Genomic DNA, 222876 nt, shown 5'->3' on the forward strand with positions numbered 1-222876 from the left:
AGAAATTCACGATGAGAGCGAATTAGAGTACCTAAATTGCAACCCTGATATGTGTTTGGTAAACAATCGCAAGTTTGCAACCTTGGAAATGGATACTAACATTTCGCTGCAATTGGCTGAAAAATTACCAACCGACTTGTTAACGATAAGCGCAGGGGGCATTACAGATGCAGCAATAGCAAACCAATTGCGCAGTGTGGGGTATCAAGGTTGCATTGTAGACACCTACTTAATGGAAAGTGAGGAGGTTGGAACTGCATTGCAACAGCTTCTAACACAGATAAATAATTAGACAAACATCAATCTTTAGAATATGATAACCAAAGCATATATCTGCCACACACAGAATATAGACAAGGCAAAAGCACTAAACTTGAATTGTGTAAGTTTAGATTTCAGAAGCAAAAGTCCATATTACGTGCGTCAAATTTCCTCTCAAGCAGGCATTATCCCTAATTATGGAAGTGTGGAAGCTGCCCAAGGAAAGATAAAAGGGTATGTTGCGAACGAAGCAAACCAATCTATCGCCTTTTGCGGCGTGTTTGCTGACGATATGCCACAAACGATAGTTACCCGTATTGTGAACTTTGGACTCAATATGGTGCAGCTTAATGGGGGCGAATCGCCAGTTATGATTAATAATTTGCGCAATACCGTAGACCCTGACATTCACCCTAACATCAAGATTGTTAAGACTTTACATATTCAGACCAAAACTGACATTGATGCGTATAAGGTTTTTGAAGGCGTGGCAGACTATATCTTATTTGATATAAGTGCGTGGGAAAACGTTGATTTACAGCAATTTGAAGATTATAAAGGTACAACTCCTTTTCTTATTGGAGGCATCAATGAAGCCAATATAGCAGCTGTTTGTGCCATAAAAAATCCAAACTTTACAGGCATAAGCATCAATAAAGCCATTGACAAGGACGACGATAATACGCTTGAAACCTTATTAAAGGTTGGTCAATAATAGGTGGTGACGCTATAAAATATGGATATGGAGAAAACAACTTGTGCCATTATCGACAATTACGATTCGTTCACTTACAATCTTGTGCACCTTGTTCGCGAGATAGGAGTAGAAGTGAGCGTATTCAAAAACGATGCGTTGGATATAGACGAGTTGCAGCATTACGACAAAATCATTTTGAGTCCAGGCCCTGGGATACCATCAGAGGCAGGCAAATTATTGACAGTTATTCAGCATTATGCAGGTAAAAAGCCCATTCTTGGTGTATGTTTAGGCCATCAAGCCATTGCAGAAGTTTATGGTGGAACGATAGAAAACCTTTTGCAAGTCTACCACGGAGCGCAAACAAAGGTAGTGCAAACCCACGTTTCGCCTATTTTTGATGGTTTAGACCACGAGTTTCTTGTAGGCAGATACCACAGTTGGATAGTATCAAAAGCCAATTTTCCCACTTGTTTAGAGGTTATTGCAGAAAGTAGCGATGGACAAATTATGGCCTTTCGTCATAAGCAGTACAACGTATATGGCATACAGTTTCACCCCGAAAGTATATTGACGCCAAGTGGGAAAACTATTTTGACCAATTGGTTAACAAGGTCTTAAATTCTTAGTTTTCTCTATTTACACCCCTTTCATTTAAGTAAAAAGTATAATCAGCGAGATGATGAACGAGCAGCAAAGCAAATATATTGATGAAATAGTTGACGATGGCAAGCCTTGGTTTGCTATTCGGTTGTTCACACTCAAGTTAGACGAAGTTACAAACTACTTTAGAAGCAAGGGATTAGAGGTATTTACACCAATGCATTATGTAGACGAAGAGGACGCACGAGGTAGAGTTCACCGCTATCTTCGCCCAGTGGTTCGCAACTTTCTATTTGTGAAACAGACGATAGAGGTTGCCAAATTTAAGCGCATTGTGTACGAAGCTAACCACAAAATAGCCGTTTATACCAAGTCGAAGGAAAACAAAGAGTACTATCTTATCCCTTCTAAAGAGATGTACGAATTTCGTATTATGTGCAATCCTGACATCTCTATCCGCAAATACATCACTCCCGAAGAAGCAGCAATAAAACCTGGCGACCTTGTTTGTGTAAAGTTTGGCCCATTAAAAGGCATAACAGGGCGATTGGTACGTTCGAGCAAAAAGTACTATTTGCTCAAAGAAATCCCGGGCGTCAGTGTGATGTTGAAAGTTACAAGATGGTGTTGCGAGCCATTAGATACAAATTGATTACAATCATATAAAAAAACGATTAAGCACTAAAGTATTCGTCTGCATTTATTGTCAGTTTCACAATAAATGCTTACTTTTGCATAACTAAATGATAAAAGTTATGAATGAAACTAATGTAATTCAAGAAGAACAGATTTTAATTCGTGTAACGGGACAAGACCGCCCTGGACTTACCGCCGAAATAATGTGCATCTTGGCAGAGTATGATGCACATGTGCTTGACATTGGTCAGGCAGATATTCACGCCACATTGTCGTTGGGTATATTGATTAGAACCACCGAAAACAACTCTGGAAGGGTAATGAAGGCCTTGCTCTTTAAGGCAACAGAACTTGGTGTAAATATAGGTTTCTCGCCCGTAACCGATGACGAATACGAAGAGTGGGTGAGCCAACAAGGCAAAAACAGATACATTCTCACCATTATAGGACGTCAACTATCGGCAGCAAACATCAAGGCTACCACGCAAGCCATTGCGAAGCACGGAATGAATATTGACACAATAACCCGTCTTACAGGTCGTCAGAGCATCAAGACACAGACCGAAAGCGTACGTGCTTGCATAGAATTTTCGCTCCGTGGCACACCTAAGAACTATGACCAGATGCAAGCCGACTTGATGCAGATGAGCCAAGAACAAGACATAGATTTCTCTTTGCAAAAGGATAATATGTACCGTAGAATGAGAAGACTTATCTGTTTTGATATGGACTCTACACTCATTCAAACCGAGTGTATAGACGAATTGGCAAAGAAAGCTGGAGTTGGCGAGCAGGTAGCCGAAATCACTGAACGTGCGATGCGTGGCGAACTCGACTTCAAGGAAAGCTTTAAGGAACGTGTAGCCTTGTTGAAGGGTCTTGATGTGGGTGTGATGGAAGAGATAGCACAAAACCTTCCAATTACAGAAGGTGTAGACCGACTGATGGGCGTACTGAAAAACTGTGGTTATAAGATAGCTATTCTTAGTGGTGGATTTACCTACTTCGGAGAATACCTCCAACGCAAATACGGCATAGACTATGTGTATGCCAACGAATTGGAAATAGACGAAAACAATAAGCTCACAGGTAGATACCTTGGCGATGTGGTAGACGGGAAGCGAAAGGCAGAACTCTTGAAACTCATCGCACAGGTAGAGAAAGTAAACCTCGCGCAAACCATTGCTGTGGGCGATGGTGCTAACGACTTGCCAATGATTTCTGAAGCGGGTTTGGGTATTGCTTTCCACGCTAAGCCACGAGTTCGTGAAACTGCCGAACAAAACCTCACCAAAATGGGACTCGATGGTGTGCTCTACTTCCTTGGCTTTAAGGACAGCTATTTGGGTGAAGCTGGAAAGTTTTAGACCCAATTAGTAAATAGAACGAAGTAGAAAAATGCTATGTTTATGTACAAGACAATTGTATATAAACATAGCTTTTTTGTATCTAAATAATTGTTCTATTTTTCCTCACGCCATCTTTTCACTCCAATACATCTATCTTTAAAATACAAAACATATATGTTTGGGAATGTCAAAGTTGAACTTTGGGAGGGTCAAACATATATGTTTTAAGCGGTCAAACATATATGTTTTAGGTGGCATCTATAAATTCTTAATAATCAATAAATTACAAATGCGCTTTTAAGGTTTTAGACTTAAAAGCGCATTGTTCTGTTTTTCGGTATATGGAGCGTCTGCTGTTGTACCTTTTGGGTGGTATTTCTAACCTTTCTCCGTATTGTGATGAACGTTATTTCACAACCGTTGCTTTGCGTATTCTGATGTCAGTCAGTGGGCGATCGTTCTCATCCCCAACTGCCTGTTGTATCTTTTCTACAATGTCAAGCCCCTCTATTACCTCGCCAAATACGGTGTACGAGCCATCAAGATGTGGCGTTCCGCCTAAGGTTTTGTACACTTCTTTTATTTCGGGTGTAAGTTTTACAGTTCCGTTTGTATGTTTGTCGATACGCTCTTGCGCCCAATCCAACTGACCATCAGAGAACTTTTGTCCCCACACAATGTAGAATTGAGTAGACGATGACGCACGTTGCGGATTTACATCATCGCCCTCGCGCGCTGCTGCTAATGCCCCTCGCTTGTGAAAAAGTTTAGGGAAACAGATTTCGGCAGGTATGGTGTAAGGCTCTGGTGTGTCGCCAAGCATTTGTCCTGCTTGTGCTGTTTTAGACGCTTGGTCGCCTGCCTGAACCATAAAGTTCTTGATAACACGATGGAACAACACACCATCGTATGCCCCATTCTTGGTTTGTTTTAAGAAGTTGTCTCGGTGTTTTGGGGTTTCGTTGTAGAGCACCAAACGTATGTTGCCACTATCGGTTTCCATCAAAATTTCGTGACGTAGAGTATCTGTTTGTGCGTGCATTGCAAGGGCAAATACCGCTAAAACGAGGGTTGTGAATAGTTTTTTCATTGTTTATGTTTTGATTATTTCAAATAATGATATGTGCAAACTTACTTATTTTTTTTGATTTCAGCAAAATATTTGCTTTATTATCCATAATGCGTGATGATAGTGGGCGAGAAGTGATGGTTAGCCGAATAATTTTATTACTTTTGCATATTAATAATATATAAGGTGGCGTAACTTCTACCTCAAGTAACGAATTAAGAATTGGATACAGAGACATAATGAACTCATTAAAAGAAATATTTAGGATCGGGAAAGGTCCATCGAGTAGCCATACGATGGGGCCTCAGCGTGCTGCGGAGATATTTGCAGGTCGCCATCCTGAGGCTGCTGCCTTTGAAGTAACGCTTTATGGCAGTTTGGCAGCAACGGGCAAGGGTCACTTAACCGATGTGGCTATCATTGAGGTATTGAACAAGATTGCCCCAATCGAAATCGTTTGGAAACCTACTGAAGTATTGCCTTACCATACTAACGGTATGTTGTACAAGTCGCTCAATGCAGCTAACGAAGTTACCGATGAGTGGGAGGTGTACAGCGTTGGCGGTGGTGCATTGTCGGAAGGCAAAGGCAAGGAAGATATGTTCTATACCGAACCTGTATATGAACTAAATACGCTGAAAGAAATACAGAAGTGGTGCGAGGCAAGCGGTCGTGGCTACTGGGAATACGTGGAACACTGCGAGGGCGAAGAGATATGGGACTACCTTAGCGAGGTGTGGCAAACGATGCGAACAGCGGTGGAAGAAGGGTTGGATAATGCAGGGGTACTCCCTGGCAGTTTGAACCTATCGAGAAAGGCAAGCAACTACTACATTAAGGCACGTGCTTATAAGGAATCGTTACAGGCACGTGGGTTGGTTTATGCCTACGCTTTGGCAGTGAGCGAACAAAATGCTTCGGGCGGCACTATCGTAACAGCCCCCACTTGTGGGTCGTGCGGTGTTGTGCCTGCCGTATTGTATCAGCTGGCTAAGAGTCCTGACTTTACTGAGCGCAAAATATTGCGTTCGTTGGCAACGGCAGGTCTTTTTGGCAATGTAGTGAAACATAATGCCTCTATTTCGGGCGCTGAAGTAGGCTGTCAAGGCGAAGTGGGGGTGGCTTGTGCTATGGCTTCGGCTGCTGCTTGTCAACTTTTTGGTGGCACACCTTCGCAGATAGAGTATGCTGCCGAAATGGGGTTGGAACATCACTTGGGAATGACTTGCGACCCTGTGTGTGGTTTAGTTCAGATACCTTGCATTGAGCGCAATGCTTTTGCAGCTTGCCGAGCTTTAGATGCCCAACTATATGCTAACTTCAGCGATGGTCGCCATCGTGTATCGTTCGATAGGGTAGTGGAAGTAATGAAGCAAACGGGACACGATATTCCTTCGCTTTACAAGGAAACGAGCGAAGGCGGATTGGCACAAGATTTTGAATGGTAAAATAAAAGAAAAACTCCTTCCAACTGTAAGCACAGTGAGAAGGAGTTTTTTTATCCCAAATCGGTTCGTTAGAATGAGAATGTATTTTGCGATTATTTTGAGATTTATTTTGCATATATCAAAGGAGCATAGCGGGCTATGTGACTGCAGGTATAGGTAAAATAAAGCCAAAATAATCCAAAAGACATCTCATAAGTTTCAAAAATAATAAAGTAAGCACCTAAACTGGTCTAACGACCGATTTGGGTTTATTTGTTTCGTAATTTACTGTTCTTATCTTAACTCGTCTTTGAAAGCCATTATTGCACGTAGTGTGATTTGTTCGGCTTCCTCGATAGAGCAATGTAGCTTGCCGCCTGAAGCATCGGCGTGGCCACCACCATTGAAGAATTTCACCGCCATAGGTTGACAATGGAAGCCGTTGCCCGAACGTAAGCTAACAAGAACAAGGTTGGGGCGTTCGGTATCTTCGCGCAAAGAGATGCTTAGTTTTAAGCCTTTTATCTGTTGGGGTATGTTTACTACGCCCTCCATATCGCCCTTGATAAAGTGGAAACGTTGCATTTCTGCCTTTGTAACAGTAAAATAAGCAGCGTGCAACTCGTCTATCACTTGGAGTTTATTGTAAATAATGTGTCCACGCAGTTTGATGGCATTTGCCGAATAGTTGTGATACACACGATTGTAAATCTTGTCTTTGTCTATTCTTTTTTGCAAGAGTAAACTGATGATGTAATAGATTTCGGGACGTGTAGAGTTGTAGGTGAAACCGCCTGTGTCGGTCATCATACCACAATAAATACATTGTGCGCAGTCTTTTCCCATCTGTTCGTAACCATCGAGTTGAGCAATAAGTCGGAAAACAATCTCGCTTGTACTCGACATCTCTGTGTTTGAGATGGTTAGCTCGTTGTTTGTGTCGGGGTCAAGATGGTGGTCTATGAGGAGTCGTTTAGCTTTGCAACCCTCTAATAATGGGAGCATATCCTCTACACGGCTATTCTGATTGAAGTCGAGACAGCATACAAGGTCAGCGTTGTCGAAAGCTTGTTTTACTTCGGCAGGGCGTTTGTCGTGTCTTATTATTTCGTTTGTCCCTGGCAGCCATTGCAGAAAGTCGGGATAAGCATCTGGCAAACAAACCTTTACGTCGTCTTTTCCTATCTGTTTCAAATATGATTTCCACGCTAATGTTGAGCCTACCGCATCACCATCGGGCGACTTGTGCGCACAAATAACAATGTGTTGGGAGGTTTGGAGCAGGGTGCGGAGCTGTTCCAATTGGGTTGTGTCTAAGAGATTGATATTCATTCGTGTACCCTTAAAAGATGTTTAGTCCTGATTGATATTTATAAAAATAAAAGCATACATTCGCATCGTGTAAGATACGAATGTATGCTTTGTTGTTAATATTTAGAATAATTTAGAAGGATAAACGCCTTCGTCAATCAACTTTTGTATGCGAGCCACAACGCCATCTCTATCCGCAGGGTAGGTAACGCCAAACCACGTGCTGGTGGTATCGAGAACCTTTACAGTGGCTGTGTTGTCGTTGATGAGCTTGTTTACCATCATTGGAATGAAGTATTCCGACTTCTTGTTCTCCATATTCTTAGGGTCTGACAAGAACTCCTTGAAGTAAGCATCGCTATACTCAAAGTAGTCGGGGGTAAATCCCCATACATTCATCGAAGTAGGTGTATTGTCGTCAACTATTGTCCACGACTCGTCCTCATTCATATATTGCACCTTGCCGTCACGGCGTTCTATCTTTGTGCGTTCCACAACTGTTGTGAGGTTGCCTTCAGCATTGGTAGAACAAAGTCCACGAGATACAGTTCCGTTTTCGCTCAATGTGTTGCCTACACGGAAGCCCACCATTGCATAACTATTGCGAGCACCTTTAGGGAGGTCTGACAAGAATTTGCCAATAACCTTGAAGCAATCACGATTGTAGAAATCGTCGCAATTGATAACGCAGAAAGGTTCTTTGATAACATCTTTTGCCATCAAAATAGCGTGGTTGGTTCCCCAAGGTTTTTCGCGTCCTTCTGGTACTGTGAAGCCTTCGGGAAGTGCGTCTATTGCTTGAAAAACAAGCTCGGCAGGGATATGACCTTCATATTTAGACAATACTTGCTCGCGGAATTGCTGTTCGAAGTCTCTACGGATAACGAAAACTATTTTACCGAAGCCCGCTTGAATAGCATCGTAAATAGAGTAATCCATAATGGTTTCGCCATTAGGCCCTAATCCGTCAAGCTGTTTCAATCCACCATAGCGGCTGCCCATACCAGCTGCAAGAAGCAATAATGTTGGTTTCATATTGATATATTTATAATATTTAAAATTTCAAGTATTCCTCTTTTTCATTGGCAAAGGTACGAAAAAGATGTGAGAAACGAAACGAAAAAAACTCCCAAATGGTAGTTTATTTGGGAGTGGAGTGATATTTTTAAGTTTAAAAGTAAATCTTATGTTATTTCCATTTGCCTTCGGCGAGTTTGAACAACGAACCTGTTGGGCAAACAAAACGGCAATAAGGACGAGGAATAAACAACGAAAGAATGAGCGTAACTGCACCGATAAGAAGAACAGCTACCGATGCTGAGTAGAAGATAAATGCTGAAAAGACTTCGTAATCCATCCATTCTGTGCATACACCTATGGCTGCTAAGAGCATTAAAACGTAGAATAATATTTGGCGGAAGAAGTTGAGCCGCTTGCTTATCGTGCTACTCATTTTCCATTTTCGCTTGTTCGTTTTGCCCAATAAGTCTTGCATCGAACCACAAGGGCATACGTGTATGCAGTAGTATTGCTTCTTTCCAAAGAGGGGATAGATAAAGGCTGTGGCAAGCATAATGAGCGGGATGAGCGATGCCCAAAGGTCGATACCGTTCGACATATATTTTACAAACACACCCCAAGACAAGAATATGCCACCCCAAAAACCAAGTACTGCAACATTTAAAACTTGCTGTAAAAGGCGATAATATTTATTTTTATAGAATAAAGGAATGACGGCTGCCATCAATACAATGATGAGTCCGATAGTGTCCTTTGTACTTAGGTCTGCTTTTTCTTGTGCTGAAGGGGTCTGAGTTCTCTGTGCTGCAAATTCTAAACCGCGTTTTACATTTCTTATTATGGCTTTGGAAGAATAGGTTGCACCACTTACTGCGTCTACATTCATATTCTGTGCAACATTAATGGTCTTCCCGTTCCATTGTGTGAGTAAGGTCTTGGCTTCGTTAAAGAAGTCGGGAGTCTCTGAATTTGGCAATGCTGTTACCTTAATTACCTTGTTATTCTTGATATAAATTTCTAATGGTACTATGCCACCATAGCCCTCAATATTCTTGCCAAGCGATGTTGTGTTGACAACCATTGTGCCATCAGCCTCTGTGCGAAGCGTGTCTATTGTTTTAGAGACAGGCTTCTCAGTGGTCAATTCTGCAAGGTTATGCCCCCAGATGCGGCTATCACGCTGTGCAGCGATGATTGTTACAATGGCGAAACATATTGCGAGAAAGATTATTTGCTTTGTTTTTTGCATCTTTGTGTGTGTGATACTTCGTTTAATCGCTTCCTAAAATAATAATAATACATTAATCCCGCAGTGGTAAGACCAAATGGGAAAGCTGACCAAATACCCAAAAGTCCCATTTCAAAGTAAATGCCAAAGAGATAACTAAGCGGTAAACTAACAACAAAATAAGCAATGAAGGCGGTGTACATCAATGGTTTAACATACGAAAGACCACGCAATGCGTTGCCGTATGCGCATTGCATTCCATCGCCAAACTGATAAATAATCATTGGAATGATAACTTGTCCCACCATTACCCATACAGCTTCATTGTCGGTAAATACTGCTCCAAGTTGGTTGCGGAATATTATTACAGGCACAGAAACTGCAGTGGCAATTAATAATATAAGGTGAAATCCTGCGGAAGTGGACAGTTTAACAGCCTTAAAATCTTGTTGTCCTGTGAAATAACTTACACGTACAGCAACCGCAGAAGCCATTCCATAATAGACCATATAAAAGAATTGAGAGATAGTAAGCATTACCTGATGGGCAGCAAGGGCTTGTGTTCCAATCCATCCTACCATAACTGAGGTAAGACTAAAGCCTGCTGTTTCTAATCCCATCTGCATACTTAGAGGGAAGCCAATTTTGCATAGGTGGTTTATATCTTTCTTGCTAACAGGCTCGGACTTGAAACCTTGCTTGTAAATATGAAAACGTTTGACAGCAAAAAAGATAACTACAAAGGCGATAGACATCACAATGCGAGAAAACATAGTAGAAAGCCCTGCGCCTAAAAGTCCGAGTTCGGGGAAGCCGAACTTACCATAGATAAGAATATAATTTCCAACGATGTTAAGCAAATTGCCCACTATGAGTATCCACATAGCTGTCTTTGTGTCGGTAATACCATCAGAAAACTGCTTAAAAGTATTGAACCACGTAACGAAAGGTAATGATATGAGGTTGACCAAGAAGTAAGGCCGCATCAGTGGAAGTAGCTCCTCTGGTTGTCCTAAATTACCAAGATTAAGATACAACACTACCATTATAATGGCCAAAAGCACTGCCAATAGCGTATTAGCTATCAGTGAGTTCTTGAGCATTCCGCCTATCTTTAAATTTTCTTCTCTACCATACAACGCACCCACGACAGGAGTTAAGCCATACGAGAAGCCCATCGCAAAGATAAGCACGAGTACAAACATATTGTTGACAAAGGCTGCTGCACCCAGCTCGGTGGTGCTGTGGCGGCCAATCATCAATGTATCGGCAAAATTTAAAATAATAGTCCCGATCTGTCCAATGATGATGGGAACCCCCAATTGGGTTAATGCTTTGTAATGTGTTTTGTAAATTTTGAGATTAAATTCCATTAATACAATCTTTTTTTATTTGCTACGATATTGTGGCCGTAGCTCCACTTTTGGCACTTTCATAGTGTCGCCAGCACTCATCTTATTTACTCCATTGAGTACTTGGAAATAGCCCACCATATCTGGTCCGAGGGCTTTTCTACTATACGACTCCATTGTTTCGCCTTTCTTGAGTACCACAATCTTTTCTACACCAATGATGTCGTAAGCTCCGTAACGTATCTTGGGATTGTTGCTAAGTTTCTTAAACTCATTGTTTTCTACCGATGGAGTAGCATCTTCTACCTTCTCTTTTATTGGTTTTTGGGTAGGCTTTTCAGCTTGTACTATTGCTGTATTACCTTCTTTCTTATGTGGCTTTACTGCCTCTTGTTCCACCTTTACCTTGAGGTCATCGCGCTTATTGTCTCTTATTGCGCAATCTTTTCCAAACTTATATGCACCAAATACGCATAAAATGATGAACATAGCTATTAAAAGCCACCACCAATTTTGCTTCTTCTTGGGCTCTTCTATACTTGAAGTATTAACCGAAGGAGAAACTTTAGCAGGCTCTTCTACAGCAGTTTCTGCAGATTTGGTTTCTATTTCAACAATCTTTGCAGGTTCTTCATCTGGAGTTGGCTCATTTGGAGTGGGCTGAATATGAATAGGAGCGATAGGTTTCTCTTCTTTTTGCACAACCTCTTCTGTCGCTTTCTCCATTGTTGGGGTAGGCATAATAGGCTGTACAAGTGGTTGGGTTGGTTCTTCTATCTGCTGTAGAACAACCTCTTTCTCGCCTTCAATTATTTCTTCCTTTGTTTCAGCTACCTCTTCTTTGACTTCAGTTGGCTCTTCTTTCGCTTCAATTATCTTTTCTTGCGTATCAACTGTTCCATCTTTAGTGTCAGTTACTTCTTGTTTTGCCTCATTCGAACTAATTAATGGTTCAACTGCTACTACTTTTTCAGATGTCTCCGCTTCTTTTTGAATTTCTGTTTTATCTACTTCTTCTGTCTTTGCACCAAATCTTTCATTGCTTTCAACAATTTCTTCAGCGAGCGTTTCTTCAACTTTTATGTCTTTTGTTGTTAAGTTTTGAGCTTGTTCTTCAACCTTTTCAGCCTTTTCCTCAACCTTTTCAGAAGTTTCGGTTAGAATCTCTTCAGCTGTTTCTTCTTCTGTTGTCTTGAAATCAATGTCTTCAAAATCCACTCCATCTTGTAAAACAACAGTTTCAAACTGTGAGAATGGCTTATTTACAAGCTCTTTCATATATGCATCGGGTGTAAAGCTCACCTTTTCGTGACCCTCTATTACCACACGTTCGCCCGTGTTGACATTGATGCTTTCACGAGGTTTTACAGCTTGAATTTTGAACGTTCCCAAGCCTTTAATCTTCACTTGCTTGTCAGCCTTCAATCCTTCGTTTACAATATCAAAAACTGCATTAGCAAAGAGTTCAGCATCTTTTGCCGAAAGTTTGTGCTTTTTTACAAGCAAATCGCTGATGAGTTGTAATGATGTTTTAGCCATTATTCAACCCCTCCTTTCTTCAATTGTTCTTTAATAGATGCTGTAGGACGAAAATTTAGCACCAACTTGGGCGGAACAAGCATACGCTGTCCCGTTCCAGGATTGACCATCACACGCTCCAACCGTTTCTTTACTTCGAATGTGCCAAAGCCGTTTACCTGAACAGGATTGCCATCTTCGAAGCTATCGCCCATTGCGGCAATAACTGTCTTCACGTATTTCTGTGTATTCTCTTGCGAAAATCCAGTCTTATTAGCCAATGCTGCTATGAATTCTTTATTGTTCATATTGTGCTAAAATTTATGTTTTCTAAGTCCAATGCTACACCGAATGTAAATTATTGGATAACAAAGGGATATACTAAGTATATTATATATTTACTCTAAGTATAGAGAAGTAAAGTCAAGGCGTGCTTTTATACCACCTCACCATAGAGGTCGAACTCATCAGAATCGGTAATATGCACCTGATAGAAATTGCCTACACGAAGACGTTTTTCGGCTTTTATCAAAACTTCTGGGTCAACATCGGGCGAGCAAAATTCGCTTCTTCCTATGTAATAGTCGCCCTCTTTGCGGTCAATGATAACCTTTAGCGTTTGTCCCACCTTCTCTGCTTCTATCTCGGTAGATATTTCTTGCTGCAAAGCCATAAGTCTGTCTAATCGTTTTTGCTTTACTGCTTCTGGAACATCGTCCTCGTAATGCTTGTAAGCGTATGTTCCTTCCTCGTGCGAATAAGCAAATGCCCCCATACGCTCGAACCTTGCCCAACGTACAAACTCCATTAACTCTTCAAAATCCTCATCGGTCTCTCCTGGGAAACCCACAAGGAGGGTAGTGCGGAGATGCAATCCTGGGACTCGTTCACGTATCTGTCGGATAAATTCCATCGTCTCCTTCTTCGTAACGTGTCGACGCATACGTGTGAGCATATTGTCGGAAACGTGCTGCAAAGCCACATCTAAGTATTTGCAAACTTGTGGCTTTTCACGAATAACGTCCAACAAGTCCATTGGAAACTGGTTAGGATAAGCGTAGTGCAAGCGTATCCATTCCACTTTAGGAATGTCTGCCATTCGTTCAATAAGTTCGGTGATGTGGTGTTTGCCATCAAGGTCAACCCCGTAATAGGTCAACTCCTGTTCTATCACCTGAAACTCTTTCACCCCATTAGCAGCCAATTCTCTCACTTCATTGAGCACATCGTCCATCTTTCGCGACTGATGTTTGCCCGTAATAAGCGGTATGGCACAATATGCGCAATGACGATCGCAGCCTTCAGCAATCTTTATATAAGCATAGTGACGAGGTGTAGTAAGACGGCGGCGACCATCACACGATGGCACTTCAGCCTTTCCTAAATCGGTAAGCAATTGTTTGAAATTGAACTTCCCATAAAACTTATCCACCTCAGGAATTTCATTTTCCAGCTCGTCCTTATATCTTTGAGACAGACAACCCATTACGTAGAGGCGGCTGAGCTGTCCGTTATTCTTTCTATTTACAAATTCGAGAATAGTGTTTATGCTCTCTTCCTTTGCCGTTTCTATGAAACCACAAGTATTAATGACAGCTATTTCGCCTTGTGGTCGCTTGGCATCGTGTACACAATCGTAACCATTGGTTTCAAACTGCTTCATCAATAGCTCCGAATCGACAAGATTTTTGGAGCAACCCATTGTGATTATATCTATCTGATTTTTCTTCATTCACTCTTTGTCCACACCATCAATTAGGGTGTGGTGTTATCCTTATTAATCCTTTTTAAACAAGCTATCTACAAATTGTTCTTTGTTGAATAACTGCAAGTCTTCCATACCTTCGCCCAAGCCGATATACTTCACAGGCACTTTCAATTGGTCACTGATACCTATTACAACTCCTCCTTTAGCCGTTCCGTCCAACTTTGTGATAGCCAACGATGTAATCTGTGTAACCGAAGCAAATTGTTTAGCCTGTTCAAAAGCATTCTGTCCCGTACTACCATCAAGCACCAACATCACTTCGTCTGGTGCTTCAGGCATTACTTTCTTCATTACTTCCTTAATCTTTTTCAGCTCGTTCATCAATCCCACCTTGTTGTGCAAACGTCCTGCAGTATCAATTATCACCACATCAGCTCCATTTGCTTTGGCGCTCTGAATGGTGTCAAAAGCCACGCTGGCAGGGTCGCTACCCATTTGTTGCTTGATAACGGGTACCCCCACACGTTCACCCCAAATACATATCTGCTCCACAGCAGCCGCACGGAACGTATCAGCCGCACCAAGGTAAACCTTCTTTCCTGCTTTCTTGAATTGGTAAGCTAATTTGCCGATAGTAGTAGTTTTGCCCACGCCGTTTACACCTACAATGAGTATAACGTAAGGTTTGTGGTCGGTCGGGAAGTCCCAATCCTCGGCATTCTCGGTATTATTTTCGGTCAATAAACGTGCTATTTCTTCACGCAACACTGCATTGAGTTCGGATGTAGATACATACTTGTCACGTGCAATGCGTTCTTCGATGCGCTGAATAATCTTCACAGTTGTGTCTACTCCTACATCTGATGTGATGAGGATTTCTTCAAGGTTGTCCAACACTTCGTCATCAACCTTTGACTTACCTGCTACAGCTCTTGCCAATTTAGAAAATACACTCTGCTTGGTAGTCTCTAAACCCTTGTCAAGAACTTCTTTCTTGTTCTTATTGAATAATCCGAAAAATCCCATAATTAGCTAATTTGTATGCGAAGATATTATATGGTGCATCGCATTGTTAAGTGCAAAACGCAATAAGAAGCGTATTTACATTTTACAACACGTTGCTTTTATTTAGTGCAAAGTTAACATAAAATTAATAAACAACAAAGAATTTAGGGGTTACATTCATTATTGCAACGATAAGTTATGTTGTTTTTTGCTTATTTAACCCAAAACGGTCATTAGACCAGTTGAGAGGTGCTTGTTCATTTATTTACAAAACCTATGAGATGTCTTTTTGTTTTGTTTTGGGATTATTATCTTTTTGGACATCTAAACGTATGAAAAAATACACGCTAATCACACATTTTGAGCACTAAACACTATTGTTCTATTTGCGAACACATCGTGAATACAAAATCATACATCTATCTTTTAGTTGCAAAACATATATGTTTGAGGTTGTCAAAGTTGAACTTTGGGAGGGTAAAACATATATGTTTTGGGTGGTGAAACATATATGTTTTGCAGCGTGTTTGTAAATTGCTTATAATCAATATGTTACATAGTGAGTTTTTAACGATTATTCCTTTTTTAGGATTGGTCTATTCTTCTGTTGCTCATTTTTTGTTCCTCTGCCTTATATATAATAAGGTCTACTCCTTATGCACGTCTCTATTTAACCCAAATCGGTCGTTAGACTTCTTCGAGATTTGCGGGCTAATGACCGTTTTGGGCTTAAAGTTCCACAACGGTAATGCCAGCCCCGCCAAACTGCACGTGTTCGTCACGAGCTGACTTTACATTAGGGATACTTTGCAGAAACTGACGTATCATAGTTCGAAGTATGCCATTGCCTTTTCCGTGCAGAATACGTACCTGAGACACTCCCACAAGAATGGCATCATCAATGAAATATTGTACTTGATTCAGTGCTTCGTCCGTGCGCATACCCCTCACGTCAATCTCTTGTTTGAATTGGTTGCGGTGTTGGTCTATTGTCTCACGTGTTGACCGACTGTAATTATAAGCCTGAAATTGCTTTTGAGTATTCTCCACCGACTGACTATCAGCGTGTTCAAGGCGCGAAACTTGCATCTTGGAACGCATTCCGCCAAAAATAACCGTAGCTTGTTTGCCGTCTAATGCCTCTATACGCCCCACTGTGGTAAGCCCTTTGATACGTACCGCATCACCAACGTGCATTGCTTCGTTGTCCTTACGTTGTTGTGCAGCCGCACGCAATTGTTCTGCTTCAGCTTGTTTGCGCTCTGTCTTTTCCTTCTTGTGTTGTTCGTGACGCTCTTTGCGATTTTTTATCTTGTCTATTTTCTGTTGCAATTCTTCATCGTTCAGCAATCCATGCTTACGCATATCTTGCTTATTGGCAGGGCGTTTCCCCCTTTTGCTTCTATCAGAAGACGAAGGTACTTCGCCATCAGATGCCATCAAACTTTCCTCGTATTCAGCCAATTCTTGGCGCAAACGCTTTGTTGCTTCACGTTCAGCTTGTTGTTCACGAATTTCACGAATAACGTTTTCGATACGTTTGTTGCTCTCACGTATCATCTCCTCTGCTTGAACTTTTGCCTTGCTTATAATTTCCTTTCTGCTCTCTTTCAGTTTAGTTATTTCGTCTTCGTATTTGGCAATGGTGCGTTCCAATTCTTTCTCGTGACTATGAATGGTTTGACGCTTACCCTCCCAATAACGTTTATCTCTAACAATATCTTGTAAGTACTTGTCGCTCTGTATATAGTCCGACCCAACAATCTCAGCCGCATCACGTATCACCTCTTCTGGAATACCTGTCTTGCGTGCTATCTCGATTGCAAACGAACTACCAGGACGGCCAATAGCCAATTGGAAAAGTGGGCGCATCTCGTGTCTATCGTACAACATTGCACCATTTACCACACCGTTATGGTCTTCTGCAAAGTGTTTCAGATTCTGATAGTGGGTCGTAATGACAGCCCACGCTTTCTTTTTCCAAAACTGTTTCAATACCGACTCGGCTATTGCGCCGCCAATCTGTGGTTCTGTACCTGTTCCAAACTCATCAATAAGAATTAATGTGTGATTGTTGGCTTGGCGCATCATATTCTTCATATTCATCAAGTGTGACGAATAAGTACTAAGGTCATTCTCAATACTTTGTTCGTCACCGATATCAATCATCACATCGTGGAATGTTCCAGCCTTTGAGCGGTCGCCTATGGGGATAGAAAGACCACATTGTAACATATACTGAAGCAATCCGACTGTCTTCAGACACACCGACTTACCACCAGCATTAGGACCTGAAATTATTAAGAGGTGCTTATCGTGGGTGAGCTGAATATTGAGAGGAACTACACTTGCCGGTTTCTCTTCTGCTCCATCTTCTGGCTTTGTTATCAAGGCTTTACGCTCTAACGATCGTTGCAACAAAGGGTGAATTGCTCTAATCCAGTCTACCACAGGTTCAGCCTCAACTTCGGGTTCGAAAGCCTTAAACTCACGAGCCATTTGGGCTTTGGCACGGATAAATTCAATACGAGCCAAGAAATGATACGAATCCAATATAGGGGCTACGTGAGGGCGCACCTGCTTTGCAAACTCGGTGAGAATACGAATAATCTCTCTACGTTCCTCGTTTTCCAATTCACGTATGCGGTTGTTAGCCTCTACTACTTGTGTTGGCTCAATAAAGACAGTGCGACCTGTTGCGCTCTCATCGTGAACAATTCCAGGGATTTTGCGTTTCAAACCTGGTGCAACAGGAATTACAAGACGGCCGTCACGAATGGCAGGTGTTACATCACGATCTACCACACCTTCACTTTGTGCCAAGCGAAGAATACTATACAGCGTTCGCGATATGCTTCCTTCCACCTTTGCCAGCTCTCTGCGAATTTGTAAAAGCTCGGGCGAAGCCGTGTCGCGCATCTTCCCAAACTTATCAATAATCTGACTAATGCGTTGCACCAAAACAGGGAAGGTTGCCACACCATCAGCCAAGACATATAAAGCTGGATAATAATGATTTACACTTCCGTCTTCTTGTTCTTCTCCAACGCTAAGAAAACGCACCACAGCAATGATTGTTTCTAACGAGCGTTTCAAGTCGAATAATTCTTCCACCTCGATATGTGTGCCTTGCAAGCGTAGTCGTGCCACACTTTCACGTACATCAAAAACGTTGTCGAGCGGAAAATCCTCTGTTCCTTCCTGTATTTGGCGAAACTCTCTCAACTCCTTCAACCATTGGTTTATTTCCTCCGTATTGGTAGAAAACTCCATCTTGTCTACCTCCTCTTTGCCAAGTGTAGACAAGCAATGGTGTTTCAGAAGGTTGCGCACCTCGTTAAAACCTATCTTTTGTTCAAAATTATTGGGATATATCATGTCTGTGCTGTGTAGAATTAGCACGCAAAGTTACAACATTTCTTTGGAAAAATGATGATTTATAATGTGTCTAACGATTGATAAATAAAGATTTAATATATTTTCTTACTTCCATTTTCACATTCTCTATTCTTTTTCTTAACTTTGCATCTATATATATAAAGGTAAAAGAAGAAATGAAGAAAACAAGTTTGTTATTCGTACTATTGGCAGCTATCGTATTGATGGTGTCGTGTGATAAGAAAGATACTTACGCTGACCAGTTGGATCGTGAGCGCAACGCTATCAATGCTTATGTTGTAAAAGAAGGCATTAAGGTTATCAGCGAAGAGCAATTTAACGCTCAAAACCATACTACCAATGTCAGCAAAAACGAGTATGTTCTGCTTGCAAACTCTGGAGTTTATATGCAGATAGTAGACCTTGGTGTGGGTAAAAAGATAAAAAAAGGCGAAACAGCCACAGTGCTTTGCCGTTTTGACGAACGCAATTTGCTAACCGATTCATTGCAGTTGACCAACAATGCTTTGTATTGGAGTGGAATGGTAGACAAAATGATGGTAACCAATACGAGCGGAACTTTCACTGCATCGTTCGACCAAGGGTCAAGTGTAATGTTCAAAGCTAACCAAAGTACCATTGTACCTGAAGGTTGGTTAGCCCCATTGCGTTACATCAACATTGGACGTCCTAAAACTGCAACCGAAAAAATTGCTAAGGTTCGCCTCATCGTTCCATCAAGTAAAGGTAGCGAAAACTCAAAGAATAGGGTAACTCCTTGCTTTTACGAAATTACCTATCAGCGAGGTATATAAAGGCTGAAGGCTGGTTCTATAAATTACCACCGCATATAGTCATTAAATTTTTATGAAATACGTTTTGTTATCTTTTGGCTCCGTTTTTGGTTCAAAAATAAGCTCAAAATCTAACAAAGCTAATTTATAGAACCAGCCTGAAAATAGAATTAAGATAGGGAGCTAATAAAATAGTCACAAATTCAAAAGATTTTTTATTCAATTAAAAAGATATATAGAAATGACACTAATTAAGTCAATCTCTGGAATCAGAGGCACAATAGGCGGACAAACGGGCGACACCTTAAACCCACTTGACATTGTAAAATTTACTTCTGCGTATGCTACTTACATTCAAAGTCAGCACCCAGAAAAGAAACTAAAAATAGTTGTAGGACGCGATGCACGCATTTCAGGCGAAATGGTAAAGAACGTAGTGTGTGGCACATTGATGGGCATCGGTGCAGATGTGGTGAACATAGGCTTAGCTACCACTCCTACAACCGAACTTGCTGTACAAATGGCAAAGGCTGATGGAGGTATCATTATCACAGCTTCGCACAACCCACGTCAGTGGAACGCCCTAAAACTATTGAATAGCAAGGGCGAATTTCTCACTGCAGAAGATGGAGCAGCAGTACTCGATATTGCTGAGCGTGAAGACTTTCACTATGCTGATGTAGATGGATTGGGAACTTATACAGAGGACAACTCGTTCGACCAAAAACACATTGATGCTGTAAAGGCTCTACAATTGGCAGACCTTGAAGCTATCCGTAATCGCAAATTCCGTGTATGCGTAGATGCTGTAAACTCGGTTGGCGGCATTATTCTTCCTAAGTTGTTAGACCAAATTGGCGTGGAATATAAAATATTGTATGGTGATGCCACAGGCGATTTTGCACATAATCCAGAGCCAATAGAGAAAAATCTCGGTGGTATAATGGACGAAATGAAGAAGGGCGATTATGATTTGGGTATCGTTGTCGACCCCGATGTCGATCGTTTAGCATTTATTCAGGAAGACGGAGTGATGTTTGGCGAAGAATACACCCTTGTTTCTGTAGCCGACTACATTCTCGACCACGTCAAGGGCAATACCGTTAGCAATCTTTCGTCTACACGTGCCCTTCGTGATGTTACCGAAAAGCACGGTGGTAAGTATTATGCTTCAGCTGTAGGCGAGGTTAATGTTACCACAAAGATGAAAGAGGTAGGCGCAGTAATTGGTGGCGAAGGCAATGGCGGAGTTATCTATCCTGAAAGCCATTATGGTCGCGACTCATTGGTAGGTATTGTGCTTTTCCTCAGTTCATTGGCTCAAAAGGGCTTAAAGGCAAGCGAATTGCGTCGCACATATCCTGAGTATTTCATTGCCAAAAACCGTATCGACCTTACTGCTGATACCGATGTAGATGCTATTCTTGTAAAGGTGAAGGAACTTTATGGCAACGAAAAAGATGTTCAAGTTACCGATATTGACGGTGTTAAGCTCGACTTCCCTAAGGCTTGGGTACATCTCCGCAAGTCGAACACCGAACCTATTATTCGTGTATATAGCGAAGCAAGCACAATGGAAGAGGCTGACGCATTAGGCAAAAAGCTGATGGACGTTGTTTATAGTATGTAAGTTACGTACATTAGAAAATAACTTTGAAATATAAAACGAGCAATCTTTAATGCAAAGGTTGCTCGTTTTTTGTGTCTGATACCTCAAAAATAGGGTTTATAGGGTAAGCAAGAATGTTACACAAAGGCGGCTAATATTGGATGCTTACAAATAATTACTGAAATGGTCATATAATGGGGACGATAAGCTATAAAAGCAAAATGAAAAAGAAAGAGTTCGGTATTGCTCCGAACTCTTTCAACATTGTTTAATCCTTAAATCTTATAACAAACTTAACGCATGATGCGCTTAATGGTCTTCTGTTCTCCGTTTGAATAGGTAATGCGGCTGATACAAATTCCCTTTGTAGGTTGCAATAAACGTCTACCGCAAAGGTCATAATATTCAATCTTTACTTTTGAATCGGCAGTGCAATCAGTAATACCAGTAGCATTATCACACCATACTATTTCAGAACGTTTTGTTTCGCCACCCCCTTTATATATCATTTGAATGCCGACACGCTTAAAATCTTTGACGTATGCATAGAACATACGCAAGTTTCCTTTCAAGAAGAAGTAATCGCCATCATAATAACTAACAGGAATATCTGTCAAATCATCATCTAATTGGGAATAAGTTTCTGTGTCAAAAGTATAAGGTGCCTTGTCTGAATCGAAATAAACATTATAATAAAGATGCTCTGGCAAAATAAATTCGCCATTCACATCTTGTGCTTTGATGCTAAATACCACTGGTTGTCCGTCTTCTTCGCTATATTCTTCTAATTTTATATCTGCTGGATTGGCAGGTGTAAAAGGTTTATCAACGAAAATTGTAAGATTAGGGTCGGCATAGGCAGCCCAAACATTAAGTTCCTCCAAACCTTCATTAATAAGCATTAATCCCTTTTCATTACAAGTAAGTTTTCCTGTGGTAGCATCTAAATCGAAAGTCAAATTATCAGCATTTGACACTGTCATTTTCTTCTGCCCGTCGTCTGTTGTTTGATAGTCATAAATAGCTGGTTTCATGAAAACGTAATTATGTTCATCTTTGTTCAAACCAATATATTGAGGTTTAAATACAACTTTCGAATTTTCTTTTGTGCCTTTAATCCACATATCTGGAGCATTTTCATCATCAAAAACAAACGGATTTTTTAAATAGAAATCGTTTCCGTCTATAGCAACTTGGGCTATAATATTCTCTTTTTCACTTTTAAGATTGAGGAAATTGAGTACATAAGTTGATGTTTCCAGTCCTTCAGGAAGTTCCGTTGCTGTTTCTTTGAAAGGTTTGATAACAATATCGGTAGTGCAAAATCCTCTCCATTCTCCTTCGGCAGTGGTCAGTGCAATAATCGTATTGGGCAATTCCGTTTCTGCATCTTTCCCATCGCTTACTTGTGTGAGCGTATTGTCTTGTAGTTCAAACTTTACATCGCCTACAAATTTTCCGTCTACTGTCATTTCAGGAATATAGTTAAGTCCGTCTGGAGTCTTTTCTAATTTAAGACGTGTAGCATAAAGATTGATTGTTTTTCCTTCTGAATCATAATCAGTATCAATAGCCTGTGGTGTATGAAGGACGTAAGAGTTGCCTCCAAGTGGCTCTAATTTAAGGTAAGAGAAAGTATAACACTTGCCCAATGCGTCATAAATGTATAAATTACCGTCCTTTCCTTTCAGAAAATTACCTACTGCACAAGTTTGTGGAACATAATCTATTCCTGTAGTCCCACCAGGTACTGTACAGAAAGCCTTCCGTTGGAGGTTTTCTATCGCCTCGCCTTCTGGTTTATCCCTAATGATTACATCAGAGATAATAGGTAATTTACTCTGTGCTGCCTTAGCAAACATGCGAAGACTTTTCTGTTGTGACTGAGTTTTTTGTACAGAAAACAAATGTTGGTTGTTACTGTTCTGCGCCATAGACATAATAGAGGTGAGCGCAGCAATGATAGTAAATGTTACTTTTTTCATAAATATGTAACTTTGGTTAGTATAATCGCCCGAGTTTGAACACAATCTTTACCGAATAGGTTGGGAAAATGTTCGTAACATACGCCTCTAAATCGATATAAAGGGCTAAGAGGTGATGGGGTTTAGTTATTCACAAAAGTATAAAAAATTATGATAACAGAAAAATATATTGTATTTTAATCTTAATATGTTCATTATTTTTAATAAATATTTAATTTTAAACAAGCCTTTTGTAACTATTCTGTATTTTTATCAACTTCTTATTAATCCTTATTTCCGCAGCGTTTTTGCTTGCAAGAAATGCAAGTGCTTGATACATAAAAGTATTCAAATACTTGCGTATGTCAGAAAATTCACTTATCTTAGTGCTACTAAACATATAAAACAATAAACCAACTGACATAACAAAGGTAGCAATAAAATCTGACAAAATAACCTCTTTTGGTGGAATTTTTCACGTAATGGATGTTTTTTCCAAACTTGGACTCAATCAAGTCATTGACTCCTCGCTTGGTCAGCGTGGCAGTACAGGCACGGCATTCCAATATAGTGATATTATTTCATCGCTGTTTTATAGCTATTTGTGCGGTGCTGATTGCTTAGAAGATATTAACACGCTCGTTGCTCAGTTTTCATTATCTCCCAAATGTACACTTCCTGGGGCAGACACCGTTGGTCGTGGTTTAAAAGAACTTAAGGAAGCAAATGTGGTTTACACTTGTGATAAATCCAAGCACGCCTATAAGTTCAATAAGGCTGAGAAATTAAACCAACGATTTCGTTAAGCCAGACGAAGCATGCAAATGAGCAAAGCGAAATTTGTACATGCTCGTGGCGAGAAATCGCACTTTGAAAAAGAACTTCTTCTGACGATGGTTAAGCATCTTGGCTTAATACACGAAGGAAGCAGCGTTGATTTAGACTTTGACCACCAGTTTATTCCTGCACACAAATACGATGCAACATATTCTTATAAAGGCGATTACGGTTACTTTCCTGGTTGGGCACACCTGCCTTTCTCCTTTCTTGAGCAGAACACCGTCTTTATGCTCGTTACAGCAATGTTGAAGAACTTCTACCTTTTTCTCATTGATAAATTGTGTCAACAAATAGAACCTCTAAAGAAAAGCAGTCGTTTGAAGAAGTTCATATTACACTTCATCAACGTACCTGCCAAATGGATTAAGACAAGAAGGAGATACGTCTTAAACCTATACACACCCAAAAAGTATTATATCAAGATTTTTAAACCCCAATCGGTCATTAGCCCGCAAAGGCTTTTTAAAGGCTGGTTCTATAAATTAGCTTTGTTAGATTTTGAGCTTATTTTTGAGGTCAAAATGCAAGAGAGTGAAGGAGTGTAGCAAGCTACACGACTGAACGAACTTACATTTTGAAGCAAAAAGATAACAAAACGTATTTCATAAAAATTTAATGACTATATGCGGTGGTAATTTATAGAACCAGCCTAAAGCGTTTAGATGTTATGCTTTTCTTCGTCTTTGCACCTTATTTTGGCTCTTTTCGTTTGTTTTTTCAGTTGTTTAGCTCGCTAAACGTCTTCAAAAAGAACCAAAAATAGCTCAAAATAAGCTCGCAAATCTCGAAGAAGTCTAACGACCGATTTGGGTTTAATACATTTCCACCAATTCAGTATAATTCATCGCACCAAAGAGTCCCTTTTCTTCCTCTATGATAGACGTCGTGTAAACAGGCATTTTTATGATGTATGTCTTCTGTTTGTCTTCTTTTCGTATGTTTCTTTTATTTCTTGCCATAAATGGTTCTGTATTGCTATATTATCCAATATTAGAATTGATTATCCAAAACTTTTGTTCTTTTGCAATATTCCTTAAACTCTTTCCTTGTCATAGCAATACCTTTAGACGCATTACTGTCAAGTCCGTAGACAAAAGGTGTGGACAGCAAAGTGTATTTGCCTAATTTCAAGCAAATGCGGATTGGCTTGTCATAACCTTTATAGTTCTTGGCTTGCCCTTTTGCCTCCGCCTTTTCTTTCGCTAAGACTTCACTCATATCCATCGCTTCCACCGAGAGCACCTGATAATATCCTTTTACCAAGTGGTTATCCACAGGCGCAAAGTATTTTATCTTTTGGAAATCAACACCAGACAGAATGGATTTATAGCCAGAGAAGAAGATTTTGCTTTGACCATTCAGCACCAGTTCCTTGGCGGCATTCACATGGCTATCTACTGATGCAATGTAGAATGTACCTTTATTAACTGGCTCATCCGAGTATTCCAACCCCTTTTGAGGTATGCTTTCTTCCAACAACCGTTCCCGTCCGCTGTCATCCTCAAGCCAATGGCGAATCTGTAGGCGCAAGGCTTGCTCCGAATTGTTAGCATTTATGATGATGCTTCCGTCCCCAGCATGCTGCTCTTGGTCGGGGCGCAAGGGGAATGCACCAATCCCAATCAAGCGGTTAGACTGCTGATAGTAATAGTCACCATTCTCTGTGTCAAGTGCCTCCAACGGTATGCGACCAGGAAACAGCACATAACCAGCTATGATTTCTTTCTTTAAGTGTTCGTGGTCACGTCCTTCTTCCGTGTAGTATATGGCATCACGGTAACGATGCATCTGGTCAATGGCATCAGCTGGTGGCACATCATAACGGCTGTCATATCTGCAGCCGTTCTCATCCGTGTCGGCTATTCGGTATTTGGCATCAAACAGGTAGGTGAACTTCATGTTACCTTCCGCTTGCTTGCTCAGTCTCAGCACAATGTCAGGACGCTGCACAGTCGTCATGGTGTTTGTTCCGCTTATGGCTGAAAGGGATTTGTCTTTATGCACCTCGGCATTGTAGCATACACTTGCCAATTCAATGCCGTCTCGGTTGATGAAACTCACCGAACCGCCATATACGAGTTGCGGAATAAAGTCGTTGCTAATGTCTCTACCGTTCACCTTTGGCTTGGCATCCTTGCACAATTCCTTCATCACATCCTGCACAATGTTCTTCACTTTGATAAAGCACCATATCTCATACAGGTCGCAAATGTCCTTCACTTCCAGTTTGCGCAAGCCATCCTCTAATTCGTAGCCCTGTTGCAGTTCCACCCATTTCTCCATGATGGTTTTGTAACCTTGGGCTTGCTTCATAATGAGGTTATCTTGCGTAAACCCCTTGAACTGTCCTATGCCACGGAAAAAAGCATTGTTCGAGAGTTGCATCAGCTCGTTCTCCATGTCTTCAAGCGAAGTGTCTATGCGCTTCGGGTCGTCAAGGTGCATGGCGGTCATGATGTGTTCCTTCACCACGGCAAAGCGGTGTCTCATTTCCCGAATGGCATATTTCAAGAAACGATTTTCTATTGTGTCATGGCTCAGTGTCAGTTCCTCAGTGCGGTACAAATGGGCAGGATTGTCCTTATGCATCTGGTATTCGTTTTCCAGTTCTCTTGGAATATGTGTCATGCGTTCCGCTCTCTCATACTTAGCTACGGAGCGCAAACGCTGTTTGGGACGGTCAACGATTTGGCGTGCAGCCTCCATGATGTCGGCATAGCACGACTTGAATATCTGCCACCATATCAACGGATTGCTTTCACCTGTGCCTTGACGCATACTGAGATAAGTATCCTTCAGAAACGATGTACTCAGCATAGCATACTCATGCTCTATGTCAGAGATGATTGTCTTCAAGTCTGAGCGGTAGTCAAGTTTATAGCTCAAAACCTCAGTCATGAACTTCAATTCCTTGGATTGTTCTTCCCCTTTCACTTTGTAGGTGATGCAGAAGTCTGTCATACCCACTTGGTTGTGAAAGTTCAGCGACCCATACAGTTCATCGCCTGTGCTGATAATGGTGCTTTTGTCCTTACCATCGGTGCGCAGATGGTCGTTGATAGCAAGTGACAATTTTTCTAAGTTCTTGCCCTTACCACGCACAATAAGTGGATATTCTGTATTCTCGAAGAATACGGCTTCATGGCGAATGTCATTTCCTTCCTGTGCGTATCCGTCAAAAGAAAACTTGACATGCTGTGTTTCCGATGTGTAGCGGCACAACAACTTTGCGTCACTGTCAGTATTGACGGTGTCGATACAGAGATTGCGGATGGTTTCGGCTATTCTCCGTTCATGATTAGGACAAGAGAACCTTACAAGCAAGTCCTCGTTTGTCACTTCAAAGTTGAATACACTTGCCATACTTTTGTGAGCATGAATGTTTAGTTCCAGAAAGAAACAAAATGGTCACGCTTCAGTTGGCTGAGCATACTGTCTATCTTTTTGACGGAATGTAGCTTGTCTTGTTCTCCCAACTGATTTGTGATGATGTGGCGCAAGGCGGTAAGTATGTTCAAGTCGCCATATTGCTTGGCTTCATCCACATTCACCTCTGCTTTGGCTATGCGTTCCTTGTCTGCTTCCGAATTGGTGATTTTCAGTTTCGTTTCATCGCCCTCTATGCGTGAGAGAATTTTCATCAGCGTAAAGTTGTCAAGCGCAGCTATGCGGTCAGTCTGTCCGAATTCATACGATGCTTGCAGATATATCAGCGCTTCATTAGCGGCACGATAGCCCAACTTGAAAGGTGTGCCTTCAAGCAAGGCATTGATGCGCTTCAGATAGTCTATGGCAAACTTTGCATCATCGCCCAGTTCGTCTATTATTTCCCTTGCTTCAATGTGACGATCTACAAGTAGGGCGTTCAAGTCGGCATCACCATTTTCCTCAAATGCCTGTACAATCGCTTTAAAGTCATCGTCTGTTGTGTCGGTAAGAAAACTGTCGTAGTTCACCTCGTTCATTTCTACCGACATGGCTCTGTCGAGCACCTTGCGTGAGAAAGAGAAGGTTGTCTCGTCCATGTTCACAGTACCTATTACAATGAGGTTCTTGGGCAAGGTCAGACCTTTCGTTTCAAGATGGTCAACAACCTTTCCTAAGAAAGAATTTTTGTCGGCAGCCGTGAAGTTCGGGAACAACGTGTTTACCATCTTTTTCGCCACTTCTTCTCCAAACGAGTTAAATGGCTTGATGATTGGGTCGGTCAAGTACTCTTCACCCTCAAAGCTGCGACTCTCAATGGCACTTAGAAACTCGGCAAAGTATTCCTCCACTGGAGCAAGGTTCATTTCATCGAGACACAAAAAGAACGGCACTTCGGGATGCTGCCATGCCTTAACGATAAACTCAATAAATGGAGTGAATACATAGTGCGGACTTGGAATGTTCGATAAATAACCGATTACGTCCATCGAGTTGTGCCAGTTCGGCTTCACTTGTATCAGTTCAAAATTGGCAGGCGAGTGTAACGTCCAACGGTCATTGGCAAAGTCTTCGCCCGTATAACCATTTGCTCTTTGCAACTCCTCTGTAACTGTGGCCTGTGCCAACTTACGCACAATGCGGCTTTTGCCAGTACCGCTGATACCGGCAAGAAGCATAAATGGTTTGGTACGGAGGGCGGTGAGGAAAGAGGTATAGGTTGAATGATGTTGATTCGATGATTTTGATTTGTTTATGGCAATTTTATCAACACCCTCAATTATTATTCTAACTAAATTTTGCTTGTCTGCTAGGAAAACGCACAAATCTACGACATATGATTGAGAGGCATTAACCAAACAGGCACAAGCTAATATCGGAGAAACATAGAAATCACCTCTGTCTATGGTTTTTGCACCATGCCACCAATTATAATCAGTGATGAAATGTCTCAAATTGTTTTTAGATGTGTCATTCAAATCAAGCGATTGTAGTGAGTTTTCCTCTTCAACTGAAAGACTACCTTTATCCAAAACTTTTAAGCGTTCTTTTGTGGCAACTTTAAGTGCATACTTTTTGTATCTAATCAGTTCATTATAGAAATCTGTAAAGTATGATGCCATATAGAACCATTGATTAGGCAAAAATATATTTAGAAACCCTCGTTGATATCCTTTGGTTTGGATGATAGCAGAATAATTATTATATGTAACAGAGTTACCATTAATTTCTTTGACCTGTTCTTTAAAAGTGAGTGGCAATATAAAGTCATTGCCGTCATACTGATTGAATTTACCAGCGGCAAGACTATATATTTGTTGTAGATTTCTTAATTCTTCCATTTTTATTCATTTAATAATTGTGCTACAATCTCTTTAGCCAATCGTTTTATTACTGGCAAAGCAACACTATTCCCGAATTGATGATATGCTTCTTTTCTTGAAACCACTATTTTGTATTCTTGGTTACTAGTATTATAATTTGCATTCCCTGCACACTCAGGATGTTGCCAGCCATTGCCAATAATTCTATATCCCTGTAATCTTCCGGCTTCCACAGGTGTAAGACGCCGAGGGTTCAATCCTTTATCTGATTGGTCTATCAGAATCTCACTTCCATCTTTCCAATAACGAGCAGAAATAGTACTGCAATATACACTTTCTGAATTAAAAAGGCTATAGCCAAAGCCCTTACCATTGGCTTTGTTCCTTTCCTTTCTTCTTTGATGTCCTTCCCATAGTCTGTCGCTTATAGTATAATATGCATCAATAGTATCTTCTGGTTCAAAGATGTCAGAAACTTTAGTCTTTATAACCCTATCGCTTAAATCTTTAGTCTTATCGTAAATCGTATTTCCATTCATATCTATTCCATATGGAAATTTGAACGTACTTGCCTTTACGAGGTCTTTGTACCAAGCAATAATGAACAAACGCTCTCTATTTTGTGGTACACCAAAGTATTTGGCGTTTAGAACTTCAAAACTATAAGCATACCCCAACTCTTCCAGCGTAGCAAGAATTGTTTTTAAAGTTTCCCCTTTCATGTGTGTTTTTAATCCTTTAACATTTTCAAGGAACAACACCTTGGGCGGGCAACCAATACTAATCTTTTGTTTTACAATATTGGCAATATTAAAAAATAACGTACCTCTTGTATCTTCGAAGCCTCGTCTAAGTCCTGCTATAGAAAAAGGTTGACACGGAAATCCACCACAACAAATATCAAATGGAGGTATTTCGGTAGGATTTTGCTTTGTTATGTTTTCATTAAAATAATAGTTGTTGTTCTCAAAAAGATTCGGGGCAATGTCTTTATAATTAGCTTCATACGAAATACGAGCATTTTTGTCCCATTCGCTTGCAAATACGCACTTCATGCCGACAGAGTGCATCGCTTGATGAAACCCTCCAATGCCAGCAAATAAATCAATAAATGTATATGTCGTTTTCTTTGTCATATTATTCTTAATTCAACCTTAATCTCTCACTAATAAAAAGAGAAATCCTCACTAACCGCCTTAATCTCGTCAGTAAGTGTTCAATATTATTCTACCTTCTTTGGCAATTTGTTTGAAGTCTTTTCTATTTTCTTCTCGTTGCTTGCCACTCTGCGTTCCACTTTCTTGATGTCCTCAGCGGGAGGAAGGTTTTCGGGTTTTATGCCTCGTTGCCCCAGCATCTGCCTTACGCTGACATTGTTCTGAATGTGTTCGGCAGTAATGCTCTGTTCACCATAAAGGTCCTTCTTCTCCACATTGTAATTTGTCATTTCTGTTGCGAGGTTTTTTGCAGCAATGGTCAGCGTAGGAAGAAAGTCAGCCAACGGACGTGTTGACTTGATGCCGAGGCGAAGTTTCATATCTTCGGTGGTATGTCCGCCAAACAAAGCCGTGTCACCTTTTGAACGTATACGACCAAATCCACGGTCATCAACACCACGCTCATAAATGTTGCGAGACAATTGTTTTTCTGAAGCACGTAGTCGATCGCGTGTTTCCAGACGTGACACTTGCTGCAAATGCTCAGCTATAAGTTCAGCCCGCCTTGTCTGTAATGCAAAATAACCTTGTGCAAATGCTATTTCTTCTTTCTTTGGATCACCATTCTGGGTTATGAGATAGCAGGCAAAGCGAGTAAGCATATAGTCCTTGACTTCACGCTTAGCACCTTTTGCCAAGCTTATCATTTTCGTGACCTCACGAAAATGATCATTCACATTGATATTCTGTGATTTACATGATTCGACTGCTCGGCCTATAGCTATAGTAAAATTCTCCCAACGTGCATAGCCAAGAACAGACTGAAGCTCGCGTGCAAACCATACTTCAACCTTTTCTTTGCCATTATCGCTCTCAATGTAATGCGTTATCTCGTTGAAAGCGGATGTATGCTGATTTATTCTTTGAATGTCCATGTTATAATATTTCTTTTCCTCACTAACCGCCTTTATCTCGTCAGCAAGGACTTTCTGTAACTTCTCTTTCGGTACTATCAACTGATAAATAGCAGATTGTGCGACCACGGCAAAAGTGCTACGGAGCGTAGCACTTTTTCATTATGCCCAACGTAACGCTCGTAAAATTTCTTCATGTTCCAAAGTTGGCGCGGTGAAACGCCCATCTTTGGATAGCGTTCTTTCAGGTCTGCAGACAGTCTTTTTACTACACTATCACCATACCCACTTTCAATCTTGCGCTCATGAAGCATTTGACCAATCTCCCAATAGGCAGTAGAAACATAGCCATTGACATGTCGGGCTATCTCCGTCCGTGCGTGCTCAATTACTGCGACAGTATGTCGCAGTATCTCGGCATAACCGCTACTCCCTAATGAGAGTTTGTTGTCTTTATTGTCTGTTGTCATTTTATCAGTCTATATTGTCTTCCCTAAGAAGGTCAGTCACTTCTACCTCAAGCAGTTTGGCTATCTTCATAAGATTACCCAAATCTGGTTGACAAGTATTGGTACACCATTTTGATATGGTTGTTTTGTCCTTTCCCAGTTGTTCACCAAGCCATTTGTTCGTTTTCTTTTTTTCAGCAAGAACAACTTTTAGCCTGTTTAATTCTTTATTTGCCATATTCAGATGCGAATTTGAATGCAAAGGTAATTATAATACTTTACATTTCCGCATAACCGCAGTAATGTTTACGCTTATTTAGCAACTTGATGAAAAATACTCACCACAAGTTAAGCCTACATTTCACTCGTTGTACGGTACTAACCCCTTTACTACACAACTTCGCCACATCCCTTATGGAATAGCCTTTACGGAGCAGGCTTATTACTTCCCTATATTCGGCTTTTATCGGTTCTTCCGTTTTTTACAGAGCCTACCTTGCGTCCGAGTTTTCCACCTTTCCCTATTTAGGGTACTAAATTACTACAAAATGTTTAATTTTCAAAATATAAAAAAGGGGGGAGGCTTGCATAAAAAGAGTAAAAACTACCTGAGGTTATGACGATAAAAGGTAATGGGTTTTGTAGCTCATATTATTGTTCGTTTTGCGAACTATGGGCGAATGAGAAATAATACATCTATCTTTGGGCTGCAAAACATATATGTTTGGCGGTGTCAAAGTTGAACTTTGGGAGGGTAAAACATATATGTTTTGGAGGGTGAAAGATATATGTTTTACAAAGGGTTTGTAAATTCTTTATAATCAATAGGTTATAAAAGCTCTGCTAAAGCATTATGGGGATAAATGATATTGTTCTATTTTTCTACTTGGATATATTCCGCACTTGGCTTCGTAATAATTACCAAGCTGCTCTTTTTAGGAGTTAGAGGGAGTTGAGTGGAGTTAGAGGGAGTTAAAGAGATTTAAACCCAAATGTCTTAGGGGTAGGGGGTAGGGGATCGATTTATTCGCAAGCTCATCAGCACGTATCGAGTTCCGCTCAGCACAAGTTGTTATTCGGAACTCGATGAATCGAGCCCCTACGTTACCCTACAAATATTTGGGTTTAACTCTCTTTAAATCCTCTAACTTCTTGATAAAAAGAACGAATTGTAAGTTAAGGCTGGTTCTATAAATTACCACCGCATATAGTCATTAAATTTTTATGAAATACGTTTTGTTATCTTTTGGCTTCTTTTGGGTTCAAAATGTAAGTTCGTTCAGTCGTGTAGCTCGCTACACTCCTTCACGCTCTTGCATTTTGACCTCAAAAATAAGCTCAAAATCTAACAAAGCTAATTTATAGAATCAGCCTTAATAAAGATGTGCATAAAGCGTAGATTACCAAGGGGAACTATAGTTTTTTAAAAAGGTGGTAAACGTAATGATGAGCAGTGATGATGTAGGGTGTGTAGTTGGCTAAATGGATAAAAATAGGGGCGCACTGTATGGATAATCGAAAAAAATAATTAACTTTGTGGCTACATACAAACAAAACTAATTTAGAATGAAAAGATACCTCTTATTACTTCTTGTTATAGCTGTGTCGTTTTCAGCACGTGCACAGTCGGATGTTATTAGTGTAAAAGAAGCAATAGAATTGTTCCAAAAGAACAATGCCGAAGCTACTAAGAAACTGCTTACTGCTCGTGGCTATATATATAAAGGTGTATCGGCAGACAGCTATGGCAAAGACCACAACTGGGTGAAGAATATGGACTTGACCAAAGACTTTCTCCCTACAGCGTTTAAGCAAGGTACATCGAGCCTATTGATGATAGCCGAAAATGGTAAAACGCTTTATATCTATGTGTTTAATCGTACAGCATTTGAGGGTATTAAGGCACAAGCCAAAAAGATGGGGTATGATATGGGAAAGAGCGTTAAGTCGGACTCAGGTACACTTATCTGTGTAAAAGACGACCAACCTACACTTACCTTTATGGAGCTGCAAAAGCCTTTACCTTATTGTATTCAGATAACTGAATAAAACTAACATATAATTTTGGGCTTCGGCTGATTAATAGTCTTTCTTCTCTAAAGAAGATGCAAATTTACAACATAAACCTATATTTTTGGGTTATAAATCTGAAATTTATTGCGTCAATAAATGTAAAGAAACATAATTGCAACTAAAATATGAGGGGTTTTGAATGTTTTTTTGTCTTTTAATTGCTAATTTTGTAAGCAATGAAAATTACAATTATAGGTGCTGGAAACTTAGCAACGTGTTTAGGAAAAGCATTGAAAGCGAGTAGATATGAGGTAGTTCAAGTATTTAGTCGTACAGAGCAGTCGGCTAAAGTTTTAGCGACAATGCTTGAAGCTCAACCTATTACTCATATAGAGTGGGTAAACGATGGGGCTGATGTATATATATTTGCTGTAAAAGATAGTGTTTTGCCCATTTTAGTTGAAGAATTGGGTAAAAAATATCCTAAGAAGATATTTCTACATACAGCGGGGTCGATGCCATTGAGTATTTTTCCTGCTGTATTGGCTCATTGTGGGGTGTTCTATCCGTTGCAAACATTTTCTAAAACTGCTGAGGTCGACTTCCGTGAAATCCCTATCTTCATAGAGGGACGTGACGAAAAGGCAATGCAGGCAATGATGGAAATAGGGCAGAGCATCTCGGACAACGTGCGGACAATAACCTCAGCGGATAGAAAATATATACACTTGGCGGCTGTTTGGAGCTGTAACTTTGTGAACCATTGTTACAATAGGGCGGCTAAGGTGTTGGCAGAACGCAATCTTCCTTTTGATGTGTTGTATCCGCTCATTGACGAAACTCGTAGGAAAGTGCACCATATACATCCACAAAAGGCACAAACAGGTCCTGCAGTGCGGTATGATGAAAACGTTATTGCAATGCAAAAAGAGCTTATGGACACAGACGAAATGGGGCAAGAGTTGTACGAATTGCTTTCAAAGGATATTCATAGGTTTGCAGAAGACCACCTATAATATATATAGACATTATAACGAAAAGAAAAAACGATGATAAATTATGATTTAAACAGCATCAAAGCCATTGTCTTTGATGTAGATGGAGTGCTTTCGTGTTCGACCATAGGAATGGGAAAGGACGGCGACCCTATCCGCACAATCAATATTAAGGACGGATATGCCATACAGTTGGCACAGAAATTAGGGCTTCACATTGCCATTATGACGGGCGGAAGGAACGAAGAAATTCGCCTAAGATACGAGTATTTGGGCGTGAAAGATGTGTATCTCAATTGTGCTATGAAGATAAAAACGTGGGAGGAGTATCTTGCAAAGTACAACCTTAAAGAGGACGAAATTATCTATGTGGGTGATGATATTCCTGATTTTCAGATTATGAAGCGTGCAGGTTGCCCTTGCTGTCCTAAAGATGCGTGTGCGGATATTAAGGCTATTGCGGCTTATGTGAGCGATGTGGACGGAGGACAAGGTGTGGCTCGTGATATTATCGAACAGGTGTTGCGAGCGCAAGGCAAGTGGATGCAAGACGGCAAAGCATTTGGGTGGTAAGATGAAAACATATAATATGACAAGTTATAAGATAATTTTGGCAAGCAATTCGCCACGTAGAAAGGATCTCTTGGGCGGATTAAACCTTGCTTTCGAAGTACGTGTGTTGCCCGATGTGGCAGAAGATTTCCCCGAAAGCATTGCCCCAATGGAGGTGGCTGAATATCTTAGCAAACAAAAGGCTAAAGCGTATAAAGGGCTGATAGCCAATGATGAATTGGTGATAACGGCAGACACGGTGGTGATAGTTGATAGTGAGATACTTGGGAAACCACACTCGGAGGAGGAAGCACGCACGATGTTGCAAAAGATAAGTGGTAGGAAACATCAAGTAGTTACGGGTGTGAGCCTTACAACAACCACCTTTCAACGCAGTTTTTCGGTCTCAACAGATGTTACCTTTAAGCAGTTGAGCGATGAGGAAATAAGTTATTACATCAAAAACTATAAGCCTTTCGATAAAGCAGGTGCATACGGCATTCAAGAATGGATAGGGTATGTAGGCGTAACCTCGTTGGAAGGAAGTTATTTTAATGTGATGGGACTACCTGTGCAACGCATTTGGGAAGAATTAAAAGCCATCTCTTAAAAAAGATTATGAAATCATTCAGATAAAATAGATTAGTCAGACTTGTCCGACCAGTCCGAATACTAAGTAGCTGAAATTGGGTGGATTGCAAGCTGATAGAACGTTTATAGACACGCTAAAGGATTACCCCTATCAACCTTGAAATAGCTACAACACGCACCTATGCTGCACCTTCGGCAAAGACACCTGCAGCTTACACGGGTGTAGTGACCATCGGATTGAACACAAGCATCGTTCTTTTACCCCAAAATCCCTTATTTTTTAGTGTATGAAAGAAGAAAAACGAGCCTTATTGCGTGAGAAGTTAGAGAAGAGCACCATTTATCGAAAGATGGAACAAGTGCAAACCCTAATGGACGAATACTATATAGATGGTGTGATAGGCCTCATTCCTTACGGCATTGGCGACATCATTTCAGCAGTTTTTTCAATGATTTATGTATGGTTTGCTTTTGTCAAAATAAAGAGTATTCCCTTAACTTTGGCTGTGCTCAATAATGCTTTGCGTGATGTAGTATTGGGCTTAATACCCTTCTATGTTGGAGATGTTATCGACTTTTTTCATCGTGCCAACCGCCAGAATATGCAACTTGTGCGTGGTTTTGTTCAAGGCGACGAGTCTGTAATCCGAGCTGTCAATCGCAAAGCCATACAGAGTGGTGTGTTTATCGTTGTCTTTTTGTTGTCAATAGTGGCTTTGCTGTGGTCATTGGTGGCATTAACACAGTGGATTTTATCACTTATTGGCTTTGTATAGATACATTATTTAACCCCAATCAGTCGTTAGACCAGTCGGACTTGTCAGACAAGTCCGATTGGTCTGACACGTCCGACTGGTCTGACTGGTCTAATGACCGAGATCTGGTTTAAAGTCTATGTGACAACGAAATAGGGGAGAAGTTCCGCATCTTTATAAAAACACAGTTTATCTTTCTATCGATTAAAATTCTACTGTTACCTTACCATTGAATTGACGTCCTGTAAGATAGTTTGGCACTGCATATTGCTGTCCCGAAATATCTGTAATCCAGTAATACGAGTTTACGTTGCTGATACCCAAAAGATTCAGACAATCAAGCCCCAACCATACATTTCTGAATATAGAACGTTTAGTTCTTTCACTATTATCATATAGTCGGTAATTCATTCCGAGGTCTACACGCTTGTAAGCAGGTGCACGGAACGGATTGCGTTCTAATTCTTTATGAGGTGCAGAGAATGGCAAACCATCTGCGTAAGCAAGTTTTAACGACATCTGCCACTTCGTAGAACCAGGGAAATAGTCGGTAAAGAAGAGGTTGAGCGCAAAGCGTTGGTCGGTAGGTAGAGGCATATTTTTACCATTTAGTTTCATACGTGCGTTCATTATACTTAGTGTCAACCACGAATCAGCACCAGGAACAAACTCGCCAAAGAGCTTTAAGTCGAGACCCATAGCCTGACCCGAAGTTTGTTTATCGCCAAAGTATGTAATCTTAACGTTGTCAACCGTATAGGGAACAAGTCGAGACAAAGCCTTATAATACATTTCGGCTGTAAACTTGAAAGGACGTCCCATCATATTGAAACGATAGGTCATTGATGCCAAAGCGTGTATAGAACGCTGCGACTTGGTATGCTGATTGAGCAGTGCATAGGTTATGCCATTCTGTGTAATGGTATCACGTAATTCCTTGTAGAATGGAGCTTGGTAATAAAGACCTGCTGCCACTCTGAACGAGAGATTTCTATTCCAACCAGGTACAATATTGAGCGATGCACGAGGCGAGACGATGCTTTCCTTATTGAAACTCCAATGCGCATAGCGCACACCATAGGTGAGTGTATAGAGCGTAGGTATAGAATCGTGCGACTGGAAACGCCACGTATCTTGCAAATAAGTCTCAAATCGTTTTGCATTCAAATCGTTTTGAGCACGAAGGGCATAAATCATATTGAGGTCTTTGCCTGTATAAGGAACGTTGTAACCTGCTGAGTCACGATACTCGTATTCAGCCGAATTTTCTTTAATCTTCTCAAACTTGTAGGTCAAACCTCCCTCTATATTGTGCTTACCTGCACGATGCTTCGCCATCAGTTTTACGCTTTGCACATTGGCTTTCAAGTAGTCGCGCGAGTGCTGCATATAGGTGCCCACACCAAGATTTTCCGATGTTTCGGTTTGGGTAAGCCAATACTGACCTTGTATGTCGTAGCGTTGTTGCTCTTTGGTTGAGAAAGCCGATGCGATAAGCGAAATATCGGTATTCTTTGTCAGATGGTTGGTAATGCTAAACGTACCAAAGAAAGTGCGAAAAAGGTCTTTTTCCTTACCATCGAAATAGACCTTGAACGACTTCACATTCTGCATTGTACCAAACTTAGTTTCACGGTCTTCAGGTTCGAAGTCGTAATGATTGTCGGAAATGTTACCAATAAAATCAATCTGCCAACGTTTTGAAGGCTGCCAAGAAAGGTATGTTTGGTAATCAAGGAATGAAGGTTTGTATTCGCCCTTTGTCTCTAACGAACCCAAGAGATACTTGTTTGTTTTGTAGCGGAGTCCATTTGTCCACGTAAATTTCTTAGTAGACAAGCCGAAATATCCACTTGCGCCAAGCATTGACAGCGATATAGAACCCTCGGTACGTGTAGGACGCTTGTAAACAATGTCCAATGCCGAGCTCATCTTGTCACCATACTTGGCTTCAAAACCACCTGTTGAGAAGCCCACGTGGTCTACCATATCGGCATTGATAACAGAAAGTCCCTCTTGTTGTCCGCTGCGAACAAGGAAAGGGCGATAAACCTCTACATTATTAATATACACCGAGTTTTCGTCAAATGTACCTCCACGCACATTATATTGTGACGAAAGCTCGTTGTGGGTAGACACACCTGCTTGTGTTTGTATCATTTCTTCCACCGCATTGCCCGATGCCGAAGGCGTGCTCTTTATCTTGTCTATCTTCACTTCTTCGGTTGTGCCGTGCTGTGGCGTCTTGCCTTGAACCACTACTTCTTGTAGTTCGTTGTCATCGGCAAGCTGAATTTGCAGTGTTTGCTTGCCTTGTGGGCGACGCAGAACACGAGTTTTGGTTTTATAACCCACCATTGAGAACCTTACCTTAACCGAGTCGGCACTCTGCAACTGCATAGAGAACTCGCCTTTAAGGTTGCTCATTGTCATCTTTCCTTGCTCTACAACCATAATAGAAGCCAACTCCACAGGGTTGCCATCTTTATCAGAAACCTTGCCTTGGAGGGTGAACGACTGCCCGAAAACTGAATTTGCAGTGAGCAAAAACAGTGTTATAATGAATAAATGATATTCCTTTTTGCTTAACATACTGATATAACGCAGTTCTTTCCGCATTATTGCTTTATGTTGAGGATAATCTTATGAAGTGGCAAATAATGATTTAGAGGAGAAATGCTACACAAGGTCTTGATAAGCTTGAGTCATCTCGTTCATTAGCAACTCAAAGTTTTCAGAGTTTTGCGATACTTTTCTGAAAATCATTTCCAAATTGTCGCCCTCAAGTTCTACTACCTCGTCACTCATAAGTGCCATCATTCCATAAATCATCAGTTTGTAAATAGAGGCTTGAAAAAGGCTTTTTATGTCTGTCTTAGCAGCCATCATTCCTGAGCTGTAAGCCAACATTTGCACTCTCACCATCGATCTTATCGCCAATGGAACATCTACCTTGTCGAGCATTTCTTCGTCCTCTTTATAGGCTGAAAAGAACTCGTCTATGGGTTGAAGTTTACCTTGAAGCAAGGAGCTCATCTGTGCTTGATATTCAGCTATTACCTCATCGTATAGCGACTTTGAAGCACAAGCATATCGAAGCAATAGTTTAGGCGATGTGGTGTTAGAGAAGTGGCGCGCCTTCATGTCTTCTGCCACGGCTTCGGGGTCGGTAAAGTTTAATCGGATAAGGATAGGGAAGAGCGTAGAAACAAAACGAGCCGACAACGTTTCGTAGTTGTCGGCTGTTATCTGTTTATAGATTTTGGGTTCAACACTCTTTACTCCCGGGTACAAAGCATCTTTCTGCCCCGTTATGAAGGCGTGAAAAAATCCTCTTACCATCACTTTTGCTACTTTGTAGCGTGAAATGTGTGTAATTCGCATCTGGTCTTTTATCTACCTTATCAATATTTTTATAATCTTTTTTTCAATACTTTTTGCTTATCTGTGTCCACCAAACGAGCCTGAGTTTTGAGGTGCTGTTGGGCGTTGAGTAGGTGCTGGAGCTGGGCGAGAGCTACCTGAGCCAAACGAGCTTGGCGCATTGTTGAAGCGCGGCTGCGACTGTGGACGCTGAATGTTTCCAAATCCTCCGTTTCCTCTGTTGTTAGAACGTTGTGGGCGCATTGTGTTTCCGTTTCTTGGGTCGCCTCCAAATGAGTTGTTTCCGCTTGGGCGTTGTCCGCGTTGGGTATTCATATTAGGAATGGTTGTATTACCTACGTTTCTTCTTGAGTTTCTATTAAGTACACCAAAGTTGGCATTTGGCTTATTGTTAGGCTTTTGTGGTCGGTTGTTCACATTGCTGTCAAAGTAAGCACCGCTACCATTTCTGCGCTGATTGCCAAACGATGATTGGTTAGGCTGAGCTCCACCTCTGTTGCCCGTAACTGCACCGCCATTGCGTACATTGCCATAGCCATTGTTATAGTTTCCACCACGGTTTATTACTACTGGCTGACCTGTGCGAGCCCCAAAGCGTCCTGCATAGTAGCTGTTTTGCCAACGATTGCGCCCTCCCCTGTAGGTGTCGTAGATAGATGGGCGATGACGATAGTAGTAGTTTGGGGTATCGTATCGGTTGTAAATGCTAAACGCATAAGTGTTTTGATACCAATATACAGGACGATAGAAATAGTCCATATTTACAAAATAGTTGTACTGGCGTGCATCTAAAACATAGAATATGTCGCTATTTCGTCTGCTCCAATAAGGGCCATAAATAGAACTTTCGCCCTGCATACTAAGCAGGTAGTCCAAGTTGATTTCGTAAATAGCGGCATACTGAGCCTCACTTAGTCCTAACTCGTAAGCCATCTTGTCCGAAAGGAACAAAGCATGTTGACGTGCGCGGTTGTAATCCATACTGCTGTAACCATAGCTTCTACTATAGCTTGTGCCATAGCTATATCCATCATCGTAGACGCTTGTAGACGAATAAACAGGGCTTGAATAACCTCCACCCATCTCCATATAGGTTCCACAAGATGTAAGTCCGAATGCTGCCGCAACGGCTGCACAAATCATTATAAATTGACTTCTCATAGCTGTATTCTTTTAAAATTGTTTTTTACGCTTTTCAAATTTTCTAAGTGCAAATATAATAGTAAAATCCCAAACCTACAAAGGACAATGCCTAAAACAGAGTGGGGGAAACCCTATAACTGATGGTATAGTGAATAGAGATAGCGTTATAATAAGGTGAGTACAATAGGTTTGACGGATAAGTGCGAAGATGGGGGATAAGGAATAATAGAACAATTGAGTGTGTTATATTATCTGTGCTAATCTACTTTTTCAATATATTGATTATCAGCAATTTATAGACGAGTTCTAAAACATATATGCTTGCAACAATGGTAGAGCTATCATTTCATTTGTAGCGAGAAAACAAGTACACAAAGCATCTTGTTATCGAATGAATACCTTGCGTCTTGTTATCGTTCTAACAAACTATTCAATGATTTATATCTAAAAACAACCGTATCAAAATATTGTTATTCTTGATTGCCTTCTTTAAATTCTAAGATGTCACCTGGCTGACAGCCTAAGGCTTCACAAATGGCATTGAGCGTGGTAAATCTAATGGCTTTAGCCTTTCCCGTCTTCAGAATGGAGAGATTGGCCAATGTTATTTCTACTTTTTCAGAAAGTTCGTTGAGCGACATTTTACGCTTTGCCATCATTACGTCTAAGTTTACAATTATCATCTCTTCACCTCCTTCGCTTAAACTACCAAATCGTTTTCTTGACGCATACGTACACCAATGGCAAACACCTCGTAAACTATCAAGGCTGAAAGTATTTCTAATGGGCCAGAGTCAATTCCTAAGGTTGACAAATATTCCACCTTCAATCCGCTTATCACCAACGTTTGTTGAGCAAAGTAGACCTCAATGCCCGAACCAGTGACTAAAGCAAGAAAACCTACTGCAGTGAAAATAGCCAACTTACGCAACAAGTTCAAATTGTCAAGCGAGAAAATGTTCTCCTCCTTCCTAAAATTACGCAACAGCTTCAGATAAATAAAGAGTATATACAAAAACGCATAAGCCCCTATCCCCATACACAAGAAGTGTAAAATGGTAGCCCAAATAGGAAGCTCATAAGGCACTTTAAAGCTTCCGGCATAAACATTGGTGCTCTTTCCTGTAAGTTGGTTCTGCACAGTGACAGGATAGATGGCATTAAAATCTATAGTTCTGATTTCGATAGCCAACCCATCTGACACCTTCATATTTTTCATTTCTACCAATTGCTTGTATCGAACACTATCAGCAGCACTATGTGTACGCATCATTGTTGCTCTCGCTTCCTCCACCTGAGTGGTAAAATTATTTACCGAATGTACGCTTCTTATCATTACGAATACACCGTATGCAATCATTAGCCCAATGAGGAGCAACATTATAGAGCAATAAGTGTGCAATCTCTTGTTCATAAACTGTAGTTCTTCTTTATTGTTTTTATATTGCAAAATTAGAGATTATATTTTATAGAAACAAACACATTCGTTAGATATTTATTGCTTTTCAATAATTTAATATTGAATTTAGGAAAATTTTTAGTTCCACCTCTGTTTTGACCTTATTATATGTATAAGAACCTATTATTCTATTGCACAACCCCTCACCACATTGTTCTATTTGTCCGCTTCTCATCTTTCCCAAATAATACATCAATCTTTGGTTTGCAAAACATATATGTTTGGCAATGCCAAAGTTCAACTTTGACAAGGTAAAACATATATGTATTGGAGCGTAAAACATATATGTTTCAGAACCAATATATAATCGCTTTATAATCAAATACTTACACACGCTATTTTTAAGCGTTCGTTGCTTTTCCCAATTGGTCTATTCTTAACCTTCGCTTCATATCACGCTTTCTCATTCCAATCCACCTGTTTATTTTTATGAAAAAACATTCATAATTCCTATTTTTTTTGTATGTTTGCACCATAAAAATAAGATAGCTCATATATTTTAGTAAAACGAATGAAACATATCCGTATCATACTTCTTTTGCTTTGCATATCGCTTGCCGCTCAAGCACAACAACCTTCGGCAGCGAAAAAAGCAAAAAACGTCATTTACTATAATAGCAATTGGCAACGCATAAGCAACAGCAAACAAGCAACTTACTATAGAGTTTTGACGGTAGATAAACGTGGACAGAAAATGTTTTACGACTATTATATCGGCGGACAATTGCGTGCCGAAAAACATTACATCACCCTTAATATGCAAGACGATAAGCTAACCGTACTCACGGGTATAGCACGCACATTCTATAAGTCGGGTAGGGTGGAAAGTATTATGACCTATCGCAACGGAAAAGCCCACGGACGCGCCGTATCGTTCTATCCAGATGGAAGCGTAGGTATGAAAATGAACTATGCCAATGGCGTGTTACACGGCAACTGCTACTCGTATTTAGAAAACGGACGATTAGAATATTCGTCCGTTTGGCAGAATGGCTCAAAGGTAAAAGAACAATGCGGCGGAAGAGATAAAAACATAGATTGGAAAAAAAATATTGATGCCTTTATCACCGAAAATCGCAAGGACGAACCACGAATAATGGCGCAGTCGAAGGCAATAGCAACAGGGAAAAAGGCTATAAATAAACCGCGAAAACAACAGCCTATCAAGCCTTTAGCCACAAATAAAGAAACCGAAAACCAAGAACCTTTAGCAGTAGAACCTACCGAGGTAACAGAAATCCAAGTGGTGGACAACAATAAAAAGGTGCAAAACGTGAAATACCCAACCAATAAGCTCATAAAAGCACCGAAAACACAAGGCAATGCACCGCAAGCAATAACATTTGAATACATTTATACATTGCTTGCAGGAGGACACAACCGCACCAACGATATTTCGTATTTCGACCAAGAAGGCGCACGCCACGGGCTCACGCTGGCACAAGTTATCAAGGGACATGGCTCACAAAAAGAGTTGGCTTACAATTACAATATGCATTATGACGAAGAAACCAACAAAGACGTCGTTACGGGCGAAAATCCACGCCAGTTAGGCTTCTTTGGCGTTGGTGTAGGCAAACGATTTACAACCGAGCAAGTCAACATTTACACGTGGTCTGAAGATGAAATGCTTTCCATTGCCAAAGCTGCCATTGCCAAAGGGTTTGTAGTCTTGGGTGGAGGCGATTATCTGTCGACCGATGGAAATTTTATTCTCGAAGACCCCGAACATAATAAGGCTGGCGACGATATGGCGATAATACTGTCGTTTACCCATTTAGACGATGCGTATGCTGGGCTTTATCACATCAAGGCAACAACAAAATAACAAGTCTAAGTAGCCCATTATTCGCAAACAGTTTACAACAAACAAGGCTTCAGATGGAAGCCTTGTTGTTAATAGATAAATGTTTTATAATGAAGATTATGATAAATAGAGTTTAAGAGTTTATTGTTTTGCTGCCCTTTTGCTAAAAAAGAATAATTTAAACAGACAACCTTATGAAGTACAAACATATAGTTTTCGATGTAGATGGCACATTAGTAGACAACGCAACAGCAGTGTTGAAAACGTGGCAAGATACCATTAAGCAAGTTACGGGCAGAACCTATACAGCTGAAGAGTTAGGATTTGTAATGGGAATAAGTAGCAATAAGGCAATAGAGCAATTAGGACTAACACCTAATAGACACCTATTTAAATTATGGGAAGCTAACTATAAAAAGCATTACAACGAAGTAAAACTTTTTAAAGATATTACGTCTGTTCTGAACCACTTAACGAAAGAAGGATATACCTTAGGTATTGTTACCTCTCGCACGCATTACGAACTATCCGAAGACGAGGTAATGAAAGCTATTCTTCCGTTTTTTGATACCAAAATATGTGTGGAAGATGCGTCACAACCCAAGCCCTCGCCTGCCCCACTTCTTGCTTATATAGCGCAAAGCAATGCGGTGGCAAACGAAATATTGTATATAGGTGATACCTTAAATGATGCAACGTGTGCCAAAGCAGCCAATATCCACTTTGTATGGGCTGCGTGGGGACTATCTATAAAGGAGAATAATCTGTTTGCAGATGATGTTTGCAAGCAACCTATTGAGATTATCCAACTCGTAAGATAAGGCTACAAAATAGGCAAACGAAAGTTAAGAAGCGCAAAGGAAGAACTAAATTCTTAATTTTCACTTGATAATAGATAAGTCTATGTTATATTTTTCGTATATTTGCACAAAAGTAACAAAAAGATGAAGCATATCAGTTGGGGATTTATAGGCTGTGGAGACGTGTCTGAACAAAAGTCTGGTCCTGCTTTCAATAAGGTTGCAGGCTCGCACGTTGAAGCTGTGTTCAGTAGAAGTGTAAAGAAAGCACGCACATACGCTAATGCACATAACATAAAGAAATGGTACACCGATGCTCAATTATTGGTGAACGACCCCGCTGTAAATGCAATCTACATTGCCACACCTCCATCTGTACACGCTACGTATGCCATTATGTCGTTACGTGCTGGAAAGCCTTGTTATATAGAAAAACCACTTGCCGCATCGTACGACGACTGCGTGCGCATCAATCGTGTGGCGGAAGAGACTGGAGTTCCTTGTTTTGTGGCATATTACAGACGCAAGTTGCCTTACTTTAATAAGGTGAAAGAGATTGTAAATAATGGCACTATTGGCAAAGTACTCACAGTACAGGTGCGTTTTGCTGTACCAGCGCACGACCTCGACTATATAGAAGGAGGCAACCAACCTTGGCGACTGCAATCGGATATTACAGGTGGTGGCTACTTCTACGATTTAGCCTCGCATCAGCTCGACTTACTTCAGAGTTTCTTTGGGGTCATTGTTAAAGCACACGGTTATATAGCCAATCGTGCAGGATTGTACGAAATGGAAGATACCGTAAATGCTATTTTCCGCTTTGAGAACGGACTTAACGGCAGTGGAGCTTGGAGTTTTACATCGGACGAAAGTGCACGTTCGGACAGAATAGAAATATTTGGAACAAAAGGACGTGTGTCTTTTTCGGTTTATACCTATGAACCCATACGCCTTTACACTTCAGGAAAAATGGAAGACATAGAGATACCCAATCCTGAACACGTGCAGCTGCCCCTCATCAAAGAAGTAATAGAAGATTTACAAGGATTTGGAAAATGTGATTGCACAAGCCTAAGCGCTACACCTACAAACTGGGTAATGGATCGCATTTTGGGTAGAATTTAAGTTGTCAAAATATCATTGTATGCGCCATCGTATCATTATTGCGTTTGCACTTTTATTTGTATTGCTGAACACAGAGGTGAAAAGTCATACGTGGGCAGTATCTAAAGATACATTGCAACAAACCACGAGTGACACTGCAATATGGGTAAGCAAGCAAATGAAACGGGCAAAAAAAATGGTGCAGGAAATAAATGCTATTGATACCAACTATATAGAACCACAACGATACAATTTTGCCGTAATGCTGCAAAACACTAACAATTATGAAGTGTACAGGCTTAATGGCCGATCAGGACGTAGTATTGTGTTTGCACCAGAGCCAACAATAAAGGTTGGCCCGTACTTTGGTTGGCGATGGGTATTCCTTGGTTATACGTTCGATATAAAACATTTAGGCAAGTCACACCAAGGTAACAATAAGCAAGAATACGACTTGAGTGTGTATTCATCTAAAATTGGCGTTGACTTATATTATCGCAAAACAGGAGCGGGGTATAAGATTAGGAGCATTGACTTAGGGTATAATATAGACACCAAGCCTTTAGAAGGAACTGAATTTGGAGGAGTAACCTCTTCGGTGCGAGGTCTAAACGTGTATTACATATTCAATCATCGGCGTTTTTCTTATCCAGCAGCCTTTAGTCAGAGCACTGTGCAACGTCGTTCGGCAGGTAGTCCGCTTATCGGCATTGGCTATACACGACATACGCTTGATGTAAATTGGGGCGCACTAAGTAGTCTGATAGAAGAAAAATTGAGCACACAAAAAGAAAAGCTCGAAATTGATTCTACACTGGCTAATAGTACCATCAAATACACCGACTATGCAGTAAGTGGAGGCTATGCATACAATTGGGTATTTGCCCATAATTGGCTGTTAGCAGGGTCGTTATCATTAGGGTTAGCATATAAAAAAGCAGCTGGAGACATTGTGGAGGAACATAATATTCTGAAACGTTTTTCGCTTAAAAATATGAACCTTGATGCCACTGCACGGTTTGGCATTGTATGGAATAACACAAAGTGGTATGCAGGATTGAGTGCTATTATGCACACTTACAATTATCATAAGGGTGCGCTAAGTACAAACAACGCATTTGGAAATGTCAATATCTACGCAGGATTGAACTTTGGACGCAAAAAGAAATAAGTAGAGTATGAAATCTATTATATATATATATAGCTGTAGCATAGCAATGGCACTGCTCATTGCGTGTGGGGTAAAAGCCAATAAAAATGTGGGCGAAAAAAAACAGTCTACAACGCTTTCACACGCAATGAATCAAGGAACAGAAAACAAAACCACACATATACCTGATCCAATAAAGATATTACCAACAGAAAAAGCTGAGGTAGAAAAGTTACTAACATCGCTTATTAAACAGCGAAAGCAACTGACAACTGAAGACTTGGTGCTGCGTTTGGCACGTCACTTCATCGGCGTACCTTACATTGCACACACGTTAGACAGAAATAAAGACGAGCAAATGGTGGTAAATCTGCGTGAAATGGATTGTACAACCTATTTGGAAAACGTGGTGGCGCTATCGCTTTGTGTAGACAAAGGCAAAACTACGGCAGACGACTTTATAAGCCAATTGCAACAAATAAGATATAAAGGGGGCAAACTAAGTTATGAAAACAGGCTGCATTACTACCAATGGTGGGTAACAGATAACGAAAAAATGGGATTTGTAAAGGAAATATCAACGCCCAATCCTCCATTCACAGCAACGCAACGCCTAAAAATAAACTATATGAGCGAGAATTTTCAAGCTTATGATATGTTGCGCAATGCTCCTGAAAGGGTAAAAGCTATTAAGGCGCACGAAGATAAGACAAACGGAACGGTGGTGAGATATATTCCTAAAGGTCAACTAAAAAACACCGAACTTCTGCGTAAGGTAGTAAAAGATGGTGATATAATCGCTTTGGTGACCAACAAAAAGAACCTTGATACAACGCATTTGGGCATTGCAGTTTGGCATAAAGATGGGCTACATTTGCTCAATGCGTCAAGTTTGAAGAAGAATGGCAAACAAGTAGTTGAACCTACTGAAACATTGTATCAATATCTTATGGCTCGACCATATAACCCTGGTATTAGAGTGGCACGACTAAAACTTTCGAACATTGGTAACTAATGGCACGGAAGTTGCATATATAGAATTGTAAAAATAAAAAGATTATTATGAAATTATATCCAAAACTAATCACTGACGCATTGGCATTGGTGGTTTATCCTGGCACGAAGAAGAACCTCATCGAAAGCGAAATGCTTGTAGATGATGTGAGAATAGAAGATATGAAGGTAACTTTTACCCTACTCTTCCCACGCGAAACAGACCCATTCTTGAAGTCGACACTGAAAGCTGCTGAAGCACAAATCCATTACTCTGTAAGTAAAGATGTGGAAGTGGTAATCAAAACCGAATTTAAATCAGCACCTCGACCAGAAGTAGGCAAACTTTTGCCACAAGTAAAGAATGTTATTGCCGTAAGTTCGGGCAAAGGTGGCGTAGGAAAAAGTACCGTTTCGGCCAATCTTGCTATTGCTTTGGCTCGTTTGGGCTACAAGGTGGGCTTGCTCGATACCGACGTTTTCGGCCCAAGTATGCCAAAAATGTTTGGCGTGGAAGATGCTCGACCATACGGTGTGGAGAAAGATGGGCGACAACTCATTGAACCTGTGGAGAAATATGGTGTAAAGCTGCTTTCTATAGGTTTCTTTGTCAATCCTGAAACAGCAACCCTTTGGCGTGGAAGTATGGCTTGCAATGCCTTGAAACAACTCATAGCAGATGGCAATTGGGGCGACTTGGATTACTTTATTCTTGACACTCCTCCTGGTACAAGCGATATTCATCTCACCTTGCTTCAAACCTTAGCCATTACAGGCGCTGTTATCGTTAGCACCCCACAAAAGGTAGCATTGGCAGATGCTCGAAAGGGTATTGATATGTATCGCAACGAAAAGGTAGATGTGCCTATTCTTGGATTGGTAGAAAATATGGCTTGGTTTACCCCAGCCGAATTGCCTGAAAACAAATACTATATCTTTGGAAAAGACGGGGCTAAGAATTTAGCTGCCGAAATGGAATGTCCACTATTGGCACAAATACCTATTGTACAGAGCATTTGCGAAAATGGAGACAAGGGCGAACCATCGGCAGTAAACATTGACACCGCTACAGGACAAGCATTTATCAATCTTGCACAATCGGTAGTAACTGTAGTAAACCGCCGAAACAAAGATAAAGCACCTACAAAAATAGTGAAAGTAACAACAAAATAACGGACTTTCAAAGAAGTGTAGGTAACATCAAAGTTGAAAAAAGTGAATTTGCATATATAAAAAAGAGATGTTTCCGCTTTGGAAACATCTCTTTTTTGTATGTAAATTACAATAATCTGCTATAAAAATAAATTGTCCCAACTAATCGTTGGGACAAAAAAGATTGACTGTCTCACGACAACCAATCTTCAAACCTTAATAATCTAATACCATGAAAAACACGTTGCAAAGTTAACGATATAAAGATTTTCCTCCAAATTATTATATTTAAATATTGTTAATAACAAACATATTGTGCTCTTATTCCCTTGATTATATTATCTTTAGTTGGCATTTTTGTTTTTCTTCACACGTCATAATCATCTAAGTATCTGTAGTCTAACATTGAAAAACAGCGGAGATAAAACACTTTTATCTATTGTTCTATTCTTCGGTATCTAATTGTAATATTCTATTTGCTGCTGTACACGCTCTTATTTTCTCATCTTTCTACATTAAACCCCTATCGGTCATTAGCCCGCAAAGGCTTTTTAAAGCGTTTAGCTGTTATGCTTTTCTTCGTCTTTGCACCTTATTTTGCCTCTTTTCGTTTGTTTTTTCAGTTGTTTAGCTCGCTAAACGTCTTCAAAAACAACCAAAAATAGCTCAAAATAAGCTCGCAAATCTCGAAGAAGTCTAACGATCGATTTGGGTTAAAACGGCTTATTATAGTACAATACCGTTGAAAGCCGTATGCAGATAAAGTTTTTACGCATACGGCTTATCATAAATTTATTTAGAAAAAATATATTAGTCTTACATCAGCATTGGAACAACAAAGCGAGCCAAACAATAGCCACCACCAATGAGCCATGCATAGATAATGGCTGCAAGGAGAAAAGGCTTGAAGCCTGCTTTCTTAAATTTTTCGATGCTTGTTTCTGCTCCTAAGGCTGTCATTGCCATTGTGAGACAGAAGGTATCGAGGGTGATAATGCTGTTCACTACTTCTTTAGGCAAAAGGTTAAAGCTATTGAAGCATATAACAAGAAGGAACATAATGGCAAACCAAGGCACTTGTATCTTGGCTTTCTGACCATCGTTTCCTTCGCGATTTGCCACATCTTTTGCCACGAAAAACGCAATAACAAGCAACACTGGTACAAGCATCATTACACGAATCATCTTCACAATGATGGCATTATCGCTAATGGCAGCTCCCATAGCATTGCCTGCTCCCACCACGTGAGCTACTTCGTGAATGGTCGCCCCTGCAAAGATACCCATCTGTTGGGCTGGCAAATCGAAAACGCCAGCACGATACAACACAGGATAAAGGAACATTGAGAGCGTACCAAAGATAACCACTGTTGCCACAGCCACAGCTGTTTTGTAAGGTTTTGGACGAATAGCACCATCTACACCCATTACGGCAGCTGCACCACAAATAGCACTACCACAAGCTGTTAACAAAGCTATACTGCGGTCCATCTTTAAGAGTTTTCCTACAAAAAGTCCCAAAAGAATTGTCACCGTTACAACAATGGCATCAATAATGATAGCAGGCAACCCCACGGCCGTAATGTCTTGGAAAGTCAACTTAAATCCGTAGAGTATGATACCAATACGGAGAATACGTTTAGAGCAAAAAACGATACCTGGAGTCCACGTTTCGGGAAGGTTGTTTCGCAAGCTATTTGCATAAGCCATTCCAAGAATGATGCCCACAATCATTGGCGAAAACGACAACGCTTTTACAAAGTTCATCTCACCAATGTAGAACGAAGCACAAGCAAAAAGTGCCATTAAAAGAATTCCATGGAGCATACTACTCCGCTGTTCTGTTAAATTCATATTCCTAATTTTTATAATATATGCTTTTAAAATGTAGTGCAAAGGTACGCAAAATATATTTATCTTGGTTATACAGAATAGCTATATATTATAACTTTTGGTAATATGCTGACGGAAAAGAGCCTGTACTCCTGTAGCCTCGCCTTGCTTTTCTACAATATTGAGATAACGATTGATAGGCAGTCCCTTGATGTCGATAACCTTAAATTGTCCTGCAAGAATTTCTTTGTTTACCGCTCTCACCGACACAATACCCATCACATCAAAATCCGAAACAAAGTTTTTGATACCTTCCGTTGTGCCAAAATTGAGCAATATATTCAGATCTGACAAGCGCACATCTTGTTCCAAAAGTCGTTGTTCTATAACATCTAACGACCCCGACCCGAACTCGCGCATTACCAAGGGCTGTGTTTTCAGTTCGTCTATCGATATTTCGTCGCACGTAGCTAAGGGGTGACGATTTGAAACAATAGCCACAAGTTCGTCTTTCATAAATTTGGAGTACTTTAACCCTGGCTGCCGAGCAATACCTTCTACCAATCCTATGTCTATTCGCCCAGCCTTCAGATAGTCTTCTATTTCGTTTGAGTTGCCCGACAGCATATCAATATGCACTTCGGGATAAGCCAAGAGAAACGAAGCCAAGATTTCTGGAAGAATATATTGCGAAATAGTGGTGCTCGCCCCTACTCTCAATTCGCCCGATGTTTTATGCTGTAGGCGGTTCATTTCAAAGGTCATTCGCTCATAATCTTTAATTATTTGTTCGGTATGTGTCAATAGCAATTCACCCGATGTTGTGAGCTGTATTTTGTTGCCTAAGCGGTCGAAAAGTCTGGTCGCAAATTCTCGTTCCAATTCGGCAATATGCTTGCTTACTGCAGGTTGACTTATATATAATATGTGAGAAGCCTTCGAAAAACTGAGATTGCGTGCCACGGTGTAAAAGACCTTTAAACGTATATCAATCATAATTAGCAGTGTCGTTAAATCTTATATTCTTTCATTTCAGATACAAATTTAATGAATAATATACAATGCGCAAAGAATTAGAAAAGAATACGTATTTCTAAACCTAAATCTTTTTATTTTACGCCTAAAAGCACAAAAAACAAGTTGTAAAATATCATAAGGCTGGTTCTATAAATTAGCTTTGTTAGATTTTGAGATTTATTTTGCATATATCAAAGGAGCATAGCGGGCTATGTGACTGCAGATATAGGTAAAATAAAGCCAAAATAATCCAAAAGACATCTCATAAGTTTCAAAAAGAATAAAGTAAGCACCTAAACTGGTAATGACCGATTTGGGTTTAATGACTATATGCGGTGGTAATTTATAGAACCAGCCTTAAAAGAATAACCCGTTGACGGAATTATTTTTTAGCTACTATACCAATTGTTACCTTATTCGATAGATAGCGTATTTCTCTTTTATATTTTTCTCTTTTTCCGTTTTACTTCGGATAAGTGTTAAATACAAGGGTCATAATTCTCGTATATGCGTTGAAAAGAAGCGTGATACACAAAAGCGGCATAAATGGGTGTGCAATTGTAAACTGTTGATTGATAATGAGTAAGGAGTAAACAGGAAAAAGTGTGCAAGAATATACTGCTTAGATTACGGAAATATAGAACGAATAAAAGAAGAATATGAACAAGAAAAGTGCTATTAAGTGGTGTTTCAGAAGGTAAAAGTTGAACTTTAGCTTTGCCAAACATCAATGTTGAGGTGGTAAAACATATATGTTTGGCATTGTCAAAGATGAACTTTGGCTTTCTATAATATCAATAAAAGAGATTTAGAATAGATAATAAGAAATATCGGATAATTCTATTTAGGGAATTAAAGTGTTAAATCAACATAACAGCAAAACCCATTGGGAGAATTAAACCCAAATCGCTTTCTATGTTAAAATCCAAATGTTTTGACCATTATTTTCAATTTATGCTGAGATTTTATAATCAGGGGTGAATGTTTGGCGGTTTCTAACCATTGCAGTGACCAAATGCACAAGTTTGTTCTTGACATTGTTCAATGCAACTTGCTTCTTCTTTCNCAGTCGGATGGGTCTGACTTGTCGGACGGGTCTGACTTGTCCGACTTGTCCGACTGGGCTGACTGGGCTAACGACCGATTTGGGTTAAATATATTGCCTCAAGTCACATTGTGGGGTAAGGGGATATTGTAGGCCGCAAGTGGGTGCTTCAAGTTCAAATTATCTGCAAATACAGTAATGAGAGGACGTGTAAACGCAGTAGGACGTTCAAGGGCTTAGTTGCGGATTTGAGGGTTATTGCAGCTTTTTGCAATAATTATGTAACTACTCAGTACCCCTATGGTAAATCCATCAGAGAGTAATCCGAAGTGTTAAAACTAACCGCTCCAAATAGTAAACGAACGGCTGCCCGAGAGGATGGGAAATACCTTTTGATGGTAGCAAAAGTACGCTTATTCGCCTATGTATCAGTGTCTTGTATCTATTTTCGGAGACTCAACATAGTCCCCTACACGCCTTGGGGTAGGCTTTGTTAAAAGTCGCCATATTACATTTAACAATCTGTATCTCAACTGTTTAAGTTTTCTAATACTCTTGCAGGAAATGAATTTACGTAGTATATTTGCAGCGTGAATGAGCAAGTGACAGACAAGGCAGATGTACTCCAGACGATAGAAAACAGATTTGCTTCGTTGGAGAAGAAGGTATCCGACCAGGATACCGAAATAAGCCGTCTCAACCGTCTCGTAAACCAGAAGGATAAAACCATACGGGATCTGAGGCAACGCCTGTCAAAGTATGAGGAACCACCAAAGGACAGTAGCAACAGTAGTATTCCGCCCACCCAAGACTCAATAGGAAACCAGATTGTTCGTCACACTAAGTCGCTCAGGAAGAAGAGCGACAGGAAGACAGGCGGTCAGCCCGGGCATGAGGGGCATTTCCTTGAGACCAATGAAGATCCAGATTTTATTGTCCACCACCATCCTGATGATGTGTGCGAGTGTTGTGGCGAGTCACTCGCTGATGTGGAGGCCGAGGTGATTGGCAAGTCGCAGGTTGTCGACATTCCCTCCATACAACCCACCACTACGGAGCACGTGCTGCTCGGCAAACGCTGCAAATGCGGGCACACGAACAAGTGCAGAGCCTCAAAGAAGTATACCAGCCGCATTTCATACGGCCCTAATCTAAACGCCATAATTGCTTACTTCGGACATTCCCAGTACATCCCCTTTGCAAGGCTGTGCGAGATGTTGCGCGATGTATTCCATCTTCATATCAGCCAGGGAACGGTGCAGAACATACTGACCCGGATGGGAAAGAAATCGGAGAATGCCTATAGGGAAATACGCGACCGTATCGAAGAGGCCGAAGTCGCTGGCGCCGACGAGACTGGGCTGTACGTCGGTGGGGAGCACCATTGGGCATGGGTCTTCCAGAACGACAATCTCACCTATCTCTTCCAGGACAAATCCCGCGGCAAGGCCGCAACGAGGAAGCATTTCCCCAACGACCTTCCTGATGTCACGCTCGTGACGGACAGGCACAGTACCTATTTCAGGCTGAACGTCAAAGGACATCAGGTATGCATTGCGCATCTATTGAGGAACATACAATATCTCACAGACCTGGATAAGAACCAGACATGGTCAACGAGACTTACGGAGTTGTTGCAGGATGCGATTCACCTAAGGAAAAGCAAGACGATGGAGAAAGTCAAAAAGGCTGCAGCCGGTTTCTACGAAAGGCTCGACAGACTGCTTGAAGAAAGCACCAATCACTTACACAAGGACTTCAACGCCTTGAAAAAAGGACTCTACAAATGCCATGACTACATCTTCACCTTCCTCACCGATAAGCGAGTTCCATATGACAACAATGCCAGTGAGAGAGGCGTGAGGAACATAAAAGTCAAGCAGAAAGTAAGTGGTTGCTTCAGAACAGACGCTGGTGCTAACATCTACATGAAACTGCATTCGGTGACTGACACCGCCAAGAAAAACGGCAATTCCAAATTTGACGTACTGCTCGCCCTTGCTAATTTGCAAGGGTAAAGGCAGCATACCTATTTCTATAGGGGTACTGAGTAGTTACATAATTATTCAGTTATCAATAAATAACGTTAAAAAAGGTATTTTGTTCTTCAGCTTAATTAAGAATAACCAAATTGTTATTACATTTGCAAACCAAGTTTTTATTTAAATTATTAATTCGTATTATGAAAAGAAAATTACTATTATGTCTTCTTCTTATGTCCACCTTTATAGGAGCGTTCGCACAAGGAGAAATTATTATTGGCACATCAACGCCAATTGGCCAAAATTTCAAGTTCTATTTAACCTTAGTTGATGCAAATTCTAAAGTTTATGTAGACTGGGGCGATGGCAACAAAGTAGAAGCCAAGCTCTCAGGCTGGTCGTCTATTAAAAATACAGAGGGCGTATTAAAGAATGATACCATTATTGTTTATGGTGATTTAGCAACACTTGATGTGGAAAATCAACATGTAAATGTGTTGGGTTTCAAGAATCAAGACAAACTTACTCAAATTTCAGCTAAAAAGAATGAGCTCACATTTGAGGGAATAGACCTTACAGGTGTACCTAATTTGGAAAATCTTGATGTTTCAGAAAATAAAATCAAGCGTCTTAAAGTTGATAAATTGTTAAAGTTAGAGCAATTTACAGCTAATAAGAATCCAGAACTTTCAACTGTAATATTTGCCGAAGGTAGTACTGCACTTAGAGGTATTTACATGGCAGATTGTGATATTACCCATTTCTATCCTATTAGTTTGCCTAACCTTAGCAATCTTGATTTAGGCAATGGCAGTCTTAGTGAACTCGAATTGGGCGAGAATTACCCTAACTTGACAACACTCAATGTTTCTAATAATACTTATCTTGCAAGTATTGACGTAACGAAACTCACAAAGCTTAACAAACTAAACATCGCTGGTACAGCTATTGTTGAGCTTAATCTTGTGAACAATCCAGAGTTTATTTCTTTAGATGCTACTAAAACAAACATTCCAAAATTGGATATAAGCAAGAATACAAAAATAACAACCTTATTGCTTGCTGATACTAAGATTGCTAAATTAGATTTAAGCCAACTTACAAATTTGCAGACACTTAATATTGAAAATACACTAATAAAACGTGTTGACCTTTCTAAGAGTCGTTTTATTCGTGATGTAAACATAAAGGGAACGGATATACAATTCCTTGATATGCATGCTGCTATCGGCACTAACCGCTTGAACAAGTTGGATATGCGCGAGTGTAAAAAGATGACCCCACAATCGTTAAACTTCACGTTTAAGGCAATGCCTCCACATACAGGAAGTTCTTGGGGACCAAATGTGCTTATTGCAGGGTCGAACGGAGAAACCGCTAATACAGAATTGTTGAAATACGATAGTGATAATTTCTATCTATCAGATGTAAAAGGTAATGGTACAGCATCTATGGACTCTATTAATATTGTAATGACTCCAATAGAAGGCATTACTTATTCTTTGTCTCAAGTTGCAGACGACAACGCTTATGCAACTTGGAATCCTATTACAAATAAAGCTATTCCGGGTTTCCCTATTAAGGTTACACCAACTACGATAGACAATAAAGAACTCGCAGGTGTTGAAATTAATGGGGAATTTTATGATGATTATATCTTCGTTGTGTCAAGCACAGCAACAATAAAACCTGTTTACAAAGCTTTAGAAACTAATGATTATATTGGTTTGACTGTTCCTGCTGGTCAAGTACAATCATATTACCTCACAGCAAGTGGTCCTGATAAAGAAATTTCTATTGACTGGGGTAATGGAGAGAAAGTCCCTGTTAAAGTAAAAGAAACCCTAACTCATATCGAAGGAACAACAAAGGGAACAAATGTAAAAATCTATGGTGCGATAGTAGGTGCTGATTTTTCAAGTTATCCACATATTAACGCTGACAATAAGATTTCAGCAGTTGATGTAAGCCACAACGCTAACATTCATTACCTCTCTACTTATATGAACAATATCGGTACGTTAGACGTAAGCAATTTGGCTAATTTGGATACATTGGATTGCGCATACAGCGACCTTGCAAAACTTGATATAGCTAAAAACAAGAAACTTGTTTGTTTGCGTGCCAATGGTAATGCGCTTGAAAACATTGATTTAAAGAATGCTGAAAACCTGCAATACCTCGAAATCAACAACAATGATTTAGACGAACTTGATTTGAGTAAGAACTCTAAGTTGGTAAAAATTATTGCAGGAAGCAATAGTCTTACCTCTATTGATGTAGCTGCAATGGAAAATTTGGAAGTATTAAGAATTTCTAAGAACGTAATTGGTACATTAAATCTTGACAAGAATACAAAGCTCACAGAGTTAGATGTTGCAGAAAACACATTGACAAAACTTAATGTAAGCAAAAACAAAGCGTTGAGCCGTTTAATGGTTAATGACAACAAACTTGAAGGACTCGACCTTACAGGGCTTGATAACTTGTCATATCTTAATATTGGCGACAACAAATGGGACGCTTGTACTTTGAACGATGTTTATTATACACTTTCACAATACAAAGCCATAGAGGGCGCTCCTGCTGGTTACAAACTCTTCTCAAGAGGTGATAATAAAGAGAAATATAACGATGCTGAAAAGGCAGAATCTAAATTAGCAACCAACAAGGGTTGGGTTATAAACTATGAAGGTAATGGTTCAGGTTGCGATATGGCATACATCACTATCGAAACTCCTGAAAATGGAACTGTAAAGGTTTACACAACAACCGATAAAGAAGTGATGAGTGGCACTAAGGTAAAGAAAAATTCTGAATTAAAAGTAGTTTCTACACCAGCCAAAGGCTATGCAATTGAATCTGCAAAAGCAAATGAAACAGACATCAAGGATAATAAATTTGTTGTAACAAGTGCAACAACCGTAGTTGTTAAATTCGCTGTTGACGCAGGCATCGAAGGGGTAAACCAAAACAAGACTGTTGTTCAAGGTGGCAATCGTGAACTAACATTCTCTGCTTCAGAGCCCACCGAAATTCGTGTTTATGCTCCAAACGGAAAATTAGTCTTCGCTGACACCATTACAGGTACACAATCTATTGGCGTTTCTTCAGGTGTTTACATTGTAAAGACTCGTGGCGTAGCTAAGGCTGTTGCAGTGAAGTAATGAAGAACTCGAGCAACAATAAGTTGCGATAATAAATTTAGTATGTTAGGGAGGCAAGTACACATTGTATTTGCCTCCCTTTTTATCCCAAATCGGTCGTTAGACTTCTTCGAGATTTGTGTTTACTCTTGTTTACCTCACCTTACTTACCGATGCAGAAGTGCTTAAAGATATTATGAAGCGTTTCTTGAGGGGTGATTTGGTCTCCTGTAATTTCGGCAAGTATGGAAATGGTGTCTTTAAGGTCTTCGGAAATGAGGTCGCCACTGAGGTTCATTGCCATTGCGTCTTGCACACGGAGGAGAGAAGCGTGAGCACGGGTAAGCGCATCATAATGGCGAGCATTGGTAATAATGGTGGTGTTTTCGGTAAGTTCGGGTAAATCTGCCACCTTATATAATAGGTCTTCAAGTTGGTCGATACCTAAGTTGTATTTACCAGAAATAGATATTTCGTGATAATTGAACACAGCTTGTTGGGCTGGCAATTGCATTGAAACCATTTTAGCAGACGAATTGGAAAGATCGTCTACCTTATTATGAACCAAAATAAGATGCTTATCGGCACATTGAGCAAGGATTTCTGCCTTCTCGTCTTCAGTAGGTTCAGCATCTATCACCCATAGGATAATTTGAGCTTTCTGAAGTTCGGAAAATGTACGTTCAATGCCCAATTGCTCCACATAGTCAGTTGTTTTGCGTATGCCTGCAGTATCTATAAAGTGGAAGTCTACCCCATTTATGCTAATGGTATCTTCTATTACATCACGAGTTGTGCCATGCACATCGCTTACAATAGCACGATTGTCACGGAGAAGACGATTGAGAAGGGTTGATTTTCCTACGTTTGTTTTGCCAATGATGGCTACAGGTATTCCGTTCTTCAATGCTTGCCCCGTCTTAAACGAATGTGCAAGGATTGTCACTTTGCGGTCTATCTCTTCAGCCAATGCGGTGAGTTCTGTGCGGTCTGCAAACTCTAATTCCTCGTGGTCAGAGAAATCAAGTTCAAGTTCAAGCAGTGAATTGATTTTGAGTAATTGATTGCGAAGCGTAGATAGTTCAGACGAAAAATGTCCTTTGAGCTGTGACAAAGCAAGTTTGTAAGATGCTCTGTTGGTGGACGATATAAGGTCGGCAACGGCTTCGGTTTGCGACAAGTCCATCTTTCCATTCAGGTAGGCTCGCTGTGTATATTCGCCAGGTTTTGCCTGCTGACATCCTTGTTCTATCAGCCTATGAAGCACCTGTTCTAAGATGTATGCCGAACCATGGCACGATATTTCTACAGCGTCTTCGCCCGTGTACGAATGGGGTGCACGCCAAATAGAAACAACTACTTGATCGATAGTTTGATTGTCTTTATCGCATATTTCTCCATAATGCAAAGTATTGGCAGGTGCGTTTAAGATACACTTTGTAAAAACTGCATCTACTATTTCGATAGCTTTACTGCCCGAAACTCTTATTACGCCGATAGCTCCACCAGGTTGTGTAGCCAATGCACAGATGGTTTCAGATGAAATAAGTGGGTTATTGTATGCTTGCATTATTTTATAGAAGTAAGAGATACGAAAAAGAGAGTTAAGGAGTGAAGTCGATGTGCATTACAGATACTCAATATCGTTTACCTACACAGTGCGACCAAACTCCTTAACTCCGACTTGATAATATGAGGATTAAATTCTGTCTAAAACAGTCTTTATCAATCCGTCTATAGTGTTCTTGTAACCAGCGTTTGCTTCTTTCTGACGGCGGTTAGCTATTACCATACAGCAAGTTAGTGCCTTGTGCCCCATATGTTGTGCCAAACCTGCCAATGCACTACTTTCCATTTCGAAATTGGTGCAACGTAGGCCCTTGTACTCAAACTCTACAATCTTCTCATTGAGCTGTGGATCAGCCAAAGGAACACGCAAACGGCGACCTTGAGGACCAAAGAAACCACCACAAGCTATGGTTACACCACGCACCATATCGTCTTGTGCTATCTGGTCTAACAATTCCTTATCGGCATTTGCTACGTATGGATTGCCCAATACTGGTTGCCATTTTACTTGCTTCTTAAACTCCTCTTCAAACTCAATATCCAACTTTTCACGACCTGCATAATAATTCAACAAACCATCAAAACCGATGCTCTTTTCAGAAGCCACGAAAGTTCCGATAGGTGTATTGTACTGCAAACCACCACAAGTTCCGATGCGTACCAAGGTAAGCTGGCGAAGCTCTGCCTTCTCTTTACGAGTTTCGAAGTCGATATTTGCCAAAGCATCAAGTTCGTTTACTACAATATCAATATTATCGCAGCCAATACCTGTACTCAATACCGTGATGCGCTTGTTCTTATATTTACCTGTAATGGTTCTAAACTCACGATTGTTCACATCACACTCCACGTCGTCAAAATGTGATGCAACCAATGCCACACGTCCAGGGTCGCCTACAAGGATTACCTTATCGGCTAAGTTTTGTGGCTTCAAGTGTAAGTGAAATATACTACCATCTTCGTTGATGATAAGTTCTGATGGTGCAAAATAATTCTCTTCCATAATTCTACTTATTAAGATTTTGTTGTATTTATTTCCACAAAGATACAGAAAATATTAAAGAAAAAAGAATAATTAGGTCATTTTTACTTTAATATTATCATTTTTATACTCATTTTTCTCGTTTCCTTTATCCCTTTTGCGCAGTTTAAACGCTTTATCGCTTTGTAAAATTTACCGAGGTATAACCCACCAATCTGTCTGTCCTTCCCCCTTGCTCACGATAGTAAACCAAGGCTTGATACGAGTTTTCAGTTTGATAAAAGCTACCTTCTATGGGCAACATTTTAGGTTTCCCATCTGTGTCAACCATAAGATACTGATAGCTGTAATAGCCTAATTTCATAGGAATTACAGTTTCGTAACAATGTGTTTCCTCGTTATATTCAAGGCGGTATTGTGGTAAAAATCGGTCGTTAGTCCAATCTCCATTCACATATACATCGCCTGCCACACGCTGTGGATATTCTAAGACGAAATGCACTTGCATATAGTCGCTTTCGGTGTGAATATTGCGATTGTCCGAATTGCGTATCAGGAATGCTCCATTGGCATCTTGATCGTAAAGATAGTTCAGTCGAGGCGAAGCGATGTACGGATAAGCGTGAAAATCTTTACCGTCCCACCCTATGTGGTCTATCCCCATTGTGGCAACATTGGTAGAAAGAATTTCGAACTTTCGATATTCGTTGCCTGCTACAAAAATATAGTTAGGACAATGGATCCATCGCAACCCGTCCGACATCACATATTGTGGCTTAGCATTCGAACGTGCATTGTCCCAACGGCGATTTTGCAGCACAATGGTTTTGAGCTGTTTTTCAGGATTAGTTACCGAATAGCCACCATATTTTAAGTCCATTTCCACTTGTTGGAACTGTCCGTTAATGTCAACATCGGTATTGGTGGTTACGTTGAGTCCTACTCCCATCGACCGTTCAAAGGGCTCTTTTACCATAAAGCACACCTTTATAATAGGGTTCTCATCAGCATCATAAACTGTAAGTCGGTAGTTGCCCGAAATTTTAGGTCTACATTTTTTGTTTGGAATACTTAGGTGATAGTGGGTATAGAGCGTATTTGTAAGCAGCGATTGCTCCACATCTTCTATGGTGTTACCCTTTGCAAAGCCCTCCACATAGTCGCTTTCGAATAGCGTTGTCGTGGTTTGCCAATTGGCTTCGCAATGTTCCAAGGTGTATGTATAGCGATGATACTCGTGCGTCATATCGTCAAAGTCGATGTCGAGCACACCGTCTTCCAACTCCATTATGGGCATAGACTGCCAATCCTCATTAGCCACAACCTGCAACGACCTAATATTCGTAGCCAACACTTCGTGTCGCTGTGCAGTAAGGGTCTGTATAGAAAGGAGCAACACAACAAGTAAAACAATAGGCTGCTTATGTTTCATACGCTTTCAGAAAGATATATTTTACGGAATAAGATTTTTAATAAACTCGTCAAGGTCTTCTTCTAACCCTGGCAACAGCTCATCGCTTAAAATTATGGTATCATCATCTGCCAAATAAAGCTCTGTTGTTGCGTCTTCATCTTCTTCCTCAAGCACCAAACTAAATGGCTTCATTATGCCCCAATTGTCTACAATATCTTTCAAAGCAAGTGTTTCCGAACGCAACAAGGCTGTTACATTTTCGTTAAAGTTATCCTCCGTATTATCAATCCATTTTTCTACAACACAGCGGGTTATCTCATTACCTTCGTCATCGAAAGCCATAAGGTCACCACTGGATTGCGACACTCGTACGTGAATATCGGTCATAGTTGTAGGTTCGTCCGTTGCAGGAAACTTTTGAGCTATCTTCTTTAAGAAACGCTCAATCTGTTGCTTTGTTTGTTCCATAATAAATGCTTTAAAGAACGTTAGAATAATGTTTAAACAATCGCAAAGATAACAAAACTTTTTAGTTAACCACTTCTTTCTTCACGCTTTTTCGTTATTTTCTATCATATTTATAAGGTAAAAACTATTTTCTTATTATCTTTGTAGTCGTTTAGGATTTGGTCATTCGCTTCTTAGATTGACTTATATGCAGACAAAGTTACTTGAGAAATAAATTCAGACAGAATGAAACAAACAATTTTAGTTACTGGCGGTACGGGCTTTATAGGCTCGCACACAACTGTAGAGCTGCAAGAGGCAGGCTACGAGGTTGTGATAGTAGACAATCTTTCTAACTCTAAGATAGAAGTATTAGATGGTATTGAGAAAATCACAGGCATACGCCCTGCCTTCGAGCAAGTAAACCTTGAAGACAAAGAGGCTACAGAAAAGGTTTTCAAAAAATATCCCAATATAGAAGGTATTATCCATTTTGCAGCATCAAAAGCTGTAGGCGAAAGCGTTGAAAAACCATTGATGTACTACCGCAACAATGTAGTTTCGCTTATCAATCTGCTTGAACTTATGCCTAAATACAATGTAAAAGGCATTATCTTCTCAAGTTCGTGCACCGTTTATGGGCAGCCAAATGCAGAAAACCTTCCTGTTACCGAGGACGCTCCACACCAAAAAGCTACCTCGCCATACGGCAACACAAAGGAAATAAACGAGCAAATCATCTACGATTTTATTCATAGCGGAGCCAACATAAAGAGCATTGTATTGCGCTACTTCAACCCAATAGGTGCGCACCCCTCTGCTCATATAGGCGAATTGCCTAATGGTGTGCCCAACAACCTTATTCCTTACGTTACCCAAACCGCAATGGGCATACGCGAACAGCTCACCATCTTCGGCAACGACTACAACACCGAGGACGGCAGCTGTATTCGCGACTACATTTATGTGGTAGACCTTGCCAAAGCTCACGTAGCAGCTATGACACGTGTGTTGGACAAGGAGACCAACAAGATAGAATACTTTAATATTGGCACAGGTCGTGGCAACTCAACACTTGAGATAGTAAATACCTTTGAAAAGGCTACAGGCGTAAAACTCAACTGGAAGTTTGGCCCTCGCCGTGAAGGAGATATAGAAAAGATATGGGGCGACTGCACCAGAGCCAACAAGGTGTTAGGGTGGAAAGCCGACACACCTTTAGAAGATGTACTTGCCACGGCATGGAAGTGGCAACAAAAACTTCGTGAAGACGGAGTAATGTAAACAGAAAGCCCGTTCGCAATGAGCGGGCTTTTTTGTTTTTAGAAAAGACGCTTAAAGCACTCTTTAAACCCAAATGCTTTGAGGGTAATGTAGAGAATGTACTTATTTTGACACCCCCCCCTTGCACGCTGCACAATTTTAGTAAATTGTTGTTTTGTCGGACTTGTCAGACAAGTCGGACAAGTCGGACGGGTCAGACCTGTCCGACCTGTCCGACAAAACAATCTGCTGCAAACCATAGCAAATATGTGCTCCCCTCCCATCGGAGGGGTTGGGGGAGGCTCTTAGCATACAATAAAAGCCGTTTAGCGATGATTGCTAAGCGGCTTTTGTTTTGGGCTTATAAAAATTTACGGATAGTTCTATAAATTTGTTTGTATTAAGGCCTATTCAGCTGGTACTTCAAACTTGTCGCCAGTTTGTTCTATCAATGCCTTGCGAGCATTCATACTCATACCAGGACGCTCAGGACGTGCGCCCAAACCTGTTTCGGTGCGGAGGAATTTGCCGTCCTTTTCAGGCTTGATGGTCATATCGTTATACTTCACGATAAGATAGGTAGCCAACTGACGCCAACGTGAAATCATCTCGTCGCCCAACTTCATAGAATAGTCGTTGAGGTATTTGATAGCTGCTGCCTTATCGGTTTGATAAAGTTTCATTGCCTCTGCTTCCACCTTTGGTTGGTTAGCAAAGTAGCTGTTATCCAATTCGTCACGTACTTGCTTCAATGATGGAAACATCTGTGCATAGCGTGGATAAACCATATTTGCCACCCAGTTGCAAACCCAGAACGCATTCTTGTCAGAGAAGGTTACAGCATCAGCACCTGGTGTATTGAAACATTCTGGCTGAACAGTGCTGCTGCAATATACAGGAACGAATGAACACATATTGCCATCGTCGTTAGCAAACCAAATAATACCACCTATTCCGCGAGGCATAGAGCTACGGAGCTGACATACATACGAGAATGCACTCTGCTGTGTAGATGCAGGACGCTCGGTGAAATATTTCTTGCCGTTGTATTCAAAATACAATGGTGTAGGACGATATGGCATATCCCAGTTGCCTTGACCAAGGTCGTTATTGGTGCTGAGGGCTGTGCCTTCGTAGTGGTCGCGCATACTGTTTTCCATATCAGCACAAGTAAGTTTGCGACTTGGAGCTACCCAAAGAGGCATATCTTCAGCATTCTTGTCCTTACCCAATGCCCAAGGCAAATAGCGTGACATATCGGTAAAACGATTGAAGAAGCTCCACACACGTGCATCGCAGAAACGACGACCGCCAAAGTCGGGTGCTGCATAGACCATCTTCCAGTTGAAGTCTTCGTCCTTACCTGTAAACCAACCCTTTGAACGAGCAAACTTGATGCAGTTCTTAGAGGTCATCACCTCGGTGTTATACTTAGAGAACTGACCAATACGAGCTTGATTAGCATGGCCCGAAATCATTCCGTCAGGGATACGCACAGCAACCCAAACCACCTTTTGCTTAGCATCACCGCCGCAACCCATCATCTCAAGTATCCATACTTCGTTAGGGTCGGCAATGGTAAAGCTCTCACCACTTGAAAGATAACCATATTTATTTACCAATTCGGTCATCACCTTGATGGCTTCACGTGCAGTCTTACTGCGCTGAAGACCAAGGTACATCAACGAACCATAATCTATCTGACCTGTCTTGTCAATCATTTCGTCACGACCGCCGTATGTGGTTTCGCCAATGCTCACCTGATACTCGTTGATGTTACCAATAACGTTGTAAGTTACAGGTGCTTCATCAATAAATCCGTGGCTCTTTCCTGAGTCATAATCAATGATTTCACGCTTAGTACCCTTAGCGTGTACGCCTGCTGCATAATGGCAAAGACCATTAAACATACCGTAATCGTCGGCACTGTAAGTTACGAAAACCGAACCATCTGTTGTTGCACCCTTGGTTGCAATGTAGTTGGTGCACGCATCTGCTGCTGTGAACGATGCAGCAAGCATTGCGCTTAATAGTAGTTTCTTCATAATGATATAGTTTAAAATTAAATATTTTGTTTTGTCTTCATTCTTCTTTTCAATACACAAATTTTTCTACGTGAACACATTGGTTCTGCTTATTGTCTCGCACAAATAGCTTTAGTGTACGTTGCTTCTTTGTAGGTTTGATACCTATTTTGCGAAGATCGCAGAAAATAACCTGCTTGTCTTTGCCCTGTTCAAACAGCACAAAACGTCCGTCCAAATAGGCTTCGTAAGCATTGATACCGCTCCCCCGCTCGCTGATTTTGTACATCAAGTGAGGAACATTTCGTCCTATGGGATGTACAGTTGGGGCTTTGTCATCGTAACGCACATAATAAATGTTGCCCAAATCACGGAAACGGCCTGTTACCCAACCATCGTTGTAAGTTCCACCGCAATAGCGTGCTGCTTCTTCGGGTTCGCCTATCGACTGTTTGCAAACCATATAAAATTTGCTTGGGTCGGCGGTTAGTGTGTTGACACGAATACTTATTTTAGCATAATCGAGCAAGGGTACAGAGCCACTTGCAAAACTATAACCCGCAGAATATGCAGTGCCAAGAGCAAAATGCTTAGGGTTCATCAGATAATTGGTGGCAAGGAGGGTGTGTGGAATGTTAAAGCGGACACCATCAAGTGTGATGTTATTATCCTTTGAAGTCAACAACGCATTCGCTCCTTCTATTTTTTCGGCTGGCGGAATAGGTTGTGGCACGCCTTCTACAACAATGTCTTTTGTGGTTTCATTGCCATAGTAATCACGGAAAACATAACGCAGGTGGTAGTCGCGCTTCTGATTGAAGTTGATAATACCTCTACTTGCGCTCGCTTTAAGAATTGGCAAGCGATTGCCAGGCTCTATAAATGACTTCAAATACCATATCTTTCGGCTCATATAATGATTGTAGTCGCCCCACGAATTTATCATTCTATTGTGTTTTTGAGGTATGCCGTTGACATCGCTTTTGAATACCAATTTGCCATCACAATAGAGTTCGGTGTAACGCACACCATAATTATTATATACGCTATCCATGTGGTCGTAAGCCCAAACCCCAAAGCCCACTTTGCCCCAAGCTTGGTATTTTCCTTTGATAAAGTCGTAGATTTTAGAGTCGGCACTGCGTTGGAAAACACCTTCACCACGTTGCGGATAACTCTTAAACGAATAGGCTGTGGGGGCAGTGGTGTCGTGTACTATTCCGCCCAACCAATTCAATGGATCCATAAGGTTATCGGTGGTCTTCTCGTGCATCTCTAAATGGAGGTGAGGGCCTTGCGATGAACCTGTATTACCACTAAGCGCAATAAACTGACCTTTGCACACTGGCAATTCGCCAGCACGGAAATGGAAGTCGCCTGCAAAGCGTTTTGTCTTGTATTGCTGCTGATTTACGGCTGCTTGTATCTGTGGCGCAAAGCGATTGAGGTGCACATAAACGCTGGTATAACCATTGGGATGTGCCACAACGATAGCTCTGCCAAAACCATACTTGTCTACAATGGCACGCTCGATATAGCCATCTGCTATGGAGTAAATTCCAAAATTGACGCCTCGTTCTGTCTTTACATCAATTCCACCGTGGAAATGATTGGGGCGTGGCTCACCAAAATTGCCTGCCAATTGCACGGGTATGTGCATTGGCGAACCAAAAGAGATGGCACAAAGAATGAAACTTAATATATAATTCATTGATTTCTTGTTTGTTAGAATTACTCCTTTAGGAGCTTGTCACCATAATAGGCACGCAGTTTTTTACCCTCTTTCACAAGGCTTATTTCCCCCTGAAGCCACTCTGTCTGTGGCATTTCTTCGGTTAATTGCCCATAGTACACCACCCTATCTCCCTCAATTTGAACATATCCGAGTGATATTTTGCCATCGCAAGTATGGACAATATTGCTTGCAATCCTTCGCATCTGTTAGAACTTTGGTGGGTGAATATTGCGCTCTTCCATCGCTTGTTGGGGTGTGCGTTGTCGTTCTAACTTCGCTCCACCTCCGTTATTTGCCTTCTGTAAGATGGGCTTATTAGTTTTTTGGAGTTGCATTCCTTGAGGCGATTGAGGACATGTCGGAGGAGTCGGAGGTAGTGTGTTGTCGGTTGGACGTTGCACGGGTTCGCCTCCAACGGTGCGCAGAGGGTCGTTATTGTTGAGTGTGTCGGACGACAATTGCTCATTGTTCTGCTTTCGAGCGTGCATCTTTATCAATCGTATATTGTTGATTAAGAGCAGTCTAAATGTATTTGTCGGCATTTGTGGCTGCATCATAATAAACATTCCACGTATGTCTTTAATGCCCAAACTATCAGGGTTATCAACTGCAAGAATTTGATGTGAATCGGACAAAATATTGAGACTTTGCGATGCAACGCTGTCATTGGAGAAGGTAACAGCAAGCACTGCAACGGCTTCGCGTGCACCATCTTGAATGATAAACTGTGGGTCGAACTCCAATGTAATTCTATCTCCTTTGTGGTAAGAGGTGTCTGCTTTAATTGCGAAGGTTTCGTAATTGCGAGGTGGATATGGGCTTAACAACAACGATTTTGCCTTGTTCCACACATCGGCAGTATCACCTTTCTGAACCGCACCACCATACTGATTGAAGTCGCTCACCAATGCTCCTTGTGCGCGAGCTTCGGTTTCGTAACGTTCGGATAGTCCTTCGTATATTTTTTTCAAATGTTCTGTGTGGCGAACATAATAGGCTAAAGAGGCATCAAACTGCTTTTGGGTTACTCCATATTTCTTTAAAACCGACTCTTCTAAGACTTCTTGCGTTACAGGAGTATAGTTTTTAACTTGTGAAATAGACTTTGCGATATGATAATCGTACAAGATGTCTTCCATCTCGTCGGGTTGAATATATTCAGAAGGTATTGTTGGCTTACACGAAGTCAACATCATTAGTGGAAAGAACATCAACATAAGGACGCTTTTCCATAAGTTTTTACTAATCAAACCCTTCATATCTTATTTATTATCAACAACTTCTACTTCGTTTATCGTTCCATCATTTACTTGCGTGAGATGCTCTCTCGTATCTAATAGACGGGTGATACCTGGGAGATTACTCCATTATTTAATTGCTTGAGATACGCTCTGTTTCGCTTTCCTTCTCATCAATTAACTCAATAGCTTCATCGTTTACTTGCTTAGGGTGTTCTCCATTAAACTCTTTACGATAAAACAAAAAGAGAATAACTACACCTACCGAGATGCAAGCATCGGCAAAATTGAAGATGGCATTAAAGAAAGTAAACTCCTGACCGCCCCAAATGGGGAACCAATCTGGAAATGTGCCGTGATAAAGAGGGAACGAAAACATATCAACCACATTGCCCATCAAGACAGAAGCATAACCTTCGCCCCACGGAACAAGGTGTGCAGGAGGCAAACCCATATAGTAAGGATGCGAAGCGGTGAAGATTTCGCCATAAAAGAGCGAGTCTACAATATTGCCTGCTGCACCTGCATAAATCATACACAGCACAACAATATAGCCAAAGCGCACGCCTTGCTTTATTTTATGTCCTATATACCACGTTAAAGCTCCAACGGCAATGATGCGGAACAAACTCAAAAAGAGCTTACTGCCCAACTCCATACCGAAAGCCATACCTCTATTCTCAATAAACTCTATACGAAACCAATCGAATATCACGATCTGTTCGCCAAGACTCATATTGAGTTTCACAGCAATTTTTATCACTTGGTCAATGATAAGCAAAGCTGCTATCAATAGACAAGTGATAGTTGTTTTCTTCTTTATACTCATTTTCATACGGAAGAAACTGTCTGAAGACTGGTTCTATAAATTACCACCGCATATCGTCATTAAATTTTTATGAAATACGTTTTGTTATCTTTTGGCTTCTTTTTATATAAAACAGGCTGCGCCTCAACAATTCAAACAAGTTTGATTGCATTCGGCTTGCTCTGTTTTTAGTTCAAAATGTAAGTTCGTTCAGTCGTGTAGCTCGCTACACTCCTTCACGCTCTTGCATTTTGACCTCAAAAATAAGCTCAAAATCTAACAAAGCTAATTTATAGAACCAGCCTGAACACTTTCATAACAGACAGTTCCTTGATTTAGTTTACAACCTTAGATGGGGTTTACAAGCTATCATTACTCCATTTAGATTGAGTTATGATGCCTTTATACTTCATCTTAATGGTCTTTATTTGCCTGCTTTGAAGCCACACTAAGTGTAGCGTGAGGCACAATTCTAAGTCGTTCCTTTGGTATCAATTCGCCTGTAATGCGGTCGATTCCGTAGGTTTTGTTTTCTATTCTTACGAGTGCAGCCTGCAAACCTTGAATAAACTTCTGCTGACGTTGTGCCATCTGCACCAATTCTTCCTTTGTTTGGGCTGTACTTCCTTCTTCAAGAGCTTTGTAGGTTGGTGATGTGTCGTCTATGTCGTTAGTGTTTTGATTGGTCAACACCTTCATTGTTTCTTCATAGTCCGACTTTGCTATCTCCAATCTGCTGTTTATAATAGCGCGGAACTCCTCGAGTTCTTCATCGCTATATCGCTTTTTCTCTGCCATAATGCGTTCAGTTATTAGATAAAAGTATAATAATAGTTGCTTTATATAATAAGGTGGGAGTAGGAATACTTCTATTTCAGCTTTCTCCTACCCCACCTTTATACTTAGGCTTTTTGTACTTTAATATTGAGCTTGAACTCGTCAAACTCTACTTCAGTTCCATCGTTCTCTGCCGTAACAATATCGTTGGCAAGCACTTGCGTCTTGATAAGTTCGCCAAATGCCTCGATAGCAGCTTCTGTCTCTGCGTTTGGAGCAATTATAACCACAATGCGATCGGTGATTTCAAAGCCCGTTTCCTTACGAATGTTCTGAATACGGTTGATCAGTTCACGAGCCATACCTTCCTTACGGAGGTCGTCTGTGAGTTCTACTTCGAGGGCTACGGTCAAATTGCCTTCGTTGCTAACGAGCCAACCAGGAATATCTTCAGAGATAATTTCCACATCTGCCACGTCCACAACGATGTTTTCGCCCTGCAAATCGAACTCAAACTTACTGCTTTGTTCAAACGCTGCAATCTCTTCTTGGTTCAAACCATTCATCTTTGCAGCAACGTCTTTCATCAGTTTGCCATACTTTTTACCCATCACACGGAAGTTGCACTTCACCTTCTTTACCAAGATGCCCTGACCTTCCACGAAGTTGAGTTCCTTCACATTTACTTCGTTCTTAATCAAGTCCGCCACTGCTGCGATGTGTTGCTTCTGTCGTTCGTCTACGGCAGGTATCATAATCTGTGCCAAAGGCTGACGAACCTTCACGTTCACCTTACGACGAAGTGCCAACACCATAGAAGTAATGCGTTGCGCCATATCCATACGAGCCTCCAAATCAAGGTCGATAGCCTGCTCATCAGCCACAGGGAACTTGTCCAAGTGTACACTTTCAAGTTTGCCACCCAGGTCGTGATAAAGCTCATCAGCATAGAATGGTGCAAGCGGTGCAACGAGTTTAGCCACAGTAGCCAAACAGGTGTAAAGCGAATTATAAGCACTCTTCTTGTCGGCACTCATCTCCTTACCCCAGAAACGTTTACGATTTAAGCGTACATACCAGTTGCTAAGGTCGTCATTGACAAACTTATCAATCAATCTGCCTGCACGTGTAGGGTCGTAATCTTCAAACTCGGCAATTACATTCTTCACCAATGAATTGAGTTTAGAAATAATCCAACGGTCAATCTCAGGTGCATCAGCTGTCAACAAGCTAACCCCTGCTTTCAATTCAGGAGCTTCGTAATTGTCAACATTAGCATAGAGCGCAAAGAAACTATATGTATTATATAATGTACCGAAGAACTTGCGGCGACATTCGTCCACCCCTTCTGGGTCGAACTTCAAGTTGTCCCAAGGCTCGCTATTAGTCATCATATAGAAACGTACAGGGTCAGCACCGTATTTGTCCATCATTTCGAATGGATTAATAACGTTGCCCACGTGCTTACTCATCTTATTGCCCTTGGCATCAAGCACAAGACCTGTCGAAATAACGTTCTTAAACGCTACCGAGTCGAACACCATTGTTGCAATAGCGTGCAAGGTGAAGAACCACCCACGGGTCTGGTCAACACCCTCGTTGATGAAGTCGGCTGGATAGAATGCAGGTGGAACTGGTATGCCTTCATAGTCGGAAGTTTCCAACTTGCGGCGATAGTCCTTCTCTGTCAATCCCGTCTTCTTCAAACCTTCAGCACAAATCTCTCCTTCGAATGGGTAGTGGAGCTGAGCATAAGGCATAGAACCGCTATCAAACCAAACGTCAATCAAGTCGTCCTCACGTTTCATAGGTTCACCCTCGTCGTTTACAAGTACAATCTCGTCAACGTATGGGCGGTGAAGGTCTATCTTATCGTAATTTTCCTGACTGTAATCGCCTACAACGAAGCCACGTTCCTTCAATGGGTTTGCCTTCATTACACCTGCTGCAACAGCCTTTTCTATTTCGTTGTAAAGTTCTTCTACCGAACCGATACACTTCTCGTTTCTGCGGTCGTCACGCCAAATAGGCAAGGGAGTACCCCAGAAGCGTGAACGGCTCAAGTTCCAGTCGTTCAAGTTTTCAAGCCAATTGCCAAAACGACCTGTACCCGTAGATTCAGGCTGCCAATTGATGGTTTTATTGAGTTCCACCATACGTGCTTTAGCTGCTGTATCCTTGATAAACCAGCTGTCCAATGGATAGTAAAGCACTGGTTTGTCGGTGCGCCAACAGTGAGGGTAGTTGTGTACGTGCTTTTGAATAACGAAAGCCTGACCACCTTGTTTCATTTCCATACAAAGCACAATGTTCAAGTCTTCACTCTTCTCAGTAGCCACCTTATCCCATACTCCATTAGGATTGAAACGTGGGTCGTAAGCATTCTTCACAAAGTCGCCAGCGTGCTTGCCGTATGCTTCTTCGTCTACGCAACAACGCACAAAGTTGGCATCCAAGTCGTCTATTGCGTAATACTTACCTTGAAGGTCTACCATTGGGCGAGTTTCTGCTTTCTTAGAAATAAGGTAGAGCGATGGTATCTTTGCATCACGTGCCACCTTAGCATCGTCTGCACCGAATGTAGGCGCAATGTGTACAATACCCGTACCGTCCTCTGTGGTGACGTAGTCGCCAAGTATCACACGGAAAGCCTCGCTTGCCATCTCTACAAAGCTATCTCTGCCGTCTTCGCTCTTAAACACCTTGTCGGCATGAGCTGCTGCATACTCGTTTACGAAAGGAGCTGCAAGCTCGCCAATCTTCTCCACAGGCTTCACCCAAGGCATCAATTGTTCGAAGTGAACACCCTCAAGGTCGGTTCCCTTCACCTGTCCTACTACACGATAAGGCATCACCTTGTCGCCATTCTTGTAAGCAGGCATTTCTTCGCCGTCCTTTACTTCGCCTTCAGGCTTAAAGTAAGCCGACACACGAGTATTAGCCACGAAGGCTGTAATCTTTTCGGCTGTATATGGATTGTAGGTTTCTACAATGTCGTAATCAATCTTTGGACCTACACAAAGTGCAGTGTTGGAAGCCAAAGTCCAAGGTGTGGTAGTCCAAGCCAAGAAGTTAGGCTTACCCCAAGTGTTGGTCTTGATGCCGTGCTTTGCCACCAATGCTTGCCAATCTGCATCAACAATGGCAAACTGGGCGGTAACAGTGGTATCTTTTACATCACGATAGCACCCTGGCTGGTTCAACTCGTGACTTGAAAGACCTGTACCTGCGGCAGGCGAATAAGGCTGAATGGTATATCCTTTGTAGAGCAAACCCTTGTTGTAGAGTTGCTTTAAGAGCCACCAAAGGGTTTCGATGTACTTGTTATCGTAAGTGATATAAGGGTGGTCAAGGTCTACAAAGTAGCCCATCTCTTCTGTAAGCTGACGCCATTCGGCTGTAAACTTCATCACGTTTTCACGACAACGGTGGTTGTACTCCTCGGTAGAGATATATTTTTCTGAGTTTTTGTTGTCAATATCTTTCTTTGTGATGCCCAATTCTTTCTCTACGCCCAGCTCTACTGGTAATCCGTGGGTATCCCAACCTGCTTTGCGATGCACCTGAAAGCCTTGCATCGTCTTGTAACGATTGAACGTATCTTTGATAGAGCGTGCCAAAACATGGTGAATACCTGGGTGTCCGTTAGCCGAAGGAGGACCTTCAAAGAAGATGAACTGTGGGTTGCCCTCACGCTCATCAATACTCTTGTGGAAAATGTCTTTCTTCTCCCACTCTGCCAACACATCTTTGTTGGTGTTGACCAAATTCATTCCGTTATGCTCAACGAACTTTTTTGCCATAATCTATATTGTTTTTTACCTTTTTCCAATGAGATTGCAAAGATATAAATAATCCGTGAAACCACCAAAATTTATATAGGCTGATTCTATAAATTAGCTTTGTTAGATTTTGAGCTTATTTTTGAACCAAAAACGGAGCAAGCCGAATGCAATCAAACTTGTTTGAATGGTTGAGGCGCAGCCTGTTTTATATAAAAAGAAGCCAAAAGATAACAAAACGTATTTCATAAAAATGGAATGACTATATGCGGTGGTAATTTATAGAACCAACCTATAATATAACGTGTGCGAGCAATCCATAAAATAGAAGGTACAAACACTTCGCACAGCAATACCCTACCCCAACTTGCTCAACGATGTAGAGTTGTTGCGCCAAACAGCAATACGATACGCCTAATGTGTCAAAGAGGGTTGTTCTAAAATAGACCAATTTAAAATTAGAGAACAAACGACAACAAACAGAAAAATAGAACAACGACAACCAAGAATTACTAAACGGCTAACCGGTTATATATCAAATACTTACCAAGGGCAGAAAAGATGCTTTCTCAAAGTTCAACTTTGACAGGCTAAAACATATATGTATGAGGTGGTTAAAGTTCAACTTTAAGACTGCAAAACATATATGTTTGGGTGCACTAAAGTTAATGTATTGAAAATAGAACATCTAAACTTCATACCCAAAACTTACACAAAAAGGAAATAAAGAACAATACTTGTAGGGCTAAAACCCAATCGGTCATTAGCCCCCAAAGGCTTTTTAAAGCGTTTAGCTGTTATGCTTTTCTTCGTCTTTGCACCTTATTTTGGCTCTTTTCGTTTGTTTTTTCAGTTGTTTAGCTCGCAAATCTCGAAGAAGTCTACCGACCGATTTGGGCTAAAACAAGAATATACAGTGCAGAGAAAAACATTTTTATGCGCTATACATTAATTTTTATCCGTCAAATTTGTAAAACTTTCGGCAGGTTATTGCGCTTTCCCAATAATTTTTTCTACCTTTGTAGCAAGACAAACTATAAACTATGTGAACGAGAACTAAAATATGGCACTATTTCCAACCTTAATGATGGCAACCGCTACTATGGCTATGCCAACCGACAAAGTGGTTTCGCTCAGCGAAGCAGAGTGTTTAAACTACCTTTATCAGTATATGACGCAGCCCGACAAAACGGATTACACAAAGGAATTTTACTTAGAAAATATACGCACGTCATTGCTTGCACGACAAGAAATGCCGTGGGGAAAGCGAGTAGACAATCAGCTCTTTCGCCACTTCGTTCTGCCTGTGCGTGTGAACAATGAGAACCTTGACGAAAGTAGAATGGTATTCTATAAAGAGTTGAAAGATAGAGTAAAAGGGCTTTCAATGGTAGAAGCTGTATTGGAGGTGAACCACTGGTGTCACGAAAAGGTAACTTACCAGCCTTCAGATGCTCGCACAAGTAGCCCGTTGGCTTCTATTCGCACCGCTTACGGCAGATGTGGCGAAGAGAGTACCTTCCTTGTAGCGGCTTTGCGTGCAGTGGGCATACCTGCCCGACAGGTATATACGCCACGATGGGCGCATACCGACGACAATCATGCTTGGGTGGAAGCGTGGGCAGATGGACAGTGGTATTTCCTTGGTGCGTGCGAACCCGAGCCTATACTCAATCTTGGCTGGTTCAACGAGAGTGCTTCACGAGGAATGTTGATGCACACCAAAGTGTTTGGCGACTATAAAGGAACGGAGGAAGTGATTAGTCGCACACCTTTCTTTACCGAAATAAATGTTATTGGCAACTATGCGCCCTGTGTAACCAAAGTGGTGCGTGTGATAGACGAAAACGGAAAACCTGTGCCTAATGCCACCATCGAATTTAAGATTTACAATTATGCAGAGTTCTATACCGTAGCAAAGAAAACCACCGACAGCAAGGGTTGTGCATCCCTCACGGCAGGCAAAGGCGATATGGTGGTATGGGTATCGAAGAATGGAAAATGTGCTTTCAACAAGATTTCGTTCCGTGACAATGAGCCCAAGGACAGCAAGTGCGAAACAGTAGATATAGCCTTGACAGCTAACGCCTTACCCTCTGTAATAGATTTCGACATTACACCGCCTGCTATAAGCGTATCGCTGCCCAAGGTTTCGGCTGAAGCAAAAAAACTGAACGATGAACGCAAGCGCAAAGAAGATGCTATGCGCCAAGCATACGAGGCAACAATGGTGGACAAATCGAGGGGCAACCACGCTGTAATTGCGCAATTCTTGCGTGAGGCAAAGAACCCTGTAATGGCACAGGCATTGCTTTCGGTTATCTCTGACAAGGATCATCGTGATATACCATTGGAAGTGTTGAAAGACAATGAGGTGGAACAAACCGATACTACTTTATTGTATAAGAAATATGTACTCAATCCACGTGTAGAAAACGAGTGGCTCGTGCCTTATAAGGCTTTTTTCCGTAAAGAATTAAAGGGCATCGCTTCGGTAGAAAACTTATTAGATTGGACACGCAAAAACATAAAGATAGACAATGCCAACAATCCTCAACGCTTGCGTATGTCGCCTATCAGCACTTATAAAGCTCGTGTAACGGACGCACTTTCATACAAAATTTTCTTCGTTTCGGCTGCTCGTAGCCTTGGTTTCCCTGCTCGTATGAATGAGATAGATGGACGTTTGCAATATTATAATAAAGGGCAGTGGAACGATGCAGAAAAGGTTGAAGTTCAAAAGGTTATTACAGGTAAATTAAAGTTAAACTATCAGCCTTCTGCAACGACCTCCGACCCTAAATATTATACACATTTCACCCTTAGCCGATTGGTTGACGGACGGGCGCAGTTGCTCACCTATCCCGAAGATGCTACGTGGAACAGCACTTTTGGTGAAGCCGTAGAATTGGAAGAAGGACAGTATTTGCTCACTACGGGTACACGCTTGGCAAATGGTGGTGTATTGGCACACAACGAAATCGTAACCATTGCAGCCAATAAGCAAACTTCTGTTCAGCTACAATTGCGTGAAAGCAAGGAAGAGGTGCAGGTGATAGGATCGCTTAATGCCGAAAACATGTATTTCGATACAAAGGGAGGCATGGAAAAGAGCCTACTTGCAACAGCTGGGCGTGGCTACTACGTACTCGGCATTATAGGGGCAAACGACGAACCATCTAACCATGCTTTGCGCGACATTGCCCTCGTTAAGTCGGCTTTTGAGCAATGGGGGCGCAAGGTATTCTTCCTTTATGAAAACAAGGAGAGCCAAGAACGTGCAACACAGTCAAAATTTGACAATCTACCCGAGACTGCTGTCTTTGGAACAGATGTTGACGGAAAGATATTAGCCGAACTTCGTGAGCAGCTCCACCTAAAGTCAGCCTCTCTCCCCGTATTTGTCATTGCCGACTCGTTCAATCGTGTAGTGTTCGTAAGCCAAGGTTACACCATCGGTTTGGGCGAACAGATAATGAAGGTAGTGAAGAAATTGTAAGGAGAACAATAAATAAACGCTAAGGAAAAACCCTCCTCCAATCCCATCAAAGTGTTGGAGGAGAACAGCAAATTTTAGAAGAAAAATACCCCATTATCCCAAATCGATCGTTAGACCAGTCGGACCTGTCTGACACGTCCGACTGGGTCTGACTGGTCTGACTGGTCTAATGAGCGATTTGGGATTATTTATCTCTAAAATATTGCTTCTGCCTTATTTTTTTATTACCTTTGCTATGTATAGTAACATCAGCAACGTGTAGGGGCTCGATTCATCGAGTTCCTTATAATGCAAGGGTTGTTTGTGGAACGTGATGAACCACGCCCCAACATCATAGCGAATATGTGTTTCCCTCCCAACGGAGGGGTCGGTGGAGGCTCTCCCAAAATATTTAATTTATGAAAACATCATTCAGATCAAAAGTAGATTGGTGGATAATTGCGATACTTGCGGTATGTGTTCTTCCGCCTATCTATTTTAACATTACCGATTTCGATTTAACAGGCTGCATCATAAGTTGCTTGTGTATCGTTTTTTTGCTTATGTTCATTGTTCCGTGCAGGTACAAGATTGTGGGTGAAGTGCTTGACATAAGGTGTGGGGTAATGCACTTTCGCATCAAGATAGACCAAATCAGAACCATCAGACCTACACACAACCCATTGAGTTCGCCTGCCATGTCGATAGACAGGTTGGAACTGAAGATGAAAAATGGTGATGTAACTATGCTTTCGCCCAAAGACAAGAAAGGCTTCATAGACAGTTTAAAAAGCATAAATCCCGAAATAGAATGTACGAAATAACACAATATACCGCTAACGATGCCGAACAATGGAACGCCTTTGTGGCGATTGCCAAGCAAGGCACATTCCTTTTTCACCGCAACTATATGGACTATCACGCTGATAGGTTTGCCGATTGTTCGTTTGTGGTGAGAGCGAAAGGGCGCATTGTTGCGCTATTGCCTGCCAACAGGGTAGACACTACGCTCTATTCGCATCAAGGACTTACCTATGGAGGATTGCTCACAACAGAGAAAATTACTGCCAAAAAGGTGTGCGACATCTTTGCACAGCTCCGCCAGCTGTTCAGAGAAATGGGAATACAGCGTGTTGTATATAAAGCTATTCCGTGGATTTACCACCGTCTGCCTGCCGAAGAAGACCTCTATGCCATAACAAACATTTGTGGTGCAAGGCTCGTAGCAAGAGATATATCGTCGGCTTTTGCACTCACAGACGTACAAAAGTTTACTGAAAGTCGTAGAAGCGGATTACGCAAAGCATTGCGCAATAATATTAAAGTTAGCGAGACGGAAAACTTTGCTTCCTTTTGGAATATTCTTAACACCAACCTCAACACCAAATACGATGCACGTCCTGTACATTCTTTAGATGAGTTGCAGCTCCTTAAATCACGTTTTCCCAATGAGATACGCCTATTTATGGCATTCGCAGAAGACGAAACACCATTAGGCGGAACATTGATTTACGAAACACCTTGTGTGGTACACACACAGTACATTTCGGCATCGGTGGAAGGAAAAGCAACAGGCGCATTGGATTTGCTTTTCGATTATATAATAAACAAGGTGTACAAAGGCAGAAAAGGGTACTTCGACTTTGGAAAAAGCACAGAGGACGAAGGGCGAATACTCAACGAGCCGCTTATTCACCAAAAGGAAGGATTTGGCGGACGAGGCATTTGTTACGACTTTTACGAATGGAGAATTTAAAAAGAAAAATGATAGAATATTTGTCGCTAAAACGCATCACAGCGATGCACGAGGAAGAAATAAAGGAGGCTGTAAACGAAGTTATAGCATCTGGCTGGTACTTGAATGGCAAGGCGGTACAGCGTTTTGAACACAATTACAGCAGGTACATCGGTACGCAACACTGCATAACGTGTGGCAACGGATTGGACGCACTCTATCTTATTCTGCGTGCATATAAAGCGCTTGGTGTACTCAACGAGGGCGACGAAGTAATCGTACCTGCCAACACTTACATAGCTACAATTCTATCAATTACTGACAATGGGCTGATACCCGTATTGGTTGAGCCTTCGCTTGATACACTCGAAATAGACGATACCCTTATCGAGGCAGCTCTTACCCCTCGCACACGTGCCATAATGTTGGTGCATCTTTACGGCAGATGTGCCTACACAGAACGCATAGGAACGATTTGCAAACAGCACAACCTCAAGCTCATAGAAGATAATGCGCAAGCACACGGCTGCACCTATAAGGGCAAACGCACAGGAAGTATTGGCGATGCGGCAGCCCATAGTTTCTACCCCGGGAAAAATCTTGGCGCATTAGGAGATGCAGGAGCAGTAACCACTAACGATGAGGCACTGGCTAAGCTGGTGCGCACGTTGGGCAATTATGGCTCAAGCCGTAAATACGTGTTTGATTATAGGGGTAAAAACAGTCGTATGGACGAGGTGCAAGCAGCCGTATTAGACGTAAAATTGAAATATATAGACGAAGACAATACACGCCGAAAAGAGATAGCTTTCCTATTAGAACAAGGGATTGACAACCCTTGCATAACCATTCCAAAGGCTTCGGAGCGTGATAACGTTTATCATATTTTTACCTTGCTTACACCTTATCGCAACGAGTTGCAAACTTTTCTTTCAGAGCATAACATTCAGACAATGATACATTACCCCATTCCTCCTCATCGGCAATTGGCATACAAGGAATGGAACACACTTTCGCTCCCTATCACCGAACAGATACACCAACAAGAATTGTCTATTCCGTGCAATCCTGTGATGATCCCAAAAGAGATAGAAGAACTAATAGAAACCATCAATAGTTTCGCCCCTCATCACATTTGATAATACCAAAACATAAAGCGATTTATCAAACGATTGGAATAACGGAACCAGCGATACGAACTAATAAGTTTGCCACCAAAACTCAACATAAAATCACGGTAAGGACTATTAGAGAAAGGCAAGCCTATATTAAGAATATGAATGTGATTTTGACCTTGGCGGTGTGCCTCTTTGATGGCATACCATATTGTAACATCGTGAGGGTGAAGTCGCTTATAACGCTTGCGCATAGCCACATCAAACCATATCATCGACTCCTTTCCAGCATCTACTACCACACTTCCACCAATGATTTTATCTTTATAAAGCGTAACATAAATGTGCGCATTATCGGATAAGGCAAGCTCGTTAAAGAGTTGTTCGTGAGGAATATAGCGTTGCTTGCGAAGTCGGTAATATGCTTTCACCAATTTATACAAAGCGTGTACTTCAGCCATTGTCTCAGCTTGACGGGTAATAACTCCTGCCGAATAAGCACTGTCTACATTGGCTTTAGCTTTGTCGAAGATGCGTTCTTCGGGCGTTTTAGAATGCAGCGAATGATGGATTTGCATCCAAGGAATAGGTACAAAACGATGATTGCGGAGCGTGCGATAACCAAATGTTTTCTTTGTTATATCACTAATTTCTACGTGGAAATAACGATGCTCCAATAAGTAAGCCATCAGGGCATTCACCATTTCGTCAAAGACAAGATGCTTCTCTGCAAAACCTACATCGGGTTTGTACACACCTTCACCATAAATGCGAGCACGCTTGAAATAGTAAAAGCCCAACTTGGTACGTATTCTTCTCAAACTTGCAAAAAGATGTGCCACAATCTTTCCTTCATCATCGTACGCAATAGCCATACACGGAGACATACGAGGGGTATGTTCTATCATCTTGAACAACGCACTGCCGTGAAAAAAACTTTCGAAGGGTAGCAAAGGCAGTTCCGAACTATGTGTAACTATTTTAACGACCATTAAACCTTTATTTATCAATATCGCAAAGTTAGCACTTTTAATTAAATAAATGCAATCTAAAGACTAAAATGAGGAAAAACTTTGCATACAATAAACGAAGCAATATTCACCAAACCATTTTATGCAATCCCCCCATTACTTTTTGTATGTAAAACAAATAGATTTAGAAAAGATTGAGTATCTTTGCATAAGATAGGCTGCACTCAGCAATATTCAAGCAAGCTTGTATTGCTCTCGTTGGCACTATCTTTGCATAAGATAGGCTGCACTCAGCAATATTCAAGCAAGATTGTATTGCATTCGCTGACATTCTCTTTGCATAAAATAGAAAAAGAAGTACGAATTTCCCCAATTAGGACACAAAACAACAAAAATGACAAACAACCCCATATCCTTATACGAACTCAACTCAATGGTGGCAATGGTGATAGAACACGCTATGCCAAAGCGCTATTGGGTGGAAGCAGAAGTGTCTGAAGCAAGGGAAAGCCGTGGACATCTTTACATAGAATTGATACAAAAAGACGATCATACACATACACCTATTGCACGTGCATCAGCAAAGTGTTGGCGCACATCGTGGACACTTATTGCACCTCATTTTGAGCGCATTACGGGTACAAGACTGAAAGCTGGCATCAAGATTATGGCGTTGGTACACCCACAATTTCACCCTCAATACGGGTTTTCGTGGATTGTGGACGACATCAACCCCGAATATACAATGGGCGATATGGCTCGGAAACGACAAGAAATTATTGCCCAACTGAAACAAGAAGGCGTGTTTGACCTGCAAAAGGAGCTTGTCCTACCCCTCTTTGCTCAACGTATAGCCGTCATTTCCTCGGCTTCGGCAGCAGGTTATGGCGACTTTTGCAATCAATTGTTGACCAACGAGTATAGATTTGACTTTCATACAGAGCTTTTTGCAGCAACAATGCAAGGCGAACAGATAGAAAATAGCGTGGTGAACGCATTGAACGCTATCAATGAAAGAGAAGACGAATTTGATTGTGTGGTGATTATTCGTGGCGGTGGAGCTACTGCCGATTTAAGTGGTTTTGATACTTTGCAGTTGGCAGAGAACGTGGCAAACTTTCCTATACCTATTATTACGGGCATCGGTCACGAACGTGATGAAAGCATATTGGATATGGTGGCACACACAAGCGTTAAAACTCCCACAGCCGTAGCAGCTTTCTTGATAGAAAACTTATCGAACACGTTGCGACGAATAGATAATGCGCAAAACATTATTTATCGTGCGATGGCACAGAAAATGCAACACGAGAAAATGCGCTTAGAACAGCTTTCAACGGCTATACCTATGCTTTTCACAATGGTAAAGAGCAAGGAAGAGGCTCAATTAGATAAATATTTGCACGCATTAAGCCAGCATATAACAAGCAAACTATTAACTGAAACGATGAAGATAGAGTTGCTATCAAATCGCATAAAACCTGCTATAGAACGGCATCTTACCTACCTTCAACATCGTATAGACCTCATAGAGCAACGCATAGAATTGGTAAATCCTGAACGGTTGTTGAGCTTGGGATATAGCATTACTTATTGTAACGGAAAGGTAATTAGAAATGAGAAAGAACTAAAAGCAGGTGATGAAATAACGACACGTGTGATGGAAGGCGAAATAAAATCAATAGTAACAAAATAAATAAACAGCAAGCAGAATGAAACAAATAAGATACGAAGAAGCAATAGCACAATTGGAGCATATTGTGCGCAATATGGAAAACGGGGAAATGGACGTAGACTCGATGGCAAAAGAACTAAAAAAAGCGCAAGAACTTATCAAATTATGCAAGGAAAAACTAAAGAAAACAGACGAAGAGATAGGAAAGCTTTTAGATACAAAATGAAGGGAAAAGCATAAAAATTGAGTTCTTTTTTTAAAAAAGTGTATATTTTTGTTGTTGTTCCGAATTTATATTATTATATTTGCAACAACATAAAAACTAATAATCGATAAAAAGAAGACATTATGAAAGAATTAGACTGGGCAAAATTACCTTTTGGCTATATGCCGACAGACTACAATGTGCGCTGTTACTATCGTGATGGCAAGTGGGGGGAAATAGAAGTATCTTCAGACGAATATTTAAAACTACACATGGCTGCAACTTGTTTGCACTATGGCCAAGAAGCATTTGAGGGAATGAAGGCATACCGCTGTCCTGACGGAAAAGTTCGCTTGTTCCGCCCTGAAGAAAATGCTGCACGATTGCAAAATACTTGCCGTGGTATCGAAATGCCTGAAGTTCCAACCGAACTTTTTGTAGAAATGGCAAAGAAAGTTGTACGACTCAATCAAGAATATATCCCAACATACGAAAGCGGTGCTACGCTTTATCTCCGTCCATTGCTCATCGGTACAGGTGCGCAAGTAGGTGTAAAGCCATCTAACGAATATCTTTTTATGATATTTGTTACCCCTGTAGGACCTTACTTTAAGGGAGGTTTTGCTACCAATCCTTACGTTATCACACGCGAATACGACCGTGCTGCACCATTAGGAACAGGTACTTACAAGGTAGGTGGAAACTATGCTGCATCGCTGAAAGCTAACAAGATAGCTCACGAAAAAGGCTATGCGTCTGAGTTCTACTTGGATTGCAAAGAAAAGAAATATGTGGACGAATGTGGTGCTGCCAACTTCTTTGGTATCAAGGACAACACCTACGTTACACCAAAGTCTACCTCTATTCTCCCTTCTATCACTAACAAGAGCTTGATGCAGATAGCTGAAGACTTAGGAATGAAGGTAGAACGCCGCCCTATCCCTGAAGATGAGTTGGCAACATTCGAAGAGGCTGGTGCTTGTGGTACAGCAGCTGTTATCTCGCCTATCTCTCGTCTTGACGACTTAGAAGAAGGCAAGAGCTACAAGTTTGGTGATGAGCCAGGTCCTTGGTCGAAGAAACTTTACGAAACGCTCCGTGGAATACAGTACGGAACTATCGAAGACAAACATAATTGGACAACAATTGTGATAGAGTAAAACTAAAAATCACAAATATTTCATAGAATAATAATTGGGTAGAATTAAAGAAAAGTCAGTTTTGGGGACGAGTTTCAAGGAATTGTAGCTCGTCCTATTTTTATGTATTTTTCTACTATTTGCGCACTGAAGTTTAACCCAAATCGGTCGTTAGACTTCTTCGAGATTTGCGATCTTATTTTGAGCTATTTTGGGTTGTTTTTGAAGACGTTTAGCGAGCTAAACAACTGAAAAAACAAACGAAAAGAGCCAAAATAAGGTGCAAAGACGAAGAAAAGCATAACATCTAAACGCTTAAAAAAGCCTTTGCGGGCTAATGCCCGATTTGGGTTTAATACGTCTTTTCCAAATAGACTGCTATCTTGTGGAATTACTTATCTATCCCATTACGAGAAATAAGTCCTTTAGTAGAATAATAATGTTTTACTTCTCTCATATCTGTCACTAAGTCGGCATAATCCATTAAGGCTTGAGGTGCATAACGCCCTGTAAGAATAATCTCAACGTGTGGTGCACGATTGTCTAACATCGTTATAACATCCTCTATCTTAATCAGTTCTAAATGCAAAGCTATCGTAATTTCGTCTAAAATTACAACCTCCCATTTTCCTTCCTTAATATGCTGTGCGCATACCTCTAATCCGTGCGCAGCCTCTTCTCGGTCTTCGTCAGTTGCGTGACGAGAAAGCATGCAACCACAGCCAAACTGTTCGACAACAAATTTATCGAGTTTGGAAGTTATCTTTGTTTCATTATACTTTTGCGACTTTACAAATTGTCCTATATAAACAGCCTTTCCAGCCATAGCTGCACGAAGCGCAAGTCCGAAAGCTGCCGTAGTTTTACCTTTCCCGTTGCCCGTATAAACGTGAACTTGTCCTATTCCGTTTTGTTTGTCATTATTCATATCCATATTCAAAGTGTTAGATTATAAGTTTTACGTTCTATTTCTAAAAGTATCTGTTTGCGTTCTATACCGCCTGCATAGCCTGTCAGTGTTCCATCAGCACCTATCACTCGGTGGCAAGGCACAATGATAGAGATGGGGTTATGCCCTACTGCTCCTCCAACAGCTTGGGCTGACATACGAGCAATATGGTTTTGGGTAGCAATTTCTTTAGCTATACGACCGTAGGTAGTGGTTTCTCCATATCCTATTTTTAGCAATTCGCCCCATACTTGTTGCCGAAAAGCTGTGCCTTTAAAGCATATAGACGGTGTGAAAGTTGGAATTTTATAGGCAAAATATAGGTCAAGCCATCGCTTTGTATCGTCTAAAACAGGCATATTGATTGTAGTGGTTGTTTCTTGAGTGGCCTCAGTTAATTGGTGTTCATACCATATTCCGACAAGTTGATTGTCTTCTCCTTCAATCGTAAGTTGCCCTATAGGTGAATCATATATCGTTGTACATTGCATTGTCATTCTATTGTCTTAAATGGGAAATTATAAAAGCATTTCTTCAACATTTGATTTCAGTAAAGTTGCATATATTTTTTACAAATTTAATAATTTACTCAGAATAATCGTAAGCATCCAATATTAGCCGCCTTTCACACCAATAAATAACCCTTATATGTCTGGCAGCATATAAGGGTTATTTGTTATTTGAAGTTTGAAGGTAGCATTTTCGTGAGTTCCTCCTCCGTCATATCTGGCAGGGACCTTGAAAGAACTTCCTTCATCCATTTGTATGGCTCTATGTCTGCTTCCCTGCAACACGCCATAAAGGTATAGAAGATGGCGTTGTTCTCGGCTCCCTCATTGTTACCACAGAACAGGTAGTTCTTTCTTCCAAGCGTGATGGGTCTGATGGCCTGTTCCATGAGGTTGTTGTCTATGTTGAATCGTCCGTCCTGCACATACCTACCAATGCGTATCCATACGGCGAAGGCATAACGCAGTGCCTTCTCCATAGCTTCGCCTGGGGTGTACTGTTTGTGTACATCCAACATATAGGTCTCCAAATACTTAAGAATGGGGTAAGCTTTAGTCTTTCGTTCTGTCTCCACTTCCTCGGGTGGTGCTTTCTTGTGTTTGAGGTTTTCCTCCAACTCATAAAGCGTGGCTATCGTTTCGATGATATGGGCGGCGTTTTTATCGTCAGCCGCCAGATGTTCGAACTTACGTCTCACGTGTGCCATACATCCTAACAGCACGATGCCCTGAACGTTCTCAAACCTGCTGTAGACCTCATACCCATCAGACTGTATGGCACCCTGGTAGCCCTTGAAGAGTTCATCTGCCACAGCGCCCGACCGCAACCCGTCCTTCCAATGGAAGAACACACCCTGGGAGTGCATAGCGTCACGCACGCCCCACAGGTATCCCTTGCGTGTCTTTCCCTTGCGGTCGGCAACCTGTACGCTGGTCTCGTCAACTTGAAGATAAGGACTTTGCAGGATCTGGCTTACTTGAAGTTTGTAAAGTGGATAAAGTGCATCGGCGGCATCGTGAACCCAGCTGTTGACGGTTGAGGTGGGGAGGTTCACGCCCAGTTCCTTCCATCTTTCACATTGCCTATACTCGGGCTGGTGATAGGCGAACTTGGCGGTGATGATTTCGGCGAGCAGGGAAGCGTCGGCAAAACAATCCACCGCTNCTTATCGTCAGCCGCCAGATGTTCGAACTTACGTCTCACGTGTGCCATACATCCTAACAGCACGATGCCCTGAACGTTCTCAAACCTGCTGTAGACCTCATACCCATCAGACTGTATGGCACCCTGGTAGCCCTTGAAGAGTTCATCTGCCACAGCGCCCGACCGCGACCCGTCCTTCCAATGGAAGAACACACCCTGGGAGTGCATGGCGTCACGCACGCCCCACAGGTATCCCTTGCGCGTCTTTCCCTTGCGGTCGGCAACCTGTACGCTGGTCTCGTCAACTTGAAGATAAGGACTTTGCAGGATCTGTCTTACTTGAAGTTTGTAAAGTGGATAAAGTGCATCGGCGGCATCGTGAACCCAGCTGTTGACGGTTGAGGTGGGGATGTTCACGCCCAGTTCCTTCCATCTTTCACATTGCCTATACTCGGGCTGGTGATAGGCGAACTTGGCGGTGATGATTTCGGCGAGCAGGGAAGCGTCGGCAAAACAATCCACCGCTTGCTTTTTCAAGGGGGCTTCCAGGATGTCGACCTTCGCATCCGTTGGCCGGGCTTCCTTCAGGCGGCAGATGACACGATCTTCTACCCTGACATAAAAGGATGAGGGACGCAGACACAGATGCTCACTTCTGTCATGTCCGATGATGACCATGCGCTCAGCGTCATAACCCTCTGGATATATCTCCGTCACCTGTCGCTCTATATTCTCGGGAACATAGGAGGCGTAGGCCCTACCCTTTCTGGAAGGACGGCTCACACGGTGTGATAACCTGCGTTGTCCGGCCTGCTGTTTTATCTCCTTGATGATGGGAAGGGCTTCTACCTGAGCCAGGGAGCCCTCTTTGGCCCACTGTTCGTCAAAAAGCGTACCCGCCCAGCCGCTTGCACTCTCAGGCAGGCGTTTCTCGCTGCGCCTGCCAAATACCATGCGCTCAAGTTCAAGAATACGACGGGACTTTCGTTCCAGCTCAGCATCCTTAATCTTAAGCTCAGCATTCTTAATCTTAAGCTCAGCATCCTTGTTCTTAAGCTCAGCATCCTTGTTCTTGAGTTGAGTATCCTTGTTCTTAAGCTCAGCATCCTTGTTCTTGAGTTGAGTATCCTTGTTCTTAAGCTCAGCATCCCTTTGCTCAAGAAGTTTAACAACAGCTTCCCGAGTGAGAGAATGGTAGTCAGATGTCATTGTGCAATAAGGTATATCCATCACATTATCAGTTCTTTACACGATGTAAAGTTACAAAAAATATCTGACACTGGCAAGAAAATACTAAGATTTATTGTATCTTTTTCTTCGGTAGCAATTAGGATTTATACCTTCTATATAGAGTACCAATTCGTCCCAGCGAAGTTCATAAAATCCAGTTCTCGCCCGTATGATTTTAGGACTCAGGCAACCCTGTGCCATCTGTTTATGATACACGACAAAACCACAGCGTTCCCAGTGCAGCAATTTAATTCGGTTACGGGATCGATTGTAGAAAACATAGACAACACCATCAGAAGGATTGAAGTCATTGCTGCGTACCAATTGGGACAGGCGAAGAATACCCTGACGCATATCCACAGGAGTGCAACAAACCCGAAAAACATTTGTTTCGTTGAGTACAAACATAAGTTTTTCGGGCAAAGGTAGTAAAGCAAGAATGTTACACAAAGGCGGCTAATATTGGATGCTTACGAATAATCGCTATTAAACAGAAAAAAAGGGAATAGATTAGTCTTTTTGACGTCTTATTTTACAAAATAGAAATTGTTCTTTATCATAAGAACGTGTTTAGTGAAAATATTGCATTGTGTGTGCTCATAGAAGAAAATATAAAAGCACAAGATTTGAGAATAAAATAATGCGTCAAGAGAAGTCCTATTTTTTTTTATAACATTAATAATATTCTTGCTTGATTTTAAGAAATAAATCTGTAACTTTACACCCTGAAATAGAAACTCATACAATTTCAGATGGAAAAACATGACTTTGTGAATATCCAGGATTTGGACAAGGAAGGCATTATGTACCTTATCCAAATGGCTCAGGAGTTCGAACAGCACCCCAACCGTGAGTTGCTGAAAGGGAAAGTAATTGCAACATTATTCTACGAGCCTTCTACACGTACAAGGCTTAGTTTTGAAACCGCTGCCAACCGATTGGGAGCTAAGGTGATTGGATTTACGGATGCAAAGGCTTCGAGTGTTAGTAAGGGCGAAACACTCAAAGACACAATACTTATGGTGGGCAATTATGCCGACGCCATAGTAATGAGACACCACATCGAGGGAGCTGCACAATATGCTTCTGAGGTAGCACCAGTTCCAATTATCAATGCTGGAGATGGGGCACATCAGCACCCTTCGCAGTGCTTATTAGACCTCTATACCATCTATCAGACACAAGGAACATTAGAGAATTTGAACATTTACCTTGTGGGCGACTTAAAGTATGGTCGCACGGTTCACTCGCTTTTGATGGCTATGCGACACTTCAATCCTACATTCCACTTCATTTCACCTGTCGAGTTAGAAATGCCAGAGGAATACAAAATCTATTGCAGAAATCATAATATAAAATATGTAGAGCATCACGATTTCACACCCGAAATCATAGCCGATGCCGACATTCTTTATATGACACGTGTACAACGTGAGCGTTTTACCGACCTAATGGAGTACGAGCGTGTGAAGAACGTCTATATCTTGCATAACAATATGTTAGGTTTGGCGAAAGAGAATATGCGTATTCTGCACCCCCTACCCCGTGTCAACGAAATTGCATACGACGTAGACACCAACCCACACGCTTATTACATAGAGCAAGCACGCAATGGTCTCTTCGCTCGTGAAGCTATATTCTCTTACTGCTTAGGTATTTCGTTAGACGATATAAAGGCAGATAAAACCATCATAGACTAAAGGCAAGAACGCATTGCTCGTATATCAATGTTTTAGCAAAAACAAATTATTATGTCGAAAAAAGAAAGATTAGTAGCCGCCATAGAGAATGGAACGGTAATCGACCATATTCCTGCTGAGAAAACTTTTCAAGTAGTCAACCTCTTAGAGTTGCAAACCTTGCATACTCCCGTTACAATTGGATACAACTTCAGTTCAACCAAGGTGGGCGATAAGGGTATTATCAAAGTTAGCGACAAGTTCTTTACCGATGACGAAATCTCACGTCTGTCGGTTGTAGCCCCCAATGTTGTGCTCAATATCATTAAAGATTACGAGGTTGTGGAAAAGAAAAAGGTACTCACACCTAACGTTTTGCACGGCATCGTAAAATGTAACAATCCTAAGTGCGTCACCAACAACGAGCCAATGAGCACTATCTTTAATGTGGTGGACAAAACTAACGGCATCGTGAAATGCCACTATTGCGATAAAGAGCAACATATAGATAAGGTAGAACTGTGTGAGTAATAACTTGTCAAGTCAATATAGCAAAAACCTACATTCGGTTAAAATGTAACGAATATTTCGCTGTTTTTTTTGCTACTATTGTAGATTTTGCTTAAATTTGTACGCAATAATTATAACCTTGTCTTTACCCATTCTAAAAGATGAATTGCAGATAGCGGTGGAGACACTTAATACTTAAACGACATGAGAAAAGATGTTGAGATTTTCGATCTCATCGAGAAGGAGCACCAACGCCAATTGAAAGGCATTGAGCTTATCGCTTCTGAAAACTTCGTAAGTGAAGAGGTAATGAACGCAATGGGTTCTTACCTTACTAACAAGTACGCTGAAGGTTATCCTGGTAAGCGTTACTATGGCGGTTGCCAAGTAGTTGACGTAGTAGAAACACTTTGTATCGAGCGTGTAAAGCAAGTATTCGGTGCTTGCTGGGCTAACGTACAGCCTCACTCAGGTGCACAAGCTAACCAAGCTGTGTTCTCTGCTATCCTCAAGCCTGGCGACACATTCATGGGTCTCGACCTTAACCACGGTGGTCACCTTTCACACGGTAGCCCTGTAAACAACTCAGGTATTCTCTACAATCCTATTGGCTATCAGCTCGATAAGGAGACAGGTCGTGTAGATTACGACAATATGGAGAAGCTTGCTCGTGAGCACAAACCAAAGCTCATCGTTGCTGGTGCATCTGCTTACAGCCGTGAGTGGGACTACGCTCGTTTCCGCAAGATTGCCGACGAAGTAGGTGCCATCTTTATGGTAGATATGGCTCACCCTGCTGGTCTTATCGCTGCAGGCTTGCTCGAAAACCCAGTTAAGCACGCTCACATCGTAACAACTACAACACACAAGACCCTCCGTGGTCCTCGTGGTGGTGTAATTATGATGGGTGAAGACTTTGACAACCCATGGGGTATCACAACTCCAAAGGGTGTTGTGAAGAAGATGTCTCAGCTCCTCGACTCTGCTGTATTCCCTGGCAACCAAGGTGGTCCATTGGAGCACGTTATTGCTGCTAAGGCTGTTGCTTTCGGTGAAATCCTTGAACCAAGCTGGAAAGAATACGCTACACAGGTGAAGAAGAACGCTGCTGTACTCGCTGAAGAACTTGTTAAGCGTGGTTATGGCATCGTTTCAGGCGGTACTGACAACCACTCTATGTTGCTCGACCTCCGCACTAAGTTCCCAGAACTTACAGGTAAGGTTGCAGAAAATGCACTCGTAGCAGCAGACATCACTGTAAACAAGAATATGGTACCATTCGATACACGTTCTGCATTCCAGACTTCAGGTATCCGTCTTGGTACAGCAGCGATGACAACTCGTGGTGCTAAGGAAGACTTGATGGTTCTCATCGCAGAACTTATCGATACTGTTCTTTCTTCTCCAGAAGACGAAAAGGTTATCGCAAGTGTTCGTGAGAAGGTAAATGCAACAATGAAGGATTATCCTTTGTTCGCTTACTAATCACAGAACACCACAAAATTTCTTATAGCTTAAAAAACAAACTCCCTTGCAACAGCGGTTGTAAGGGAGTTTTCGTTTTGCCTAATCTTATGTTGTCGTCTAAACACAGCTAACCTCTTCTCCCCCATCTTGTGAATAATCCTAAATCGGTCGTTAGACCAGTTTAGGTGCTTACTTTATTATTTTTGAAACTTATGAGATGTCTTTTGTCTTATTTTGGCTTTATTTTACCTATATCTGCAGTCATATAGCCCGCTATGCTCCTTTGATATATGCAAAATAAATCTCAAAATAATCGCAAAATACATTCTCATTCTAATGACTGATTTGGGATAATCATAAATGAAGAAACGAAACAATAAACGCAAAACACCACAACCACAGATTATTCGCTATAATCTACATCTTTTACAATCTATATCTTGGCTATCTAATAAAAAAAGCGTAATATTGCAATACAAAAAGAAAATATAATGCGGAAAATAAATATGAAGAAAACATTCTTAGCCCTTGCATTGCTCCTATCGGCATTGAGCTTGCAAGCACAAACGATGCGCGAACTATGGACAAGTATGCCCGATAGCATTGTGCCTTACCTCAATAATTCGTTGCGCACAGAGTTGGCTGACTATAAAGAAATGAAAGTAACAGCAGCTGTTAAAAATCTGCTTGGCGATACCACAACCATTGAGCAGATGACAGCCCACTATATGTCCGTAAAACTCAACAGTACATCAGAATTAGAATTGCGAAAGCTCGACAACAACACCTTTGCTATGGTGAGAACCCTCTATACCCCCGAAGCCGAAAGCGAGCTCACGCTTTATAACACGGATTGGACAACAAAGCCTTGCACCATAGATTATAATGTGGTGTGGGCAAAACCCGACACAATGAGCCAAGCCGAATATGACGAACTTTATAGCAAGGTAGGGCTGAAATTGTACAAATTGAAACTATCAGATAAGGACAATGCCATCACACTTTCGGTCTCTACCCCATTAGCCGAAAAAACTGACAAAGAAAAGATAAAGACCATAACAAGAGAAAAGCAACTTGTATGGAACGGCAATACTTTCAAGTAAATGCAAAAATAACCAATAGTACTTCCCAAATAGTATTTTTTATGAACAAACTATTTTGGGTTAAACCCAAATCGGTCGTTAGAATGAGAATGTATTTTTGAACTTATTTTGAGATTTATTTTGCATATATCAAAAGAGCATAGCGGGCTATGTGACAGCAGATATAGGTAAAATAAAGCCAAAATAAGACAAAAAGACATCTCATAGGTTTCGTAAATAAATGAATAAGTACCTAAACTGGTCTAATGAGCGATTTGGGTTAAACACATAAAAAGAGCATAGCATTGGAAAGGTGCTACGCTCTTTCTTTTTATATTTTTGTCTCTGCTTACTTATTGATAGCAGCTACACCTGGCAATACCTTACCTTCGATAGCTTCGAGCATTGCGCCACCACCTGTTGACACATAAGAAACCTTATTAGCCAAGCCAAACTTGTTGACAGCAGCTACTGAGTCGCCACCACCTACAAGCGAGAATGCACCATTCTTTTGTGTAGCTTCAGCCACATAATGAGCTATTTCGCCAGTACCGTGAGCAAAATTATCGAGTTCGAACACACCTACAGGACCATTCCAAAGAATAGTTTTTGACTCAAGAATAATTTTCTTCCATTTCTCCAAACTTTCTTCTGAAGCGTCCATACCTTCCCAATCGTTAGGAATTTCGTTGATAGGGAACACCCTGCGTTCGGTATCGTTCTTAAACTCTTGCGCACATACAGAAGCAGTTGACAAAGAAAGGTTTACACCCTTTTCCTTAGCTTCCTTCATTACGTTCAATGCTTCTAGCATCAAATCGTCTTCGTGGAGCGACATACCGATGTTACCACCTTGAGCCTTGATAAAGGTATAGCCCATACCACCACCAATGATAAGATTGTCTACCTTGTCCAACAAATTCTTAATAACACCGAGCTTAGAACTTACCTTAGAGCCACCTATGATAGCTGTAAATGGGTGTTGAGCGTTCTTCAATACATTTTCTATAGCTGTCACTTCTTGCTCCATAAGGAAACCCAACATCTTGTGGTCAGCATCAAAACTATCAGCAATAACAGCTGTTGAAGCGTGCTTGCGGTGAGCTGTACCGAAAGCATCGTTTACATAAACATCAGCGTATGAAGCCAACTTCTTAGCAAAGTCTGCCTGACGGCTCTTCATTTCTTTAGCAGCTGCGTCATATTCAGGAGTGCCCTTTTCTACTCCTACTGGCTTGCCTTCTTCTTCAGCATAGAAACGAAGGTTTTCCAACAAGAGAGCTTCACCATTCTTTAGTTCAGCCACTTCAGCTTCTGCCTTGCCTGCATCTTTAGCAAACTTAACAGGAACACCGAGTGCAGCACTCACATTCTTTACAATTTGTTCCAACGAGAGTTCAGCCTTCACCTTTCCTTTTGGCTTACCCATGTGGCTCATCATAATGAGTGCACCACCGTCAGCAAGTACTTTCTTCAAAGTAGGTAAAGCACCACGTATACGTGTGTCATCAGTTACATTACCATTCTCATCCAATGGCACATTAAAATCCACGCGAACAATAGCTTTCTGTCCAGCGAAGTTGAAATCATTAATTTTCATCTCTTCTATATTTTAATTAAAATGAATACATTCTTAATACCACAAAATTACTAATTTTAATTGTATTAGCAGTAACAAAATCTATCTTTTTTGGTTAATTTGCACTTAACCATATATATTTATTGAGGATAATCAAGTCGACCTACATTTTCACACCTCGCCCCTATCTCTTCTGTTTACATCCCAAAACAAAAAAGCTTCTGAACGGAAAAATAGAACAACAAAGAAAACAGAGCTAATGCGCGGAAAGCCTCAACATAACCTACTGATTACAAAAGGCTTACAAACCCATTATGAAACATATATGTTTTACCCTCCAAAACATATATGTTTGGCACGGTCAAAGTTGAACTTTCACCCTCCCAAACATCAACTTTGACCATTTCAAAGTTAAACCTCTGATTTCAAAATGCTACGAAACGGATAAACAGAACAACAGCTCTTACCCCTCTTCGCCTTACACATCGGCAGCCTATAAGCTAAATATTGCAATATAACATTGGACAAAACAGACCGAAGTAATATTCTTATATAAGGTAAAACATTGTATAGGGCAAGCAAAAAAAATATCTACAAGCGACATTTTAGGAACATCAAAGTTATCATTTTTGTATGATATAATTAGCAAAATATTTTCGAAAGTTTTCCAAAAAATAAATTTTAAATTTTCAAAATGGAAAACTTTTTATCTTTTAAGTTTAACTCTAAGTATAAAATAACACTTTATATATTTCACATATATCATTGTTATTCAAATTATTAAATGATATATGTAAAGATAAACTAAGAAAGAAAAATAATTATTTTTGGAAATTTTCTTTGCGTATGAATAACTTTTTTCTATCTTTGTACTCGCTTCAAAGTTGTCCAAAAATAAAATTATGAACTTCATCACTGAAGCTATAAAATACAAAAAAGAAAACTTAAAACATCATATATAAATCTAATGAAAAATTTTACGATAACCAAGCGTGATGGAACTAAGGAAAACTTCTCGCTCGACAAAATAATGAATGCCATTCTAAAGGCATTCGATAGCATTAACGAACCAATCGACCTTGGCGCAGTATCTAAAATATTGTCGAACATTCATATCCATAACGACATTACGGTTGAGGAAATTCAAAATCAGGTAGAAGAGGCCTTGATGCAAGAAGGATATTATCAGGTAGCTAAGAGTTTTATTGTATATCGTCATCAGCACACTGAGGATAGAGAGGTGTTAGAGAAGATGCGCTTCTTAACCGATTATTGCAAAGCCGAAAATGCAGCAACGGGCTCTAAATTTGATGCCAATGCTAACGTTGAAAACAAAAACATTGCTACCCTTATAGGCGAATTGCCAAAGCAAGGCTTCATTCGACTGAACCGCCGAATATTGACCGAGCGCATTAAGAAGATGTATGGCAAGGAGGTGGCAGACCAATATTTGCACCTACTGAACCACCACTTTATATATAAGAACGACGAAACCAACTTGGCCAACTATTGTGCATCTATCACAATGTACCCTTGGCTCATAGGTGGAACAACCTCAATTGGTGGCAACTCTACTGCACCTACCAATCTGAAGAGCTTTTGCGGAGGTTTCATCAATATGGTGTTTATGGTGTCGAGTATGTTGGCAGGAGCTTGCGCCACACCAGAGTTTTTGATGTATATGAACTACTTCGTTCAGTTGGAGTACGGCAAGGATTATTGGAAACACCCTGACAAGGTGGTAGACCTCAGTTTGAAGCAGCGCACCATCGACAAGATGCTTACCGACTATTTCGAACAGATAGTTTACTCGCTCAACCAGCCAACAGGTGCACGCAACTACCAAGCTGTGTTCTGGAATATCTCGTACTACGATAAGTATTATTTCGAGTCGCTCTTTGGCAACTTCTATTTCCCCGATGGTTCACAACCCGACTGGGAAGGCGTATCGTGGTTGCAAAAGCGATTTATGAAATGGTTCAATCAAGAACGTCTCAAGGCTGTTCTCACTTTCCCTGTTGAAACAATGGCGCTCTTGGCTGAAAACGGAGAGTGCAGAGACCAAGAGTGGGGCGACTTTGCAGCAGAGATGTATGCTGAAGGACACAGCTTCTTTACCTATATGAGCGACAATGCCGACTCGCTAAGTTCGTGCTGCCGTCTTCGCAACGAGATACAAGATAATGGCTTCTCTTACACCTTGGGTGCAGGAGGTGTGTCTACGGGCTCTAAGAGTGTGTTAACCATCAACTTGAACAGATGCGTGCAATACGCTGTAAATCACGATTTAGACTATAAAGAGTATCTTTCATATATCATTGATTTGTGTCACAAAGTACAGTTGGCATATAACGAGAATTTGAAAGACTTGCTCAAGAACCACTTGTTGCCACTCTTTGATGCGGGTTACATCAATATAGACCGTCAATATCTCACCATTGGTATAAACGGACTGGTAGAGTCAGCCGAGTTTATGGGCATTGATATTACTCCTAACGAACGATATAAAGAGTATGTGCAAGGTGTATTGGGACTGATAGAAACAGCAAATAAGGCCTATAAGACTAAGGAGGTAATGTTCAATTGCGAGATGATACCTGCCGAAAATGTGGGTGTGAAGCACGCTAAATGGGACAAGGCAGATGGCTATTTTGTACCTCGCGACTGCTACAACAGTTATTTCTATCGTGTGGAAGACGAGTCGCTGACCATTCTTGACAAGTTCCGTATGCATGGTGCACCTTATATAGAGCACCTCACGGGTGGGTCGGCATTACATATGAACCTCGATGAACACTTGTCGCCAGCACAGTATCGTCAACTCTTGCGTGTGGCAGCAGAGGAAGGTTGCAACTACTTCACATTCAATATTCCTAACACCATCTGTAACGAGTGTGGGCATATAGACAAGCGCAATTTGAAAGAATGTCCACACTGCAAGTCGCAGAATGTAGACTATCTTACACGTGTGATAGGCTATATGAAGCGTGTGAGCAATTTCTCTGCAGCACGACAGGTGGAGGCAGAAAAGCGTTATTACGCCACAAAGGACAAGTACACTATATAATTCGCCACGTAGCATAACGTATTAATTACACTTCGGAGTTGGGGCTACACATCGTACATTATATCATTAAACAGCGTTTCATAGTTAAAAATAAGCCCCAACTCCTTTTTTTTGTTATGCTAAATGTGAATGATAAACCATAATACTACTATTTGTAGTAGACCACAAAGCAAGCACAACTAATAGGCTAAAATCTATAAATGCGATGTTGAAATACGTTAACTACGATATTGTATTCCAAGAATTTCCAGACGAAGTGACGTTAGCCATCAATCTTTCGCTTTGTCCTTGTAGGTGTCCTGGCTGCCACAGTTCGTTTCTCTATGGCGATATTGGCGCCCCATTTACTCCCGAAGTTATCGACCAATTGCTCGATGAAAACGGCAAAAAAATAACTTGCATCGGTATTATGGGGGGCGACATTGCACCTGACGAAGTAAATAGTTTGGCTATTTATATTCGTCAACAATACCCTGTGTTAAAGATAGGTTGGTACACGGGGCGCACAACCATTGCAAAAGGAATAGCAGTAAGCAATTTCAATTATATTAAGGTAGGACCTTATATTAAGCATTTGGGGGCACTTAATTCGCCTAAGACCAATCAAAGAATGTACAAAGTGGGCGAAAAAGGCGAATTAATCGATATTACTGCACGTTTTTGGACAAAAGCATAAGAAAATCAACTATGGGTCTGAAAGATTGGAAATATTTGTTTATGTGGATTATTTTCAGTACTTTTGCATTATGAAACACCTATTTTAAAACATCAATAAGGTATTAGTAAAACTTTAAATAAATCATCTAAATACTTTATTAATAGATTTTTAGAATAGTTATTAGATAATATAAAAAGACTTGTATGCGGATAATAGAATATGCGAAAAGAAAACTGAAGCACACCATAACCCAACTTCAATATCTGTGGTTGCAATACCTTTGGACGCGTCCCGACAATCTATGGGCGTTCAAGGTTGCCACTTCTATTGCGTTAATGGTTATTCCGTCCACCCTTGTAGGCGAGCCCTTTGTGGGTTGTACATTGGCTTTAGGGTCGGTGGGAGCAGCCTTAGCCGAGAGCAACGACCATCCACGAGGTCGATTGCGTAGTTTGATAGTTACCATTGTGAGCTTTCTTATTGTGAGTTTAAGTGTGGAGTTGCTCAACGATTATCCTATCCTTTTTGCACTTGGCCTTGCTTTGACTACTTTTTCGCTTGTTATCTTAGGTGGACTTGGCTCACGCTATCAAGGCATCACCTTTGGTGCATTGCTCGTCAGCATTTATGCTATGTTGGGCGTAGGCATTAAAGAATGGTATTACCAACCCATTCTGCTTCCATTAGGAGGTTTAATGTACGGTTCTATTTCCTTGTTGTTCTTATCATTACGTCCTTACAGATTGGTGAAAGAGCAGTTGGCTATGGCTTTCTTTAAGTTGGCTGACTATATGGAATTGAAGGCGTCCCTTTTCCCTTGTGATAGAGAACAACACAAGCGTATTCGCACTACTTTAGCCGAAAAGAATGTGGCAATAGGTAGTGGAATTGATGCTACAAAGGCTGTTATCTACGCGTGCCTCGGTATGTTAGAGGGTCACGACCTTTCCGAACTTACCCCGCTTTACAATCGTTGGCTTTTGCTTCAGCAGTTGCACGAACGAGCAACATCGAGTCATCAACGCTACGATGTGTTGAGTAAGCGGTGTAACAACCCATTATTGATCAAAGGTATGGGACAATTGCTCTATGAATTGTCCAAAGCGATACGCCTTTACGCAAAGACTATTCTGATGGGCAACAAATTTAAGTTGCCTGAAGGTTTGCAATGGACACGTGAGATGGTGGGCGAACAACTGAAGCAGAGCACCCACGACCCTGAGTATGCTGCGCTAAATATGCTTTATAACAATCTCAGCAGACTTTCTTATCTCCTTGCCGCTGCCGATGAAGATGTAAATACACGTATCCCCGTAGAGCAATTGCAATATCGTTCAGCATCGTTCAAGGTACGTTTACGTGTGCTTCTATCACCTAAACATACCCTTTTTCGCCACGCTGTACGCCTCACGCTATGTTTGGTTATAGGTTATGCGCTGATGATTGCATTTGCTATTCCCAAAGGTACGTGGATACCACTTACAGCTCTCTTTGTATGTCAACGCAGTTATGTTGCCACTCGCCAACGACTTACGCAACGCATTATTGGAACGGTGTCGGGCGTGGTATTGGGCGTTATCTTTGCACAGTTGTTGCCTACACAGGCTGGACAAATTGTTCTGCTACTTGTGTCTATCTTTACTTTCTTCTATTGGGTACGCAAGCGATATGCCTATGCTGTGGTTTTCGTTACTATATTCGTCATTGCAGCCTTCAATCTGCAAACGGGTACAGGCGTTGAGGTGATGGGTTACAGACTGCTTTGTACGTTTATAGGAGCGTTGTTAGCTTACCTTTCTGTGCGCTATTTATGGCCCGATTGGCAGTATAGACACCTTCCGCAGCTTATGGCAGAGGCTATGACAAAAAACCTAAGATACTTCCACACCATTTATAGTAATGATGCCCGAGGTCCTGTATATTATCATAATCGACGCACAGCACATCAGGCAGATAACGCTATAGCCATTGCACGACAGGGAATGGCTGTAGAACCAAGAGACAAACGATTTATGTTGCGCAAAGCATTTGCCCTGACTTATCGCAATCACGCTCTGCTTTCGTACATTTCGGCATTGGGAGCACATCACTACAACCGTCCGCTTACGAGTGAAGAGATTATTATTTGCCAACGCATAGAGCATATTATAGACCAAGTGCGCTGCAATTTTGATAATCTTCAGATGCCTTCTCACTGTGCATTACTTAACAGTAAAGAGGCTAAAGAATGGTGTACTGAACTGAAAGCAAAGCAAGATTTTGGCAATTATAACATTGTTATATTGTACAACATTGCAAGAGTGGCAAGCGAACTATTGGCAGAATCAGAGAACAAGAAGGTGGGATAGCACGCTATTCAGCAGCTTATTTGCTAAGTCAGACGAGTCCGACAGGTCTGACTTGTCCGACTTGTCTGACAGGTCCGACTGGTCCGACTGGTCCGACAGGTCTGACTAATCTGACTAATCTGACTATCCCCAATAAAAAAAAGGCAAGTCCTTGAACGAACTCGCCTTTAAAGTCTTAAAATATTATAAGTCGCTGTATGCAGCTTATTTTGCAGCAATACATTCTACTTCTACAAGCGCATCTTTTGGCAAACGCTTAACAGAGATAGCCGAACGAGCAGGGAATGGCTCGTTGAAGAACTCTGCGTAAACTTCGTTCATTGCAGCGAAATCCTCCATATCAGCAAGGAAAACAGTAGTCTTCATTACGTTAGCAAGACCAATACCTGCTTCTTCAAGAATTGCTTTAGCATTGAGAAGCGACTGACGGGTCTGTTCTTTGATACCACCAGGTGCAAATTCGCCTGTTGCTGGGTCGATTGGAAGTTGACCAGAAGTGATTACTAATCCGTTAGCTTCAATAGCTTGACTGTAAGGACCAATTGCCTTAGGTGCTTTAGTTGTGTTGATTACTTTCATAAATTTATTGTTTTAATGATATTTTATTAATTAAAGATATTTCAATAAATGATATTTTATGATATAGGAGCTCGATTTATTTGCAAGCTCATCAGTACGTTTTCACGCTCCAAACACCCTCGAACTACTATTCGGAACTCGGTGAACCGTGTCCCTACGCTTTGGCGAGTGCAGCTATATCTTATGCAAAGATAGTAATATTTTTTGAATGACAAAAGAGAAGTGTAATTTTTAAACCCCAATCGGTCGTTAGACTTCTTCGAGATTTGCGAGCTTATTTTGAGCTATTTTTGGTTGTTTTTGAAGACGTTTAGCGAGCTAAACAACTGAAAAAACAAACGAAAAGAGCCAAAATAAGGTGCAAAGACGAAGAAAAGCATAACAGCTAAACGCTTTAAAAAGCCTTTGCGGGCTAATGACTGATTTGGGTTTAACCCAGATCGGTCGTTAGACTTCTTCGAGATTTGCGAGCTTATTTTGAGCTATTTTTGGTTGTTTTTGAAGACGTTTAGCGAGCTAAACAACTGAAAAAACAAACGAAAAGAGCCAAAATAAGGTGCAAAGACGAAGAAAAGCATAACAGCTAAACGCTTTAAAAAGCCTTTGCGGGCTAATGACTGATTTGGGTTTAAACATTGGGAGTTTTCATTTTTTATCCTTAACTTTGTAGCATTATGGCAAAAGAACAAACTTCGGTAAAAGAGAGGACGCATACAAACTTGCGTGAGCCTCGTAAATATAAAGTAATTCTTCACAATGACGATGACACAACAATGGATTTTGTGGTCTTCGTCTTAATGAAGATATTCCATAAAAGTGAAGAAGAAGCATCTAAAGTAATGCTTCAAGTACATCATGAAGGTAGTGCAATAGCAGGTATTTACCCTTACGACATTGCTGTAACCAAGGTTGAACTTGCTACTAACTTTGCCCGAGAAAACAATTTCCCATTACAACTTACTTACGAACCTGCATAATGAGCAATAAAAAGAACAATATAACGTGGTTTCAAGACACCTTAGAGCGTGTAGGAGCTATCGCCGAACACTTACGACACGAATATATTTTACCCGAACACTTCCTATTTGTAATATTTCACCATCGACCTTTTTTTGATGCTTTCAATAAGTGTGGTGGCGAATGGGTAGATGCTATGCGGCAACTCATAAGGTATTTTGATACGCTTGACAAAATAGATGAGGTGTCTGAAAAAATAGTTTTATCTGCTCAAACACGTAAGATGATAGACCTTGCTTCAAAGATGGGAACTTCAAATATTAACGACGAACCCTATATGTCTACCCTTGTTGCAGCAATGTACGAATTACAAGACTCGTATGCTGGATATGTGCTGACTTGGCACATAGGCGACATAGTGGAATTTCTCAATGAGTTAGAGCGCAACTATCGTTCTAAAGCTAATAATAAGCCCACCTTTGATGAGGACGGAAATGTAACCAATATCTTCGATTTCGTCAATCCACAATCTGAAATGAACGAGTACGAAGAGGCTTTCGAAGACTTCTCTGCAATAGCAAAATCTGATGATTGGAAAGAACTTGTTACAGATATTATGGCACAAGTATCTACACATAATCCGCTTATTGGTCGTGAAGCAGAACTCGATCGTACCATTCAGGTGCTTTGCAGAAAGGATAAAAACAACCCGTTACACGTGGGCGAACCTGGTGTGGGTAAAACTTCGTTAGTCTATGGATTGGCACAACGCATTTTAAATGGCAATGTGCCAGAACGCTTGCGTGCTTGTTATATCTACCAAATGGATATGGGGCAAATGTTAGCAGGTACACAGTATCGTGGCGACTTTGAAAAGCGTATGAAGCAAGTGTTGGACGGAGCGAAAGAAGAAGGCAACTGTATCATTTATTTAGACGAACTTCACAATATAATGGGTGCAGGCGCAAATGGTCAAGGCGGACCTGATGCAGCCAATATATTAAAACCTTATCTTGAGTCAGGCGAAATAAAGTTCATTGGCTCAACCACATACGAAGAATATAACAAGAAGATTGCACAATCGAAAAGTATTGTTAGACGCTTTCAACAGATAGATATTCTTGAGCCATCGGTAGACGAAGCCATCGAAATATTAAGAGGTTTGCAGACAAAGTATGAACACTTTCACCACGTTGTCTATCGCAAAGAAGTGATAGAATATGCTGTAAAAGCAAGCCATAAGTACATCGCAGATAGGTTTCTTCCCGATAAAGCCATCGACTTGATTGATGAAGCAGGCGCATATCTTGAAACTCATCCAAATAACAGAACGACACAATACGTTACAAAAGGTTTAGTGGAAGAAATTCTACAAAGGGTGTGCAAGGTGAATGCAATGGCACTAAAAGAAGACGGAAACGAAACTTTAAAAACGCTTTATACCCGCATTACAGAAAAAATTTATGGACAGGACGAGGCTGTGCGCAACGTGGTGGAGTCGGTTCAGATGGCAAAAGCTGGACTATTAGACGATAATAAGCCATTGGCAAGTTTGCTCTTTGTAGGACCAACGGGCGTGGGTAAAACCGAAGTAGCACGAGTTTTGTCCGATGAATTGGGCATAGAATTGGTGCGATTTGATATGAGTGAGTTTGCAGAAAAGCACGCTGTTGCCAAGCTAATAGGTTCTCCTGCAGGCTATGTGGGCTACGAAGACGGCGGTTTATTGACAGATGCTATCCGCAAATCACCCAATTGTGTGCTGTTGTTGGACGAGGTTGAGAAAGCGCATACCGATATTTATGATATTCTTTTGCAAGTGATGGATTACGCCCGATTGACCGACAACAAAGGAAACAAGGCCGATTTCCGCAACGTAGTTCTTATTATGACCTCCAATGCTGGTGCTCAATATGCTGCACAAGCCAATGTAGGCTTTGCAGGAAATGTAAGTCGTGGCGAAGCTATGATGAAGCAAGTGAAGCGTACGTTCAAACCAGAGTTTCTTAACCGTTTGTCTTCTACGGTCGTATTCCACGATATGGACAAACCAATGGCTGAACTTATATTAAAGAAAAAGTTAAAGGTATTAGAACAAAAACTTGACATAAAGCGAGTTAAACTTACTATTTCAGATGCTGCATTTGCGTATCTTTTAGATGCAGGGTTTACAAAAGAGTATGGCGCACGTGAGATGGACAGAGTAATAAACAGCAAGCTAAAACCCCTCTTAATGCGTGAAATTCTCTTTGGAAAATTAGCCAAAGGTGGCATAGCGATGGTTGAAATAGCAGAAAACGCTTTAACTTTATCCACTAAGAAATAGCCCTTTCACATCATCTTGTTCAATATATTAATACTTGTAATGCAATATGGTATTTGAATTAGACCCAACCGAAATTTCTTTCCCTGACCCTCGTTTAGGCGATAACGATGGACTGATAGCCATAGGAGGCGACCTATCTGTTGATAGACTTCTATTGGCTTATAGCAATGGCATATTCCCTTGGTTCGACTTTCGTCGTCGCAAAAAGATATTATGGTGGTGTCCGATGCAACGATTTGTTATCTTTCCCGAACGTATTCACGTCTCACACAGTATGAAAAACCTTATGAATAAGGGCGATTACAGCGTCACTATCAATCAAGACTTCAACGCTGTAATAGCCAACTGTTCACAATTGCGTTACAAAGAAGAAGGTGCGTGGCTTGGCAAACGAATGATAGCAGCTTATACCGAACTCCATCAGCAAGGATTTGCCGCAAGTATAGAAGTGTGGAACAAAGACAAACAGCTCGTAGGCGGACTTTATGGTGTTACAATAGGACGCAATTTCTTTGGCGAAAGTATGTTTTCACTGGTTCCATCGGCATCTAAGATAGCGCTTATCTATCTTGCCAACTTCCTAAAAGAACATAATGGCGGTCTTATTGATTGCCAATTCGAGACCCCACATCTCAAAACAATGGGTGGCGAATTTATCTCTTACGAGCAGTATATGCAGATTTTGAACACGTAAAATCCGTTTTCTCATTTTTTTTATGTAAGTTTGCAATTGCTATACAGCTATGTTTTGTAGCTTGGCAATTAAAAGAAAGAATAGGAAATATGAATATTACGAAATCAGAATTTACCATTTCGTCACCTACCATTACGAAATGCCCCGTAGATACCAAGCCCGAATATGCCTTCATAGGTCGTTCCAACGTGGGCAAATCAAGTCTTATTAATATGCTTTGCAACCATAAAGGTTTAGCAAAAACTTCAGCTAAACCCGGCAAAACATTGCTTATCAATCATTTTATTATTAACAACGAGTGGTACATTGTCGACCTCCCAGGCTACGGATACGCAAAGAGTTCAAAGACAATGCGCAACAAGTTGGAGCAAATGATTACCCAATACATTCTTCAACGCAAACAGCTCATCAATCTATTTGTGCTCATTGACATTCGTCACGAGCAACAAAAGATAGACAGAGAGTTTGTCGACTGGTTGGGCGAGAGCAACATCCCGTTCTCTATCATCTTTACCAAAGCCGACAAACTTTCAGGTGGGCGTGCCAAAAATAATGCGATGGAATGGATGAAAAAGCTCCAAGACCGTTGGGACGTATTGCCTCCATACTTCATCACTTCATCGGAAGACAAGACAGGACGTGAGGAAGTTTTGGATTACATTGAGCAAATCAATACCGAATTAGAGCTTACAGCCAACAAAGAATAATATGGCCATTATCCCCTACTTAGATGTACAGCGACTCACCAAACGATTTGGTTCGCAGGTACTTTTCAACGAAATATCGTTTTCCATAGCCGAAGGACAACACATAGGTCTTATAGCCAAGAATGGCACAGGCAAGTCTACCCTACTCTCAATCCTCACAGGAAAGGAAGGATATGAGAGTGGCAGCATTATTTATCGCAACGATTTGCGAGTAGCTTGCTTAGACCAAAGTCCCCATTTTGAACCTAACGACACCGTGCTTGACGCTTGTTTCAATCACGAAGGCGACCCCGAAAAAGTGTTGAAAGCAAAACAAGTCCTTACAACACTCAAAATAACCAATCTTAATCAGCCTATAAAAGAATTAAGCGGTGGACAGCAGAAGCGTGTGGCCTTGGCCAATGTGCTAATCTTAGAACCCGACCTGCTTATTCTTGACGAACCCACCAACCACCTCGACCTCGAAATGATAGAGTGGTTGGAAGGATATTTGCAACGTGGCAACAAAACCTTGTTGATGGTAACGCACGACCGCTACTTCCTTGACAACGTTTGTAACGTCATTTTAGAGCTTGATGACAAAACCATTTACACCTATCGTGGCAATTACTCGTACTACCTTGAGAAGCGACAGGAACGTATCAATAACACGAGAGCCGAAATAGCACGTGCCAACAATCTGTATCGCACCGAATTGGAATGGATGCGCAGACAGCCACAAGCACGTGGACACAAGGCTCGCTATCGTGAAGAGGCTTTTTACGAACTACAGTCCAAGGCCCAACAACGCATCGAAGACCGCCAAATACGCCTGAAAGCATCTAATGTGTACATCGGTAGCAAGATATTCGAATGTCAATATGTTTCCAAACGTTTTGACGAGAAAATTATTCTCAACGACTTTTACTACAATTTCGCTCGTTTCGAAAAAATGGGAATTGTAGGCAACAACGGCACGGGCAAGTCTACTTTCATCAAAATGCTCCTCGGATTGGTTTCACCCGATAATGGTAAATTCGACATCGGTGAAACCGTCAATTTTGGTTATTTCTCACAAGAAGGCCTAAAGTTCAGAGACGACCAAAAAGTAATCGACATCATTACAGATATAGCCGATTACATCGACCTTGGCGGTGGGCGACACATGACGGCATCGCAATTTCTCAACTACTTTCTCTTTGCCCCTGAAGAGCAACACAACTACGTGGCTAAACTCTCTGGAGGTGAAAAGCGCAAACTCTACCTTTGCACCGTGCTGATGAAGAACCCCAACTTTCTCATTTTGGACGAACCTACCAACGACCTTGATATACAAACCCTGCAAATATTAGAGGAGTATCTACAAGATTTCCCAGGGTGCGTAATCGTGGTTTCGCACGACCGCTACTTTATGGATAAGGTGGTAGACCATCTCTTGGTTTTCAAAGGCGAAGGCGAGATAAAGGATTTCCCTGGCAATTACACACAATTCCGCAACTACCAATCGTTGAAGAGTAGCGAAGCGGCAGCCACAGAAAATAAAAACAAGGAGAAGAAAGCCACAACAGCAAAAGACTATCGCAACGATACGCGCCGCCGAATGAGCTATAAAGAGAAGCGAGAGTACGAACAGCTTACAGCCGACATTGAACAGCTTACCGAGCAAGTAAGCACCATAGAGGAGCAACTCTGCACGGGCAATATGAGCATAGACGAGCTGACAGAAAAGAGCAAACTACTGCCACAACTGAAAGAAGAGTTGGACGAAAAGGAATTGCGGTGGCTCGAACTATCTGAAATGGAATAAAGCAAGACATTATTTGCTAATTGTAGAAAAGAAAAGACAAGAAGTAAAGAATGAAAGAAAAGTTATATAACATTATATTTGAGGCAGATACACCCGAAGGAAAGGCTTACGACGTTGCATTGATTATCATCATTTTTATTAGCATTATCGTGGCTTTTACCGAGAGTGTGCCAACCTTAGCCTATCAATATAAATTCGCTTTGGAGATTATCGAAGGAATCTTGACCGTGGTTTTCACTTTCGACTATTGCGCTCGTCTTTATTGTTCGCCCAAACCTCGCAACTATGCGCTAAGTTTCTTCGGAATAATCGACTTTATTTCTACTATTCCGCCCTACTTGAGTATCATTTTCCCAAGCGCACGTTATATGATACTCCTTCGCTCGTTCCGCTTTATTCGCATCTTCCGCGTATTCAAACTCTTTAGCTTTCTCAACGAGGGATATTTACTTTTGCAGTCACTCCGCCGAAGTATGCGCAAAATAATGGTCTACTTTATGTTTGTGCTCATTATGGTAACGTGTCTTGGCACCCTGATGTACCTCGTGGAAGGTAGCGAACCCAACACCCAGTTTAGCGACCTTGGCACATCTGTTTACTATGCCATAGTCACAATGACCACCGTGGGTTATGGCGACATCACCCCTATCACAGCCCTTGGCAGACTGCTTTCAGCCTTTGTAATGCTCTTGGGTTACACCATTATTGCTATTCCTACAGGCATCGTTACAGCAACCTTTATAGACGAAACACAAAGGAAGTCGGAACGAGGAAAGTGCCCAAGATGTGGTAACAAGGTAGAACCCAAAGACAGATATTGTCGCCATTGTGGCGAAAAACTTTAACTTATTATTCGTAAAAAGTTATCAAGCTGTTCATCACCTTAACTTTTAACCCCAATCGGTCGTTAGACCAGTCCGACAAGTCTGACAAGTCCGACCAGTCTGACCAGTCTGACAAGTCCGACTGGTCTGACTGGTCTAACGACCGATTGGGTTTAACAAGGTTATAAACAGAACAATGCCTTTTAAGATAAAAACTAACGAAAGCGCACTTATAACTATCTGAATAAAAGGAAGTTACAAATGCGCTTTCAAACATATATGTTTTACACTCCAAAACATATATGTATTGCCCTCCCAAAGTTAAACTTTGACAACACCAAACATATATGTTTTGCTTCTAAAAGACCGACCTCTTATTTCTAAAAGATAGGGAACGGAAAAATAGACCAACTATATTTTAGATGCTAATCTTTCAACTCCAACTCTTTTTGCAATCGTATTATCTCATCACGATATTGGGCTGCTTGGAGGAAGTCGAGGTTCTTGGCAGCCTCTTGCATTAGGGCTGTAGTGTTCTGAATACTCTTCTCAAGCTGTGGACGAGTCATACGCTGAACTATTGGGTCGGCAGCAAAAGCGGTATCTTGTGGAACTGGGGCGTATGGTTTACCCTTCGTTGGCTTCGCCATAGGTATTTTCGTAGCCGTTCCCGCTTCGCCCGTAGGTAGTGTATCCTTAATAGAACGCACAATTTGGGTAGGCGTTATGTGATGCTCTTCGTTGTATTTCAACTGCTTTTCACGTCGGCGAGCCGTCTCGTCTATGGTTTTCTGCATACTTTCAGTAATGGTATCGGCATACATTATTACTCGCCCATTAACGTTACGAGCCGCACGCCCAGCCGTCTGTGTAAGACTTCGATGACTTCGGAGAAAACCTTCCTTGTCGGCATCAAGTATGGCTACGAGCGACACTTCGGGAAGGTCTAAGCCCTCACGCAAAAGATTGACACCCACCAACACATCGTAAAGACCTACACGGAGGTCGTTGATAATTTTCACACGGTCAAGACTTGCCACATCGCTGTGGATATAGGCTGTACGCACTTCATAGTTGAGCAGGTATTCGGTTAGTTCCTCCGCCATACGCTTGGTAAGGGTGGTAACAAGAACACGCTCGTCTTTTTCGGCACGAACGAGTATTTCCTCCATCAAATTGTCTATCTGATTTTCGGATGGGCGCACCTCTATTTCAGGGTCTAACAAACCTGTTGGGCGGATAACTTGCTCGACAACAACACCTTCTGCCTCTTCCAACTCAAAGTTGGCTGGGGTTGCCGAAACGTAAATCACCTGATGAATGAGGCTATGAAATTCTTCAAACTTGAGTGGACGATTATCGAAAGCTGCGGGCAAACGGAAACCAAACTCTACAAGATTCTTCTTTCGTGCTCGGTCGCCTCCATACATAGCCGAAATTTGTGGCACACTTACGTGACTTTCGTCTATCATTATGAGGTTGTCTTCGGGAAAGAAATCGAGTAAGCAATAGGGGCGTTCGCCTGCTTCACGTCCATCAAAATAACGTGAATAGTTCTCAATGCCAGAGCAATGACCCAACTCTTTCATCATCTCCATATCGTATTCCACACGCTCCTTAATACGTTGAGCCTTAATGCGGTCGCCCACTTCGTTAAAGAAATCCACCTGCAGAACAAGGTCGTCTTGAATTTGTCGGATAGCATTCTCGGTCTGCTCCTTAGATGTAACAAAAAGGTTGGCAGGATAAATTTCGTAGGCTTCAAACTGGGCAAGGCGATGATAAGAAATGGCGTCTACCTCTTCTATGGCATCTATCTCATCGTCCCACCACGTAATGCGTAGCACATTGTCCGAGTAAGCCATAGCAATGTCTACCGTGTCGCCCTTTACACGGAAGTTGCCACGTTGTAAGTCGAGGTCGTTACGCACATAGAGCGCATTTACCAATCGGCGCAAAAACTCGTTGCGGTCTATAATCTGCCCTTTTGCAATGCGTATCACGTTTTCTTTCATTGCCACAGGCGCACCCATACCATAGATACACGACACGGACGAAACCACCACAACGTCCTTTCTACCAGAGAGTAAGGACGATACGGCTGAAAGGCGGAGCTTGTCTATCTCATCGTTGATAGCCAAATCCTTTTCAATGTAAGTATCGGTAGTGGGCATATAGGCTTCGGGCTGATAATAATCGTAATAAGAAACGTAGTATTCCACAGCGTTATGAGGGAAGAAACCTTTCATTTCCTCATAAAGTTGGGCAGCCAAAGTCTTGTTGTGGGAAAGAATAAGGGTGGGCTTATTGGCATTGGCAATCACATTTGCCATCGTAAAAGTTTTGCCCGAACCCGTTACACCAAGCAATACCTGCGACTTGTCGCCACGGTCTAATCCCTCGGTGAGTTGACGTATTGCCTCTGGCTGATCGCCAGTAGGTTTGTATTGAGATGTAAGTTCAAAATTCATTATTAGCAACAAAGTTACTAAAAACTATTTATTTCAACGCTGTGAATGGTGATTTTTTCAAAAAATTCTGCTAAAATCTACTGAACAGCTTAAAATGAGCTATTTATGAATAGTTCACCTCAATAGAGGTAATGACTTGGCAATAGTACCAACTTCTTCATTATACACCTCAAATCCGCAACTTAACTTTTCAACGTCCTTCTTGCGTGTACACATCCTCTCATTACTGAATTTGCAGATAATTAGAACTGAAATCCCCACTTCAGCCTACAACATCCCCTTACCCCACAATGCGACTTGAGGCAATACGCAGTATCATACCCATAAGTTGTAGGCGTTATCCAAAATCTGTCTGGAACACATCCGCGTAAGCATTGTTACAGGTATAGATATTCAGCATATACTGCCTTGATGTCCTGATCCACTTTGCTGGTACAGAGACAAACCTGAAGACAAGCGCTTTTATGCGGCTTGTTGTATTGAGTCCGAACCTCTTTACATCAAGTCTTTGGATAATGGCCTTGTAGAAGTTACGGATAAGTGATGTAAGAAGAAGGAACACGGTGTTCTCTGCCATGAAGGATTTGGGCAATCTGTCCCATCCGAAACCATTGTTCATATCATCGAAGATACGTTCCTTTCCCCCTCGAAGGTTATAGAACTCGACAATCTCTCTTACGGAAGATACATAGTCGTTAGTCAGGATACAACGGTATGTGTATTCTCCTTCCCAGAGATCCAATACACCATCCAACCGTTTCTGTCTTTGAATCACAAGTCGGTATGCTTTACCCTTCCACTTTTCAACAAGGATAGAGTTCAATTCGAACTCAATGCCATTGATTTCCTCAGTTTTCCAACCTCTGAGAGCAAAGATTTCATTGTAGAGCGAACTGCAGCGGTTTGCGCGGATATAGAAGGATTTGCAGTGTTCCTCTACTTCTTCTACGATTTCCTCGGAACATGATCCACAGTCAGCTCTGAAACGATTGATAGTAAGGCCGTTCTGTTCAAATCTCTCAAAGAACCTCTTCAGCGTGTCCTTCTGATGAAAACGAACATTTGTGTTGCCATCGCTATTCTCAATGCCAACGATTAAGTCGCCAATAACCGCCACGCCAGGGCGATAACCAGGGAACTTCTTGTATGTAGGCTTTGCATCATACTTCTCTGTCTCTATGAACTGATGGTCGAAATCAACATCATACATCTCGTCCTCTTTCAGTTGGCCAGATGCAAACATACAATTGAGCAGTAAAGTATTGAGAGTGTCAGCCGTGTTGAAATCGTAGTTCTTACCCGTATCTGACGTGTATGAGATGTTTTCTTGCGTCAGCTCCTTTATCGCTCTGAGGATAGTATCAGAGCTACAAGTTCGAAGTGTCGGATGAAGCGAGAGATGGCTCATCAAATGAGTAGTGATATCCTCAACACATGAGCCACCACAGAAGTAGATACTCATGAGTGAACGGATGATTTCGCTGTACTGATAACCGAATGATCTACACCTTAGACCGAGGGTCGAGTCGATTACAGATGACAATGTGGAGTCAAATTGCTCCATGATTGAAAATATTCCTCCAAAAGGAGTGAGTTTCTCGGATTTAATATGTATTTTTGCCATGCCATATCAGAGTTTTGCTTGCTTGTTTTGCAACACTAAGATAAGTGAATTCTTTGACATGGCAAAATCCTGGGCAACTTTTTGTTGCTCAGGTACTTAAAAAGTTTAAGTTATAATAGTGTTGCGGAATTAAGGATACATAAGTTTGCCTTGCTTGTCAAACAACTCTGTTACGATTGCAAAGATAAATTTAAAATCTGAGAAATAACATCTTTTGCGTTGTTTTTATAGATTATTAAATTATGGTCGGAAAATGTCTCAGAAATGCAACTGTACAATATCTAAAGAAACACATATAAGTTTCATATACAGCATTAAAAACATGAGAAATGTTAAATGCAATTCCCTTTCTAACAATACAAAGCAAAATTTTCTCGTTTGTAGATTGTTTTTCGTACTTTTGAAATTAGAATTATAAAAATGGGTATTTTTAGAATTTATGACTAAGGAGTAACAATATACCCATTTTGTAAATAAAGGGAATGTTGAACACCTAAAAATATCAATTTATGAAAACCAAAGGACGCAACATATGCGATACCCTCAAGGCTATTCGCAAACAAATAGCGGATGCCAATGGGATAGACTATTCACCCGAAGAATGCCACTTCAAGGGCGAATGCAAGGGAACTTGCCCAAGATGTGAGCAAGACGTGAGAGACCTGGAACATGAGTTGAGAATCAGACAAATGGCCGGGAAAGCCATCAAGGTCGCAGGAGTGGCATTGGGAATCACCGCCCTCGCCGCATCCACCACATCATGCGCCACCCAGAAGGGATATTATAGTTCTATATCAGAGAAAACCCTCCCTATTCTATTTCAAGAATATACGCCAAACGATTCCGTCCTCCTCAAAGAAAAAGAAGCACTAAACAAGAAAGGAGTACTTTTTGTACAAGGGCATCTCATTGACGAGCAAGGAGATCCACAAGTAGGAGCCACGATTACGGCAAAAATTTCTGGCAGCAAGACTATTGCTGACAAAGATGGAAACTTTACTATCGAGGTGGAGAAAGAAGATATAATCACCGTGAAATATCTTGGCATGCAAGACAGAATCATCAAAATCACAAAAATGAGCCAAGAGAAACTCAATATTATCACTTTGACAGAAAGCAGAGATGTCTTGGGGGAAGTCGCAGTTATCAGAGGAACAGCTCCTATCATCAAGAAAGATACTCATTCAGAAGAAGCAAAGTAAGAAAAGTACACGAATGATGGTAAGACCGCCATCATCCAACAAACCGTCGCATCAGACTCCACCAAGAGCAGCAAGCTATTTGGCGCAGCAATCGAGGAAATGGCATCATTCCCTGGCGGTTCAGCTGCATTGATGCAATACATCGCCCAAAATCTCCGCTATCCAAACATACAAGGAGATTGCAATATACAAGGAAGAGTCATTGTTGGTTTCACTGTCAATGAAGACGGAACCCTGAGTGACATCAAGGTGATGAAAAGCATTTCCCCTACCTTCGACGAGGAAGCCATTCGGGTAGTGAAAAGTATGCCGAAATGGAATCTTGCCAAGCAAAATGGCAAGGCCGTAAAAACGAAATATACAGTCCCCGTTACCTTTAGATTAGAATAAAATGAAGACCGCCCCACTCATTTGCATCGACCGCCACCGCCTTACGATAGACGGCGAGGGTGTCACCACCCTCGTGGCATTCCACGGATGCCCTCTCCATTGCAAGTATTGCCTCAATCCCCAATGCCTCGAAGCCGACGGCGTATGGCAGGAGATGGACACGGAACTGCTGATGATGAACGTGGAGATGGACAATCTTTATTTCTTGGCGACAGGAGGCGGCATCTGCTTTGGTGGAGGCGAACCACTCTTGCGAAGCGCATTCATCAAGGAATTTTGCGAGCAATGTCCTGAGGGATGGCAGTTTACGATGGAGACGAGCCTCAACGTGCCTCGCCATCACTTGGAGGAAGTCATCTCCTTCATCGACTCCTTCATCATCGACATCAAGGACATGACACCTGCCATCTACCAAGCCTATACCGGCAAGGGCAATCAGCAAGTTATTGAGAACCTTGTTTGGCTCTACTCCCATGCCAAACATAAAGATAAAATCACCCTCCGTCTCCCCATTATACCCAAGTTCAACACTGAAGAGGACAGAAAACACAGTCGTCAAGTCTTAGAAGAATTAGGGTATGAGAATTTTGATGAATTTGAATATGTGATTAGAGGATAAACTGGTTAAATCTATGCCCTACCGAGACTATGGTCTCATTTCAGTGTTGTTTCTACGGACTATCTTGCCGTTCAAGGTGGACTCACGGATATACTCAGCCAACTTGCGATTGGTTTTTCTCGCCATCAATTTCAATACCTCGTAGCTTGGCAGAGAGAATTTCTTCGTGTCAAACTTTGACAGCTTGCGAATCCTTTTAGTGGGCAGTTTTCCACCCTTTCTCCTGGCTTGTTCATGCATGCTTGTAATTCGACATACTGTTTATAGTTGGTACACTCACTTTCTGCGACCGTTGGGAACAAAAATTCTCCGCCCTTATGGTGGAGCGAGGAGTTTTGGGGTTCCCAAAACATAACCTCGCTCCCTCCTCTAAGAACAAAAGACGAGACATTTGCCTTTCAGCTCTCCATGCCCAAGGTTGCAGACCTTAATTCTCGCAATTTGCACCAAAAATCAAAGCTGCCACATTGAAGAATAAGGTCACAGATACAAACTACCTTGTTATTGAAGTGTGCAAAGGACAAGGTGATAATATTCAGTGCGCAACTTGCCAAGTGTAGTAATTGTGTTTTGTCGTTTTACTTTGTGAACTATGCCGAGTGTGTTATATGCGCTGTGTGTCCTCGGTATAGTCTGCATAAATCTAATGCCATGCTAAAACACTGCGGAGGTTTGCCCAAGTGGCTGGAGGCGCAAAGCCTCCAAGGAACGTTGCTGCAACCATTTCGGAGAATAGAGCGGTTGCCAATAAATCCACAAGTACATTCTACGGCAGACCAAGTGATGGGTATTTTTCAGTTGAGTAGTTGAGAATATGTTGTATGGTAATGAAAATCAAAGACTTAACTTATCAACAAGTTCTCAACAAAAGTTTCTACACAACACTTCACTGGGCAAAAGAGAAACATAGGCATGAACATTGAGGATTTCTCTTTTCATCATTCTCTTTCTTTTGTTGAGATATTTGTTGAGAGTATGTAGAGCCGTAAATACTTGATATTCAACACTACTTTCTGTATATTCAACAAACCAACAAAAATAAGGGGATTAGTCCGCCCTTTTAATGGCTTAGGACTATCCCCATCAAATAAGCTGCTTCATACCAATGCTTCTGTACTTCTTCGTGACAGAACGACAGCATTAAGCCAACGACAAGAGGACATTCAGTTAATAGCGTTTGTCCCTCCATTGAGTTGTAGGATAATGACACTACCTTTCTCTTTTGCCCCGTACAACCTCTTTATGATTGTGTCACGAAATCGAACAGCACCGTATGAATTTATACGGAAACAAAGGGCAACAATCATCGGGAAGCCATACTGCGTTTGCCAAATGCCCTTGGAAGTTTCCTTTTTCTGTTGGACATCCGACACCAAAAACAAGCCTTCCTTGTACATTGACCTTATCACAGCATGGAGTTTCGGGGCGGTGACATGAAGCATATCAACCAATTCACCCTCAATCATTCACAAGTCTTGCAAGTTGGACGGAATGGAAAACTCTCCATTTCCGTCCATAGTGATTACAGTTCTTTTCATGCCATTCCTCCCATTGTTGGCAAATGCCCCTTGATTCGATTTTCAAAGACTGATATGTCATGCTCCAACTTGGTGCTTGTCACCTTGGCATATATCTGCGTCGTGGTGATGTTCGTGTGACCGAGTATCTTGCTTACTGTCTCAATCGGCATACCGTATTCCAGGGACAATACTGCAAACGAGTGCCTACTAACGTGGTACGAGATTCGTTTCTTGATGCCACACATTGCAGCCACTTTCTTGATGCGCTTGTTGATAGTGTCAAGTCTGCCGATATTGAACAAGTGGCTGTCCTTTCTCAATGGCTTGTATCTCTCAACAATCTGCATCGGAATATCCATCAGCTTGACTTGAAACGGCACGCCTGTCTTTTGACGCTTGGAAACTATCCAAGGAGCACCGTTTATCATACAGATGTTGTCCTCCGTCAGGTTCTTTGTGTCAATGAAAGAGATACCTGTCCAACAGCCAAAAACGAAAAGGTCTCTTGCAAATGCCATGTTTGGGTCTTCCAACTTTATCTCGGTCATGGCGGTAAGCTCGTCCAAGGTCAAGAACTCACGCTCCTTGTGGTCTGGGTCAACGTGGTACATGGCAAAAGGGTTTCTCGGTATCTTGCCGTTGTAGTGTGCTGCCGTGACGATATGCTTCAACGGAATGGAGTATATCCAAATGGTGGACTGCGTAAGCCCTACAACGTTCTTCAAGTACAGGCAAAAGTCACGGATGAACTCCTCGGTAAGCTCATTCATTGCCATATCGCTGCGCTTGTACTGAAACTTGATGAACTCGGCAACGTACTTTCTTACCACAAGATACTTGCGATAAGTCCTAACAGCTCGGTCTTTGCCCACACGTTTGGCAAAGGTTGCGTTCTCCTTGTCAAAGGCTCTGAGCAATGTCTCGTACTCCATGCCTATGCCTTGATAAGCGTTTCTCACCATTCCAGCGGTAACGAACGCCTCACGGTCGGAAAGTCGTTGGTAATGCTTGGTGATTTGAGCCTTGATGTTGTCAAGCGCAAAGTTCACCTCCTTGGCTTCCTTGCTCCTTCCCTTTGCTCTGTTGCCCTTGGCATCCCATATCGCCTTGCTTACGCTCTGCTTGCAGCTGAACTGTGCGATAGTTCCGTTGATTGTCACTCGTCCCATGATAGGGACAATTCCGTTTCTCTCCTTGCTTCCATTTACATAGAAGACTGTCTTAAATGTACTTCTCATAATTCCTTGCTTTTGTTCGGTGCAAAATTAAATCATGAGAGTTGCATGGCAAATTCTAAACCTGTGCAGAATGGAGAAGTAAGAACCGAAGCCGTTAAATATGCTTATTAGGGCATTTCTTTGAGGTAATGACTTGAAAGCGTTTCCACTTCTCAAATCCGCCATTTTCGCATTTCCTCACGAATGCCACTTAAAGCCAACGACTACCACAACCACTTGAAACTCAAAACAAAAGCTCAAATCTGCTATTTTTTGCTTTTTTTATCAGTCTTTTTTGAAAAAATATACAATGTGTACTTTGTTATTTATAGAATAATGTGTAACTTTGCATTTCAAAATAAATATATGAAGAAGAATATTCTCGTTGCATTAGTTGCAGCACTGCTTCTTACAAGTTGTGCGCAAGAATACAATCAAGTTTACAAGAGCACAAACTATACATACAAGTATGAGTTTGCGAAAGAATGTTTTGCAAAGAGGAAATACAGCTTTGCAGTGCCATTGTTGCAAGAATTGGTTACCATAACTAAGGGTACAGACAATGCACAGGAATGTTTGTATATGTTGGCAATGTCTGAATACTATTTGGAAGATTATCAGGCAGCTTCTGAAGCATTCAAGAAATATTTCCAAACTTACCCTCGCGGACATTATGCAGAGATGGCTTCGTTCTATATAGGACAAAGTTTGTATGAAGGAACACCCGAACCACGATTAGACCAGACCCCTACCGTGGCTGCCATAGCGGCTTTCCAAGACTATTTGGATATATTTCCCGATGGCAAAATGAAAGGTACAGCGCAACAACGCTTGTTTGCTTTGCAGGATAAACTCATCAGAAAAGAATATCTGAACGCAAAATTGTATTACAACCTTGGTTCTTATTTCGGCAATTGCACAAGTGGGGGTAACAACTATGAGGCTTGTATCGTTACGGCACAAAATGCTTTGAACGATTTTCCATACACCCCACTGCGTGAGGACTTCGCCATTTTGCTGATGAAAAGCAAGTACGAGTTGGCACAAATGAGTGTGGAAGAAAAGAAAATGCAACGCTTCCAAGATGCTGAAGACGAGTGTTACGGATTTATAAACGAATATCCCGACTCGAAAGAACGTGCTACGGCAGAGAAATACATTGAAAAATGTAAAGAGATAACAAGCAAGATTAAAGAATAAAGAAAACTAAAATATTAATATAATAATGGAGTACAAGAAGTCAAAATCACCTGTTAACACAGTAACCCGTGACGTAGTGGAACTTTGGAAAGATACTGACAATATCTACGAAAGTGTTGCTATCATCGCAAAACGTGCTAATCAGATTTCTATCGAAATCAAACAAGACCTCAGCAAGAAGCTTGCAGAGTTTGCATCGTACAACGACTCACTCGAAGAAGTATTCGAAAATCGTGAACAGATAGAGATTAGCCGTTATTATGAGAAACTCCCAAAACCAGTTTTGTTGGCAACACAAGAGTTTCTTGATGGCAATATCTACTGGCGCGACCCATCAAAGGAAAATGTTGTAGAAGACGATTTTGATTTGTAAACAATGATACAACGTAAGCAAAGTATCTTCTTACTCATTTCGTTCATCGTTCTTTTGGTGTGCTTATGCTTGCCTATCGGTAGCATCGAACCTAAGGGAATGGGGGCTGAAAGAGAGATGATGAACCTTTGGATTGTAGACGGAAATGGTGCGAAAGATTTTTCTGTATGGCCATTGTTTGCCCTACTTCTTCTTTCTTTGCCTATTCATTTGTTCACAATTTTCGATTACAAAAATCGCAAACGCCAAGTTTCAACTTGCAGCGTTATGCTTTTGCTTGATGCAGCTTGGTATGTAACATACGGATTGATGAACTATACTTCTATCCAAGTTGGAGCGTTCAGTTTTGCATTTGCAGTTTGCTTGCCTTTGGTGTCAGCCATTCTCTTAATAATGGCTCGACAGGCTGTTAAGGCTGATGAGGCTTTAGTAAGGGCAGCGGATAGAATAAGATAAACAGAAAATTGAGATATAAAAAATAAAGGCTTGCCCTCTCTTTTGAGATAGCAAGCCTTTATTGTATGCTTGAAATATTTGGATTGCTTTTAACCCAAATCGATCGTTAGACTTCTTCGAGATTTGCGAGCTTATTTTGAACTTTTTTTGGTTGTTTTTGAAGACGTTTAGCGAGCTAAACAACTGAAAAAACAAACGAAAAGAGCCAAAATAAGGTGCAAAGACGAAGAAAAGCATAACAGCTAAACGCTTTAAAAAGCCTTTGCGGGCTAATGACCAATTTGGGTTTATTCATTTCCACTCTATTCATAGAACGGAAGCGGAAAGAACAAAAGAGGCAATCTTCAGAATTACAAACCTAAGCCTTTGATAGCCTTATTAGCAGCATCGTTTACAGCTTTGTTAGCTTTTTCAGATGCTTGAGTTGCCTTTTCCTTTGCTTGACCAGTAGCTTCGTTTACCTTTGCTTTAGCTGCATCTTTAGCTTCAGTAACCTTTTCTTCTACCTTAGCTTCAGCTGCTTGCTTAGCATCGTTCACTTTTTCTGCTGCTGCGGCTTTAGCTGTACCTACAGCTTCCTTACCTGCTTCAGCACCATCAGCAATCTTTTGCAATAATGCGTCAGGGTTTGCTGAAGAGATTGTTGATACAGCAGAGGTCAAAGCTGTAGCGATTGTTGGATTACCAGCCTTTGCCACTACGTTCTGAATGCTTTCTGCATTAGCTTTAATCCATTCTTGCAACTTTGCAATATATTCTTTGGCCTTTTCAGGATTGTTCTTAACCATTTCAGCAGCCTTAGCCTGTGCGCCTGCTATCATACCTGCAACGGCATTAGCATCACCAGACTTCAACTTTTCGCCCAACTCACCAACAAGAGCCTTTGCATCTTCTGGAACGTTAGCTGTGGCAATTGCAGCAGTTGAATCTGCTGTTACTTCTGTTGAGTCACCCTCGGCATTTGCATTTGGTTTTGCATTGTTACCGCAACTTGTAAATGCTACTGCGGCAACAGTCATTGCCATCAAAAATACTTTCTTCATTTTTTCTTTCTTTTATATTATTCTTTGGAAGCTAAAACTTCCCATACTTATTTAGTTAAAGTTCAGCATTGACGAAACAAATCGTCGATTACTGATTGGTCAAAGTTACAATTATATTCTTATTAATCTCTATTTATTCTTATTATTTAACTATTTTAGACCAATTATTCACAATTTATCACCCACTTATTGTATAACCTTTCAAAATATTACTTTTGTGTCTGTGCATCTATATTTCGTTTCAAGCCTTCGTACTTAGCACGTTTTACGGCAGAGCCTTTGAAGAGTTGGCGATATTGCTCAATAGTTAGGTTGTGCCAATCTTCCTTTTTCATTTGTAAGAGTTCGGGCTTAGGCTGAAATTCGGGTGTGGTATTGGGGGTTGAAAATCTATTCCACGGACACGCTTTTTGGCATAAATCGCAACCATAGATGGTGTCGCCCATCGCTGCTTTCGCCTTATCGGAGAGTTTGCCACGATTTTCTATCAACTGATAAGAGAGGCATCGCTCGGCATCAAGTCCCGTCTCTTCAGCAAGGGCACAAGTAGGACAAGCGTCAATACAACGATGACAGCCTCCACAACGATTTTTCATAGGTTCATCGTATTCGTCTAACTCGTAAGGGAGGAAGATTTCGCCCAAGAAAAACATTGTTCCTGCCTTTGGGATAATGAGCTGATGGCTCTTCCCTACCCAACCTAAGCCTGCCTTCCACGCCCAATAACGTTCTAAAACAGGAGCAGTATCGACAAAAACACGAATTTCGGGAGGAGGAAGATTTACAGAAGAGGAGGGTGCAACGTCGGACAATTCAGACGAGTCCGACCTGTCCGACAAGTCTGACAACTCTGCAAAAACCTCCTCAACTTTAGGGAATATGCTTGCTAAAGCTCGCAGCCGTTCTTTCATAATATCGTGATAATCAAGCCCAAGTGCGTATGCTGCTAACTGATACTCGCCCGCTGGCATTGTCTGAGCTGGTGCATAATTCATTGCCAACGAAAGAATGGTTTTTGTATGAGGAACTAAAAGATTGGGATTGAGCCGTTTTTCCGTGTGATTAGCCATATACGTCATATCGGCATATTGACCTTTGGCTATCCAACGACGCACTTGCACCGCTGTGTCTTCATCTACAGGAGCTGAACGGGCTGCTCCACAAGCAGAAAAGCCGAGACGCTGTGCCTCGGCTTTAATCTTTTTCAGTGAAAACTTTAAACTCATATCCTTCATTTTTTAGCCATTCTAAGGCCTTAGGCAAGGCATAACGCAGTTTATCAATGCTCTTTAACGAGTCGTGAAATGTAATTATTGAACCATTGCGAGTATATCGTTTCACGTTGTTGAGCACATCTTCGCCTGTGAGATATTTAGAGTAGTCGCGGGTAACTACATCCCACATCACTACACGATAGTTTTGTTTCACCCACCAATACACAGAATGGCGCAACCAACCGTGAGGTGGACGGAAGAAACGTGAATGGATTAAGGCATCGGCCTTCGTCACATCAACAGCATAAGTCAGTGTGAAATGCTTGAACGAACCAAGATGATGGTAAGTGTGATTGCCAACCAAGTGGCCACGGCGTTTAACTTCTTCAAATAGTTCTGGGTACTTGCGCACATTATCGCCCACCATAAAGAATGTAGCCTTTGCGTCGTACTGGTCGAGAACATCAAGTATAAAAGGAGTAGCCTCTGGTATTGGTCCATCATCAAATGTAAGATAAACCGAATGTTCATTAGGGTTTACACGCCACAATGCGTGTGGATAAAGCCATCGAAGCCATCTTGCTGGTTGTTCTATTATCATCTAAATTCATTCAAAGATAAGCATTAGGCACTTAATGTATTAATCCTGAAACTTTTACCTATTGCTTATTATTATAAAAATGAGCGAGCTGACAACCTTAGATTGTCAACTCGCTCTTTTTTTTACTTTATTTTTCCGCCTCGCATTTCAAAAGATTGAACAAACGAATTGAACTCTTTTGCATGCTTATCTGCCCAAGCTGAATTATATTCTTTTGCAGTCATCAAAATGGCATTCATTATCTGCAACTGCATATAGCACGTGTTTTGACTCATATTAAATCCACGTGGACTTAAGCTAAGTATATAGCGCACGTATTGAGAAGCATTCTTCCAAAGTTTATCGTTAATCTGCATTGCCTTAGACATCTGACCTAACTTAGCATAAGCCAAAGCCATCTCAACGGAACCACGATTATAGCTAAACGGAACACTATACTCTGGAATTTCTTTCTCTATCTTAGCCAATACCTTACGTGCCTTGTCCATCTTTCCTTCTGCAATGAGATGGATAGCAGTGGTTGACGCCAAACGTGTGTGATACCAACAAGTCTTGAGCACTGTTTCGTCCAAATAGAGTCCCTTTGTAGAAAGTCCACCCCATTTAAACTTATTCATAATAAGTTCATAAGTCTTGTCTGTATCGAAATCGTTGCCCTCCTTGGTGTAGAAAGGTGTGATACGGTTGAGCAAACCTTCCTGAACAAAGTTGTCACCAAGGTTCATAAAGTTCTCTGCACCTACCGAAATTGCCACATAGAGAGGGCGTGTCCAATTGCAATTTGCTATCATTTCGAGCATCATCAAGTCGCTCTTGTAAAGCGCTTCACGACCTGCAAGCGATATTGCCATACGTTCTGGAATTGAATCGCCTGCCATTGCCATTCCACTCTTGCGCACAGCCTCCTTATCGATGGTCATATAAAGCGTATCAGTTGGAATTACGTGGAACTGATCGTCTTTTGAACGTACCCAATGCTTCAATACATTCTTTAGCTCAAATGGGTCGTTACCAAACTGCCTACGTGCCTCTTCAGGGTTTTGAGCATAGAGTGCAAGCACTTCGGCTTTAAGTTCTGGCTGAATACGTATATATTCATTCGTGCCACTCACATAGTCTAAGCGTGGCCAAGATATAGGCACACTTGGCGAAGTGTAGGCAGGACGAATCATTTGGTCGATGTACCAGTCGGTAGCAAGATACGATAGGTTGCACACACGAGTATCTGTACGCACGCCTTCTACATCTTGATTGTACCACAATGGGAAGGTATCGTTATCGCCATTTGTAAATACAATAGGATTGCCTTGCTCTTGCATAGAGTTGAGATAGTTCTGTCCAAAGTCGCGAGCGGTATATCTGCCCGAACGGTCGTGGTCGTCCCAAGTTTGTGAAACCATCTGAATAGGTACGAGGATAGAAGCTACAGAAGCAATTGCAGCAGCAGCTGTGCCCGAAACTTTAAGTTTCTTCAACCAATCATAGATAGCCAACACGCCCAAACCACACCATATAGCATAAGCATAGAACGAACCTGCATAGGCATAGTCGCGTTCACGAGGCTGCGAAGGTGTTTGATTGAGGTAGACAACAATAGCCAAACCTGTCATAAAGAACAAGAAGAACACTACCCAAAACTGCTGAATACCACGTTTACCACGCCAAGCCTGCCATACAAGTCCGAGAATACCGAGCAAGAGAGGCAAACAATAGAACACATTGTGTCCCTTGTTGGCTTGCAAATCATCAGGCAAGAGACTTTGGTCGCCATACATCAAGTTGTCGATAAACGAAATACCTGTAATCCAGTTGCCGTGTTCCAACTCGCCATTGCCTTGTATATCGTTCTGTCTTCCTGCGAAGTTCCACATAAAGTAACGCCAGTACATAAAGTTGCACTGATAAGCCAAGAAGAACTGAAGGTTCTCAAATTGGGTTGGCATCTTCACTCCGTCTACATCGTGACCTTGTATTCCGCCCATAATACTCTCATAATTAGAGGCGTGTGCTTGGTCGTACATACGTGGGAAGAGCATATTTTGTTCAAATACCTGTGTCGTCTTATGACGTACAAGGAAGTAAGAATCTTTTTCATCAGCCGATGCTTTTTCCTTTCTTTGATAGATAGGAGCACCCTCTTTAAAGTCGTAATGCTGCCCATCTTCTGCCACCTTAGGCGTGCTGGTATAAGCTGGTCCATACAACAATGGACGGTCGCCATACTGTTCACGGCTCAAATAGTTGCCGAGGGTAAATATATCCTCGGGCGAGTTTTGATCCATTGGAGGGTTGGCCGTAGAACGGATAACGATGAGTGCATACGAAGAATAACCTATAATCATCATAAACATACAGAGCAAAGCTGTATTTTTGATGCGTGAAGTTACAATATATTCCTTGCCTTTCTTCATTCTCAACACGAAGAAAAGCACACTCAAGAGCACTATACCGACAATAAATGCACTCCAACCATAACCTACGAACGGAATACCAATAAGTCCGAAGGCAGAGAGGAAAGCTATATTCTCTCTGTTGCTACCTGTCTTGCCCTTGTAAGTCTCTGCAATTGCCCAAACAAAAGCACCAATAAGCAAGAAGATGTAAAGAATAGTACCAGTATTGAAAGGCATTCCCAAAGTGTTGGTAAACAACAATTCGAAGAAGCCACCCACAGTGATGATACCTGGTACAACGCCATAAAGTACGGCTGCCACCAATACTACCGAGATAGCAAGTGCTATCATTGAGCCTTTAAGGTCAGCATCGGGCACACGCTTATAATAGTAAACCAACACGATAGCTGGAATACAAAGCAAATTGAGCAAGTGTACACCAATAGAAAGACCTGTCATATAAGCAATTAGCACCAACCAACGGTCAGCGTGAGGCTTATCGGCATTGTCTTCCCACTTCAAGATGAGCCAGAATACAACTGCCGTAAAGGCTGATGAATAAGCATAAACTTCGCCTTCAACAGCCGAGAACCAGAATGTGTCGCTAAACGTATAGATGAGCGCACCTACAAGTGCTGCGCCCTCAATGGCAATTATCTTCGACAAAGAGATGTCTTCTCCATCACGTACAATGAGCTTTCGCGCCAAATGGCTAATCGTCCAAAAGAGAAACATAATGCACGTAGCCGAGAGCAACGCACTCATCATATTCACCATTCGAGCCACCTCCGATGGGTCGCTAACAAATTGTGTGAAGAAATTTGCTGTCAAAGCGAAGAAAGGTGCCCCAGGAGGATGCCCCACTTCAAGTTTGAAAGCTGTAGTAATGAATTCTGGACAGTCCCAAAAGCTGGCTGTCGGTTCGATTGTAGAGCAATACGTAAAGGCAGCAATAAGGAATGCCACCCAACCAAGCGTATTGTCTACGAGTCTAAACTTTTTCATCTATACATTTTATGTTTTTAAGTCTGCCACAATAAGACAGAGCGTTGATATTTCTCCCATAAAGCCTTTATAAGGCATATATAATAAGGTAAAGCCTAATTAGCCAATATCTATCCTGTCCCGACCTATCCTTACTTGTCTGACAAATAGAATAATGTCGCAAAATACCTTTACACCTTATATAATATAACAAGTATATGCACGCGCTCAACCGAAAAGTTGGGAAAGGCTTTTAATTCAGTTTGCAAAGATAATGATATAATATCAAACAGCCGTGCCACTTCTTAATAAATTGAATAAACTTAACAAGAATTTATAGAAACCCCTATGTTAATCCGTCAATTTACTTTCCACAGCCACTTCTATATCGTCAGGCAACTGTGGAAAGAAGTCGTAACCTGTAATCTTCTCCACCTCGTCTACCGTGCGTGGCATCTTGTTTGCCTTATCTTTACCGCCACCATTCTTACAGATAAATCCGTACGCACGTGGCTTACCCTCCATTATCAATACCACCTTGAAGAAGGCATCGGGTACAGCCACCTTGTTTTCACCAATGGTTTCGTACTGATTTTTGTTATAAAATATAGGTCCACAAGCAATATAAACCTCGCCATATTCACGAGCCCACATTCTACATTTGCGTTCTACATCGCCCCACGCACCACTATTGATACTGAAGTCTTGAGGACAAATATTGGTAAACAAGAAACTCTCATACATCGCTTCCTCATCCCACTTGTTATCACCTGCAGGACACATATGCCCCCTACTCCAACCACTCTTTTTATAGTCGTAGTACGTAGCACGTGGTTCGGGCACTTCCCCATCTTCGTGAAAAGCTCCTTTAGGACGTCGTACCATACCTTCCGTATGTTCAGCTGTTAGTCGCCAAGCCACCCAGTTAGGGTCTTTGGTTTCCTTATTATAAGAAACCGTATAAGCCTTTCTTACTAAAATTTGTTCGGAAACATCAGTAAGCTTTGCAGGAATTTCAAGTCCGTTAGGCACATTTATATTTTTCGTCTCCGAAACTTCACCCTCCTTCGTCTCTGCTTTTTCATCTGCCTCGCTTATCTGCTTGTGTGTCACTATTTGCTTACCGCTATCCATAATTTTACGCAATCGGTCGCATTGCGACATAATGGAAAAAATAGCAATCGCCCCCAAGAGTATCTTCCACTGAGTGGAAAATTTTTTACGTCTCATATTTCTAAATCTAAGTGTATAATACGCATTAAAAGAACATTTACTCTTGCAAAGTTAACTAATTTACTATAAATTTTCTCAATGCTATGAAAAAAACACCTTTTTAGATTTATTTTCCACTAAAAAATACATCTTTGCACAAGATACATCTGTACGCAACACTTGTAAACTATAGTTTTACCAAGTCTGCTGCAATAAATAAAGGAAATAAGGCTAAGAGATAGAGCTGAAAACAGCCTTAAAAGAATAACCCGTTGACGGAATTATTTTTTAGCTACTATACCAATTGTTACCTTATTCGATAGATAGTTTATTTCTCTTTTATCTTTTTCTCTTTTTCCGTTTTACTTCGGGTAAGTGTTAAATACAATGGTCATAATTCTCGTATATGCGTTCAAAAGAAGCGTGATACACAAAAGTGGCATAAATGCGTGTGCAAGTGCAAACTACTGATTACTAACGAGTAATAAACAAATAGGAGAAAGTGTGCAAGAATATAGTATTTAATTCGTGGTAATATAGAACGAATAAAAGGTAAATATGAACAAGAAAAGTATCATTAAGTGTTATTTTAGAAGGTAAACATTGATGTTTGAGAATGCCAAACATCAATGTTAAGGTGGTAAAACATATATGTTTGGCATCGTCATAGTTAAACTTTGACAATACCAAACACCAATAAAAGAGATTTAGGACATATAATAAGAAATATATAACAATTCTATTTGTAGAATTAATATGTTAAATCAGCATAATAAAAAAACATTGGAAGAATTAAGGCTGGTTCTATAACTTACCACCGCATATAGTCATTCCATTTTTATGAAATACGTTTTGTTATCTTATAAAAGAATGAGATGCAATGTCTTTATGTCATTCAAAAACTATATTTCATCTTTGTCCATATTTCAGAGTTTCGGTCGTACATTCGGAACTTGCCTTTGTCGGCATGGAAGAAATCGTATCCGGCGGTAAGTTCGATTTGGTCGTTCAAGGCGTAGGATGCGGAGAAACGATTGAAAACGCCGCCATTGGCTACGTCTATATAGGCGAATGTTGAAAGTTTAAGCATATTCCGCAGCAATTCTTTCGATATTCTTGCCGTAGCAAGTCCAGCATTGCGATAAACGGGAAGACCGTCAAGGTTCCCTGCCGTATATTTATGGAAGTATTGTGCACTGAAATTCCAATCGTTGCCCAGATACCAGTCCACACCGGCAAGGAAGTTGTACGTATTTCGGCACACCACATTTTTTCCCACACCTCTGCTTTGCGCCTCATCGAAATAGCAAGCAGCCTCGCCGCGAAGGACAAACTGTCCAACAGGCAGAGAGCAGTCGGCCCCGAGCATCGTCATGCGGTGGTATTCACCCTTGACTAAAAGCGACTTTCCATCGCTGGACACAGTAAGGGAAAGAGCGGGCATCTTGTTCCACGTTCGCAGGACACTCAGTGAAAAATCAATCCCGCTGAGGTTGGTCGTTATCCGTCCGCCGTACTCTATATTCCGAAGTCTTTTCTCTGGTTTTCCACTTTCCAAATCTATGGTATAGGGAAGAGGGGCTGACGGTAGAGTCAATGCCCACGGGTTGTGCCTGTCGGTGGGAAGAATGAAGAAATCCGCTACGGGATTGCATATCGCCTCGAATGTTACCGAACGCCATGTGTATCTTGTACGCAGGGCATTGACGGGCATACGGATGTCATCGTAGTCCTGCGCAAGGAACTCGGTGTAGTCGCAGGGCGACACGCAGTCGGTCAGTCGGAGGGCATCTGCCACTCCCCACACCACAATCTGTCGCCCCACGCGAAGGTCAAGATTTCCTTTGGCGTATGCGAGATATGCCTCGCGCAGTTCCAGTCCCGTGCGGTCTTTCAGTATAGCGTTGTAGGTGGCATTCATGGAAACAAAAAGGGAAGCAGCACCTTTTTCGAGTTTTACCTCTCCGCGTGCACGGGTTCTCGAAGCCATCCAGTCGGCTTTGCCCTCGGTGCGTGCGGCATGGTAAGTATCGAGAAATCCCTTTACCTGAACACGCAGGGAGTTGTCCTCCGTTTCTTCCTCTTGTATGTATTCCGCATCAACGGAATCGGTTTCCACCGCCGAGGTATCAATCTGGGCAAATGCCTGTGCCGAGAGCATCGGCACAAGCAACAGCGTCCATAATCGCAGCATTCTCATGGTCAGAGTCCTTTCTCTAATTTGGAGACGGTGAAGAGATTGGGCTGCACCTTCACGTTGAACCGCTGGTTGTTCATACGAATGATGGTCTTATGCCCCGTCTGCACGTTCTCCATCTGCATGAAGTGCATCGTCCAGAAGCCCTGCACCTTGTTGATGTTGGAGATGGTGAGCCGGCGGTGCAGCTTCTTCAGTTTGTCGTAGTATTCAGCCTTGACCGGTATCAGGCAGTCCTGTCTGATCCATGTGATGCGATACGAATAGATCTCATCCTTGTCCTTGGGCGTGGACTGCACCACCCAGCATTTCTTTCCTCCCACGACCTCCTCGCGAAGCAGTTTGTGTGTTTCCTCGTCCACGCTGCGCGTGTTCATGTCGTTGTAGGTGAAGTCGCTGCCCATAAAGTAGTCGGTCTTCGACGATTTGCCGCTGATGCGTCTCGTCTTCTTCATCGCTGGCAGGTAGAGCCACTTGTCGTCCACCTTGTTGGCGTTGTCGTAGTCCCATGTGAGGAAGCCCGTACCTTTTACATCGCCGGGATAGGTGAAGAACATGATTTTTTTCGTGTTCCTGCCCACGTCCATTGCCCACGATTCGAGCTTGCGCACACGTTTGTGCCCGCTTCTCTGCACGAGCGTCATTTCGATGGTGGCATAGCGTGTGTCGCCATCGGCACGGTTTCTTACTTTCTGCATGATGTCTCTTCCTGTGAGACCTGCGGCGTTTGCACTGCAAATCGCAAACAAGGCGATGAGTGTCAATACTAATTCTTTTGCTTTCATTTTATACTGTTTTTTATTGTGAATTTGTCTTTTTTTCTTTGCCAAACACCCTGAGATACTTAAAGAGAACCGGTGTGAGGAACAGGTCGGCGAGCAATGCCGACACCATACCCGCCACGGCAAGGATGCCCCAGTTGACCATCTGCGTGGCGTTCGACGACATAAATCCTGCGAACGTCGCCGACACGACCACGGTGGACATCACGATGGCAAGCCCCTCGGTGCGGAACGTGCCCTTGATGGCGTCAGCGTAACTGCCGCATCGGTTGTACTCCACATGGCTGTGGTTGATGAAGTGGATGGTGTCGTCAACGGCTATACCGAGTATCATCGGTATAAGAGAGGCGGTCATCATGTCGAGCGGATAGTCGAGCCAACCCATCATACCGCCCACTATGACCGCAGGAGCGAGGTTGGGGATCATGCCCACCAAGCCGACCTTCCAACTGCTGAAGACGAGCACGAGGATCACGCCGATGACCAGCACCGAGAGCAGCATCGACCACATCTGCCCACGCTCCACGTATTGCTGCATCACGGTGAACTGCGGTATGTTGCCCACCATCGAGATGTGCGCTTGAGGGAAGAGCCTCCGCGCCTCTGCCTGCAATGCGTCCATTTCCTTCTCCGCCTCGTTGGAGTTGTAGTTCTTGATTTCCACCTGCAGGCGCAACCGCTGATAGTCATAGTCCATCCAGTACTCCGACTCCGTGCCGCCGGCGTTCTCGTAGAGCAGGAGAAGCTGTGCCACCATGTCTGCATCGTCGGGAATACGATAGAATTGTTGCTTGCCACCGTTGAGCGTGCAGTTCATGTCCTTAATGATGTCCGTCACGGAGTTGTGCCGCTTGGTGAGCAGATAGCCTTCTGTGATGGTAGCCAACTGATCGAGCCGTTTTAGGTTCTCGGGCTTCTTTGCGTCGTCTGCGTGCGGCAGTGTAATCATCAGGTCGTAGGAATACATCGAGCCCAATTCCGTATCGCACAGGTCGAGGAACTTCTTCACATACTCCACCTTGCGCCCCATTGTCTTCTCCACGTCGAACGCCGGCTCGATGAAGAACAGACCGATGCCGCAGAACAGCGTGAGCACCGATGACACGACGACGATACGCCGATGGTTGCGCATAACGAACCCACCGAAACGCTCGAAGTGGTCGCCCACATAGCCCTCGAAGCTGTGCGACATGTTCGCGTGCGGCTTCCTGTCCTTGCCCAGCGACAGCAGCACTGGCGTGACCACGAGACACGTGAGCAGCACCGACAGCAGGCAGAGCGAGGTGTTCAGACCAATGGCTTTCATCGGCACGATGCTCATGGAGAGGAACGTCATCATCGCCGCCACGGTGGTCAGCCCCGAGAGCAATACGCCCCAGCCCGTCTCGCCCACGGCATCAGTAATGGAAGCCCTGCGCCTGCCTGTCTCCACGAACCGTGTCTTGAAGAAGTTATATAGGTGAATGTTGTAGGCAATGGAACAGGCAAAAGTGAGTATGACGGCTATCATCGCCGTGCTCATGTCGATGTAAAGCCCCGTCCAGCCTATGATGCCGAAGCCGATGAGCAAGGCACATATTGAGGTAATCAGCGGTGCAACGACTCCACGCAGTGAGCGGGTGACGACGAGCATCACCACGATGGAGACGAGGAAGGCGATAGCAAACAACCGTCCCATCTCACCCTTCAGATAAACGAACTTCTCGTAGCTCATATAGGGCATTCCTGCGGCATTGGGCGATAGCTCTGCATACTTTGCCTTCGTGATGATGCGTCCTGTCTCCTTGCCCGTGACCATATCGGGAGCGATATCGCTCGTCTTCTTCCACACGCTGTCAACGGGGAATGGGCGCAGCTTCACCATGATCCATGTCATCGTGCCGTCCTTCGACACGAGTTTCTTCGAGAGGTAGGGCTTGCTGTATGCCTTGCGCTTGATTTCTTTCAGTCCGGCTGCGTCCGACGGGATTTCCTCGGGCACAATCTGCTCGATGGTCATGCCCTCCTCCGTGCCAACGGCAAACTCAAGGTCGGTGAGCGACGTTACCTTGTCGGCATACGAGAGGCTGTCTTTCAGTTCGTTGCTCAGCTCGCGGATGAGCGTGAGACTTCGCTTGGAGAACACGTCCTTGTTCTTCACCAATACCGCCACATAGTAGTCGTTGCCGAAGATGGACTTGAACTCATCTGTTTTCAAGAGCATCGGGTCGTCGCTCACAAAGTAGTCGTCAAACGAGGTCTTCATCACGATACGCTTCGTCCCCACGAACGAGAATGCGACAAGCAAGGCGAACAGCCCTACCACAAGCATTCGGTGACGCAGTATCCACACCGCCGTCTGCCTGAACTTACAGTTGATTTTTTCGATTTTCATTGTTGTTTTTTATTTTGATGATTAATTTTCCTGTTGTAATCTTACCATTTGGGCAAACTTGCCACCTTTTGCTATAAGTTCTTCGGGTCTACCCTGTTCGCAGACCATTCCGCCGTCAAGCACCACGATGTGGTCGGCACCCAACACAGTACGCATACGATGGGCGATAATGATGACGGTCTTTCCCTGCACTAGTTCGGAAATGGCGGTCTGGATCTTTGTCTCGTTCTCGGCATCAAGGCTGGCGGTTGCTTCGTCCAAGAGGATGACAGGAGCATCTTTCAGAAGCGCACGGGCTATGGAGATACGCTGCCGCTCGCCACCCGAAAGGGTTTCCCCATTTTCGCCAATCACTGTATCGTAGCCTTGTGGCATACGACTGATAAAGTCGTCGCACTGTGCCAATTGTGCCACATGCCTTACTTCCTCATCGGTGGCGTCGCGCTTTCCTATGCGTATGTTGTCGGCAACAGAGGCATTGAAGAGCATCACGTCTTGAAATACTACGGCATAATTTTTAAGCAACGTCTCTGGTTCTATGCCAGAGATGTCGTGTCCGCCCAGCGTTATCTTACCGCTATTGATATCCCAAAAGCGTGCAGCGAGCTTGGCAGTGGTACTCTTGCCACCACCTGAGGGACCAACGAGTGCGGTTATCTCGCCTTGTCGGGCAGTGAATGAAACATTGTGAAGCACCTGCTTCTCTGTTTCGTAGGAAAAGCTGACGTTGTGGAACTCAATGTCATAGTTCGAAACTTCCACCTCTGTGTTGCCCGTCTGTATGGGCATTGCCTCCATCTCCTTCATTCGTTTGATGCGTACATCGAGAAAAGTAAGAATGGCAAGGTGATTGCATACTTCAAGAATAGGATTATAAACCATTGCCGAAACAAGGAGGAACGCTAAATAGACGAACACCGACACGTCGCCACGCTGTAGCATCCATGCGCCTACAACGATGACGGTAGGCATGCCTAATTTAAGCAGTACAGCAGAGATGTTGACAAATGAGCCTACCACGAGATCACCGGCAACAAGTTCTTTTTCCAATATTTTTAATCGCTGGTCGAACCGCTGGTTATATTCGTCCTCGCCATTGTACGATTTGATTTCCTGCACACACTCCAGTCCTTCCTGTATCTGTTCGCTCACGCCACGCTTGATGTGGTAGAGACGTGTAAAATCCTTGTCCATTCGATTTCGTGAAACCAACAGCACCACTAAGGCAAAAGGTACTACCCAAAACACAGCGATGGCTAATCGCCAATCGTAACAGAACATTCCCGCTGCGATAATGACAATGCTCGCCACGGAAGCAAATAGTTGGGGAATGGCGTGCGAGAACGTTGTTTCCAATAGCGTGCAGTCTTCCATGATGGTGGCAGTGAGATCGGAGAGATTGCGCTCACCGAAGAAAGCAAGTGGCAAGCGACGTAGTTTCTCGGCTAAGGAAATGCGGCGTTGTGCACTCTCGTTATAGACGGTGGTGTAGGTGCTGTCGTACTGCCAACGGCTCACGACGAGCATCACGATCATCAGTCCTACTGCCACGAGGAGGTAGAACCAAAGGGCGTGTGGGGTTTTTGATTGCCCATCGCCGAGATATTCCATGAGGAAGAAAAACAGATAGGTGGGCGGCAGCATCAACGCAAGGTTGAGCAGTGTCGAGAAGGCAATGCCTCGACACAAGTCCTTTGCCCCCTTTTCCGTGAGGGCGAAACGGTTTTGAAAATATTTAATCATGACTTTATGCTTTTAATGGGTTATAGTTTCCACGAAACGGACTGTTGATACTCGTTCCACATACGATAGTATTGCTTTTTCCTGCTCAATAGTTCCTCGTGCGTTCCCCGTTCGACAATCTCACCGTTGTCCACAACTGCGATGCTGTCGGCATCCTGCACGGTGGTGAGTCGGTGGGCAATCATCAGCACTGTCTTGCCACGAGTGAGGTGAGCGAGTGCCTGACGAATGAGATGCTCGTTCTCTGGATCGGCAAAGGCGGTCGCCTCGTCGAGCACTACGATGGGAGCATCTTTCAGAATGGCACGAGCAAGGACGATGCGTTGCTGCTCGCCACCTGACAGATAAGTGCCCTCCGCACCAATGACAGTCTCCAAGCCCTGTGGCAGACGGTCGATGATCTCACGGCTCTGTGAGAGGTCAATCGCACGGTTGATTTCTTCCATTGTGGCATCGGGATTACCATAGCGCAAGTTGTCGATGAGCGAGGTCTTGAACAGGCGGGTGTTTTGGAAGACGAACGACACGTTGCGCATCAGTTCCTCTCCGTTCATCTCTCGCACGTCCACATCTCCTATGCTCACGCTGCCCTCTCGCACGTCCCAAAAGCGGGGGATAAGCCGTGCCAGAGTGGTTTTTCCACTGCCCGATGCTCCTACGAGCGCAACCGTTTTGCCTTCGGGAATGGTAAGGTTGATATGACTCACTGCATCTTTCTCCGCTCCCTCATATCGAAACGAAACATCGTTGAAACGAATGTCGAACGTCTCTGCCTCCTTCGGATCGTCGTGCTTCGGGAGCGGTGCGACATGGGTGAGCCGTTCTAATCGCTCCACTGCCTCGTTTGCCATAAAGAGATCCTGACTGAGGTAGGCGGCTTTCATCAGGTTGGAAGCGATGAGCGGTGCAATCACCACATAAAGTATCACGTCGGCAATAATTGTGCTTGTATCTCCACCGTGTCCTATCAGGATAATAGCAGTAGGAACGAGAATGAAGGCAAAGGCATTGACCGCAAGCATATAAAACGACATCGGTGTGCGCCACACGAGCGTACACTTGATGACGAGGTCGCGGTAACTGACGATGCTGTCGTAGAAACGCTTGAACGAGAACACCGTCTGCTGGAACACTTTCACCACAGGAATACCCCTTACATATTCCACCGCCTCGCTACTCATCTTCTCCTGCGCATCAAGGTAGAGCCTTTGAAATTGGTTATTCTTCGGGTTCATCATATATCCCATAATGCCTATAGCACCAACGAGCGGTATCATTGCAGCAGCTCCCAACTGCCAATCCACTGCGAACAGCAGCACAATGATGCCGATCGGAGCGACAACACAGCTTGCCACATCGGGCAGCAGGTGCGCCACGAAAGTATGTGTCTGTCCCGAATCTTCATCAATGATTTTACGCATACGCCCCGTGTTCTGACTATCGAAATAACCCAATGGCGCACGCATCAGCCGTTGCATCGCTTTGCGCCTCATATTGGTCTCAATGCGGAAAGCAGCAAGGTGAGAGAGCATCAGGGCAGCGAAATAAAGCAGCACGTTCGCCACCGACACCACAAGGGCAGCAAGGGCATAATCCCATACGGGTGTGTCGGAAAGGTCGCCTTCGGCGGTGAGCAGTGTGCGCACCACGAGCCATAAGAGAATGAATGGAACGAGCGACAGCAATCCGTTGACCGCCGACAGCCCGACGGAGCAGGGCAGCACCAGTCTGCGCCCTTCCATATAAGCTCCTAATCGTTTGAGTGTTTTGAACATATCATTATTGTTTTTTTTGTGAATGTTAGCCTATGGTTTCATCAGCTCTTTCCAGCCTGCCGTTCCAAAGGCGATGTACTGCGTGAGTGCTTGTTTGACTTCCTCCTCACTATATTCCTCGTGTTCCACCAATTCGCAAAAGAGAGTCGTCCAAGCCGAACTGGTGAGATGTATCAGAAACGGAGAAATGTTGGTGTTGATGTGTGGGTATCGTTCCTTCATCAGCCGGAGGTATTCCATACCGACCTTCATCTGGTGGTCAATGATTTTGTTCTTATATCCCTCCAACGAAGTTCCCTCGGCATTGAAGAGTAACAGCCGCAGTTCGGGGCGGAACTGCTTGACAAGGGTAAGCATCGCCATAATGTGATTGATTTGCTGTTGCCGCAAATCGAACACGTCAAGCGAGAGAAATTCCTCATCGTTATGCGAGAGGATATAGCGGTCAAGCGCATTGAGCAACGGCTGCAATACTGCACAAAACAGAGTATCCTTACTGTCAAAATAATGATACAGGTTTCCCACTGTCACGCCAGCCTTACGCGCCACGTTTCTAATGCACGTACGCTGCACACCGTTTTTGATAAACTCTCTATGGGCAACTTGCAATATGCGTTGCTTTATGTCTGTCTTCAATGTCTGCATAGTCAAAGATGAATAATGAACATAGTTTTAGTTTGTTCACAAAAAAAGCGCACCATTCTATAATGAATGATGCGCTATTGGGCTGGTCTAATATTAAAGCCCTTTGTAGGTGATATTTATCCTTTCTCATAAACTTTTTTTTTAGATGCTGCAAAGATAAAAAGAATGCTATTTCCATACAATACCTAAATATAGTGATTTTCTTAAAAACGCATCATTTAATCGATCCTCAAATGTTTTCTTGCGTCAACTCCTTTATCGCGCTGAGAGTAGATTCTCATAAGAGAACGGATGATTTCGCTGTACTGATAACCAAACGATCTACGCTTTAGACCGAGGATTGAGTCGATTACAGATGATAATTTGTCCATAACCCGAAAAATATTCCTCCAAAAGGAGTGAGTTTCTCAGATTTAATTTGTAACTTTGCCCCCCGCATATCAGATTTTTGCTTGTTTTTTTTTGCAACACTAAGATAAGTGAAAATTCTGATATGGCAAAATCCTGAGCTGCTCTGCCGCTTGCCAAGGCAAGAGCTTTTTGTTGCTCAGGTACTCAAAAAGTTTAAATTTATAATAGTGTTGCGGAATTAAGGAAATAATTACATTATGCTTTACAACTACAACAAAGATCAGGAAATCCATTCCCTATCAGGCCGAGGTAAGCAGTACGTTACTCCGCGTATCAACATCACGGCTATGGAAACAATGCATCTGATGGCTGGTTCAGATCCGGAGGCGACTATTGAGGACATTCATTACGGGGGGGGGGTTACCGACGAGATAGACGACCAGTAGGCATCCTCTTCCGTATAGACAAACGTATGTCAAATATCTATACACGCATACAGGTTTTAATAACGAAACAAGAATATAAAAACAGAAACATCTTAAAAAATATGTCTATTAAAGTTTTTTCAATGGCTATCTTAGCCTCACTTCTGTTCGTGTCGTGCAGCCAGACAAGCATAGACTACGATTCCAAGACAACCACCACTACATCTGCAAATGAATTGAAGACCTACGAAGTGGAGATAGAAGCACAGACCAACGAACCTGAAACAAGGGCTGCTATGCCATTCAAGGTCACGGAAGAGAATATCAACGGCAAGACTGTTCTGTATCCGAAACTGAACATCACAGAGGAGACGATGCCTTCGGTGGTGGTGCTCTACAATAAGAATAATGGTGTCAAGGAAGTTGTCGAGGCAAACTGGAACGTGATCAAGGAAGATACAAGCATAAAGTTTAACCTGAACAAGCTGACCAGTAAGAGCGACCTGGCTAACGGCGAATGGTATATGATGTCGCTGATGGGGGGTGAGAAGAACGGTAACGACTTGAAGGTGGATATACCAACCGACATCAACCAGATAGAGAAGGACCAGACCTTTACTTCTCCTTGTCCTTTTGCAACCACATGGCGTCGCATTGTAAAGAACGGCAATAAGCTGAAGCTCAGCAACAAAAGCAAGAAGATGGTATTCAAGCCACAGGGTGTCTTCCTTGTCATGTCATTGGAAAGCCGTATGACCCTTCCTACAAAGATCAGCCGTGAGCTCACACTCGAAAGCAATGCCTTCTGTACGTCAGGTTCTTATAAGTTCAATGTCAGCAACAACGTTGGCGAAGATGCTGACTTAGCAGCTAATTATTGGGAGCCAAACAGCCAGCTGGCTATCAGCGATATGTCTGCCGTCTACAAGAAGTATAATGCACAACATTATAGAAGCACCATCAAGCTCAACTATAATTCGGGCAAGGATGACGGTACGCTGCGTAACGGTCAGAGCGACCTCGACAAGTACATCTACTTCAACAGCTATAAAAAGTCAACGGGTACTAACACACCAAACACCAGGACAAACCGTGGTTTCCTTCTCTGCCTAATGCCTGTCGACTACACGAAGACAAGCAACTATCCTGGTGGTATCGTAAACGAGACCCTCCTCTTCGGAGATGTTGAAGTGACAGATGAAAATAGAACAAACTACACATACGATAAGAATACATATACGAAAAATCCAAGCACATGGCGTCCGTATATGGGCCACAGATATCTCTTGGGCAGCTTCAGCAACCCGCTCAGCAAGGGGTCCAGCTATGACATGACGCTGAGGATCATCCGCCCTAACCTCCCTATCGAGCGTTTGTGGGCTTACAAGCAAGGTAAAGAACTGCAGAATAAAACAAGAAAAGATGCTGACAAGATTGCTAAGGGAGAGACTGTCGACAATAACTATCCTCTTCTGAGCAGCAAACTTTACAGATTGCCAAAGTACACCGAGTTTACCCCTGTCTTCAACAATCCTAAGTCGCAGCTTCAGACTAACAAGGAGTTAGGCGGATTAAGACGCTTCAAAATCGGAGATGGATATGGTTTCTCATTGACCGTTGATAGTCATCGTAACTTCGTTGACCTGAATGGTAAACAAAGAAAGTTCTCTAACTGGTACTGTGCTGTGCAAGACAGCAAGGTGATGTATGCTATCATGTATATGAAACCTGTGAAAGATATTGACCCTAACCCAACAAACAACTACAAGGTGGCTGTCAGGATGACCTTCCCAGAACCTGATGCTAAATCGGGTGTTGCAAAGGTAGAAACATATTATTTGGGTCCAAACTATAATCTGTCCTTCAATGTAGCAGGTTATTACCTGTGCCACGAAGAGTTCTGGAAGAAGCTGGATCGTCAGGATATCATTTCACGTGAGTTCCAGTTGGGTTACTATTGGCTTACCACCGATAATATAATCGACCCAGAACATGAGCCAAAGGCAACCTACACTGAGTTCAAGCTTGATGGTAGTGCACAGCCTGAATATACCAAAACAAACGGAACGAGCTATTTCCTCCCTTGGTTGAACAGCCCGGCTTGGTAATAGCGGAAACTGATAACAACATACTAAAAAGAAGCGGCTCAATGAGTCGCTTTTTTTGTGCCCTATTGGTCATTTTGCGAGGTAGAAGCCATTGTGAAAGCCGATAAATACTAACTTTGTTTGAGACTGAAAACCTTAAAGGCTGGTGCTATAAATTACCACCGCATATCGTCATTAAACCCAAATCGCTCATTAGCCCGCAAAGGCTTTTTAAAGCGTTTAGATGTTATGCTTTTCTTCGTCTTTGCACCGTATTTTGGATCTTTTCGTTTGTTTTTTCAGTTGTTTAGCTCGCTAAACGTCTTCAAAAACAACCCAAAATAGCTCAAAATAAGCTCGCAAATCTCGAAGAAGTCTAACGACCGATTTGGGTTAAATTTTTATGAAATACGTTTTGTTATTTTTTAGCTACTATACCAATTGTTACCTTATCCGATAGATAGCGTATTTCTCTTTTATCTTTTTCTCTTTTTCCGTTTTACCTCGGATAAGTGTTAAATACAAGGGTCATAATTCTCGTATATGCGTTGAAAAGAAGCGTGATACACAAAAGTGGCATAAATGGGTGTGCAACTGTAAACTGTTGATTGATAATGAGTAATGAGTAAACAGGAAAAAGTGTGCAAGAATATACTGCTTATATTACGGAAATATAGAACGAATAAAAAAAGAATATGAACAAGAAAAGTGCTATTAAGTGGTATTTCAGAAGGCAAAAGTTGAACTTTAGCTTTGCCAAACATCAATGTTGAGGTGGTAAAACATATATGTTTGGCATTGTCAAAGTTGAACTTTGGCTTTCTATAATATCAATAAAAGAGATTTAGAATAGATAATAAGAAATATCGGATAATTCTATTTGGGGAATTAAAATGTTAAATCAACATAACAGCAAAACCCATTGGGAGAATTAAACCCAAATGGGTCGTTAGCCCAGTCAGACCAGTCGGACTTGTCAGACCAGTCGGACTTGTCAGACCAGTCGGACGTGTCAGACAAGTCCGACTGGTCTGACTGGTCTGACTGGTCTGACAAGTCCGACTGGTCCGACTGGTCCGACTGGGCTAACGACCCATTTGGGCTTAACAAAAATATTGCCATAAGAAAGCTCCTTTTGAAACAGATTTTAATGTGCTCAAGGGGCATGTAGCCCCCATAAGCATTTGGAGATAAATCCCTTTAACGCCTCTAACTTCTTGATAAAAGAAACAAATTTTAAGGCTGGTCTATAAAATTAACCTAATCGGGTGTTTGCCCAATTAGGATTTCTTTGGTTTTATTATCGTTGTTATCCATAGTCCGATGAAGGTAATTGCGCCATTGAGCATAAGTAGTTCGTACCCAAACTTGTATTGCCACAGGTGCTGAGCAAGCATATCTAAGCCATAACAAAGTAAGGGTGAAGCGAGGGCAATATATGGTACAAGGCGGTCGGTAACAGGTTGGCGAGTGAACAAGCCGTATGCAAACAAGCCTAAGAGTGGACCATAGGTATAGGAAACAATGGTGTAAATGGCATTGATAAGATTGGTAGAATTGAGGGCGCGGAAACCTAAAATGAAACCCACAAATACCACTGCCATTCCGAGGTGTACACGTTTGCGCAAGCGTTCGTCGTTTGGCTTTTCGCAAATGTCTATGCAGTAGCTCGTAGTGAGCGAGGTAAGGGCAGAGTCGGCTGAAGAAAAACAAGCTGCCACCACACCGATGGTGAAGAGCACTACAACCCCATTGCCCAACATTCCGCCTGCAACGGGGAGCAACATCAGTTCGTCGGGCATTGTGGGCAGTGTTTGCCCCATCTGTTGTAGGTAGTGCATCAGCAGTATGCCCAATGCAAGAAACAGCATATTGACGGGGAGGAAGGCTATGCCGTATGTACACATATCTTTTTGTGCGTCGCGGAGGGTTTTGCAAGTAAGGTTCTTTTGCATCATATCTTGATCTAATCCCGTCATAACGATTACAATAAAGACGCCACTAAGAAATTGTTTCCAAAAGTTTTGTGTACTTATCCAGTCGTCCCACACAAAGATTTGGCTGTGCGTATCGGAAGAAACAAAGGAGAGAACTGACGACAGATTGAGCTGAAGTGCGTCCATCACCTTGAAAGCGATAAGCACCAATGCTGCCAATATACAAAGTGTTTGGAACGTATCTGTAAAGACAAGGGTCTTGATGCCGCCCTTTCGGGTGTACAACCATATTAAAAGCACTAATGAAGGTACGGTAACAAAGAAAGGAATATGATAGCCATCGAGCACGAAGCGTTGTAAAATCATACACACAACATAAAACTTGACAGCCGAACCTGCCATCTTGGACAAGAGAAAGAACGATGCACCTGTTTTGTAACTCATTCTCCCCAATCGCTCCTTTAGGTAGGTGTAAATGGTAATCAGTCGCAGTCTATAATAAATAGGTAAAAGCACAAAGGCAACAAGGGCATACCCCACGATAAAACCCATACAGGTTTGGAGGTACGACATATTTTGGTTCATCACCATTCCAGGTACACTGACAAAGGTAACGCCCGATATGCTGGCACCAATCATTCCGAAGGCTACAAGATACCACGGCGATTGTCGATTGGCATTGTAAAACGTCTGGTTGGAAACGTTGCGAACAGTGAAGCGGCTCAACAAAAGAAGAGCAGCAAAATAAATCAATATAGTGGAGAGAATTATCATATTGTCACAAAGTTGAGAAAAAAGTTTGCTTTTCTTGCCGTGTTCTATTTCTTTTTATTACCTTTGCGCTATCTTATAAAGGCACAAAGTAAAAATAAGATAATTTGAACCCCAATCGGTCATTAGACCAGTTTAGGGCTTGTCTATCTATTTACCGAAACTTATGAGGTGTATTTTTGCCTTATTACATTCTCATTCTAACGACCGATTTGGGTTGAACAGAACAAACCTATTCTATGATTATACACACGAAAACAGCCCAACGAAAGCGTGAGTCTTTCTTGGGCTGTTCATTTTTTATCGTTACACCTTATTATATACTTTTGCACCCGCTTGGAGGGCTGCACCTATAGCTGTGCAAAACTCAGCGTATTCGGGTATGATGAAATGCACACCATAGAGGCGTTCCATCAATGGGAAGAGTATTTTGCATTGAGGCAGCAAGGTGAGGTTGCCTATCATTACAAAATCTTTGATACCACTATTGAGCGAACTCAATATTGTGGATGAACCAATGGATTGGAGCACCAAGCAGATGAGCCCCAGTGCAATGTCTTCGCGTGAAGCATCGCCCTGAGCGTTGGCAAAGAGTGAGGCTGTGGCGTCCATAGGCAACCCTGGGAGGGGAGAAGACGAAATATCGCCAATCTGAAGATTAATGTGCGAGATGTCGCCACGCATTCCAAGGTCGGAAATGACGTCTATATTGTCGGTATTGAGCAATAAACGAGAGAGTCCGCTCAATGTTCCACCGCCAATACCTATACCTCCGATGTGGCTAATCCTGTCGCCATCACATTCTACAATCGAAGTTCCTGTACCCATAGAAACCACCAACATACGGTCGATTTTTGCCTCGAAACGGGCACCAAGTCCATCTGCTAAGAACTCGTCCGCCTTTTCGGTAGGCAGTCCGTAGATAGGTTTGTCGATATAAGCCGAACCTACCCCCGTGACCATTACTTTTTCAACATCGGCAAGTTCTATCTTATTGTCGTACAAGTACTTACCAAAAGCTCCGTAAAGCGATGTGATAGGGTCGGTAGCCTTGATGCGCAAAGGGCAAACCACCTTGCCATCACGTATGCCAACAATCTTGGTTGTAGAAATACCTACATCTATTCCAATTGCGATTTTCATATTACCTTATATATAATTGTGGCGCAAAGGTACAAAAAAAACGATATTTGGATAGCATAAGATAGATATTTTCCAAAAAAACACTAAAAATATTTCTCTATTTAGCTGAAAATGAGTATCTTTGCATTCCGTTATGACGAGATAGAAATTAAGAATATCATTAACTGTATAATTGTAACAAAATGACAAAAGCAGATATTATCAATGAGATCGCCTCTTCTACAGGTATTGCAAAGAAAGATGTTTCGGCAGTAGTAGAATCGTTTATGGACGCTATCAAAGACAGCATGCTGAAAAAGAAGGAGAATGTCTATCTCCGTGGTTTTGGTAGCTTCATTGTAAAGCATCGTGCTGAAAAAACAGCTCGTAATATTTCAAAGAATACTACGATTACCATTCCTGCACACAACTTTCCAAGCTTCAAGCCTGCAAAGATTTTTATTGAGGATATGAAGAAATAAACAAACAAAACAAATAATAACATTTTAAACATTTAAAGCTATGCCAAACGGAAAGAAGAAAAAGGGACACAAGATGGCTACGCACAAGCGTAAAAAGAGATTAAGAAAGAACAGACATAAGAGCAAGTAAGCCCCAAAAGGGCTGAAGACTCTAAAAAAGTCGTTCAACACAACGGGGCTTGTCATCGCAACAAACTCTTATCCCGAGAGTGCGACGACACGTCTCGCTTTTTAGTACAAATAAGTACCTGAAAAGGACTTATAAGAAAAGAAGAAAATGACAAGCGAAGTAATTATTGATGCCCAACAGAAAGAGATTTCAATAGCATTGCTTGAGGATAAACGATTGGTAGAATACCAACGTGAACCAAGAGAAGCGAATTTCTCAGTGGGAAATATCTACGTTGCAAAGGTCAAAAAACTGATGCCAGGACTTAACGCCTGTTTCGTAGATGTAGGATATGAACGCGACGCATTTCTTCATTATCTTGACTTAGGAGGTCAGTTCAACTCCTTTGCTAAATATCTCAAGCAGGTTCAAAGCGATAGGAAAAAACTCTTCCCCATACAAAAAGCAAGTAAGCTACCTGATTTGCAGAAAGACGGAAGTATTCAGAACACACTGCAAGTAGGACAGGAAGTATTGGTACAGATAGTAAAAGAGCCTATATCAACCAAAGGACCACGCCTTACAGGCGAAATTTCGTTCGCAGGGCGTTACATCGTACTCATACCATTTGGGGATAAAGTAAATGTTTCCACAAAGATTAAAAGTGGTGAAGAACGTGCTCGCCTAAAGCAACTCATACAGAGTATTTGCCCTAAAAACTTCGGGGTAATCGTTCGAACAGTGGCGGAAGGAAAGCGAGTAGCCGAGCTCGATGCTGAAATGAAAATACTCTTAAATCGTTGGAATGAAGCGATAACAAAGGTACAAAAGACACAAGAGCGACCACAACTCATTTTTGAAGAGACAGGACGTGCAGTAGCAATGCTCCGAGACCTCTTCAACCCAACCTATGAGAATATTTATGTGAATGATGAGGAGATATGCAATGCCGTACAACACTATGTTTCACTCATTGCCCCTGAAAAGGCGAACATCGTAAAGAAGTACAATGGCAAGCAACCTATCTTTGACAACTTTGACGTAACCAAGCAAATAAAATCAAGCTTTGGAAAGACGATTAATTACGGACACGGTTGTTACATCATCATAGAGCATACGGAGGCTATGCACGTTGTAGATGTGAATAGCGGAAACCGACAGAAAGAAAAGGCACAAGAGCAGAATGCACTTGATACCAACCTTGGTGCAGCAGACGAAATTGCACGCCAACTCAGATTGAGAGATATGGGTGGAATTATCGTTGTCGACTTCATAGATATGAATCTTGCAGAAGACAGACAGATGCTATATGAGCGTATGTGCAAAGCAATGCAGAAAGACCGCGCTCGACACAATATTCTGCCGCTCAGTAAGTTTGGTTTGATGCAAATAACTCGCCAACGTGTGCGCCCAGTGATGGATGTTGATGTGGCTGAAGATTGCCCCACTTGTTTCGGAACAGGAAAGATACGCTCAAGTATCTTATTTACCGACCAGTTGGAACGCAAGATTGACCGCCTCGTAAACAAAATTGGGGTTAAGAAATTCTATTTGCACGTACACCCTTACGTGGCTGCTTACATCAATCAGGGCATTATTTCCCTAAAGAGAAAGTGGCAATTGAAGTACGGATTGGGGGTAAATATCATTCCTTCACAGAAACTTGCGTTTATGCAATACGAATTTTACGATGCGAAACAACACTTTCTTGATATGAAGGAAACCAACGATAAGTCGTAAGTCAAGGCTTACTCGTTTATTAAAAGATAATGAAAGAATAATGTGATACTACAAAAAGAGGATGCACTATTGATAGTGCATCCTCTTTTCTTTTTTGTTTGACCTCCCATACTGACGTGGATAGCACCCCGCATATAACCAAAGTTTATCTTCCTTTCTTTGCTCTTTATCTCTTTTTTTTGCTGTTTAGCCTACAATAGGTGAGGGGGATAATCTTTTTTCTTTTTATTGCAGATTATCTGACGATTGATAACTCACTGTTCTACAATTATTTATACATCGATATAGGAGAATGATTATAAGTGTATAGATTTTGTCTATTTGTTTTAAAAAGATTATTGCTTAACTTTGCATCATCAAAACAATAGAAACAATTAAAAAATAGATAAGTTACTATGTTTGCAAAGGCTAACACACTAAGACAAGTCGGATGCCGCTCTTCGGAGGCTTCGCGCCTCCGGCCGCATGGCAAACCACCGCGGTGTTTTTCATAGTCTGCAAGGAAAAAGTTGGTACGATAATAATTGGATTGTATATTTGTAGTGCAAACGACAAATGACAAACAATTAGAACCGTACCGATATGCAAAGAAACAAAATTTCCTTCAAAGGACAAAAGATTTACATCGGAATTGATGTGCATGCAAAAACTTGGGAGATCTGTGTGCTGACCGAGTCGGGTTACAAAGAGAGGCACCCGCAGCAAGCCTCCGCAAAGACGCTCTTTGACTTTTTGAAGAAGCATTTCCCTGATGGCGAGTACCATGCCGTGTATGAGTCAGGCTTCAGTGGTTTTTCCACATACTACGCTCTCAAGGAGTACGGCATCAACTGTGTCGTGACCCATGCCGCGGATGTTCCGACCACCCAGTACGAGGAGGTGATGAAGACCGATAAGGTAGATGCAGCCAAACTTGCGCGCTCCTTGCGCGCCGGTGACATCCGTCCCATATACATCCGTGAGAAAGAGAATATCGATGACAGGTCAGTCATCCGCATAAGGAAGACCATACAGAAACAACTCTCTGGCTACAAGGCAAGGGTGAAACACCTGCTGCACTGCAATGGCGTGGAGATACCCGAGCGGTTCGCAAGACCGGGGACGCACTGGTCAAAGGCTTTCATCAAATGGCTCAAGGAGGATGTCGTGCTGCTTTCCTCCTCAAGATTGTCGTTGGACTTGCTCGTCAAGCAGGTGGAGACGATACGCCAGACACTCTTGGACGCGACAAAATCCATACGAAAGCTTGCGCAGACCGACAGGTACAGGAACAATTACGAGCTTCTGATATCGATACCCGGCATAGGTGTAAGTGTAGCCATGTGCATACTGACAGAAATCTACGATGTGAAGAGATTCCGTAACGAGAACCAGTTCGCCAGTTATCTCGGCCTGATACCGACCTGTCATAGCAGTGGAGAGAAAACCGCAAGCGGAGAGAAGACTTTCCGTGGCAACAAGCATCTCGGACCGATGATCATAGAGGCTGCATGGATAGCCATCTACAGAGATTACGGACTGGGAATGGCCTATGCCAGATACAAGCAGTCCATGAAACCGCAGGAGGCCATAGTCAAAATAGCCAGAAAGATGTCCAACATCATTTTCTCGGTACTCAAGAACAGTAGGAAATATGAGCCATACAGATGGGATAAAGAATAACATACAGACTTTCGGACAACTTCATAAAACGACTCCTTTTCATAATTGATGGACCTTCGGGTGTCATCTCCGATAAGATTGTTGCGTTTTACCTATATTCTGAAGAAGTAAATTGTTGGGCGGATACGTCCGTGTCAACTCATAGAAGTTTGTCTGATAGGTCTGTTGTTCGTAGCCTTTCCATACCCGGTGTTCCCATGCCGGGCTGGTGGCTGTTGCTTCTTCTAAAGTCATCGTACTAATAAACTTCACGCTAAGTGATTGATAATGAACAGTTAATAAATTACAAATATTTTCCAATTATTTGGAAAGCAACATAGAAGATATGAATACTTTAGAATTTACAGGATTAGACGAAAAGAAAGTAAAGAACATCATTAGTGGTTTGGCTCAGCTTTTGGCTGATTATCAAATTTATTACACCAATCTTCGCAACTTGCATTGGAATGTAAAGGGCCACGGTTTCTTTATTATGCACGAGAAATACGAAGAGATGTATAACATTGCAGCAACACAGATTGACGACATTGCAGAACGTATTCTCCAGTTGGGTGGTAAACCTGAAAGTCGTTTCAGCGAATATCTCAAGGTTTCTGCAATCAAGGAAATCGAGGGTGTAGATTGTGGCAAGCAAGCTATCGAGCTCATTCTCTCTTATTACAAGTTGCTTATTGCGCAAGAACGTGCAATTATTGAAGCAGCAAGCGAGGCTGGCGACGATGTAACAGCCGACTTGATGACAGGTTGGATTGCTGCACAGGAAAAGAGCATTTGGATGCTTGTGGCTTTCTCACAGGAGAAACACCATGGTGAATGTGGTTGCGAAAAGTGATAAAAACAGTTTTTCCATAGGTGTAGAGGTTGTGTTGTCGAGAGCACAACCTTTTTTTTTGTGTTTATCAATGTTATAACCTCCTTTGATGAGTCTTGCAATGATAGTTATTGGTGGTAATTTGCTCCCAATTAGGATTGATGCTTCCAATGCCTCAAAATACAGCGTCAGCACCCCAAACTAACAATGCGTATCGCATTACTTTTCCAAGGCTAATGCTTAATATGCTTACAAAAAGATTAGCACGGGTAAGTCCTAAAACAATGGTTATAGCACTTCCGAGAATGGGAATAAAGGCAAAAAAGCCCATCCAAGCTCCGTGTCCAGCCATAAATCGTTCAGCTTTATCCAATGATTCTTTCTTTACGCGTAGATATTTCTCTATCCATACAAGGTTGCCTTGTCGTCCAATGGCATAATTGAACATACCACCAAGCACATTGCCTATGCTGGCATAAATCACGAGTGGTAGAGGATTTAACCCGCCAGCTAATAGTCCAAGCATTACCGCCTCACTACTAAAAGGAAAGAAACTACCTGCTAAAAATGAAGCTATAAGCATACCCCAATAGCCGTAATCGAGCAATAGGTGCGTGATAAAATCTATCATTTATATTAGAAAAACTATTATTTGTGTTATAAAAAAACTATTATCTATATTGGAAAAACAATCATTTATATAAAAAAATATTAGGAAGCACAGCCCATAAATTATACATTGTCAATATTATCGTACCAAGGGCGATTACCTTAAAAGTAAAATTTGATAACTTAGAATGTGTTAATGCAAAATAATGTCCAATAAGCGGAGATGCAGAAGTAATAATACAACCCAAAAGTGCTTCAAAGTGTTGGGGTTGTAAGCATAAGAAAACAATAGAAAACCACGCAATAGCAATGAATGCGCCATAGAGCATTCGGGTGCGAATATTGTCGTTTCGCTTTTCTATCAAGCAATGCGATGTGCCGATTATGGCACAAAGAATAATCCAAGCAGCTGTTATGATTTGGCTAATGGATAGCAATTCATAGTTGCATATTGTTTCAAACTCGGCTAAAGCTGTATAGTGGGCAAGGAATGTATCAAGGTTGCCATTCCAAAGGAAATACCCTACGTATAATAAGTTTGGAAGTAGCACCCCCAATACCGATGCTACATAGTTTTTAGCACTCGCAGCTAACAGGTTGGTGGCTAAAAGTAACCATAACAATGGAAGAAGGTAGAGCGTATGTACCCAAACTATGCTACTGATGCCAATGCACAGAAACGCATAGAAAAGCCACCCCTGAGCAGTGTGTTGCTGGTAACTTCTGAAGGCGCACGTATAAAATCCTGCTATGCATAGGATAACGATAGCAGCCCTAATAGATATAAATTGAAAAGTTGCCATAGTAGTGAATACCATAAAGCAACACGAAACCATACGACTATAAATACGTATGAGTGCATTCTCATTATTGAGTTCTATCATTAAATAGGTAGAAAACATCAAGCAAACCAATGACGGAATAGCCGAATAATCGAATAGGCTGACAATACCCCATATCAAAATAGCAAATGGCGTTACCACAGGTAACAGCCATCTGCTTTCAGCTATAACATTTTGTAATCGTTTTTGTTGCATTGAAGAGAATGATTTAACCCAACGAAGAGCATAATTCGCCGCAAATGGGGCTTGGGTTTAACGCAAACCATTTTTGGGCTTAACGCTAATCGTTTTTGGGTTTTAATGAGACGAGCAGCACCTGTGTCAAGTCAAAAAAACAATGATAAAGTCTGCCCAACTTTAGATAATTGCAATCCTAAAGCTCCTTTATTTCAGGTCTTTACCTATATCTCTGCGGAAATATTTATCCTTGTAGACTATCTTTTCAGCTTCGGTAAAGCTCTTGCGGAGTGCTTCTTCCTTATCTTTTCCATACGAGGAAACAGCTATCACACGACCTCCATTGGTCACCACTTGCCCATCTTTTAAGGCTGTACCACTATGGAACACCACCGAACCTTCTACCTTGTCGATGCCAGAGATAATGTGTCCTTTCTCGTAAGCCTCTGGATAACCACCGCTTACAAGCATTACGCACACGGCTGCACGGTCGTCAAACTCGATAGAACGTGTATCAAGATTGCCTTCAGCCACACCTTCGAACAAGTCGACAATGTCCGACTTCAAGCGCAACATCACGCTTTCGGTTTCAGGGTCGCCCATTCGGCAATTGTATTCTATCACCATTGGCTCGCCGTCCACATTGATAAGTCCGAAGAAGATAAAGCCCTTATAGTCTATTCCTTCAGCTTTCAGACCCTCAACCGTAGGTTTGATAACACGTGTTTCCACCTTTTGCATCCACTCTTGGGTTGCGAAAGGCACTGGCGAGACACTTCCCATACCCCCAGTATTTAGTCCTGTGTCGCCTTCTCCAATGCGTTTGTAGTCCTTAGCTTCAGGAAGAATTTTATAATGTTCGCCATCGGTCAATACAAACACCGAACATTCGATGCCAGAGAGGAACTCTTCGATAACCACTTTTGCAGATGCGTTGCCGAACATACCACCCAACATTTCTTTCAACTCCTTCTTTGCCTCCTCCAATGTAGGAAGAATAAGCACGCCTTTGCCTGCTGCCAAGCCGTCAGCCTTCAACACGTATGGGGCTTTAAGGGTTTCTAAGAACTTCAATCCTTCCTCAACGGTAGTGCCATCAAAGGTTTCGTAAGCCGCTGTAGGAATGTTATGACGCTTCATAAACGCCTTGGCAAAGTCTTTGCTACCTTCCAATACAGCCCCCGCCTTCGATGGACCGATAACAGGAATAGCCTTTGTACGCTCGTCGGCTGCAAAGTTGTCGTATATACCCTTCACCAATGGGTCTTCAGGGCCAACTACCACCATATCAACGTGGTTGTCAATACTAAACTGGCGTAGTTTGTCGAACTCGTTAACACCAATTGCTACATTCTCACCACAGTCAGTTGTGCCTGCATTACCAGGTGCAATAAACAGTTTACTGCACTTCTTGCTTTGCGAAATCTTCCAAGCGAGGGCGTGTTCTCTGCCACCGCTGCCTAAGAGTAGTATATTCATAATGTCTGAAAGCAACCTCCCTTAGCCCCTCTCTGTTGAGTGAGAAGGAGTAAGGGAGGCTATGTTTTTATTTCAAATAATCTTCAAAATACTGTGTGATACGCTCGTGGAGGTGCACACTCTGATGGCCACGCATATTGTGTGGCTCGCCTGGGTAGACGAAGAAGTCGGGCTGAGTACCTACACCAATACAAGCCTTGAGGAACGAATAACAGTGTTGTGGCAACACAACAGGGTCGTTCAGACCTGTAATAATCTGAAGTTTGCCCTTCAAATCCTTAGCCTTCGCCAACAATGAAGTCTTTGCATAGCCTTCTGGATTGGTCTGTGGGGTGTCCATATAGCGTTCGCCATACATCGCCTCGTACCATTTCCAGTCGATAACAGGACCACCTGCAACACCTACCTTGAAGGTTTCGGGATAGTTGGTCATCAATGAGATAGTCATAAATCCACCAAACGACCAACCGTGTACCCCCATACGGTCTTGATCAACGTATGGCAACGACTTCAAATATTTCACACCAGCCATCTGGTCGCGCATTTCTACCTGACCCAATTGGCGGAATGTAGCTTGTTCAAACTCACGACCACGGTTTTCGCTACCACGATTATCAAGGATAAAGAGCAAATATCCCTTCTGTGCCATATAGGTTTCCCAAGGGCGTGAACCATAGTTCCACGATGCGTCCACGTTGTGAGCATGAGGGCCACCATATACATATACCACTGTAGGGTATTTCTTTGTAGGGTCAAAGTTTACAGGCTTCACCATTCTCCAGTACAAATCGGTCTCGCCATCATCAGCCTTTACCGAACCACAGCTAAACTCTGGCACGCCATAGCCCTCCCAAGGGTTCTTAGCTGTGAGCCAATTGTAGCGTGAAGGTTTAGCACTAACGCTGATAAGGTCAATTTTCTTTGGCACATTAGGCTCTGAATAGCCGTCAAATATGAAGTTACCATTTTCGCTCAATGTAGGCCAGTGGTAGCCCTTACCATTGTCCAACAAGGTGCGCTTGCCGTTTTCAATATTCACTGCCCACGTGTTGCGCTGAATAGGGTTGCACTCGTTAGACACGTAGATGATGCTTTTCTGCTTTGCGTTGAAGCCTAAGAAGTTCATCACTACCCACTTGCCACTTGTTATTTGCTTTAATTCCTTTCCGCTCTTATCGAAGAGGTACAAATGATTGTAGCCGTCTTTTTGACTCTGCAACACAAACTGGTTGCTATTCCAAGGCAAGAACATTATAGGGTTTGAAGGTTCTACATACTTAGCGTGTGTTTCACGATACAACTCTGCTATCTTCTTACCCGAAGCAGCATCGTACGAAACAAGACGACAATCGTTTTGGTCACGATTGAGCTCAAACATATAGATGGTCTGATTGTCTGGACTCCACTGAATGTTAGTGAAATAACGGTCAGTAGGGTCGCCTGCATCAAGGTAGATGGTCTTTCCTGTCTTTAGGTCGTACACACCCACAGTTACCTTGTGCGATGTTTCGCCTGCCATAGGATACTTTGTAGGTTCGTATGTTCCAATGCGCGACTCGCCTTCCTTAGGTTGCCAGTCTACTTCCTGTATGTGGAAGAGTGGAAAATCGGTGACCATCGACTGATCCATACGATAGAAAGCCAAACGCTCGCCCGATGGACTCCAATACAAACCACCCTTAATACCAAACTCGTCACGGTGTACAGCCTGACCATACACTATCTCGCGCGAACCATCGGTAGTCAATTGTTTGGTATTGCCTGCCTTATCAGCCACAAACAATTGGTTATTGCTAACGTAAGCCACAGCCCCCGACACCTTGTTCATCTCCATAGCTTGTTCAGCTTTCGAAATGTCGGTGCGCTGCTCTACTCTTTTGGTCTTAAAGTTTACCAACACAAGCTCTTTGCCCGTATGTACTTCTACTACCGAGCGATTAGCGTATGGGAACGAAACGCCATAGAGCGACTTCACCTCTACGCAACCTTTCAAGTCGTCCAAACCAAAGAGACGTGTTTCTTTACCATTCTTAGGATTTACTACCGCACAATAGTCCTTTTCCAACCTCACCAATTGGTCGCCCCACCACGTAGTGTAGCGAGTTTCGGGACGCATCTTACGGAAGTTTTTACCCCCAAAGTTTAGGTCTTCTAATGTAAAAGTTTTCTGTGCCATAGTTGTAGCAGGGGTAGCCAAGCCCAAGAGCAAAGCCATACCTGCATAAGCGATTAACGATTTAGTCTTCATTTTCATTATAGTTTTTTCTGCTGCGGAACTTTCCGCCCTTATTATTTTTGTCAAACTTCTTACCACCAAACTTCTTGCCGCCCTTTGCACTGCGACCACCTTCAAAATGGTCGTCATCAAACGAGCGACGTCCTTTGCCTCCGCTACGCTTATCACTATCAAAGCGGTTGCGCTCGAAGCTATGGAACTTAAATGAGCGAATATCGCCCTCCTCATTCGCTTCTGTTTCGTCCAAACGCTTCTTAAATTCGCGTTCTTTCTTGAAACGATGCTTCTTAGCCATCTCCTTTTTCTCGGCTTCGGTCTTCACTATACCACCTTCGGCACGAAACTCGTTGAGCTTACCATCAAACATTTGGTAGCGGCGGAACTCACATTCTAACGAACCATTGTACACTGGTATCTTGATACTTGGTTTCAATCCTATCTCACGGAAACACTCCTCACGATACGACAATATCCAAGCCTCGTTGCCCATAAAGTGGTGTTTCAGGCGTTCGCCTATCATCTTGTATGTGCCAAGGAGGTTAGGTGTGGAGATGCGCTCGCCGTATGGAGGGTTCATCACGATGATGCTCTTCTCCTCAGGCTGTGTAAACTGCTTGAAGTCTTTCTGTTCTATGGTGATAAAACGTGAGAAACCAGCGGCAGCCACATTCATTTTAGCCGTGTTCACAGCCTTCATATCGGTATCGTAACCATAGATATGGTGTGTAAATTCACGTTCTTGCGACTCGTCGTTGTAAATCATATCGAAGAGATCTGCATCAAAGTCGGGCCACTTCTCAAAGGCGAACTCCTTGCGGAACACACCTGGCGAAATGTTGCGTGCAATGAGGGCAGCCTCAATAGGCAGTGTACCCGAACCACACATAGGGTCGATAAAGTCGGTTTCGCCCTTCCAACCTGTCATCAATATCATACCAGCAGCAAGCACCTCATTAAGTGGAGCTTCCACACTTTCCTGACGATAGCCTCGGCGGTGCAACGATTCGCCACTTGAGTCTAACGACAGTGTAGCATTGTCTTCTGCAATGTGAATATTAAGACGAATATCAGGATTGCTCACCGAAATATTTGGACGCATGCCCGTATTCTCGCGGAACTGGTCTACGATGGCATCTTTCACCTTATAAGTTACGAAGCGCGAATTTTTGAACTCCTCCGAGTAAACCACCGAGTCTACCGAGAAAGTCTTCCCCTTTAGGATATACTTGCTCCAATCTATTTTTTTCACCTCGTTGTACATATCCTCAGCACTCTGCGCCTTGAAGTGGGCAATAGGTTTCAATACACGGATGGCGGTATGCAACTGAAAGTTAGCACGATACATCATCTCTTTATCACCCGTGAACGACACCATTCTGCGTCCTACCTGTACGTTGTTAGCACCTAATTGGGTGAGCTCTTGAGCCAAAACCTCCTCAAGTCCCATAAAGGTTTTGGCAATGAGTTCAAATTCTTCCATTAATTTCTCTTTTTAAAAAATGTCCATCCACGCATCGTTTCACATCTTGACGACCAATGCTAATTTTGGAGCATCCTTTTATATTTGTATATCAGTTTATAATCAAAAAAAATAGTCTCTACCTTTCACCCTCTGTTGGAAGAAGTATAAAGACTGTGCAAAGGTAATGAATTTTGCTACAAATACCTAAATTTATAGAAAAAAAACTGAGGTGCAAATAAGACAAAACCGACTTGCTACAAAGCAAATCGGATTTAGCATTATAAGACCTTCTTTTTATAAGGAAGGAAATAAAAAAAAGTGGGTAGTGATGGATTCGAACCACCGAAGCAAGAAGCAGCAGATTTACAGTCTGCCCCATTTGGCCACTCTGGAAACTACCCCTGTGTGGGCGTTGACGGATTCGAACCGCCGACCCTCTGCTTGTAAGGCAGATGCTCTAAACCAACTGAGCTAAACGCCCTTACGCTTGATAAAAATACAACTTAAATCGAGACTTGAAATGTAAATTTCTTAACTCATATAAGTAGTGCTTTTTGTAAGCGAGTGCAAAAGTACACAAAAAAAATGTATTAACCAAACTTTTACACTCTTTTTTGCATTTATCCTTCAAAAATAGTTTTATAAGCAGCAAATCATTAACCCCAATCAGTCTTTAAACCCAAATCGGCTTTAGTCACTTTGTTTTATTTTTTTTTTGAAACTTATAAGCTCTCTTTTATCTTATTTGGGGGTTATTTTTTTTTCGCCCCCCCTTTTCTATCATAAATCCCCACTACGCATTTCGCACAGTGGGGATTTCTATTCCTTTTACTTAATGTTATTCTTAGCCTAAGTACTTCATCAGCACACGAGCATTACCGCTTTCGCGTATTTTCTCGATAGCTTTCTCTCTAATCTGGCGCACACGTTCGCGTGTGAGTTGCATTTCTGTACCTATTTCCTCCAATCCTTTCTCTTGGCAACCGATACCAAAACATTCGATAACGATTTTGCGTTCACGCTCTTTCAGCGTATTCTGCAATACTGCTTTAAGGTCGTCAGACATTGATTCAAAGTCCACACTCTTATCCGTACGTGAGTCGTCGCCTGATGAGAGCATATCGCTCATTGAGTTGTCATCATCGTCACTAAATGGTGCATCGATACTCATATGATGGTTGTCGGCACTCTGACTCTGTCGGATACGTGCTTCGTCAATACCTGTAAGGTCTGCTAACTCGTGAATAGATGGACGTCGATTGTGTTTTTGCACAAATTCGTTTGTCACCTGATTGATTTTCGAGATAGCGCCGACCTGATTGAGGGGCAAGCGTACTATACGACTTTGCTCTGCAATGGCTTGCAAGATGCTTTGTCGTATCCACCAAACTGCATAGGAGATAAACTTAAAACCACGTGTTTCGTCAAACTTTTCTGCTGCCTTTACCAATCCAATGTTACCTTCATCAATAAGGTCGGTCAAGGAAAGTCCTTGGTGCTGATACTGTTTAGCCACAGATACTACGAAACGCAGATTTGCTTTGATGAGTTTTTCCTTAGCTCGCTCGCCTTTGCGACCGCCTTTGTGAATTTCTTGAGCAAGCTCAATCTCTTCATCAACGGTAATCATAGGTTCACGACCAATCTCAACTAAGTACTTATCAAGTGCTTCGCTTGAACGATTGGTAATACTTTTAGAAATCTTAAGTTGTCTCATTAATCTTTATTTTTCTCCGCTTTAATTGGCTATAATTTGAAAAATCCGAAATAATCGGCTTGCAAATTTACGCAAAATATTTCATTCTACCAAATTTAAAGCACAATATTTACCTTTAGAACTGAAAATAAATAAAGGGTTGTATCTCGCTGCTCTTCACTTGTATCACAATATATATAACGCTCAAGAGTGCTAAAATGCTCAATACCATACCGCCTTTTTTCAATGCAAACACTGCACGATTGCACCACGAGTTGGGCACAAAATGGGTAATAAAACCAAAGAGTGCCAACAGCAATACAGCACGATACGAGTACACCACCTGTGTAGCCAACTCTGGGTGGAAACTGAAGAATATTTGATTGAGCATAGCTTTAATGGTTGCCCAACTTGGAAGGCGGAATACCATAAACATAAAGGCTACAAACTGAAAGGTGAGGAATACCGAAGCCACTCGCTTCAATCCCGTAGAGCGGTATTGCTTATCGTGATGCAACACATTGGTACGCCACCACTTATGCAAAGCCAATGCCACACCATGAATACCACCCCATATAACAAAGTTGAAGCTTGCTCCGTGCCACAAACCGCACAAAAGCATCGAGCCTATGAGGTTGAAATACATTCTAAACGTACCCTTTCTGTTGCCGCCCCATGCTATATACACGTAATCTTTTATCCACGATGAAAGCGAAATATGCCATCTGCGCCAAAACTCCGTAACGCTTGCACTGGTATAAGGCGCATTAAAGTTCATTGGGAAATGGAAACCCAAAAGCAACGCCAATCCTATCGCCATATCGCTATAACCGCTAAAGTCGCAATAGATTTGTAGTGCATAGCCATATACGCCTAAAAGGTTTTCAAACCCCGAATAGAGTTGTGGGTTCTCAAAGATTCGGTCTACAAAGTTCAGACTGATGTAGTCGCTTATCACAGCTTTCTTAAACAGACCTATGATGATGAGAAAAACGCCATTAGCCAACATTGTATCGCTCACCACCAATTTGCGTCTTATTTGTGGAATAAAGTCGTTGGCACGCACAATAGGTCCTGCCACCAACTGGGGAAAGAACGACACATAGAAAGCATAATCTAACAGTCTGTCCAATGGGCGCAGCTTTCCTCGATACACATCAATGGTGTAGCTAAGGCTTTGGAACGTAAAGAAACTTATCCCCACAGGAAGGAAAATGTCCCAAGGTTGGAAGTTGTTGCCCACAATGTCGGCAATGATTTGCCCAAAGAAGTTGGTGTACTTGAAATAGATGAGAAAACTAATGTCAATAAGCACACTCATCGTTATCAGCACTTTCATCAATGCCCTGCTGCCCTCACGCTGTTTCACCTTATATATATAGTGCGCCAACCAATAGTCGGTAAAGGTTATCAGTGCCAAGAGAGCTACATACACACCGCTGCTCTTATAATAGAAATAATACGAAAAGAGCGTAACAAACGCAATGCGAGCCGTATCTCTATGGCGCAAAAGCATATAGACAAACGAAAAGCCTACAAAGAGATAAAGAAACAGACCACTACTAAAAATGATAGGACTTTTAGGGTCGTAGGTGAGCAATTTCACCAAATTATCGAAAATCACTTGAATATCCATCGCCACCTTTCTTATTTTATAATTCCTGCTTTCACTTTTCGCTTGTAATTCTCTTCACCTGCCAAGATAGCTTGCATCATCTTATCGGCAAGAAACTTACCTCCATCAAATTTCAAGTGGGTATAGTCTTTGTTTGCCATACCCTTGTCCACCAAGGTTTTCATACTGTTTCTACCGCCCATAGCCTTAAACAGATTGAAATAAGCCACCTTGCAGTCGGCTGCCATTTGGTTCTGATAAGCCGAAAGGTGCTCCACCGCTTTCACGGTCTCTATGCCGTTTGCTGTGCGTTGGTCTCTATCGCCCACGCTCATTACCAAGATTGAAGCTTCGGGGTAAGCCGCACGCAACTTGGCTATTACTCGTTTCATACGAGATATATAGTTGTTGTAATGCAATTTATCGGCTTGGTCTGATGCTGCATTTACACCATAATGCACAATGATAAGGTCATAAGGGCGTTTCTCCGCAAAGCCTTTAAACGTATCGAAAGGTACATCATTCAGACTCCAACCCATTGTGCCACGAAGATTAAGATTGTCGAGTATCACACCTTTGTTTGACTCCAAGGCAACGCCATAATAACGTGCCCCTACTCCGCCGCCTACAATCTTAAAGCCACAACTCGTCATATTGCCGCTGACCGTCATTTGTTGCACCCCCTTTGCTTCTGCAAAAGCCTCTGTTTCGTCCTGTTCGCCGTTAGCGTATGCTGCTATATTTACCCCAGTAGGAGCAAAGAAATAGAAGTAAGCGTTTTGCCACGTACTTGTTCCTTTGCGATAAGTGGTAGCGTTGAGCGTAACCGATGCCTCGCGCCCAGCCAAGAAGTAGCGTTGATTGATGCCTTGTAAGTCTTTGTTAAATCCATCGCTTTTAAAGATAAACTCGGTAAAGCCTACCGAATTGAGTTCGATAGTAGGGCGAAAGCCATTTGTTCCTTTGGTACAATCTACCCACCCTATACCCGTGCCGCCATACCTATCTTGCAACATCTGTCGCAAATCGCAAGTCAAGATGTCACCCTCGGTAAACGAGTCGCAAAAGTAGGCGATGCGTACAGGCCTATCAAGCTGTTGACGATTAAGCAATTGCGAATAAAAATGGTTCATTCCCCCCACTCCATCGTTCGAGTAATCGTCTATCAGGGTAACACCCTTAGGGCGATAGGGTTCGAAATCTTTATAGCGTGTATCGTTAGCCAATAGTGTTTCTGCTGTTGGGCGCACCACCACTGAGGTCGTATCGTCTGCCGAGGGTATAAGGTCGCTAAGCATATTCACCTGTCTTAGCTCTGTGCCACAAACGGTAAGTTTGGGCAAAAAGTGCATAGCAAGCAGCGCAGCCAATACTATGGCAGCCATAGCAAAAACCTTTACGTGTGTGTTCATCTTTATATATTCTCTCTCTAAAATCTTTAACCCAAATCGGTCATTAAACCAGTTTAGGAGTATTCTTCATTATTCTTGAAACTTATGAGATGTCTTTTTTCCTTATTTTGGCTTTATTTTACCTATATCTGGAGTCACATAGCCTACTGATATATGCAAAATAAATCTCAAAATAATCACAAAAAGATAGTACAACCCGAATATAATCAAGCTTGCTTGAAATTACTGAGGTGCAGCCTATCTTATCTAAATACATTCTCATTCTAACAACCCATCTGGGGTTAAACGAGGTGCAAAATTATCAATAAAGTTTTTAATATTACTACCTTTAGGGATAAATTATTGCAATGAAACTTAAATATTTGATTTCGCACAAGTTGTCGTTAGATTTTTCATTGTGTAATTGAGAAAAAAACGCATAAACCAAAAGAGTTGCCCAACTTGCTAACACAGTGGGTGCAAGTATGGGTAACTATCTTATTTTTAAACCCAAATCGGTCGTCGGACGGGTCGGACGGGTCAGACGGGTCAGACAAGTCGGACGACCGATTTGGGTAAATACTTATAAGGTAACCAGTTAAGCTAACGAGGCTTGATACCATTGATATAGCTTTTCCACACCTTGCTCTATTTCCACCTTGTGTTGCCACCCTAAGGAGTGAAGTTTGCTCACATCAATAAGTTTGCGTGGTGTCCCGTCGGGCTTGGTTTCGTCCCAAACTATTTCTCCTGTAAAGTGGAGCGTCTTTACTATAAGCTCAGCAAGCGACTTGATGGTGAGTTCTTTACCTGTGCCCACATTGATGTGGCAATTGCGTATTTCGCCCAACGAAGGTATTGCGCCACCACGCCCATCGCTGTTGTTGCGGTCTACAGCACCATCGGCAGAAACGCCATAAAAGACACTTGAATATTTCTCAATGCCAATAATATCCTTAAAGTCTACATTCAACAGCACGTGTACCGAGGCATCTGCCATATCCTCGCTCCAAAGAAACTCGCGAAGCGGTGAACCTGTTCCCCACAGCGTAACCTTATTGCGCTCAATGCCATAAAAGGCCAAGGCCTTCAGTATGCGGTCTTTATCACAGTTGCCGTCTACATTTTCTTTGCCTATCTGTTCGCTCAACTTTGCCACGGGGTTAATGGGTCGCTTGTTCATATCGGTGCGTATAGCGTCCCAATTGTCTTCCTCAATGAGCTTAGCAAGGTATATTTTGCGCATCATTGCAGGCATTACGTGACTGTTTTCCAAATGGAAATTGTCGTTAGGACCATACAGATTGGTAGGCATCACAGCGATATAGTTAGTGCCATACTGTAGATTGTAGCTTTCGCACATCTTTAGTCCTGCTATCTTGGCTATGGCATATTCTTCGTTGCTGTACTCCAATGGCGAGGTGAGCAACGCATCTTCTTTCATAGGTTGAGGAGCATTCTTAGGATAAATGCACGTAGAACCAAGGAAGAGAAGTTTCTTGACACCGTGCTTATAAGCCGAGCCGATGACGTTGCACTGCATCTTCATATTCTGCATGATGAAGTCGGCACGATACAAGCTGTTTGCCATAATTCCGCCAACAAAGGCTGCCGCCAATACCACAGCATCGGGTTTCTCGGTAGCAAAAAAGGTTTCTACCGCCTGTTCGTTCGTAAGGTCTAATTCGCTATGGGTGCGCCCTACAAGATTAGTATAACCCCTCTGCTTGAGATTGTTCCATATAGCCGACCCCACAAGACCTCTATGCCCTGCAATATATATCTTTGCGTTTTTGTTTAATTCCATTTTCTGTACTTCAAAATATTATAATGCAAAGATACGATTTTATAATTAGAGGAGAAAAAACTATTGATAAAATTATGCGCTCGCCCATCTATTCCCTCTATTTTATATTGTTCTGTTTATCCACATCGCATTTTCAGAAATCTATACATCAACCTTTTAGAAGCAAAACATATATGTTTGAGCGGGTCAAAGTTAAACTTTGAGCGGGTAAAACATATATGTTTGGGAGGGCAAAAGATATATGTTTTAAAACAGACGGATAAAGGTTTGAAAATCAACAGATTACAGCAATTCATTCGCATTATATATTCTATGCTGAAATTGTTCTGTTTTTCGGTTCTAAAAAAAATAAATTATAGGATATTTCTGAATATGTTAGCATTTCATTTGGAAATTCGGCTTATTTTTCCTAACTTTGCAAACCATTAAAAGGATAACGAAGTTTTTTATAAATAAAGGTAGGAACTTCGGGAAACTTTTGGATGCAGAATCGCAATGATAACTCAAATATAGATGGATTTAAAGAAAGAGCATACTTCCTCTCATTCCGACTTGATGATGACAAAGGAAGTTATATGATAGTAGGTCAAAATGAACGACGTACTACGGGCTTGATGCTACTTCATAACGATTACGGCAAGTATTAATAGCTCTGTTCTAAAATAAGCAAAAAAGAGGATATTACATTCATTTAAGAGGATATTGCATTCATTTGCATATCCTCTTTCTTTATTTTTTATTACTTTTGTCGTATGATAGATTTAACGAAGATAAAACTTATTGCTTTCGATGCCGATGACACGCTGTGGGACTGCCAAAGCTATTTTGACAATGTAGAGAAACAATATTGCGAGATATTGAGCCAATATAGTTTACAGCGTGAGGAAATATCCAAAGCACTATTTGCAGTGGAAACAAAGAATATGCCTATATTGGGCTATGGGTGTAAGGCCTTTGTACTGAGCTTAATAGAGAATGCTGTAGAAGTAACCGAGGGGCGTGTTAGCGGACAGGATATAGGAAAGATAAGACGACTTGCCGACGAGATACTAACGCTACCTGGAAACCCATTAACAGGAGTAAAAGAAACGCTAAAAGTGCTTACAGAACGCTACAAAGACAGCATACCCTTGGTGGTATTTACGAAAGGCGAACTATTAGACCAAGAGAACAAATTGGAGAGGTCAGGACTGAAACAATACTTTAACGACATTGTGGTGGTTTCGGACAAAACCGAGGAGGGATACCACGCTTTGTGCCGCAGATTCGGCATAAAAAGTTCGGAATTGCTAATGGTGGGCAATTCATTCCGCTCGGACATAGCACCCGTATTAGAAATAGGCGGTTGGGGCGTACACATTCCTTTCCACATAACATGGGCACACGAAGAGAGCGAAACTTATGCACATCCTAAGCTCGTAACAGTGGAAAAATTTGACGAACTTGTTAGGGTAATAGGATAACAAAAGTCGGACTTGTCGGGCAAGTGCGACCCGTCCGACAAGTCTGAAAAATCGGAATAAAGCCCTTTACTCGTACACAAAAGTAAATTTCTTTTCAATATTGAGCGAATTGCCAACATAGCAACCCTTATGCGCAAACGACTCGAACTTAGAACGAAGCTTCTCGTCTACAGTTGCAGGAAGATGGAATGTGATTTCTATGCTTGTAACAGTAATGGTCTTAGGGTCTTCTGCTATTTCGCCTACTTCTGCCCACGCACCATCAAAGGCGATACCCTCGTGTTGTGCACGGATAGCCATAGTGGTTAAAGCACAGTGAGCCAACGAAGTAGCAAGAATATCTACAGGAGTAACATACTCGCCATAACCGCCATACTGAACTGAAGCGTCAGTAAAAATAGGTTCATTCTTCTCTGAATACTTTGTTTCGATACGTCCTTTTTCTAATAACTTTGCAATTGATGCCATAACTTTATATTTTTTAAAAATTTATTGTTCATTTCTAAGCGATACACATTTTGTGTGGCTTATCATTTATTTTCCACTGGCAAAGATATGATTATTTTCCAAAAGAAACAAACATTTTGGCTATTATTTTCCAAAGGAATGCTTTTTTTAGTTTTCTTTACTTCCCCAAAAGTTGGTATTGTGTAGAATATTCCCTTTTTTTAATGCGTGTATTCAATCAAAAATGCTTACTTTTGCAAAATAGATATAGCAATTAATAAATAATGAAAAAACTATTTACATTTATAACCTTATTCGCCCTTTGCGCTACAACATACGCACAGGAGTTTGAAAAATATTTCACAGATGCTACCCTAAGATTGGACTATATATTCTCTGGAAACGTTCAGCAACAGGCAATAGCGGTTGATGAAATTTGCAAAATTCCCCGATGGTATGGCAAGCGAAGAAGGTTAACAGAATTACCTATGGAGGGCAACGGGCAAGTTACGGTTCGCCATCATCGCACACAGGAGGTGATATACCGCAATTCGTTTTCTACATTGTTCCAAGAATGGCTCAGCTATGATGAGGCAAAAACAAAGACACGTGCGTTTGAAAACGTGTTTCTTGTGCCTTTTCCCAAAGACACAGTAGATGTAACGATAGACTTGCGTAACAATCGCAGAGAGGTGGTAACAACGCTGACACACATGGTTGTGCCAAACGATATTCTTATTCGTAGTATTGGCAACAAGAAGGTAACGCCTTACGAAACACTGCAACAAGCTGCTGACACTACAAAATGTATTCACATTGCATTCGTAGCAGAAGGATATACCGAGGCAGAGATGCAAACCTATCTCAACGATTGCAACACGGCAATGGAGGCATTGTTTGCACACGAGCCTTTCAAGTCGATGCGCTCACGATTTAACATTGTAGCTGTGAAATCGCCATCAGCAGAAAGCGGCACATCTGAACCAGCGAAAGGAGATTGGAGAAACACTGCATTGCACTCCAACTTTGATACGTTTTACAGTGGTAGATACCTCACAACGCTCCATTTAAAAGACCTTCACAACTGGTTGGCTGGTACGCCTTATGAGCACATTATTGTATTGGTAAACACGGATAGTTACGGAGGTGGCGGTATTCTCAACTCATACAACCTCTCTATGACACATCACGCAGCTTTCAAACCTGTGGTGGTGCACGAATTTGGACACTCGTTTGCAGGATTGGCAGACGAATATGCGTATGGTTACGAACAGATACCTATGTACCCACATGATATAGAACCTTGGGAGAAAAACATCACAACGATGGTAGACTTTGATAGTAAATGGGCAAAAATGATGCCAAAGAAGGCTACTATCCCTACACCCGAACCAGCCGACCTAAAGGATAAAAAGTCGCCTAATCGTAAGAATTGGAAGATTGGAGCATACGAACCTGCAGGTTATTCGCTTCACGGAGTGTATCGTGCATACCCAGATTGTCGTATGCGAACAAACAATAACCCAGAGTTCTGCCCTGTCTGCAAACAGGCGTTGATAGATGTGATAGATTTCTACACAAAGTAAAAAAGAAACTCTCCCTATATAATAAGGTATGGAAATGATAAAGTTTCGCCCACTGCTAAGGCAAGTTTTGTGGGGCGGAGAGAAGATTATCCCCTTTAAACACCTTGATGAAAAACTGCATCAAGTGGGTGAAAGTTGGGAAATATCGGCAGTAAAAGATAACGAGTCGGTAGTAGCAAGTGGCAAATACGAGGGACTGAAGCTAAGCGAACTCGTAGCGCAACTCAAAGAAAAGCTTGTGGGGGTGGAGAATTATGCTCGATTTGGTAACGAATTTCCATTGCTCATTAAATTTATTGATGCAAGTGCACAACTCTCTATACAGGTACACCCTAACGACGAACAAGCCAAAGCACACGGCTTGGAACGAGGGAAAACAGAGATGTGGTATATAATGAAGAGCGACGAGGGAGCAAAACTGGTGAGCGGTCTTAAATATGCCATCACGCCCGAAGCGTATAAAGCAATGGTGGAGAATGACACCATTACCGATGCTTTAGCGGAATATGAGGTGAAGGAAGACGATGTTTTCTATCTACCTGCTGGGCGTATCCACTCGATTGGAAGGGGTTGCTTTTTGGCTGAAATACAACAAACAAGTAACACAACTTACCGCATCTACGACTTTAAACGAAAAGACAAAGACGGTAAGTATCGGGAACTGCACACAAAAGAGGCTGCCGAATGTATTGATTTTAAAGTAGAAGATAATTATCGCACGCAATATCAACCTCGTATAAATGAGGGGGTGCAATTGGTAGATTGTCCTTACTTCACCACATCGGTTTACAACCTTAGCGAACCGATGGTGTTAGACTATTCGGAACTCGATTCGTTCGTTATCTTAATGGCATTATCAGGTGAAGGCACATTGGTAGATGAAGCATTTAACGAGGTTAGTTTCAGAGCTGGCGAAACCGTCTTGCTGCCTGCTACTACTAACCTTATACGTGTTTTGGGTACAGTGAAATTCCTTGAAACATACGTGTAAAATCGCTTAAAAGATGTTGAAAAAATCGCTTAAAAGATGTTGAAAGACGCATTATTAGTAGGATTGGGAAGCTTTTTAGGTGGTAGTGCACGCTATATTGTTTCCAAACTATTACCCTTATGGATAGCATCGCCCTTCCCCATTGCAACTTTTGCAGTGAATATTATAGGGTGTTTTATTATCGGACTGCTTACAGCCTTGCCTACTGAAGGTTGGCTCAGCACAAATACAAAACTTATTCTGACAACAGGATTTTGCGGTGGATTTACCACCTTCTCGACTTTTATGAATGAAAACAATGCATTGATAAAAGATGGGAACATTATGATGGCAGCATTTTACATTATTCTTAGTCTTGCATTGGGCTTTGCAGCAGTAATTATGGGCATACAATTGGCAAAGGCTATATAAAAGAATAAAAAATGTATATCACATCAAAAACGTTCCGTATACTTGATTTACATCATTTTTAGCAAAGGATATACAAAAAAAAAGTTCAAATATTTGTGTGTGTGCGGAAACAATAGTAACTTTGCAGTGTCAAAAGATAAATAGATTGTTTAGGTTAGTAGTAATAGATTTAGTTTTAGTTAATTAAAGTAGAACAAGAGAGATTGTTCAAACAATAGGTTAGTTTTAGGTAAATTAAGATTGATAAAAAGGGATAACAATGATGCAAGATTTTGGTTATGCGCCGTGAGGTGCAAACCAAAAATCAAGCTTCAAATCTGATAAAAAAGGTATTTAAATAAAAAAGCGAGGCCGTTTTGGTCTCGCTTTTTTGTTCTATCCTATTCCTATCATTAATTCAAAAAATAAAATTACTTCTTCTTCATTGCCGATTTTATCATTGCAATACGTTCATTGTATATAGGTTGCCACTTGTCGATAATGTTTTTTAAATGGATACTCTCTGTTTCAAGCTGTACATACTCCGCAGTAGAATGCTTGTTAGCTTTAGATAAATCTAACATTCGGTTAAGAATTAGTCGCTGATGTTCAAATGTTGCACGCAGCTGCTTGCCCATTTTTTCGGTTTGCTCCATAAAAGCAACTATCTTTTCTGTATTATCTTTATTCATATATGGCAATGATTTTAGGCTGGTTCTATAAATTAGCTTTGTTAGATTTTGAGCTTATTTTTGAGATCAAAATACAAGAGAGTGAAGGAGTGTAGCGAGCTACACGACTGAACGAACTTACATTTTGAACCAAAAACGGAGCAAGCCGAATGCAATCAAACTTGTTTGAATTGTTGAGGCGCAGCCCGTTTTATATAAAAAAGAAGCCAAAAGATAATAAAACGTATTTCATAAAAATTTAATGACTATATGCGGTGGTAATTTATAGAACCTGCCTTTACATTATTAAAATGGTAAGCCTATGGCAAGATGGATGGCTTGTGCGTCCTTGAAACGATTGATATTATATAGCCCACCTCGTTCTGTTTCGTATGGAACGTGGAGACCTACGCCCCAATCTACACGAATCATAAAGAAGTCTAAGTCGTAACGGAGACCTACACCTGTACCGAAAGCTAACTCTTTAAGAAAATTCTTGGCTTTAAACTGAGAACCAGGACGGTTCTCGTCATAACGTAACGTCCACACATTGCCCGCATCAAGGAATACAGCACCATAAAGTTTGCCAACAAGATGTGGACGATATTCTAAATTGGCTTGAAACTTCACCTCACCAGTTTGCTCTACATACGAGTGATTGGCCATAGTTGGTTTATAAGTACCTGGACCTATCTCACGCACATTGAAAGCACGAATACTATTTGCACCACCTGCAAAGAATTGTTCGGAATAAGGAGCAACCTTACTATTGCCATAAGCCCATACCACACCTGCATTGAGATGGGCAGCAATAGTGGTCTTAGGACTTATTGTCCAAAGCTTTGTAAAATTGGTTTCTACTTTTACAAACTGTGCAAAAGGATTTTTAAACATTGTTTTACCCACAGTGCTAAACTTCTCGCCTGCAACCATATAACCTAATGACAGCAGATTAGAAGCTTCGCTCACGGTAGACCACCAACGTATAGGGTGAGCATACGTAGACGGACTTGTATAAGTGTACTGAAATACTGATTTGGGGATAAATTGGTCAGCCATAGAAACTTCAAGATAAGGCATACTATCACGAAGCTCTAAAAACTTATCGGTTACACTTACCATATATTCGTAAGTAAGTGAAAGTGGCTTAAAGATAAACGAGTGACGCTCGTTAGGTGCCCAATTGTAAGCTAATTCACCCGAAACCACATGACGCTTGAAATATTTAGAACGATTGATAACGTTCACCGCAGCACTTAATGTAGTAGTAGGTGTTTCGAAGAACTTCTTACGTGGTTTACGTAAAGGAGGTTGTTCGCCACGTGCTAACGCTTCCGCCTCGGCTTTTCTTCGGCGTTCTCGACGAATACGTGGCGGAGTATAGAACGGACTGATGATGCGTGGAAATTGAAGTGAGGCTTCTGCACCATATTCATAATCGTTAAAATGTCGATTGTTCACGCTCTCTTGGCTTCGTTTTGTTGCCCATTCGTAAGCTCCATGAACACGAATGTTCAATAGTTCAGCTCCACGAAAAGCATTACGCTTTGCCATACCCACAATTAGTTCAGGGCCATATTTCCCCGATGTTTTTCCACGGCCGTATGCCTCAACATAGAAGTCATAAGGTTTGTCAAAAAGAAAGTCGAGCGACATATCAAGCGTAGTGCAAGTATCGCTTTCATTGCGTGGTGTGAAATGAATGGTAGTTGAACTAAACAAGCCAGTCGCATTGAGCTTTTCAATGCTTTCTTGATGCTTCTCTAAGCTGTATAAGTCGCCACGACGCATTTGTAAATCATTAGATATTACACGTGTACGCAATGGCGAACGCTTACCATTATAATTTATTGTGTAATTTCGATTGACACGTTGCTTCTCCAGCGTTTCCATCAATTGCTTATATAAATTGACCGTAATATTGCCAATATACCATTGTTTTTTAGCATTCGCCGATAGCGAATCGGCCATCTGTAGACGCATCACAGCCTTACCTTTTATTAATGTTGTGTCTGCCAAATAACTTGCATCGTTGTTTTGATAATAATAATATCCATTATCTTTGAACAATTGTGTAATGCGTTGTCTTTCAGCTTCGAGCGTAGCCACATTAAAGGGGTCGCCTCCGTGCAGCACGCTATTATTCATTGTAGCTTTAATGAGCGAATCTTGAGTTGGCAAAAAGTTAACATAACGCAATGTATCAATCGTCCATAGATGTCCCATATTCACAAAGTATTGAAGCATTGTCTTCTTAGGATTGCGTTGTGGAATTTCTTTGTAAGTGATTTTGCCATCAAAATAGCCACGCTTATCCAAAAGGTGTTCGCCCACTGATACGTGCAGACTTGGGTTCGCATTTTGCATTGTGATAGGACGTGAGCCAAAGGTACGAGTTAGCCATTTGCTTACACGAGTAGTATCTTTAGAAAATGCGTTCCATATCCATAAACCCACAGGAAAAGGTGACTTTACCGATGGACTATTGAACAATGCCCCATTAGGCTTTGTAGCAAGCACCACATCAAGTTCTTCCTGAATGGTTGGGAAATAGGAGTTTTTCTCATAATTGGAGTATTCTGTAGACTTCATACCTGTATAAAGTTGCTCGCCATCAGGAATAGCAGATGTTGTGCTACACGATGTTAAAGCAACCAGAATACACAAGAGAAGTAGCCCCAAAGGAAAGATAAAACCCACTACTCCACCTTTTGTCTTATCATCAATTCTTTTTCTCATTCGTAAACTGTATTAAGCTATCACGTTTAGGTTGTTGTGGTGTTTGAGACTGCTTTGGTTCACCTCCTCTCCACTTGAAGATGTCTTTGAAATGATTTAACTTTCTTCGCCACATATAACCAATACCAAACTCTCCTTGGTTTCCTTCCAACCAATCGTAAGCCTCACGTTCGTAATATAACTTGAGATATTGTGTTTCCTTTTTATTCAATCGGTATTCTAACGAGAAGTTATCAAAGAAAGCACCATTTTGTCCGTTCATTTGCGAACCCGTAGACACTCGCCCACCCATTATGATACGCAAGCGATTGTCCAACAAACGTTTAGAGAATTTAAATGTATAATCCGTATGCAAACTACCTGTAGCATCAGCCGTACTTTCCATATTTGCGGTCAAATTAACGCCCATAGAGTTAAGTGCCTTGCCTGTTATTGCATTCACCTTGCTCTGTAAGAAGCCCATCAATGCGCCATTCATAGCCGAGTTAGTGGTAGCACTGTTTGCTCCATCGAAGTATAACCCCGAAGCCAACATTGTTACAGCCAGTTTAGAACGTTCCTCAACTGTCTTGGTATTAAGTACATTCTGAATTTCTTGGTCTTCAGGTGCTTGAATAATAAATTCAACCCCTGGGTTAGGGAACTTCTTAGTAAGGCTCACACCTGTTTCAAAATCTACAATACGTCCATTGCTATTAGCTCCATCTGAAACATTCGAACGCACACGTTCCGTAGCAGTAATATTAAGTAATGGCTCTTGCGGATTACCCAAAAATTCTATATAACTGCCCTGTTGCACTTGGAAAGTGCGAAGCGGAATGATAGGCAATGAATATTTCATCTGTCCATCATTCATTGTATAACGCCCAAATAGGCGTGCGCCATTTGTAGGGTCGTAAGTCATTGTGAACGCACCACCACCTATCAAGTCTATATAGTTAGAGTGGTCTGGGTTGAGCGCACAAACAATACGTGCTTGATTATCAATATTCAATGCAAGATTCATTCCGAAACCAGCAATATCTGGTCGGCGCACCACATCAGGTGTAGAGTCGTTCAAGTTTGTAAATGTCACAAGGTCTTCCAATTCGGTATCCGTTGCCAATTGTGCATCTCTCATCACATAGGTCATATCCGTAGAACCTAATAAATCCACTTTACCGTCCAATTGCAATTTAGTCATCAATCCGTGCAATCTACCAACAAAGTCTACATAAGCCTTGCCATATACTTCCGAACGCAAATTTTCTTTCTCACTAATCAATTGGAAATTATTTGCCTTCATAGCAATATCCATTGCCATTTTATCGGTATTGGCAAAATCAATATACCCCATAAGTGATAATGGTGAGCCGTTTTTGGCATATAGCTTGAAATCTTCGAATTCTATTTTGCTTTTGCTTACTTCCAAGGCTTGATTTTCTACTTTCATTTCTATGCCATAAGGCTCGCTGAAAATGTAAGCTGAATCCATTTCCAACGTACCATTAATATCCAATCCTGCCAATGGTCCTTCCACCGAAAGTGTTCCTTCACCCGTACCACGAAGCCCTATTAAGCGGTCAGGAACGAGTCCATTTATATAACTTAGTGGGAACTTATTCATTTCAAATTCAGCGTCCAAATATCCTTCGCCTTCTGCCTTATAAGTACCCGACAGCTGCCCCACCTCTACGCCATCACGTGTAACAAGGCCGTTTACAGAGTGTGTGCCATCTTCAAGCGGAATATACACAAATTCAGAGCCCACATTACCCATCTTATTTCCTTCATATACCATTTGATTGATACGCATATCCGACGACACAGTGAGGTCGGTAGCCGTCTGCACTACGTGGTAGTCGCCATTTAGCTCGCCCGAAATATTAGGCGTAAAAGGCAGTACAGCCAAGAGTTCTTTCAACTCAAACTTCGTTACACCTATAGTAAAGTTCTGCAAAGCAGTAGAGTCTGTATCGTCTGTATACAACTGAACACCAGCTCCATCGTCAGCCTTCAGTTGTATATTTCCTGACAGTCGCTTGTTGCGTGCAAAATACATATAATTGCCTTCATTCACCGTAAAGTCCTTGTAGCCCAATACCACCTTAGGCGATGTCAGTTGAATATTAATTCCATCACGCACCATTGTTGCTTGCGGAGACAAAGCAAGTGCCATTTGTCCCTTATCATCAACCACTGCAAGCGTACCATTAATGCCGTGTTCAAAGAACGAACCTTGCAGATACACTTGATAAGGATACTTATTTTGCTTGCTATTTATCACTTGAATACTATAATTCAATCCATCATCACTATTTGCCAATTGAGCTTCAACGACATCAAAACGCAGACTATCATATTCTAAAGAGTCTACATAGATGCTTCCATTGATGCCATCAACTGCCGATGAGGTAAGATTGACATCAGCTGTGTTAAACTTATAGCCCTTCTCGGCTAAAATCGTACTAAACAGATTTTCACTTCCACTCTTCAACTTTAATTGTCCGTTAGGCAATAATGCTTTCAACGCAAGTTGGTTTATAAACTTATTGTCTATCTGTTTTTGCAAGTCGGTAGCTATGTGCTGACCTTGAGCCATTACATATTTATAGCTTCCAGCCCAAGCGGTATTCAGCACAAAGTCGCCACTTTCCACAACAGCGTGTGTGGTATCTCTGCGGCTCAACACATCTACATTGACATCTCTGAGTTGATACAGCTCACCACGATTATTCACCTCCACATCGGCGAGCACACCTCGTACCATCAAATTGTCAGCCATATCGGTAGCAAAATCGATATTTGTACCCATCTGAGCCGTAAAAGGATTGTCTACTACACCCAATTGATAAAGGTCTATGTGGTCCCATCGTCCATTCACTCCTCCTTTTATCGCATCGCCTCTCATTTCGGCATCAATATTAAGATTGCCCGCAACGAGTTTTACAACGTCTTTGCCCCTATGTTCGTCCACCTTAAGATTGCCCAAATAGCCTTTCACTGCGTATACTTTCTTCATATCCGAGTGTATCGTAAGGTTGGCATTGCTTGCCACAACATAGTTCTTATCCATCACGCCCAACGCCTTAAGATTGGCATACGCCAACACCCCCTTTACGTGAGCGTCCAAAGCATTAGGCCTAACCTTTGCTGTAAGGTCAACATCACCCGATGCTAACAGTCGTTTGCCGCGTCGTCCCTCACTTGTTAAGCGGAATTTGCGCAATGGTCCACACACATAATGGTTATTCTTCATATCCGACTTTACATCTACATCAGCCCAAGTCGATACCACATAAGGCTCTTCCATCACGCCCAATCGGCGCAAATCTATACGTGTTAGCCAGCCTTTTACGTGCCCGTCCACCATCTTGTCGGTCAGTTTTCCTGTATAACGGAATTTACCAGCAAGCATTGAGTTTGTACTATTGATGTCGATAACCGCCCTACCGCCTGCCATACGCACATTACCGCCAAAACCATCGAGTACATAGCTGCCAAAGCGGAATTTACGTATCTTGGTTTGCAAGTTGAGCGAAGCCGTAGGCGCAAAGATGTCTAATCCTCTTCCTTGTGCAAATATTTCACCTGTAAAGGCGCTCAATCCCTTGTTAGGCACAAAATGATGCAACTGCAAATTTGTAGCATCAGCCTTTACACGGTAAGCCTCTGTTTTGCCATCATAGAACGCATCGGCAAATATGCGTCCACCTCCTTCTTTCATTAGCACACGTGCGGTGTACATCTCTTGGCGTATCTTCACATTGGCCTCTACATCTATATTACGCGGAATATTGATTTGGCGTTGCACATCACGAGGCAAAAACGCCTTCACAAAGCGTACATCAGTCAGTTTGCCACACACAGCCACATTGGCTTTCATCTGTTTTGGACGAAGCATATTAACGAGTTGCCCACTTCCCCTCACATTCAGTACTTGTGGTATGCTTATATGCGTATCACGAAAACTTAGGTTTTCCATATTGCCACGGAAGATCCCTTGCACCGAAATGGGTTTCGATGGTATGGCATTATAAGTCTTAGGCGATAATCCTACTAAGAAAGGGTGCAAATCTTGTTTATGAAAAAAGCCGTCCACCTTAGCATAAAACTTACCTGGGCGATGGTCAGCAAAAGCATTCAAATCCATTTCGTAATGCCCTTTCAGCTCGCTTTGCGGCATCTTGGCATAAAGATTCTGCAAATAGAACTTCTTTTCATCTAAAGTAAAAAGTGTTCTGAAGTCGGTTACACACAGACCGCTTTTTTCTTTAAAGTTGGCAGTTCGTACCCCCATAGCCATCTGCAAGCTGTCATAACGCAGAGTATCAAGACCCAAATTCAGCTCTCGCATAGCAATATGAGCTGCATCAAAGCCCTGCCGTTCCTTCGGTTCGTAAGGTCTATCATAATTCAAAGCACCGTTTTGCCAGTCTACACTCGCTGTGCTGTACACCTTATTATATAGGTCTATATGGGTCTGCTTCACATTAGCTTTACCAAAGTAGGCCTTTACCACCATCGAGTCGTGTGGCAGACGCAGTCTAAATTTTGTTTGTTGTATCGCCAAGTCGTTTACATCTATCTTCCACAACATAGGTTTCTTGGCTGTATCTTCAGGCATTGTATCGTTCAAAGCTATATCCAAGTAGCCCCCTTGCAGCCTTGCCACATTCAGCACTGCGGTGCTTTCTTTTAGGTCTACTCCTCGTGAAGCAATATGCAGTTGGTCTAAATCGCCTTGTATCTGCACATCACCAATATAGTTAATCGTGTTCACCTTCAGCCCTTTAAAGGTAAGCGCATCTATATTTACTTTACTTTCAAACAGTGGCAATAGTTCTACATTAGCCACAAGTTCACGCACATCAGCCACTGTGTCTACCCTATTGGGAATAGAATCGTTAGGGTGCAATGCCTTAAACCCTTCTAATTTAAGGTCTAAGGGGAAAGCAAGCGACACGTGGTCTACAGAAATATGAAGTCCTGTTTTTTCGGAGGCATAATCAGCTACTTTCTTTACAGCCCAATTCTGTACAGGGGGCACATAAAGAAATATCAAAAGAATAATGAAAAGCAAAATGGGAGTTAACACTATGGATATCAGCCATTTTAAAGTTTTATTCATACGCCTTTATACCGATCAAATTTGATTTAAAAACAAGTTTCATCTGCAAATATAATCATAATTACGCAGAAAAAGAAATCTTAAAGGGGTAATTTTAGGAGGAGGAAGGTATCTTTTTAGAAGTTAAAAGGAGTTAGGGGGGAGTAAAGGGAGTTAGAGCCATTACCTTTGTTCGCTGCAGTTTTGTCGGACTGGTCGGACTTGTCGGACTGGTCTGACTGGTCTGACACGTCCGACTTGTCTGACTTGTCTGACCTGTCAGACTTTCCCAAGCTATTCGCTAATTAGCGATCCTCTCCCAACGGAGGAGTTGGGAGAAGCCGAAGGGGTTAGTGCCCATCTTTGTATTGTTAAGCTTTACTTATCGCCGAGCTTAGTTATCAAGCACGTGTTACAACCCGAACAATGCTTGATAAGAATTTGTAACATATTGGGAGAGGTCGGCATAAAGGCGTGCCATTTCCTTGCCCTCTACCTTGCCTTTTTTATACCATTTGTCGGTAACAATCGTAGTGCGTCGGAATATTTCTTGCTCTACGGGAGCAAGTTTTTGCATTATGCCATCGCCCTGTGGGTTATGGAGTGCTTCCCAATAGAAATAACGGTCGCTGCCTATACCTTCGTGAAAGGCATACACACGTTCTTTCAGTGCGTCTACTTTCTTGCCAAACTCAGTTACTTTCTCATTGTTATCGGCACGATATAGGGCTGGCAATTGTTCTTCTGCATCTTTCAGCCAGAATGGGAAGGCTGTACTAACAGGTGGATAGCCCAATACTGTCCACATCGTTGTAAGTTCAGGGTTTTCGTTAGGTTTTACACCTATTATCACTCCAGAACAAGCTGTACCAACACGCGAAATAAGGTCGTGGTCGATAAACCATCCTGCTGTGCGAGACTTGTTGTGCGAGCCATCACGTAAGTCGATGCCAAGTTTAGGATTCTTGAACGAGCGCGCCAAGTCGGTAAACATCCATTCGGCAGTAATCTGCTTTGTTTTTGCAGCTGCTGCCAATGCTTCGTCATCGGTTTGGTATCTTACAAAGCCCAATCCTTCGTGCTCCTTACCTGTAAAACTAAAGTTGGTTCGAGCGATATAGCCATTTGGCGCAACATTGGGATCGTTGGCATCGAAGTATTTCCAACTGCGTGTGCTCACTTCCACCCAGCCTGCTCCGCCTTTGGCATCTATCACGCCAAAGTTGGCACACAGTCCATCAAGCTTTGCTGTGTCCAAGTATTGCTTCAGTTCGTCTACGGTAGCACATACATTGAGCACTTTGTACATAAATTCGCCATTCTTATCCCCTGGTTCTACGCCGTTAATGGTTTCTTCCAAGTTGAACGATTGGGTATTCATAATAGAGAACCCCGCTGTATTAGTACCCATCCATATTTCTTGTGTGCTGCGTGGCTTGCAGTCGGCAATACCAATAAAATTGTATTTCGTTCCGTGAAAAAACTTCATACAGTTTTGCAAGTTGTCGGTATCACGCACTTTCCACAACAGTGGGCGTCCGTCTTTGGTTACCTTTCCTGTTACTACAGCAGCTGTGCAGGCATATCCCACACTAACCGTTGCACAAAGCATCATCAAGATAAAAAGTGTCTTTTTCATATTTTCCTTATTTTCGTGCTGCAAAAATAAAGATTTATTTCTAAACTTCAAAGTTTTTGGCAGGGTGTTTTTATCCCAAGAAACTCCTAAATTGGTCTAATAAGCGAGTTGAGTTTGTAGATTTTACGGATAGACAAAGTTGTCCAACACACAATCGCCCAAGTCCATCATTGCATTGATAAGGGCTATTTTTTTGTATTTTGGCAAATCGGTCACTCGTATTTCACGTTCTACAATGAGCCCTTTCTCTATCAGTGCCGCACGTTGTGTGCCGTGTAGGAGGGGCGTAGAGGGGGTTGCCCATACAGTGCCATCATAGAGGGCTACATTGGTATAGGAAGTATCGGTGATATGGTTGTTTTTCACTATTATCACTTCTTCATCGGGGGCAACCATCGCTTTAAGCCTATTGAGCTGTGTGCGGTCGGTGCTTTTGTAAGGATAATGAGCCTCATCGCAGGGTACAAGGCGGAGCTTCTTGATGCGTCTTATTATATAAGGTGTAAACGTGAGGTCGTAAATGTGATGTGCATCGTAGGTAAAGCGCAATTTTCCACACTCCACCGCAGGGTCGATTACACTTTTAAGGTCGGAAACTACAAGGGGAGTATCCGACTTCCAAAAGTGTTGTCGGGTAGCCCTTACACGCTGCAAATGATAGGCTAAACGGGCTATCTCTCCCCTATTCACCCGTATGGTTTCAATGAATTGGCACATATATCTTTTCTATTACCTCGTTGTATTCGTCGTCGTTGTCGCTCTTGGCTGTAATGCCTCCCCCTGCTTTGTAAAACAAGTTGCCGTCCTCCTTATCAATGAAGCGTATCATTACCGCACTGTCTAATGTTCCTTTGTGCCAATATCCCATCACACCCGTATAAAACTTGCGGTCGTATTGTTCGGCTTCGGTTATTATCTCCACCGTCTTTGCCTTAGGAGCACCCGTGATAGAGCCTGCTGGGAGCATACTAAAAAGCAGTTCGCCTATGTGGTTTTGATAATAAGGTAGGAGGTTTCCTGTAATTTCGGAACTGGTTTGCAGTATCTCGCTTTTATGGGTAGATAGGCGGTCGATGTAGCGATATTTGGTTACACTTACTTCTTCAGCCACAATACTCAAGTCGTTGCGTATCAGGTCTACTATCGTAGCGTGCTCGGCTGTTTCTTTAGCATTGCTCATCAACAGTTCTTCGGCATTGGGCAACAGGGCGTTGATAGTGCCTTTCATAGGATATGAGCTAATTTGAGCGCCTTCGATGCGTACAAATATTTCGGGCGAAAAGCACACAAACTCATCACGCAGCCACAAGCGATATTTAGCTTCAGAGCGCAGAAAGATGTCGCGCAGTGACAGATTGGTGGTTATGGGCACCTTGCACGTTAGATTAGCCAAATAGCTGTTGCCCATTCGCTGGTTGTGCTTCACAAGATTGATGGCACGTTCGTAAGCGTCTTTATCGGGCTTGGTGTATTGAAACTCAATAGTTTGGCACGAGGGTTGCGCCGTAGGAGGTATATTATTGAAGTGCGGAAAAGCTATTAAGAGCTCTTCAGCATCTATTTCGTCGGTTTCGCAAATATAGGTTTGTTGCTTGTCATAGCTCACCACAAAGACAAATTCTTTGTCGTCGTGTGCCAATTGGTTTATCTTTTGTTGCGCTTCAAGTTGATTGTAGAGTTTCATAGCTCAAAATTACACATACTATTTTATGCGTACAAATCCTTAAACAACTTTTAACCCCAAAGAGCGTGTAGGGGCTTGTTCCACCGAGTTCCGTTTTCTTCTTGATGCTGCTTTTTATTTAGGAGTTAAAGGGAGTTACCGCTCGTTCTTCGCTTGGGGAGTTAAAGCCAAATCGGTCGTTAGACCCGTCAGACCAGTCGGACTTGTCGGACTTGTCTGACACGTCCGACTGGTCTGACGGGTCTAATGACCGATTTGGCTTTAACTTTGGTTAAGCTCGATTACGCTACAAAAAAAACTGCCAAGAACTTCTCTTTCGTGGCAGTTTTTAGCTTATGATATCTTCTTTTCTTCAGTGTGCTGACACGCAGGGCAAATGCCCTTGTAATAGAGTTGGGCATCTTCGATATGAAAACCTTCCATATCAGAGGTAACATTGCGTGGGGGTTGCATTTCGTGGAAATCGTACACCTTGCCACAATGTTTGCAGTAGAAGTGAGCATGAGGCTCGGTAGTGCCATCATAACAAACACGATGCTCGTCAATGGTAATCATAAACGCAGCTCCCTTCTCAGAGAACATACGGAGCGTGTTGTAAATAGTGGTTCTGCTAACAGTAGGCACACGTTTCTTGAGGTCTACAAATATCTCGTCGACTGTTGGGTGGGTGTGATGTGTAAGCAGATAGCGCAAAATCTCAATGCGCTGAATAGAGGGGCGTATGCCACATTCTATTAGCTTTTTATAAGCTGGATCTGTATTCATCATTCAATATATTTTTTGAAACGCAAAGATAATTTATTTTAAAGAATAGACCAAAAAAAATCACTAAAAAGACTACAAATTTATGAAAATTATAGTGCTTTAATAAAATATAGGACAATGTAAAAATGGCTTAAATTAAAAGAAGTATTCCGTTGGGTTTATCATCTTTTTTGTATCTTTGTATTTAACGTATAAAAATGGTACGTAGAGATAAAAACAAAATCAATACAGAGAAACAAAAATGAAAGTAGTAGGAATAATTCCAGCACGATACGCTTCGTCGCGTTTCCCAGGCAAACCTTTGGCGATGCTGAAGGGAAAATATGTGGTGCAACACGTGGTGGAACAGGTGAACAAGGTGCTCACAGATGTGTATGTAGCTACCGACGATGAGCGCATAGCCAAGGCAGTGGAGGAGTTTGGCGGAAAGGTTATCTTGACCCGTGCCGACCATCAGAGCGGAACAGACCGCATAGCCGAAGCAGTGAGCAAGTTGGAGGCGGTATATGATGTGGTGGTAAACATACAGGGCGATGAGCCTTTTATACACGAAAGTCAGATAAGGACGGTGGTAGAATGTTTTGAAGACCCTACTACCGATATAGCTACTTTGGGCAAAAAGTTCGACACGCTGTCGGCTGCCAAGAACCCTAATTCGCCTAAAATTATCCTCGACAACAACAATTGCGCAATGTATTTCACTCGTGCTTTAGTGCCTTATATCCGCAATAAGGCAGAGGAAGAGTGGCTTGAGGCATATCCTTTCTTGAAGCACATCGGACTGTATGCTTATCGCACCGAGGTATTGAAAGCCATCACTCGCCTACCCCAATCGTCGTTGGAATTGGCAGAGAGCTTGGAACAATTACGATGGTTGCAGAATGGATATAAAATAAAAGTGGGACTGACCGACATCGAAACCATTGGCATAGATACGCCCGAGGATTTGGAAAGGGCTGAAAAAGCATAGCACGGCATATTGTTCTGTTTTTCGACTTTGCAACTTTCTAAAACAAGACATCTATCTTACGTGTCCCAAACATTGATATTTGAGGGTGTCAAAGTTTAACTTTGGGAGGGTAAAACATTATGTTTTGCAGTGTCAAACATATATGTTTCAGATCGCATTTATAAACCATTGTTTTTCAATGGTTTACAAAGGAGAAATTCTGCCTTTTTGCCTAAAGTGTGATTGTTCTATTCTTCTGCTTGAGCATTAGCGTAACAGGTGGTAAAAGAAGCGAACGAAGAAGGGAGAAAATGCGCAACGAAGGGTTTTCCAAGAAATGTTTGGAGGTGTAAACAAAAAATACTAACTTTGCATAGAGGCAGTCAGAAGGGCTTTTGGCGGAGTAATTGGGAAACATCGGATCAGTCAGACCCGTCCGACCCGTCCGACTTGTCCGACCAGTCCGACCAGTCCGACTCGTCCGACTTGTCCGACAAGTCCGACAAAACTACAGAAAACAAAGGTAATGGCTTTAACTTCCCCAACCAAGGAACGAGCAATAACCCACATTAACTCCGCCTAACTCCTAAATAAGATTAAAACTTAAAATAAAATACTACATAATGGAAAAGAAAATCGTAATGGTAACAGGCGCAACAAGCGGTATTGGCGAGGCTTGCGCTAAGAAATTTGCACAAGGTGGATATAATGTTATTATCACTGGACGCAGAGAAGACAAACTTGAAGCCTTGAGAAACGAAATAGAAAAGATGGGCGCAGAGGTCTTGGCAATGCAGTTTGATGTGCGCGACAGAGAAGCATCAAAAAAGGCTGTGGACTTCTTGAAAGGCAAGTGGGCTAAGATAGATGTGCTTATCAACAATGCAGGACTTGCGCTCGGTTTGGATAAAGAATACGAAGGCGACTTTGAGGATTGGGATGTAATGATAGACACCAATATCAAGGGTTTGCTTAATATGACACGCTTTGTTGTTCCTGGAATGGTGGAACGCAATGCAGGTCACGTTATCAATATTGGTTCGGTGGCAGGCGATGCAGCATACGCTAACGGCAATGTATATTGTGCAACCAAGGCTGCTGTGAAGACCATTACCGATGGTTTGCGTATTGATGTGGCAGAGAGTGCAGTGCGTGTAACAAACGTGAAGCCAGGGTTGGTGCAGACCAATTTCTCAAACGTTCGCTTCCACGGTGATGATGCACGTGCCGAAACCGTTTATAAGGGCATTAAGCCCCTGACAGGCGAAGACATTGCTGATGTGGCTTTCTATGCTGCAAGTGCACCTGCTCACGTACAGATTGCCGAGGTATTGGTATTGGCTACACACCAAGCTAATGGTTCAACTATTGTGCGTAAGTAATTGAAATAAAAGAACATTTAAGATGATACGTAAACTATTTTTTGCACTAATCCTTACAGCTGCCTGCTTATCGTTAAGCAGCTGTAAGGAAAACTATTCGAACGGTGAAAAGGTGGGCAACCTTATTGAATTTACAGAAAAAGGCGTGTGGTGGAACTCGTGGGAGGGTCGACTGAACATGACACAAACGGGTATGAATACCAGTGGCGAACCTTTTTCGTTCTCGTTCGACAATGATAGGGACGACCAAGCAGAACTTATCAAGCTAATGAAGCAAGCACAAGTGGAGGGTTGGAAACTTAAAATCCGCTATCACGAAACGTGGGGACTTAAGAATATCTTCAACAACCGTGGCGAAACCGACTATTTCGTTGACGATGTAACAGTGTTGGACAAGGACTTTGCTAACCCACTGAAACACGGAATGGGCGGTGCAAATCGCAGTGGAAAGGTAATTGATACCATCTACGTGGTGATAGACAAGTCGCAATTAAAGAAGTAAACATACAAAACGTATTTCATAAAAATTTAATGACGATATGCGGTGGTAATTTATAGAACCAGCCTGTAGAATAACGTTCTGAACTTATACTTTCTTATGACATTAAAACAAGTTACACTCTCTGTGCTGTCGCTTTTGGTCGCTACAATGGCAATAGCACAAGGCTATCAGCCTACCCCTGAAAATATAGCGGCACGACAGCGAATGGCTAATCATCGCTTTGGCATTTTTTTGCATTGGGGCATTTACAGTACCTATGCTCAAGGCGAATGGTATCTAAATTCGGGTATCAACAAAGACGAGTATGCCAAAGCGGCTTCAGCTTTCTACCCGCATCGGTTTAACGCTGACGCTTGGGTGAAAGCGATTAAGGCTTCGGGCGCAAAATACATCACTTTCACATCACGCCATCACGATAGTTTTTCGATGTTTAAAACAAACGAAAGTTCTTATAACATTGTTGATGCAACACCTTACGGACGTGATGTAATGAAAGAATTGTCGGCAGCGTGCGAGCGTGAGGACATTGATTTCCATCTGTATTACTCTATTCTTGACTGGATACGTGAGGACTATCCCGTGGGAAGAACAGGACTGAAAACTGGCAGAACTTATCGCCCGAACTACGAAACCTATTTCAAGTTTATGAAAAATCAGGTACGTGAATTGCTCACCAATTATGGTGATGTAAAAGCAATCTGGCTTGATGGCTACTGGGATCACGATAGCGACAGCATTCCCTTTGATTGGAGAATGCCTGAGTTTTACCGCTATATCCACGCTTTAAAGCCTGCTTGCTTAGTGGGAAATAACCATCACATCTACCCATTAGAGGGCGAAGACTTCCAAATGTTCGAGCGTGATTTGCCAGGGGAAAATCGTGCTGGACTTTCAGGACAAGACATCAGCAAATTGCCGTTGGAGATGTGCCAAACAATGAATGGAATGTGGGGTTACAAGGTTTCGGACATTAATTATAAATCGTGGACAGAATTGGTGCAAACCATCGTTCGTGCAGCAGCCAAAGGTAGCAATCTTTTGCTCAATATTGGTCCACAACCTAATGGAGAATTGCCACTTCAAGCCTTGGAACGCTTACAGAAGATAGGCGAATGGATGAAAGTGAATGGCGAAACTATTTATGGCACAGAACGTGGAAGGATAGCCGAACAAAATGACATTATCAGCACTGACAAGGGTAACATTACCTATTTGCACATATTGGCACAACCTACTGATAGCGTGAAAGTTGTCTTAGACAAGAAGCCACGCAAGGTTTTGGCGTTCAAAAACAAACAATCATTGCGGTATACGTATGATAAGAAGTTACATACGCTCTCTTTACAATTGCCAGAGGGTGCAGATACATCGGTAGACTATATTATTGAGATCGTAAGATGAAACATTTATTAGAAGTGTGCACGGGTAGTTTGCAAAGTGTGGAAGCTGCCGTGAAGGGCGGTGCAGAGCGCATTGAGCTGTGTTCGGCATTAAGCTTAGACGGTCTGACACCCTCTTATGGAATGGTAAAGACCATTCACAAACGTTATCCACTGCTGAAAATTCACGCACTTATTCGATCTCGTGAAGGCGATTTTGTGTATTCTGACACCGATTTGCAAGCAATGTTAGCCGACATTCGTATGCTTTCACCCTTGGTAGATGGCATCGTGGGGGGAGCATTGCAGAAAGATGGTAGTATAGACGAAGAGGCTACGGCACAGATGGTTGAGGCTGCAGGAGACAAACCCTTTACCTTTCATCGTGCTTTCGATGTGTGCAAAAATCCTATTGATAGCTTAGAAACCCTTATCCGATTAGGTTGCGCACGTGTGCTCACATCTGGTCAAGCCTCAACTGCCGAAGCAGGAATCCCTCTACTCAAAACATTGGTTGAGAAAGCTGATGGTCGTATCATTATTCTTGCAGGTGGAGGGGTAAACTTAACCAATGCCGCAAGGATATTAGCTGCAACAGGCACAACCGAAATACACGGCTCGTGCAAGGTAAAAGGTATGCTGACAGATGAAGAAGAAGTAGCGAGAGTGATTAGATCAATAAGCGAATAGAGAGCAAAAGTATAACAAACCTGTCGGCGGAATTAAAAATGTCTTTATTTTGATACCTCAAATCCGCAACTAAGCCCTTGCGTCCTTATTGCGTTTACACGTCCTCTCATTACTGAATTTGCTCTAACGACCGATTTGGGATAATGTGGAGACAAATTGCTCTATGACCCAAAAATAAGCCCCCAAAAGGAGTGAGTCTCTCAGATTTAATTTGTATCTTTGCCATGTCTATCGTCGGATTCTCTTGTTTTTTTGCAACACTAAGATAAGTGAAAATTCTGATATGGCAAAATCCTGAGCCGCTCGGCTCTGCCGCTTGCCAAAGCAAGAGCTTTTTGTTGTTCAGGTACTTAAAAAGTTTAATTTATAATAGTGTTGCGGAATTAAGGAACATTTCCTTTGCTGTTAAGAAATAATTCTGTATTTTTGCAATCCAATATATTAAAGATATAAGTTAAGCAACTCAGATGTAGAACTAGGAACTCTGCGAGATTATTATGAGAAGTAGCTTAATGAGATACCTTATATTGTTAATTTACAGTATAGGGCTATTGTTTGTGTCTCATAGGCTTCCTAGTGCCTTACATCAGTGCGTCCAATGCCCTATACTCTTTAAAAACAATTATTGCTGTCCGGTAAAACTCAAAAGAGCATAAATATCCTCCCCGAAGCCCCGTAAAATAGGACTTTTAGGTTTATTTTTTCAAAAGTAAGCCCCCCTAATCGAAAAGACTTGGTTCAGGTGGCGCTTTTTGCATCTCCTTTGCAAGGAAATCATTCCAAGTTTTTTCGGGATTTTCCATGAATGCGATAAAATCAACGTAGTACATAAGCATAAGTCTTATCATGGTAACAACTTGCGAGAATGCACAGTGTCTCTTAATGCTTCTTGACAAGACTGTTATCAGCAGATTCGCAATCAAGACTACCCATGTCTGTATTTGTATGGCATTGACGCTGTCCCCATAGAAGAAATGAAGCGGGAAGTTCTGTTTAAGCTGTTTGTACAACGACTCGATAGCCCATCTTAGGCGGTAGATTTCAGCAATGTCCTCAACAGTAAAGTCAAAGTTGTTGGTCAATAGTACAACAGGTCTCTTTGTCTCGTAAAATATCTCCACCCTTCGTGCCTCGTGGGTGAGTTCTCCTCTTGTAAAAAGCACTTTCTGATCAATATGCGTTACGAGGCCCTCTGCATTGACATACGTAACGGATTTAAGTACCTCATACTTAAGGTTTTTCTTCATTTTGGTCACGTAGCAAACGCCCTCTTCTGTAAGACGTTGGAATTGCGCGACATCGACATAACCACGGTCCATTGCTAAAGTGGCGTCTTTGGGCAGATGCACCTCTTTGAGCAGGTAATGGTCGTGTTTTGCAGCTGAAGTGAGTTGCACCACCATTGGCACGCCGACATGATACTTCATTACCGTATGCACTTTCATACCGCCTTTCTTCTTGCCTGATTTTGGATGCCGCCCGACACCTTTGAGTATGTTGTCAAAGAGCGTTATAGTGGTAGAATCCATCATGTAAAGCAACTTCTCCCAGTCTTTAGGCTCGTGCGTCTGCCCCTTATAGCACTTGGAAGGGCGGCTGTCCGCTAAAAATTTGGCATACTTCTCCAAAAGATACGCATAAACACTTGCAAAGAACTCCTGAGGGCGGCGTATATTGGCCTCAGCAAGCGTGCTGCGACGAACCAAATAGCTCATTCCGAGGTGTCTGAGCTTGTGAGCCTCAGCCTTCATGCCTATCTCAAGTTCGCGCAGAGAATCAAAGTGTTTGAGTATGCCGAACAGCATTACGACGAGATGTTGGTAGCCGTCAAAGCGCTTCACGTAAGCCTCGCTTCCTTTCGTTTCGCAGCTTATCTGAAGAATTTTCTCTTTGTCGAGTAACTTTAATACTTGACTATAGACCGGCTGTCCGGTAAAATGACTATCTTTGTTCATGGTTATGTTTTATTTTAGTAAAGACAAAGATAACCAAAAGGGCTGACACCTCGTGAGATGTGTCAGCCCTAATTTATTTTGTTTGAAAAAGTTTTACCGGACAGCAATAAAAAACAATCTGTTATTATGAGTAAAGTGGACATATTTTTAGATGAATGTAAAAAGCACGTTGGGGAGTGGGTATGCTCTTTGCATAGCACCGACGGTAGCAATCAGCCTGCGGCTATTTTCCGTGAAGCAAAGAAACTTGGTTATCAATTTGAAGAAGTTGCACCTAATAGATGGGGACAAAAAATGTATTGTGAGGAATGTGGATTAGCTACAACACATTACAAACTACTCAATATTGAACCTGTTTTTGCTATTCAAGAGCGCATACCGATAGATGCAAAAACTCGTAAGCGTATACTTCAGCTATTTGATGAAAGAGATGCTTTTACAGGAGCAGCAATAAGTTCTGTTGCGGAAATTGACCATAAAGTACCTTGGACTCGTCTTGATGAAGATATAGATGCTAAGAAACTGACAAACGAAGAAATAGTTCAGCATTTTCAATTATTAACAAGAGAGCATAACTTGCTTAAAGACAGAGCGTGTGATAAGTGTAAAACTACAAATATTAGACCTCCATTTTTAGAAATATCTTATTGGTATAGTGGAACTGAAGAATATCAAGGAACTTGCGAAGGTTGTGGTTGGTACGATACTAAAAAGTGGCGTTCTGAAATAAATAAACTCATCAAAAAAATAGCAAAAGGTTTTCCTAAAGATTATAATCCCATAATATGAAATTCGATAAAGAACATTGGAAGGAAATTGATATTAATATCGATAGCTTGTGGTTGATAGGTCCACGAGCCAAAGGAGGTAAACGTGAAAACATTTATCACGGAAATTTTGTTCCTCAAATACCAGACCATCTTATCCGACGCTATACAAATGAAGGTGATATAGTGTTAGAACCATTTATGGGAAGTGGAACTACCTTATACGAATGTGAAAGTTTAGCACGAAATTATATTGGCTTTGATATAAATAAGGACATTGTTTCGCACGTAGAAGAAAAGATGAACGATTGTGAAACAATAAAATATGATATTCATTATTGTGATGCAACAGATGCTGAACTTGCTCATAATTGTATTCGGAAATCATTGAAGACTATGGGAAAACAACGAGTAGACTTTGTTCTTGCTCATCCTCCTTATTGGGATATAATTAAGTTTACGGATTGTAAGGAAGACTTATCCAATATTATAGAATTAGACAAATTCATCAACCAATTCACATTAGCAATGAAGAATATGGTAGAATTTCTTCGTGCAGGTAAACATTTTGCAATCGTGGTTGGTGATTTATATCGAAATCAAGAGGTCGTTCCTTTAGGTTTTTATTTAATGTATTCGATTAGAAAGCAAATAAAATGCAAGCTTAAAGGCATTGTTGTAAAAGATATGGTGGGCAACAGAGGTAAAATAGGAATGGAGGCTTTGTGGCGTTATCGTACACTTAAAAGCGACACATTCCTTTTCAAGCACGAATATATATTTGTGTTCAAGAAAGGATAATCTTTGCCAGATAAGATTTATTTCGTAATTTTGCATGCACATTAGACAATAGTGTACAAATTGAATGTAAAATATGAGCGAACCATTTTATACAATAGCAGAAGTAGCAAGGCAATTAAAGCTGTCTCAAAAGTCGATTAGAAGATATATTGCAGCAAATGAACTGAACGCTATAAAGATAGGAACATCATACAGAATTCCTATCTCTGCTCTTGAAAACTTTATTAATAAGCCTTCAAATACTGAAAAGCAAGTACAATACGACCTTTTTGGTATTCCTATCGCTGAACCTTTATCTCGTTCAAAAACGATAAAGAGCGAAACTTCGTGGATAGATATTAGCCAATATTGGGATAGTCCAACTCCTTCCGACCTTACTTTTGTAGACCTGTTCTGCGGTGCAGGCGGATTATCTAAAGGACTTGAAATGTCAGGACTGCAAGGTATTTGTGGCTTAGACTGGTTCAAGGAAGCAGGTGAAACCTATCGACGAAACTTTAACCACCCTTTTGTAAATGGCGATATAACATTACCTGAAGTTAAGGAAGAGTTTTATAACACCGTTAAACAGCAACTTAATGGTCGTCCGCTTAACGTTATCGCTGGGGGTTTCCCCTGTCAAGGTTTTTCGATGGCAGGTAATAGAATAGTTGACGACCCACGTAATTCTTTGTATTTAGAGATGTTGGAGATTGTCAAAGTCTTACAACCCGAATTTGTTATTTGTGAAAACGTAAAGGGATTGCGGTCTATGCTCAATGGTCGTGTGGAACAAAAGATATTAGAAGATTATCGAACTATTGGTTACGATATGAATGTTACAACGCTTTGTGCAGCCGATTATTATACACCACAAAAGCGTGAACGTGTGATATTTATAGGCAATAGAATAGGCAGGTCAAACTTTCACCCTAAGCCTATATTGTCATCGGATAAGTATATTACCACAGGACAAGCAATAGGCGACTTAATCAATCACCCTGAAGACCTTGCTTTCAACCATGTTCCTACAAAGCACCGCCCTGAAATGCAAGAGCGAATACTGGCTTGCCCTGAAGGAAAGAGTCTTTATAAAGGTTATTCGGATGCGTGGAAAAAATGTCCTTGGGACGAAGCCTCTTGTACAATAAAAGAGAATCATGGCGGTGTAAACATTCACCCGAAGCTGCCAAGAGTGCTTACCGCACGCGAAATGGCACGCTTACAGTCGTTTCCTGATAGTTTTATCTTTGAAGGTCCCAAAAACAAACAACTTGTTCAGATAGGCAATGCTGTGCCACCCCTATTGGGCAAAGCCATAGGGTTAGCAATACGAGTTTCAGTCAATGATATATAAGGGTAGAAATTTAAATAATAAAGCCTTACATTCCTAAACTTATAAAGGAATTGTAAGGCTTTATTGTTTCTATGTTTTTGTTGTGTTATGCCTATATTATACCTCAAATCCGCAACTAAGCCCTTGAACGTCCTTATTGCGTTTACACGTCCTCTCATTACTGAATTTGCTCTAACGACCGATTTGGGATAATGTGGAGACAAATTGCTCTATGACCCGAAAATAAGCCCCCAAAAGGAGTGAGTCTCTCAGATTTAATTTGTATCTTTGCCATACCATATCAGAGTTTTGCTTGCTTGTTTTGCAACACTAAGATAAGTGAATTCTTTGATATGGCAAAATCCTGGACAACTTTTTGTTGCTCAGGTACTTAAAAAGTTTAATCTATAATAGTGTTGCGGAATTAAGGGTAAAATAAACCATATATGAACCATCATTTTATCAACTCTATATTTCAATGGCTGCTTATATCCATCGTCTTGGTGGCAATAGGAGCATTGGTCTTTGGGGTTGCTGCCTTCAGCGGTAAGGGGCCGACAGTGATTGGTCTGCTCGTCGGTGGGGCGAGCATCTGGGCGGAGCATTACACCAAGAAGCGGGCCGAGAAGTGTGACGTGCTGGAGATGGAAACGTCGGCAGACAAGACGGAGGACGGCATGGATGCATTGCCAGCGAGCGAGGAAGCACCAACCGAGAGTTATCGCATCGAGCGGGAAGACAATTTTGCCACAGCCATAGAGGCACTGACGCATAAGGAGATTGCCGCAGGGCAGAATAGGGTGCTTGCTTTTGAAGACTCAATGGTGTACGTCTATGAGCTGACAGAGATAGGACTGCTTACGGGAAGAGGCGAGCAGATGCGCTTCTCGGTGGTGATTCCGCTGCATCGCAGCAACTGGCAGACGGAGCAGGAAGAGATAGAGAGACGGCTTGCAGAGGTGTGGAGGTGTCTGTGGCAAGACTATGGTTTTGAAACGGCGCATGCGTTGTCAGAGAGCAGCCTGATGCTCAAGATAGAGGCTTGCGGGCCGGTAGCCCACGCCGTGAAAGCATTGAAGCCCACGCAAGATATACTTCACGAGATTATCATACGTCGGGATCTGCACCTGTTGGAGTCGTATTTGCTCATTCACGACTATGATTGGCCAGAATATGCCTATCTTGGAGGTGGGCAGGTGGTACACGATTTCAGAGAAGAAGAGGGTGTGGCAAGAGGTGTGTACCATGAAGATGAGGCGATGGCTGTGGCACGACTGTACGACTTCCAAGACTGCCAACGCATCAGCGAGGCGGAGTATTTAGAGGCACTTTCCTCTTACGCCCACCTGCCTTTTGCGTATCATGGTTCTTGCATGGCATATAAAAACTATAAGTTCAAAGGCATAGTCTTCACCTTGATTGCGGGCAAATTCCACTTGTTTTGCGGTATTGACGAGGCCTACTTTACAACGGATCTGAGCATGTTTGACCATTTGGAGGAGGTATATCAGTATAACAATCGAGTGATGGAGGTACGCTTCAGATACGACCATCTGCCCATGATGCGCCTGCTGACAGGAAAGATATTATATATCGATGTGGTGCTGGAGAAGTATGGAGAGCCATTCTATTATCTTGTTCCAAGCTCGTATGGCGACAGAGACTATACTCGCATCAAGGCCGATTATAATGCTGCGAAGGTGACAGAGATAGGGGTGAAGATGAAACTTTAATATAGAATACCTCAAATCCGCAACTAAGCCCTTGAACGTCCTTATTGCGTTTACACGTCCTCTCATTACTGAATTTGCTCTAACGACCGATTTGGGATAATGTGGAGACAAATTGCTCTATGACCCGAAAATAAGCCCCCAAAAGGAGTGAGTCTCTCAGATTTAATTTGTATCTTTGCCATATCTATCGTCGGATTCTCTTGTTTTTTTTGCAACACTAAGATAAGTGAAAATTCTGACATGGCAAAATCCCGAGCCGCTCGGCTCTGCTGCTTGCCAAAGCAAGAGCTTTTTGTTGTTCAGGTACTTAAAAAGTTTAATTTATAATAGTGTTTCGGAATTAAGGGTATGTGCTTTCTCGCAAGTAATATCCTTTGGCTTCGAGAGAGAGAGAGAGTACTAAGAAGGAAAACTCTTCTGAATTATGGCAAATTAACTATTTCAATTCGGTTTAATGGAATGCAAGATAAATGTTGCCTTTGGTTGGAAAGACTGTACAAGTAGCCCTACTACGCTTACCGACGTAACCTACGAGCAGACAGGCCCCAAAGCCAAGAGAGGCACTACAAAACAAACGCCGAAGTACAATGAAGACGGAGTTTCAAGCGGTGAAGACAAAATTCAATCCATTTAATAAAATAAAGAAGGACAGATTTACTAATATTTTGAGAATTAAAAGATAGATAAATGACATATAAGAGTAATCATATAATAATAAATGGCGATAGCCGACAGATGAAAGAACTCGCCAATGAGAGTGTTCACTTGATAGTGACATCTCCTCCTTATTGGCAGTTGAAAGACTACGGTACAAACAATCAAATAGGTTTTCACGATGAATACGAAACCTATATAAACCATCTAAACTTAGTTTGGAAAGAATGTTTCAGAGTTCTGCATAAAGGTTGTCGTCTATGTATAAACATAGGTGACCAGTTTGCCCGTTCGACATATTACGGACGCTACAAGATCATTCCAATCCACACAGAAATTATTAAGTTTTGCGAAATGATTGGTTTTGACTTTATGGGGCAAATTATTTGGCAGAAAACAACAACGATGAATACATCTGGCGGAGCAAGCATTATGGGGAGTTATCCTAATCCCAGGAATGGAATCGTAAAGTTGGATTTTGAGTATATTTTGTTATTCAAAAAGCAGGGAAATGCCCCTAAACCAAGTAAAGAACAGAAAGAAAATTCAGCAATGACCAACAAAGAATGGAATACCTACTTCAATGGACACTGGTATTTCACGGGTGCAAAGCAGGATAAACATTTAGCCATGTTCCCGGAAGAATTGCCACATCGGTTAATCAAAATGTTTTCATTTCTGGGAGAGACGGTATTGGATCCGTTTTTAGGAAGTGGCACAACAGCTTTAGCTGCTAGAAACTTGGATAGATGCTCCATAGGATATGAGATTAATCAAGATTTTATTCCAATCATAAAGGAAAAAATTGGGACAGATGATGCCTTTACAAAGGTAGAAATTAAGGTTATCAAGCAGTCAGCAACTAATGCTAATTTTGAAGAACAAGTCAATGAATTACCCTATCGCTTTGTAGATACACATAAGTTAGATAAGAAGATAGACATTAAGAAGTTGCAATATGGCTCGAAAATAGATGTAAACAGTACTGGAAAACGTGAGGATTTCTTTTCTGTAAAAGCAATAATCAGCCCCGAACGACTACTGCTAAATAATGATTTGACAGTTCGTCTGATAGGTATCAAACAAAATCCGGCAATCAATGGAAAAGCTATTGAATATTTAGCAAATAAACTTCATGGAAAACGAGTGTTTCTAAGATACGATGAAGTGAAATATGACCAAGAAAACAACCTAATGGTTTATCTTTATCTAGAAAACAAAACCTTTGTCAATGCACATCTTTTGAAAGAAAAACTGGTATTGGTAGATGATTCACAACACTTTAAGTATAAAACAAAATTTAATAACTATTAAATTATGGATAACGAACAGACTGCTATTTCAGAATATCTAAGAGCTAATGCTCTTGGTTATAACAATAGAAAATCTTCTACCCAAATAAGAGAAGATTTAAAACTTGCAAGCGGCGGGGTTACTAATGAACATATTAGGGGTTTAATAAGAGAACTGATATTAAAACACAATGTATGTATTGGAAGTTTAATGTGGAAGGACGGATATTGGATAATTCAGACTGAAGAAGAATTAGAAAATGTATGTAGGAGTTTGGAAAATCGAGCAAATTCCATAAGAAATCGAGCTACTGCATTGAGAAACAGTTGGAGGAAACAGCAAAATGGCTAAAAAGGAAATTAAAAAGTATTCAATGGAGTTTGGCAAAAAAGAGAAAGTTCTGAATTATGCCACTCAGACATATCAACTTTCAAGACCCAATAAGGTTGGTGCTGTAATGGCTCTCATTAGAGAATGCCAACCAAGTACAATTGAGGAGTGGGAACAATGGTATTTCGATAATGCTAAAACAGCGGGTAAAAATAATTTCAAAATCACTCGCGAAAGTTTGCAAGAGTTAGGAGAGAGATTATATGAAAAGATTACAGAAGTAGTTATTCCCGAATGGCAGGACGCATTTCATAATCTCAACAAACAAGATTGTTACGACTACATTTATAATTTAACCATTAATCGCACTTATGATGGCTACTTGAGAGAAAAATCAGTCGTAAATGATGGTTTGGTCAAAGTCTTTCCAGATATCCGATTCGAAGAGAGTCCAGAGGAATTAGATCATGCTGGAGATGTCGACTATCTTGGATATGTGTCAGAAGAAAAAGCGTTTGGTATTCAAATCAAACCAGTCACAGCTCAATCCAATTTTGGCAATTACTCCGTATCAGAAAGAATGAAGGCGAGTTTTGACAATTTCAACAAAGATTTTGGTGGTAAGGTATTTATCATTTTCAGTTTAGATGGAGAAATAGCAAACAAACAAGTTATTGATGAAATAAAAGTTGAGATAGAACGATTAAAACAATAAAAGAATCAAAGAACGATTAAACCCAAATCGGTCATTAGCCCGCAAAGGCTTTTTAAAGCGGTTAGATGTTATGCTTTTCTTCGTCTTTGCACCTTATTTTGGCTCTTTTCGTTTGTTTTTTCAGTTGTTTAGCTCGCTAAACGTCTTCAAAAACAACCAAAAATAGCTCAAAATAAGCTCGCAAATCTCGAAGAAGTCTAACGACCGATTTGGGTTAAATTGTAGTTTCCTGATTTTGGTTGACTACTTGCTTGTCTTAAGTCTTGATAAAGTTGACTCAGTTAAACATTAAAACTGATTATAGTTGACTATTGATCCTTATCACTGATATTTGTTGACAGAGTCATTCTTATAACTGCCCAGGGTTGACTGGAGGGCGTAGCCCGGAAGTCAACCCTGGGCATGGCTGCAAAGGTAAACCATTCTCAGGGATTATACAAAAACTTTGATTCTCTTTTATATGAATCTCCCTAAAACTTGTCCATCTCTTAGTAATTTCACCCACACATAAAGCAGCTTCTTTGGGTGTCATCATATCGATACTCATGTGTGGACGTTCTTCGTTGTAGAACCGTACCGCAGATGAGACAGCCTGGGTAACTTCATCGATATTACGGAATGTCATTCCCCTGAGTAGTTCATTCTTCATCGTGTTGTTGATTCTCTCTGCCTGAGCATTGTCCTTGGGGTCTCCGCCCTCGGTCATGCTTATCCGGATCCCGTGCTCCTTCAGGATTGCCACGTACTTGGCGCTAGCATACTGGCATCCTCTGTCGGAGTGATGGATGAGGTTTACGTCTTCTTTGGAAACATCTGCAATCCTGCAAAGTGCCATCTCAAGAGCCTTGATGGGATATACCGCATCAAGCGTCTCACCGACACACCAGCCGACTATCTCCTCGCTATAGGCATCAAGGATTAATGACAGATAGCAGAAGCTGTAATGCTCTGCGTCTGTCCATATTGTCATATACGTGATGTCACTTACCCAGAGACGATCAGGTGCCAGAGGTATATATTCCTTTATTAGATTGGGGAACACGGAGAGACCATGGGTAGAGTCTGTCGTGCGTGGTTTACGCATCTTTAGGCGGACCTTCAAGCCATACTTGTCGACAATGTCAGCAAACCGGTCACGTCCGAGCGGATGATTGCCTTCAAAGCTTTTGCGATACATATACCACAGCTTGCTTCCGCCTATACCCGGATCCTTCTTACGGATTTCTTTGATGTAGGACACGGCAAACTCCTCACTTGCAATCCTCTCAAGAAGACGGTTCTCGTCATACTTGTAATAAGCCTGCTTCGTGAAGCCAAACAGCTTGCAGAGACTCTCTATCTGATAACAGCGAGAGTCTTCTGCATGCAGGTTCTTTACTGTTTGGCGCCAGCTTTTTTTCGGATGGAAATGTTGAACTGCTTCTCTGCAACGTTAATCAACTCGTTGAAAGTATCAGCACGAAGTGATTCGTGAGTCAGTTCCTTCTTCAAACGTGCAATCTCTGCCTGCAAGTCTTTGATCTCTGTATTCTCGGCATCTGCAATAGGAGTTCCAGAATGGATGAATGTTCGACGTTTCATAATGACTTTGACTTGGTTTTCACTTGCAAAGTTACGAATCCATCTTGAAATTGTTGTCTCTCCAACAGGAATGATTCGAGAAATTTTTGTGCGCCCCAAACCCTCTTGGGTATAAAGACGAATTACTTCATCGTAATACTTGTTACGTTTCTCACAATTGTACTTCCACATAATTGTTGATTTTGCGAGTCAACTTTTTCTAGGGAAAGACAAAATAGACTAAAAGTAGTTCTTGCAGAAAAGCAGCGGACGAACAAATGGTTGGCGGAACAATTAGGTAAAGACCAAACAACCATATCAAAATGGTACACCAATTCAAGTCAGCCTGATTTAGGTAATCTAATGCAGATTGCCAAAATATTAGACGTGGAACTGACCGACTTAGTGCGGTGCGAAGAATTCAAAAACGAAACAAAATGAAAAAAGAAGAAATACAAGCATTGTTCTCTCAGTTTGAACAAGTGTCATGCGTTCTCAATGATGTAGAATGTTGGAGTGCAAGAGATTTGTGTTCTCTGTTAGGATATAAACTTTGGCAAAATTTCACAAAGGTAATAGACAAAGCCAAAGAAGCGTGTGTAAATGTAGGACAAAATGTAGAAGACCATTTTATTGACGTCAATAAAATGGTTGTTATCGGTTCTGGTGCTGAGCGTCAGATAGATGACATTATGCTAACACGCTATGCTTGCTACCTTGTCGCTCAAAATGGCGACCCTCGTAAACCACAAATCGCATTTGCACAAACCAATTTTTTGCCGGTAGTGAGAGATAAATTTAAAGATTGGGCTGAATAATAATAATGGTAAAAAAAAGGCAATATACATTTATAGACTTATTCGCAGGCTGTGGTGGCTTGTCTGAAGGCTTTATGGAATCTGGACATTTTAAGGGATTGGCTCATATAGAATGGGAATATCCTATGGTACAGACTCTGCGAAATCGCCTTGTCAAAAAATGGAATGAAACCTGTGAGCAAGCACAAAAGAGGGTAATCCTTTTTGACATTCAAAGAACTGATGAATTACTATATGGCAATTGGACACAAGAATCCATAAAACAATATGCAAAGTATAATTCGGAAGAAACTCAAAAGGGATTAAAACATATGCTTAATGGAAAGACTATTGATTTAATAATTGGAGGTCCTCCTTGTCAAGCATATTCTATTCACGGACGAGCAACTGACAAAAACTCTATGCAAGATGACTATAGAAATTATTTGTTTGAGAGTTTTGTTAAAGTTGTGGATGAAATAAAACCAAAAGCTTTTATCTTCGAAAACGTGACAGGTATGCTAAGTGCAAAACCAGGAGGAAAACCTGTTGTTGAGCGTATTTATAAAGCTGTTACAGATATAGGATATTTAATTCTAAGCCCTGATAAATTCAAAGAAGCTGTTTATAATGCATATGATTTTTCTGTGCCACAAAACAGGAAGAGGGTTATATTATGTGGTGTTAAGATAGATTCAGATTTCTTTATAGAGGAATTCTATAAGACTTTATCAAAAAATAAGAGTCCAAAACATTATACAGTAAGAGATGCAATAGGCAATCTCCCTCCTATTTATCCTATGGACAAAATAGAAAAGGTTAAAGGAAAAAATGTTTCTCATCACGCTACAGATAGCTCCGACATATTTCATATGCCACGGCATTGTAGTTCTCGGGACATCGATGTATTTCGAGAATGGATTGCAAATGACATGAATAAATGTTCTCAAAAAGAGGCTATAGATTTCTATGAAAAGGTTACAGGAAAAAAAACCTTGTATCGGAAATATAGAAATTTAGAGTGGAACAAGCCTTCTCCAACTGTAGTAGCTCATCTACAAAAGGATGGATTTATGTTCATCCATCCAGATATTAAACAAGCAAGATTTATAACAATACGAGAGGCTGCAATGTTGATGTCTTTTCCAAAGGATTTTGAGTTTATTGGAAATAAGGCATATTGCTATAAAATGATAGGTAATGCAGTGCCTGTCAATTTTGCAAAAGCAATAGCAGAATCTATATATACGGTAATTAGTCAATAATGGCAAATATATTAATAGCATGTGAAGAAAGCCAAGCAATATGTAAAGCTTTCAGAGAAAAAGGACATAATGCGTACAGTTGTGATATTTTGGAATGCAGCGGTGGACATCCAGAATGGCATTTTATGCAAGATGTTTTATTGGTAATTCCAAATCATGGTGGAAAATTAGAAAATGGGGAGGAATATTTTTTGCCAAATGGTGAAGAATGGGACTTGATGATAGCTCATCCACCTTGTACATATTTATCTGTAAGTGGTGCTCGATGGCTATACCATCCAGATGATGCAGATTTGCCTATAGATCAACGAAGGGAGCATCCACATCATTTAGGTAGAAGAAAGATGAAAACGGAAGCAGAAGAGTTCTTTATGCAATTTACAAAAACGAACGTAAAGCGTTGGGCTATCGAAAACCCTGTAGGTTGCATGAATACAGTTTATCGTAAACCAGACCAAATTGTTCAACCTTTTTGGTTTGGCGATTCCGCTTCCAAAAAGACTTGTTTATGGCTACACAATCTTCCGCCATTGGTGCCAACGGACATAGTTGACCCGGGTGAGCGTGTCGTACTGTCAAGTGGGCGTTCTTTGCCCAAGTGGTATTCTGATTCTTTTAACACCAAAATATCTACAGAAGAAAGAAGAAGGCTTAGAAGTAAAACATTCCCTGGTTTTGCCAAAGCTGTGGCAGAACAATGGGGCAAATTATTATAAATATGAATGCAAATTCTTTAAAGACACAACGTTTTAGAGCTAATGATTTAGTTGATAACGGTGGCAAACAATTCGAAATGGGCAAAGGTTGGTGTCAAGAGTTCTTTGAAATAGATAATTCTATTGAAGAGATAACTTTACAATTAACCTTTAAGGCTTTGAGTAGTTCTCAACAATCCCTTGATAATACTAAAATTGAACTTAATTTGTCAGACGTCAATACTCGTGGTGATAGAAAAGCTGTAAGCATCCAATATTAGCCGACTTTCACACCAACAAATAACCCTTATATGTCTGGCAGCATATAAGGGTTATTTGTTATTTGAAGTTTGAAGGTAGCATTTTCGTGAGTTCCTCCTCCGTCATGTCGGGCAGGGGTCTTGAAAGAACTTCCTTCATTTGTATGGCTCTATGTCTGCTTCCCTGCAACACGCCACGAAGGTATAGAAGATGGCGTTGTTCTCCGCTCCCTCATTGTTACCACAGAACAGGTAGTTCTTTCTTCCAAGCGTGATGGGTCTGATGGCCTGTTCCATAAGGTTGTTGTCTATGTTGAAGCGTCCGTCCTGCACATATCTGCCAATGCGTATCCATACGGCGAAGGCATAACGCAGTGCCTTCTCCATAGCTTCGCCTGGGGTGTACTGTTTGTGTACATCCAACATATAGGTCTCCAAATACTTAAGAATAGGGTAAGCTTTAGCCTTTCGTTCTGTCTCCACTTCCTCGGGTGGTGCTTTCTTGTGTTTGAGGTTTTCCTCCAACTCATAAAGCGTGGCTATCGTTTCGATGATATGGGCGGCGTTCTTATCGTCAGCCGCCAGATGTTCGAACTTACGTCTCACGTGTGCCATACATCCTAACAGCACGATGCCCTGTACGTTCTCAAACCTGCTGTAGACCTCATACCCATCAGACTGTATGGCACCCTGGTAGCCNGCTTATGCAAATGGAGAAAATGGTCATTCGCAGATAAAAGACTTCTTTATCAACAAATTACATTTAACCACATCTAATCTGACAGATTATTTTGCTCTATACAAAAAGAATTCAAAAGAATATAACTTGTATTATGTTCCTAAGTTGTTATATGACAACTTTATTTGTTTGTTTAACAATGGATTAGAAATATCCTACCAAGAAAATTCTCGAAAAGGATTTGACTTAGCAGATTCTATATATAATTATTATCGCCCCTACATCACCGCCATCAAGTCCAAACCTTTCCTCCTGCTTGCCGGAATATCCGGAACAGGTAAAAGCCGAATAGTACGAGAGTTGGCAAGAGCATGTTGGGAAGAAGGCACGGATGAATATAAGGCACAAAAGCCAAAGAACTTCCAGATGGTGCAGGTGAAGCCAAATTGGCATGACTCAAGTGACTTGATTGGTTATGTTAGCCGTGTCAGTGGAAAGGCGGAGTTCGTGGCAGGTGAGTTCTTGAAATTCATCGCCAAAGTATGGGAAGATGTGGAAACTCCATATTTCCTGTGCTTGGACGAGATGAACCTTGCACCAGTAGAGCAATACTTTGCAGAATATCTAAGCGTGATAGAGTCTCGCAAGAGCCATAAAGATGGTACCGTAACAACCGACCCAATTCTTGAGAAATCAGCAGAAGATTGGTATAGGGTGCTTACAAGTGAACTAACGAATGAAGACAATGTGCGTAATCGTTTCTTGGAAGAAGGTATCTGCATTCCTCAAAACCTCATAGTTGTGGGTACGGTGAATATGGACGAGACAACTTTCTCGTTCTCTCGCAAGGTGCTCGATCGTGCCATGACTATTGAAATGAACGAGGTGGATTTGTATGGCGGTCTGACCAAACGTTACGAAAGCATCGGCAAGTTGGATAATGCAGAACTTGTCGGCTCTGCCGTGGAAGGCGTAGATATTTACAACGACAACACCGATGTTTGCGACATTGCACTTGGCTATCTGCAAAAGATAAATGACGTATTGGAAGGTACTCCGTTCAAGACAGCCTACCGCACCCGTAACGAGTTTCTGCTCTATGTGGTGAACAACTTGCCGTATTGCAAAGCCGAAAATGGCAATGATTTGGAGCAAGGCTATGTCATAGCTCGTGCCTTGGACGAGATTACCAACATGAAAGTTTTATCACGCATTGAGGGTGACGACACGAAGGTTAGCGACAAACTACTTGATAATTTAAGCAAAGCTATCGAAGACGGATTGAAGACTGTATCGGGAGAGGAGAATATTGTCAAATCCATATCTTTGGCGAAACTGAAGGAGATGAAAGCCAAACTCGTTTCGGGATATACAAGTTTTTGGAGCTAAAAAGTAATATGGATGGAACTATTGACTATTGAGCATAAAGATTTCACGATGATTGTCGAATGTACGAAGTTCGATGATACTTGGAACAAGGCTAAGAGTAACGTGGGCGAGGCCAAACTCTACTCCACTTACTCTTGGTCGGAAGGTGTCGTGTCTGTAAAACGTGCATTGAATGCCGACCATAAAATAGACATTGAGCAGGGCGTTCCTACCCCCGCCACATTCTTCGACAATGCCGACTATCCCATTTGGATAGAGTTCAAAGACTATGTGAAAGACGCTCAGTTTGGTTCCATCCTGCAAAACGACAACGACCGTTTCTCCTTTCGTCGCCACATCTTGGCTGGTTTCATCAACTACAAGAATGAGATTGGACGAAGTGAGATACTGATTATATATAAGGTAGAGAAAGAGACAAGGACATTCCGTTTCGGTTTTGAAGTTCTGAGTACGAAGCTCGACTATCACGAACATTGGCGCGCAATCGTGGAGGATATAGAGCGAGAATACCGTATGTTGTCGTTGGACTATATGCGTCGCACGTTTCATGGTTTCTCGCCCGACCAAAACGGCGAGCATCCCGATATAGTCTGGTGGAGCGTGTTTGAGGGAGAACAACAGAAATTCATAAAAGCCTGCAAAAGCATCATTGACCGACCTCGCCACAGACTTCACGGTGAGGAGGTGTATCTGAGGGCGGACAAACTGAAGCAAATTCCCCATAACATAGAGAACAGACTGGCAGAACATCGCAAAGAGCCAACCTACCTATATCGTGTGGAGCAACATATACTATCGAACGACACGCAAGAGAACCGCTTCTTGAAATTTGCACTTCATCAGATAAGCAAGCGGTATGAGGATTTGCGCCAACGCATTGAGGCGGTAAAGACAGCTTCGGACACGATGAAGGCTGCCATGCTTACAACCTCAGAAACATTGAAACGACTACAACATCATCCCTTCTTCAGAACAATAGGAAGGTTCAAGGGAATAAGCCAAGAGAGCATGGTGCTGCAAAAGGCAACGGGCTATAGCCAAGTCTACCGTACATGGAACTTGCTTAGAAGAGCCTATTCGCTGAATGACGGTTTGTATCGCTTGCAGACAAAGGATATAGCAACGCTCTATGAGATATGGTGTTTCATTGAGGTGAGCCATATCGTAAAGGCGCAACTGCAGCTTGACGATGAAGACGTAGAACATCGCAACCGTATGGAGCTGAACGGCGTGTTTTCATGGGAACTTGGCAAAGGCGAGCATTCACGCATATTGTTCCGCAAAGATGGCGTGGAACTGGCAGAATTGGTATATAACCCAAAGAACACCGACAAGGAAAACGACAATGTGGGAATGAAAGACCTGGTTGTGCCGACCGTGCCGCAGAAACCAGACATCGTGTTGCAGCTCACCAAGAACGATTTGCAGCAAGGCATGAAGATGACCTATCTCTTTGATGCGAAATATCGCATAGACAGCAAGGACAAGGGCGTGGATGTACCGCCGGAGGATGCCATCAACCAGATGCACCGCTATCGTGACGCCATATACTATAAAGACTATGACGCTAATACGTTGAAAAAAGAAGTCATTGGCGGATACATCCTCTTCCCCGGTTATGGTGAGCCAAATGATGTGGCGGTGTCGAAGTTCTATAAAACCATCAAGGAAGTGAATATCGGTGCTTTTCCTCTTCGTCCTAAGGATGTAGAGAACAGAAAACTTTTGGAGAATTTCATTGATGAACTTATACATACCAAATCATACGAGACCATTGCTCATGTCATACCGCAAAAGGGTGCGTATGTGGAGGTAGGCAACCGTGTACTTATTGGATTGGTAAAAGAGGACAATAGGTTGTTTCAAGCATTTATGAACGGAACTGCGACCTTGTATTATTCAGGAAAACAGTTCCCAACAACCATCGCCCTGCAAGACCTTCACTTCTTTATGCCTTATATCAAAGGGCATGGAGTGCGTGATGTGTACGAGATTGTCAAAGTACGAACCATTACGAGCAAAGAAGCAAAGCTATCGGATAAGGATGATACGGAAAGTAAGGCTCTACGTTTGGCTTTTGAACTGCGGTATATGCGCAAGCAATATGCAGATTTTCAGTCTATTGATGCAAGTAAATGGGTAGGCTACACGTTTATTGATACGACTTTTGACAAGTTGGATGAATGTGTGGTGACAGATTAATTGTAAATCAAATAATCAAAATTACGACAAATGGAAAAGGTATATACATCCTCAAATCCGCAACTAAGCCCTTGAACATCCTTATTGCGTTTACATGTCCTCTCATTACTGAATTTGTAGATAATTTGAACTTGAAGCACCCACTTGCGGTCTACAATATCCCCCTACCCCACAATGTGACTTGAGGCAATACACAATATCCTTCCCATAAGTTGTAGGCATTATCCAAAATCAGTCTGAAAAACATCTGCATAAGCATTATTACAGGTATAGGGCGGTTCTATAAATTAGCAGATTGTGAGACTATTTTTGAGGTCAATTTGTTTGTGAGTGAAGGAGTATAGCGAGCTATACGACTGAATGAACAAGCAAATTGAACCAAAAAGAAGCCAAAAGATAACAAAACGTAAAAAGATAGACATAAAAAACTTTACGGTGGTAATTTATAGAACCGCCCTATAGATATTCAGCACATACCGCCTTGATGTCCTGATCCACTTCTCTGATACAGAGATAAATCTGAAGACAAACGCTTTTATGCGACTTGTTGCATTGCGCCTGAACTTCTTTACGGCTGGTTCTATAAATTAGCCATATACAATTGAGCAATAAAGTATTGAGCGTTTCAGCCGTATTGAAATCGTAGGTCTTGCCCATATCTGAGGTGTATGATCAGAGCTACAAGTGCGAAGTGTCGGATGAAGCGAGAGGTGGTTCATCAAATGAGTAGTGACATCCTCAACCCGTTGGCGGAATTATTTTTTAGCCACTATACCAATTGTTACCTTATTCGATAGATAGCGTATTTCTCTTTTATCTTTTTCTCTTTTTCCGTTTTACTTTGGATAAGTGTTAAATACAAGGGTCATAATTCTCGTATATGCGTTGAAAAGAAGCGTGATACACAAAAGTGGCATAAATGGGTGTGCAATTGTAAACTATTGATTGATAATGAGTAATGAGTAAACAGGAAAAAGTGTGCAAGAATATACTGCTTAGATTACGGAAATATAGAATGGATAAAAGAAAAATGTGAACAAGAAAAGTGCTATTAAGTGGTATTTCAGAAGGTAAAAGTTGAACTTTAGCTGTGCCAAACATCAATGTTGAGGTGGTAAAACATATATGTTTGGCATTGTCAAAGTTGAACTTTGGCTTTCTATACTATCAATAAAAGAGATTTAGAATATATAATAGGAAATATCAAACAATTCTATTTAGGGAATTAAAATGTTAAATCAACATAACAGCAAAACCCATTGGGATAATGTGGAGTCAAATTGCTCCATAACCCGAAATTAATCCCCCAAGAGGAGTGAGTTTCTCAGATTTAATTTGTATCTTTGCCACCTCATATCAGATTTTTGCTTGTTTGATTTTGCAACACTAAGATAAGTGAAAATTCTGACATGACAAAATCCCAAGCAACTTATTGTTGCTCAGATACTTAAAAAGTTTAATTTATAATAGTGTTGCGGAATTAAGGTATATATTGTAACTTTTACGTAATTTTGTGCGCTGAAACGAACAAAAACACTTCTTAAGTGACAACTCAATGCAGATGATGAAAAGTATATTCCGTGGTGTGGGACAAGTCATGTTTCAAGGCAATGCGCTGTCGGGCGCACTGATGCTTGCAGGTATTGGTTGCAACTCCCTCCTTATGTGCATATTTGCTTTGGCTGGTAGTGCCATCGGCACATGTACAGCTGTTGCCCTTCGATATGACGCCAAAAATATTCAGAACGGCTTGTATGGCTTCAACGCTGCGCTGGTAGGTATTGCTGTACCTTGTTTCATGCCCATTCATGCCGCCTCTGTTTTGCTCATGGTAGTGGCATGTGTGCTGTCTACGCTGGTGACGCGACTGTTCGAGCGGCAACGGTTTGTACCTACGCTCACCGCACCCTTCGTACTCATCACCTGGGCAATGCTGCTGTTGAGTCACGTTTTTCCACAGCTACAGCTGCCAGCAACGACAGCTGCTGGTACTGCGGAAAGTTTCTCGCTGATTAGAGCCGCCTCACTGAGCTTTGGACAAATCATGCTTCAAGGCAACAACCTGCTCACAGGTTTGTTGTTTCTTCTTGCCATTTGTGTCAATTCACGCAAGATGGGTGTGGAGTCGCTTGTCGCTTGCGGACTGTGTCTCGCCGTGGTGAGCGTGCCGTTTGTCAGTACCACCTCGGTGAACAACGGTATGTATGGCTACAATGCCATACTTGCGGTTTTGGCAGTTGCCAACATTCTTGACGTTGGCTCGTGTACTCACGTCAAAGCATTGATAGCCCTGCTACTCTCGTTGCTGATGCAGTATGCAGGTTTGCACATGGGTTTTGTCACGCTCACCGCACCTTTTGTGTTGTCGGTGTGGTTAGTGGCTTTGTATCATACTTTCGTAGTTCAAACCAAACAAGACTAAAAAAATGAAAATTAAAAGATGGTTAAGCCCCACCTTATGGGGCATTGTGCTTGCCACGACGGTGAGCATTCCCACCTTGGGCAAGATAGTAACAGTGGACAGGTCGATAAGCATTGCCCGCAAATATGTCAATGTGAACCTTTCGAAACGTCCTGCAACGAGGGCTTCGCATCGTACACCACCTTATTATATTTATAACGACCGTCACGGACGAGGCTTCGTAGTAGTGGCAGGCGATGATGACATGGGACAAGTGTTGGGTTACTCGCACACAGGAACGCTCGACACGTTGCGTGCAAGTGAGGAACTTAAATTCTTGCTGAGTGCCTATCGTGACGCCTTTTACCAAATACAAAGACAACCCAGCACAAGAGCTACCGTTACCACTACGCCCCCTTACCGAAAGGAGGTAGCTCCGTTGCTCACAACGGCATGGAGTCAAGACGACCCTTACAACCGTCGTACGGGGTACAACTACACAGGATGTGTGGCTACGGCAGTGGCACAAATCATGTATTATCATCGTTGGCCGGAGCGGGGGAAGGGCAGCTACTCGTATGTAGTACGCTCTGACAACCGCACGATGAGCGTGGATTTCAGTAAGTCGGTATACCAATGGGGCAAGATGTTACCCAAATACAACACACGCATGGCACTTGCTGATGCGGAGGCTTGCGATGCCGTGGCGCTGCTCATGCGTGATGTGGGCGTGTCGGTGAATATGCAGTATACCCCCACTTCCAGCGGTGCACAAACCTTTATGGCTGCCAAGGCACTGAAAACGTATTTCAATTATTCCACCTCTATGCTCAACAAGTCTGATGAGGGTGCAGCTGCTTTCACCCAGATATTGCGCAAGGAGATAGAAAATGGCTTCCCTGTGTACATCAGTGGCAGTGTGAAGTCGGGCGGTAGCGGGCACGCATGGGTGGTAGACGGTGTGGATAAGAACAACCTATTTCATATGAACTTTGGTTGGGGAGGCGGTGGCGATGGCTACTTCTCCGTTACAGCACTCAATCTTTCCACCACAGGGCAGGAGTTTGGCGGAAAGCCACTCTCCTTCAACAAGCAGGTGCAGATTGTCTTGGTGCATCCTAACAAACCGGGAAGCTCACCCATTGATGCCGAACTTGCTGACGATGCCCCCAACTTATGTTTCAACTCGGAGGGCAACATGACCGTAGTTGGCAGCATGCCTACCAACAAACAGCAGCCAGTGACGGTTAGCTATCATCACTTTAAGAACCAAGCCGACGGAACGTTTGCCGGAGATATTGGCTTGGGCGTGTACAACGAGCAGGGCGAACAAGTAAAAGTAGCGCCATCGCCATGGCACGACAAAGGCGGGTACACCGCAGAGCGCGGCAAGTATAACGGTGGCGTGCTGCAATCGGGACAGCTGATTGACGATGCTTGCACGTTTACGATGAATCTTGAAGGTCTTGCAGATGGACGTTACTATTTGCTGCCCGTATGCGCCAGCATCAAAAATAATACCACCTACGGAGCATGGTGCAGGATGAAAACGGCACCACGCATAGCCTTTCAGGTGCAAGACAACGATGTGCGCCTATTTGAGAAGCCCGATAACAAGGCACCTTTCGCATTGGCGTCCCACCCCTATACGCTCAAACTATGTACTGCCGGCAACAAAGCCACGCTGTGTCTGAGCATACGCAAACTCACGGGTACGCCTTTCGATGGTACGGTGAGGGTGTCGCTCGTGGATGATGATGACCATACGGTTGCTATGGGAAAAACAGCAGATGCGGTGGACTTTGAGATGTTTGCCGAGACCGAGGTGAGGGTGGACATACACTTGCCCGACAATCTGCAGTCCAAGGAATACAAATTGAAGGTGGAGGTAATCAAGCAATATGATGCCGGCAACATTGCCACGGTGGGCATGGTGCATGGTAACGAGCCGTCTACGTTGCAGGTGGAGGCCGCTAAGCCAAGCGACAAGCTTTTCGTACAACTCTTAGGAATGGTGCAAGACGACAGCGGTTCTACCATATCGCCCACGAACGTAGACCTTGGTGGCAATCCATTGCTCAAGATTGGAGTGGTGATGACGCTCGCACCTCAAGCCACCTACAACGGCACATTGACGCTTTGCCTGATTGATACACAAACTCAGCGACGCATATCCTTGGGCAGCAATGCTCAAAAGCAATACAACTTGTTAGGTGGAGGGGATAATGAAATATTTTTTACAGGATGGTTGAAGAACAAAGATAACTTATGCGTCATCAACAACCGTATATACCGATTGGCGTTGATGGGCATAGTAGACGGTGTGGAGTGTGATTTGTGGAACGAGAATTGCGCTCCCTTTGAAGTGTCGTTTACGAACAGTATTTACAATGATTATCCTGACGAGACCACGTATATAGACGCAACACAAAGCTCGCTACGCATGGTGAGAGGTGGTAACTGGATTGACGTACAGGGTGAGGACTTGGCGCATGTGCAGCTGTTCGCACTTAACGGAACTCTGATTGCCGCCTCCGATGCCCACGGACAACATACGGTGAGGTTGCATATACCTGCCACGCAAGTGGTTGTAGTGCGGGTGAAAACTCTTCATGGCAGCACCTTGACGAAGACGCTAAGGTAAAAGCATTGAAAATGCAGCTTCAGTACTAGTCAATTCTGTTCAAACTCAACGAGGTTGCAGTGCAAGTTACAAAACGAAGTGCAATAAAAGAGTAGCCCTCGACGAGATATGCAGACAACCTCTCGCTACGCTTCGAGAACGTCTGCATCTCTCGGCGAGGAAAAAGAAACAACCAGCAATACAACCTTAATTCCGCAGTATTTTTTCTTGTGAGAAAATTTTATATGTTGAGATGTCTTTTTGGGGCTCTATATGTTGGTATGAGGTGCTTCGGTGTTTTTTGGGTCTTTTCTAAGCATAAAATCCCCCACCCAAACCAATGGGGAAGTATGAAAAACCACAAAAAATGATGTTTATTCAATGAAGACCTCAGCGTAGTAGTTTTTATTTGTATATAGGTTCAGAACGTTCTGCCTTCCAGTGCGCACCCATTTTGCTGGTACGCTGACAAAATGGAGGATAAAGGCTTTCAGCCTGCTTGTCTTTTTCAATGGTTTGACCTTATCGCTGATATGACGGACGAGATAGAGATAGAAGTTCTTCAGCATAGCGGTAACCATCATGAAAACCATGTTCTCAGCCATAAAGGAAAAGGGCAGATGTGACCATCCGAAGTCATTGTTCTGTATGTCGAAGTTCTTTTCGCTTGCTCCACGCTCATTATAAAATGTAATGATGTCTTTCTCGGTAGATATCCAGTTATTGGTGAGGATACAGCGGTATGTGTATATTACTCCGAACATATCCGTCTGTTGCTTGCCATCCTTGTCTTTCAAAGGACTACGCTGTATGACAAGCCTGTATGACTTTCCTTCTATTAAGTTGTCTATGCTGACGGAGGTGACATCGCATCTCTCATAATCAACCTCAACACTCTTCCATTCTTTCAGCTGGCGGAAGTCCTCGTGTCGGCTGCCGCAGTTGGCAGCACGTATATAGAACGTGTTGCAGCGCTGCTCTACGGTTTGGATAATTTCCTTTGAGAACGATCCGCAATCAGCACGGAAACGCTCTATTACCACACCAAGTTCTGAGGTTACACGGTCCATAATGCGACGGAGCGTGTCTTCTTGATGGAATCTCACATTGGTGTTTCCGTCACGATTCTCACCTCCGACTATGATTCCCCCAATGGAAGCCCAACCAGGGAAATAGCCAAAATCCTGCTTGTAAGAATACTTTGCATCGAACTTGTGGGCTGGAATAAACTGGTGATCAAAGTCTAAGTCAACATGACTGCCCACCTTTATAAGCCCCATTCTTCGTATCATCCGTAATAGTAAGGTATTCAACTTTTCTGCTGTGTTGAAACTATACGACTTGTTGGAGGTCTTGCTCTTATAGACAATATTTTTCTCGGTAAGCTCCTTTAGTCCGCGCCCCACAGTGTCGGCACCAGGTAACAGCGTATTAGGNGAAAAACGCTCTTTTTTCCTAAAAATATACTAATTTTGTCCCTATTATGGCAACAGTAGAACGAAATATAACAGAAAACAACAAGCGAATATCACATGTTAAGTCTTTAGTCAAGGAGAAGGCTGATGAGTTGATATTGATTCCTGAGACGCAGGAGACTCCTGTGTCAAAAGGGATTTCTTGGAAAGACTTAGTCTTCTCACACCCTAATAGGACTATAAGACTTGGTACAATGTTCAGTGGCATAGGAGCGATAGAACATGCCTTGCAAAGATTGAAACTAAAGCATCACATAGTCTTTGCTGGTGATATTGATGCTAAATGTAAACAAAGCTACTTTGCCAATTACAATATAAAAGAAGAAGATTGGTTTGATGATGCACGAACCTTCGATGCACGAAGATACAACGGACAAATAGACTTGCTTGTGGGCGGAGCACCGTGTCAGGCTTTTTCTATGGTAGGGAAGCGTTTAGGATTTGAAGATGCACGTGGTACACTCTTCTATGAATTTGCACGTGTCATTAAAGAAACACAGCCTAAAGTTTTTATTTTTGAAAACGTTAAGGGATTGATAAATCACGATAAAGGAAGAACTTGGATGGTTATGCACTCTATTTTTTCAGAGTTGGGTTATCAAGTGAATTATCGTGTTTTAAATAGCAAGGATTATGGTATTCCACAACACAGAGAAAGAATCTTTTGCATAGGTTTTCATACACCAACAAAATTTGCATTTCCTGCTCCAATCCCTTTGGAATACAGGATGTATGATTTCTTAGAAGACTATGTAGATACAAAATATTTCTTAAAGGAAAAAGGTATAAAATTTGTGACCAGTCATAAAAATCGAATTAAATGCTACACACAGATAAACGGTGATATTGCTTTGTGCCAAAAGCGAAATCAGCAGTTTAATTGGCATGGAGATTTTGTTTTCCATCCAATTGCAACTGATGAAATTCCAGAAGACGATTTTGATGAGTTTGTTTTTAACGTTAAGGAAGTAGAAGAAAAGTATTATCTTTCAGAGAAACTTAGGAACTATGTACTTTGTCCAGGTACCAAGAATTTCAAGACACGTATTGAAACAGACCTTGATGTTGCCCGTCCACTTCTACACTCAATGCATAAGATGCATAGAGCAGGGGTCGACAATTATGTTACACACAAAGGGCGAATTAGGAAATTAACCCCAAGAGAATGTCTTCGTCTGATGGGTTTTAAAGATTCTTTCGATATTGTAGTTTCTGATACCTCCGTGTATCAACAGGCAGGAAATTCAATAGTTGTGGATGTACTGATAGCTTTACTTAAACAAATCGATATAACAAAATACGGAGAATTATGATACAGTTAGGCGGAGAAAAATTCAAATTCATAGATGTATTCCCAAAAATCTTAACCGTCCCCGACAGTTTCGTAGTGAGGAATAACAAAATACAGACAACAAAAGATAAAACGAAGGAAAGCCATGGAGAGGCAAAGCTCTATATTTCTTCTAAAAACATTATGAGAGATTTTTATGGACACGAAGGGTTTCATGCTACTTGCTTTATGCTGAAACAAGACCTCATAAATTATCTCAACATTCTAAAAATAGAGTATCTTAATCCCTCGCAGAATTATCGAGGAATGGAAAATTTCTCTGCTTTATGGGAAGAACGAATGAACAAGATAGTTCACCTGCAAAACGAGATAATAACCTTTGAGGTTTCAGACCAAAATCAAATTAAAGGACCAAGAGGGTATGTAAATTCTACCGATATGGGTTATCAACTTATCAGAGAGTTATCTCTGCCTTTGGTAAGCTACATTCTTGTGAAGAAACTTTCTGACACTACTGGTAGCGAGCTTTACTATTGGAAGCTGTTTGTGGACTTTGAGGCTATTGAGCAAATGAAGTCCCTCCCTACTGTATTTGCCTACGGAAAGAGCAAGTTGCAAGCTCAAGAAACAAAAGAGGCAGAAAAACAAATCGAAGAAGAGGTTACAAATATAAAGAGAGGAAGGGACGGACAGCAGAAGTATCGTGAGAAATTGTTGGAACAATGCCCATTCTGCCCATTCACGATGGTTGCTGACGACCGCTTGCTCATAGCAAGCCATATCAAACCTTGGGCGGTTGCGGACGAAAAAGAGCGTACCGACCCATACAACGGTTATATGCTCACACCCACCTACGACCGTCTGTTTGATAAAGGCTTCATTACTTTTACGGAAGACAGACACGTTCATATATCCAATTTCCTATCCAATCGTACCTGCAAGCAGTTGGGATTGGAGGATGACAAGTTTATCCAAATGCTGCCAATGGACAAGAAGCGGATAAAGTATCTTGAATTTCATAGAAAGTCTGTATTCAAAGATTAGCAATATCAATCCATTACTATTATCGTTCTCCCCCCTATGACAGAAGAAAACGCTTTTGAATTTCAGATACACTACCATCTGAACCAAGAAGACCTCCATCAAATGGATGCCAGGGTATTCAATGAATGTGAAAGACAATTACTTGATGCTTTTGACATTGTAAAGACTTTTACAGGAGGGTATAATATTGAAATCGCTCCAAAGAAAAAGGGCGGTCTAATTGAAATATTAGTTATTCCTGCTATCACTATCATTGGCTATGAAACGGTTAAAAATCTTTTTGATGCCCTAATTCAAAAATTCTTTTCTTCTACACAAACCAAGCTCACCAATACCAAAGATAGAATTGAGATACTTGAAAAAATCAAAAGCGGAAATTTAACGAAGGAGGAAGCTGAGATTTTAGTGAATGACAAGAAGATAAAGAGATGCGTCAGTAACTTTTTCAAGTCTATTGACAAAGAAAATAATGTTACCAATATTGATGTTTCTGCTAAAGCAAAAGGAGAAACAGAACCTTTTAGCTCAGCAAAAATAGTCAGAGCCGATTTCACAAAAAAGATATTGTCAGATACTACCATAGAAGATAAAACAGAAATAGCAGGAACAACGATTCGTATTCTTTCGCCAGTCTTACAGCAAGGACATGGAAAAGTTTGGAGGGGCTATTATTCGGCAAAGCCGATAGATTTTAAAATGTTGGATAAAGAGTTCTTGAAACAAGTCTATGACAATGAGATAAAGTTTGGTACAAATACCGTAATAACTTGCACATTGATAATTTCTACCAAGCAAAAGATAGAGAATGGTGAAGAAACAGAGATTAAGACAGAATATGTAGTAAAAGATGTGCTAAAATGGGAAGATGATGATACTATCCAAAATTATACAAAGAGATACAAGAAAATCAAGGCTAATGAAAGAGAATTGAACTTATTTAATCCACCACCAATAAGAAAAGAGGAATAATGTTGTTAGCGAATATAAATGCTTTAAATACAAATTCAGCGTAGTAGAACGAGTATGTCTGCTACGCTGAATTTTTATTTTACGGATTCTCGTCATTTCCGCCACCCGAACCACCAGGCTTGGCTTTTGCTTTCTCTTGCTTCGCCACACGAAAGAACTCGACATTCTTCGTAAGCATCCAATATTAGCCGCCTTTGTGTAACATTCTTGCTTTACTACCTTTGCCCGAAAAACTTATGTTTGTACTCAACGAAACAAATGTTTTTCGGGTTTGTTGCACTCCTGTGGACATGCGTCAGGGTATTCTTCGCCTGTCCCAATTGGTACGCAGCAATAACTTCAATCCTTCTGATGGTGCTGTCTACGTTTTCTACAATCGATCCCGTAACCGAATTAAATTGCTGCACTGGGAACGCTGTGGTTTTGTCGTCTATCATAAACAGATGGCACAGGGTTGCCTGAGTCCTAAAATCATACGGGCGAGAACTGGATTTTATGAACTTCGCTGGGACGAATTGGTACTCTATATAGAGGGTATAAATCCTAATTGCTACCGAAGAAAAAGATACAATAAATCTTAGTATTTTCTTGCCAGTGTCAGATATTTTTTGTAACTTTACATCGTATAAAGAACTGATAATGTGATGGATATGCCTTATTGCACAATGACATCTGACTACCATTCTCTCACTCGGGAAGCTGTTGTTAAACTTCTTGAGCAAAGGGATGCTGAGCTTAAGAACAAGGATACTCAACTCAAGAACAAGGATGCTGAGCTTAAGATTAAGGATGCTGAGTTGGAACGAAAGTCCCGTCGTATTCTTGAACTTGAGCGCATGGTATTTGGCAGGCGCAGCGAGAAACGCTTGCCTGAGAGTGCAAGCGGCTGGGCGGGTACGCTTTTTGACGAGCAGTGGGCCAAAGAGGGTTCCCTGGCTCAGGTGGAAGCCCTTCCCATCATCAAGGAGATAAAACAGCAGGCCGGACAACGCAGGTCATCACGCCGTGTGAGCCGTCCTTCCAGAAAGGGTAGAGCCTACGCCTCCTATGTTCCCGAGAATATAGAGCGACAGGTGACGGAGATATATCCAGAGGGTTATGACGCTGAGCGCATGGTCATCATCGGGCATGACAGGAGCGAGCATCTGTGCCTGCGTCCCTCATCCTTTTATGTCAGGGTGGAGGACCGTGTCATCTGCCGTCTGAAGGAAGCCCGGCCAACGGATGCGAAGGTTGACATCCTGGAAGCCCCCTTGAAAAAGCAAGCGGTGGATTGTTTTGCCGACGCTTCCCTGCTCGCCGAAATCATCACCGCCAAATTCGCCTATCACCAGCCCGAGTATAGGCAATGTGAAAGATGGAAGGAACTGGGCGTGAACATCCCCACCTCAACCGTCAACAGTTGGGTTCACGATGCCGCCGATGCACTTTATCCACTTTACAAACTTCAAGTAAGCCAGATCCTGCAAAGTCCTTATCTTCAAGTTGACGAGACCAGCGTACAGGTTGCCGACCGCAAGGGAAAGACGCGCAAGGGATACTTGTGGGGCGTGCGTGACGCCATGCACTCCCAGGGTGTGTTCTTCCATTGGAAGGGCGGGTCGCGGTCGGGCGCTGTGGCAGATGAGCTCTTCAAGGGCTACCAGGGTGCCATACAGTCTGACGGGTATGAGGTCTACAGCAGGTTTGAGAACGTTCAGGGCATCGTGCTGTTAGGATGTATGGCACACGTGAGACGTAAGTTCGAACATCTGGCGGCTGACGATAAGAACGCCGCCCATATCATCGAAACGATAGCCACGCTTTATGAGTTGGAGGAAAACCTCAAACACAAGAAAGCACCACCCGAGGAAGTGGAGACAGAACGAAAGGCTAAAGCTTACCCCATTCTTAAGTATTTGGAGACCTATATGTTGGATGTACACAAACAGTACACCCCAGGCGAAGCTATGGAGAAGGCACTGCGTTATGCCTTCGCCGTATGGATACGCATTGGCAGGTATGTGCAAGACGGACGCTTCAACATAGACAACAACCTCATGGAACAGGCCATCAGACCCATCACGCTTGGAAGAAAGAACTACCTGTTCTGTGGTAACAATGAGGGAGCAGAGAACAACGCCATCTTCTATACCTTCATGGCGTGTTGCAGGGAAGCAGACATAGAGCCATACAAATGGATGAAGGAAGTTCTTTCAAGACCCCTGCCGGACATGACGGAGGAGGAACTCATTAAAATGCTACCTTCAAACTTCAAATAACAAATAACCCTTATATGCTGCCAGACATATAAGGGTTATTTGTTGGTGTGAAAGTCGGCTAATATTGGATGCTTACCGTTCAGCATAGTCCTGCTGACCAGCGGTTACATGTGAGCCGTTACGCCCATAGACGTTATTAAACATACCCGTTCCTATCCTTGAAGCGATTCGTTTGTCACCAATGAAGTAATGCTTTGTAAAGCGATTCTTATTTACAAAGAGGATACTTGCAGGATAAAGCGTGAAGTTGTCCGTCTCGTGGAAGGTAATACCCTGTGGTGCACCATTGATATACACACCTTCCATCGTACCATAACTCTTCATCATGCGTTCACCAGCAGCATTGTAAGTGTAACGACTCGTCTTGCCATTGTCAGAGAGTACCATCAGACGGTTGTCCTCATCCAAGTACATCTCGCAGGTAGTTTTGGTTGAATCGTTCGTTACCAGTGTTGGTCATTTCATATTAATAGACATCGTAGTGGAATATTCATTGCGTAGTGTCCACTTTTTTTTATTTTCGTCAAATCTATATTGTACTTCTGAAATAATTTTCTTTCTTATACTAGATTTGTCTGCGCAATACAGTCTGACAACTATATTCCCTTTTTTTATAAATAAAATAGGCCAACCGATAATGTAACATTTCTTGTTGGTGTATTTTTTATATTCAGAACCTTCAATTACATTCTTTTGTTGGTTTTTGAAAAGCCAACTTGGGAAATAATCCTTATTTATATATATTAAATGCCGAGGGACTCCCGACCTCTGCAAAGAGCCTATCGCTCTCTTAACGGCCTTAGCATAAATACTGTCAAAGTCTATAAGCTCTCCTTGCCTCACAGCATTCTCATACTTATAACATAAGTCCATCTGAGAGATTTTAATTTCCTTAAAAGCCTTATTATCTACATTAAAGAGTGATGTATATTGGTCTGTAAAGGCATACATTTCATCTTGTCTGCAAGAGAGCTGCCCTATCTTTATCAGCAATGTGTCCCTGCCCATCATTTGTAAAAGCGGATATCCGACATGATTCTTTCCTGTTATGGGCTTGCCGTTCTTAAGGTATAAATGATTCCAGCCCTTTATTCTTTGAACATTAAAACCATATGGATTATAATTATTGACGAGATAGAAGTCTTTTCTGTCAAATTTATCTTTCCACCTGTCAGGTACTGTTCTTAAGAAATTATAGTATGAGATTTCCAATGCTTTGTTTAAAGAAGCATTCTGTCCTTTTACATTTACGCTAGATATAATCAATACAATACAGAACTGAATAAAAACAATTTTCTTTTTCATTTCTTGAATGATTTCTATTGATCTGTAACGGAAACCTCCTTAAGACCTCTTCTTGTTACTTGACCAAAATTCTGATAAACATCTATTTGTATCTTAGATAGGATTCCTGTATGATTATAAATATATACATTCTTATCTCGCATGGAAATAACATAACGTGTAGAGGACGCTACATCTATATCCACTGCAGACGGTCCTGGAATCCAATAAGAATTTCCATTTGTTCCGCTAGGGTGTGTATGGATATATACCAAATCAGGATAATCTCCCGAACTAACACTGACAGTACTGTTTTTAGCAGGATCACCAACATCTCCTATCCTACAATAGACTGAGGTCTCTGGATCATTTCGAGTGAAGGATAAACCATATTCTCTATTATTATTGTCAGATGTTCCTCCCATCCCATTATCACCAATCTTTGATACAACTTCATTTCGGACTCTGCGACTTCCATCTATTTCTACGAAGTTCTCTTTATTACTAATATCTTTTTCTTTTATTATACGATTCCTTATCTTATTGTCAAGCCCATTAATTTTGGCATTCCCATACGATTCAATATTCTCTTTGTTGGACATCTTTAACACATATAGTTTTTGATCATCTTTACCATCAGAGCCTAAATATGTACCGTCCCCAGTAATATAATCTCCAGCAGCCTTTCCTGTCCGATCTATAAAGCGAATAGGATTACTTAGACAAATGTTATATGAGCATATTTGCAAGAACTTCTCCGCCAACGGATCTACCCCATACCATAAACTCGTGACAGGGTTCATGTACCTTGCGCCGTAATAGTATAGACCAGTTTCCTCATCGAACTGTTTGCCATTGAACTTGTAAGGTAAGTTTTCGGATGATGAGTGTTCGTCAACTAACAGTTCACCGTATGGTAAGTAGGCATCATACTGTGTGATGTTGGCTTTGTCGTCTGTGATATAAGATGTACTACCGAGGTGGCCACTGTGATAGAAGAAGATTTCTTCTTTCGTAGTGTCGTTTGGAATATAACCATAACCAGCCTGTGGGTCGTCAGGGTTGCTCGGGTCATTCCAGCTTACAGGTGGACCGGGGTTGGTATTCGGTGTGGTGTTGGGGCGTGGAGTCTGAATCCAACCCTGTGGCACATCGTGGTTACCGAGTGTGTCAATGATAGAGTTATATCCTCGTTTTGTATTCTCCGGATCACCATACGCACCCTTCATCGTCGGCACGCCGGGGGCAATGCCCTGCTGCTTATAGTATACCTCTTTCTGCTTCTGTATCTGATTCATACGTTCAGCATAGTCCTGCTGACCGGCGGTTACGTATGAGCCGTTGCGCCCGTAAACGTTGTTGAACAGGCCTGTACCGATACGGCTGGCTATGCGTTTGTCCCCGATGAAGTAATGCTTCGTAAAGCGGTTCTTGTTGATGCTGATTATCGAAGCAGGATAAAGCGTGAAGTTGTCCGTCTCGTGGAAGGTGATACCCTGCGGAGCACCGTTGATGTACACACCCTCCATCGTACCGTAACTCTTCATGTCTATCCTCTGTGTATATACATGAGAATCTATCATTCTTCATTTACACTCAAATACAACATTTTGATATTCCACAAAAGATTTGATTTGAAAATCTGATGTATAGTATATTGCCTCAATAAGCTCATATCTTTCGAGAGATTCTTTTACTTTTTTCATTCTCATTGATGAAAAAAGGTTCTCAGTCTCCTTCTTGATAAAAACCGTTTTTTCATCAAAAGGAGAACTTCTATAAATATAGGTAGTATCCTTGAGAGACAAAATGATATGATGTTCTTCATCATAGTATGCATTGGCTTTTCTTGTCAATTTGGTTCTGTTGACAGCTTTCTCTTCTTTCCCATTTTCATCTAAAGATCTTATTATAATTGAATTCCCAGAATATTCTACTTTAATTTGATTTTTAACTTTTCCCATAAATATCTTTTCATTTTGCTGGCTACATGAAGCAAAGCAAAACACAAGACATATTCCTATGGTCTTCCCAACTATAGTAGACTGTAAAATGTGCGAATTGAGATTTATCATTTTATTCTTTTACTTGTTTTTTTTGGGGGGGGTAAGTCCCATTTCCTTCATAGTGTTTAGATAATTGACAACTCCAATGTTTGATTGGTTGTTGTCTTTCAAATCAGCATGGTCTTTGTTTCCATAAGGATCTTGGGACATCATCCTGCTTATTATTTCATAAGACTTGGCAGTTGTCGTTGAGTCCACCTTCTGTACCTTCGTCAGCGGTTCACTCATCCGTCCGAACGACATTACCATATCGTAACTTGCACTTTTTGCCTTACCGTTTGCATGAACAAGGCGGTTCAGTTCGTCATACTCATACGTATGCGAACTCTTTCCGCCCAGCTTCGCCTTGTTGAGTTTTGTCAGCGATGTTGGGTTGGCGGCATTCGTAATACCAAGGATATTATCCACAGCATCATACTGGTACCTGTTCTCCATGACAGTCTGACCGTCCGCTGTAAGGTTCATCACCTGCAGACGTTCACGCTGCTTATCGTAGGTATAGGTAGTCTCCGTGCCATTACCGAGCTTCGTATAGACCGTATGACCCTCCTTGTCGTAACCTATCCTGTCAACTATAACGCTCTGACGTCCCTGTTTATTGCTCGTCAAGTGTTTAGAGAGCTACAGTAACATCACTCTGTAATTCTGTTTTTGCAATGTCTTCATCAGGTGCTTTCTAATAAAAATAATCAAAATGACCATGTAGAAACCCCTCTTCTATAATAATTCCTTTACTATATTTTTTATCCTCATACGATACTATAATACGTCTCCCATCTTTAGCATAGAATTTCCATCTTCCTATTCTGCTAAAAGTCCCCTTGTCTCTTTTTACAAAGCCTTCTTCTGCTATATCATTATTTGTATAATAGTTTTGTACAAAATAGATAGAATCTGTATCAGATACGCTAAACTCCTTAAATTGCTTTAACTTATTCTGGGGTATTATTCTTAACACCTGTCTCATTTTCTTTTGCTTTTCCATTTTACTTATCTCCAAGAAAAGACTCTTTCTAATAATATTTAAGGTATCTAAGTCTAAGTCTTTACTCCATTTTCTTAATAATGGAGAATAGGTATAGAATGATGAACCATAATAGAAAGATAAACGGAAATCGCCGATTCCTACACAGGAGTATCTAAAAGAAAGATTCTTATATATGAGACCTCCACCCAAATCATACCCCTTTATTCCTATCGAGTCTAAGGATAGAGGATAGGTATGTCGTTCCATATTGTATTTTTCTATCTTAGCGATTAGTTCATCTCCATGACTGTAGTATGAATTAAGCATAAAGCTATCATAAGCTGTTTTGCCAATGAAAAAAGCTAAGATAGATAACAAACAAATAATTATAATTTTCTTTTTCATTTTTTGTTGTTTGATACAATAAAGTTAAACTTATCTATACTTGGTACATATTTAATGGTCTTTTCTAAATTATTAATTTTTATATCCATAGTTCTGGCATCCGGATTAAACTTCAAAAAGATATTTCCAGTATTATTTCGATTAAATTTATCTATTAGGTTCATTACATCAGCCTTTGTATTCTCGTTAGGTTGATAATAAGCATTCATTACATACTCTGAGAACTCTGCAGCTACGTTAAGCTTCCATTTGCCAGATGTATGGGCAAAGGTCCTGGTACGACTGGCTCTCTCATCAACTGATGCATGTAAAAGATGATTTTTATAAGCGTTTCTTTGATCATCAAGTTTATGGAAATACTCATGTTGTAATGTATTCATTAAGTTATATTTATTATCTAACCATCTATCTACAGTTCCATCTGAATTAGATGGTTGTAGCCAGATCCCTTTGTCACTATAATCATAATTAGCAAAAATACCAAGTATTTCATTACCTTTAGCACCTACTAATCCATGGACGCCTGCTTGTTTTGCATAATAGCCAGCAATATTAGCCACTATTTGGCGATAATCTCCTCTTCCAATTCCCAAAAAATATGGAGAAATATTATAACTAGATAGACTATGTCTATTCCCTTTGGGATCAACGATCGTTATATAGGCAGAATGATCATTTATAACTTTCACGATTCTTCCATCCCCATTAATATGGACTTCATCATTTCCATCAACGTCAACCCGCCTTACAGGGTTTTGCCTGCAATAAAGATATGAACCACTCGCTTGATACTTCTCTGCCAACGGATCCACCCCATACCACAGACTCGTGACAGGGTTCATGTACCTTGCACCGTAATAGTACAAGCCTGTTTCCTCATCAAACTGTTTGCCATTGAACTTGTACGGTAGGTCTTCGGATGAAGAATGCTCATCAACTAACAGCTCACCGTATGGCAGGTAGGCATCGAACTGGGTGATGTTGGCATGATCATCTGTGATGTAAGACGTGCTACCGAGGTGGTCACTGTGATAGAAGAAGGTCTCTTCTTTTGTAGTATCGTTTGGGATATAACCATAACCAGCCTGCGGGTCATCAGGGTTACTCGGGTCATTCCAGCTTACAGGTGGACCAGGGTTGGTATTCGGCGTAGTGTTGGGGCGTGGAGTCTGAATCCAACCCTGTGGCACATCATGGTTACCGAGTTCTGTGAGGACGGCATTATACCCTACACCAGTGTTCTCTGGATCACCATACGCACCCTTCTCTGTAGGTACTCCAGGGGCAATGCCTTGCTGCTTATAGTATGCCTCTTTCTGCTTCTGAATCTGATTCATACGTTCAGCATAGTCCTGCTGACCAGCGGTTACGTATGATCCGTTGCGTCCATAGACGTTATTAAAAAGACCTGTCCCTATCCTTGAAGCAACTCGTTTGTCACCAATGAAGTAATGCTTCGTGAATCTGTTCTTGTTGACAGAGAGGATACTTGCTGGATAAAGCGTGAAGTTGTCCGTCTCGTGGAAGGTAATGCCCTGTGGTGCACCATTGATATACACACCCTCCATCGTACCGTAACTCTTCATGATGCGTTCACCAACAGCATTGTAAGTGTAACGACTCGTCTTACCATTGTCAGAGAGTACCATCAGGCGGTTGTCTTCATCCCAATACATCTCACGGGTAGTGTTGGTAGAGTCGTTCGTTACCAGCGTTGGATTACCATTGGCATCGTAGGTGTAATGGTCATGACCAATCTGCGTTGGAGCCGTCGGATGGTTACTGTCCTCGTACTTATAAGCAAAGTTATAAGACTTGGCAGTTGTCGTTGAGTCCACTTTCTGAACCTTCGTCAGTGGTTCACTCATCTGTCCGAACGACATCACCATGTCATACGATGCACGCTTCGCCTTACCACTTGCATGAATAAGGCGGTTCAACTCATCATACTCATACGTATGCGAACTCCTTCCTCCCAGCTTCGCCTTGTTGAGTTTCGTCAGCGACGTTGGGTTGGCAGCATTCGTGATACCGAGGATATTATCCACAGCATCATAACGGTACCTGTTCTCCATCACAGTCTGACCATCCGCTGTAAGGTTCATCACCTGCAGACGCTCACGCTGCTTGTCATATGTATAGGTAGTCTCCGTGCCATTACCGAGCTTCGTATAGACCGTATGACCCTCCTTGTCGTAACCTATCCTGTCAACAATAACGCTCTGACGTCCCTGTTTATTGCTCGTCATGCTCTCCACCTGTCCTGCAGCATTGTAGTGATAAGTCACCACTTCACCGTCAGGATAAGTCATCGTCTGCACCCGGTTCCAGCTGTCATAGGTGCATTATAGGTACAGGGTATAAATTTTATTGATCAGCTGTACATATGGTTCGAAGACTAGAATTCTTCTATTATTTTTGCTATTTCTTTATCAATCTTTTCCATTTTAGGACAAAAAAAAGTTCTCTTATACATTTTTCTAAAGATAAGCACATCTGTTATATTATTTTTTATCCAAAGTTCAAAGACGATCAGAAGGTCTAATGATAGTTTTTTCCCTGTATAATCAGTGATTAGAACATCATAATCACCTATTCGTTTATAGACTTGATTCCCGTTCGGATATAGAGTATATCCATTATTATTAAAAAACTTGATATTTCTCTTTATAAAATATGAATATTCCATAATAACGCTTATTTTGTAGAAGGAACATATCCTAGTCCTGGTATAATAAAAATAATAGCAGGATCAGCCCCATGTTTTATAGCATTGTCTATATTCTTAGCACCATTTTCGTAAGCATCCAATATTAGCCGCCTTTGTGTAACATTCTTACTTTACTACCTTTGCCCGAAAAACTTATGTTTGTACTCAACGAAACAAATGTTTTTCGGGTTTGTTGCACTCCTGTGGATATGCGTCAGGGTATTCTTCGCCTGTCCCAATTGGTACGCCGCAATGACTTCAATCCTTCTGATGGTGTTGTCTACGTTTTCTACAATCGAGCCCGTAACCGAATTAAATTGCTGCACTGGGAACGCTGTGGTTTTGTCGTGTATCATAAACAGATGGCACAGGGTTGCCTAAGTCCTAAAATCATACGGGCGAGAGCTGGATTTTATGAACTTCGCTGGGACGAATTGGTACTCTATATTGAAGGTATAAATCCTAATTGCTACCGAAGAAAAAGATACAATAAATCTTAGTATTTTCTTGCCAGTGTCAGATATTTTTTGTAATTTTACATCGTATAAAGAACTGATAATGTGATGGATATGCCTTATTGCACAATGACATCTGACTACCATTCTCTCACTCGGGAAGCTGTTGTTAAACTTCTTGAGCAAAGGGATGCTGAGCTTAAGAACAAGGATACTCAACTCAAGAACAAGGATGCTGAGCTTAAGAACAAGGATACTCAACTCAAGGATAAGGATGCTGAGCTCAAGGATAAGGATGCTGAGCTCAAGGATAAGGATGCTGAGCTCAAGGATAAGGATGCTGAGCTCAAGGATAAGGATGCTGAGCTCAAGGATAAGGATGCTGAGCT

At 41.9% G+C, this 222876-nt stretch carries 180 protein-coding genes, 2 tRNA genes and 13 pseudogenes (1 of these 195 running past the window's edge); 95 read left to right on the forward strand and 100 right to left on the reverse strand.

Annotation, left to right across the window (positions count from 1 at the left end; genetic code table 11):
- The 5 genes from CZ367_RS12270 to serB form a co-directional block, all read left to right on the forward strand.
- Positions 1-292: the final stretch of an indole-3-glycerol phosphate synthase TrpC gene (locus tag CZ367_RS12270; RefSeq protein WP_077197109.1), read on the forward strand. 509 nt of this gene lie to the left of the window's left edge; 292 of the gene's 801 nt are visible here — the last part of the coding sequence; its start codon lies off the left edge, out of view; its stop codon occupies positions 290-292.
- Between the two features lie 21 nt (positions 293-313).
- A complete protein-coding gene (gene trpF, locus CZ367_RS12275; protein ID WP_077197110.1) occupies positions 314-976 on the forward strand; it encodes a phosphoribosylanthranilate isomerase in 663 nt (220 codons plus the stop codon).
- Between the two features lie 27 nt (positions 977-1003).
- Positions 1004-1579 (forward strand): anthranilate synthase component II, encoded by a 576-nt coding sequence (locus CZ367_RS12280; RefSeq protein WP_144006038.1) that lies wholly within the window; start codon positions 1004-1006, stop codon positions 1577-1579.
- Positions 1580-1640: 61 nt separating this feature from the next.
- Entirely contained in the window at positions 1641-2213 is a 573-nt protein-coding gene (locus tag CZ367_RS12285; RefSeq protein WP_077197112.1) for a UpxY family transcription antiterminator, read from the forward strand.
- Positions 2214-2316: 103 nt separating this feature from the next.
- A complete protein-coding gene (gene serB, locus CZ367_RS12290) occupies positions 2317-3564 on the forward strand; it encodes a phosphoserine phosphatase SerB (protein ID WP_077197457.1) in 1248 nt (415 codons plus the stop codon).
- Between the two features lie 388 nt (positions 3565-3952).
- Here the strand turns inward: serB and CZ367_RS12295 are convergent, their stop codons facing one another.
- Complete coding sequence (locus CZ367_RS12295) at positions 3953-4636, reverse strand: peptidylprolyl isomerase (RefSeq protein WP_077197113.1); 684 nt, start codon at positions 4634-4636, stop codon at positions 3953-3955.
- A gap of 218 nt (positions 4637-4854) precedes the next feature.
- Between CZ367_RS12295 and CZ367_RS12300 the strand changes: the two genes are divergently transcribed.
- Positions 4855-6063: an L-serine ammonia-lyase, iron-sulfur-dependent, subunit alpha gene (locus CZ367_RS12300; protein WP_077197114.1), complete on the forward strand. Its 1209-nt coding sequence runs from the start codon at positions 4855-4857 to the stop codon at positions 6061-6063.
- Between the two features lie 273 nt (positions 6064-6336).
- On the opposite strand, the gene CZ367_RS12305 is transcribed toward CZ367_RS12300, so the two are convergent.
- From CZ367_RS12305 to CZ367_RS12345, 10 genes and pseudogenes are all read right to left on the reverse strand, one after another.
- Positions 6337-7374, reverse strand: coding sequence for a DHH family phosphoesterase (locus tag CZ367_RS12305; RefSeq protein ID WP_077197115.1), 1038 nt, complete (start codon positions 7372-7374; stop codon positions 6337-6339).
- 102 nt (positions 7375-7476) lie between these two features.
- Positions 7477-8388 (reverse strand): glycosyltransferase family protein, encoded by a 912-nt coding sequence (locus tag CZ367_RS12310; RefSeq protein ID WP_077197116.1) that lies wholly within the window; start codon positions 8386-8388, stop codon positions 7477-7479.
- 154 nt (positions 8389-8542) lie between these two features.
- Positions 8543-9622 (reverse strand): 4Fe-4S binding protein, encoded by a 1080-nt coding sequence (locus CZ367_RS12315; protein WP_077197117.1) that lies wholly within the window; start codon positions 9620-9622, stop codon positions 8543-8545.
- Complete coding sequence (locus CZ367_RS15200; protein WP_077197118.1) at positions 9601-10974, reverse strand: MATE family efflux transporter; 1374 nt, start codon at positions 10972-10974, stop codon at positions 9601-9603. The genes CZ367_RS12315 and CZ367_RS15200 overlap by 22 nt, the downstream gene beginning before the upstream one ends.
- A gap of 15 nt (positions 10975-10989) precedes the next feature.
- Positions 10990-12492, reverse strand: a complete 1503-nt coding sequence (locus CZ367_RS15205; protein WP_077197119.1) for an HU family DNA-binding protein — start codon at positions 12490-12492, stop codon at positions 10990-10992.
- Positions 12492-12779, reverse strand: a complete 288-nt coding sequence (locus CZ367_RS12330; protein WP_077197120.1) for an HU family DNA-binding protein — start codon at positions 12777-12779, stop codon at positions 12492-12494. The genes CZ367_RS15205 and CZ367_RS12330 overlap by 1 nt, the downstream gene beginning before the upstream one ends.
- A 128-nt stretch (positions 12780-12907) precedes the next feature.
- Positions 12908-14203 (reverse strand): 30S ribosomal protein S12 methylthiotransferase RimO, encoded by a 1296-nt coding sequence (gene rimO / locus CZ367_RS12335; protein WP_077197121.1) that lies wholly within the window; start codon positions 14201-14203, stop codon positions 12908-12910.
- A gap of 45 nt (positions 14204-14248) precedes the next feature.
- Positions 14249-15205 (reverse strand): signal recognition particle-docking protein FtsY, encoded by a 957-nt coding sequence (gene ftsY / locus CZ367_RS12340; protein WP_077197122.1) that lies wholly within the window; start codon positions 15203-15205, stop codon positions 14249-14251.
- A 708-nt stretch (positions 15206-15913) separates the two neighbouring features.
- Positions 15914-16543, reverse strand: a pseudogene (locus CZ367_RS16770) (Smr/MutS family protein); the annotation flags it as partial.
- An 80-nt stretch (positions 16544-16623) separates the two neighbouring features.
- Positions 16624-18562, reverse strand: a pseudogene (locus CZ367_RS12345) (endonuclease MutS2); the annotation flags it as partial.
- A 176-nt stretch (positions 18563-18738) separates the two neighbouring features.
- On the opposite strand from CZ367_RS12345, the gene CZ367_RS12350 reads away from it, so the two are divergent.
- Both CZ367_RS12350 and glmM read left to right on the forward strand, forming a co-directional pair.
- Positions 18739-19377 carry a BamK family beta-barrel-assembly machinery protein gene (locus tag CZ367_RS12350; RefSeq protein ID WP_077197124.1) on the forward strand — a complete coding sequence of 213 codons (639 nt, stop codon included), beginning with the start codon at positions 18739-18741 and terminating at the stop codon, positions 19375-19377.
- 220 nt (positions 19378-19597) lie between these two features.
- Positions 19598-20986 (forward strand): phosphoglucosamine mutase, encoded by a 1389-nt coding sequence (glmM, locus tag CZ367_RS12355; protein WP_077197125.1) that lies wholly within the window; start codon positions 19598-19600, stop codon positions 20984-20986.
- A gap of 272 nt (positions 20987-21258) precedes the next feature.
- Here glmM and CZ367_RS12360 read toward each other — a convergent pair whose 3' ends face one another.
- The gene (locus CZ367_RS12360) at positions 21259-22950 is read right to left on the reverse strand and encodes a hypothetical protein (RefSeq protein ID WP_144005991.1); all 1692 of its coding nucleotides are present in this window, start codon (positions 22948-22950) and stop codon (positions 21259-21261) included.
- Positions 22951-23351: 401 nt separating this feature from the next.
- On the opposite strand from CZ367_RS12360, the pseudogene CZ367_RS16775 reads away from it, so the two are divergent.
- A pseudogene (locus tag CZ367_RS16775) lies at positions 23352-24197 on the forward strand (hypothetical protein); the annotation flags it as partial.
- Positions 24198-24581: 384 nt separating this feature from the next.
- Here CZ367_RS16775 and CZ367_RS15595 read toward each other — a convergent pair.
- From CZ367_RS15595 to CZ367_RS12405, 8 genes and pseudogenes are all read right to left on the reverse strand, one after another.
- Entirely contained in the window at positions 24582-24728 is a 147-nt protein-coding gene (locus CZ367_RS15595; RefSeq protein ID WP_154669337.1) for a hypothetical protein, read from the reverse strand.
- Positions 24729-24759: 31 nt separating this feature from the next.
- Complete coding sequence (locus CZ367_RS12375; RefSeq protein ID WP_077197127.1) at positions 24760-27132, reverse strand: DUF2357 domain-containing protein; 2373 nt, start codon at positions 27130-27132, stop codon at positions 24760-24762.
- A gap of 20 nt (positions 27133-27152) precedes the next feature.
- A complete protein-coding gene (locus tag CZ367_RS12380; RefSeq protein ID WP_237581721.1) occupies positions 27153-29036 on the reverse strand; it encodes an McrB family protein in 1884 nt (627 codons plus the stop codon).
- Between the two features lie 2 nt (positions 29037-29038).
- Positions 29039-30154 carry a DNA (cytosine-5-)-methyltransferase gene (gene dcm, locus CZ367_RS12385; RefSeq protein ID WP_077197128.1) on the reverse strand — a complete coding sequence of 372 codons (1116 nt, stop codon included), beginning with the start codon at positions 30152-30154 and terminating at the stop codon, positions 29039-29041.
- Between the two features lie 86 nt (positions 30155-30240).
- Positions 30241-31110 (reverse strand): DNA damage-inducible protein D, encoded by an 870-nt coding sequence (gene dinD / locus CZ367_RS12390; RefSeq protein WP_077197458.1) that lies wholly within the window; start codon positions 31108-31110, stop codon positions 30241-30243.
- 77 nt (positions 31111-31187) lie between these two features.
- The gene (locus CZ367_RS12395; protein ID WP_077197129.1) at positions 31188-31559 is read right to left on the reverse strand and encodes a DUF1016 N-terminal domain-containing protein; all 372 of its coding nucleotides are present in this window, start codon (positions 31557-31559) and stop codon (positions 31188-31190) included.
- 4 nt (positions 31560-31563) lie between these two features.
- Complete coding sequence (locus CZ367_RS12400) at positions 31564-31776, reverse strand: helix-turn-helix transcriptional regulator (RefSeq protein ID WP_019035566.1); 213 nt, start codon at positions 31774-31776, stop codon at positions 31564-31566.
- 100 nt (positions 31777-31876) lie between these two features.
- Positions 31877-32063: pseudogene (locus CZ367_RS12405) on the reverse strand (helix-turn-helix domain-containing protein); the annotation flags it as partial.
- 1041 nt (positions 32064-33104) lie between these two features.
- On the opposite strand from CZ367_RS12405, the gene CZ367_RS12410 reads away from it, so the two are divergent.
- From CZ367_RS12410 to CZ367_RS15600, 7 genes and pseudogenes are all read left to right on the forward strand, one after another.
- A complete protein-coding gene (locus CZ367_RS12410; RefSeq protein ID WP_077197130.1) occupies positions 33105-33587 on the forward strand; it encodes a hypothetical protein in 483 nt (160 codons plus the stop codon).
- A gap of 200 nt (positions 33588-33787) precedes the next feature.
- Positions 33788-34567 carry a Rossmann-like and DUF2520 domain-containing protein gene (locus CZ367_RS12415; RefSeq protein WP_077197131.1) on the forward strand — a complete coding sequence of 260 codons (780 nt, stop codon included), beginning with the start codon at positions 33788-33790 and terminating at the stop codon, positions 34565-34567.
- Positions 34568-34600: 33 nt separating this feature from the next.
- Complete coding sequence (locus CZ367_RS12420) at positions 34601-35119, forward strand: KdsC family phosphatase (RefSeq protein WP_077197132.1); 519 nt, start codon at positions 34601-34603, stop codon at positions 35117-35119.
- Between the two features lie 16 nt (positions 35120-35135).
- The gene (locus CZ367_RS12425; RefSeq protein WP_077197459.1) at positions 35136-35708 is read left to right on the forward strand and encodes a Maf-like protein; all 573 of its coding nucleotides are present in this window, start codon (positions 35136-35138) and stop codon (positions 35706-35708) included.
- 70 nt (positions 35709-35778) lie between these two features.
- Positions 35779-35965 (forward strand): annotated as a pseudogene (locus CZ367_RS14540) (DUF5117 domain-containing protein); the annotation flags it as partial.
- Positions 35966-35976: 11 nt separating this feature from the next.
- The gene (locus CZ367_RS12435) at positions 35977-36465 is read left to right on the forward strand and encodes a DUF4112 domain-containing protein (RefSeq protein WP_077197133.1); all 489 of its coding nucleotides are present in this window, start codon (positions 35977-35979) and stop codon (positions 36463-36465) included.
- On the forward strand, positions 36435-36578 hold the full coding sequence (locus CZ367_RS15600) for a hypothetical protein (RefSeq protein WP_154669338.1): 144 nt from the start codon (positions 36435-36437) through the stop codon (positions 36576-36578). The genes CZ367_RS12435 and CZ367_RS15600 overlap by 31 nt, the downstream gene beginning before the upstream one ends.
- Positions 36579-36648: 70 nt before the next feature.
- On the opposite strand, the gene CZ367_RS12440 is transcribed toward CZ367_RS15600, so the two are convergent.
- From CZ367_RS12440 to CZ367_RS12460, 5 genes are all read right to left on the reverse strand, one after another.
- Positions 36649-39063, reverse strand: a complete 2415-nt coding sequence (locus CZ367_RS12440; protein WP_237581723.1) for a TonB-dependent receptor — start codon at positions 39061-39063, stop codon at positions 36649-36651.
- Positions 39064-39123: 60 nt separating this feature from the next.
- The gene (locus tag CZ367_RS12445; RefSeq protein ID WP_077197134.1) at positions 39124-39828 is read right to left on the reverse strand and encodes a hypothetical protein; all 705 of its coding nucleotides are present in this window, start codon (positions 39826-39828) and stop codon (positions 39124-39126) included.
- 57 nt (positions 39829-39885) lie between these two features.
- Complete coding sequence (locus CZ367_RS12450; RefSeq protein WP_077197135.1) at positions 39886-40989, reverse strand: hypothetical protein; 1104 nt, start codon at positions 40987-40989, stop codon at positions 39886-39888.
- A 452-nt stretch (positions 40990-41441) separates the two neighbouring features.
- Positions 41442-41654, reverse strand: coding sequence for a helix-turn-helix domain-containing protein (locus CZ367_RS12455; RefSeq protein WP_077197136.1), 213 nt, complete (start codon positions 41652-41654; stop codon positions 41442-41444).
- A 17-nt stretch (positions 41655-41671) separates the two neighbouring features.
- Complete coding sequence (locus CZ367_RS12460; protein WP_077197137.1) at positions 41672-42385, reverse strand: DUF2975 domain-containing protein; 714 nt, start codon at positions 42383-42385, stop codon at positions 41672-41674.
- Between the two features lie 556 nt (positions 42386-42941).
- Between CZ367_RS12460 and CZ367_RS12465 the strand changes: the two genes are divergently transcribed.
- The 6 genes from CZ367_RS12465 to CZ367_RS12490 all read left to right on the forward strand — a co-directional run bounded on the left by CZ367_RS12465 (position 42942) and on the right by CZ367_RS12490 (position 49460).
- Complete coding sequence (locus CZ367_RS12465; protein WP_077197138.1) at positions 42942-44258, forward strand: toxin-antitoxin system YwqK family antitoxin; 1317 nt, start codon at positions 42942-42944, stop codon at positions 44256-44258.
- 173 nt (positions 44259-44431) lie between these two features.
- Positions 44432-45058, forward strand: coding sequence for an HAD family hydrolase (locus CZ367_RS12470; protein WP_077197139.1), 627 nt, complete (start codon positions 44432-44434; stop codon positions 45056-45058).
- A 123-nt stretch (positions 45059-45181) separates the two neighbouring features.
- On the forward strand, positions 45182-46165 hold the full coding sequence (locus CZ367_RS12475) for a Gfo/Idh/MocA family protein (protein ID WP_077197140.1): 984 nt from the start codon (positions 45182-45184) through the stop codon (positions 46163-46165).
- Between the two features lie 19 nt (positions 46166-46184).
- On the forward strand, positions 46185-47315 hold the full coding sequence (locus CZ367_RS12480) for a DUF4421 domain-containing protein (RefSeq protein ID WP_202613133.1): 1131 nt from the start codon (positions 46185-46187) through the stop codon (positions 47313-47315).
- Positions 47316-47322: 7 nt separating this feature from the next.
- Complete coding sequence (locus CZ367_RS12485; RefSeq protein WP_077197141.1) at positions 47323-48309, forward strand: N-acetylmuramoyl-L-alanine amidase-like domain-containing protein; 987 nt, start codon at positions 47323-47325, stop codon at positions 48307-48309.
- Positions 48310-48356: 47 nt separating this feature from the next.
- Positions 48357-49460, forward strand: a complete 1104-nt coding sequence (locus tag CZ367_RS12490; RefSeq protein WP_077197142.1) for an Mrp/NBP35 family ATP-binding protein — start codon at positions 48357-48359, stop codon at positions 49458-49460.
- Positions 49461-50255: 795 nt separating this feature from the next.
- Here the strand turns inward: CZ367_RS12490 and CZ367_RS12495 are convergent.
- Entirely contained in the window at positions 50256-51293 is a 1038-nt protein-coding gene (locus CZ367_RS12495) for a YeiH family protein (protein ID WP_077197143.1), read from the reverse strand.
- Positions 51294-51374: 81 nt separating this feature from the next.
- Positions 51375-52268, reverse strand: a complete 894-nt coding sequence (locus CZ367_RS12500; RefSeq protein WP_077197144.1) for a LysR family transcriptional regulator — start codon at positions 52266-52268, stop codon at positions 51375-51377.
- Positions 52269-53936: 1668 nt separating this feature from the next.
- Between CZ367_RS12500 and tnpC (CZ367_RS14545) the strand changes: the two genes are divergently transcribed.
- Together tnpC (CZ367_RS14545) and CZ367_RS12515 are read left to right on the forward strand one after the other, a co-directional pair.
- On the forward strand, positions 53937-55352 hold the full coding sequence (tnpC, locus tag CZ367_RS14545; protein ID WP_237581593.1) for an IS66 family transposase: 1416 nt from the start codon (positions 53937-53939) through the stop codon (positions 55350-55352).
- 164 nt (positions 55353-55516) lie between these two features.
- Positions 55517-58483: a leucine-rich repeat domain-containing protein gene (locus CZ367_RS12515; RefSeq protein WP_077197146.1), complete on the forward strand. Its 2967-nt coding sequence runs from the start codon at positions 55517-55519 to the stop codon at positions 58481-58483.
- A 142-nt stretch (positions 58484-58625) separates the two neighbouring features.
- Here the strand turns inward: CZ367_RS12515 and mnmE are convergent, their stop codons facing one another.
- The 4 genes from mnmE to CZ367_RS12535 all read right to left on the reverse strand — a co-directional run bounded on the left by mnmE (position 58626) and on the right by CZ367_RS12535 (position 62895).
- Entirely contained in the window at positions 58626-60032 is a 1407-nt protein-coding gene (gene mnmE, locus CZ367_RS12520) for a tRNA uridine-5-carboxymethylaminomethyl(34) synthesis GTPase MnmE (protein WP_077197147.1), read from the reverse strand.
- A 129-nt stretch (positions 60033-60161) separates the two neighbouring features.
- A complete protein-coding gene (locus CZ367_RS12525) occupies positions 60162-61034 on the reverse strand; it encodes a nucleoside phosphorylase (RefSeq protein ID WP_077197148.1) in 873 nt (290 codons plus the stop codon).
- Between the two features lie 154 nt (positions 61035-61188).
- Positions 61189-62445, reverse strand: coding sequence for a type IX secretion system plug protein (locus CZ367_RS12530; RefSeq protein ID WP_077197149.1), 1257 nt, complete (start codon positions 62443-62445; stop codon positions 61189-61191).
- 21 nt (positions 62446-62466) lie between these two features.
- Entirely contained in the window at positions 62467-62895 is a 429-nt protein-coding gene (locus CZ367_RS12535) for a hypothetical protein (RefSeq protein WP_077197150.1), read from the reverse strand.
- Between the two features lie 225 nt (positions 62896-63120).
- Here CZ367_RS12535 and galE point away from each other — a divergent pair, with 225 nt between their 5' ends.
- A complete protein-coding gene (gene galE, locus CZ367_RS12540) occupies positions 63121-64158 on the forward strand; it encodes a UDP-glucose 4-epimerase GalE (RefSeq protein ID WP_077197151.1) in 1038 nt (345 codons plus the stop codon).
- A gap of 138 nt (positions 64159-64296) precedes the next feature.
- Here the strand turns inward: galE and CZ367_RS15605 are convergent, their stop codons facing one another.
- The 8 genes from CZ367_RS15605 to ileS all read right to left on the reverse strand — a co-directional run bounded on the left by CZ367_RS15605 (position 64297) and on the right by ileS (position 74522).
- Positions 64297-64449: a hypothetical protein gene (locus tag CZ367_RS15605; protein WP_154669339.1), complete on the reverse strand. Its 153-nt coding sequence runs from the start codon at positions 64447-64449 to the stop codon at positions 64297-64299.
- A gap of 95 nt (positions 64450-64544) precedes the next feature.
- Positions 64545-66182 (reverse strand): C69 family dipeptidase, encoded by a 1638-nt coding sequence (locus tag CZ367_RS12545; protein WP_077197152.1) that lies wholly within the window; start codon positions 66180-66182, stop codon positions 64545-64547.
- Positions 66183-66231: 49 nt separating this feature from the next.
- Entirely contained in the window at positions 66232-67872 is a 1641-nt protein-coding gene (locus CZ367_RS12550; RefSeq protein WP_077197153.1) for a M23 family metallopeptidase, read from the reverse strand.
- 20 nt (positions 67873-67892) lie between these two features.
- Entirely contained in the window at positions 67893-68099 is a 207-nt protein-coding gene (locus tag CZ367_RS12555; RefSeq protein WP_077197154.1) for a hypothetical protein, read from the reverse strand.
- A gap of 3 nt (positions 68100-68102) precedes the next feature.
- Entirely contained in the window at positions 68103-69155 is a 1053-nt protein-coding gene (locus CZ367_RS12560) for a DUF4296 domain-containing protein (protein WP_077197155.1), read from the reverse strand.
- A gap of 112 nt (positions 69156-69267) precedes the next feature.
- On the reverse strand, positions 69268-69963 hold the full coding sequence (locus CZ367_RS12565) for a lipoprotein signal peptidase (protein ID WP_077197462.1): 696 nt from the start codon (positions 69961-69963) through the stop codon (positions 69268-69270).
- Positions 69964-70356: 393 nt separating this feature from the next.
- Entirely contained in the window at positions 70357-70740 is a 384-nt protein-coding gene (locus CZ367_RS12570) for a TraR/DksA family transcriptional regulator (RefSeq protein WP_077197156.1), read from the reverse strand.
- Between the two features lie 104 nt (positions 70741-70844).
- Positions 70845-74522 carry an isoleucine--tRNA ligase gene (gene ileS / locus CZ367_RS12575; protein WP_077197157.1) on the reverse strand — a complete coding sequence of 1226 codons (3678 nt, stop codon included), beginning with the start codon at positions 74520-74522 and terminating at the stop codon, positions 70845-70847.
- A gap of 1042 nt (positions 74523-75564) precedes the next feature.
- Here ileS and CZ367_RS12580 point away from each other — a divergent pair.
- The 4 genes from CZ367_RS12580 to CZ367_RS12595 all read left to right on the forward strand — a co-directional run bounded on the left by CZ367_RS12580 (position 75565) and on the right by CZ367_RS12595 (position 80853).
- A complete protein-coding gene (locus CZ367_RS12580; RefSeq protein WP_077197158.1) occupies positions 75565-78000 on the forward strand; it encodes a transglutaminase family protein in 2436 nt (811 codons plus the stop codon).
- A gap of 398 nt (positions 78001-78398) precedes the next feature.
- A complete protein-coding gene (locus tag CZ367_RS12585) occupies positions 78399-78803 on the forward strand; it encodes a PH domain-containing protein (protein ID WP_077197159.1) in 405 nt (134 codons plus the stop codon).
- Positions 78791-79735, forward strand: a complete 945-nt coding sequence (locus tag CZ367_RS12590) for a GNAT family N-acetyltransferase (RefSeq protein WP_077197160.1) — start codon at positions 78791-78793, stop codon at positions 79733-79735. The genes CZ367_RS12585 and CZ367_RS12590 overlap by 13 nt, the downstream gene beginning before the upstream one ends.
- Positions 79736-79743: 8 nt before the next feature.
- The gene (locus CZ367_RS12595; RefSeq protein WP_077197463.1) at positions 79744-80853 is read left to right on the forward strand and encodes a DegT/DnrJ/EryC1/StrS family aminotransferase; all 1110 of its coding nucleotides are present in this window, start codon (positions 79744-79746) and stop codon (positions 80851-80853) included.
- Here the strand turns inward: CZ367_RS12595 and CZ367_RS12600 are convergent.
- Entirely contained in the window at positions 80844-81737 is an 894-nt protein-coding gene (locus CZ367_RS12600; protein ID WP_237581726.1) for a GNAT family N-acetyltransferase, read from the reverse strand. The two genes, CZ367_RS12595 and CZ367_RS12600, sit on opposite strands and share 10 nt — an antisense overlap.
- Before the next feature lie 457 nt (positions 81738-82194).
- Between CZ367_RS12600 and xseA the strand changes: the two genes are divergently transcribed.
- The 3 genes from xseA to CZ367_RS12615 all read left to right on the forward strand — a co-directional run bounded on the left by xseA (position 82195) and on the right by CZ367_RS12615 (position 84840).
- Positions 82195-83496, forward strand: coding sequence for an exodeoxyribonuclease VII large subunit (xseA, locus tag CZ367_RS12605; protein WP_077197162.1), 1302 nt, complete (start codon positions 82195-82197; stop codon positions 83494-83496).
- 16 nt (positions 83497-83512) lie between these two features.
- Positions 83513-83701: an exodeoxyribonuclease VII small subunit gene (xseB, locus tag CZ367_RS12610; protein WP_077197163.1), complete on the forward strand. Its 189-nt coding sequence runs from the start codon at positions 83513-83515 to the stop codon at positions 83699-83701.
- Positions 83702-83823: 122 nt separating this feature from the next.
- Entirely contained in the window at positions 83824-84840 is a 1017-nt protein-coding gene (locus tag CZ367_RS12615) for a branched-chain amino acid aminotransferase (RefSeq protein WP_077197164.1), read from the forward strand.
- Between the two features lie 370 nt (positions 84841-85210).
- Here the strand turns inward: CZ367_RS12615 and CZ367_RS12620 are convergent, their stop codons facing one another.
- The 5 genes from CZ367_RS12620 to tnpB (CZ367_RS12640) all read right to left on the reverse strand — a co-directional run bounded on the left by CZ367_RS12620 (position 85211) and on the right by tnpB (CZ367_RS12640) (position 89059).
- Entirely contained in the window at positions 85211-85747 is a 537-nt protein-coding gene (locus tag CZ367_RS12620) for a cob(I)yrinic acid a,c-diamide adenosyltransferase (RefSeq protein ID WP_077197464.1), read from the reverse strand.
- A gap of 8 nt (positions 85748-85755) precedes the next feature.
- A complete protein-coding gene (locus tag CZ367_RS12625; RefSeq protein WP_077197465.1) occupies positions 85756-86259 on the reverse strand; it encodes a methylated-DNA--[protein]-cysteine S-methyltransferase in 504 nt (167 codons plus the stop codon).
- Between the two features lie 185 nt (positions 86260-86444).
- A complete protein-coding gene (gene tnpC / locus CZ367_RS12630; protein WP_237581728.1) occupies positions 86445-87437 on the reverse strand; it encodes an IS66 family transposase in 993 nt (330 codons plus the stop codon).
- On the reverse strand, positions 87329-88651 hold the full coding sequence (locus tag CZ367_RS12635) for an IS66 family transposase (RefSeq protein ID WP_394334149.1): 1323 nt from the start codon (positions 88649-88651) through the stop codon (positions 87329-87331). The genes tnpC (CZ367_RS12630) and CZ367_RS12635 overlap by 109 nt, the downstream gene beginning before the upstream one ends.
- A gap of 63 nt (positions 88652-88714) precedes the next feature.
- Complete coding sequence (gene tnpB / locus CZ367_RS12640) at positions 88715-89059, reverse strand: IS66 family insertion sequence element accessory protein TnpB (RefSeq protein WP_077196227.1); 345 nt, start codon at positions 89057-89059, stop codon at positions 88715-88717.
- A 344-nt stretch (positions 89060-89403) separates the two neighbouring features.
- Here tnpB (CZ367_RS12640) and pyrB point away from each other — a divergent pair, with 344 nt between their 5' ends.
- From pyrB to CZ367_RS12665, 4 genes are all read left to right on the forward strand, one after another.
- The gene (gene pyrB, locus CZ367_RS12650) at positions 89404-90351 is read left to right on the forward strand and encodes an aspartate carbamoyltransferase (protein WP_077197166.1); all 948 of its coding nucleotides are present in this window, start codon (positions 89404-89406) and stop codon (positions 90349-90351) included.
- 51 nt (positions 90352-90402) lie between these two features.
- Positions 90403-90861, forward strand: a complete 459-nt coding sequence (locus tag CZ367_RS12655) for an aspartate carbamoyltransferase regulatory subunit (RefSeq protein ID WP_077197167.1) — start codon at positions 90403-90405, stop codon at positions 90859-90861.
- 183 nt (positions 90862-91044) lie between these two features.
- Positions 91045-92325 carry a serine hydroxymethyltransferase gene (gene glyA / locus CZ367_RS12660; RefSeq protein WP_077197168.1) on the forward strand — a complete coding sequence of 427 codons (1281 nt, stop codon included), beginning with the start codon at positions 91045-91047 and terminating at the stop codon, positions 92323-92325.
- A gap of 488 nt (positions 92326-92813) precedes the next feature.
- Positions 92814-93410 (forward strand): DUF3256 family protein, encoded by a 597-nt coding sequence (locus CZ367_RS12665; protein WP_077197169.1) that lies wholly within the window; start codon positions 92814-92816, stop codon positions 93408-93410.
- Between the two features lie 328 nt (positions 93411-93738).
- Here the strand turns inward: CZ367_RS12665 and CZ367_RS12670 are convergent, their stop codons facing one another.
- The gene (locus CZ367_RS12670) at positions 93739-94989 is read right to left on the reverse strand and encodes a phosphoglycerate kinase (RefSeq protein ID WP_077197170.1); all 1251 of its coding nucleotides are present in this window, start codon (positions 94987-94989) and stop codon (positions 93739-93741) included.
- Between the two features lie 946 nt (positions 94990-95935).
- Between CZ367_RS12670 and nrdD the strand changes: the two genes are divergently transcribed.
- The 4 genes from nrdD to CZ367_RS15990 all read left to right on the forward strand — a co-directional run bounded on the left by nrdD (position 95936) and on the right by CZ367_RS15990 (position 101150).
- Positions 95936-98035: an anaerobic ribonucleoside-triphosphate reductase gene (gene nrdD / locus CZ367_RS12675; protein ID WP_077197171.1), complete on the forward strand. Its 2100-nt coding sequence runs from the start codon at positions 95936-95938 to the stop codon at positions 98033-98035.
- Positions 98036-98240: 205 nt separating this feature from the next.
- Positions 98241-98711, forward strand: coding sequence for an anaerobic ribonucleoside-triphosphate reductase activating protein (gene nrdG / locus CZ367_RS12680; RefSeq protein WP_077197172.1), 471 nt, complete (start codon positions 98241-98243; stop codon positions 98709-98711).
- Between the two features lie 185 nt (positions 98712-98896).
- Entirely contained in the window at positions 98897-101041 is a 2145-nt protein-coding gene (locus CZ367_RS12685; RefSeq protein ID WP_077197173.1) for an FUSC family membrane protein, read from the forward strand.
- Positions 100986-101150, forward strand: coding sequence for a hypothetical protein (locus tag CZ367_RS15990; protein ID WP_154669340.1), 165 nt, complete (start codon positions 100986-100988; stop codon positions 101148-101150). The genes CZ367_RS12685 and CZ367_RS15990 overlap by 56 nt, the downstream gene beginning before the upstream one ends.
- A 95-nt stretch (positions 101151-101245) precedes the next feature.
- On the opposite strand, the gene CZ367_RS12690 is transcribed toward CZ367_RS15990, so the two are convergent.
- The gene (locus CZ367_RS12690; protein WP_077197174.1) at positions 101246-101620 is read right to left on the reverse strand and encodes a RidA family protein; all 375 of its coding nucleotides are present in this window, start codon (positions 101618-101620) and stop codon (positions 101246-101248) included.
- 674 nt (positions 101621-102294) lie between these two features.
- Between CZ367_RS12690 and CZ367_RS12695 the strand changes: the two genes are divergently transcribed.
- The 6 genes from CZ367_RS12695 to CZ367_RS12720 all read left to right on the forward strand — a co-directional run bounded on the left by CZ367_RS12695 (position 102295) and on the right by CZ367_RS12720 (position 108935).
- Positions 102295-102597, forward strand: coding sequence for an ATP-dependent Clp protease adaptor ClpS (locus CZ367_RS12695; protein ID WP_077197175.1), 303 nt, complete (start codon positions 102295-102297; stop codon positions 102595-102597).
- Positions 102597-104903: an AAA family ATPase gene (locus CZ367_RS12700; protein WP_084793522.1), complete on the forward strand. Its 2307-nt coding sequence runs from the start codon at positions 102597-102599 to the stop codon at positions 104901-104903. The genes CZ367_RS12695 and CZ367_RS12700 overlap by 1 nt, the downstream gene beginning before the upstream one ends.
- 46 nt (positions 104904-104949) lie before the next feature.
- On the forward strand, positions 104950-105597 hold the full coding sequence (gene aat / locus CZ367_RS12705) for a leucyl/phenylalanyl-tRNA--protein transferase (RefSeq protein WP_077197176.1): 648 nt from the start codon (positions 104950-104952) through the stop codon (positions 105595-105597).
- An 89-nt stretch (positions 105598-105686) separates the two neighbouring features.
- Positions 105687-106304: a ribosome biogenesis GTP-binding protein YihA/YsxC gene (yihA, locus tag CZ367_RS12710; RefSeq protein WP_077197177.1), complete on the forward strand. Its 618-nt coding sequence runs from the start codon at positions 105687-105689 to the stop codon at positions 106302-106304.
- Position 106305: 1 nt separating this feature from the next.
- On the forward strand, positions 106306-108090 hold the full coding sequence (abc-f, locus tag CZ367_RS12715) for a ribosomal protection-like ABC-F family protein (RefSeq protein WP_077197178.1): 1785 nt from the start codon (positions 106306-106308) through the stop codon (positions 108088-108090).
- A 50-nt stretch (positions 108091-108140) separates the two neighbouring features.
- Positions 108141-108935: an ion transporter gene (locus CZ367_RS12720; protein ID WP_077197179.1), complete on the forward strand. Its 795-nt coding sequence runs from the start codon at positions 108141-108143 to the stop codon at positions 108933-108935.
- A gap of 4 nt (positions 108936-108939) precedes the next feature.
- Here the strand turns inward: CZ367_RS12720 and CZ367_RS15225 are convergent, their stop codons facing one another.
- The 3 genes from CZ367_RS15225 to CZ367_RS12735 all read right to left on the reverse strand — a co-directional run bounded on the left by CZ367_RS15225 (position 108940) and on the right by CZ367_RS12735 (position 113009).
- Entirely contained in the window at positions 108940-109191 is a 252-nt protein-coding gene (locus tag CZ367_RS15225; protein WP_144005993.1) for a hypothetical protein, read from the reverse strand.
- Positions 109192-109339: 148 nt separating this feature from the next.
- Positions 109340-111385 carry an excinuclease ABC subunit UvrB gene (gene uvrB / locus CZ367_RS12725; RefSeq protein ID WP_077197180.1) on the reverse strand — a complete coding sequence of 682 codons (2046 nt, stop codon included), beginning with the start codon at positions 111383-111385 and terminating at the stop codon, positions 109340-109342.
- 337 nt (positions 111386-111722) lie between these two features.
- Positions 111723-113009: an IS1380 family transposase gene (locus CZ367_RS12735; protein ID WP_077195295.1), complete on the reverse strand. Its 1287-nt coding sequence runs from the start codon at positions 113007-113009 to the stop codon at positions 111723-111725.
- Positions 113010-113518: 509 nt separating this feature from the next.
- On the opposite strand from CZ367_RS12735, the gene CZ367_RS16305 reads away from it, so the two are divergent.
- The 3 genes from CZ367_RS16305 (at position 113519) to CZ367_RS12745 (ending at position 115220) form a co-directional block, all read left to right on the forward strand.
- A complete protein-coding gene (locus CZ367_RS16305; RefSeq protein WP_237581732.1) occupies positions 113519-114211 on the forward strand; it encodes a carboxypeptidase-like regulatory domain-containing protein in 693 nt (230 codons plus the stop codon).
- Positions 114212-114310: 99 nt separating this feature from the next.
- Positions 114311-114601 carry an energy transducer TonB gene (locus tag CZ367_RS16310; protein WP_237581735.1) on the forward strand — a complete coding sequence of 97 codons (291 nt, stop codon included), beginning with the start codon at positions 114311-114313 and terminating at the stop codon, positions 114599-114601.
- 1 nt (position 114602) lies between these two features.
- Positions 114603-115220 carry a radical SAM protein gene (locus CZ367_RS12745; RefSeq protein WP_077197181.1) on the forward strand — a complete coding sequence of 206 codons (618 nt, stop codon included), beginning with the start codon at positions 114603-114605 and terminating at the stop codon, positions 115218-115220.
- Positions 115221-115247: 27 nt separating this feature from the next.
- Here CZ367_RS12745 and CZ367_RS12750 read toward each other — a convergent pair whose 3' ends face one another.
- Entirely contained in the window at positions 115248-115460 is a 213-nt protein-coding gene (locus CZ367_RS12750) for a hypothetical protein (RefSeq protein ID WP_061450686.1), read from the reverse strand.
- A gap of 411 nt (positions 115461-115871) precedes the next feature.
- Here CZ367_RS12750 and CZ367_RS16315 point away from each other — a divergent pair, with 411 nt between their 5' ends.
- Positions 115872-116030 carry a hypothetical protein gene (locus tag CZ367_RS16315; RefSeq protein WP_167509064.1) on the forward strand — a complete coding sequence of 53 codons (159 nt, stop codon included), beginning with the start codon at positions 115872-115874 and terminating at the stop codon, positions 116028-116030.
- 353 nt (positions 116031-116383) lie between these two features.
- On the opposite strand, the gene CZ367_RS12755 is transcribed toward CZ367_RS16315, so the two are convergent.
- The gene (locus CZ367_RS12755) at positions 116384-116686 is read right to left on the reverse strand and encodes a hypothetical protein (protein ID WP_237581737.1); all 303 of its coding nucleotides are present in this window, start codon (positions 116684-116686) and stop codon (positions 116384-116386) included.
- A 68-nt stretch (positions 116687-116754) separates the two neighbouring features.
- Complete coding sequence (locus tag CZ367_RS12760) at positions 116755-117978, reverse strand: site-specific integrase (protein WP_084793523.1); 1224 nt, start codon at positions 117976-117978, stop codon at positions 116755-116757.
- Positions 117979-118323: 345 nt separating this feature from the next.
- Here CZ367_RS12760 and CZ367_RS12765 point away from each other — a divergent pair, with 345 nt between their 5' ends.
- From CZ367_RS12765 to CZ367_RS12775, 3 genes are read left to right on the forward strand one after another with little or no spacing between them, the layout of a single operon-like run.
- On the forward strand, positions 118324-119157 hold the full coding sequence (locus CZ367_RS12765; RefSeq protein WP_077197467.1) for an outer membrane protein assembly factor BamD: 834 nt from the start codon (positions 118324-118326) through the stop codon (positions 119155-119157).
- A 25-nt stretch (positions 119158-119182) separates the two neighbouring features.
- A complete protein-coding gene (locus CZ367_RS12770) occupies positions 119183-119530 on the forward strand; it encodes a DNA-directed RNA polymerase subunit omega (protein WP_077197183.1) in 348 nt (115 codons plus the stop codon).
- 3 nt (positions 119531-119533) lie between these two features.
- Positions 119534-119986, forward strand: coding sequence for a DUF4293 domain-containing protein (locus CZ367_RS12775; RefSeq protein ID WP_077197184.1), 453 nt, complete (start codon positions 119534-119536; stop codon positions 119984-119986).
- A 350-nt stretch (positions 119987-120336) separates the two neighbouring features.
- Here the strand turns inward: CZ367_RS12775 and CZ367_RS15995 are convergent, their stop codons facing one another.
- The 12 genes and pseudogenes from CZ367_RS15995 to CZ367_RS15235 form a co-directional block, all read right to left on the reverse strand.
- Positions 120337-121029, reverse strand: a complete 693-nt coding sequence (locus tag CZ367_RS15995; protein WP_077197185.1) for a hypothetical protein — start codon at positions 121027-121029, stop codon at positions 120337-120339.
- Between the two features lie 209 nt (positions 121030-121238).
- Positions 121239-122255 carry a tRNA epoxyqueuosine(34) reductase QueG gene (queG, locus tag CZ367_RS12785; protein ID WP_077197468.1) on the reverse strand — a complete coding sequence of 339 codons (1017 nt, stop codon included), beginning with the start codon at positions 122253-122255 and terminating at the stop codon, positions 121239-121241.
- Positions 122224-122844 carry a polysaccharide deacetylase family protein gene (locus tag CZ367_RS12790; RefSeq protein ID WP_077197186.1) on the reverse strand — a complete coding sequence of 207 codons (621 nt, stop codon included), beginning with the start codon at positions 122842-122844 and terminating at the stop codon, positions 122224-122226. The genes queG and CZ367_RS12790 overlap by 32 nt, the downstream gene beginning before the upstream one ends.
- Positions 122845-122966: 122 nt before the next feature.
- Complete coding sequence (locus CZ367_RS12795; protein WP_077197187.1) at positions 122967-126242, reverse strand: glycosyltransferase family 117 protein; 3276 nt, start codon at positions 126240-126242, stop codon at positions 122967-122969.
- Between the two features lie 330 nt (positions 126243-126572).
- Positions 126573-127451, reverse strand: coding sequence for a DNA/RNA non-specific endonuclease (locus tag CZ367_RS12800; protein WP_077197188.1), 879 nt, complete (start codon positions 127449-127451; stop codon positions 126573-126575).
- Between the two features lie 877 nt (positions 127452-128328).
- Positions 128329-129633 (reverse strand): DUF1302 family protein, encoded by a 1305-nt coding sequence (locus CZ367_RS12805; RefSeq protein ID WP_077197189.1) that lies wholly within the window; start codon positions 129631-129633, stop codon positions 128329-128331.
- Positions 129634-129635: 2 nt separating this feature from the next.
- A complete protein-coding gene (locus tag CZ367_RS12810) occupies positions 129636-130415 on the reverse strand; it encodes an outer membrane lipoprotein-sorting protein (RefSeq protein ID WP_077197469.1) in 780 nt (259 codons plus the stop codon).
- A gap of 13 nt (positions 130416-130428) precedes the next feature.
- Positions 130429-132786 carry an efflux RND transporter permease subunit gene (locus CZ367_RS12815; RefSeq protein ID WP_077197190.1) on the reverse strand — a complete coding sequence of 786 codons (2358 nt, stop codon included), beginning with the start codon at positions 132784-132786 and terminating at the stop codon, positions 130429-130431.
- 21 nt (positions 132787-132807) lie between these two features.
- The gene (locus CZ367_RS12820; RefSeq protein ID WP_077197191.1) at positions 132808-134529 is read right to left on the reverse strand and encodes an ABC transporter ATP-binding protein; all 1722 of its coding nucleotides are present in this window, start codon (positions 134527-134529) and stop codon (positions 132808-132810) included.
- A 20-nt stretch (positions 134530-134549) separates the two neighbouring features.
- Complete coding sequence (locus tag CZ367_RS12825; protein ID WP_077197192.1) at positions 134550-136304, reverse strand: ABC transporter ATP-binding protein; 1755 nt, start codon at positions 136302-136304, stop codon at positions 134550-134552.
- A gap of 30 nt (positions 136305-136334) precedes the next feature.
- Entirely contained in the window at positions 136335-136949 is a 615-nt protein-coding gene (locus CZ367_RS12830) for a TetR/AcrR family transcriptional regulator (RefSeq protein ID WP_077197193.1), read from the reverse strand.
- A 269-nt stretch (positions 136950-137218) separates the two neighbouring features.
- Positions 137219-137388 (reverse strand): annotated as a pseudogene (locus tag CZ367_RS15235) (IS1380 family transposase); the annotation flags it as partial.
- Positions 137389-137847: 459 nt separating this feature from the next.
- Here CZ367_RS15235 and CZ367_RS12845 point away from each other — a divergent pair.
- Both CZ367_RS12845 and CZ367_RS15615 read left to right on the forward strand, forming a co-directional pair.
- Complete coding sequence (locus CZ367_RS12845; RefSeq protein ID WP_237581739.1) at positions 137848-139833, forward strand: hypothetical protein; 1986 nt, start codon at positions 137848-137850, stop codon at positions 139831-139833.
- A gap of 901 nt (positions 139834-140734) precedes the next feature.
- Positions 140735-140983, forward strand: a complete 249-nt coding sequence (locus CZ367_RS15615) for a hypothetical protein (RefSeq protein ID WP_154669341.1) — start codon at positions 140735-140737, stop codon at positions 140981-140983.
- A gap of 109 nt (positions 140984-141092) precedes the next feature.
- On the opposite strand, the gene CZ367_RS12850 is transcribed toward CZ367_RS15615, so the two are convergent.
- Positions 141093-142523, reverse strand: a complete 1431-nt coding sequence (locus tag CZ367_RS12850; RefSeq protein ID WP_077197197.1) for a sodium:solute symporter — start codon at positions 142521-142523, stop codon at positions 141093-141095.
- A gap of 303 nt (positions 142524-142826) precedes the next feature.
- The gene (gene coaW / locus CZ367_RS12855; RefSeq protein WP_077197198.1) at positions 142827-143663 is read right to left on the reverse strand and encodes a type II pantothenate kinase; all 837 of its coding nucleotides are present in this window, start codon (positions 143661-143663) and stop codon (positions 142827-142829) included.
- Positions 143664-143845: 182 nt separating this feature from the next.
- On the opposite strand from coaW, the gene CZ367_RS12860 reads away from it, so the two are divergent.
- The 4 genes from CZ367_RS12860 to CZ367_RS12875 all read left to right on the forward strand — a co-directional run bounded on the left by CZ367_RS12860 (position 143846) and on the right by CZ367_RS12875 (position 148467).
- Entirely contained in the window at positions 143846-144124 is a 279-nt protein-coding gene (locus tag CZ367_RS12860) for an HU family DNA-binding protein (RefSeq protein WP_077197199.1), read from the forward strand.
- 277 nt (positions 144125-144401) lie between these two features.
- A complete protein-coding gene (locus CZ367_RS12865; protein ID WP_077197200.1) occupies positions 144402-145973 on the forward strand; it encodes an Rne/Rng family ribonuclease in 1572 nt (523 codons plus the stop codon).
- A gap of 582 nt (positions 145974-146555) precedes the next feature.
- Positions 146556-147635 carry an IS110 family RNA-guided transposase gene (locus CZ367_RS12870; protein WP_077195559.1) on the forward strand — a complete coding sequence of 360 codons (1080 nt, stop codon included), beginning with the start codon at positions 146556-146558 and terminating at the stop codon, positions 147633-147635.
- A gap of 325 nt (positions 147636-147960) precedes the next feature.
- Positions 147961-148467 (forward strand): Dps family protein, encoded by a 507-nt coding sequence (locus CZ367_RS12875; protein WP_077197470.1) that lies wholly within the window; start codon positions 147961-147963, stop codon positions 148465-148467.
- Positions 148468-148621: 154 nt separating this feature from the next.
- Here the strand turns inward: CZ367_RS12875 and CZ367_RS12880 are convergent, their stop codons facing one another.
- From CZ367_RS12880 to CZ367_RS12925, 10 genes are all read right to left on the reverse strand, one after another.
- Positions 148622-149077, reverse strand: coding sequence for a YqaA family protein (locus tag CZ367_RS12880; RefSeq protein ID WP_144005995.1), 456 nt, complete (start codon positions 149075-149077; stop codon positions 148622-148624).
- Positions 149078-149138: 61 nt separating this feature from the next.
- Entirely contained in the window at positions 149139-150092 is a 954-nt protein-coding gene (locus CZ367_RS12885; RefSeq protein ID WP_077197201.1) for a hypothetical protein, read from the reverse strand.
- Between the two features lie 189 nt (positions 150093-150281).
- A complete protein-coding gene (purD, locus tag CZ367_RS12890) occupies positions 150282-151553 on the reverse strand; it encodes a phosphoribosylamine--glycine ligase (RefSeq protein ID WP_077197472.1) in 1272 nt (423 codons plus the stop codon).
- Between the two features lie 67 nt (positions 151554-151620).
- The gene (locus CZ367_RS12895; protein ID WP_077197202.1) at positions 151621-153801 is read right to left on the reverse strand and encodes a S9 family peptidase; all 2181 of its coding nucleotides are present in this window, start codon (positions 153799-153801) and stop codon (positions 151621-151623) included.
- Positions 153791-155269 carry a THUMP domain-containing class I SAM-dependent RNA methyltransferase gene (locus tag CZ367_RS12900; protein WP_077197203.1) on the reverse strand — a complete coding sequence of 493 codons (1479 nt, stop codon included), beginning with the start codon at positions 155267-155269 and terminating at the stop codon, positions 153791-153793. The genes CZ367_RS12895 and CZ367_RS12900 overlap by 11 nt, the downstream gene beginning before the upstream one ends.
- A 301-nt stretch (positions 155270-155570) precedes the next feature.
- Positions 155571-155652: transfer RNA gene (locus tag CZ367_RS12905), tRNA-Tyr, on the reverse strand.
- Between the two features lie 5 nt (positions 155653-155657).
- A tRNA-Val gene (locus CZ367_RS12910) sits at positions 155658-155732 on the reverse strand.
- A gap of 363 nt (positions 155733-156095) precedes the next feature.
- On the reverse strand, positions 156096-156968 hold the full coding sequence (locus CZ367_RS12915) for a sigma-70 family RNA polymerase sigma factor (protein WP_077197204.1): 873 nt from the start codon (positions 156966-156968) through the stop codon (positions 156096-156098).
- A gap of 115 nt (positions 156969-157083) precedes the next feature.
- Positions 157084-158568 (reverse strand): MBOAT family O-acyltransferase, encoded by a 1485-nt coding sequence (locus CZ367_RS12920; protein WP_144006041.1) that lies wholly within the window; start codon positions 158566-158568, stop codon positions 157084-157086.
- 26 nt (positions 158569-158594) lie between these two features.
- Positions 158595-159974 (reverse strand): SGNH/GDSL hydrolase family protein, encoded by a 1380-nt coding sequence (locus CZ367_RS12925; RefSeq protein ID WP_077197206.1) that lies wholly within the window; start codon positions 159972-159974, stop codon positions 158595-158597.
- A 432-nt stretch (positions 159975-160406) separates the two neighbouring features.
- Between CZ367_RS12925 and CZ367_RS16520 the strand changes: the two genes are divergently transcribed.
- A complete protein-coding gene (locus CZ367_RS16520; protein WP_262500741.1) occupies positions 160407-160532 on the forward strand; it encodes a hypothetical protein in 126 nt (41 codons plus the stop codon).
- Between the two features lie 19 nt (positions 160533-160551).
- On the opposite strand, the gene CZ367_RS12930 is transcribed toward CZ367_RS16520, so the two are convergent.
- Positions 160552-161760, reverse strand: a complete 1209-nt coding sequence (locus tag CZ367_RS12930) for a GDP-L-fucose synthase family protein (protein ID WP_077197207.1) — start codon at positions 161758-161760, stop codon at positions 160552-160554.
- Positions 161761-162242: 482 nt separating this feature from the next.
- Here CZ367_RS12930 and CZ367_RS15620 point away from each other — a divergent pair, with 482 nt between their 5' ends.
- Positions 162243-162407 (forward strand): hypothetical protein, encoded by a 165-nt coding sequence (locus CZ367_RS15620; RefSeq protein ID WP_154669342.1) that lies wholly within the window; start codon positions 162243-162245, stop codon positions 162405-162407.
- A 105-nt stretch (positions 162408-162512) separates the two neighbouring features.
- Positions 162513-163223: an HAD family hydrolase gene (locus CZ367_RS12940; RefSeq protein WP_077197209.1), complete on the forward strand. Its 711-nt coding sequence runs from the start codon at positions 162513-162515 to the stop codon at positions 163221-163223.
- 66 nt (positions 163224-163289) lie between these two features.
- On the opposite strand, the gene CZ367_RS12945 is transcribed toward CZ367_RS12940, so the two are convergent.
- Complete coding sequence (locus CZ367_RS12945) at positions 163290-163691, reverse strand: OsmC family protein (RefSeq protein ID WP_077197210.1); 402 nt, start codon at positions 163689-163691, stop codon at positions 163290-163292.
- A gap of 263 nt (positions 163692-163954) precedes the next feature.
- On the opposite strand from CZ367_RS12945, the gene CZ367_RS12950 reads away from it, so the two are divergent.
- The 3 genes from CZ367_RS12950 to crcB are packed head-to-tail and all read left to right on the forward strand — an operon-like array spanning position 163955 to position 166658.
- On the forward strand, positions 163955-165256 hold the full coding sequence (locus CZ367_RS12950) for a M64 family metallopeptidase (protein WP_077197211.1): 1302 nt from the start codon (positions 163955-163957) through the stop codon (positions 165254-165256).
- A gap of 28 nt (positions 165257-165284) precedes the next feature.
- The gene (locus tag CZ367_RS12955) at positions 165285-166247 is read left to right on the forward strand and encodes a type I phosphomannose isomerase catalytic subunit (RefSeq protein WP_077197212.1); all 963 of its coding nucleotides are present in this window, start codon (positions 165285-165287) and stop codon (positions 166245-166247) included.
- A gap of 36 nt (positions 166248-166283) precedes the next feature.
- On the forward strand, positions 166284-166658 hold the full coding sequence (crcB, locus tag CZ367_RS12960; RefSeq protein ID WP_077197213.1) for a fluoride efflux transporter CrcB: 375 nt from the start codon (positions 166284-166286) through the stop codon (positions 166656-166658).
- A gap of 410 nt (positions 166659-167068) precedes the next feature.
- Here crcB and CZ367_RS12965 read toward each other — a convergent pair whose 3' ends face one another.
- The 7 genes from CZ367_RS12965 to CZ367_RS12995 form a co-directional block, all read right to left on the reverse strand.
- Positions 167069-167329 (reverse strand): hypothetical protein, encoded by a 261-nt coding sequence (locus CZ367_RS12965; RefSeq protein ID WP_077197214.1) that lies wholly within the window; start codon positions 167327-167329, stop codon positions 167069-167071.
- Positions 167330-167614: 285 nt separating this feature from the next.
- Positions 167615-170047: a translocation and assembly module lipoprotein TamL gene (gene tamL / locus CZ367_RS12970; RefSeq protein WP_077197215.1), complete on the reverse strand. Its 2433-nt coding sequence runs from the start codon at positions 170045-170047 to the stop codon at positions 167615-167617.
- A complete protein-coding gene (locus CZ367_RS12975; RefSeq protein WP_077197216.1) occupies positions 170031-175157 on the reverse strand; it encodes a translocation/assembly module TamB domain-containing protein in 5127 nt (1708 codons plus the stop codon). The genes tamL and CZ367_RS12975 overlap by 17 nt, the downstream gene beginning before the upstream one ends.
- Before the next feature lie 391 nt (positions 175158-175548).
- The gene (locus tag CZ367_RS12980; RefSeq protein WP_077197217.1) at positions 175549-176775 is read right to left on the reverse strand and encodes a hypothetical protein; all 1227 of its coding nucleotides are present in this window, start codon (positions 176773-176775) and stop codon (positions 175549-175551) included.
- Between the two features lie 123 nt (positions 176776-176898).
- Entirely contained in the window at positions 176899-177492 is a 594-nt protein-coding gene (locus CZ367_RS12985) for an aminotransferase class IV (protein WP_077197218.1), read from the reverse strand.
- Complete coding sequence (locus CZ367_RS12990; protein ID WP_077197219.1) at positions 177476-178459, reverse strand: aminodeoxychorismate synthase component I; 984 nt, start codon at positions 178457-178459, stop codon at positions 177476-177478. The genes CZ367_RS12985 and CZ367_RS12990 overlap by 17 nt, the downstream gene beginning before the upstream one ends.
- Before the next feature lie 333 nt (positions 178460-178792).
- Positions 178793-179224: a Fur family transcriptional regulator gene (locus CZ367_RS12995; RefSeq protein WP_077197473.1), complete on the reverse strand. Its 432-nt coding sequence runs from the start codon at positions 179222-179224 to the stop codon at positions 178793-178795.
- A gap of 241 nt (positions 179225-179465) precedes the next feature.
- Between CZ367_RS12995 and kdsB the strand changes: the two genes are divergently transcribed.
- The 6 genes from kdsB (at position 179466) to CZ367_RS13020 (ending at position 184126) form a co-directional block, all read left to right on the forward strand.
- Positions 179466-180194, forward strand: coding sequence for a 3-deoxy-manno-octulosonate cytidylyltransferase (kdsB, locus tag CZ367_RS13000; protein ID WP_077197220.1), 729 nt, complete (start codon positions 179466-179468; stop codon positions 180192-180194).
- 348 nt (positions 180195-180542) lie between these two features.
- A complete protein-coding gene (locus tag CZ367_RS15250) occupies positions 180543-180746 on the forward strand; it encodes a hypothetical protein (protein ID WP_144005996.1) in 204 nt (67 codons plus the stop codon).
- Positions 180747-180796: 50 nt separating this feature from the next.
- Positions 180797-181555, forward strand: a complete 759-nt coding sequence (locus CZ367_RS13005) for an SDR family NAD(P)-dependent oxidoreductase (RefSeq protein WP_077197221.1) — start codon at positions 180797-180799, stop codon at positions 181553-181555.
- A gap of 22 nt (positions 181556-181577) precedes the next feature.
- The gene (locus CZ367_RS13010; RefSeq protein ID WP_077197222.1) at positions 181578-182057 is read left to right on the forward strand and encodes a hypothetical protein; all 480 of its coding nucleotides are present in this window, start codon (positions 181578-181580) and stop codon (positions 182055-182057) included.
- A gap of 96 nt (positions 182058-182153) precedes the next feature.
- Positions 182154-183458, forward strand: coding sequence for an alpha-L-fucosidase (locus tag CZ367_RS13015; protein WP_077197223.1), 1305 nt, complete (start codon positions 182154-182156; stop codon positions 183456-183458).
- Positions 183455-184126, forward strand: a complete 672-nt coding sequence (locus CZ367_RS13020; RefSeq protein ID WP_077197224.1) for a copper homeostasis protein CutC — start codon at positions 183455-183457, stop codon at positions 184124-184126. The genes CZ367_RS13015 and CZ367_RS13020 overlap by 4 nt, the downstream gene beginning before the upstream one ends.
- Before the next feature lie 719 nt (positions 184127-184845).
- Here CZ367_RS13020 and CZ367_RS13025 read toward each other — a convergent pair.
- Positions 184846-186081 (reverse strand): IS4 family transposase, encoded by a 1236-nt coding sequence (locus CZ367_RS13025; RefSeq protein ID WP_077195320.1) that lies wholly within the window; start codon positions 186079-186081, stop codon positions 184846-184848.
- Between the two features lie 78 nt (positions 186082-186159).
- On the opposite strand from CZ367_RS13025, the gene CZ367_RS13030 reads away from it, so the two are divergent.
- From CZ367_RS13030 to CZ367_RS13065, 8 genes are all read left to right on the forward strand, one after another.
- Positions 186160-186870 carry a hypothetical protein gene (locus CZ367_RS13030; protein ID WP_144005997.1) on the forward strand — a complete coding sequence of 237 codons (711 nt, stop codon included), beginning with the start codon at positions 186160-186162 and terminating at the stop codon, positions 186868-186870.
- Positions 186867-187649 carry a TRM11 family SAM-dependent methyltransferase gene (locus CZ367_RS13035; protein WP_077197226.1) on the forward strand — a complete coding sequence of 261 codons (783 nt, stop codon included), beginning with the start codon at positions 186867-186869 and terminating at the stop codon, positions 187647-187649. The genes CZ367_RS13030 and CZ367_RS13035 overlap by 4 nt, the downstream gene beginning before the upstream one ends.
- Positions 187650-187722: 73 nt before the next feature.
- Positions 187723-188985, forward strand: a complete 1263-nt coding sequence (locus CZ367_RS13040; RefSeq protein WP_077197227.1) for a DNA cytosine methyltransferase — start codon at positions 187723-187725, stop codon at positions 188983-188985.
- A 425-nt stretch (positions 188986-189410) separates the two neighbouring features.
- Positions 189411-190697: a hypothetical protein gene (locus CZ367_RS13045; protein ID WP_077197228.1), complete on the forward strand. Its 1287-nt coding sequence runs from the start codon at positions 189411-189413 to the stop codon at positions 190695-190697.
- A 454-nt stretch (positions 190698-191151) separates the two neighbouring features.
- The gene (locus CZ367_RS13050; RefSeq protein ID WP_077197229.1) at positions 191152-191331 is read left to right on the forward strand and encodes a hypothetical protein; all 180 of its coding nucleotides are present in this window, start codon (positions 191152-191154) and stop codon (positions 191329-191331) included.
- A 53-nt stretch (positions 191332-191384) separates the two neighbouring features.
- Positions 191385-192665 carry a DNA methyltransferase gene (locus tag CZ367_RS13055; RefSeq protein ID WP_202613134.1) on the forward strand — a complete coding sequence of 427 codons (1281 nt, stop codon included), beginning with the start codon at positions 191385-191387 and terminating at the stop codon, positions 192663-192665.
- A gap of 3 nt (positions 192666-192668) precedes the next feature.
- Positions 192669-192995, forward strand: coding sequence for a hypothetical protein (locus CZ367_RS13060; protein ID WP_077197230.1), 327 nt, complete (start codon positions 192669-192671; stop codon positions 192993-192995).
- Positions 192988-193689, forward strand: a complete 702-nt coding sequence (locus CZ367_RS13065) for an MjaI family restriction endonuclease (protein ID WP_202613135.1) — start codon at positions 192988-192990, stop codon at positions 193687-193689. The genes CZ367_RS13060 and CZ367_RS13065 overlap by 8 nt, the downstream gene beginning before the upstream one ends.
- 349 nt (positions 193690-194038) lie before the next feature.
- On the opposite strand, the gene CZ367_RS13070 is transcribed toward CZ367_RS13065, so the two are convergent.
- Both CZ367_RS13070 and CZ367_RS13075 read right to left on the reverse strand, forming a co-directional pair.
- Positions 194039-195058 carry an IS3 family transposase gene (locus CZ367_RS13070; RefSeq protein ID WP_144005979.1) on the reverse strand — a complete coding sequence of 340 codons (1020 nt, stop codon included), beginning with the start codon at positions 195056-195058 and terminating at the stop codon, positions 194039-194041.
- A 5-nt stretch (positions 195059-195063) separates the two neighbouring features.
- Positions 195064-195441 carry a transposase gene (locus tag CZ367_RS13075; RefSeq protein WP_077196803.1) on the reverse strand — a complete coding sequence of 126 codons (378 nt, stop codon included), beginning with the start codon at positions 195439-195441 and terminating at the stop codon, positions 195064-195066.
- Positions 195442-195531: 90 nt separating this feature from the next.
- On the opposite strand from CZ367_RS13075, the gene CZ367_RS13080 reads away from it, so the two are divergent.
- The 5 genes and pseudogenes from CZ367_RS13080 (at position 195532) to CZ367_RS13100 (ending at position 198287) form a co-directional block, all read left to right on the forward strand.
- A complete protein-coding gene (locus CZ367_RS13080) occupies positions 195532-195690 on the forward strand; it encodes a helix-turn-helix domain-containing protein (protein ID WP_077197231.1) in 159 nt (52 codons plus the stop codon).
- Positions 195687-196025 (forward strand): annotated as a pseudogene (locus tag CZ367_RS13085) (BRO family protein); the annotation flags it as partial. The gene CZ367_RS13080 and the pseudogene CZ367_RS13085, both read left to right, overlap by 4 nt.
- A 47-nt stretch (positions 196026-196072) precedes the next feature.
- Positions 196073-197311 (forward strand): DNA cytosine methyltransferase, encoded by a 1239-nt coding sequence (locus CZ367_RS13090; RefSeq protein ID WP_077197232.1) that lies wholly within the window; start codon positions 196073-196075, stop codon positions 197309-197311.
- Entirely contained in the window at positions 197311-198027 is a 717-nt protein-coding gene (locus tag CZ367_RS13095) for a hypothetical protein (protein ID WP_021668217.1), read from the forward strand. The genes CZ367_RS13090 and CZ367_RS13095 overlap by 1 nt, the downstream gene beginning before the upstream one ends.
- Entirely contained in the window at positions 198009-198287 is a 279-nt protein-coding gene (locus CZ367_RS13100) for a hypothetical protein (protein WP_077197233.1), read from the forward strand. The genes CZ367_RS13095 and CZ367_RS13100 overlap by 19 nt, the downstream gene beginning before the upstream one ends.
- Before the next feature lie 135 nt (positions 198288-198422).
- On the opposite strand, the gene CZ367_RS13105 is transcribed toward CZ367_RS13100, so the two are convergent.
- Positions 198423-198950, reverse strand: coding sequence for an IS66 family transposase (locus tag CZ367_RS13105; RefSeq protein WP_237581804.1), 528 nt, complete (start codon positions 198948-198950; stop codon positions 198423-198425).
- 184 nt (positions 198951-199134) lie between these two features.
- Here CZ367_RS13105 and CZ367_RS13110 point away from each other — a divergent pair, with 184 nt between their 5' ends.
- Positions 199135-200334 (forward strand): McrB family protein, encoded by a 1200-nt coding sequence (locus CZ367_RS13110; RefSeq protein ID WP_237581742.1) that lies wholly within the window; start codon positions 199135-199137, stop codon positions 200332-200334.
- Positions 200335-200346: 12 nt separating this feature from the next.
- Positions 200347-202536 carry a DUF2357 domain-containing protein gene (locus CZ367_RS13115; RefSeq protein WP_077197234.1) on the forward strand — a complete coding sequence of 730 codons (2190 nt, stop codon included), beginning with the start codon at positions 200347-200349 and terminating at the stop codon, positions 202534-202536.
- A 594-nt stretch (positions 202537-203130) separates the two neighbouring features.
- Here the strand turns inward: CZ367_RS13115 and CZ367_RS15255 are convergent.
- Positions 203131-203279 (reverse strand): annotated as a pseudogene (locus CZ367_RS15255) (IS1380 family transposase); the annotation flags it as partial.
- A gap of 854 nt (positions 203280-204133) precedes the next feature.
- Between CZ367_RS15255 and CZ367_RS13125 the strand changes: the two are divergent.
- Positions 204134-204958, forward strand: a complete 825-nt coding sequence (locus CZ367_RS13125; RefSeq protein ID WP_237581807.1) for an urea transporter — start codon at positions 204134-204136, stop codon at positions 204956-204958.
- 4 nt (positions 204959-204962) lie between these two features.
- Positions 204963-207581, forward strand: a complete 2619-nt coding sequence (locus tag CZ367_RS13130; protein ID WP_077197236.1) for a C10 family peptidase — start codon at positions 204963-204965, stop codon at positions 207579-207581.
- Between the two features lie 353 nt (positions 207582-207934).
- On the opposite strand, the pseudogene CZ367_RS13140 reads toward CZ367_RS13130, so the two are convergent.
- Positions 207935-208996: pseudogene (locus CZ367_RS13140) on the reverse strand (IS1380 family transposase); the annotation flags it as partial.
- Between the two features lie 47 nt (positions 208997-209043).
- Between CZ367_RS13140 and dcm (CZ367_RS13145) the strand changes: the two are divergent.
- The 5 genes from dcm (CZ367_RS13145) to tnpC (CZ367_RS13165) all read left to right on the forward strand — a co-directional run bounded on the left by dcm (CZ367_RS13145) (position 209044) and on the right by tnpC (CZ367_RS13165) (position 214600).
- A complete protein-coding gene (gene dcm / locus CZ367_RS13145; protein WP_084793524.1) occupies positions 209044-210348 on the forward strand; it encodes a DNA (cytosine-5-)-methyltransferase in 1305 nt (434 codons plus the stop codon).
- A 161-nt stretch (positions 210349-210509) separates the two neighbouring features.
- Positions 210510-211370, forward strand: a complete 861-nt coding sequence (locus CZ367_RS13150) for an HNH endonuclease (RefSeq protein ID WP_202613137.1) — start codon at positions 210510-210512, stop codon at positions 211368-211370.
- A 36-nt stretch (positions 211371-211406) separates the two neighbouring features.
- A complete protein-coding gene (locus tag CZ367_RS16325) occupies positions 211407-212339 on the forward strand; it encodes a DUF2089 domain-containing protein (RefSeq protein ID WP_237581746.1) in 933 nt (310 codons plus the stop codon).
- A gap of 236 nt (positions 212340-212575) precedes the next feature.
- Positions 212576-212920: an IS66 family insertion sequence element accessory protein TnpB gene (tnpB, locus tag CZ367_RS13160; RefSeq protein ID WP_077196720.1), complete on the forward strand. Its 345-nt coding sequence runs from the start codon at positions 212576-212578 to the stop codon at positions 212918-212920.
- 84 nt (positions 212921-213004) lie between these two features.
- Positions 213005-214600 (forward strand): IS66 family transposase, encoded by a 1596-nt coding sequence (gene tnpC, locus CZ367_RS13165; RefSeq protein ID WP_237581671.1) that lies wholly within the window; start codon positions 213005-213007, stop codon positions 214598-214600.
- Positions 214601-214675: 75 nt separating this feature from the next.
- On the opposite strand, the pseudogene CZ367_RS13170 reads toward tnpC (CZ367_RS13165), so the two are convergent.
- The 8 genes and pseudogenes from CZ367_RS13170 to CZ367_RS15735 form a co-directional block, all read right to left on the reverse strand.
- A pseudogene (locus CZ367_RS13170) lies at positions 214676-215056 on the reverse strand (hypothetical protein); the annotation flags it as partial.
- The gene (locus tag CZ367_RS13175; protein ID WP_007367266.1) at positions 215057-215905 is read right to left on the reverse strand and encodes a hypothetical protein; all 849 of its coding nucleotides are present in this window, start codon (positions 215903-215905) and stop codon (positions 215057-215059) included.
- 14 nt (positions 215906-215919) lie between these two features.
- Positions 215920-217431 (reverse strand): annotated as a pseudogene (locus CZ367_RS13180) (RHS repeat domain-containing protein); the annotation flags it as partial.
- Positions 217432-217470: 39 nt separating this feature from the next.
- Positions 217471-217959 (reverse strand): hypothetical protein, encoded by a 489-nt coding sequence (locus tag CZ367_RS13185; protein WP_144005999.1) that lies wholly within the window; start codon positions 217957-217959, stop codon positions 217471-217473.
- Between the two features lie 155 nt (positions 217960-218114).
- A pseudogene (locus CZ367_RS13190) lies at positions 218115-218559 on the reverse strand (RHS repeat-associated core domain-containing protein); the annotation flags it as partial.
- Positions 218560-218626: 67 nt separating this feature from the next.
- Positions 218627-219322, reverse strand: coding sequence for a hypothetical protein (locus tag CZ367_RS13195; protein ID WP_060940843.1), 696 nt, complete (start codon positions 219320-219322; stop codon positions 218627-218629).
- Positions 219319-221211 (reverse strand): RHS repeat-associated core domain-containing protein, encoded by a 1893-nt coding sequence (locus tag CZ367_RS13205; protein ID WP_449421170.1) that lies wholly within the window; start codon positions 221209-221211, stop codon positions 219319-219321. Before CZ367_RS13205 ends, CZ367_RS13195 begins: the two co-directional genes overlap by 4 nt.
- Before the next feature lie 509 nt (positions 221212-221720).
- Positions 221721-222011, reverse strand: coding sequence for a hypothetical protein (locus CZ367_RS15735; protein ID WP_025878248.1), 291 nt, complete (start codon positions 222009-222011; stop codon positions 221721-221723).
- A 176-nt stretch (positions 222012-222187) separates the two neighbouring features.
- On the opposite strand from CZ367_RS15735, the gene tnpB (CZ367_RS13215) reads away from it, so the two are divergent.
- Both tnpB (CZ367_RS13215) and CZ367_RS16330 read left to right on the forward strand, forming a co-directional pair.
- A complete protein-coding gene (gene tnpB, locus CZ367_RS13215; RefSeq protein WP_077195221.1) occupies positions 222188-222532 on the forward strand; it encodes an IS66 family insertion sequence element accessory protein TnpB in 345 nt (114 codons plus the stop codon).
- Positions 222533-222616: 84 nt separating this feature from the next.
- A pseudogene (locus tag CZ367_RS16330) lies at positions 222617-222876 on the forward strand (hypothetical protein); the annotation flags it as partial.

This window comes from Prevotella ihumii, assembly GCF_900155655.1.
GTDB classification, from domain to species: Bacteria; Bacteroidota; Bacteroidia; order Bacteroidales; family Bacteroidaceae; genus Prevotella; species Prevotella ihumii.

Bases quoted from the DNA above. Each gene is read 5' to 3' on its own strand.
- trpF (WP_077197110.1), top strand. From the start codon at position 314: ATGATAACCAAAGCATATATCTGCCACACACAGAATATAGACAAGGCA.
- CZ367_RS12280 (WP_144006038.1), top strand. From the start codon at position 1,004: ATGGAGAAAACAACTTGTGCCATTATCGACAATTACGATTCGTTCACT.
- CZ367_RS12285 (WP_077197112.1), top strand. From the start codon at position 1,641: ATGAACGAGCAGCAAAGCAAATATATTGATGAAATAGTTGACGATGGC.
- serB (WP_077197457.1), top strand. From the start codon at position 2,317: ATGAATGAAACTAATGTAATTCAAGAAGAACAGATTTTAATTCGTGTA.
- CZ367_RS12295 (WP_077197113.1), bottom strand. From the start codon at position 4,636: ATGAAAAAACTATTCACAACCCTCGTTTTAGCGGTATTTGCCCTTGCA.
- CZ367_RS12300 (WP_077197114.1), top strand. From the start codon at position 4,855: ATGAACTCATTAAAAGAAATATTTAGGATCGGGAAAGGTCCATCGAGT.
- CZ367_RS12305 (WP_077197115.1), bottom strand. From the start codon at position 7,374: ATGAATATCAATCTCTTAGACACAACCCAATTGGAACAGCTCCGCACC.
- CZ367_RS12310 (WP_077197116.1), bottom strand. From the start codon at position 8,388: ATGAAACCAACATTATTGCTTCTTGCAGCTGGTATGGGCAGCCGCTAT.
- CZ367_RS12315 (WP_077197117.1), bottom strand. From the start codon at position 9,622: ATGCAAAAAACAAAGCAAATAATCTTTCTCGCAATATGTTTCGCCATT.
- CZ367_RS15200 (WP_077197118.1), bottom strand. From the start codon at position 10,974: ATGGAATTTAATCTCAAAATTTACAAAACACATTACAAAGCATTAACC.
- CZ367_RS15205 (WP_077197119.1), bottom strand. From the start codon at position 12,492: ATGGCTAAAACATCATTACAACTCATCAGCGATTTGCTTGTAAAAAAG.
- CZ367_RS12330 (WP_077197120.1), bottom strand. From the start codon at position 12,779: ATGAACAATAAAGAATTCATAGCAGCATTGGCTAATAAGACTGGATTT.
- rimO (WP_077197121.1), bottom strand. From the start codon at position 14,203: ATGAAGAAAAATCAGATAGATATAATCACAATGGGTTGCTCCAAAAAT.
- ftsY (WP_077197122.1), bottom strand. From the start codon at position 15,205: ATGGGATTTTTCGGATTATTCAATAAGAACAAGAAAGAAGTTCTTGAC.
- CZ367_RS12350 (WP_077197124.1), top strand. From the start codon at position 18,739: ATGAAGAAAACAAGTTTGTTATTCGTACTATTGGCAGCTATCGTATTG.
- glmM (WP_077197125.1), top strand. From the start codon at position 19,598: ATGACACTAATTAAGTCAATCTCTGGAATCAGAGGCACAATAGGCGGA.
- CZ367_RS12360 (WP_144005991.1), bottom strand. From the start codon at position 22,950: ATGAAAAAAGTAACATTTACTATCATTGCTGCGCTCACCTCTATTATG.
- CZ367_RS15595 (WP_154669337.1), bottom strand. From the start codon at position 24,728: ATGGCAAGAAATAAAAGAAACATACGAAAAGAAGACAAACAGAAGACA.
- CZ367_RS12375 (WP_077197127.1), bottom strand. From the start codon at position 27,132: ATGGCAAGTGTATTCAACTTTGAAGTGACAAACGAGGACTTGCTTGTA.
- CZ367_RS12380 (WP_237581721.1), bottom strand. From the start codon at position 29,036: ATGGAAGAATTAAGAAATCTACAACAAATATATAGTCTTGCCGCTGGT.
- dcm (WP_077197128.1), bottom strand. From the start codon at position 30,154: ATGACAAAGAAAACGACATATACATTTATTGATTTATTTGCTGGCATT.
- dinD (WP_077197458.1), bottom strand. From the start codon at position 31,110: ATGGACATTCAAAGAATAAATCAGCATACATCCGCTTTCAACGAGATA.
- CZ367_RS12395 (WP_077197129.1), bottom strand. From the start codon at position 31,559: ATGACAACAGACAATAAAGACAACAAACTCTCATTAGGGAGTAGCGGT.
- CZ367_RS12400 (WP_019035566.1), bottom strand. From the start codon at position 31,776: ATGGCAAATAAAGAATTAAACAGGCTAAAAGTTGTTCTTGCTGAAAAA.
- CZ367_RS12410 (WP_077197130.1), top strand. From the start codon at position 33,105: ATGAAAAGATACCTCTTATTACTTCTTGTTATAGCTGTGTCGTTTTCA.
- CZ367_RS12415 (WP_077197131.1), top strand. From the start codon at position 33,788: ATGAAAATTACAATTATAGGTGCTGGAAACTTAGCAACGTGTTTAGGA.
- CZ367_RS12420 (WP_077197132.1), top strand. From the start codon at position 34,601: ATGATAAATTATGATTTAAACAGCATCAAAGCCATTGTCTTTGATGTA.
- CZ367_RS12425 (WP_077197459.1), top strand. From the start codon at position 35,136: ATGACAAGTTATAAGATAATTTTGGCAAGCAATTCGCCACGTAGAAAG.
- CZ367_RS12435 (WP_077197133.1), top strand. From the start codon at position 35,977: ATGAAAGAAGAAAAACGAGCCTTATTGCGTGAGAAGTTAGAGAAGAGC.
- CZ367_RS12440 (WP_237581723.1), bottom strand. From the start codon at position 39,063: ATGCGGAAAGAACTGCGTTATATCAGTATGTTAAGCAAAAAGGAATAT.
- CZ367_RS12445 (WP_077197134.1), bottom strand. From the start codon at position 39,828: ATGCGAATTACACACATTTCACGCTACAAAGTAGCAAAAGTGATGGTA.
- CZ367_RS12450 (WP_077197135.1), bottom strand. From the start codon at position 40,989: ATGAGAAGTCAATTTATAATGATTTGTGCAGCCGTTGCGGCAGCATTC.
- CZ367_RS12455 (WP_077197136.1), bottom strand. From the start codon at position 41,654: ATGATAATTGTAAACTTAGACGTAATGATGGCAAAGCGTAAAATGTCG.
- CZ367_RS12460 (WP_077197137.1), bottom strand. From the start codon at position 42,385: ATGAACAAGAGATTGCACACTTATTGCTCTATAATGTTGCTCCTCATT.
- CZ367_RS12465 (WP_077197138.1), top strand. From the start codon at position 42,942: ATGAAACATATCCGTATCATACTTCTTTTGCTTTGCATATCGCTTGCC.
- CZ367_RS12470 (WP_077197139.1), top strand. From the start codon at position 44,432: ATGAAGTACAAACATATAGTTTTCGATGTAGATGGCACATTAGTAGAC.
- CZ367_RS12475 (WP_077197140.1), top strand. From the start codon at position 45,182: ATGAAGCATATCAGTTGGGGATTTATAGGCTGTGGAGACGTGTCTGAA.
- CZ367_RS12480 (WP_202613133.1), top strand. From the start codon at position 46,185: ATGCGCCATCGTATCATTATTGCGTTTGCACTTTTATTTGTATTGCTG.
- CZ367_RS12485 (WP_077197141.1), top strand. From the start codon at position 47,323: ATGAAATCTATTATATATATATATAGCTGTAGCATAGCAATGGCACTG.
- CZ367_RS12490 (WP_077197142.1), top strand. From the start codon at position 48,357: ATGAAATTATATCCAAAACTAATCACTGACGCATTGGCATTGGTGGTT.
- CZ367_RS12495 (WP_077197143.1), bottom strand. From the start codon at position 51,293: ATGAATTTAACAGAACAGCGGAGTAGTATGCTCCATGGAATTCTTTTA.
- CZ367_RS12500 (WP_077197144.1), bottom strand. From the start codon at position 52,268: ATGATTGATATACGTTTAAAGGTCTTTTACACCGTGGCACGCAATCTC.
- CZ367_RS12515 (WP_077197146.1), top strand. From the start codon at position 55,517: ATGAAAAGAAAATTACTATTATGTCTTCTTCTTATGTCCACCTTTATA.
- mnmE (WP_077197147.1), bottom strand. From the start codon at position 60,032: ATGCAAGCATACAATAACCCACTTATTTCATCTGAAACCATCTGTGCA.
- CZ367_RS12525 (WP_077197148.1), bottom strand. From the start codon at position 61,034: ATGGAAGAGAATTATTTTGCACCATCAGAACTTATCATCAACGAAGAT.
- CZ367_RS12530 (WP_077197149.1), bottom strand. From the start codon at position 62,445: ATGAAACATAAGCAGCCTATTGTTTTACTTGTTGTGTTGCTCCTTTCT.
- CZ367_RS12535 (WP_077197150.1), bottom strand. From the start codon at position 62,895: ATGGAACAAACAAAGCAACAGATTGAGCGTTTCTTAAAGAAGATAGCT.
- galE (WP_077197151.1), top strand. From the start codon at position 63,121: ATGAAACAAACAATTTTAGTTACTGGCGGTACGGGCTTTATAGGCTCG.
- CZ367_RS15605 (WP_154669339.1), bottom strand. From the start codon at position 64,449: ATGCTAAGAGCCTCCCCCAACCCCTCCGATGGGAGGGGAGCACATATT.
- CZ367_RS12545 (WP_077197152.1), bottom strand. From the start codon at position 66,182: ATGAAGAAACTACTATTAAGCGCAATGCTTGCTGCATCGTTCACAGCA.
- CZ367_RS12550 (WP_077197153.1), bottom strand. From the start codon at position 67,872: ATGAATTATATATTAAGTTTCATTCTTTGTGCCATCTCTTTTGGTTCG.
- CZ367_RS12555 (WP_077197154.1), bottom strand. From the start codon at position 68,099: ATGCGAAGGATTGCAAGCAATATTGTCCATACTTGCGATGGCAAAATA.
- CZ367_RS12560 (WP_077197155.1), bottom strand. From the start codon at position 69,155: ATGAAGGGTTTGATTAGTAAAAACTTATGGAAAAGCGTCCTTATGTTG.
- CZ367_RS12565 (WP_077197462.1), bottom strand. From the start codon at position 69,963: ATGAGTATAAAGAAGAAAACAACTATCACTTGTCTATTGATAGCAGCT.
- CZ367_RS12570 (WP_077197156.1), bottom strand. From the start codon at position 70,740: ATGGCAGAGAAAAAGCGATATAGCGATGAAGAACTCGAGGAGTTCCGC.
- ileS (WP_077197157.1), bottom strand. From the start codon at position 74,522: ATGGCAAAAAAGTTCGTTGAGCATAACGGAATGAATTTGGTCAACACC.
- CZ367_RS12580 (WP_077197158.1), top strand. From the start codon at position 75,565: ATGGCACTATTTCCAACCTTAATGATGGCAACCGCTACTATGGCTATG.
- CZ367_RS12585 (WP_077197159.1), top strand. From the start codon at position 78,399: ATGAAAACATCATTCAGATCAAAAGTAGATTGGTGGATAATTGCGATA.
- CZ367_RS12590 (WP_077197160.1), top strand. From the start codon at position 78,791: ATGTACGAAATAACACAATATACCGCTAACGATGCCGAACAATGGAAC.
- CZ367_RS12595 (WP_077197463.1), top strand. From the start codon at position 79,744: ATGATAGAATATTTGTCGCTAAAACGCATCACAGCGATGCACGAGGAA.
- CZ367_RS12600 (WP_237581726.1), bottom strand. From the start codon at position 81,737: ATGATAGAACATACCCCTCGTATGTCTCCGTGTATGGCTATTGCGTAC.
- xseA (WP_077197162.1), top strand. From the start codon at position 82,195: ATGACAAACAACCCCATATCCTTATACGAACTCAACTCAATGGTGGCA.
- xseB (WP_077197163.1), top strand. From the start codon at position 83,513: ATGAAACAAATAAGATACGAAGAAGCAATAGCACAATTGGAGCATATT.
- CZ367_RS12615 (WP_077197164.1), top strand. From the start codon at position 83,824: ATGAAAGAATTAGACTGGGCAAAATTACCTTTTGGCTATATGCCGACA.
- CZ367_RS12620 (WP_077197464.1), bottom strand. From the start codon at position 85,747: ATGAATAATGACAAACAAAACGGAATAGGACAAGTTCACGTTTATACG.
- CZ367_RS12625 (WP_077197465.1), bottom strand. From the start codon at position 86,259: ATGCAATGTACAACGATATATGATTCACCTATAGGGCAACTTACGATT.
- tnpB (WP_077196227.1), bottom strand. From the start codon at position 89,059: ATGTTTGTACTCAACGAAACAAATGTTTTTCGGGTTTGTTGCACTCCT.
- pyrB (WP_077197166.1), top strand. From the start codon at position 89,404: ATGGAAAAACATGACTTTGTGAATATCCAGGATTTGGACAAGGAAGGC.
- CZ367_RS12655 (WP_077197167.1), top strand. From the start codon at position 90,403: ATGTCGAAAAAAGAAAGATTAGTAGCCGCCATAGAGAATGGAACGGTA.
- glyA (WP_077197168.1), top strand. From the start codon at position 91,045: ATGAGAAAAGATGTTGAGATTTTCGATCTCATCGAGAAGGAGCACCAA.
- CZ367_RS12665 (WP_077197169.1), top strand. From the start codon at position 92,814: ATGAAGAAAACATTCTTAGCCCTTGCATTGCTCCTATCGGCATTGAGC.
- CZ367_RS12670 (WP_077197170.1), bottom strand. From the start codon at position 94,989: ATGAAAATTAATGATTTCAACTTCGCTGGACAGAAAGCTATTGTTCGC.
- nrdD (WP_077197171.1), top strand. From the start codon at position 95,936: ATGAAAAATTTTACGATAACCAAGCGTGATGGAACTAAGGAAAACTTC.
- nrdG (WP_077197172.1), top strand. From the start codon at position 98,241: ATGTTGAAATACGTTAACTACGATATTGTATTCCAAGAATTTCCAGAC.
- CZ367_RS12685 (WP_077197173.1), top strand. From the start codon at position 98,897: ATGCGGATAATAGAATATGCGAAAAGAAAACTGAAGCACACCATAACC.
- CZ367_RS12690 (WP_077197174.1), bottom strand. From the start codon at position 101,620: ATGAAAGTAATCAACACAACTAAAGCACCTAAGGCAATTGGTCCTTAC.
- CZ367_RS12695 (WP_077197175.1), top strand. From the start codon at position 102,295: ATGGCAAAAGAACAAACTTCGGTAAAAGAGAGGACGCATACAAACTTG.
- CZ367_RS12700 (WP_084793522.1), top strand. From the start codon at position 102,597: ATGAGCAATAAAAAGAACAATATAACGTGGTTTCAAGACACCTTAGAG.
- aat (WP_077197176.1), top strand. From the start codon at position 104,950: ATGGTATTTGAATTAGACCCAACCGAAATTTCTTTCCCTGACCCTCGT.
- yihA (WP_077197177.1), top strand. From the start codon at position 105,687: ATGAATATTACGAAATCAGAATTTACCATTTCGTCACCTACCATTACG.
- abc-f (WP_077197178.1), top strand. From the start codon at position 106,306: ATGGCCATTATCCCCTACTTAGATGTACAGCGACTCACCAAACGATTT.
- CZ367_RS12720 (WP_077197179.1), top strand. From the start codon at position 108,141: ATGAAAGAAAAGTTATATAACATTATATTTGAGGCAGATACACCCGAA.
- CZ367_RS15225 (WP_144005993.1), bottom strand. From the start codon at position 109,191: ATGTTTGAAAGCGCATTTGTAACTTCCTTTTATTCAGATAGTTATAAG.
- uvrB (WP_077197180.1), bottom strand. From the start codon at position 111,385: ATGAATTTTGAACTTACATCTCAATACAAACCTACTGGCGATCAGCCA.
- CZ367_RS12735 (WP_077195295.1), bottom strand. From the start codon at position 113,009: ATGGCAAAAATACATATTAAATCCGAGAAACTCACTCCTTTTGGAGGA.
- CZ367_RS16305 (WP_237581732.1), top strand. From the start codon at position 113,519: ATGAAAACCAAAGGACGCAACATATGCGATACCCTCAAGGCTATTCGC.
- CZ367_RS16310 (WP_237581735.1), top strand. From the start codon at position 114,311: ATGGCATCATTCCCTGGCGGTTCAGCTGCATTGATGCAATACATCGCC.
- CZ367_RS12745 (WP_077197181.1), top strand. From the start codon at position 114,603: ATGAAGACCGCCCCACTCATTTGCATCGACCGCCACCGCCTTACGATA.
- CZ367_RS12750 (WP_061450686.1), bottom strand. From the start codon at position 115,460: ATGCATGAACAAGCCAGGAGAAAGGGTGGAAAACTGCCCACTAAAAGG.
- CZ367_RS16315 (WP_167509064.1), top strand. From the start codon at position 115,872: ATGCTAAAACACTGCGGAGGTTTGCCCAAGTGGCTGGAGGCGCAAAGC.
- CZ367_RS12755 (WP_237581737.1), bottom strand. From the start codon at position 116,686: ATGATTGAGGGTGAATTGGTTGATATGCTTCATGTCACCGCCCCGAAA.
- CZ367_RS12760 (WP_084793523.1), bottom strand. From the start codon at position 117,978: ATGAGAAGTACATTTAAGACAGTCTTCTATGTAAATGGAAGCAAGGAG.
- CZ367_RS12765 (WP_077197467.1), top strand. From the start codon at position 118,324: ATGAAGAAGAATATTCTCGTTGCATTAGTTGCAGCACTGCTTCTTACA.
- CZ367_RS12770 (WP_077197183.1), top strand. From the start codon at position 119,183: ATGGAGTACAAGAAGTCAAAATCACCTGTTAACACAGTAACCCGTGAC.
- CZ367_RS12775 (WP_077197184.1), top strand. From the start codon at position 119,534: ATGATACAACGTAAGCAAAGTATCTTCTTACTCATTTCGTTCATCGTT.
- CZ367_RS15995 (WP_077197185.1), bottom strand. From the start codon at position 121,029: ATGAAGAAAGTATTTTTGATGGCAATGACTGTTGCCGCAGTAGCATTT.
- queG (WP_077197468.1), bottom strand. From the start codon at position 122,255: ATGAGTTTAAAGTTTTCACTGAAAAAGATTAAAGCCGAGGCACAGCGT.
- CZ367_RS12790 (WP_077197186.1), bottom strand. From the start codon at position 122,844: ATGATAATAGAACAACCAGCAAGATGGCTTCGATGGCTTTATCCACAC.
- CZ367_RS12795 (WP_077197187.1), bottom strand. From the start codon at position 126,242: ATGAAAAAGTTTAGACTCGTAGACAATACGCTTGGTTGGGTGGCATTC.
- CZ367_RS12800 (WP_077197188.1), bottom strand. From the start codon at position 127,451: ATGAGACGTAAAAAATTTTCCACTCAGTGGAAGATACTCTTGGGGGCG.
- CZ367_RS12805 (WP_077197189.1), bottom strand. From the start codon at position 129,633: ATGAGAATGCTGCGATTATGGACGCTGTTGCTTGTGCCGATGCTCTCG.
- CZ367_RS12810 (WP_077197469.1), bottom strand. From the start codon at position 130,415: ATGAAAGCAAAAGAATTAGTATTGACACTCATCGCCTTGTTTGCGATT.
- CZ367_RS12815 (WP_077197190.1), bottom strand. From the start codon at position 132,786: ATGAAAATCGAAAAAATCAACTGTAAGTTCAGGCAGACGGCGGTGTGG.
- CZ367_RS12820 (WP_077197191.1), bottom strand. From the start codon at position 134,529: ATGATTAAATATTTTCAAAACCGTTTCGCCCTCACGGAAAAGGGGGCA.
- CZ367_RS12825 (WP_077197192.1), bottom strand. From the start codon at position 136,304: ATGTTCAAAACACTCAAACGATTAGGAGCTTATATGGAAGGGCGCAGA.
- CZ367_RS12830 (WP_077197193.1), bottom strand. From the start codon at position 136,949: ATGCAGACATTGAAGACAGACATAAAGCAACGCATATTGCAAGTTGCC.
- CZ367_RS12845 (WP_237581739.1), top strand. From the start codon at position 137,848: ATGTCTATTAAAGTTTTTTCAATGGCTATCTTAGCCTCACTTCTGTTC.
- CZ367_RS12850 (WP_077197197.1), bottom strand. From the start codon at position 142,523: ATGATAATTCTCTCCACTATATTGATTTATTTTGCTGCTCTTCTTTTG.
- coaW (WP_077197198.1), bottom strand. From the start codon at position 143,663: ATGAAAATCGCAATTGGAATAGATGTAGGTATTTCTACAACCAAGATT.
- CZ367_RS12860 (WP_077197199.1), top strand. From the start codon at position 143,846: ATGACAAAAGCAGATATTATCAATGAGATCGCCTCTTCTACAGGTATT.
- CZ367_RS12865 (WP_077197200.1), top strand. From the start codon at position 144,402: ATGACAAGCGAAGTAATTATTGATGCCCAACAGAAAGAGATTTCAATA.
- CZ367_RS12870 (WP_077195559.1), top strand. From the start codon at position 146,556: ATGCAAAGAAACAAAATTTCCTTCAAAGGACAAAAGATTTACATCGGA.
- CZ367_RS12875 (WP_077197470.1), top strand. From the start codon at position 147,961: ATGAATACTTTAGAATTTACAGGATTAGACGAAAAGAAAGTAAAGAAC.
- CZ367_RS12880 (WP_144005995.1), bottom strand. From the start codon at position 149,077: ATGATAGATTTTATCACGCACCTATTGCTCGATTACGGCTATTGGGGT.
- CZ367_RS12885 (WP_077197201.1), bottom strand. From the start codon at position 150,092: ATGCAACAAAAACGATTACAAAATGTTATAGCTGAAAGCAGATGGCTG.
- purD (WP_077197472.1), bottom strand. From the start codon at position 151,553: ATGAATATACTACTCTTAGGCAGCGGTGGCAGAGAACACGCCCTCGCT.
- CZ367_RS12895 (WP_077197202.1), bottom strand. From the start codon at position 153,801: ATGAAGACTAAATCGTTAATCGCTTATGCAGGTATGGCTTTGCTCTTG.
- CZ367_RS12900 (WP_077197203.1), bottom strand. From the start codon at position 155,269: ATGGAAGAATTTGAACTCATTGCCAAAACCTTTATGGGACTTGAGGAG.
- CZ367_RS12915 (WP_077197204.1), bottom strand. From the start codon at position 156,968: ATGAGACAACTTAAGATTTCTAAAAGTATTACCAATCGTTCAAGCGAA.
- CZ367_RS12925 (WP_077197206.1), bottom strand. From the start codon at position 159,974: ATGAACACACACGTAAAGGTTTTTGCTATGGCTGCCATAGTATTGGCT.
- CZ367_RS12930 (WP_077197207.1), bottom strand. From the start codon at position 161,760: ATGGAATTAAACAAAAACGCAAAGATATATATTGCAGGGCATAGAGGT.
- CZ367_RS15620 (WP_154669342.1), top strand. From the start codon at position 162,243: ATGCAGAATCGCAATGATAACTCAAATATAGATGGATTTAAAGAAAGA.
- CZ367_RS12940 (WP_077197209.1), top strand. From the start codon at position 162,513: ATGATAGATTTAACGAAGATAAAACTTATTGCTTTCGATGCCGATGAC.
- CZ367_RS12945 (WP_077197210.1), bottom strand. From the start codon at position 163,691: ATGGCATCAATTGCAAAGTTATTAGAAAAAGGACGTATCGAAACAAAG.
- CZ367_RS12950 (WP_077197211.1), top strand. From the start codon at position 163,955: ATGAAAAAACTATTTACATTTATAACCTTATTCGCCCTTTGCGCTACA.
- CZ367_RS12955 (WP_077197212.1), top strand. From the start codon at position 165,285: ATGGAAATGATAAAGTTTCGCCCACTGCTAAGGCAAGTTTTGTGGGGC.
- crcB (WP_077197213.1), top strand. From the start codon at position 166,284: ATGTTGAAAGACGCATTATTAGTAGGATTGGGAAGCTTTTTAGGTGGT.
- CZ367_RS12965 (WP_077197214.1), bottom strand. From the start codon at position 167,329: ATGAATAAAGATAATACAGAAAAGATAGTTGCTTTTATGGAGCAAACC.
- tamL (WP_077197215.1), bottom strand. From the start codon at position 170,047: ATGAGAAAAAGAATTGATGATAAGACAAAAGGTGGAGTAGTGGGTTTT.
- CZ367_RS12975 (WP_077197216.1), bottom strand. From the start codon at position 175,157: ATGAATAAAACTTTAAAATGGCTGATATCCATAGTGTTAACTCCCATT.
- CZ367_RS12980 (WP_077197217.1), bottom strand. From the start codon at position 176,775: ATGAAAAAGACACTTTTTATCTTGATGATGCTTTGTGCAACGGTTAGT.
- CZ367_RS12985 (WP_077197218.1), bottom strand. From the start codon at position 177,492: ATGTGCCAATTCATTGAAACCATACGGGTGAATAGGGGAGAGATAGCC.
- CZ367_RS12990 (WP_077197219.1), bottom strand. From the start codon at position 178,459: ATGAAACTCTACAATCAACTTGAAGCGCAACAAAAGATAAACCAATTG.
- CZ367_RS12995 (WP_077197473.1), bottom strand. From the start codon at position 179,224: ATGAATACAGATCCAGCTTATAAAAAGCTAATAGAATGTGGCATACGC.
- kdsB (WP_077197220.1), top strand. From the start codon at position 179,466: ATGAAAGTAGTAGGAATAATTCCAGCACGATACGCTTCGTCGCGTTTC.
- CZ367_RS13005 (WP_077197221.1), top strand. From the start codon at position 180,797: ATGGAAAAGAAAATCGTAATGGTAACAGGCGCAACAAGCGGTATTGGC.
- CZ367_RS13010 (WP_077197222.1), top strand. From the start codon at position 181,578: ATGATACGTAAACTATTTTTTGCACTAATCCTTACAGCTGCCTGCTTA.
- CZ367_RS13015 (WP_077197223.1), top strand. From the start codon at position 182,154: ATGACATTAAAACAAGTTACACTCTCTGTGCTGTCGCTTTTGGTCGCT.
- CZ367_RS13020 (WP_077197224.1), top strand. From the start codon at position 183,455: ATGAAACATTTATTAGAAGTGTGCACGGGTAGTTTGCAAAGTGTGGAA.
- CZ367_RS13025 (WP_077195320.1), bottom strand. From the start codon at position 186,081: ATGAACAAAGATAGTCATTTTACCGGACAGCCGGTCTATAGTCAAGTA.
- CZ367_RS13035 (WP_077197226.1), top strand. From the start codon at position 186,867: ATGAAATTCGATAAAGAACATTGGAAGGAAATTGATATTAATATCGAT.
- CZ367_RS13040 (WP_077197227.1), top strand. From the start codon at position 187,723: ATGAGCGAACCATTTTATACAATAGCAGAAGTAGCAAGGCAATTAAAG.
- CZ367_RS13045 (WP_077197228.1), top strand. From the start codon at position 189,411: ATGAACCATCATTTTATCAACTCTATATTTCAATGGCTGCTTATATCC.
- CZ367_RS13050 (WP_077197229.1), top strand. From the start codon at position 191,152: ATGGAATGCAAGATAAATGTTGCCTTTGGTTGGAAAGACTGTACAAGT.
- CZ367_RS13055 (WP_202613134.1), top strand. From the start codon at position 191,385: ATGACATATAAGAGTAATCATATAATAATAAATGGCGATAGCCGACAG.
- CZ367_RS13060 (WP_077197230.1), top strand. From the start codon at position 192,669: ATGGATAACGAACAGACTGCTATTTCAGAATATCTAAGAGCTAATGCT.
- CZ367_RS13065 (WP_202613135.1), top strand. From the start codon at position 192,988: ATGGCTAAAAAGGAAATTAAAAAGTATTCAATGGAGTTTGGCAAAAAA.
- CZ367_RS13075 (WP_077196803.1), bottom strand. From the start codon at position 195,441: ATGTGGAAGTACAATTGTGAGAAACGTAACAAGTATTACGATGAAGTA.
- CZ367_RS13090 (WP_077197232.1), top strand. From the start codon at position 196,073: ATGGTAAAAAAAAGGCAATATACATTTATAGACTTATTCGCAGGCTGT.
- CZ367_RS13095 (WP_021668217.1), top strand. From the start codon at position 197,311: ATGGCAAATATATTAATAGCATGTGAAGAAAGCCAAGCAATATGTAAA.
- CZ367_RS13100 (WP_077197233.1), top strand. From the start codon at position 198,009: ATGGGGCAAATTATTATAAATATGAATGCAAATTCTTTAAAGACACAA.
- CZ367_RS13115 (WP_077197234.1), top strand. From the start codon at position 200,347: ATGGAACTATTGACTATTGAGCATAAAGATTTCACGATGATTGTCGAA.
- CZ367_RS13125 (WP_237581807.1), top strand. From the start codon at position 204,134: ATGTTTCAAGGCAATGCGCTGTCGGGCGCACTGATGCTTGCAGGTATT.
- CZ367_RS13130 (WP_077197236.1), top strand. From the start codon at position 204,963: ATGAAAATTAAAAGATGGTTAAGCCCCACCTTATGGGGCATTGTGCTT.
- dcm (WP_084793524.1), top strand. From the start codon at position 209,044: ATGGCAACAGTAGAACGAAATATAACAGAAAACAACAAGCGAATATCA.
- CZ367_RS13150 (WP_202613137.1), top strand. From the start codon at position 210,510: ATGAGAGATTTTTATGGACACGAAGGGTTTCATGCTACTTGCTTTATG.
- CZ367_RS16325 (WP_237581746.1), top strand. From the start codon at position 211,407: ATGACAGAAGAAAACGCTTTTGAATTTCAGATACACTACCATCTGAAC.
- tnpB (WP_077196720.1), top strand. From the start codon at position 212,576: ATGTTTGTACTCAACGAAACAAATGTTTTTCGGGTTTGTTGCACTCCT.
- tnpC (WP_237581671.1), top strand. From the start codon at position 213,005: ATGACATCTGACTACCATTCTCTCACTCGGGAAGCTGTTGTTAAACTT.
- CZ367_RS13175 (WP_007367266.1), bottom strand. From the start codon at position 215,905: ATGAAAAAGAAAATTGTTTTTATTCAGTTCTGTATTGTATTGATTATA.
- CZ367_RS13185 (WP_144005999.1), bottom strand. From the start codon at position 217,959: ATGATAAATCTCAATTCGCACATTTTACAGTCTACTATAGTTGGGAAG.
- CZ367_RS13195 (WP_060940843.1), bottom strand. From the start codon at position 219,322: ATGAAAAAGAAAATTATAATTATTTGTTTGTTATCTATCTTAGCTTTT.
- CZ367_RS13205 (WP_449421170.1), bottom strand. From the start codon at position 221,211: ATGGTGATGTCGTTCGGACAGATGAGTGAACCACTGACGAAGGTTCAG.
- CZ367_RS15735 (WP_025878248.1), bottom strand. From the start codon at position 222,011: ATGGAATATTCATATTTTATAAAGAGAAATATCAAGTTTTTTAATAAT.
- tnpB (WP_077195221.1), top strand. From the start codon at position 222,188: ATGTTTGTACTCAACGAAACAAATGTTTTTCGGGTTTGTTGCACTCCT.